This window comes from Rhizobium leucaenae USDA 9039, from assembly GCF_000426285.1.
GTDB classification, from domain to species: Bacteria; Pseudomonadota; Alphaproteobacteria; order Rhizobiales; family Rhizobiaceae; genus Rhizobium; species Rhizobium leucaenae.
On record NZ_AUFB01000005.1, the window covers coordinates 169,544 to 384,923 of the forward strand.

207 protein-coding genes, 1 tRNA gene and 2 pseudogenes (1 of these 210 only partly in view) are annotated in these 215,380 nt (G+C 60.0%); 90 read left to right on the plus strand and 120 right to left on the minus strand.

The window, feature by feature from the left end; genetic code table 11:
• The 4 genes from K290_RS0109845 to xdhC form a co-directional block, all read left to right on the plus strand.
• On the plus strand, nt 1–59 hold the 3' portion of the coding sequence (locus K290_RS0109845; RefSeq protein WP_028751764.1) for a 3-hydroxybutyrate dehydrogenase. 718 nt of this gene lie to the left of the window's left edge; 59 of the gene's 777 nt are visible here — the last part of the coding sequence; the start codon falls outside the window, past its left edge; the stop codon is at nt 57–59.
• 174 nt (nt 60–233) lie between these two features.
• A complete protein-coding gene (gene xdhA / locus K290_RS0109850) occupies nt 234–1,700 on the plus strand; it encodes a xanthine dehydrogenase small subunit (RefSeq protein ID WP_028751765.1) in 1,467 nt (488 codons plus the stop codon).
• 257 nt (nt 1,701–1,957) lie between these two features.
• On the plus strand, nt 1,958–4,294 hold the full coding sequence (gene xdhB / locus K290_RS0109860; protein WP_028751767.1) for a xanthine dehydrogenase molybdopterin binding subunit: 2,337 nt from the start codon (nt 1,958–1,960) through the stop codon (nt 4,292–4,294).
• 1 nt (nt 4,295) lies between these two features.
• Entirely contained in the window at nt 4,296–5,141 is an 846-nt protein-coding gene (gene xdhC, locus K290_RS0109865) for a xanthine dehydrogenase accessory protein XdhC (protein WP_051263981.1), read from the plus strand.
• Here xdhC and K290_RS0109870 read toward each other — a convergent pair.
• Nucleotides 5,117–5,317 (minus strand): hypothetical protein, encoded by a 201-nt coding sequence (locus tag K290_RS0109870; RefSeq protein WP_028751769.1) that lies wholly within the window; start codon nt 5,315–5,317, stop codon nt 5,117–5,119. The genes xdhC and K290_RS0109870 overlap by 25 nt on opposite strands.
• A 102-nt stretch (nt 5,318–5,419) precedes the next feature.
• Here K290_RS0109870 and K290_RS0109875 point away from each other — a divergent pair, with 102 nt between their 5' ends.
• Entirely contained in the window at nt 5,420–6,316 is an 897-nt protein-coding gene (locus K290_RS0109875; protein ID WP_037135186.1) for a LysR substrate-binding domain-containing protein, read from the plus strand.
• 7 nt (nt 6,317–6,323) lie between these two features.
• On the opposite strand, the gene K290_RS0109880 is transcribed toward K290_RS0109875, so the two are convergent.
• Nucleotides 6,324–6,656, minus strand: a complete 333-nt coding sequence (locus K290_RS0109880) for a hypothetical protein (RefSeq protein ID WP_028751771.1) — start codon at nt 6,654–6,656, stop codon at nt 6,324–6,326.
• A gap of 236 nt (nt 6,657–6,892) precedes the next feature.
• Between K290_RS0109880 and K290_RS0109885 the strand changes: the two genes are divergently transcribed.
• From K290_RS0109885 to K290_RS0109895, 3 genes are read left to right on the plus strand one after another with little or no spacing between them, the layout of a single operon-like run.
• Nucleotides 6,893–8,131, plus strand: coding sequence for a urate hydroxylase PuuD (locus K290_RS0109885; RefSeq protein WP_028751772.1), 1,239 nt, complete (start codon nt 6,893–6,895; stop codon nt 8,129–8,131).
• A complete protein-coding gene (guaD, locus tag K290_RS0109890) occupies nt 8,128–9,435 on the plus strand; it encodes a guanine deaminase (protein ID WP_028751773.1) in 1,308 nt (435 codons plus the stop codon). The genes K290_RS0109885 and guaD overlap by 4 nt, the downstream gene beginning before the upstream one ends.
• A gap of 46 nt (nt 9,436–9,481) precedes the next feature.
• On the plus strand, nt 9,482–10,621 hold the full coding sequence (locus K290_RS0109895) for an alpha-hydroxy acid oxidase (RefSeq protein WP_028751774.1): 1,140 nt from the start codon (nt 9,482–9,484) through the stop codon (nt 10,619–10,621).
• On the opposite strand, the gene K290_RS0109900 is transcribed toward K290_RS0109895, so the two are convergent.
• From K290_RS0109900 to K290_RS0109950, 11 genes are all read right to left on the minus strand, one after another.
• Entirely contained in the window at nt 10,618–10,884 is a 267-nt protein-coding gene (locus K290_RS0109900; protein ID WP_028751775.1) for a Txe/YoeB family addiction module toxin, read from the minus strand. The two genes, K290_RS0109895 and K290_RS0109900, sit on opposite strands and share 4 nt — an antisense overlap.
• Before the next feature lie 7 nt (nt 10,885–10,891).
• Entirely contained in the window at nt 10,892–11,152 is a 261-nt protein-coding gene (locus tag K290_RS0109905) for a type II toxin-antitoxin system Phd/YefM family antitoxin (protein ID WP_028751776.1), read from the minus strand.
• Between the two features lie 53 nt (nt 11,153–11,205).
• Nucleotides 11,206–11,958, minus strand: a complete 753-nt coding sequence (locus K290_RS0109910) for a metallophosphoesterase family protein (protein WP_028751777.1) — start codon at nt 11,956–11,958, stop codon at nt 11,206–11,208.
• 3 nt (nt 11,959–11,961) lie between these two features.
• The gene (uraH, locus tag K290_RS0109915; RefSeq protein WP_028751778.1) at nt 11,962–12,318 is read right to left on the minus strand and encodes a hydroxyisourate hydrolase; all 357 of its coding nucleotides are present in this window, start codon (nt 12,316–12,318) and stop codon (nt 11,962–11,964) included.
• The gene (locus tag K290_RS0109920) at nt 12,315–12,815 is read right to left on the minus strand and encodes an ureidoglycolate lyase (RefSeq protein WP_028751779.1); all 501 of its coding nucleotides are present in this window, start codon (nt 12,813–12,815) and stop codon (nt 12,315–12,317) included. Before K290_RS0109920 ends, uraH begins: the two co-directional genes overlap by 4 nt.
• A 7-nt stretch (nt 12,816–12,822) precedes the next feature.
• The gene (locus K290_RS0109925) at nt 12,823–13,185 is read right to left on the minus strand and encodes a HepT-like ribonuclease domain-containing protein (protein ID WP_028751780.1); all 363 of its coding nucleotides are present in this window, start codon (nt 13,183–13,185) and stop codon (nt 12,823–12,825) included.
• Nucleotides 13,182–13,475 (minus strand): nucleotidyltransferase family protein, encoded by a 294-nt coding sequence (locus tag K290_RS0109930; protein ID WP_028751781.1) that lies wholly within the window; start codon nt 13,473–13,475, stop codon nt 13,182–13,184. The genes K290_RS0109925 and K290_RS0109930 overlap by 4 nt, the downstream gene beginning before the upstream one ends.
• A gap of 146 nt (nt 13,476–13,621) precedes the next feature.
• Nucleotides 13,622–14,119, minus strand: a complete 498-nt coding sequence (gene uraD / locus K290_RS0109935) for a 2-oxo-4-hydroxy-4-carboxy-5-ureidoimidazoline decarboxylase (RefSeq protein WP_028751782.1) — start codon at nt 14,117–14,119, stop codon at nt 13,622–13,624.
• Nucleotide 14,120: 1 nt separating this feature from the next.
• Entirely contained in the window at nt 14,121–15,047 is a 927-nt protein-coding gene (gene puuE, locus K290_RS0109940; protein WP_028751783.1) for an allantoinase PuuE, read from the minus strand.
• A gap of 93 nt (nt 15,048–15,140) precedes the next feature.
• A complete protein-coding gene (locus K290_RS0109945) occupies nt 15,141–15,848 on the minus strand; it encodes a DUF1045 domain-containing protein (protein ID WP_028751784.1) in 708 nt (235 codons plus the stop codon).
• Between the two features lie 110 nt (nt 15,849–15,958).
• Nucleotides 15,959–17,143 (minus strand): NAD(P)/FAD-dependent oxidoreductase, encoded by a 1,185-nt coding sequence (locus tag K290_RS0109950; RefSeq protein WP_028751785.1) that lies wholly within the window; start codon nt 17,141–17,143, stop codon nt 15,959–15,961.
• On the opposite strand from K290_RS0109950, the gene mnmC2 reads away from it, so the two are divergent.
• A complete protein-coding gene (gene mnmC2, locus K290_RS0109955) occupies nt 17,142–17,870 on the plus strand; it encodes a tRNA (5-methylaminomethyl-2-thiouridine)(34)-methyltransferase MnmC2 (RefSeq protein ID WP_028751786.1) in 729 nt (242 codons plus the stop codon). The two genes, K290_RS0109950 and mnmC2, sit on opposite strands and share 2 nt — an antisense overlap.
• Nucleotides 17,871–17,872: 2 nt before the next feature.
• On the opposite strand, the gene K290_RS0109960 is transcribed toward mnmC2, so the two are convergent.
• Nucleotides 17,873–21,130 (minus strand): response regulator, encoded by a 3,258-nt coding sequence (locus K290_RS0109960; protein WP_028751787.1) that lies wholly within the window; start codon nt 21,128–21,130, stop codon nt 17,873–17,875.
• A 214-nt stretch (nt 21,131–21,344) separates the two neighbouring features.
• Here K290_RS0109960 and K290_RS0109965 point away from each other — a divergent pair, with 214 nt between their 5' ends.
• The 3 genes from K290_RS0109965 (at nt 21,345) to K290_RS0109975 (ending at nt 25,384) form a co-directional block, all read left to right on the plus strand.
• The gene (locus K290_RS0109965) at nt 21,345–22,931 is read left to right on the plus strand and encodes a trimethylamine methyltransferase family protein (RefSeq protein ID WP_028751788.1); all 1,587 of its coding nucleotides are present in this window, start codon (nt 21,345–21,347) and stop codon (nt 22,929–22,931) included.
• 143 nt (nt 22,932–23,074) lie between these two features.
• Nucleotides 23,075–23,383, plus strand: coding sequence for a hypothetical protein (locus K290_RS0109970; RefSeq protein ID WP_028751789.1), 309 nt, complete (start codon nt 23,075–23,077; stop codon nt 23,381–23,383).
• A gap of 348 nt (nt 23,384–23,731) precedes the next feature.
• Nucleotides 23,732–25,384, plus strand: coding sequence for a DEAD/DEAH box helicase (locus K290_RS0109975; RefSeq protein WP_028751790.1), 1,653 nt, complete (start codon nt 23,732–23,734; stop codon nt 25,382–25,384).
• A 111-nt stretch (nt 25,385–25,495) separates the two neighbouring features.
• On the opposite strand, the gene K290_RS0109980 is transcribed toward K290_RS0109975, so the two are convergent.
• Nucleotides 25,496–26,389, minus strand: coding sequence for a DMT family transporter (locus K290_RS0109980; protein WP_028751791.1), 894 nt, complete (start codon nt 26,387–26,389; stop codon nt 25,496–25,498).
• Nucleotides 26,390–26,395: 6 nt separating this feature from the next.
• The gene (locus tag K290_RS37210) at nt 26,396–26,536 is read right to left on the minus strand and encodes a hypothetical protein (protein WP_154668575.1); all 141 of its coding nucleotides are present in this window, start codon (nt 26,534–26,536) and stop codon (nt 26,396–26,398) included.
• A gap of 251 nt (nt 26,537–26,787) precedes the next feature.
• Here K290_RS37210 and K290_RS0109985 point away from each other — a divergent pair, with 251 nt between their 5' ends.
• The 3 genes from K290_RS0109985 to K290_RS0109995 are packed head-to-tail and all read left to right on the plus strand — an operon-like array spanning nt 26,788 to nt 29,989.
• A complete protein-coding gene (locus tag K290_RS0109985; RefSeq protein WP_028751792.1) occupies nt 26,788–28,197 on the plus strand; it encodes a circularly permuted type 2 ATP-grasp protein in 1,410 nt (469 codons plus the stop codon).
• Between the two features lie 7 nt (nt 28,198–28,204).
• On the plus strand, nt 28,205–29,146 hold the full coding sequence (locus K290_RS0109990) for an alpha-E domain-containing protein (RefSeq protein ID WP_028751793.1): 942 nt from the start codon (nt 28,205–28,207) through the stop codon (nt 29,144–29,146).
• A 12-nt stretch (nt 29,147–29,158) separates the two neighbouring features.
• Nucleotides 29,159–29,989 (plus strand): transglutaminase family protein, encoded by an 831-nt coding sequence (locus K290_RS0109995; protein WP_028751794.1) that lies wholly within the window; start codon nt 29,159–29,161, stop codon nt 29,987–29,989.
• A 103-nt stretch (nt 29,990–30,092) separates the two neighbouring features.
• Here K290_RS0109995 and K290_RS0110000 read toward each other — a convergent pair whose 3' ends face one another.
• From K290_RS0110000 to chvE, 7 genes are all read right to left on the minus strand, one after another.
• Nucleotides 30,093–30,569, minus strand: coding sequence for a cupin domain-containing protein (locus tag K290_RS0110000; RefSeq protein WP_028751795.1), 477 nt, complete (start codon nt 30,567–30,569; stop codon nt 30,093–30,095).
• 180 nt (nt 30,570–30,749) lie between these two features.
• Nucleotides 30,750–32,495, minus strand: coding sequence for an L-arabinonate dehydratase (gene araD, locus K290_RS0110005; RefSeq protein WP_028751796.1), 1,746 nt, complete (start codon nt 32,493–32,495; stop codon nt 30,750–30,752).
• A gap of 63 nt (nt 32,496–32,558) precedes the next feature.
• Nucleotides 32,559–33,992, minus strand: a complete 1,434-nt coding sequence (locus tag K290_RS0110010) for an aldehyde dehydrogenase family protein (protein WP_028751797.1) — start codon at nt 33,990–33,992, stop codon at nt 32,559–32,561.
• A gap of 66 nt (nt 33,993–34,058) precedes the next feature.
• Nucleotides 34,059–35,057: an AraD1 family protein gene (gene araD1 / locus K290_RS0110015; protein WP_028751798.1), complete on the minus strand. Its 999-nt coding sequence runs from the start codon at nt 35,055–35,057 to the stop codon at nt 34,059–34,061.
• Nucleotides 35,058–35,178: 121 nt separating this feature from the next.
• Nucleotides 35,179–36,390, minus strand: coding sequence for a multiple monosaccharide ABC transporter permease (gene mmsB / locus K290_RS0110020; protein WP_028751799.1), 1,212 nt, complete (start codon nt 36,388–36,390; stop codon nt 35,179–35,181).
• Complete coding sequence (gene mmsA / locus K290_RS0110025; protein ID WP_028751800.1) at nt 36,390–37,925, minus strand: multiple monosaccharide ABC transporter ATP-binding protein; 1,536 nt, start codon at nt 37,923–37,925, stop codon at nt 36,390–36,392. The genes mmsB and mmsA overlap by 1 nt, the downstream gene beginning before the upstream one ends.
• Nucleotides 37,926–38,030: 105 nt before the next feature.
• A complete protein-coding gene (gene chvE, locus K290_RS0110030; RefSeq protein ID WP_028751801.1) occupies nt 38,031–39,095 on the minus strand; it encodes a multiple monosaccharide ABC transporter substrate-binding protein in 1,065 nt (354 codons plus the stop codon).
• A 270-nt stretch (nt 39,096–39,365) separates the two neighbouring features.
• Here chvE and K290_RS0110035 point away from each other — a divergent pair, with 270 nt between their 5' ends.
• The gene (locus tag K290_RS0110035) at nt 39,366–40,373 is read left to right on the plus strand and encodes a LysR family transcriptional regulator (protein WP_028751802.1); all 1,008 of its coding nucleotides are present in this window, start codon (nt 39,366–39,368) and stop codon (nt 40,371–40,373) included.
• A 117-nt stretch (nt 40,374–40,490) separates the two neighbouring features.
• Nucleotides 40,491–40,976 carry a hypothetical protein gene (locus K290_RS0110040; protein ID WP_028751803.1) on the plus strand — a complete coding sequence of 162 codons (486 nt, stop codon included), beginning with the start codon at nt 40,491–40,493 and terminating at the stop codon, nt 40,974–40,976.
• Here K290_RS0110040 and K290_RS0110045 read toward each other — a convergent pair whose 3' ends face one another.
• On the minus strand, nt 40,977–41,237 hold the full coding sequence (locus K290_RS0110045; protein ID WP_028751804.1) for a hypothetical protein: 261 nt from the start codon (nt 41,235–41,237) through the stop codon (nt 40,977–40,979).
• Nucleotides 41,238–41,483: 246 nt separating this feature from the next.
• Between K290_RS0110045 and iolG the strand changes: the two genes are divergently transcribed.
• The 4 genes from iolG (at nt 41,484) to K290_RS0110070 (ending at nt 44,029) form a co-directional block, all read left to right on the plus strand.
• Nucleotides 41,484–42,476, plus strand: coding sequence for an inositol 2-dehydrogenase (gene iolG, locus K290_RS0110055; RefSeq protein ID WP_028751805.1), 993 nt, complete (start codon nt 41,484–41,486; stop codon nt 42,474–42,476).
• A 214-nt stretch (nt 42,477–42,690) separates the two neighbouring features.
• Complete coding sequence (locus K290_RS0110060; RefSeq protein WP_028751806.1) at nt 42,691–43,005, plus strand: ArsR/SmtB family transcription factor; 315 nt, start codon at nt 42,691–42,693, stop codon at nt 43,003–43,005.
• Nucleotides 43,002–43,361 carry an SRPBCC family protein gene (locus K290_RS0110065; protein ID WP_028751807.1) on the plus strand — a complete coding sequence of 120 codons (360 nt, stop codon included), beginning with the start codon at nt 43,002–43,004 and terminating at the stop codon, nt 43,359–43,361. Before K290_RS0110060 ends, K290_RS0110065 begins: the two co-directional genes overlap by 4 nt.
• A 44-nt stretch (nt 43,362–43,405) precedes the next feature.
• A complete protein-coding gene (locus tag K290_RS0110070) occupies nt 43,406–44,029 on the plus strand; it encodes an ATP-dependent Clp protease proteolytic subunit (RefSeq protein WP_028751808.1) in 624 nt (207 codons plus the stop codon).
• A gap of 82 nt (nt 44,030–44,111) precedes the next feature.
• Here the strand turns inward: K290_RS0110070 and K290_RS33955 are convergent, their stop codons facing one another.
• From K290_RS33955 to K290_RS0110085, 3 genes are read right to left on the minus strand one after another with little or no spacing between them, the layout of a single operon-like run.
• Nucleotides 44,112–45,860: a CRTAC1 family protein gene (locus tag K290_RS33955; protein ID WP_065091567.1), complete on the minus strand. Its 1,749-nt coding sequence runs from the start codon at nt 45,858–45,860 to the stop codon at nt 44,112–44,114.
• On the minus strand, nt 45,857–47,281 hold the full coding sequence (locus K290_RS33960) for a cytochrome c family protein (RefSeq protein ID WP_051263983.1): 1,425 nt from the start codon (nt 47,279–47,281) through the stop codon (nt 45,857–45,859). Before K290_RS33960 ends, K290_RS33955 begins: the two co-directional genes overlap by 4 nt.
• Nucleotides 47,282–47,291: 10 nt before the next feature.
• Complete coding sequence (locus K290_RS0110085; protein ID WP_028751809.1) at nt 47,292–48,530, minus strand: ROK family transcriptional regulator; 1,239 nt, start codon at nt 48,528–48,530, stop codon at nt 47,292–47,294.
• 222 nt (nt 48,531–48,752) lie between these two features.
• Between K290_RS0110085 and xylF the strand changes: the two genes are divergently transcribed.
• The 4 genes from xylF to K290_RS0110105 all read left to right on the plus strand — a co-directional run bounded on the left by xylF (nt 48,753) and on the right by K290_RS0110105 (nt 52,452).
• On the plus strand, nt 48,753–49,793 hold the full coding sequence (gene xylF / locus K290_RS0110090; RefSeq protein ID WP_028751810.1) for a D-xylose ABC transporter substrate-binding protein: 1,041 nt from the start codon (nt 48,753–48,755) through the stop codon (nt 49,791–49,793).
• A 291-nt stretch (nt 49,794–50,084) separates the two neighbouring features.
• The gene (locus tag K290_RS0110095) at nt 50,085–51,413 is read left to right on the plus strand and encodes a sugar ABC transporter permease (protein ID WP_028751811.1); all 1,329 of its coding nucleotides are present in this window, start codon (nt 50,085–50,087) and stop codon (nt 51,411–51,413) included.
• 15 nt (nt 51,414–51,428) lie between these two features.
• The gene (locus tag K290_RS0110100; RefSeq protein ID WP_028751812.1) at nt 51,429–52,211 is read left to right on the plus strand and encodes an ATP-binding cassette domain-containing protein; all 783 of its coding nucleotides are present in this window, start codon (nt 51,429–51,431) and stop codon (nt 52,209–52,211) included.
• 167 nt (nt 52,212–52,378) lie between these two features.
• Nucleotides 52,379–52,452 (plus strand) — tRNA-Arg (locus K290_RS0110105).
• A gap of 329 nt (nt 52,453–52,781) precedes the next feature.
• Here the strand turns inward: K290_RS0110105 and K290_RS0110110 are convergent.
• Both K290_RS0110110 and K290_RS33965 read right to left on the minus strand, forming a co-directional pair.
• A complete protein-coding gene (locus K290_RS0110110) occupies nt 52,782–53,402 on the minus strand; it encodes a DUF1684 domain-containing protein (RefSeq protein ID WP_028751813.1) in 621 nt (206 codons plus the stop codon).
• Between the two features lie 310 nt (nt 53,403–53,712).
• The gene (locus tag K290_RS33965) at nt 53,713–54,081 is read right to left on the minus strand and encodes a hypothetical protein (RefSeq protein WP_065091568.1); all 369 of its coding nucleotides are present in this window, start codon (nt 54,079–54,081) and stop codon (nt 53,713–53,715) included.
• A 341-nt stretch (nt 54,082–54,422) separates the two neighbouring features.
• Here K290_RS33965 and K290_RS0110125 point away from each other — a divergent pair, with 341 nt between their 5' ends.
• Nucleotides 54,423–54,677: a FitA-like ribbon-helix-helix domain-containing protein gene (locus tag K290_RS0110125; protein ID WP_028751815.1), complete on the plus strand. Its 255-nt coding sequence runs from the start codon at nt 54,423–54,425 to the stop codon at nt 54,675–54,677.
• The gene (locus K290_RS0110130) at nt 54,674–55,096 is read left to right on the plus strand and encodes a type II toxin-antitoxin system VapC family toxin (protein ID WP_028751816.1); all 423 of its coding nucleotides are present in this window, start codon (nt 54,674–54,676) and stop codon (nt 55,094–55,096) included. The genes K290_RS0110125 and K290_RS0110130 overlap by 4 nt, the downstream gene beginning before the upstream one ends.
• Nucleotides 55,097–55,159: 63 nt before the next feature.
• Here the strand turns inward: K290_RS0110130 and K290_RS37215 are convergent, their stop codons facing one another.
• Nucleotides 55,160–55,750 (minus strand): hypothetical protein, encoded by a 591-nt coding sequence (locus K290_RS37215; protein ID WP_154668576.1) that lies wholly within the window; start codon nt 55,748–55,750, stop codon nt 55,160–55,162.
• Between K290_RS37215 and K290_RS33975 the strand changes: the two genes are divergently transcribed.
• From K290_RS33975 to K290_RS0110165, 6 genes are all read left to right on the plus strand, one after another.
• Nucleotides 55,743–56,537 carry a polysaccharide deacetylase family protein gene (locus K290_RS33975; RefSeq protein WP_051263986.1) on the plus strand — a complete coding sequence of 265 codons (795 nt, stop codon included), beginning with the start codon at nt 55,743–55,745 and terminating at the stop codon, nt 56,535–56,537. The two genes, K290_RS37215 and K290_RS33975, sit on opposite strands and share 8 nt — an antisense overlap.
• Before the next feature lie 175 nt (nt 56,538–56,712).
• Entirely contained in the window at nt 56,713–57,126 is a 414-nt protein-coding gene (locus tag K290_RS0110145) for a DoxX family protein (RefSeq protein ID WP_028751818.1), read from the plus strand.
• Nucleotides 57,127–57,280: 154 nt separating this feature from the next.
• On the plus strand, nt 57,281–57,802 hold the full coding sequence (locus tag K290_RS0110150; RefSeq protein ID WP_028751819.1) for an arsenate reductase ArsC: 522 nt from the start codon (nt 57,281–57,283) through the stop codon (nt 57,800–57,802).
• A 210-nt stretch (nt 57,803–58,012) separates the two neighbouring features.
• On the plus strand, nt 58,013–59,197 hold the full coding sequence (locus K290_RS0110155) for an acetate/propionate family kinase (protein WP_028751820.1): 1,185 nt from the start codon (nt 58,013–58,015) through the stop codon (nt 59,195–59,197).
• Between the two features lie 69 nt (nt 59,198–59,266).
• A complete protein-coding gene (locus tag K290_RS0110160) occupies nt 59,267–61,681 on the plus strand; it encodes a phosphoketolase family protein (protein ID WP_028751821.1) in 2,415 nt (804 codons plus the stop codon).
• A 752-nt stretch (nt 61,682–62,433) separates the two neighbouring features.
• On the plus strand, nt 62,434–63,174 hold the full coding sequence (locus K290_RS0110165; protein WP_028751822.1) for a LuxR C-terminal-related transcriptional regulator: 741 nt from the start codon (nt 62,434–62,436) through the stop codon (nt 63,172–63,174).
• Here K290_RS0110165 and K290_RS37700 read toward each other — a convergent pair.
• The 7 genes from K290_RS37700 to K290_RS0110200 form a co-directional block, all read right to left on the minus strand.
• Nucleotides 63,171–63,449, minus strand: coding sequence for a transposase (locus tag K290_RS37700; RefSeq protein WP_028751823.1), 279 nt, complete (start codon nt 63,447–63,449; stop codon nt 63,171–63,173). The genes K290_RS0110165 and K290_RS37700 overlap by 4 nt on opposite strands.
• Before the next feature lie 115 nt (nt 63,450–63,564).
• Nucleotides 63,565–65,007, minus strand: a complete 1,443-nt coding sequence (locus tag K290_RS0110175; RefSeq protein WP_028751824.1) for an HlyD family type I secretion periplasmic adaptor subunit — start codon at nt 65,005–65,007, stop codon at nt 63,565–63,567.
• Nucleotides 65,004–66,743, minus strand: coding sequence for a type I secretion system permease/ATPase (locus tag K290_RS0110180; protein ID WP_028751825.1), 1,740 nt, complete (start codon nt 66,741–66,743; stop codon nt 65,004–65,006). Before K290_RS0110180 ends, K290_RS0110175 begins: the two co-directional genes overlap by 4 nt.
• A 125-nt stretch (nt 66,744–66,868) precedes the next feature.
• On the minus strand, nt 66,869–67,438 hold the full coding sequence (locus K290_RS0110185; protein ID WP_028751826.1) for a hypothetical protein: 570 nt from the start codon (nt 67,436–67,438) through the stop codon (nt 66,869–66,871).
• Between the two features lie 387 nt (nt 67,439–67,825).
• The gene (locus K290_RS0110190; RefSeq protein WP_028751827.1) at nt 67,826–68,932 is read right to left on the minus strand and encodes a hypothetical protein; all 1,107 of its coding nucleotides are present in this window, start codon (nt 68,930–68,932) and stop codon (nt 67,826–67,828) included.
• Nucleotides 68,933–69,060: 128 nt separating this feature from the next.
• A complete protein-coding gene (locus K290_RS0110195) occupies nt 69,061–69,567 on the minus strand; it encodes a GNAT family N-acetyltransferase (protein ID WP_037135192.1) in 507 nt (168 codons plus the stop codon).
• A 30-nt stretch (nt 69,568–69,597) separates the two neighbouring features.
• Complete coding sequence (locus tag K290_RS0110200; RefSeq protein WP_028751829.1) at nt 69,598–70,593, minus strand: LysR family transcriptional regulator; 996 nt, start codon at nt 70,591–70,593, stop codon at nt 69,598–69,600.
• 121 nt (nt 70,594–70,714) lie between these two features.
• On the opposite strand from K290_RS0110200, the gene K290_RS0110205 reads away from it, so the two are divergent.
• Complete coding sequence (locus K290_RS0110205) at nt 70,715–72,115, plus strand: MFS transporter (RefSeq protein ID WP_028751830.1); 1,401 nt, start codon at nt 70,715–70,717, stop codon at nt 72,113–72,115.
• A 74-nt stretch (nt 72,116–72,189) separates the two neighbouring features.
• Here K290_RS0110205 and K290_RS0110210 read toward each other — a convergent pair whose 3' ends face one another.
• Both K290_RS0110210 and K290_RS0110215 read right to left on the minus strand, forming a co-directional pair.
• Nucleotides 72,190–73,458 carry an RNA polymerase sigma factor gene (locus K290_RS0110210; protein WP_028751831.1) on the minus strand — a complete coding sequence of 423 codons (1,269 nt, stop codon included), beginning with the start codon at nt 73,456–73,458 and terminating at the stop codon, nt 72,190–72,192.
• 31 nt (nt 73,459–73,489) lie between these two features.
• On the minus strand, nt 73,490–73,882 hold the full coding sequence (locus K290_RS0110215) for a YciI family protein (protein ID WP_028751832.1): 393 nt from the start codon (nt 73,880–73,882) through the stop codon (nt 73,490–73,492).
• 390 nt (nt 73,883–74,272) lie between these two features.
• On the opposite strand from K290_RS0110215, the gene K290_RS0110220 reads away from it, so the two are divergent.
• Together K290_RS0110220 and K290_RS0110225 are read left to right on the plus strand one after the other, a co-directional pair.
• Nucleotides 74,273–74,650: a VOC family protein gene (locus K290_RS0110220; RefSeq protein ID WP_028751833.1), complete on the plus strand. Its 378-nt coding sequence runs from the start codon at nt 74,273–74,275 to the stop codon at nt 74,648–74,650.
• A gap of 188 nt (nt 74,651–74,838) precedes the next feature.
• Entirely contained in the window at nt 74,839–75,603 is a 765-nt protein-coding gene (locus tag K290_RS0110225; RefSeq protein ID WP_028751834.1) for a phosphatase PAP2 family protein, read from the plus strand.
• A 24-nt stretch (nt 75,604–75,627) separates the two neighbouring features.
• Here K290_RS0110225 and K290_RS0110230 read toward each other — a convergent pair whose 3' ends face one another.
• Nucleotides 75,628–76,038: a response regulator gene (locus K290_RS0110230; protein ID WP_028751835.1), complete on the minus strand. Its 411-nt coding sequence runs from the start codon at nt 76,036–76,038 to the stop codon at nt 75,628–75,630.
• 256 nt (nt 76,039–76,294) lie between these two features.
• On the opposite strand from K290_RS0110230, the gene K290_RS0110235 reads away from it, so the two are divergent.
• Nucleotides 76,295–77,959, plus strand: a complete 1,665-nt coding sequence (locus K290_RS0110235; RefSeq protein ID WP_028751836.1) for a phosphoethanolamine transferase — start codon at nt 76,295–76,297, stop codon at nt 77,957–77,959.
• 66 nt (nt 77,960–78,025) lie between these two features.
• On the opposite strand, the gene K290_RS0110240 is transcribed toward K290_RS0110235, so the two are convergent.
• Nucleotides 78,026–78,403, minus strand: a complete 378-nt coding sequence (locus K290_RS0110240; protein WP_037135194.1) for a cupin domain-containing protein — start codon at nt 78,401–78,403, stop codon at nt 78,026–78,028.
• 210 nt (nt 78,404–78,613) lie between these two features.
• Here K290_RS0110240 and K290_RS0110245 point away from each other — a divergent pair, with 210 nt between their 5' ends.
• Nucleotides 78,614–79,657 carry an LLM class flavin-dependent oxidoreductase gene (locus K290_RS0110245; RefSeq protein ID WP_028751838.1) on the plus strand — a complete coding sequence of 348 codons (1,044 nt, stop codon included), beginning with the start codon at nt 78,614–78,616 and terminating at the stop codon, nt 79,655–79,657.
• A 38-nt stretch (nt 79,658–79,695) separates the two neighbouring features.
• Here the strand turns inward: K290_RS0110245 and msrB are convergent, their stop codons facing one another.
• Entirely contained in the window at nt 79,696–80,184 is a 489-nt protein-coding gene (msrB, locus tag K290_RS0110250; RefSeq protein WP_028751839.1) for a peptide-methionine (R)-S-oxide reductase MsrB, read from the minus strand.
• Between the two features lie 197 nt (nt 80,185–80,381).
• Between msrB and K290_RS0110255 the strand changes: the two genes are divergently transcribed.
• From K290_RS0110255 to K290_RS0110265, 3 genes are all read left to right on the plus strand, one after another.
• Nucleotides 80,382–81,137: a COG4280 domain-containing protein gene (locus tag K290_RS0110255; RefSeq protein WP_028751840.1), complete on the plus strand. Its 756-nt coding sequence runs from the start codon at nt 80,382–80,384 to the stop codon at nt 81,135–81,137.
• Nucleotides 81,134–81,340: a hypothetical protein gene (locus tag K290_RS0110260; protein ID WP_028751841.1), complete on the plus strand. Its 207-nt coding sequence runs from the start codon at nt 81,134–81,136 to the stop codon at nt 81,338–81,340. Before K290_RS0110255 ends, K290_RS0110260 begins: the two co-directional genes overlap by 4 nt.
• Nucleotides 81,341–81,426: 86 nt before the next feature.
• Entirely contained in the window at nt 81,427–82,008 is a 582-nt protein-coding gene (locus K290_RS0110265) for a histidine phosphatase family protein (RefSeq protein WP_028751842.1), read from the plus strand.
• Here the strand turns inward: K290_RS0110265 and pdxR are convergent.
• A complete protein-coding gene (pdxR, locus tag K290_RS0110270) occupies nt 81,983–83,410 on the minus strand; it encodes a MocR-like pyridoxine biosynthesis transcription factor PdxR (protein WP_028751843.1) in 1,428 nt (475 codons plus the stop codon). The two genes, K290_RS0110265 and pdxR, sit on opposite strands and share 26 nt — an antisense overlap.
• Nucleotides 83,411–83,505: 95 nt before the next feature.
• Here pdxR and K290_RS0110275 point away from each other — a divergent pair, with 95 nt between their 5' ends.
• On the plus strand, nt 83,506–84,189 hold the full coding sequence (locus K290_RS0110275) for a pyridoxamine 5'-phosphate oxidase family protein (RefSeq protein WP_028751844.1): 684 nt from the start codon (nt 83,506–83,508) through the stop codon (nt 84,187–84,189).
• Nucleotides 84,190–84,223: 34 nt separating this feature from the next.
• Nucleotides 84,224–84,886 carry a GNAT family N-acetyltransferase gene (locus K290_RS0110280; protein WP_028751845.1) on the plus strand — a complete coding sequence of 221 codons (663 nt, stop codon included), beginning with the start codon at nt 84,224–84,226 and terminating at the stop codon, nt 84,884–84,886.
• Between the two features lie 20 nt (nt 84,887–84,906).
• Here the strand turns inward: K290_RS0110280 and aac(6') are convergent, their stop codons facing one another.
• The gene (gene aac(6') / locus K290_RS0110285; RefSeq protein ID WP_028751846.1) at nt 84,907–85,347 is read right to left on the minus strand and encodes an aminoglycoside 6'-N-acetyltransferase; all 441 of its coding nucleotides are present in this window, start codon (nt 85,345–85,347) and stop codon (nt 84,907–84,909) included.
• A gap of 151 nt (nt 85,348–85,498) precedes the next feature.
• On the opposite strand from aac(6'), the gene olsE reads away from it, so the two are divergent.
• Complete coding sequence (gene olsE / locus K290_RS0110290) at nt 85,499–86,500, plus strand: ornithine lipid hydroxylase OlsE (RefSeq protein ID WP_028751847.1); 1,002 nt, start codon at nt 85,499–85,501, stop codon at nt 86,498–86,500.
• Nucleotides 86,501–86,760: 260 nt separating this feature from the next.
• Complete coding sequence (locus tag K290_RS0110295) at nt 86,761–90,084, plus strand: thiamine pyrophosphate-dependent enzyme (protein ID WP_028751848.1); 3,324 nt, start codon at nt 86,761–86,763, stop codon at nt 90,082–90,084.
• Between the two features lie 88 nt (nt 90,085–90,172).
• Here K290_RS0110295 and olsC read toward each other — a convergent pair whose 3' ends face one another.
• The 14 genes from olsC to K290_RS0110370 form a co-directional block, all read right to left on the minus strand.
• Complete coding sequence (gene olsC, locus K290_RS33980; RefSeq protein ID WP_081670258.1) at nt 90,173–91,018, minus strand: ornithine lipid ester-linked acyl 2-hydroxylase OlsC; 846 nt, start codon at nt 91,016–91,018, stop codon at nt 90,173–90,175.
• A 459-nt stretch (nt 91,019–91,477) separates the two neighbouring features.
• On the minus strand, nt 91,478–91,867 hold the full coding sequence (gene crcB / locus K290_RS0110305) for a fluoride efflux transporter CrcB (protein WP_028751849.1): 390 nt from the start codon (nt 91,865–91,867) through the stop codon (nt 91,478–91,480).
• A 463-nt stretch (nt 91,868–92,330) separates the two neighbouring features.
• A complete protein-coding gene (locus K290_RS0110310; protein WP_028751850.1) occupies nt 92,331–93,155 on the minus strand; it encodes a class I SAM-dependent methyltransferase in 825 nt (274 codons plus the stop codon).
• 158 nt (nt 93,156–93,313) lie between these two features.
• Nucleotides 93,314–94,414, minus strand: a complete 1,101-nt coding sequence (locus K290_RS0110315; RefSeq protein ID WP_028751851.1) for a helix-turn-helix transcriptional regulator — start codon at nt 94,412–94,414, stop codon at nt 93,314–93,316.
• A 300-nt stretch (nt 94,415–94,714) separates the two neighbouring features.
• Nucleotides 94,715–95,758, minus strand: a complete 1,044-nt coding sequence (locus K290_RS0110320) for a Gfo/Idh/MocA family protein (protein ID WP_028751852.1) — start codon at nt 95,756–95,758, stop codon at nt 94,715–94,717.
• An 8-nt stretch (nt 95,759–95,766) separates the two neighbouring features.
• Nucleotides 95,767–96,552, minus strand: a complete 786-nt coding sequence (locus tag K290_RS0110325) for a ThuA domain-containing protein (protein ID WP_028751853.1) — start codon at nt 96,550–96,552, stop codon at nt 95,767–95,769.
• A 200-nt stretch (nt 96,553–96,752) separates the two neighbouring features.
• Entirely contained in the window at nt 96,753–97,094 is a 342-nt protein-coding gene (locus tag K290_RS0110335) for an SMR family transporter (RefSeq protein ID WP_028751854.1), read from the minus strand.
• Nucleotides 97,095–97,213: 119 nt separating this feature from the next.
• Nucleotides 97,214–97,777: a TetR/AcrR family transcriptional regulator gene (locus K290_RS0110340; protein ID WP_028751855.1), complete on the minus strand. Its 564-nt coding sequence runs from the start codon at nt 97,775–97,777 to the stop codon at nt 97,214–97,216.
• Nucleotides 97,778–97,855: 78 nt separating this feature from the next.
• Nucleotides 97,856–98,956, minus strand: a complete 1,101-nt coding sequence (locus tag K290_RS0110345; RefSeq protein WP_028751856.1) for an ABC transporter ATP-binding protein — start codon at nt 98,954–98,956, stop codon at nt 97,856–97,858.
• A 53-nt stretch (nt 98,957–99,009) separates the two neighbouring features.
• Nucleotides 99,010–99,894 (minus strand): carbohydrate ABC transporter permease, encoded by an 885-nt coding sequence (locus tag K290_RS0110350; protein WP_028751857.1) that lies wholly within the window; start codon nt 99,892–99,894, stop codon nt 99,010–99,012.
• 1 nt (nt 99,895) lies between these two features.
• Entirely contained in the window at nt 99,896–100,798 is a 903-nt protein-coding gene (locus K290_RS0110355; protein ID WP_028751858.1) for a carbohydrate ABC transporter permease, read from the minus strand.
• Nucleotides 100,799–100,870: 72 nt separating this feature from the next.
• Nucleotides 100,871–102,139: an ABC transporter substrate-binding protein gene (locus K290_RS0110360; RefSeq protein WP_028751859.1), complete on the minus strand. Its 1,269-nt coding sequence runs from the start codon at nt 102,137–102,139 to the stop codon at nt 100,871–100,873.
• Nucleotides 102,140–102,387: 248 nt separating this feature from the next.
• Nucleotides 102,388–103,281, minus strand: a complete 894-nt coding sequence (locus K290_RS0110365; RefSeq protein ID WP_028751860.1) for a sugar phosphate isomerase/epimerase family protein — start codon at nt 103,279–103,281, stop codon at nt 102,388–102,390.
• Nucleotides 103,282–103,294: 13 nt separating this feature from the next.
• A complete protein-coding gene (locus K290_RS0110370) occupies nt 103,295–104,329 on the minus strand; it encodes a Gfo/Idh/MocA family protein (RefSeq protein ID WP_028751861.1) in 1,035 nt (344 codons plus the stop codon).
• A gap of 133 nt (nt 104,330–104,462) precedes the next feature.
• Between K290_RS0110370 and K290_RS0110375 the strand changes: the two genes are divergently transcribed.
• The 3 genes from K290_RS0110375 (at nt 104,463) to K290_RS0110385 (ending at nt 106,420) form a co-directional block, all read left to right on the plus strand.
• The gene (locus K290_RS0110375; RefSeq protein ID WP_028751862.1) at nt 104,463–105,506 is read left to right on the plus strand and encodes a LacI family DNA-binding transcriptional regulator; all 1,044 of its coding nucleotides are present in this window, start codon (nt 104,463–104,465) and stop codon (nt 105,504–105,506) included.
• 138 nt (nt 105,507–105,644) lie between these two features.
• Nucleotides 105,645–106,034 carry a group II truncated hemoglobin gene (locus K290_RS0110380; protein ID WP_028751863.1) on the plus strand — a complete coding sequence of 130 codons (390 nt, stop codon included), beginning with the start codon at nt 105,645–105,647 and terminating at the stop codon, nt 106,032–106,034.
• A gap of 8 nt (nt 106,035–106,042) precedes the next feature.
• The gene (locus K290_RS0110385) at nt 106,043–106,420 is read left to right on the plus strand and encodes a DUF423 domain-containing protein (protein ID WP_028751864.1); all 378 of its coding nucleotides are present in this window, start codon (nt 106,043–106,045) and stop codon (nt 106,418–106,420) included.
• Nucleotides 106,421–106,493: 73 nt separating this feature from the next.
• On the opposite strand, the gene hmuQ is transcribed toward K290_RS0110385, so the two are convergent.
• From hmuQ to K290_RS0110410, 5 genes are all read right to left on the minus strand, one after another.
• A complete protein-coding gene (gene hmuQ, locus K290_RS0110390) occupies nt 106,494–106,808 on the minus strand; it encodes a heme-degrading protein HmuQ (RefSeq protein WP_028751865.1) in 315 nt (104 codons plus the stop codon).
• Nucleotides 106,809–106,826: 18 nt separating this feature from the next.
• On the minus strand, nt 106,827–107,105 hold the full coding sequence (locus K290_RS0110395) for a hypothetical protein (RefSeq protein ID WP_028751866.1): 279 nt from the start codon (nt 107,103–107,105) through the stop codon (nt 106,827–106,829).
• Nucleotides 107,102–107,500: a DUF2325 domain-containing protein gene (locus K290_RS0110400; RefSeq protein ID WP_028751867.1), complete on the minus strand. Its 399-nt coding sequence runs from the start codon at nt 107,498–107,500 to the stop codon at nt 107,102–107,104. The genes K290_RS0110395 and K290_RS0110400 overlap by 4 nt, the downstream gene beginning before the upstream one ends.
• Before the next feature lie 116 nt (nt 107,501–107,616).
• Nucleotides 107,617–108,912 carry a TonB family protein gene (locus K290_RS33985; protein WP_081670262.1) on the minus strand — a complete coding sequence of 432 codons (1,296 nt, stop codon included), beginning with the start codon at nt 108,910–108,912 and terminating at the stop codon, nt 107,617–107,619.
• Between the two features lie 4 nt (nt 108,913–108,916).
• Nucleotides 108,917–109,363 carry a hypothetical protein gene (locus tag K290_RS0110410; RefSeq protein WP_028751868.1) on the minus strand — a complete coding sequence of 149 codons (447 nt, stop codon included), beginning with the start codon at nt 109,361–109,363 and terminating at the stop codon, nt 108,917–108,919.
• A gap of 186 nt (nt 109,364–109,549) precedes the next feature.
• On the opposite strand from K290_RS0110410, the gene hemP reads away from it, so the two are divergent.
• From hemP to K290_RS0110445, 7 genes are all read left to right on the plus strand, one after another.
• A complete protein-coding gene (gene hemP / locus K290_RS0110415; protein ID WP_028751869.1) occupies nt 109,550–109,723 on the plus strand; it encodes a hemin uptake protein HemP in 174 nt (57 codons plus the stop codon).
• Nucleotides 109,724–109,732: 9 nt separating this feature from the next.
• The gene (locus tag K290_RS0110420) at nt 109,733–110,800 is read left to right on the plus strand and encodes a hemin-degrading factor (RefSeq protein ID WP_028751870.1); all 1,068 of its coding nucleotides are present in this window, start codon (nt 109,733–109,735) and stop codon (nt 110,798–110,800) included.
• A 10-nt stretch (nt 110,801–110,810) separates the two neighbouring features.
• Nucleotides 110,811–111,743 (plus strand): heme/hemin ABC transporter substrate-binding protein, encoded by a 933-nt coding sequence (locus K290_RS0110425; RefSeq protein ID WP_028751871.1) that lies wholly within the window; start codon nt 110,811–110,813, stop codon nt 111,741–111,743.
• Nucleotides 111,744–111,762: 19 nt separating this feature from the next.
• A complete protein-coding gene (locus K290_RS0110430; RefSeq protein ID WP_425337586.1) occupies nt 111,763–112,857 on the plus strand; it encodes a FecCD family ABC transporter permease in 1,095 nt (364 codons plus the stop codon).
• 7 nt (nt 112,858–112,864) lie between these two features.
• The gene (locus K290_RS0110435) at nt 112,865–113,656 is read left to right on the plus strand and encodes a heme ABC transporter ATP-binding protein (protein WP_028751873.1); all 792 of its coding nucleotides are present in this window, start codon (nt 112,865–112,867) and stop codon (nt 113,654–113,656) included.
• Nucleotides 113,657–113,835: 179 nt separating this feature from the next.
• A complete protein-coding gene (locus tag K290_RS0110440; RefSeq protein WP_028751874.1) occupies nt 113,836–114,186 on the plus strand; it encodes a DUF883 family protein in 351 nt (116 codons plus the stop codon).
• A 9-nt stretch (nt 114,187–114,195) separates the two neighbouring features.
• The gene (locus K290_RS0110445) at nt 114,196–114,600 is read left to right on the plus strand and encodes a hypothetical protein (RefSeq protein ID WP_028751875.1); all 405 of its coding nucleotides are present in this window, start codon (nt 114,196–114,198) and stop codon (nt 114,598–114,600) included.
• A gap of 141 nt (nt 114,601–114,741) precedes the next feature.
• Here the strand turns inward: K290_RS0110445 and K290_RS0110450 are convergent, their stop codons facing one another.
• On the minus strand, nt 114,742–115,293 hold the full coding sequence (locus K290_RS0110450; protein WP_028751876.1) for an RNA polymerase sigma factor: 552 nt from the start codon (nt 115,291–115,293) through the stop codon (nt 114,742–114,744).
• Nucleotides 115,294–115,305: 12 nt separating this feature from the next.
• Complete coding sequence (locus K290_RS0110455) at nt 115,306–115,512, minus strand: NepR family anti-sigma factor (protein ID WP_028751877.1); 207 nt, start codon at nt 115,510–115,512, stop codon at nt 115,306–115,308.
• A 269-nt stretch (nt 115,513–115,781) separates the two neighbouring features.
• Here K290_RS0110455 and K290_RS0110460 point away from each other — a divergent pair, with 269 nt between their 5' ends.
• From K290_RS0110460 to K290_RS38275, 5 genes are all read left to right on the plus strand, one after another.
• Nucleotides 115,782–116,576, plus strand: coding sequence for a response regulator (locus K290_RS0110460; protein ID WP_028751878.1), 795 nt, complete (start codon nt 115,782–115,784; stop codon nt 116,574–116,576).
• Nucleotides 116,577–116,729: 153 nt separating this feature from the next.
• Nucleotides 116,730–117,758, plus strand: a complete 1,029-nt coding sequence (locus tag K290_RS0110465; RefSeq protein WP_051263990.1) for a sensor histidine kinase — start codon at nt 116,730–116,732, stop codon at nt 117,756–117,758.
• 498 nt (nt 117,759–118,256) lie between these two features.
• Entirely contained in the window at nt 118,257–119,618 is a 1,362-nt protein-coding gene (locus K290_RS0110470; protein WP_028751880.1) for an NAD(P)-dependent oxidoreductase, read from the plus strand.
• 13 nt (nt 119,619–119,631) lie between these two features.
• Nucleotides 119,632–120,945: an NAD-dependent dihydropyrimidine dehydrogenase subunit PreA gene (preA, locus tag K290_RS0110475; RefSeq protein WP_028751881.1), complete on the plus strand. Its 1,314-nt coding sequence runs from the start codon at nt 119,632–119,634 to the stop codon at nt 120,943–120,945.
• 307 nt (nt 120,946–121,252) lie between these two features.
• Nucleotides 121,253–121,339 carry an SEC-C metal-binding domain-containing protein gene (locus K290_RS38275; protein WP_245276515.1) on the plus strand — a complete coding sequence of 29 codons (87 nt, stop codon included), beginning with the start codon at nt 121,253–121,255 and terminating at the stop codon, nt 121,337–121,339.
• 94 nt (nt 121,340–121,433) lie between these two features.
• Here K290_RS38275 and rutR read toward each other — a convergent pair whose 3' ends face one another.
• Entirely contained in the window at nt 121,434–122,078 is a 645-nt protein-coding gene (gene rutR / locus K290_RS0110480) for an HTH-type transcriptional regulator RutR (RefSeq protein WP_028751882.1), read from the minus strand.
• A 299-nt stretch (nt 122,079–122,377) separates the two neighbouring features.
• Here rutR and K290_RS0110485 point away from each other — a divergent pair, with 299 nt between their 5' ends.
• The 3 genes from K290_RS0110485 to hydA all read left to right on the plus strand — a co-directional run bounded on the left by K290_RS0110485 (nt 122,378) and on the right by hydA (nt 125,937).
• A complete protein-coding gene (locus tag K290_RS0110485) occupies nt 122,378–123,631 on the plus strand; it encodes a Zn-dependent hydrolase (RefSeq protein ID WP_028751883.1) in 1,254 nt (417 codons plus the stop codon).
• 80 nt (nt 123,632–123,711) lie between these two features.
• Nucleotides 123,712–124,272, plus strand: coding sequence for an endonuclease domain-containing protein (locus K290_RS33990; RefSeq protein WP_245276511.1), 561 nt, complete (start codon nt 123,712–123,714; stop codon nt 124,270–124,272).
• Nucleotides 124,273–124,482: 210 nt separating this feature from the next.
• On the plus strand, nt 124,483–125,937 hold the full coding sequence (hydA, locus tag K290_RS0110495; RefSeq protein ID WP_028751884.1) for a dihydropyrimidinase: 1,455 nt from the start codon (nt 124,483–124,485) through the stop codon (nt 125,935–125,937).
• 207 nt (nt 125,938–126,144) lie between these two features.
• Here hydA and K290_RS0110500 read toward each other — a convergent pair whose 3' ends face one another.
• Entirely contained in the window at nt 126,145–126,558 is a 414-nt protein-coding gene (locus tag K290_RS0110500; protein WP_028751885.1) for a cupin domain-containing protein, read from the minus strand.
• Nucleotides 126,559–126,682: 124 nt separating this feature from the next.
• Here K290_RS0110500 and K290_RS0110505 point away from each other — a divergent pair, with 124 nt between their 5' ends.
• The 7 genes from K290_RS0110505 to K290_RS0110535 all read left to right on the plus strand — a co-directional run bounded on the left by K290_RS0110505 (nt 126,683) and on the right by K290_RS0110535 (nt 135,795).
• A complete protein-coding gene (locus K290_RS0110505) occupies nt 126,683–127,474 on the plus strand; it encodes an ABC transporter ATP-binding protein (RefSeq protein ID WP_028751886.1) in 792 nt (263 codons plus the stop codon).
• Between the two features lie 9 nt (nt 127,475–127,483).
• A complete protein-coding gene (locus tag K290_RS0110510) occupies nt 127,484–127,819 on the plus strand; it encodes a membrane protein (RefSeq protein WP_028751887.1) in 336 nt (111 codons plus the stop codon).
• Nucleotides 127,820–127,821: 2 nt separating this feature from the next.
• Nucleotides 127,822–128,709: an ABC transporter permease gene (locus K290_RS0110515; protein WP_028751888.1), complete on the plus strand. Its 888-nt coding sequence runs from the start codon at nt 127,822–127,824 to the stop codon at nt 128,707–128,709.
• The gene (locus K290_RS0110520) at nt 128,706–129,839 is read left to right on the plus strand and encodes an ABC transporter permease (protein WP_028751889.1); all 1,134 of its coding nucleotides are present in this window, start codon (nt 128,706–128,708) and stop codon (nt 129,837–129,839) included. The genes K290_RS0110515 and K290_RS0110520 overlap by 4 nt, the downstream gene beginning before the upstream one ends.
• 56 nt (nt 129,840–129,895) lie before the next feature.
• On the plus strand, nt 129,896–130,864 hold the full coding sequence (locus tag K290_RS0110525; RefSeq protein ID WP_028751890.1) for an ABC transporter substrate-binding protein: 969 nt from the start codon (nt 129,896–129,898) through the stop codon (nt 130,862–130,864).
• Between the two features lie 438 nt (nt 130,865–131,302).
• Nucleotides 131,303–132,454, plus strand: a complete 1,152-nt coding sequence (locus tag K290_RS0110530; RefSeq protein WP_245276512.1) for an efflux RND transporter periplasmic adaptor subunit — start codon at nt 131,303–131,305, stop codon at nt 132,452–132,454.
• A 14-nt stretch (nt 132,455–132,468) separates the two neighbouring features.
• Nucleotides 132,469–135,795 carry an efflux RND transporter permease subunit gene (locus K290_RS0110535; protein WP_028751892.1) on the plus strand — a complete coding sequence of 1,109 codons (3,327 nt, stop codon included), beginning with the start codon at nt 132,469–132,471 and terminating at the stop codon, nt 135,793–135,795.
• Between the two features lie 33 nt (nt 135,796–135,828).
• Here the strand turns inward: K290_RS0110535 and ureG are convergent, their stop codons facing one another.
• The 14 genes and pseudogenes from ureG to urtA all read right to left on the minus strand — a co-directional run bounded on the left by ureG (nt 135,829) and on the right by urtA (nt 148,670).
• Complete coding sequence (ureG, locus tag K290_RS0110540; RefSeq protein WP_028751893.1) at nt 135,829–136,440, minus strand: urease accessory protein UreG; 612 nt, start codon at nt 136,438–136,440, stop codon at nt 135,829–135,831.
• Nucleotides 136,441–136,535: 95 nt separating this feature from the next.
• Nucleotides 136,536–137,222, minus strand: a complete 687-nt coding sequence (locus K290_RS0110545) for an urease accessory protein UreF (protein WP_028751894.1) — start codon at nt 137,220–137,222, stop codon at nt 136,536–136,538.
• 5 nt (nt 137,223–137,227) lie between these two features.
• Nucleotides 137,228–137,743 carry an urease accessory protein UreE gene (gene ureE / locus K290_RS0110550; RefSeq protein WP_028751895.1) on the minus strand — a complete coding sequence of 172 codons (516 nt, stop codon included), beginning with the start codon at nt 137,741–137,743 and terminating at the stop codon, nt 137,228–137,230.
• A gap of 79 nt (nt 137,744–137,822) precedes the next feature.
• Nucleotides 137,823–138,682 (minus strand): annotated as a pseudogene (locus K290_RS33995) (GGDEF domain-containing protein).
• Between the two features lie 275 nt (nt 138,683–138,957).
• A complete protein-coding gene (gene ureC, locus K290_RS0110560) occupies nt 138,958–140,670 on the minus strand; it encodes an urease subunit alpha (RefSeq protein ID WP_028751896.1) in 1,713 nt (570 codons plus the stop codon).
• 150 nt (nt 140,671–140,820) lie between these two features.
• The gene (locus tag K290_RS0110565; RefSeq protein WP_028751897.1) at nt 140,821–141,258 is read right to left on the minus strand and encodes a lysozyme inhibitor LprI family protein; all 438 of its coding nucleotides are present in this window, start codon (nt 141,256–141,258) and stop codon (nt 140,821–140,823) included.
• A gap of 21 nt (nt 141,259–141,279) precedes the next feature.
• A complete protein-coding gene (locus K290_RS0110570; protein ID WP_028751898.1) occupies nt 141,280–141,585 on the minus strand; it encodes an urease subunit beta in 306 nt (101 codons plus the stop codon).
• A gap of 21 nt (nt 141,586–141,606) precedes the next feature.
• Entirely contained in the window at nt 141,607–141,909 is a 303-nt protein-coding gene (locus K290_RS0110575) for an urease subunit gamma (protein ID WP_028751899.1), read from the minus strand.
• Between the two features lie 31 nt (nt 141,910–141,940).
• Nucleotides 141,941–142,762, minus strand: a complete 822-nt coding sequence (locus tag K290_RS0110580) for an urease accessory protein UreD (protein WP_028751900.1) — start codon at nt 142,760–142,762, stop codon at nt 141,941–141,943.
• A 163-nt stretch (nt 142,763–142,925) separates the two neighbouring features.
• Nucleotides 142,926–143,621, minus strand: a complete 696-nt coding sequence (gene urtE, locus K290_RS0110585; RefSeq protein ID WP_028751901.1) for an urea ABC transporter ATP-binding subunit UrtE — start codon at nt 143,619–143,621, stop codon at nt 142,926–142,928.
• 138 nt (nt 143,622–143,759) lie between these two features.
• Nucleotides 143,760–144,515 carry an urea ABC transporter ATP-binding protein UrtD gene (gene urtD / locus K290_RS0110590; RefSeq protein WP_028751902.1) on the minus strand — a complete coding sequence of 252 codons (756 nt, stop codon included), beginning with the start codon at nt 144,513–144,515 and terminating at the stop codon, nt 143,760–143,762.
• A 4-nt stretch (nt 144,516–144,519) separates the two neighbouring features.
• Nucleotides 144,520–145,689 carry an urea ABC transporter permease subunit UrtC gene (gene urtC, locus K290_RS0110595; protein ID WP_028751903.1) on the minus strand — a complete coding sequence of 390 codons (1,170 nt, stop codon included), beginning with the start codon at nt 145,687–145,689 and terminating at the stop codon, nt 144,520–144,522.
• Nucleotides 145,686–147,311: an urea ABC transporter permease subunit UrtB gene (gene urtB / locus K290_RS0110600; protein WP_028751904.1), complete on the minus strand. Its 1,626-nt coding sequence runs from the start codon at nt 147,309–147,311 to the stop codon at nt 145,686–145,688. Before urtB ends, urtC begins: the two co-directional genes overlap by 4 nt.
• Nucleotides 147,312–147,380: 69 nt before the next feature.
• On the minus strand, nt 147,381–148,670 hold the full coding sequence (urtA, locus tag K290_RS0110605; RefSeq protein ID WP_028751905.1) for an urea ABC transporter substrate-binding protein: 1,290 nt from the start codon (nt 148,668–148,670) through the stop codon (nt 147,381–147,383).
• Nucleotides 148,671–148,887: 217 nt separating this feature from the next.
• On the opposite strand from urtA, the gene K290_RS0110610 reads away from it, so the two are divergent.
• Nucleotides 148,888–152,277 carry a hybrid sensor histidine kinase/response regulator gene (locus K290_RS0110610; RefSeq protein ID WP_028751906.1) on the plus strand — a complete coding sequence of 1,130 codons (3,390 nt, stop codon included), beginning with the start codon at nt 148,888–148,890 and terminating at the stop codon, nt 152,275–152,277.
• Entirely contained in the window at nt 152,270–153,196 is a 927-nt protein-coding gene (locus K290_RS0110615; protein WP_028751907.1) for a response regulator transcription factor, read from the plus strand. The genes K290_RS0110610 and K290_RS0110615 overlap by 8 nt, the downstream gene beginning before the upstream one ends.
• A 245-nt stretch (nt 153,197–153,441) precedes the next feature.
• On the opposite strand, the gene K290_RS0110620 is transcribed toward K290_RS0110615, so the two are convergent.
• The 12 genes from K290_RS0110620 to K290_RS0110680 all read right to left on the minus strand — a co-directional run bounded on the left by K290_RS0110620 (nt 153,442) and on the right by K290_RS0110680 (nt 168,125).
• Nucleotides 153,442–154,413, minus strand: a complete 972-nt coding sequence (locus K290_RS0110620) for a 2-hydroxyacid dehydrogenase (protein WP_028751908.1) — start codon at nt 154,411–154,413, stop codon at nt 153,442–153,444.
• A gap of 151 nt (nt 154,414–154,564) precedes the next feature.
• Nucleotides 154,565–155,686: a branched-chain amino acid ABC transporter substrate-binding protein gene (locus K290_RS0110625; protein ID WP_028751909.1), complete on the minus strand. Its 1,122-nt coding sequence runs from the start codon at nt 155,684–155,686 to the stop codon at nt 154,565–154,567.
• 183 nt (nt 155,687–155,869) lie between these two features.
• Nucleotides 155,870–156,223, minus strand: coding sequence for a DUF6867 family protein (locus tag K290_RS0110630; protein WP_028751910.1), 354 nt, complete (start codon nt 156,221–156,223; stop codon nt 155,870–155,872).
• A gap of 24 nt (nt 156,224–156,247) precedes the next feature.
• Nucleotides 156,248–156,976, minus strand: a complete 729-nt coding sequence (locus K290_RS0110635) for an ABC transporter ATP-binding protein (RefSeq protein WP_028751911.1) — start codon at nt 156,974–156,976, stop codon at nt 156,248–156,250.
• Nucleotides 156,973–157,848, minus strand: a complete 876-nt coding sequence (locus tag K290_RS0110640; RefSeq protein WP_028751912.1) for an ABC transporter ATP-binding protein — start codon at nt 157,846–157,848, stop codon at nt 156,973–156,975. Before K290_RS0110640 ends, K290_RS0110635 begins: the two co-directional genes overlap by 4 nt.
• Complete coding sequence (livM, locus tag K290_RS0110645; protein ID WP_028751913.1) at nt 157,848–159,239, minus strand: high-affinity branched-chain amino acid ABC transporter permease LivM; 1,392 nt, start codon at nt 159,237–159,239, stop codon at nt 157,848–157,850. The genes K290_RS0110640 and livM overlap by 1 nt, the downstream gene beginning before the upstream one ends.
• Before the next feature lie 4 nt (nt 159,240–159,243).
• Nucleotides 159,244–160,146, minus strand: coding sequence for a branched-chain amino acid ABC transporter permease (locus K290_RS0110650; RefSeq protein ID WP_028751914.1), 903 nt, complete (start codon nt 160,144–160,146; stop codon nt 159,244–159,246).
• A 306-nt stretch (nt 160,147–160,452) separates the two neighbouring features.
• Nucleotides 160,453–162,879 carry a GcvT family protein gene (locus K290_RS0110660; protein ID WP_028751916.1) on the minus strand — a complete coding sequence of 809 codons (2,427 nt, stop codon included), beginning with the start codon at nt 162,877–162,879 and terminating at the stop codon, nt 160,453–160,455.
• Nucleotides 162,880–163,066: 187 nt separating this feature from the next.
• Nucleotides 163,067–163,621: a sarcosine oxidase subunit gamma gene (locus K290_RS0110665; protein WP_028751917.1), complete on the minus strand. Its 555-nt coding sequence runs from the start codon at nt 163,619–163,621 to the stop codon at nt 163,067–163,069.
• A 7-nt stretch (nt 163,622–163,628) separates the two neighbouring features.
• The gene (locus K290_RS0110670) at nt 163,629–166,586 is read right to left on the minus strand and encodes a sarcosine oxidase subunit alpha family protein (RefSeq protein ID WP_028751918.1); all 2,958 of its coding nucleotides are present in this window, start codon (nt 166,584–166,586) and stop codon (nt 163,629–163,631) included.
• Complete coding sequence (locus K290_RS0110675) at nt 166,583–166,861, minus strand: sarcosine oxidase subunit delta (protein ID WP_028751919.1); 279 nt, start codon at nt 166,859–166,861, stop codon at nt 166,583–166,585. Before K290_RS0110675 ends, K290_RS0110670 begins: the two co-directional genes overlap by 4 nt.
• A gap of 13 nt (nt 166,862–166,874) precedes the next feature.
• A complete protein-coding gene (locus K290_RS0110680) occupies nt 166,875–168,125 on the minus strand; it encodes a sarcosine oxidase subunit beta family protein (protein ID WP_028751920.1) in 1,251 nt (416 codons plus the stop codon).
• Nucleotides 168,126–168,453: 328 nt separating this feature from the next.
• Here K290_RS0110680 and cysQ point away from each other — a divergent pair, with 328 nt between their 5' ends.
• Nucleotides 168,454–169,245, plus strand: a complete 792-nt coding sequence (gene cysQ, locus K290_RS0110685) for a 3'(2'),5'-bisphosphate nucleotidase CysQ (protein ID WP_028751921.1) — start codon at nt 168,454–168,456, stop codon at nt 169,243–169,245.
• Between the two features lie 230 nt (nt 169,246–169,475).
• A complete protein-coding gene (gene sciP, locus K290_RS0110690) occupies nt 169,476–169,751 on the plus strand; it encodes a CtrA inhibitor SciP (protein WP_004107124.1) in 276 nt (91 codons plus the stop codon).
• A gap of 34 nt (nt 169,752–169,785) precedes the next feature.
• Here the strand turns inward: sciP and K290_RS0110695 are convergent, their stop codons facing one another.
• Complete coding sequence (locus K290_RS0110695; protein WP_028751922.1) at nt 169,786–170,247, minus strand: paraquat-inducible protein A; 462 nt, start codon at nt 170,245–170,247, stop codon at nt 169,786–169,788.
• Between the two features lie 188 nt (nt 170,248–170,435).
• Between K290_RS0110695 and K290_RS0110700 the strand changes: the two genes are divergently transcribed.
• Nucleotides 170,436–170,717, plus strand: coding sequence for a GNAT family N-acetyltransferase (locus tag K290_RS0110700; protein WP_028751923.1), 282 nt, complete (start codon nt 170,436–170,438; stop codon nt 170,715–170,717).
• A gap of 188 nt (nt 170,718–170,905) precedes the next feature.
• On the opposite strand, the gene K290_RS0110705 is transcribed toward K290_RS0110700, so the two are convergent.
• A complete protein-coding gene (locus K290_RS0110705) occupies nt 170,906–171,262 on the minus strand; it encodes a flagellar export protein FliJ (RefSeq protein WP_028751924.1) in 357 nt (118 codons plus the stop codon).
• Between the two features lie 441 nt (nt 171,263–171,703).
• Here K290_RS0110705 and ctrA point away from each other — a divergent pair, with 441 nt between their 5' ends.
• A complete protein-coding gene (ctrA, locus tag K290_RS0110710) occupies nt 171,704–172,405 on the plus strand; it encodes a response regulator transcription factor CtrA (RefSeq protein ID WP_028751925.1) in 702 nt (233 codons plus the stop codon).
• 140 nt (nt 172,406–172,545) lie between these two features.
• Here the strand turns inward: ctrA and K290_RS0110715 are convergent, their stop codons facing one another.
• Both K290_RS0110715 and chpT read right to left on the minus strand, forming a co-directional pair.
• A complete protein-coding gene (locus K290_RS0110715) occupies nt 172,546–172,908 on the minus strand; it encodes a response regulator (protein ID WP_028751926.1) in 363 nt (120 codons plus the stop codon).
• A 208-nt stretch (nt 172,909–173,116) separates the two neighbouring features.
• The gene (chpT, locus tag K290_RS0110720; protein WP_028751927.1) at nt 173,117–173,764 is read right to left on the minus strand and encodes a histidine phosphotransferase ChpT; all 648 of its coding nucleotides are present in this window, start codon (nt 173,762–173,764) and stop codon (nt 173,117–173,119) included.
• 306 nt (nt 173,765–174,070) lie between these two features.
• On the opposite strand from chpT, the gene K290_RS0110725 reads away from it, so the two are divergent.
• Both K290_RS0110725 and K290_RS0110730 read left to right on the plus strand, forming a co-directional pair.
• Nucleotides 174,071–174,682 carry a DUF1134 domain-containing protein gene (locus K290_RS0110725; RefSeq protein ID WP_028751928.1) on the plus strand — a complete coding sequence of 204 codons (612 nt, stop codon included), beginning with the start codon at nt 174,071–174,073 and terminating at the stop codon, nt 174,680–174,682.
• A 190-nt stretch (nt 174,683–174,872) separates the two neighbouring features.
• On the plus strand, nt 174,873–176,063 hold the full coding sequence (locus K290_RS0110730; RefSeq protein WP_028751929.1) for a hypothetical protein: 1,191 nt from the start codon (nt 174,873–174,875) through the stop codon (nt 176,061–176,063).
• Between the two features lie 27 nt (nt 176,064–176,090).
• Here K290_RS0110730 and K290_RS0110735 read toward each other — a convergent pair whose 3' ends face one another.
• Together K290_RS0110735 and K290_RS0110740 are read right to left on the minus strand one after the other, a co-directional pair.
• A complete protein-coding gene (locus K290_RS0110735) occupies nt 176,091–176,921 on the minus strand; it encodes a TrmH family RNA methyltransferase (RefSeq protein ID WP_028751930.1) in 831 nt (276 codons plus the stop codon).
• A gap of 10 nt (nt 176,922–176,931) precedes the next feature.
• Entirely contained in the window at nt 176,932–177,309 is a 378-nt protein-coding gene (locus tag K290_RS0110740; protein ID WP_028751931.1) for a hypothetical protein, read from the minus strand.
• Nucleotides 177,310–177,358: 49 nt separating this feature from the next.
• On the opposite strand from K290_RS0110740, the gene K290_RS0110745 reads away from it, so the two are divergent.
• Nucleotides 177,359–178,384 carry an RluA family pseudouridine synthase gene (locus K290_RS0110745; protein WP_028751932.1) on the plus strand — a complete coding sequence of 342 codons (1,026 nt, stop codon included), beginning with the start codon at nt 177,359–177,361 and terminating at the stop codon, nt 178,382–178,384.
• A 444-nt stretch (nt 178,385–178,828) separates the two neighbouring features.
• A complete protein-coding gene (gene rpoH / locus K290_RS0110750) occupies nt 178,829–179,737 on the plus strand; it encodes an RNA polymerase sigma factor RpoH (protein WP_028751933.1) in 909 nt (302 codons plus the stop codon).
• Between the two features lie 91 nt (nt 179,738–179,828).
• On the opposite strand, the gene K290_RS0110755 is transcribed toward rpoH, so the two are convergent.
• The 4 genes from K290_RS0110755 to K290_RS0110770 form a co-directional block, all read right to left on the minus strand.
• Nucleotides 179,829–182,213: a hypothetical protein gene (locus tag K290_RS0110755; RefSeq protein WP_028751934.1), complete on the minus strand. Its 2,385-nt coding sequence runs from the start codon at nt 182,211–182,213 to the stop codon at nt 179,829–179,831.
• Between the two features lie 61 nt (nt 182,214–182,274).
• Nucleotides 182,275–183,570 carry an adenylosuccinate synthase gene (locus K290_RS0110760; RefSeq protein ID WP_028751935.1) on the minus strand — a complete coding sequence of 432 codons (1,296 nt, stop codon included), beginning with the start codon at nt 183,568–183,570 and terminating at the stop codon, nt 182,275–182,277.
• Nucleotides 183,571–183,799: 229 nt separating this feature from the next.
• The gene (locus K290_RS0110765; RefSeq protein WP_028751936.1) at nt 183,800–184,654 is read right to left on the minus strand and encodes a GNAT family N-acetyltransferase; all 855 of its coding nucleotides are present in this window, start codon (nt 184,652–184,654) and stop codon (nt 183,800–183,802) included.
• 107 nt (nt 184,655–184,761) lie between these two features.
• The gene (locus tag K290_RS0110770; RefSeq protein WP_028751937.1) at nt 184,762–186,063 is read right to left on the minus strand and encodes an amidohydrolase family protein; all 1,302 of its coding nucleotides are present in this window, start codon (nt 186,061–186,063) and stop codon (nt 184,762–184,764) included.
• 241 nt (nt 186,064–186,304) lie between these two features.
• Here K290_RS0110770 and K290_RS0110775 point away from each other — a divergent pair, with 241 nt between their 5' ends.
• The 3 genes from K290_RS0110775 to K290_RS0110785 are packed head-to-tail and all read left to right on the plus strand — an operon-like array spanning nt 186,305 to nt 189,488.
• Nucleotides 186,305–187,627: a UDP-glucose dehydrogenase family protein gene (locus tag K290_RS0110775; RefSeq protein ID WP_028751938.1), complete on the plus strand. Its 1,323-nt coding sequence runs from the start codon at nt 186,305–186,307 to the stop codon at nt 187,625–187,627.
• A 14-nt stretch (nt 187,628–187,641) separates the two neighbouring features.
• Nucleotides 187,642–188,646 (plus strand): NAD-dependent epimerase, encoded by a 1,005-nt coding sequence (locus K290_RS0110780; RefSeq protein WP_028751939.1) that lies wholly within the window; start codon nt 187,642–187,644, stop codon nt 188,644–188,646.
• A gap of 50 nt (nt 188,647–188,696) precedes the next feature.
• Entirely contained in the window at nt 188,697–189,488 is a 792-nt protein-coding gene (locus K290_RS0110785; protein ID WP_028751940.1) for an alpha/beta fold hydrolase, read from the plus strand.
• On the opposite strand, the gene K290_RS0110790 is transcribed toward K290_RS0110785, so the two are convergent.
• Together K290_RS0110790 and K290_RS0110795 are read right to left on the minus strand one after the other, a co-directional pair.
• Nucleotides 189,464–190,003: a flavin reductase gene (locus K290_RS0110790; protein WP_028751941.1), complete on the minus strand. Its 540-nt coding sequence runs from the start codon at nt 190,001–190,003 to the stop codon at nt 189,464–189,466. The two genes, K290_RS0110785 and K290_RS0110790, sit on opposite strands and share 25 nt — an antisense overlap.
• 271 nt (nt 190,004–190,274) lie before the next feature.
• Entirely contained in the window at nt 190,275–191,171 is an 897-nt protein-coding gene (locus K290_RS0110795; RefSeq protein WP_028751942.1) for a DMT family transporter, read from the minus strand.
• 212 nt (nt 191,172–191,383) lie between these two features.
• Between K290_RS0110795 and K290_RS0110800 the strand changes: the two genes are divergently transcribed.
• On the plus strand, nt 191,384–191,821 hold the full coding sequence (locus tag K290_RS0110800; protein WP_028751943.1) for a hypothetical protein: 438 nt from the start codon (nt 191,384–191,386) through the stop codon (nt 191,819–191,821).
• A gap of 31 nt (nt 191,822–191,852) precedes the next feature.
• Here K290_RS0110800 and K290_RS0110805 read toward each other — a convergent pair whose 3' ends face one another.
• Nucleotides 191,853–192,470, minus strand: a complete 618-nt coding sequence (locus K290_RS0110805; protein ID WP_028751944.1) for an alpha/beta hydrolase — start codon at nt 192,468–192,470, stop codon at nt 191,853–191,855.
• Nucleotides 192,471–192,483: 13 nt separating this feature from the next.
• Nucleotides 192,484–193,416 carry a VOC family protein gene (locus tag K290_RS0110810; protein ID WP_028751945.1) on the minus strand — a complete coding sequence of 311 codons (933 nt, stop codon included), beginning with the start codon at nt 193,414–193,416 and terminating at the stop codon, nt 192,484–192,486.
• Nucleotides 193,417–193,648: 232 nt separating this feature from the next.
• Between K290_RS0110810 and K290_RS0110815 the strand changes: the two genes are divergently transcribed.
• Both K290_RS0110815 and K290_RS0110820 read left to right on the plus strand, forming a co-directional pair.
• Nucleotides 193,649–193,903: a type II toxin-antitoxin system Phd/YefM family antitoxin gene (locus K290_RS0110815; protein WP_028751946.1), complete on the plus strand. Its 255-nt coding sequence runs from the start codon at nt 193,649–193,651 to the stop codon at nt 193,901–193,903.
• Nucleotides 193,903–194,313, plus strand: a complete 411-nt coding sequence (locus tag K290_RS0110820) for a type II toxin-antitoxin system VapC family toxin (protein ID WP_028751947.1) — start codon at nt 193,903–193,905, stop codon at nt 194,311–194,313. The genes K290_RS0110815 and K290_RS0110820 overlap by 1 nt, the downstream gene beginning before the upstream one ends.
• On the opposite strand, the gene ung is transcribed toward K290_RS0110820, so the two are convergent.
• From ung to K290_RS0110845, 4 genes are all read right to left on the minus strand, one after another.
• A complete protein-coding gene (gene ung / locus K290_RS0110825; RefSeq protein ID WP_028751948.1) occupies nt 194,307–195,008 on the minus strand; it encodes a uracil-DNA glycosylase in 702 nt (233 codons plus the stop codon). The two genes, K290_RS0110820 and ung, sit on opposite strands and share 7 nt — an antisense overlap.
• A gap of 89 nt (nt 195,009–195,097) precedes the next feature.
• Nucleotides 195,098–195,856: an inner membrane-spanning protein YciB gene (locus K290_RS0110830; protein WP_210311367.1), complete on the minus strand. Its 759-nt coding sequence runs from the start codon at nt 195,854–195,856 to the stop codon at nt 195,098–195,100.
• Complete coding sequence (locus K290_RS0110840; RefSeq protein WP_028751950.1) at nt 195,825–198,272, minus strand: GcvT family protein; 2,448 nt, start codon at nt 198,270–198,272, stop codon at nt 195,825–195,827. The genes K290_RS0110830 and K290_RS0110840 overlap by 32 nt, the downstream gene beginning before the upstream one ends.
• A 9-nt stretch (nt 198,273–198,281) precedes the next feature.
• Nucleotides 198,282–199,160: a phosphotransferase gene (locus K290_RS0110845; RefSeq protein WP_028751951.1), complete on the minus strand. Its 879-nt coding sequence runs from the start codon at nt 199,158–199,160 to the stop codon at nt 198,282–198,284.
• A gap of 333 nt (nt 199,161–199,493) precedes the next feature.
• Between K290_RS0110845 and K290_RS0110850 the strand changes: the two genes are divergently transcribed.
• Nucleotides 199,494–200,303, plus strand: coding sequence for a DeoR/GlpR family DNA-binding transcription regulator (locus K290_RS0110850; protein WP_028751952.1), 810 nt, complete (start codon nt 199,494–199,496; stop codon nt 200,301–200,303).
• A gap of 62 nt (nt 200,304–200,365) precedes the next feature.
• On the opposite strand, the gene K290_RS0110855 is transcribed toward K290_RS0110850, so the two are convergent.
• On the minus strand, nt 200,366–201,247 hold the full coding sequence (locus K290_RS0110855; RefSeq protein WP_028751953.1) for a LysR substrate-binding domain-containing protein: 882 nt from the start codon (nt 201,245–201,247) through the stop codon (nt 200,366–200,368).
• A 114-nt stretch (nt 201,248–201,361) separates the two neighbouring features.
• Here K290_RS0110855 and K290_RS0110860 point away from each other — a divergent pair, with 114 nt between their 5' ends.
• The gene (locus tag K290_RS0110860) at nt 201,362–202,384 is read left to right on the plus strand and encodes a YeiH family protein (RefSeq protein ID WP_028751954.1); all 1,023 of its coding nucleotides are present in this window, start codon (nt 201,362–201,364) and stop codon (nt 202,382–202,384) included.
• On the opposite strand, the gene K290_RS34000 is transcribed toward K290_RS0110860, so the two are convergent.
• The 7 genes from K290_RS34000 to K290_RS0110895 all read right to left on the minus strand — a co-directional run bounded on the left by K290_RS34000 (nt 202,347) and on the right by K290_RS0110895 (nt 213,609).
• On the minus strand, nt 202,347–204,194 hold the full coding sequence (locus K290_RS34000; RefSeq protein ID WP_172831035.1) for a bifunctional diguanylate cyclase/phosphodiesterase: 1,848 nt from the start codon (nt 204,192–204,194) through the stop codon (nt 202,347–202,349). The genes K290_RS0110860 and K290_RS34000 overlap by 38 nt on opposite strands.
• Before the next feature lie 101 nt (nt 204,195–204,295).
• Complete coding sequence (locus tag K290_RS0110870) at nt 204,296–206,080, minus strand: IlvD/Edd family dehydratase (RefSeq protein WP_028751955.1); 1,785 nt, start codon at nt 206,078–206,080, stop codon at nt 204,296–204,298.
• 7 nt (nt 206,081–206,087) lie between these two features.
• Nucleotides 206,088–206,972 carry an NAD(P)-dependent oxidoreductase gene (locus K290_RS0110875; protein WP_028751956.1) on the minus strand — a complete coding sequence of 295 codons (885 nt, stop codon included), beginning with the start codon at nt 206,970–206,972 and terminating at the stop codon, nt 206,088–206,090.
• Entirely contained in the window at nt 206,969–207,955 is a 987-nt protein-coding gene (gene denD / locus K290_RS0110880) for a D-erythronate dehydrogenase (protein WP_028751957.1), read from the minus strand. Before denD ends, K290_RS0110875 begins: the two co-directional genes overlap by 4 nt.
• A gap of 252 nt (nt 207,956–208,207) precedes the next feature.
• On the minus strand, nt 208,208–211,408 hold the full coding sequence (locus tag K290_RS0110885) for an efflux RND transporter permease subunit (protein ID WP_028751958.1): 3,201 nt from the start codon (nt 211,406–211,408) through the stop codon (nt 208,208–208,210).
• 118 nt (nt 211,409–211,526) lie between these two features.
• Entirely contained in the window at nt 211,527–212,717 is a 1,191-nt protein-coding gene (locus tag K290_RS0110890) for an efflux RND transporter periplasmic adaptor subunit (RefSeq protein WP_028751959.1), read from the minus strand.
• A gap of 79 nt (nt 212,718–212,796) precedes the next feature.
• Nucleotides 212,797–213,609 carry an alpha/beta hydrolase fold domain-containing protein gene (locus tag K290_RS0110895; RefSeq protein ID WP_028751960.1) on the minus strand — a complete coding sequence of 271 codons (813 nt, stop codon included), beginning with the start codon at nt 213,607–213,609 and terminating at the stop codon, nt 212,797–212,799.
• 236 nt (nt 213,610–213,845) lie between these two features.
• On the opposite strand from K290_RS0110895, the gene K290_RS0110900 reads away from it, so the two are divergent.
• Entirely contained in the window at nt 213,846–214,757 is a 912-nt protein-coding gene (locus K290_RS0110900) for a LysR family transcriptional regulator (protein ID WP_028751961.1), read from the plus strand.
• 51 nt (nt 214,758–214,808) lie between these two features.
• On the opposite strand, the pseudogene K290_RS34005 reads toward K290_RS0110900, so the two are convergent.
• Nucleotides 214,809–215,042, minus strand: a pseudogene (locus K290_RS34005) (carboxymuconolactone decarboxylase family protein); the annotation flags it as partial.
• A gap of 84 nt (nt 215,043–215,126) precedes the next feature.
• On the opposite strand from K290_RS34005, the gene K290_RS0110910 reads away from it, so the two are divergent.
• On the plus strand, nt 215,127–215,380 hold a 254-nt coding region (locus tag K290_RS0110910), incomplete at its 3' end, for a transposase (RefSeq protein WP_028751962.1).

Here is a 215,380-nt window from a genome sequence, read left to right on the forward strand (position 1 = left end):
AGGCGCGCCAGGTAACCGGCACGCAAGTCTCGATTGACGGTGGCTGGACTGCGGCATAACCATAGACGGTCGAGCATGATCTCAAAAAATCGCGAAGCGGTTCTTACATGAGATCATGCTCAACCGAACAAAGGGAACGAGATGATGGTTCGAAAAGAAACTATCTCGTTCCAAGGCACGGACGGGCAATATCCCTGACCGGCCTGGAAAGACCAAAAATAATTGGGAACGACATGAACGACAGCATCCGCTTTATCCTCAACGGCGAGGATATTTCACTTTCCAGCCTGCGCCCGATCGAGACGCTCCTCGACTTTCTGCGTCTCAACCGCCATCTGACCGGCACGAAAGAAGGATGCGCCGAGGGCGATTGCGGCGCCTGCACCGTGCTGGTCGGCCGGCTGATCGATGGCGGATTACATTACGAGTCGGTCAATGCCTGTATCCGTTTTGTCGGATCGCTGCATGCCACCCATGTTGTCACCGTCGAACATCTCGCCGCCAAGGACGGCACGCTGCATCCGGTGCAGCAGGCAATGGTCGACTGTCATGGCTCGCAATGCGGTTTCTGCACGCCGGGTTTCGTCATGTCGCTTTACGGCCTGTGGCTCGCGACCGAAAAGCCGAGCCGGGCGCAGATCGAAAAAGCCCTGCAAGGCAATCTCTGTCGCTGCACCGGTTACGAACCGATCGTCAAGGCGGCCGAACAGGTCAGCCAGGTGCGTCCGAGTGCTCTGTTCGATCCTCTTGAAAAGACCAGAGCCGACATCATCGCCCGCCTGTGGGCCATGCAGGGCGGCGATACCATCACCATTGCCTCCGGCGAAGATCGCCTGATCGTGCCGGGCTCGGTTGCAGCCCTTGCGCAGGTATTGGCCAACGAGCCGAAGGCAACCGTCGTTGCCGGCTCCACCGATGTCGGCCTCTGGATCACCAAGCAAATGCGCAAGCTCGACCCCGTCGTCTTCATCAACCATCTGACCGAGCTGCAGAAGATCACCCTGGACGATACGGGACTCACCATCGGCGCAGGCGTTACTTACAGCCAGGCGTTTGCAGCCATGGTCGAAAAGATCCCGGCAGTCGCCAGCCTGATCAACCGCATCGGCGGCGAACAGGTGCGCAACATGGGCACGATCGGCGGCAACATCGCCAACGGATCTCCCATCGGCGACATGCCGCCACCGCTGATCGCGCTTGGCGCGACGGTGAAACTGCGCTCGGTTGCCGGCACCCGCACACTGCCGCTGGAAGACTTCTTCATCGATTACGGCAAGCAGGACCGCAATCCCGGCGAATTCGTCGAAAGCATTTTCGTGCCCTACCCCGCCGAAGACATTCATTTCGCCGTCTACAAAATCTCCAAACGCCGGGATGAGGATATTTCGGCGCTATGCGGCGCTTTCCATCTGGCGCTGGATGCGGCCGGCAACGTCGTCGATATCCGCATCGCCTTTGGCGGCATGGCCGGCACACCGAAGCGCGCCCGCACGGTGGAAGCCGAACTGATCGGCAAGCCCTGGACGGAAGCAACGGTCACCGCCGCCCGCTCGGCCTTCGATGCCGATTACACGCCGCTCACCGACTGGCGCGCCACCGCCGAATACCGGCAATTGACCGCCAAGAACCTGCTCATCCGCTTTTATCTTGAAACGTCCGGTGCGCCGCAGGAATTGAAGCGCTTCGAGGTGCCCGCATGATGGCCACTTGTGGATTTATTGATAAGACAGGCCTCCTGCTTTTCCCGAATGCGCGGGACGACGGGGGGTGCGTCCATCCCCTTCTCCCCCACGGGGAGAAGGTGGCCGACAGGTCGGATGAGGGGGCTGAGGAGCATAGCGACGAACATCCCGCGTACATGCGAAGCATATTGGATAGGCCGGCAACGCCCCCTCAACCGGCGCTGCGCGCCACCTTCTCCCCGCTGGGGAGAAGGGAAACCGCGGAGGCTTGAACCATGGACAAATCCACCTTCGAAGAACGCAAAGTTATCAACGGCTCGATGCATGGTTCGCTGAAGCACGACTCGGCGCACAAGCATGTAACGGGGGCTGCCGATTATATTGATGACCTGCCGGAGCCGGCGGGCCTGTTGCATGGTGCCCTCGGCCTTTCCGACCGCGCCCATGCGGAGATTGCCGGCATCGACCTCTCCGCCGTGAAGGCCTATCCAGGCGTCGTCTGGGTCTTCACCGCCAAGGATATTCCCGGCCTCAACGATACTAGCTCCAACGGCATGCATGACGAGCCGCTGCTCGCCGACGCCAAGGTGGAGTTTCACGGCCAGCCGATCTTTGCCGTGATCGCAGAGACCCGCGATGCGGCCCGCCGCGCCGCACGCCTTGCCAAGATAGACTATCGCGACCTGCCCCATTGGAGCGACATCGATGGCGCGCTCGCCAATGGCGCACCGTTGGTCTACGAGCCGATGACACTGAAGCGTGGCGAGCCGGAAACCGAGATGGCCAATGCCAAGCACCGCATCAAGGCGCAGATGCGCATCGGCGGCCAGGAGCACTTCTATCTCGAAAGCCATATCGCCATGGCGATCCCCGGCGAAGACGACGAAGTTGCCGTCTGGTCGTCCACCCAGCATCCGAGCGAGATCCAGCATATCGTCGGCCATGTGCTCAACATTCCGTCCAATGCCGTCACTGTCAATGTGCGTCGCATGGGCGGCGGCTTCGGCGGCAAGGAGACACAGGGCAACCAGTTCGCCGCACTCGCCGCCGTCGCCGCCAAGAAGCTCGGCCGTGCCATTAAATTCCGGCCCGACCGCGACGAGGACATGGCCGCCACCGGAAAGCGCCACGACTTCCTGGTCGATTACGAAATCGGCTTCGACGATGACGGCCGCATCCATGCCGTCGATGCGACGTACGCCGCCCGTTGCGGCTTCTCCTCCGACCTCTCCGGTCCGGTCACCGACCGCGCATTGTTCCATGCGGATTCGAGCTATTTCTATCCACATGTCCATCTCGTCTCGAAACCGCTGAAGACACACACGGTTTCCAACACCGCCTTCCGCGGCTTCGGCGGCCCGCAAGGCATGGTTGGCGGTGAGCGGTTCATCGAAGAGATCGCCTATGCGCTGGGCAAGGACCCGCTGGAGGTTCGCCGTGCGAATTTCTACGGCCAGCCGGGCTCCGGCCGCACGCTGACGCCCTATCATCAGGAGGTGGAGGACAACATCATCCACCGCATCGTCGACGAGTTGGAAGAGGCCTCCGACTACCAGGCACGGCGCAGCGCTATCATGGAATTCAACCGCTCCAGCCGCTTCATCCGCAAGGGCATTGCGCTGACGCCGGTGAAATTCGGCATCTCCTTCACCATGACCGCCTTCAATCAGGCGGGTGCGCTGGTGCACATCTACCAGGACGGCTCCATCCACCTGAACCATGGCGGCACAGAGATGGGCCAGGGTCTCTATACCAAGGTGGCGCAGGTGCTTGCCGATAGTTTCCAGGTGGATATCGACCGGGTGAAGATCACGGCCACCACCACCGGCAAGGTCCCGAACACGTCGGCGACCGCAGCCTCCTCCGGCTCCGATCTCAACGGCATGGCGGCATTCGACGCCGCCCGGCAAATCAAGGAGCGGCTGATCGCCTTCGCTGTCGAGAAATGGAGCGTCGCGGCCGAAGAGATACAATTCCTGCCGAACAGGGTGCGGGTCGGCGAGATGGAGATTGCCTTCCCGGATTTCATCAGGCAGGCCTATTTCGCCCGCGTGCAGCTTTCCGCCGCCGGCTTCTACAAGACGCCGAAAATCCATTGGGATCGCAAGGCCGGCCGCGGTACGCCATTCTATTATTTCTCCTATGGCGCCGCCTGCTCTGAAGTGTCGATCGATACGCTGACCGGCGAATATCTGGTCGACCGCACCGATATCCTTCATGACGTCGGCCGTTCGCTGAATCCGGCGATCGATATCGGTCAGGTCGAAGGCGCCTTCGTGCAGGGCATGGGGTGGCTGACCACCGAAGAGCTTTGGTGGGACAACAAGGGACGGCTGCGCACGCATGCGCCTTCGACCTACAAAATTCCGCTCGCCTCCGACCGGCCGAAGATCTTCAAGGTCCGCCTTGCCGAATGGTCCGAAAATGCCGAAGCCACGATCGGCCGCTCCAAAGCCGTCGGAGAGCCGCCCTTCATGCTCAGCATCTCGGTCCTCGAGGCCTTGTCCATGGCCGTCGCAAGCGTCGCGGACTACCGCGTCTGCCCCCGGCTCGACGCGCCGGCAACGCCGGAACGGGTGCTGATGGCAGTCGAGCGGCTGAAGGGGATGTGACATGGCGGTCCGCGAAGTGCTTTCCGGTGTCATACCCAGGAGCGACTTCCGCCCATTTCTCGCGACACGCCCCTCCTCTATCCTCATCGAGATTGTCGGAACACAAGGTTCTACGCCACGCGAGGCTGGGGCCTTCATGCTCGTTTCCGAAAATGCCATCTGGGGCACGATCGGCGGCGGGCAGCTCGAATTTTTGGCGATCCAGAATGCCCGCGAATTGCTGACAGGCAAGGGCGTTGATATGATGGACATACCGCTTGGGCCGGAGATCGGCCAATGCTGCGGCGGTCGCACGCAACTGCGCTTCCAGAAGATGACGGCGCAATTGCTGGAAGAACTCGAAGCCAAACGGGCGACCGAAGCAGAACATCGACCGGAGACCTATCTCTTCGGCGCAGGGCATGTCGGGCATGCGCTGGCCGCCGCGCTCGCGCCCCTGCCGCTTTCCGTGACGGTGATCGAGACCCGGAGGGAAGAATTGGCAAACCTGCCGGCGGAGACGAAGACCGTGCTTTCGCCGATGCCGGAGGCGCTGGTGCGGGATATTCCAGCCGGCTCGGCCATTGTCATCCTGACCCATGATCACGCCCTGGATTTCCTCATCGCCAAGGAAGCACTGGCTCGCGCCGATCTCGCCTATGTCGGCATGATCGGCTCGGCGACCAAGCGCGCCACCTTTTCCCATTGGCTGACCCGCGAGGGCGGCGACAAGGCCTCGCTCGAGCGACTGACGCTGCCGATCGGCGGCGCCACAGTGAAGGACAAGCGCCCGGAAGTCATCGCTGCGATGACAACGTCCGAGCTGCTGATGGCCTTCGCGGCCTACGCCAGCCGATCATCCTCATAGTGCGGCTCGCGCCCATCCAGAAATCCCAGATCGCGCTTAAGCCGGTCGGGCATCTCATCCAGATCCAGATGGGGCGAAGGTTCCGTGCCCCCCATGAAGACCTGCGCCAATGTTTCCAACAAACGGGCCACGGCTGACGGCCTCGTATTCATCTGCTCGACGGCATAGCAATCCATGACAATACCTCAATCCAATCGATGATATGGATTGCAGTTTGCCGCCGAAAATGCTGAATTTCCAATCGAACAACCGTCTGCATACATAAAGAGAACTTATCCATGAAGCTCTCGAAACAATTTCCGCTGAATGCGCTGCGCGTCTTCGAGGCCGCTGCCCGGCATGGCAGTTTCACACGCGCAGGCGACGAGCTCGGCATGACGCAGACAGCCGTCAGTTATCAGATCAAGCTTCTGGAGGAGAATGTCGGCGAGCCGCTGTTTCTACGCCGCGCGCGTCAGATCGCGTTGACCGACGCCGGCGAGCGGTTGGCACCGAAAGTGGCTGAAGCTTTTAGCATGCTGCAGGACGCAGTGGCGTCGGTAAGCGGCGATGCCGAAACCACGCTTCTTATTCACTCGACACCGACCTTCGCCTCACAATGGCTTGCTCGCCATCTGGGCTCATTTCAATTGCGGCACCCGAATATAGCGGTACGGCTTGCCACATCAGACAAGATCATTGATTTCTCCCGCGAGCCGTCCGACATCGCCATTCGCAGTGGCCGGGGAACTTGGCCGGGGCTGCGCGCGCATCTTTTGATGAAAGTGAACTTCACGCCGATGTTGAGCCCGGCGCTTGCCGCCAGCATCGGCGGCGTCCATACGCCGGCCGATCTTCTCAAACTTCGGATCATCGATGCCGGCGACCCCTGGTGGCTACAATGGTTCGAAGCGGCTGGCGTTCCAGATCCTGGCCTGCAGGGCCGACCGAAAAGCAGACTTGGGGCACAATCTTTCGAGGCAAGCGCAGCCATTGCCGGACAGGGCGTCGCCGTACTGACCCCCGAATTCTATGCCGACGACATAGCTGCCGGCCGGCTTATCCAGCCCTTCGATATCCTCTGCAATGATGGCTCGAATTATTGGTTGGCCTATCCCGAAAGCAGACGTCACACGCCCAGAATCCGTGCTTTCCGGCATTGGATACTCGGCGAGTTCGGCATGCCGCTGGAGTGAACACCAGCTAATAGGACATATCCGGCGCGTAGAAGCAGCGCGGCGTGTTCTCGTCCGGAAACAGACAGAGATGATAGGCTCCGTCCGGCGAACGCATCGTCTTGCGCTGCGGCAGCGTGAAGATATGGGCGTGCGTCACATAGCGATGATCGCCGGGATAGAGCGTAATCCGATAGCCGCCCGGGATAACGGTCACCGTGCGCGAGGGGATCATCTCGCAATCGCCGGTCTTGCTGTCGCCGTTGCAACAATAAGGATCGTAGGACCAGCCGGAGGGCGCATCGTGCGCCATGGCGGAAGTTGCAAAGAGGAATAGTGCAAACGCCAGTATACCACGCATGGGCAAATCTCCGACGATGCGGCGAACCAGGGGCTCCGCTGCCCATTTATCGCCGACGGCGCTTAAAAAAGCGTCCGATTTTGATCTATGGCGAAGTTCACGCTCGGCAAGAGCGGCAGTATATCGGTCACGGAAGTGTGTGATAATACGAAAAATAGTCCCTCGCTTAAACTCCGCTTCCCTCTGCGCTCAACATTTTGCAAGGTGTCGAGTCGGAGGAAGAAAAGGGGACCTGAATGTATGAATACGCCATAGCGTGGGAATGGCTGGCCTTTGCTGCCCGCTGGTTCCACGTCATAACCGCCATTGCCTGGATCGGCTCGTCTTTCTATTTCATCGCGCTCGATCTTGGACTGGTGAGCCGCCCGCATCTTCCGCCCGGCGCCTATGGCGAGGAATGGCAGGTTCACGGCGGCGGCTTCTATCATATCCAGAAATATCTGGTGGCTCCGGCCACGATGCCCGAGCATCTGACGTGGTTCAAATATGAGAGCTATTTCACCTGGCTTTCCGGCTTCCTGATGCTCTGTATCGTCTATTATGGCGGCGCCAATCTCTTCCTCATCGACCGGCATGTGCTCGATGTCAGCGTTCCCGTCGCCATTCTGATTTCGCTGGCCTCCCTCGCCGGCGGCTGGATCGTCTACGATCTGCTCTGCAAATCGCCGCTCGGCAACAATACCTGGGGCCTGATGGCGGTGCTCTACGCCGTCCTCGTCTTCATGGCCTGGGGTTATACGCATCTCTTCACCGGCCGCGCCGCCTTCCTGCATCTCGGCGCCTTCACGGCGACGATCATGTCAGCCAATGTCTTCATGATCATCATCCCCAACCAGAAGATCGTCGTCGCCGACCTCATCGCCGGCCGCACGCCGGACCCGAAATACGGCCGCATCGCCAAGCAGCGCTCGCTGCACAACAACTATCTCACGCTGCCCGTCATCTTCTTCATGCTGTCGAACCACTACCCGCTGGCTTTCGGCACCGCCTACAATTGGATCATCGCAGCGCTGGTCTTCCTGATGGGCGTCACTATCCGCCACTGGTTCAACACGATCCATGCCCGTAAGGGCCGGCCGACCTGGACCTGGATCGTCACCTTCATCCTCTTCGTCCTCATCATATGGCTTTCGACCGTGCCGAAAATTCTGACCGGCGAGAAGGATGCCAATGCCGTCGCACCCGCTTTCCAGCAATTCGCATCGGATGCGCACTTCCCGGCGGTGAAGCAGATGATCTCCACGCGTTGTTCGATGTGCCATGCCGCCGAGCCGGCTTTTGAAGGCATTGCCCGCGCGCCGAAGGAAGTGATGCTGGAAAACGACGGGGAAATCGCTATGCATGCCCGCGAGATCTATATTCAGGCCGGCCGCAGCCACGCCATGCCTCCCGGCAACGTCACCGATGTGACGCCGGAGGAACGCAAGCTGCTGGTCGCCTGGTTCGAAAGCTCCGTCGGAGAAAAAGACCAATGATTACCCTTTTGCGCGGCCGCCTGCTCTCCTTCAAGCGTGCGCCGAAGAGCCTGAGCGACACGGACAGCTATTCGTATGAAGGCGATGGCGGCCTGCTGATCGAGAATGGCATCATCGCAGCCGTCGGCCCCTACGCGGAAGTCAAGGCGAAAGCACCCGCTGACGTCGCCGAAGTCGACCATCGGCCGCACCTGATGCTGCCGGGTTTCATCGACATGCACCTGCATTTCCCGCAGATGCAGGTCATCGCCTCCTATGCCGCAAACCTGCTGGAATGGCTGAACACCTACACCTTCCCGGAGGAATGTCGTTTCGTCGAAAGCGCGCATGCCGAGCGTATCGCCGCCCATTTCTACGATGAGCTGATCCGTCACGGCACGACGACGGCAGTTGCCTATTGCTCTGTGCACAAGACCTCCGCCGATGCTTATTTTGCCGAGGCCATGCGTCGCAACATGTGCATGGTTGGCGGCAAAGTGATGATGGACCGCAATGCGCCGCAAGGCCTGCTCGATACGCCGCAGATGGGCTACGACGAGACCCGGCAGGTGATCGCCGACTGGCACGGCAAGGGCCGCAATCACGTCGCCATCACCCCGCGCTTCGCCATCACCTCGACGCCCGAGCAGATGGAGGCGACCGCCGCACTCGCGCGCGAATTCCCGGACCTGCATATTCAGACGCATCTTTCCGAGAACGACGACGAGATCAAGTTTACCTGCGAACTCTATCCGGAAGCGATCGATTACACCGATATCTATGCGCGCTACGGTCTTCTCGGCCGCAAGAGCCTGTTCGGTCACGCGATCCACCTCTCCGAGCGCGAAGCCGACGCCATGAGCGAGGCCGGCGCCATCGCCGTCCACTGCCCGACCTCCAATCTCTTCCTGGGCTCCGGCCTCTTCCCGCTGAAAGCGCTTGCTCGCCGCGAAAAACCCGTCCGCATCGGCGTCGCCACCGATATCGGCGGCGGCTCCAGCTATTCGATGCTGCGCACGATGGACGAGGCCTACAAGATCCAGCAGCTTCTCGGCGAGCGCCTGAACCCGCTGGAAAGCTATTACTATATGACCCTTGGCAACGCCGAGGCCCTGTCACTATCAGACAAGATCGGTACTCTCGATCCCGGCACCGACGCCGACCTCGTGATCCTCAACGCCTCGGCAACGCCGGCCATGGCGCTGAAGATGGAAGTGGTGAAGAACCTGACCGAGGAGCTCTTCCTGTTGCAGACCATGGGGGATGATCGGGCGATCGTGGAGACATATGTGGCTGGAAAGCCGATGAAATCGACCCTCCAATAAGGCGATCCGACCTCACTGCAATGTAACCGCCCAGAGGACAAACAGCATGACCGCGCCGCTCACCATTGCCGAACTGAAAAAGCTCGCTCAGCGGCGCGTGCCGAAGATGTTCTTTCAATATGCCGATTCCGGCTCGTGGACGGAGTCGACCTATCAGGCGAACGAGGCGGACTTTAAGAAGATCAAGCTGCGTCAACGCGTCCTCGTCGACATGTCCGACCGTTCGCTGGCAACCACCATGGTCGGCCAGAAGGCTGCCATGCCGGTAGCTCTGGCGCCGACGGGTCTCACCGGCATGCAGCACGCCGATGGCGAGATGCTGGCGGCGCGCGCGGCCGAGGAATTTGGCATTCCTTTCACGCTCTCGACGATGAGCATCTGCTCGATCGAGGACATCGCCTCGGTCACGAAGCAGCCCTTCTGGTTCCAGCTCTACGTCATGAAGGACCGCGATTTCGTTTTGAACCTGATCCAGCGCGCCAAGGCAGCGAAATGCTCGGCGCTGGTGCTGACGGCCGACCTGCAGATCCTCGGCCAGCGCCATAATGACATCCGCAACGGATTGTCGGCGCCGCCAAAATTCACGGCGAAAAATCTCTGGCAAATGGCGACGCGGCCGGGCTGGTGCATGGGCATGCTAAAGACCAAGCGTCGTTCCTTCGGCAATATTATCGGTCATGCCAAGGATATCTCCGACATGACGACGCTGTCGCACTGGACGCATTCGCAGTTCGACACCAAGCTTTCCTGGAGCGATGTCGACTGGATCAAGGAGCGCTGGGGCGGGCCGCTGATCATCAAGGGCATCCTCGACGTCGAGGATGCCAAGGCCGCCGTCGCCACTGGCGCGGACGCAATCATCGTTTCGAACCATGGCGGCCGGCAGCTCGACGGCGCCCCCTCCTCCATCAGCATGCTGCCTTACATCGTCGACGCCGTCGGCGATAAGATCGAGGTGCATGTCGATGGCGGCATCCGCTCCGGCCAAGACGTGCTCAAGGCCGTGGCCCTCGGCGCCAAAGGCACCTTCATCGGCCGCCCTTTCCTCTATGGTCTGGGCGCCATGGGTAAGGAGGGCGTGACCCTCGCGCTCGAGATCATCCGCAAGGAGTTGGATATCTCCATGGCGCTTTGCGGCAAGCGGGATATCAAAACGGTGGATCGGGAGATTATCGCCGAGCTTTAATAATGAAAGCGGCATTGCAGCACAATCAGCATCTGCCGCTCGCCTTCGCCCTCGACCCTGCAGATCAATCGATGCTCTTGCGTGATACGGCGCGACCATTGGTTTTTCAGTTGGTTGCGTAAAGGCTCAGGCTTACCGATCCCTTCGAAGGGATGGCGTAGCGCGTCCCTCAAAAGCTCGTTCACTCTGACGACAACCTTGTGGTCATTTTCCTGCCAATAGAGATAATCTTCCCAAGCATGCGCATGCCAAACGAGCAGCATGGGACGCTTACTTCGGATCCATCAGATCATGAGAAGCGAGATTCTTTCCCTCGTCGGCATCGGCGATCGCCTCCATCAAACGTGCCGTGTTGGCGGGCGTAGACAAGACATGCAGCGTCTCCATCATACCCTCATATTCATCCTTATCGATCAGGATCGCGGACGGTTTATCACGGCGAACGATCTCCACGGCGACGCGATCCTGCGAGACCTCATCAAGCAAGCTTGCAAGCTCATTTCGGGCCGTTGAAAATATCACGGTTCGCATGGTTCTCACTCCTACGATACTTGTACAAGAAGTCGTACAACTCATCTTCGAAGTCAAGAGCGCACTTGCGGCAGCCAACCCGTCGCCAACCCGCAGGCCCATTCCACGCGGCCATTCTGCGCTGCCAGCTTCGCCATTGCCATGTGATCATAAGCCACCTGCCGGAATATAGGCAGCCATACGCCGTCTACCTTTTCCAGAATGGCGTAGGAGGCGAAGGGATGGCCTGCTTCCACCTTGTGATAATGAGGCAGATCGTCGTCATAGGCGGGGCAGCCGACGCTGCCGGGATTGACGATCAGGCGGCCATCGGAAAGCCTGACAAGACGCTGAATATGAGTATGTCCGCAGAGGATCAGCGGAAAATCGATGCCGGCGGCCAGTGCTTCGATTTCCTTGATCGGCTTTTGATAGATATGACCGTCTGGGGAGACGGATTCGAGCCAATAGATGTTATCGGCCGCCGGTGTGGCATGGCAAAGGTAGGCCTCATCCCTATAGACGGCACTGAAGGGCAAAGTCCGCAGCCAATCGAGATGACGGTCGACCAGCTCGGCACGGGCGGCACTATCCGACGCGTGCATCGCCTCCGGCGCCTGTTCGATCAGATACCGATCATGATTGCCACGAACCGTCACCGCATCGAGCGCGAGCAGAATATCAGCCGTCTTTCCAGCCGTCAGCGGCCCGCTAAAGCAGTCACCGAGATTGACGATCTCGGTAACCCCGTGCTTCCGGATATCCGCAACCACCGCCTCCAGCGCCAGATGATTGCCATGCACATCCGCAATCGCTGCAAAACGCAAGTCTCAGCTCCCGCGATAGGTGGAATAGCCGTAGGGCGAGATCAGCAGCGGCACATGGTAATGCGCGGTCGTATCGGCAATGCCGAAACGGATCGGCACGAGATCGAGGAACGCCGGCTCGGGCAGCTTGGCCCCGGTTGCGCGCAGATAGTCGCCGGCGCGGAAGAGCAGCTCATAGGTACCGGCGACAAAACTGTCGCCAATCAGGATCGGCCCGCCGTCGACGCGCCCATCCGAATTGGTCGTGACCGTCTTCAGATGCTTCCGCGTCTCACCCTCGATCTTGAAAAGATCAATCGTCAGGCCCTCGGCGGGCTTGCCGAGGGCAGTATCGAGCACATGGGTGGTCAGTCCGATCATAGCGTCGGCGCTCCGATGATGAAGGGGGTGTCGAAGAAATATTCCTCGAGATTATTTCCCGGCCCGTCGCGATCCACGATGAGGAAATCGCTCGGCTCGCCGAGCGCCATGAGGGGGTAATGCCAGACATTGCGGTGATAGTTCACCCCCTGATCGCCTCGCGCCATGAAAACTTGCGGCCTGCCGGGCTTGCCGCCTTCATCCTGAGCGACGACAACGAGGAATGGCCGGCCGTTCAGCGGCACGAAACACTGGCTGCCGAGGGGATGGCGCTCCATCATGTCGATGGAGAAGGGAAAAGCACGCGGCTGGCCGCGAAAGAGACTGATGATAAGCCGCGCTCCGTCGCCCGCGGCCTCCGCGCTCGAAAGCGCATGAAACCGCTCCGTCGTGCCGCCATTGATGAATCGCATCGTTGCCGGATCGGCCTCGATCACATCGCCGAACGGCGCGAATACGGCTTTCGTCAAAGGGTGGATGTCCAGATGCTGTGTCATTGAATGATCATTCGCCTTCCGCGCGCCAATGGCGAATGGAGTCCAGTTGTTTCAGCAATTCTGGAAGAGATTTCTGCGCAGTATCCCACGCGGCCATCAAATCAATTTCGAAATATCCGTGTGCAATTCGGTTTCTCATCCCTCGTATCGCCCGCCAAGGCAGATCCGGATGTTCAATAACAAATTCCGGGTACTCCTCCATGATGCGAGTGGCCATTTCACCTATCATCATGAGATTCATCCCGACTGCACGCTGCTTCTCAACATTACTGAGAAAGGCGTCCCTATCAATTCTTTGAATAAATTGACCTGTCTCTAACGCAGCTTGCTGCATGCGATCAAGATGAGCGACCAACCGATCGAGACTCATATTGGCTTCGCTTCATCAAGAACGCGCAGGCGCACTTTTTCGGGAAAATCGCCAGGCGTCAAAAGATGAATTTTCGTGCCCACCAAGAGCTCTTCTAATTCTTCCAGCAATCCGCCCAAGTCGAACAAAGTGGTACCCGGTAAGGTATCCACCAAGATGTCGAGATCGCTGTCGAACTTATCCTCGCCACGAGCAACCGAACCAAAAACACGCGGGTTCACTGCCTTGAACCGCCTGGTGGCGTCACGGATCGCTTGCCTGTTTTTCTCCAGTGCCTCCGATGGCCTCATCGCAGCATCGCTCCTTTAATCAGAATATAAGCCATGAGCGACGCAGAAAAAATAGCTCACCTTCTTTCCATAAAGCCGTATAACGCCGCCATTTGAATGCATGACAAAACGCAGATGGGAAAGTTGGCATCGCCGGCGTCGGCCATTCAAGTCTCAGGAAGCATGGATTGCAGGCGCAGCAGCGCGATCTTCTCCACCTGCGTCGTTGCCGTCGCAAATTCCGCGTCCCGGTCATTATCGATCCGTGTCTTGAAGGCGGTAAGAATGTCGTCTTTGCCGAGTCCCTTGACCGCAATGATAAAGGGAAAGCCGAATTTCGCCACGTAAGCCGTGTTGAGCTCGGTGAAACGAGCATGCTCGGCCGGTGTCAGCCGGTCAAGCCCGGCGCCTGCCTGTTCCTTGCGGCTGTTTTCGGTAAGCTCACCGGCAATTGCCAGCCGGCCGGCAAGGTCGGGATGCGCGCGTAAAACGCCAAGCCGCTCGTCGGCGCTGGCGTCGCGGAAGATGGTAGCCAGTGCACTGTGTACTCCGCCCGATGTCAACGGCTCGGCAATTTTGCCGGCGTCATAAGCACGTTCGGCAATGAAAGGAGAGTGCTCGAAGACGCCGCCGAAGCGGGCCACGAAATCGTCGCGTGATATCATTTCAGAGTGCGCCCGCAGGAAGATGATGCTGGTACCAATGATTGGCGATCTCGATGCGCTTGGGTATCCAGACCTTGTCGTGCTTCAGCACATATTCGATGAAGCGCCTAAGCGCCGCGGCACGACCGGGGCGGCCCACCAAGCGGCAATGCAGGCCGACCGACATCATCTTCGGGCTGCCCTGCTTGCCCTCTTCATAGAGCGTATCGAAGGCATCCTTGAGATAGGTGAAGAACTGATCGCCGGAATTGAAGCCTTGCGGCGTGGCAAAGCGCATATCGTTGGTTTCGAGCGTATAGGGGATGATCAGAAACGGCTTACCGTCGATACCATCGACCCAATAAGGCAGATCGTCGGCATAGGAATCCGACGAATAGAGGAAGCCTCCCTCCTCCATCATCAACCGCAGCGTATTGTCCGATGGTTTGCCCTGGTACAGGCCGTAGGGCCGCTCACCGGTCAGCTCGGTATGCAGGCGTACGGCTTCGAGAATGTGCTTGCGCTCCAGATCCTCCGAAAAATCCTTGTATTCCAGCCAGCGGTAGCCGTGGCTCGCAATTTCCCAGCCGGCTTCCTTCATCGCGGCGACCGCTTCGGGATTGCGCGCCATGGCCAGCGTTACGCCGTAGACCGTCGCCTGGACCTTAAGTTCGGTGAACATGCGCCACAGCCGCCAGAAACCGGCGCGCGAACCATATTCATAGATGGATTCCATATTGAGGCTGCGCTGGTTCGGCCATGGTGCCGCACCGACGATTTCCGATAGCAGGTTTTCCGACGCGGGATCGCCGTCGAGAATGCAGCTTTCCCCGCCCTCTTCGTAATTGATCACGAACTGCACCGCGACGCGGGCGTCACCCGGCCATTTCGGATCGGGCGTATTGCGGCCATAGCCGACGAGATTGCGGGGATAGGTATCGGACATCAAAGCACCTTCTCGAATATGCGAAGACGGTAGCATTCACGGCCGGAATGTCGAGAAGGAAAGTGCGGAACGCACTTTGCTTTCGCCTGTAAGCGGTTAAGCGATCTTGCGGGCGCTGACCTTGCCCATCGGATGCAGAGAGTGCACCCGGAATGGTCCGCCCGTGCCCTCTTCCATCATCAGCGCGATGTTCGATACCGGCACCGGCTCGGCAAGCGCCGGCTCGAAGAAATCGCGCAACACCCGCTCCATCCGCGGCAGATCGGCGGGACCGACCGTACCGGTCAACATCATCTGGAAACGGAATTCGTCCATGACATGCGGATGGCCCCACCGGTGCAGGTTGGCAAATTGCGCGGCCGACAGGCTATCGGGATCGCTGCGTTCGATTTCCGCTTCGGTCAGCGGCGCACGGTAGTGGTCGAAGGCCTGGATCAGCGACGCCGCCAGAAAATGCATTTGCTGCGATGGTTCTGATGGCACTAGGCCGAATGCACCGCCAAGACGCGCGACTTCCATCCGCGGAATCTCGAACGGCGTTACGGTACCGGAAAAACGCATGAGATCGCGCAGCAGTGCCGCCTCGGACATATCCTCCGCCAGGCGAAACGGCGCTTTCAACGTGCCGTTGAAGCCGTAGCGGCGCGGCACCGCGGTATGGAAGGCGATTTCATGAATGCCGAGCCCGCGAATGGCGGGCGGATCGACCATCTCGCCGGAATAGACATTGCGGCCGAGCCAATTTGCGGCCACGAGCGTCAGCGGATCGCTCGCAGACGGCGTGAAGCAAATGGCGTAACGCATAAAATCTCCTTCAGAAGGCGAAAAACCGGCCGACCGATCCAACCAGCGGCCGATGCGCAAGGAGATAGGTGATTTGCGTGACAGATTGACGACCTGAACGGTGTTTATATTCACGTTTTATGTGATGCTATCATAATGTGGTTCGAAAGGGCGAAGCTTTCGGGCAGCTTGAAAGAACAGGGAATTTCCATGGCCTCCCGGACCGCCGCTTCGGCCAGGCGATGCGCTAGGCCGAAGCTGACCTTGAAGCCCCCGGTCAGCGCGATCAGCCGCGGGTGGTCGGGATGCGCTCCCACCATGGGATCCCGGTCGATCGCCTTCGGCCGCAGACCGGCCCAGCATTCGACCGCTTCGGCATCCGCCAGCGCCGGCGCCATTGTTCGCGCAGCGGCGAGCAGCTTATCCAACTGATCATCCGTTGATAGCGGATCGTCGAAGCGGTTCTCGCTCGTGCTGCCAACCGCGACCAATCCGCCTTCATGCGGCACGATATAGAGCCCATCGCGGAAAATCACCGGCAGGCCGGGATCGACATCCGCTTTCAAAAGCGCCGCCTGACCCTTGACCGGCTGGCCGAGGGGAGAATGGCGTCCGGGCGTCAGTCCATCCAGCACCGGAAAGGAGTGATGCCCGGCAGAGAGGATGCAACGACTAAAACGAATAGCGCCTTCTGCGGTCGCAGCGATACCTTTGTCCGGATCGATGCTCTGGATGTCCAGACCTTCGGCAAACCGAACATGTTTTGCTTTATCAAGAAAGTGAGCAAGAACCGCCAGGAAAGCGCGCGGCGCGACGCGGGCGGCGAGCGTGTCAAAAACAAATCCGCTTTCGCCAGCGGCCGGATCGATCCAACCTTCGACCGGCGCGGCGTCGAGCACATGCCAATGAAATCGTCGCTCGCCATGATGCCAATGCGCTTCGGCATCCTGCGAATGGCCCAATGCGATCTTGCGCAGATGCGGTTTTGGTAAGGGAATCAGCCGGCCGGATCGGCGGTATCCGGCGGCAAGCCCGGTTGCCGCTTCCAACACTGCAATCTCGTCCTCCAGAGATACGAGCGCGTCGAACTGGAACTGCTTCTTCTCGGACCACTTATCCGGCATATGCGGCATCAGTGCGCCGAGCAGGCCACCGCTTGCCCCCTGCCCCAGCCGACCGGCGTCGACGAGCAGAGCCTCTACGCCCAGACGCTCCGCATGCACCGCCGCCCAAAAGCCCATGATGCCGCCGCCGATGATCAACAGTTCAGCGGATGATTGACCGGCAAGCCCCGGAGGATTATCGGCTCTTCCCATGACAGATCCTGTTTCCGATAAAACGCCGGCGGCGAAGACCAATGCGGCAAGCCAAGCGCTGGAATGGCGCGACGGCGATATGCCCTATTCGACCGCCTTTGGCGACCATTTTTATTGCCAGACCGACGGCCGGCTGGAATGCGGCCATGTCTTTCTCGCCGGCAACGGCCTGCCCGCGCGCTGGAACGAGCAAGGAAACTTCCTGATCGGCGAGCTCGGTTTCGGCACGGGCCTGAATTTCTGCGAGACCTGGCGGCAATGGCGCCAGCACCGCAAACCGGATTCGCAACTTCATTTCATGTCCTTCGAACTCTATCCGATGCGTGCCGAGGAGATCAACCGCGCGCTGTCGCACTGGCCGGAAATCGATGTCGAACGTCAGGCGCTCGTCGCCGCCTGGCCAAAAGAACCACGCGACATCGTTACGCTTGCCCTCGACGCTGAAACGCGCCTGAGTGTCGTCTGTGGCCCGGCGATCGACGGCGTGCGTCAGGCTGCAGCGGGCTTCGACGCCTGGTATCTCGACGGCTTTGCCCCGTCCAGAAACGGCGATATGTGGTCGCCGGAGCTGATGCAGCTCCTCCATGGCAAGACGGTCGCCGGCGGCACCTTCGCCACCTACGCCGCCGCCGGTTTCGTGCGCCGCAACCTGCAGGCGGCAGGCTTCACAGTCGAGCGGCGCAAGGGATTTGCGGGAAAGCGCGAAATGCTCTGCGGCGTCAAATAAGCCTACTTGGTGGAACGCTCGGTCTGTAGCATACCATCGCCGAGCCAGCGGCGGGCTTTGGCTTCCAGGAGTTCGGGGCTGATCGGCTTGGACATATAGTCGTCCATGCCCGCTTCCAAGCACATATCCCGGTCGACATCGAGCGCATGCGCAGTGACACCGACGATCGGCACGTGCCAGCCCTGCCCCGCCTCAGCTTCCAGTTGCCGGATCATCCGCGTCGCCTGATGGCCGTTCATGATCGGCATCGAGACATCCATCATAATCAGCGATGGCCGAAGCTTCCGCCAGGCGTCCACGGCCTCCAGACCGTTCTGGACCACGAGGAAGCGCAGGCCTGTGACCTGCAGAATCTGCGTGAAAACGATCTGGTTGACCTCATTGTCCTCAGCAACGAGGATATCGATAGCGTTGACCGGTTTCGTCGCTACGCCGCGTTCGACGGCATCGATGGCGGCAACGGCTTCGACCTCGATCGACGGTGGAGCAGCAGCGGGCGTATCATCGCCGCTCATCCGCTGCCGGCGTGCCGTGCGCACGACATCGATGATGGTGTTGCGCAGCACATTGGCGCGGGCGGGCTTCATCAGATGTGCCTGACCGTTCAGGGCCGCGAATTCCTTGTCGCTGCTGGCGACGTCCATGGACGTCAAGAAGATCAGCGATACTTTATCGAAGCGAGAATCGGCGCGAATGGCACGCGCGACGTCATCGCCGTTCATGCCCGGCATATGGTAGTCGAGGATCACGGCGTCGACCGGCACGCCCATGTCGAAAGCGGCACGGAGGATGGCGAGCCCCGTCTTGCCGTCCGCGGCCGCGTAACCATCGAAACTCCATTGCGCCAACTGCTCAGTCAGTATCCGGCGGTTGATCTCGTTGTCATCGACGACGAGGATGCCGGCGCCTTTGACGTTGACCGGCACCGGACGCGGTTCGCTGCGCGTGGCCGCAGGCGGCATGGGAAGATGCACCGTAAAGACCGAACCTTTGCCCCATTCGCTCTCGACTTCGAGATAGCCGCCGAAGAGATCAACCAGCCCGGCGGTGATGGCAAGGCCAAGACCTGTGCCCTCGTGACGGCGCGTCGAAGAAGCGTCCACCTGTGAAAACTTCTCGAAAATGGTATCGAGCTTCTCATCTGGAATACCGATGCCGGTATCCTCGATCCGCAGCGTCAACATGATCTCGCCATTGTCGATCGGCCGGCTGTCCACCTCGACCAGCACATGGCCGCGCTCGGTGAATTTGACGGCATTGCCGACGAGATTGGTGACGATCTGGCGGAAGCGGCCGGCGTCTCCGAGCACCATGGCGGGCACATCGGGTGCCATGCGCACCAGCAATTCGATATCCTTTTCCGCCGCCGGCGACGACAGGAGCGTCGCGACATCCTCCACCGCATCCGCCGGATCGAAAGCGGCCTTGCGCAGACGCATCTGCCCGGCATCGATCTTCGAGAAATCCAGGATGTCGTTGATGATCGTCAACAGCGCATTGCCCGACTTGACGATGATGTCGATGAAGGTCTTCTGCCGGGCATCCAGATCGGTTTTGGCCAGCAACTCCGCCATGCCGAGAACACCGTTCATCGGCGTGCGGATTTCATGGCTCATATTGGCGAGGAATTCGGATTTGGCACGGTCGGCGGCTTCGCTGCGCGACAGCAGCAGTTGCAGCTCGGCCTCACGTTCCTTCATCTCGGTGACGTCGGTCAGCACCACGGTCCAGCGGCCGCTTTCGCTCATCGCCGCTTCGAGCTGCATCCAGCGCTCGCCGGCAACCTGGAACACCGCCGAAACCGGCTTGCCCGCCGCCATGCTCCTGCGCCAGGCACGCCGAACCACATGCGGATTCTCGCCGAAATCGCCGCGCGCGGCGCAATGATCGAAGGCGACGAACCAATGCTGGCCTACCGTGAGATGATCTGCCGGAATGCGCAGCATGTCCCTCGCTGCATCGTTCGTCAGCATGATGATGCCGTCTTCTACGATGAGCAATCCCTGCGACATGGCACGCGTAGCGTCCGTCATCAGTTCGCCGAGGCGCTCCAGAGCAAGACGCGCCTCGGTGATCTCGCGCGCTTGTTGGCGCACGGACGAGATGTCAGCATAGGCGACCAGCGTGCGGCCGTTCGAAATGCGGCTTGCATCCATGATGACGGATTTGCCGTCGGCAAAGTTCATCTCAATCTGGAAATGCGGTCCGGCCTTACGGAAGGACTCCAGACGCGCCTGATAGATATCATCGATGCTGCCGGCATCGACATCGTAGCGGCCAAGCTCAAAATGTTTGGCGACAAGGTCTCGATAAGACCGGCCCTCGAAACGTTCGTCCTTCGGGAATTCCCAAATGTCGTAAAAGGCATCGTTGGTATATTCCACGACATAGTTGCCGTCGTGGATCATCACGCCGATCGGCATCGAGCGCAGGATGTTTTGCAAATCCTGATGCAATGCTTCGGCTCGCGCCTGCGCCTCTATCAACTCGGTCTCGCGCAACTTCAACACGGAAATGTCCGTCATGGACCCGACCGCATAGCGCTTGCCGTCCGAGGTTACGACGCGGTTGACGCGCGTCATGATCGGATGGGTCACATGCTTCCGATCGACCACCGTGCCTTCGAATTCGAGTGCCCGCCCTTCAGTGAGCACCTGCTCGTTTTCCGCGAAATAATCGTCGCCGCCGGTTTCGAACATTTCCTGTTCGGTCTTGCCCAGGACTTCGGCGCGGCTGAGCCCTGTGATGGCCGCATAGGCCTCGTTGGAATAGATCAACCGATGGCTGGCATCGCGCACGAAAGCAGCCACCGGCAGGTCCTCGAGAATCGTGCGATAAAGCCCGATCTCGTCGACGTCACCCGGAATGTCGCCGCTTTCCCGACCGGACGGCGAACGCGAGGGCGCAGCCGGCGCATCGAGGAACATGCCAAAGACATAAAGGCAGTCTTCGGACGGCGAAAAGCTTTCGATCTGCACGCGGGAACGCTCACAGCCTGTCGGATCGAAGCACAGCGCCATCTCTTCCGAGCCGAAGACCAGCGCCCGGCGCTCCTTGTCTTCGCGGTCGGCTTCTTCGCCACTGTCGAAGAGATCACGACTGCGGTTGCCGATGAAATCGGAGAGGTCGCGTCTGAAAAACCGCGCATAGGCTTCGTTGACGGCGACGTATCTCAGATCGCTGTTTTTGACATAAGCCGGCTGATCCAGATCGGCGATCCGGCGGCAGGCCATCTCCAGCAGTTCACCGTCCGAATTCAACAGGGCCCCTCTTCTCAACGCTCGCTACAGTTTACTGAACCGATGCTTTATCACAAAGCGCTTTAACAAGCCGTTAACCATATTGCCAAGGCGAAGAACGTCGCGTTCAGACCACTGACTATCCCAGAACGGACGTCCGCTGGTCGCAAACGATGGCAGCATTTGAGGTCGAACTCTGCCAAGAATCATATCAGCACAATGGTGGAGCGAGAGCATGAGCGACGATAGAAACACGGCCTTGCACGAGACTGACACGGCGACCATTCCCGTCGAGCGCCGCCGCCGGGCCGGAGGTCGTGGGGCCGAACGCAGCCGCAAGCCGAGCGGCACGAAATACCTCAACCTTGTCAACAATCTCGCCCGCACCGAACTTCTGTCGCCCGAGGCGCTCGACGACATTCATGAGGCGTCGTTGACCATCCTCGAAGAGATCGGCATGGACATCATTCTGCCGGAAGCGCGCGAACGCATGAAAGCCGCCGGCGCCGACGTCACGCCCGGCACGGAGCGCGTCCGCTTCGAGCGCGGCATGATCACGGAGCTGATCGCCTCCGTCCCCTCGACCTTCACCCTGCACGCCCGCAACCCGCTTCGGAACGTTCAGATCGGCGGCAGGAACCTGGTCTTCGCGCAGGTCGCCTCGGCGCCCTTCGTCGCGGATCGCGAGGGTGGCAGGCGGGCCGGCAACCAGGAGGATTTCCGCAAACTGATCAAGCTTGCCCAATCCTACGACGTCATCCACATGACCGGTGGCTATCCGGTCGAGCCTATCGATATCCACGCTTCGGTGCGCCATCTCGATTGCCTCTCCGATATCGTCAAGCTCACCGACAAGGCGTTTCATTGCTATTCGCTCGGCAAACAGCGCAATCTCGATGCCATCGAGATCGCCCGCATCGGTCGCGGCATCAGCATGGAGCAGATGGAACGCGAGCCATCGCTCTTCACCGTCATCAATTCCTCCTCCCCGCTGCGCCTCGACGGGCCGATGCTGCAGGGCATCATCGAGATGTCGTTGCGTGGCCAGGTCGTGATCGTTACGCCCTTCACGCTGGCGGGCGCGATGGCGCCGGTGACCATCGCCGGCGCGCTGGTGCAGCAGAATGCCGAGGCGCTCTGCGGCATCGCCTTCACGCAGATGGTGCGCAAGGGCGCGCCGGTCATGTATGGCGGCTTCACCTCGAACGTCGACATGAAGACAGGAGCGCCGGCTTTCGGCACTCCGGAATATATGAAGGCCGTGATCGCCGGCGGCCAGCTTGCCCGCCGCTACGGCATCCCCTACCGCACCTCCAACACCAATGCTTCCAACACGCTGGACGCTCAGGCAGCCTATGAATCCGCGCTATCCCTCTGGGCGCTGACCCAGGGTGGCGGCAATTTCGTGCTGCACGCGGCCGGCTGGAGCGAAGGCGGTCTCACCGCCTCTTTCGAGAAATTCATCCTCGATGTCGACATGCTGCAAATGGTCGCCGAGTTCCTGACGCCGCTGGACGTCAGCAGCGAAGCCCTGGCTCTGGACGCCGTGCGCGATGTCGGCCCCGGCGGCCACTATTTCGGAACGGCGCACACGCTTGCCCGCTACGAAACGGCCTTCTATTCGCCGATCCTCTCGGACTGGCGCAATCACGAGACCTGGACCGAAGCCGGCCGGCCGACGACCTATGATCATGCCAACCGCATCTTCAAGGAAACGCTCGCGCATTATGAGCAGCCGCCGCTTGATCCGGCCATCGAAGAAGAGCTCGACGCCTTTGTCTCCAAGCGCAAGAAAGAGGGTGGCGTCCCCACCGATTTCTAGTTGAAAATCAAAGGTTTTCACCCGCTCCATCATGAACAAAATTTAATGTCGCGGCCCTCTTTTTAGCCGCGACTTCGCCCGCTTTTCCACACACCTTCAAGCTCGGCTTCGGCTGGGAGCTGTGTTTTGGGAAAGGGATTTCGATGTCTTTGCTTCGCACTTTAACGACGGCCGGTTTGATCGCGCTGACGCTTGGCAGCGCAACGGCCATAACCACGACCACCGCGGGAGCCTCCGAACGCGGCGCCTTCTTCGGCGGTCTTGCCGCCGGTGTCGTCGGCGGCGCCTTAGCTGCCGAAGCCGTACGACCGGCCTATCCGGTCTACCCGGCTTATTACCCCGCCTATCGAGCCTATTATGCTCCGGCCTACGTACGCGCCTATCCCGACTGCTACTGGGCATGGCGTCGCGACGGCTGGGGACGGCCCTATCGTGTCGAGGTCTGCCGCTGAAGACCATAAAGATCGAGTGCCCCATGCCGCCGGATTCCGGCGGCATTTTCGTCTGTTTGTTGAAAAGCTTTCGACCACACCCCTTGACTTTAGCGGCGATTAAGACCAAATGCGCGTCAGCTTTCACCTTCCGGCCGCCGCGTGAGCGTGCCCTGCGGGACTAGACGTACGCAAGAGAAGGACAAAAGCGCTTTTGAAATGAGACCGCACCCAAGGCGGTCGAACGCGCTGGAAAGCTTTTTCCAACTTACAAGTTCCCACTTCACGCGGGGTTCTTGACGCCAGAGACAGACCGGACCGCATGGTGCGATCCGGCCTATCCGCTTTGGCGCCCCGAAAGGTATTGAATTGACCGATTTTCACTCGCTTGGTCTCTCCAAGCAGATCGTTGACACGCTGTCGCAGAACAACTTCGCGACGCCGACGCCCATCCAGGCACAGGCTATTCCGCTTGTTCTCCAGGGCCGCGATCTCATCGGCCTCGCCCAGACCGGCACCGGCAAAACGGCCGCTTTCGGCCTGCCGATCATCGAAATGCTGCTGAAGGACGCCAAGCGTCCCGACAACCGCACCGTCCGCACCCTGATCCTCGCCCCCACCCGCGAACTGGTGAACCAGATCGCCGACAATCTCAAGCTATTCGTCCGCAAGACGCCGCTGCGGATCAACGTCGTGGTCGGCGGCGCCTCGATCAACAAGCAGCAGCTTCAACTCGAACGCGGGACCGACATCCTTGTCGCTACTCCCGGCCGCCTGCTCGACCTCATCAACCGCCGTGCCCTGTCGCTCGGCTATGTCAATTATCTCGTCCTCGACGAAGCCGACCAGATGCTCGACCTCGGCTTCATCCACGATCTGCGCAAGATCGCCAAGCTCGTCCCGGCCAAGCGCCAGACCCTGCTGTTCTCGGCCACCATGCCGAAAGCGATTGCCGATCTCGCTTCCGACTATCTGACCAATCCGCTGAAGGTCGAAGTCTCGCCTCCGGGCAAAGCGGCCGACAAGGTGGAGCAATATGTCCACTTCGTTGCGGGCCAGAACCACAAGACCGAAATCCTCAAGGAAACGATTTCTGCCAATCCCGATGGCCGCGCCATCGTGTTCCTGCGCACCAAGCACGGCGCCGAGAAGCTGATGAAGCATCTCGACCATGTCGGCTTTGCAGCCGCCTCCATCCACGGCAACAAGAGCCAGGGCCAGCGCGAGCGGGCACTCAAGGGTTTCCGTGATGGTGAAGTCCGCGTTCTCGTCGCAACCGACGTCGCCGCTCGCGGCATCGATATCCCCGGCGTTTCGCATGTCTACAACTACGACCTGCCGGAAGTGCCCGACGCCTATGTCCACCGTATCGGCCGCACCGCGCGTGCCGGCCGCGACGGCATCGCCATCGCCTTCTGCGCTCCGGATGAAATCCGTCTGCTGCGTGACATCGAACGCCTGATGGGCATCGAAATTGCCGTCGCCAGCGGCGAGGCCCCTGCCGATCGCGCCCGTCCGGCCCGCGGCAATAGCCGGGGTGGCCGTGGCAACCAAGGCCGCGGCGGTGCAGGTCAGGGACGTCCGGAAGGCCGTTCGGGTCGCCCCGGCGGCCGTCCGCAGCGTGACGGTGAACAGGGCGAAGCCCGCGCCCGCACGGGTGAACGCCAAGAGCGCCGCCCGCGCGACGATCGTCCGCAGCGCGAGAACAATCGCAATGCCGACTTCCGCGGCCAGCGCCGCGACGAGCGGACGCCGCGACCGGAAGCAGACAATGATCTTGTTTCGACGTCCGATTTCCGTCCGGCCAAGAAGCCGCATCACAACGGCCAGGCAAACGCTGCCGCCGCTCACGAAGCTGGCGCCCATCGCGGCCCCCGCCACGCCCATGGCCGCCCCTCAGGCCGCCACAATGAGGAGCGCGGCCAGGGCCACGCTCACGGGGAACACCGCGAAGGTGGCAACGGCGGCATGAAACGCCGTGGGCCGCGCAACGGCAACGGCCAGCGCCGCGAGCGCGCTTGATCACATGAAGAAGGGGGCGAACGGCCCCCTTTTTTGCGCCTATTCCATACCGGCGGATTTCTTCCGCGATCCAAGCGCTCTCAGTCCCGTTCGGGCGGATAACCGCCGCCCCTATTCCGGCACTATATCCGCCGTGCGCCTGTTCGTAAGATAGACGCCGGTCACGACGATCAACGTGCCGATGATGATCGGCAGGGTCAGCGGTTCGCCGAAAGCGATCGCCGCTTCGATGGCCACCGCAGGCGGCATCAGGTAGATCAACGAGGCGGCGCGCGATACCTGCCCGCGGCGAATAAGATAGAGCAGCAGACCGACCGCGCCCATCGATAGGCCGAAGACCGACCAGCCGAGCGCAAAAAATGCTTCGTGCGTGCCGTCGAAGTGCAGATTTTCGAATGTCAGCGCCAGAGGTGCGGTGACGATGAGAGCGCCGACATATTGCAACGTCGCAATGGTCCGGAGATCACCCGTCTGCAGATGACGCTTCTGATAAAGCGTCCCATAGGTGACGGAAACCATCGCCAACAGATTGACCCCGAGCGGGATAGCCGAGTGCCAGAGATTGGCGGTTTCCGATGACAAAAGCTTCGGCGAGATCGCGATCGCAATGCCGATGAAGCCGAGCAACAGGCCAAGCCGCTGCGTTGGCTGCAGGCGCTCGCCGACCAGATAGGGCGCAGCCATCGCCGTCATCAGCGGCTGGAGGGCAGCAATGATGCCTGAAATCCCCGCAGGCACGCCGCTGGCGATCGCCCACCAAAGACCGCCGAGATAAAATCCGTGCAGAAAGATGCCTGAATAAACAGCGCGGAAGACGCTGGACCAATCTCGCGGCCATTTCGCACCGGTAAAAGCGCAAAACAGAACGAAAGCGAGCGCGGACAGGCTGTACCGGATCATGAGAAAGGTAAACGGACCAGCGTGCATCGCAGCATATTTCGCAACGATCCAGCCCGTAGACCAAAGAAAGACGAAGATTGCCGGCGCGAATGTGTCGAGGGACATGGAGGCTCAGACTGAAATTGATGTCGCAGGCTGGATCCGGGCCTGAATTGAAACCGGAACGTCACATGCGCAGGGCAACCGCTGATAACCGAAGACGATCGAAGCGTCAAAATCGAACCGCTGAAGCCAATCATCAATTTTCTTCATATCAGCCTCTCTGCTGGTTGGCGTGAGGGTTTCGGCAAACCGTTCCACCCTGCCGACGACAAAATAAGCACACGCTTAGATTTTGATCGGAGCGCCGAGGCCGTAAACTCTCGTTTACCGGTGCACCAAGCCAAAAAGCCTGGAATTCCAGCCTTTTCGGCGCCTTCGAAATTCGTGCACGCAAACGCGCATACTTCTTGCATTGTCAAAACTGTTGTATTCAAATGGGAAAAAACATGGGGACCGCGCCTTTGGCATTTGATGAAATGATTACTACGGATGAAAATCCGCGCACGCCTTACGAAAAATATTTCGAGTGGTACTCAGGCCAGGATAGAGGCCACCTCATTGCCAAATCCCGCGATGCGGAAAATATCTTCCGAAAAACGGGCATTACCTTCGCCGTCTACGGTCACGCGGACTCCGCCGAAAAGCTCATCCCCTTCGATATCATCCCCCGCATCATTTCCGGTCGAGAATGGCGCAAGCTCGCCCAAGGCATCGAGCAGCGCGTCATCGCGCTCAACGCCTTCCTCGACGATATCTACCACAAGCAGGAAATCATCCGCGCCGGCCGCATCCCACGCGAACTGATCGAAAAGAACGACGCCTTCCTGCCGGAAATGATCGGCTTCCGCCCCCCAGGCGGCGTCTACACCCACATCGTCGGCACCGATATCGTCCGCACCGGGGAGGACCAGTTCTACGTGCTGGAAGACAATGCCCGCACACCCTCCGGTGTTTCCTACATGCTGGAAAACCGGGAAACCATGATGCAGATGTTTCCGGAGCTGTTCCATCAGAACAAGGTACAGCGGGTCGAGGATTATCCGCTGCTGCTGCGCCAAAGCCTCGCCTCGCTCGCGCCCCGCGGCTGCAACGGCAAGCCGCGCGTCGCCGTTCTGACCCCCGGCATCTACAATTCCGCCTATTACGAGCATTCCTTCCTTGCCGACATGATGGGCGTGGAGCTGGTCGAAGGCTCGGATCTGCGCGTCATTGACGGCAAGGTAAAGATGCGCACGACACGCGGCTACGAGGCGATCGACGTTCTCTATCGCCGCGTCGACGACGACTTCCTCGATCCCCTCACCTTCCGTGCGGATTCGGCCCTCGGCATCCCCGGCATCATGGATGTCTATCGCGCCGGCCATATCACCATCGCCAATGCGCCGGGCACCGGCATTTCCGACGACAAGGCGATCTATTCCTATATGCCGGAGATCGTCGAATTCTACACCGGCCGCAAGCCGATCCTCGAAAACGTGCCGACCTGGCGCTGTTCCGAGCCGGCCAGCCTGAAATACGTGCTGGAGAACCTAGCCGACCTCGTCGTCAAGGAAGTGCATGGTTCCGGCGGCTACGGCATGCTCGTTGGCCCGACCGCCTCTAAGAAAGAGCGGACGGAATTCGCCGAGAAGCTGAAGGCCAAGCCGAACAATTACATCGCTCAGCCGACCCTTTCGCTGTCGACCGTGCCGATCCTGGTCAACAAGGGCATCGCCCCTCGCCATGTCGACCTGCGTCCCTATGTCCTCGTTTCCGACAAGGTGCAGATTATCCCAGGCGGCCTGACCCGCGTGGCACTGAAGGAAGGGTCGCTGGTGGTCAATTCCAGCCAGGGCGGCGGCACCAAAGACACCTGGGTTCTGGAGGACTGAAACGGACATGCTTGGAAGAACCGCGAATGGCCTCTACTGGATGTTCCGTTACATCGAGCGCGCCGAAAACATAGCCCGTCTGGTCGATGCCGGCCAGCGCATGTCGCTGACCCGCAGCGGTGCGGCGGAAGACGATTGGGATGGCGTCCTGCAGAGCGCCGGGGTGCGCGAAGCCTATAACGAGGTGCACGGCAAGCTGACCGGTGCGGACGCGATCGATTACCTGATCCGCGACCGCTCCAATCCGTCGAGCGTGATGTCCTGCATCGATTATGGCCGCAACAATGCGCGCATGGTCCGCACGGCGCTGACCCGCGACACCTGGGAAGCCACCAATGAATGCTGGATCGAGCTGAAGACGTTGCTCGCCAAGCGCCTGAAGACTGCCGAAGTGCCGGAGATGATCGAGGTCATCAAGCGCCGCGCCGGATTGATCCGTGGTGCATTTCATGGCTCGATGCTGCGCAACGAGCTTTACAACTTCGCCCGCATCGGCACCTTTATCGAACGCGCCGACAACACGGCGCGCATTCTCGACGTGAAATATTACGTGCTGCTGCCGTCGATCTCGCATGTCGGTTCGTCCCTCGACAATGCGCAATGGGAATCGATCCTGCGCTCGGTTTCCGCCCATCGCGCCTATAAATGGGCGTACGACCCCGAGTACAAGCCGGCCAACATTGCTGACTTCCTCATCCTCAATGGCCAGATGCCGCGCTCGCTTGCCTATTGCTACGAAAAGATCGTCAGCAATATCGGCTATCTCGGGACCGAGTACGATCAGCGCCTTCCTGCGCACGACACCGCCGATGCTATCCGCAAGATGCTGCAGACGCTTACCGTCAAGAGCATCATGGATCAGGGGCTGCATGAATTCCTGGAGGATTTCGTTTCGCGCAACAACAAGCTCAGTGCGGAAATCTCCGACGGCTACCGGTTCTATCAGTAAGCGGATCACATTATGAGACTGACGATCAGCCATACCACCGAATACCGCTACGACGAACCGGCGCAGTTTTCATTGCAACGCCTGAGGCTCACGCCCCTCACCGGCCCCGGCCAGACCGTCCTCGATTGGAAGCTGACGGTCGAAGGCGCCCATCCGGAGGTGGAATATGAGGATCAGTTTGCCAATCGCGTCACGCTTGTCTCGCTCGACGGCGCACAGGAGGCAACCCGGATCTTCGCCACGGGCGAGATCGAAACGCAGGACCTGAATGGCGTCGTCGGCCAGCATAGCGGCTTCAGTCCGCTCTGGCTTTTCCTGCGGGAAACGCAGCGCACCAAGGCCGGCAAGCTTACGAAGGAATTGTTGCGCAGCCTTTCCGGCGACAACGAACTCGGCAAGATGCACGCACTGATGGGCGCCATCCACCAGATGGTGGAATACAAGCCCGGCACCAGCGACACGGAAACAACAGCAGAACAGGCCTTGGAGAAGAAGAGTGGCGTCTGCCAGGACCACGCCCAAATCTTCATTGCAGGCGCCCGCGCGTTGCAGATCCCTGCCCGTTACGTCTCAGGCTACCTCCTGATGGAAGGAACGCCCGAGCAAGCTGCGACGCATGCCTGGGCCGAAGCGCATATTTCCGGCCTTGGCTGGGTGGGTTTTGACCCGGCCAATGATGTATGCCCCGACGCCCGCTACGTTCGCATCGCCACCGGCCTTTGCTACCGCGACGCCGCTCCCGTCTCCGGCATGCGCCTCGGCACGCCGGGCGAAAGCCTCTCGGTCAAGGTCACGGTTGCGAGCCAGGGGCAAAGCCAAAGCCAGAGTCAGAGCCAAAGCTGAGTTCAGAGCAGTTCATCGCTTCACGGAATCGCTGAACTGCTCTATCTCTTTGTTTTCACGCAATTCCGGACGGAAAACCGCTGCGCACTTTTCCTGGAATTGCTCAGTGCGCCTCGCCATCAGGCAACAGGAATTCTAGCCCGTTGCGCCGTCCGATCTCAACCACACGCGGAATATCCGGCGGTTGTCCACCTGGCGGCGGCAGATCGCGCGTGCCCACCGGCATCGCTTCGCCTGCTTCGGTAAAAAAACCATCGTGAACCCTGCCAGGCGAATTGATGATCAGAAGCCGGCCCGGCCCCGAACCGATATTGCGGAACGCGTGAATGGCGCCCGTCGGTATCTTGACGAAACTACCGGCCTGCGCCTGGACGGTCTCACCATCGACCATGAATTCGAACAGGCCCTCAAGGATATAAAACGCCTCGTCATCATCGGGATGCCTGTTCGGCGGCGCGCCCTCCCCTGGCGCCGTTAGCGTCTCAATAAGGCAATAGGCCCCACCTGTGTCGGCGCTGTGAGCATGAAAACGAAAAAGATTGCCAAAGAGATAGTAGGTATCGGCCTGCAAGGCTGACATAGCGATCCCCCGGATGCCGGATTAAAGATGCGATCCGGAAGGAACTATATCATGAACTGCTGATCAAAGCAGCGCGACCGGAACCATAGACCGACATGCACCACATACCTACCGAACGGCCGCAATATGCGAAAAGGGCGGAACTTTCGTCCCGCCCCTTTCCCATTCCAGTCGCCAAACTTAGTGGCTGTCGCGATTGTTCGGGATTTCCGAGCCGCGCGGGCCGACGAGGAAGTCGAGATCGGCGCCGGTATCGGCCTGCATTACCGACTTCACATAGAGACCGCCATAACCGCCGGCGAGCGGCTTGACCGGGGAAACCCAGGCGGCGCGGCGCTTTGCCAATTCCTCATCCGACACTTCGAGCTGGATGGTGCGGGCCGGAACGTCGACGGCGATGATGTCGCCGTTCTGAACCAGCGCCAGCGGTCCGCCATCGGCAGCTTCCGGAGCGGTGTGCAGGATGACGGTGCCGTAGGCCGTACCGGACATACGCGCATCGGAAATGCGGATCATGTCGGTGATGCCCTTCTTCAGCACCTTCGGCGGCAGACCCATATTGCCGACTTCGGCCATGCCCGGATAACCCTTCGGGCCGCAGTACTTCAGCACCATGACGCAGTTCTCGTCGATGTCGAGATCCTCGCGGTTGATGCGTGCATGATAGTCCTCGATGCTTTCGAAGACCACGGCACGGCCCTTGTGCTGCATCAGATGCGGCGAAGCGGCGGACGGCTTGAGAACTGCACCCTTGGGAGCGAGGTTACCGCGCAGAACCGCGATGCCGCCGGACTGCGTCAGCGCCTTTTCGCGCGGCACGATGACGTCGTCATTGTAGTTGACGACATCCTTGACGCCGGCCCAGATCGTATCGCCGGTAACGGTAATGGCGTCCTTATGCAGCAGGCCCATTTCGCCGACTGCCTTGATGACGACGGGCAAGCCGCCCGCATAGTAGAACTCTTCCATCAGGTGCTTGCCCGACGGCTGCAGGTTGACGATCGTCGGCACTTCGCGGCCAAGGCGGTCCCAATCGTCCAGCGACAGATCGACGCCGACGCGGCCGGCAAGCGCCAGCAGGTGCAGCACGGCATTGGTCGAACCGCCGACCGCGCCATTGACGCGGATCGCGTTCTCAAAGGCTTCCTTGGTCAGGATGTCGGACGGCTTCAAGTCTTCCTTGACCATGTCGACGATGCGACGACCGGAAAGCTGCGAGATGACGCGGCGGCGGGCATCGACAGCCGGAATGGCGGCATTGCCGGGCAGCGTCATGCCGAGCGCTTCTGCCATCGACGCCATGGTCGAGGCCGTGCCCATGGTCATACAGCTACCGGCCGAACGGGCCATGCCCTGCTCCGCATCCATGAATTCATCCAGCGACATCTCGCCGGACTTCACCATTTCGGAGAACTGCCAGATCGCCGTGCCGGAACCGACATCCTTGCCGCGCCACTTGCCGTTCAGCATCGGGCCGCCGGAGACGAGGATGACCGGGATGTCGACCGAGGCGGCCCCCATCAGCAGGCTTGGGGTGGTCTTGTCGCAGCCGCCGAGCAGCACGACGCCATCGACCGGGTTGCCGCGGATCGCTTCTTCCACATCCATGGCCGCCAGGTTGCGGAACATCATCGCCGTCGGGCGCAGCGTGCTTTCGCCGACGGAGAAGACCGGAAACTCGACCGGGAAACCACCCGCCTCGTAGACACCGCGCTTCACGCGCTCTGCAAGGTCGCGCAGATGCGCGTTGCAGGGAGTCAGCTCCGACCAGGTATTACAGATACCGATGATAGGACGGCCGTCGAACGTGTCGGCCGGCAGGCCCTGGTTCTTCATCCAGGAGCGATGCATAATCGCATTCTTGCCGGTGCCGCCGAACCAGTCATAGGAACGCAGCTTACGCGGCCATTCAGCTTTCTTTTTCATTGTCTCAGTACCTTTTGCGTCGCCCAGGCCGCCTCGTTCGCGCCTGGGCTTTGAAATCATTGATTAGGCCAGCGTGTATGCGGTCTTGACTGTGGTGAAGAACTCGGCGGCATATTTGCCCTGCTCGCGCGGACCGAAGGACGAACCCTTGCGCCCGCCGAACGGCACATGGAAATCGACGCCTGCCGTTGGCAGGTTGACCATCACCATGCCGGCTTCGGCATTGCGCTTGAAATGCGTCGCGTGCTTCAGGCTCGTCGTGGCAATACCGGAGGACAGGCCAAATGGCGTGTCGTTGGCCGTTGCCAGCGCCTCTTCGTAATCCTTCACACGAATGACCGAGGCGACCGGCCCGAAGATCTCTTCGCGGCTGATGCGCATCTGGTTCGTCGCCTCGGTAAACAGCGTCGGCTGCAGGTAGAAGCCGGGCGTGTCGCGGCTGACGAGTTCGCCGCCGAAGGCGAGCTTGGCGCCTTCCTGCTTGCCGATCTCTATGTAGTCCGTGTCGGTCTTCAACTGCTTGGCATCGACGACCGGACCGATATGCGTGCCGGCCTTGATGGCATTGTCGACGTTCAGCGTATTCAGCTTCTCCGTCAATGCCGCCACGAACCTGTCATGAATGCCTTCGGTGACGATCAGGCGCGACGAGGCCGTGCAGCGCTGGCCGGTCGAGAAGAAGGCGGAATTGGCAGCCGCCTCGACGGCAACCGTGAGGTCCGCATCGTCAAGCACGACCATCGGGTTCTTGCCGCCCATTTCGAGCTGGTACTTGCGGCCATGCTCGACGGAAGAAAGCGCAACGCGCTTGCCCGTGCCGACCGAGCCGGTGAAGGTGATGCCCGAAAGAACCGGGCTGTCGAGCATCGCTTGCCCCACGACCGAGCCCTTGCCCATGACGAGGTTCAGCACGCCCTTCGGCAGACCGGCGCGGTGGAGAATGTCGACGATCGCCCAAGAACAGCCGGGCACGAGATCGGCCGGCTTGAAGACGATGGTGTTGCCGTAGCAAAGCGCGGGCGCGATCTTCCACGCCGGGATGGCGATCGGAAAGTTCCAGGGCGTGATGATGCCGATGACGCCGAGCGGCTCGCGGGTGATCTCGACGCCAATGTTCGGACGCACCGAAGGAACCACTTCTCCTGCCAGCCTCAGGGCCTCGCCGGCGAAGAATTCAAAGATCTGCGCGGCACGGATCGTCTCACCGATCGCTTCGGGAAGCGTCTTGCCCTCTTCGCGGGCAAGCAGCGCGCCGAGCTCGTCCTTGCGGGCCAGAATCTCCTCGCCAGCCTTCTTCAGGATGGCGTGGCGCTCCAGAATACCGGAGCGCGACCATGCCGGAAAAGCCGCCTTGGCGGCGGCAATGGCATCGGCAACGTCCTGCACACTGGCGCTGGCATAAAGGCCGACGACTTCGTTGGTATCGGACGGATTGATATTCTCGGCGCCGGTCGTACCGGTCCATTCGCCGGCGATCAGATTCTGATGAATGGTCATGGCTTCATGCCTTCCTGGATCTTCTGAGAAACGGCCGGTCACACAGAGGTAGCCGGCCTCGACACATTAGAGCTGGCGAACGGCCACGTGCTCCTCGGCGGCGATAGCGAGCGGATTGCGCAACGGCAGACCGAAGTCGGCAACTTCGATTTCGAAGACATCGCCGGCTTCCGGCTTGATTCCCTCCGCGAAGGAAAGCGTCGCTGTGCCAAACATATGGACATGGACGTCGCCGGGAGTGCGGAACAAGCCGTACTTGAAATGATGGTATTCGAGATTGGCGAAAGTATGCGACATATTCGCCTCGCCCGAGAGGAAGGGCTTTTCGAAGATCACCTTGTCGCCGCGCTTGATGCGCGAAGTGCCCCGGATATCTTCCGGTGCAGCGCCGATACGGATTTCCGGGCCGAAGCTTGCGGGGCGCAGCTTGGAGTGGGCGAGATAGAGATAGTTGATCCGCTCGGTGACGTGATCGGAAAATTCATTCGAGAGCGCAAAGCCGATGCGGAACGGTGAGCCGTCCTTGGCGATGACGTAGATGCCCGCCATCTCTGGCTCCTCGCCGCCATCGAGCGCGAAAGACGGGGATACGAGTGCGGCGCCGGGTGCCGCCGCGCCATAGCCGTTGCCCTTGTAGAACCATTCCGGCTGCACGCCCTTTTCGCCGGCCTTCGGCTTACCGCCTTCGATGCCCATCTTGAACATCTTCATCGAGTCGGTCAGCGTCTCCTCGGCAGCTTCCGTCGTCTTCTTGTGCATGGAATCGCGGGTCGCAGCGGAGCCGAGATGGGTCAGTCCGGTGCCGGTCAGATGCAAGTGGGCGGCATCGGGATGGGTGATCGGCGGCAGGAACCGACCTTCCGCATATGCTTTTTCCAGATCGATCTCCTCGCCGAACCCATGCGCCTCGATGACGGAGACGAGAGATTTGCCGTTATCGGCAGCTTCCATCGCCAAGGCGTAGACGCTGTCGGCGTTCACAACAGCCTTCGCGGAAGTGCCCGGCCCATTGCGCACGGCGACGACGATCCCGCCATTCGAACCCTTGATCTGGGAAATGAGCATGTTTTTTCATCCTTTTCTAACGGACAGAGATCGGATGCAGTTTCCCGCTCCGGCTCTCAGGGAGAGCCGGACTCTGTCATGGGTTTGGTTTTAGATCGTTGGCTGGTCGCGCGGGCCGCGATCAGCCCCGGTTCTTGTTGTAGACGTCAAGGAAGACTGCGGCGAGCAGCACCGCGCCCTTGACCATCTGCTGGTAGTCCGTGCCCAGGCCGTGCAGCGACATGCCGTTGTTCATGACGCCCATGATGAAAGCGCCGATGACGGCACCGGTGATTTTGCCGACGCCGCCGGAAGCAGAAGCGCCACCGATGAAGCAGGCTGCGATAACGTCGAGTTCCAGACCCGTGCCGCCCTTGGCCGTGGCCGAGTTCAGACGTGTGGCAACGATGATGCCCGCCAGGCCGGAAAGCACGCCGATGTTGACGAAGGTATAGAAGCTCAGGCGCTGGGTATTGATACCCGACAGCTTGGTCGCCTTTTCATTGCCACCCATGGCGTAGATGCGGCGACCGATCGTCGTGCGGCGCGTCATGAAGGCATAGCCTGCGATCAGCACCAGCATGAGGATCAGGACGTTCGGCAAGCCCTTGTAGGTGGACAGTAGATAGCCAAGAAACAGGATCGCTGCACTGATCAGCAGGTTTTGCGCCATGAAGAAGCTGAAGGGCTCCACATCGATGCCATGGCTTTCATTGACCTGACGGCGACGCCAGGCGAGAACGAAGAGAACGACCGGGATGATAACGGACAGCAGCAGCGAGGTGGAGTGGATCGTCCCCATGTCGATGAAGTCGGGGATGAAACCGGTGCTGATCAACTGATAATCCGGCGGGAACGGACCGATGCTGGTACCGCTACCTGCAGCCGTCATGACCGAAAGGGTCAAACCGCGAAAGATCAGCATGCCCGCAAGCGTCACGATGAAGGACGGTATGCGATGATACGCGACGAAATAGCCCTGCGCAGCGCCGACCGCGCCGCCAAGCGCAAGGCAGATCACCGTCGCCAGCACGTAATTCATGTGCCACTCGGCAATGAGAATGGCCGCGACCGCACCGATGAAGCCGACGATCGAGCCGACGGACAGGTCGATATGCCCCGCGACGATCACCAGCAGCATACCGAGAGCCACGATGACGATGAACGAATTCTGCAGGACCAGGTTTGTGAGGTTCAGGGGCCTGAAGAGAACGCCGCCAGTGGAAATCTGGAAAAACAACATGATCGCGATCAGCGCGATCAACATGCCGTATTCCCGGATGTTGTTGCGGATGTATTCGCCAATGGAAACCACGTGGCTGGTGTCTTCGGTGGCTGGGCTGGCCGTAGTCATTAGTGCTTCTCCCCTGAGCGCATGATAGCGCGCATGATACTTTCCTGGCTCGCCTCTCCCTTCGGCAGTTCGGCGACGATCCGTCCTTCGTTCATGACGTAGATGCGGTCGCAGGTGCCGAGAAGCTCGGGCATTTCCGATGAGATCATCAGAACGCCCTTCCCGTCGGCGGCAAGCTGGTTGATGATGGAATAGATTTCGTATTTGGCGCCGACGTCGATGCCTCGCGTCGGCTCGTCGAGGATGAGCACCTCGGGATCAGAGAACAGCCACTTCGACAGCACCACCTTCTGCTGGTTGCCGCCGGAAAGATTGACCGCTTCCTGAAAAACGCCGGAGCTGCGGATACGCAGCTTGGAACGGTAGTTGTTCGCGACCTGCAGCTCGCGGATATCGTCGATCACGGTCGCCTTGGAAACACCGAACAGGTTGGCGAGCGTCGTATTATGCAGGATGCTTTCAGTAAGGACGAGGCCGAGCTGCTTGCGGTCCTCGGTAACATAGGCGAGACCGGCGTCGATTGCTCTCCGCACCGTGCTGACATCCACAGGCTTGCCTTCGAGCAGCACCTCGCCGCTGACCTTGTGGCCATAGGATTTGCCGAAGACGCTCATGGCGAATTCGGTGCGGCCGGCACCCATCAAGCCGGCAATGCCGACTACTTCGCCCTTGCGGACGTTGATATTGATGTTGTGCAGCACCTGACGGTCGCGGTGCTGCTGATGGAAAGCATTCCAGTTCTTGACTTCGAAGATCGTCTCGCCAATCGGCACCGAACGCGGCGGATAGCGGTCCGCGAGCTCGCGTCCGACCATGTTGCGAATGATGATGTCTTCGCTGATCTCTTCTTCGTGACAGTTCAGCGCTTTCACGGTCATGCCGTCGCGCAGCACCGTGATTTCGTCGGCCACCTTGCGCACTTCGTTGAGCTTGTGCGTGATGATGATCGAGGTGATGCCCTGCTTGCGGAACTCCATGAGGAGATTGAGAAGCGCGTCCGAGTCGCTTTCGTTGAGCGATGCGGTCGGCTCGTCGAGAATGAGAAGCTTCACGCTTTTCGACAAGGCCTTGGCAATCTCGACGAGCTGCTGCTTGCCGACACCGATGTCGGTCACGAGCGTGTTCGGAGATTCCTTGAGGCCGACCTTGGCGAGGAGTTGCTTGGTGCGGTTGAATGTTTCCTGCCAGTTGATCACGCCTTTGGCGCCGACCTCGTTGCCCAGGAAGATGTTTTCGGCGATCGACAGAAGCGGCACGAGCGCCAGCTCCTGGTGGATGATGATGATGCCGACTTCTTCGGAGTCCTTGATGGTCTTGAACTGGCGGACTGCGCCATCATAGAAGATGTCGCCGTCGTAGCTGCCGGCCGGATAAACGCCCGAGAGTACCTTCATCAGGGTGGACTTGCCGGCCCCGTTTTCGCCCACCAAAGCGTGGATTTCGCCCTGCCGGACTTTCAGATTGACATTTTCCAAAGCGTTCACGCCGGGGAACGACTTGGTGATGCTCCGCATTTCGAGGATGGTATTGTCCATGGTCCGTATCCAACGCCACGCCCGAACATAGCAGACCGGGCGATCGTCATAAATATCAGAGCCAGGGCCCGCCTTTCGGTGAGCCCTGGCCGGTATGTCGGAAGATTACTTCAGCTGATCAGCCTTGTAATAGCCGCTCTCGACGAGAACCTTCTCGTAGTTGGTCTTGTCGACGGCAACCGGGGTCAGCAGGTAGGACGGAACGACCTTCACACCGTTGTCGTAGGTCTTCGTGTCGTTGACTTCCGGCGTCTTGCCTTCCATCAGAGCGTTGACCATGTTGACGGTGACCTTTGCGAGATCACGGGTGTCCTTGAAGATCGTGGAGTGCTGCTGGCCAGCGATGATGGACTTGACCGACGGAATTTCGGAGTCCTGACCGGTAACGATCGGCAGCGGCAGGTCGGCGGTGCCATAACCTACGCCCTTGAGCGAGGAGATGATGCCGATGGAGAGACCGTCATACGGAGACAGAACGGCGTTGACGTGTGCGTCGGTGTAGTTAGCCGACAGCAGGTTGTCCATGCGGGCCTGAGCCGTTGCCGGGTCCCAACGCAGCGTGCCGACCTTGTCCATGCCCATCTGACCGGACTTAACGACCAGCTTGCCGCTGTCGATGTACGGCTTCAAGACGGACATTGCGCCGTCATAGAAGAAGAAGGCGTTGTTGTCGTCCGGCGAACCGCCGAAGAGCTCGATGTTGAACGGGCCCTTGCCGTCCTTGAGGCCGAGGCCGTCGACGATCGAGTTAGCCTGGAGAACGCCGACCTTGAAGTTGTCGAAGGTGGCATAGTAGTCGACGTTGCCGCTGTCGCGGATCAGGCGGTCGTAAGCGATGACCTTGATGCCGGCGTCGTGAGCCTTCTGCAGAACGTCCGACAGGGTCGTGCCGTCGATTGCTGCGATGACCAGAACCTTGACGCCCTTAGTGACCATGTTCTCGATCTGCGAGAGCTGGTTCGGAATGTCGTCGTCGCCATACTGCAGGTCGGTGCCGTAGCCGGCAGCCTGAAGCTGCTTGACGATGTTGTTGCCGTCATCGATCCAGCGAGCAGAAGCCTTGGTCGGCATGGAAATACCGACGGTGCCCTTGTCCGCCGCGAAGGCAGGCGCCACCAGAGTAGCGACGCTGAACGCAGCGGCCGCCATCAATGAGATAATGGATTTCATTACTCTCTCCCTTGTTAATAATGCGGCGGACGAAAACGCCCGCCCGAAACTGCGGCAGGTTCCGTAGAAGGAATGGTTACTTCTAATTGTGAGAAACGAAGTAGGTCTCCTCCACGCTCTCACGTGCATGAGCTGCACCCAGCGCACGACCGGCAAACTCGTACGATTTCGTATAACTGTCAAATAGAATAACTGGCACAACATATATCTAGTTTGGTATAATGTTAAAAAATAGTACTTTTTTGCCGACGAATGGGAAATTTGGCCATGATGGAGAAAATATATAGCGATTATCCGGCCGAAAACATCGAGATTCACTCGGACAGTTTTCGCGACGACACGCTGCTCAAGGCCGGCTTGAAGCTCAATCACCTGCGCATGATCGTCACAATCGAGGATCATGGACAGATTTCGGCTGCCGCTGAGTCGATGAACATCTCACAACCTGCGGCTTCGCGCATGCTTTCGGAAATGGAGTCGATCGTCAAAAGCCCGCTCTACGAACGTGTCGCACGCGGCGTCGTGCTGACGCCCTTCGGCTTGGCGCTGGCGAAGCGAGCGCGCAAGATCCTCCTTGAACTGCGCGAGGTGAGCCGTGAGATCGGCGAGCTCAGGACCGGCAAAGGCGGCTCGGTCTTTCTCGGTGCCGTCACCGCACCCGCAATCAGCCTGGTTGTGCCGGCGATCCAACGCGTGACGCGCGCCTATCCCGGCATCGAGATCAATATCGAGGTCGAAACCAGCAACGTGCTTGCGCGTGAACTGCTCGCCGCCCGCCACGATTTCATCATCAGCCGCATTCCCGACGAACTCGACCCCCGTCTGTTCAACGCTCATGAGATCGGGGTGGAGAAGGCCTGTCTCATCGTCCGCAATGGCCATCCGTTGTTGGAGAAGGGCATTGCCAGCCTTGAGGACCTGCCGGGCTATGACTGGGTCTTCCAACCGCCCGGCACATTGTTGCGGCGAAAGGTGGAAGACATTTTCATCAGGGCCGGCGTGCCCCTGCCGGAAAACATCATCAACACCTCTTCCCTTCTTCTGACGCTTGCCATTGTCTGCAAGACCGACGCCATCACCCCGATCGCGCTGGACATGGCGCAGTTCATCTGCGGGCAGACATCGCAAGCCGGCGAATCCTGCATCCTGCCGATCGATTTCAATATCGAAGTGAAGCCCTACAGCCTCATCACCGCCCGCGAGCGCGCCATGCCGCCGAGTGCCCGGCTGCTGCACGACATGATCCTGGAGGAAAGCAGGAATCCTTATCCGGCGTGAATTTGCCGGAGGATCGCCTGCCGTTTCCTTCGGGACGCTCTTCGGTCGGCGATCGGCTTACGGCCATAAGCTCCGCGCCAACTTGCGCAGCTATCCCGGACATCGTTGGAGGCAGACATGTTGTTCGGGCAATCGCTGTTTCAATCCGTCCTCGATCGTCTCGACGCGGAAGAAGAAAATGCTGAAAAGAACGAGGCGGCGCATCGCATCCGCGGCCTCAATGTGAGCTTCGCCGCAAGCGTTTTCGGAGGCGAGCCGGCGGCATCCTCCCGTCCGGACGATGCCTATGTCGACAATCTCGGCAATGAGATCCCCTCGCTCGAGCCAATGCCGCCGGAGTCCGAATCGAAAGAGCCCGAGCCGACTGAGCCGGAGCCGCCGGTGATGCCGGACTATCTCGCACGAACCTCGCGGGAAGAAGTGGCGGCCGAGCTGGCGATCTCTTCGCAGACCACGCTTCAGTCTCTTCACGAAAAACGCCGCGTTTTCGCCAAGGCCAATCATCCGGACAGCGTCGCCCCGCCCTTCCGCGAGCAGGCGACGACGCGCATGATGATCGCCAACCAATTGATCGACGAGGCCATACGGCGCCTCGCGCGCTAACTACTTCTTCTCGTCCGCCGGCTCATCCTCTTCCGGCTCATCGCTCGCCACAGCGCTTTCGGCCTGAGACTTGGGCGGCTGCGGATTGAAGCTGAAGAGCAGCATCCAAGCGGCATAGACGCCAAGGCCGCCCGCGAGGACTGCCCAGAAAGGCTGCGGCCCCAGAGCCTCGACGATCGCCCAGCCCAGGCAGACGGCAACGATCAGAACCCGCACCCAAAGCGGCTTATAGACAGGATGGTTGGGATCGATCAGTTGCATGGGCCTCGTTCGCCTGTTGGAGAGAACCTGTCTTTAGCGCATGATTTCGAAAAGTGCGAAACGGTTTTGAAAAGATCACGCCGATCAAATCTCGCATTAGGGCGGCGATTGGAGAAAAAGCCATTTTCGCGACATGAATTTCAGAATTGTGAAATGCTGGCGGCTTGACGCCGCCATTGGAAAATGGAATGAAAATTCCATACGGATCATTATTCGGTTTATTTGTTCCGAATTAGGGAGATGAAGATGACTGTCAGATTTGGTCTGCTCGGCGCCGGGCGCATCGGTAAAGTGCATGCGAAAGCCGTGAGCGGCGATGCCAACGCCAAGCTCGTCGCAGTTGCGGATGCATTTCCGGCCGCCGCAGAAGCGATTTCCTCTGCCTACGGCTGCGAAGTCCGCACCATTGAAGCGATCGAAGCCGCCAAGGACATCGACGCCGTCGTGATCTGCACGCCGACCGACACGCACGCAGATCTTATCGAGCGCTTTGCCCGTTCCGGCAAGGCAATTTTCTGCGAAAAGCCGATCGATCTCGATGTTGCCCGAGTCAAGGCCTGCATCAAAGTAGTCGAAGAAGCGAAGGGCAAGCTGATGGTCGGCTTCAACCGTCGCTTCGACCCGCATTTCATGGCGGTCAAGAAGGCCATCGACGACGGCCGCATCGGCGCGGTCGAGATGGTGACGATCACCTCGCGCGATCCCGGCGCCCCACCGGTCGACTATATCAAGCGCTCCGGCGGCATTTTCCGCGACATGACTATCCATGATTTCGACATGGCCCGCTTCCTGCTCGGCGAAGAGCCGGTTTCCGTGACCGCCACCGCCGCAGTCTTGGTCGACAAGGCGATCGGCGAAGCCGGCGATTACGACAGCGTCTCCGTTATCCTGCAAACCGCGTCCGGCAAGCAGGCGATCATCTCCAACTCGCGCCGCGCGACCTATGGCTACGACCAGCGCATCGAGATCCACGGCTCGAAGGGCATGGTCGCGGCCGAAAACCAGCGCCCCTTCTCCATCGAAGTCGCCAATGGCGACGGCTATACCCGCCCGCCGCTGCATGATTTCTTCATGACCCGCTACACCGAAGCCTATGCCAACGAGATCGCAAGCTTCATCGCCGCGGTCGAAAAGGGCACCGCGATCACGCCATCCGGCGCCGACGGCCTCGCCGCGCTCAAACTTGCGGACGCCGCTGTTCAATCCGTCAAGGACGGGAAGCTGGTTAAGGTCGACTAAGCCGTCGCTGCACCCGCAAAAGGATATTGCTCGTCTTACAAGTCCGTCGCGATTTACTTCGCGGCGGACTTTTTCTTTGGCTGCGCCATCGCAGCGCATGATCGTGACTTTTGACGAGCACTAGTGGGTCTGCCGCCGTCAATCCGAGACTCAATTGCCCAAGCTGTCGCGGAAAGCCCTTGCGAATCACATAAGTACGTGCTTATCTGTTACCATGATCGAGAACGAGATATTCCGGGCTTTGGCAGACCCTACTCGCCGCGCCATCTTTGAAAAGCTGGCCGCGGGCAGCATGAATGCCAGTGGCTTGCGCGAAGGCATGGAGATCAGCCAGCCGGCGATGTCCCAGCACCTAGCGGTCCTGCGGAGCGCCGGGCTGGTCAGAGAAGAACGACAGGGGCGTTTCGTGAATTACGAAGTCGATCCGGAGGGGCTCGCCCTCATCGCCCAATGGCTGGCGAAATACCGCGCCTACTGGCCTGCTCGGATCGAAGCTCTCAAGGTCTTGCTGAAGGATATGGACCAATGAACGAACTGGATATTCTCGAACGAAAAAGCAATATCGAACTCGAATACGACCTCAACGAGCCTCCGCAAAAGGTCTGGCGCGCAGTCAGCACCCCTGAATTGCGAGAAAACTGGCTGCCCAGCAAAGCCTTGGCCGACCGCGACGCGATTTCCGTCACACCGGGCGAAGAGGTCCGCTACAGGCTGCGGGATGATGAGCCACCATTCCTTGAAAGCACAGTGACGTTCAAGATTGCCCCGAACGCTAACGGCGGCACGAGCCTGCGCATCATCCACGAGCTTGATGATGTGAGGCTTCGAAGGACTGCAAAAGCTGCGGCGAACAACAACGGCGTCTCCGTCATGCGCGCCGCCTGACACGCAGGATCTGTCAACAATTTCAAAAATATTGGAGTTCGCCGATGCGCGAAGCGATGCAACTCGTCCCTATGGTCGTGGAACAATCCAGCAGAGGAGAGCGGTCTTTCGACATCTATTCCCGTCTGCTGCGCGAGAGGATCATCTTCCTCAACGGTGAGGTGAACGATGCCGTCTCGGCGCTTGTCTGCGCGCAACTGCTGTTTCTCGAGGCGGAAAACCCGAAAAAGCCGATCAGCCTTTATGTCAATTCGCCGGGAGGTGTCGTGACCAGCGGCCTCGCCATGTACGACACCATGCGTTACATCCGCGCGCCGGTGCATACGCTCTGCATGGGGACGGCTCGTTCGATGGGGTCGTTCCTGCTGATGGCCGGCGAGCCAGGCCAGCGCACCGCTTTGCCCAATGCCAGCATCCATATCCATCAGCCCCTGGGCGGCTTCCAGGGCCAAGCCTCTGACATGCTGATCCACGCTGAGGAAATCAAGCGAACCAAGCATCGCATGACGCGGCTCTATGCCGAACATTGCGGCCGTTCCTATGATGAATTCGAACGCGCCATGGACCGCGACCACTTCATGACGGCAGAAGAAGCTCTGGAATGGGGATTGATTGACCGCATTCTGCACGTTCGCGCGGAAGATCCGCTTTCGGGCTCAGCCTATTGATTTTAATAGCGGCGCCGCCGCCTTATGCATGAGGCTGCGTATTTGGTTGAACGCCGGTTGCCCGGCCTTCTCTTTCATTTTCCTATTTTGTCACCGGTTGATCGCCCGTCTGTTGCCCAGCGGGTGCCGGCGTCACGGCAGCCGGTTGCGCGGCAACCTGATCCGCATTTGCCGGCGGCGCAAACCAGTATTTAGCCGATGTGGTGCCCCGCTTGATGACGACGTGCTGGTTGGCAAAAATGCGATAGGGCTGGCTCCATTCTCCGTCCGGCCACTGCACGCGCACCACCGCGCGTTCGTTGGTACCAAGACCGAAATGTGTGAAGCCGACATGGCCTGACGCGTGGCCGCCGCCGACCTGTACGCGCTGCACCTGCGTCTGCGTGCCCGCCCGGACATTGATGGTCGCGCCGATGCCCATATGGTTGATCGGGTCGTTGTCCAATTCGATTTCGGTCCAATTGCCCAGCGGGCGGTAGCCCCAGTCGGTCTTTGCGCCGAGATTGCGGAACAGGAAAGCGCGCTGCATGCGGTTGACGACGAGAATGTCGAGCATGCCGTCATTGTTGAAGTCCTCGACCACGGCGCCGCGCCCCTTGCCAGGAAGCGCAATGCCGGCCTCGTCTCCCTTCTCGGTGAACTTGCCGTCGAAGTTGCCGAGCAATAAATTGTCGGGATCGCTGCTCGCAAAATCCGGCATGGCCTCGACATTGCCCTTGGTCAAAAACAGATCCATGTTGGTATCGTTGTTGATGTCGGCGAACTGCGCATGCCAGGCCGTCGACGGCCGATGGTCCTTGCCGATATAGGGTCGATAGGCGGCAGCTCCCTTTTCATAGGCTGTATCGCGATAGCTCGGGCTGTTGTCATCGGCCTCGTCGTTGAGTTCCTGCAGCTTGTTGTCGCCCATCGACGTGATGAAATATTCCGGTTTGCCATCCGCCTTCGGATCGGCTTCTGCCAGGCCCATGCCCCAGATCTTCAACGACGCCCAGCCTTCGGCGGTCGTATATTGCCGCGGCGGCCGTCCCGGTGCGATGTCCCAGAGCTGCTCCTGTCCGCCGCGATAATATTGCCGGTCATTGGCGACTCGCAGCGAATCCTGGCCCGAATGGTTCCAATCGGTGAACAGCATCGACAGTGTGCAATAGCTCGGCTTCAGCGGCAGCGGATTGGAATAGTCGACCTTGTCATGGCTGACAGGACGATCGAAAACATTGTCGCTGCAGGTGCCGAAGGGCGTTCCCGGCGCATAGCGGTCAACATAGTTGCCGAAAGCAAGCGTCGGATATTTATTGCCGGCTTCCCAGGTGGCTGCAAAAGCGACCGTCCAGTCCTTGCCCGCATCGAAGGCGAAGGTGCGATTGGCTTTTTCGAAAGTGCAGTCCGGACCGCCCTTCAGGATAATATTCTCACCAAGCCGCAGCAGGACGACGTCCGTATAATCGTCATTGTCGATATCGATCGGGTAGACGCCGAGGACCGACCGGAGATCTTTGTCGGAAAGATCGATCGGCCTCTCTTTGAATTTCAGTGCGCCGCCTGTCTCGCTTTGATTGACATAAAGTGCCAACGGGCTGGTGCCACCGGCCATCATGAGGTCGGGCTTGCGGTCGCCGTTGCAGTCGAAACTGGCGACGCCGCCGCCGACGAAATATTCCCAGCCGCCGGTATATTGATGATCTATGCCGGCAGCGACCGCTTCCTCCTGGAAATGCGGAACGTCCATTAGAAAAGGTGCCGGCGCGGGCGTGTCCTCGGCGAAACCGCCAGGCGTGAACGAGAACGAAATCAAGCCGGCAACGGCAAAAAGGGCTGCGATCTTCTTCATTGGTTCACCCCTGCCTGCTCGATGACCAGCGTCTTGAGGAAAGCGACGATACGGGCACGGTCGTCATCGGACGCGCCGACATAGGCGTCGCGGGCAGCGCGTCCGTCGCCGCCATGGGCGCGAATGACACCGTCCAGGGTCGTGATATCGTTCCGATGGCCATAGGGCGCCGTCGAAGCGACGCCCCAAAGCTCCGCCGTCATGAAGATATTGCGATCGACAAAGCGTTGCGCCAGAAGCTCGTTGCCGAGCTGGTCGACGGTGCTGTCGGTCATGGTGTGGCGCTTGAGATCGCCGAACAGCGGCACCAGCACCTGCCCCTTATCATTGCGCTTCAGCTTCTTCGTCCAGTCGAGCTGTGCGAGATCGTAGACAGCCGGGTCTTTCACCTGCGAGACGTTCAGCGTGCCGGCAACATCGTTCGGACCCGGATCGGAGAAGGAGAGACTGTCGAGCGGCAGGCTTGTCCTGTGGCAGGCCGTGCAGCCCATGCCGTCGAACAGCTTTTCGCCCGCTGCCGCCATATCGCGCCATTGGGTATTGTCCGGCACCTTCTGCACCGGCGCCGGCAAGGTTGCCTGCCAGGCGACAAGTGCTGAAACGTCGCCGTCGCTGATCTCGTCGGCATGTCCGTCGCCATCGAAATCCTTGGTCCCCGTCCAGCGGCCACCAAAGCGTTCTATGGGCTCCATGCCATGATGCTGGTTCAACGCATTGACGGTGAACTGTCGGAGCGAGGTCATCACCCCCTTCTGGCTGAAGGGTCGGATGACAAGATCCATGTCGACGCCGTCAAGTTCCTGCATATCGACTAGACCACTGGGCTGCGCGGTCAGCCAGCCGAATTTGACGCCCTTGCTTTCAAGCGCGACGCGCTGGGACTGGCCGGTTTTGGCCGCAAGCGTGATCGCGCCGGCGCGCTGGCGCTGCAGATCGACGGTCATTTCACGCGCCAGAAGCTCGATCAGACCATCGCCGAACAGGCTGTTGGTGCCGCGCTCATTGGAGAATTGCGGATCGGTCGTGTCGAAATCGGCGCTCTCGAAACCTTTGGACACGAAGACATTGGTGGTGAAATCGCCGGCGCCACCCGGGAACGGCATGTTATGGCAGGAGGAGCAGGCATTGGCGTCGACACCGGCCGTGCGGCTGAATTCGTTCATCACCGGATGCTTGCGCTTGGTCGGCACGATCGCCTGCGTGGCGCCGGGGCGCCCTGCCCCATCCTCCACCGTGAAGCGCGCGGTAAACAGAGCCTCACCGATCTTGATGAGGGTCTTGAGCTGTTCGACCGTCTGATGGCCGGAAACCTCAGGCCCGGCCTCGCCCACTGCCGCGGTCTTCTCCTCCCAAGGCTCAGCCGCGAAAGCGGGCAATCCCGTCGCGACAAGACGAAGGCACATGAGTGCCATTCGTTTCATAACCCCCTCCTCAACCAGTCTGGCTATTCAACTCCGCAACCACACCCGATCTGACGATGTCCTCATCCATCATCGCCAGCGCGCGGTTGAGATGCCCGTCGAACACCAGCGTCGGTTCGTCCGCCATCACCCGCAACTCCGGCATGCCCTCCATGCGCACGACATGCGATTCCGCCAACCCCTCGGAAATGCCCTCGAGCAACAGGTCGTAATACCGCGTGCCCGGGCCGGTGATCGCGATCGGCATGCTTTCATGCAGGCTGAGCACGCGCGACAGGCCGATGCCGAGCGCCAGTCCCGCCTGGCGGAAGGCGATAATGTTGCGGCGGCTGCCTTGCCGGGCGCTGGCGGCGATCTTGTCGAGTTCGGCGATCGGCACGAATTTCGCGGGGATCGTATCCAGCGGCACGTCGAAGGCGGCGCGCAGGATGGCATAGAAGCCGGCATAGGCCTCGATGCAGCCGCGCGAGCCGCAGCGGCAAAGACCGCCGCCCGACATGTGCAGCATATGGCCGAAATTCGGCGCCGATATTTCGTGCTTTCCTTCCTCGCCGCGGCGCACGATGCCGAGGCCGATGCTGTGGCCGAGCGAGAGTGCGGCAAGCGCCCGGAAGTCGCGGCCCTTTTTATTCTCCTCCTGCCGCCCGACGGCAGCGGCGACGAGCTGTGTCTCGTTGCCGAGGATAACTTTCGCCGACCATTCATCGTGCAGCACGGCGGCAAAATCGATCTGCTCGCGCCCGAAGATCGGCGACCAGCGCAGCACCGGCTCCGAACTCTCGACAAGGCCCTTGCTGCTGATCGAAATCATCAGGACCTTGTCGCGCGACAATCGCGAGCGGGCGACGATCCGGTTCAAGGCATCGCGCAGCCCCGTGACGAAGGAGCCGACACCCGAGACGTTCTGTTGTCTCTCCTCCGTGAAACGGTCGATCAGCCGGCCGGCATAATCCACAAGCGAATACTGCACCGCATCCGACGAAATGATGACGACGATGAGATAGCCGCAATCGCGCCGCTGCGAGAACAGCACGCGCGGTCGGCCGCGTCCACCGGCAGCCTGCTGCTCCGCTTTCTCGATGATCTGCGCCCGCTCCAGATCGGTGGTGATGACCGATACCGTCGCCGACGAAAGCTTGGTGAAATCAGAGAGTTCCGTATGGGCGAGCGGACCGTGACGGCGCAGTGCCGTCAGCACCAGAACACTGTTTTTCTGGCGGACCAATTCGGTGCTCGATTTGGCCAGCATTATCAAGCCTCCCGCTCATGCCATCCTCCTCTCCGCATCTCCGGCGGGCTCTTGTTCGGCGGCCGATTAAACCTGAAGATGCGGGTGTTGACAGGTGAAAAAATCTCTGACACTAAATTTCTCGACTGTCGAGAAAAAAATCCGAACCTTTCTCGTCAGCGTTATCGCAGCGGCCGGCGGGAGCTCAGGGCACGTGCGGTCGCATTCACTCGGGAGGATAATATGAAAGCTTTTATTAAGCTGGCTGCGGGCGCAGCCATCGTTTTGACCATGCAGACGGCGGCCTTCGCGAAGGATCTCGTCGTCGGCGTTTCCTGGTCGAACTTCCAGGAAGAGCGCTGGAAGACGGATGAAGCAGCCATCAAGAAGGCACTGGCAGCAGCCGGCGCCAAGTACATTTCCGCTGACGCTCAGTCGTCGGCTTCCAAGCAGCTCACGGACGTTGAGTCGCTGATTTCTCAGGGCGCCAACGCCCTCATCATCCTTGCACAGGATTCCGACGCCATCGGCCCGGCTGTTGAAAAGGCTGCCGACGAAGGCATTCCGGTTGTCGGCTATGACCGCCTGATCGAAAATCCGGCTGCCTTCTACATCACCTTCGACAACAAGGAAGTGGGCCGCATGCAGGCTCGCGAAATCCTGAAGGCCAAGCCTGAAGGCAACTATGTCTTCATCAAGGGCTCGTCGTCCGACCCCAACGCCGACTTCCTGTTCTCCGGCCAGATGGAAGTGCTGAAGCCCGCCATCGACGCCGGCAAGATCAAGAATGTCGGCGAAGCCTACACCGACGGCTGGTTACCGCAGAACGCGCAGCGCAACATGGAGCAGTTCCTGACCGCCAACAACAACAAGGTTGACGCGGTCGTCGCCTCCAACGACGGCACCGCCGGTGGCGCCGTTGCCGCCCTCGACGCACAGGGCCTCGCCGGCTCCGTTCCGGTTTCCGGCCAGGACGCCGACAAGGCAGCTCTGAACCGCATCGCGCTCGGCACGCAGACCGTTTCGGTCTGGAAAGACTCGCGCGAACTCGGCAAGCGCGCTGCTGAAATCGCCATCGACCTCGCCGGCGGCAAGACGATGGATCAGATCTCCGGCGTTCAGACCTTCAACGGCGGCCCGAAGCACGTTCCGATGAAGTCGGTCTTCCTGACCCCGATCCCGATCACCAAGGACAACCTCAGCGTCGTTATCGACGCAGGCTGGATCAGCAAGGCTGAAGCTTGCCAGGGCGTGAAAGCCGGCAGCGTTGCAGCCTGCAAGTAAGCTGTCCTTGAACGGTTGACCCGACCATAATACCGACGCCGCAGCGGCACCCCCGTTGCGGCGTCGAATGCGGATCAGGAGCAGACAACTCTCCCTTGCAATTGGAGAGGGAGCTTCCCGCATCGTGCTGCGGCATCGCATATCCCATTGATCAGCCGGATGGCGGTCATCGGGACCGGAACGAAGACCGGCCACACAGGCGATGACGCATTTTTGAGATCGGCGCGATATTGCCAGCGATAGCGCAGATGCGTCGCCGGCCGCGCCCAACAGTGGGAGAACGGCAAAGCGATGGCCGACATGACACAGTCCACCACATCGAGCGGTCCCCGCAATGCAGAAGCCGGTGCAATCACCCGGTTCCTGCGTGCCACCGAAATCGATACCCGCCTGCTCGGCATGATCGGAGCGCTGCTGATCATCTGGATCGGCTTCGATCTTTATCTTCGGATATTCGACGGCCGGGAATTCCTCACCGCCAGAAACCTTTGGAACCTTTCGGTACAAACCTGCGAAATCGCGGTCCTCGCCACCGGCATGGTGCTGGTCATCGTCACACGCAACATCGACCTTTCGGTCGGCTCGCTGCTCGGCTTCGTCGCCATGATCATGGGCGTCATCCAGGCCAAATGGCTGCCGCAATATCTCGGCTTCGACAGTTCCTGGACCTGGATCATCACACTGCTCTGCGGCCTCGCGATCGGCACGGCCATCGGCGCCTTCCAGGGCGCGATCACCGCCTTCATGAATGTCCCCTCCTTCATCGTCACCCTCGGCGGACTTCTCGTCTGGCGCGGCCTTGCCTGGTATGTCACCAGCGGCCAGACCGTGGCGCCGATGGACTCCACCTTCGTCGTCATGGGCGGCGGCGGCGCCACCGGTTCGATCGGGGCGACCTGGAGCTGGGCGGTGGGTGTGATCTCGTGCCTGCTGATCATTGCCGGCATCATCGGCTCGCGCCAGCAAAGAAAGCGCTTTCACTTTCCGCGCCGTCCGCTTTGGGCGGAATATTTCCTCGCCGGCCTCGGCTCGCTGATCGTGCTTGGCACCGTCTATCTCTTCAACAGCTATTACTGGCCGATCGGCATCGCCAAGCGCTATGCCACCGACCACAATATTGCCTGGCCGGAGACCGGATTGAACATTCCTTACGGCATCGCCGTTCCGGTTCTCATCGCCGTCTCCATCGGCATCGTGATGACCTTCATCGCCACGCGCCTGCGCTTCGGCCGCTATGTCTTCGCGATCGGCGGCAATCCGGAAGCTGCCGAGCTCGCCGGCATCAAGACCCGCTGGGTCATTGTGAAGATCTTCGCGCTGATGGGCTTCCTCGCCGCCGTCGCAGCCGCGATTTCCACGGCGCGCCTGAACTCGGCCGTCAACTCGCAGGGCACGACCTACGAGCTCTTCACCATCGCCGCGGCCGTCATCGGCGGCACCTCGCTTGCCGGCGGCAGCGGCACGGTCGCCGGTGCCATGATCGGCGCCCTCGTGATGCAATCGCTGCAATCGGGCATGGGTCTCGCCAATGTCGATACGCCAATTCAAAACGTCGTCGTGGGCATTGTCCTGGTGGTCGCCGTTTGGCTCGACATCGTCTACCGCTCGCGCGCCAAGTAAAAGGAATTCGGAACCATGACGGACCAAACCACTCCGCTTGTGGAAATGAGGAACATTTCCATCTCCTTCGGCGGCATTCACGCCGTCGACAACGCCTCGGTCGACCTCTACCCCGGCGAAGTCGTGGCGCTGCTCGGCCATAACGGCGCCGGCAAGTCGACGCTGATCAAGATTCTCTCCGGCGCCTACAAGCGCGATAGCGGCGACATCCTGATCAACGGCGAACCGGCCGATATCCGCACGCCGCGCGACGCCAAGAAATACGGTATCGAGACGATCTACCAGACGCTCGCCGTCGCCGACAATGTCGATGCTGCCGCCAATCTCTATCTCGGCCGCGAGCTGCAAACCCGCTGGGGCACGCTCGACGACGTCGCCATGGAGGCTTCGGCCCGCAAGGTGATGGGGCGCCTGAACCCCAACTTCAAGCGCTTCAAGGAGCCGGTGAAGGCGCTCTCCGGCGGCCAGCGCCAGTCGGTGGCGATCGCCCGCGCCATCCTCTTCAACGCCCGCATCCTGATCATGGACGAGCCGACCGCCGCCCTTGGCCCCCAGGAAACCGCGCAGGTGGGCGACCTGATCAAGGAGCTGAAGAAGGACGGCATCGGCATCTTCCTCATCAGCCACGACATCCACGATGTCTTCGACCTCGCCGACCGCGTCTCGGTGATGAAGAACGGCCAGGTCGTCGGCCACGCCCGCACCGAAGACGTCACCAAGGACGAAGTCCTCGGCATGATCATCCTCGGCAAAGTCCCGCCCAAAGCCATCCCCGGCCCCGGCGCGATGAAGAGCTGAGGCTGATATCGCAAGCAACAAACAGGGCCGCGCCCCCCGAGGGATAGCGGCCCTTTTTCATTCTGAGATGCCGATATGCGCTTTCCCGCATTTTCCGCATTGAAGCCAAACGTTTCCTAGGCTAAGAACCACCTCATCGGACAGGCGAGTCAACCCGCCTCAGGCATGCACCCGTAGCTCAGCTGGATAGAGTGTTGGATTCCGATTCCAAAGGTCACAGGTTCGAATCCTGTCGGGTGCGGTTCCGATCTTACTGAAATCATTGAATTTTCTCTTTATTCTGATTTCGCTCTCCAGGTTCGTCGCAGGAACTGCAGGTATGGGTACTTCAGCCCCATTAAATCTGTCCGTCATCAAAACGACGGCATTTCGTATTTCGGAGCTTTTGTGATTGAGACAACTGACTGTCGTTTCGAGTTTTGTCACGGCAGCACGCCTCAGTAGAGAGCGTGGGCAAATTGCGCTTCAACAAAAACGACGATGTTCAACGACTTTGAGCGATATGACCAGCGCTCCTCGCGACTTTTGAATGGCCGAGTACGAAGATTCAGGCTTCTGGCCCGGCACTTATCATTTCAAGACAGGAAGCCGTTCCCCGGCTCTTACCGCGCCTTTCAGTCGATTGTCCGATGGCGCTAATGGGCAGACATAGCGGTACGAATAGGCGCACGAAGGAAAATAGGAAAAGTTGAAATCCAGCACTAATGTGCTGTCTGGGCTGACAACCCCGAGATCTGCTCCCTTGATGGTGTCGAGGAGATATCGACCACCGCCATACGTCTCGGTCCCGGAGGTCGCGTCGGCAAACGGCAGGAAAACGCCACCGCCGTACCCCTCAATCCAGTAAAGGGTTAATTCGCCACCCAACCTGGCCTCCAGCCCGCTTGTACGGGCGAACGCATGCATCGACAGGTCACCATCCGTCCCTGTTGCGACGGTGATCTGTTCCGATGTTACTGGGGCAAGCTGTACCGTAAGGCGCAACGAGGGATCGTAAGGAAACATCGTCGGTCCTTCGAACGTCGTGCGGTCCGCCGGTTCAATTGGAGACTGAGGATGGTCGCGAAACATGGTCGAACGGGTATCGCACCAAAGCCGCCAGGCAGCAGCCGCATCTGGATTGGAACGTATCTCGTAGTAGAGATTTGCGATCTTCTCGCGCCACTCCCACAGTTGTAAAGTTTCGTTCAAATCAGACCCTCCCATGTCGGGATCACGTCCTCGTTTATCGAAACGCTCGCCCAACGATCTCGTCGCAACTATTTGCTTGCCAGATTTGCTCTCGTGTCGATTTGCGACGCACATTTTGGTGCCATGTCAACGCGGACTAGACCGCAACAAAAAGTCCTCGACAAGCCGCTCTCCCACTCCATTGGCTGGCTTTGCTGAACCCCATCCAGTTTTGCTTTGTTCATTTGCGAACGCGTGGAAATCAAGCTCGGCGCCCCGGTAACGGGCTAAATTTTGCAAGCTGCGAGGCAAACCAATACCGCTTTCTAAATTATAGTGCTGCGGCAAGATTGTAACGGTTCTCGGTTTCGTCCTCTCCGGCGCGCCAAATCGCCGATTGTTCATACCAGATATAGGTAACAGTTTGCTCCTGAGACATGGGTGGCAACCTCGTGCCGAACGGGTTGTCGATGGTTTGCAAGGTCCTCTGCTCCAAATCGATATATCTCAGGTTATAATCCATGAAGCTTGCAAGCCAGATATGATCTTCGACGCGCTTGATCCCAACGGCCTGCCCGGCAAAGACCAGGCTGAGATTCTTCTTCCGCTTGTAGCAGATGCGACCGCGTTGTGACCGCAACGGTCTGGTCGTGAACGGATAGTCGAACTCCGGCAGGCCGTGGTAGCCTCTGCCGGGCAAGCCATGTCAGGAGCTTGTGGTGTGGCCGCTCTGTATTGAATTCTTCGACCACATCGTCAAAGCGGCTGCTGCTGCAGGAAATTGGCGCCCGCCGCCTTCGCGGACTATGCGCTGTTTTACAGCGCAGCAAGGAAGCTGTGCCCTCCGAAATCTGGCGGCAAAATTCCTGCATTATCGGCGACGGTTTCGTGGGCATGTCAGCATGGATGAGGCTGGCGGCTGTCATGGGCCAACCTGCCACATAGTGGGTTACGCTTGTTGATAATGATCGCACCTTGTTGTGCGATAGCAGTTTTGCTATTTTGATAGCATTGCCATCAACTGCCAGGAGAAGCTATTAGATGCCCGCCGTCACCATTCGCAACCTGTCCGAAGAGGTACACCGTGCCCTCAAGGTGCGCGCGGCCCATCATGGCCGCAGCGCCGAAGCCGAAATGCGCGACATTTTGGAAGCGGCGGTTCGCCCAGCAAACCGGCTTCGTATCGGCTCCGCCCTGTCCGAGTTGAGCCGTAACGCCGGGCTGACCAATGCCGATTTCGAGTCGCTGGAACAGAGTCGCGACAGAACCCCGGCTGCGCCCATGAGCTTCGAATGATCGTTCTGGACACGAACGTCGTCTCTGAGGCGATGAAGCCCGAACCGGCCCCTGCCGTCCGCGTTTGGCTGGACGAGCAGGTTGCTGAAACCCTCTATCTCCCCAGCGTGACCGTCGCGGAACTGCTGTTCGGTATCGGTGCCCTGCCTGACGGGCGGCGCAAGCAGAAACTCGCCACGACGCTCGACGGGCTTCTCAGCCTGTTCGACGGCAGAATCCTCCCCTTCGACACAGAGGCCGCTCGGTGCTATGCCGACCTTGCCATCGCAGCCCGCAACGCGGGCAAGGGATTTCCCATGCCGGACGGATACATCGCAGCCATAGCGACCGCCCACGGCTTCGCGGTTGCGTCCCGCGACGCCAGCGCCTTCAAGGCGGCAGGTGTTCCGGTGATCGACCCCTGGAAAGCCGGACAATGAGGGGCGCGTTCTTACTATGGAAATCACAATCTTGTCGCTGCTGATCGGCTTTGGAGCCGGTTTCTACGCCGAGGTCTGCGCGCAAAAACCGAAGTAGGGAACGCGAAACGCCACGCCGATGCGCTCGATCAGCAGATCAGCACACTGCGGCGCGAGATCGTCGCCATGCACAACGTCGAATCCCGAAGACTGGATGAGGCCGCCCGCCGCAAACGCTTCTTCGAGGAAAACGACGTCTCCGACATGGAGAATCAGATCAGGTTCATCAGCCAAGCTGAATTGCGCGCCGTTCGCCCGGTGAACAAGGAAGCCGTGCGTGTCCTCTACGCGCTCGACGAGTGGATTGTCTCCAATCGGCCCGATTGGCGGATGGCGTTCGAGGTTTCCATGGGAGCCTTCATCAAGACATCTTATGACCCAGAAGACCGGACGCAGGCGGCTCCGCGCGATCGGAATTCTTAAACCGAATTGCGCATCTATCACCTTCGCCGGCTCGAAGTTTGATATCTTCGCGCCGGCGCCTTCTTCGAAGCTGCTTCGAAAGCATGCGCCGGTTCGCCAGCGGTGAGGAGAGTATAAGCCGGTCTTAATGGAACAGCCGCTATAGACATGCGATAACGAGCCGGAAAACGAGGGGGCGCTATCCATGTTCATTGGGAATTACCTTCGCACGACACTCTCCGCGCTCGCATTGCTGTGCAGCGCCTTGTCGGCCGAGGCGGCCGGGCGGGTTATCTATCTGACCTTCGATGACGGCCCGCTGTCGGGGACGGCGAATGTGCTGGATGTGCTTGCCGAAGAGCAGGTGCCGGCGGCGATGTTCATGGTCGGGCTGCATGTCGAAGCGAGCAGCGAGCAAAGAGCGCTGCTGATGCGCGCCAAATCGCTCCCCTTGGTCACGATCGGCAACCACAGCTACAGCCACGCGAACAATCGCTATAGGGATTTTTATTCCAACACGGACGCCGTCGTTGCGGATATGCTCAAGGCCAATACCGTGCTTGGCCTGACGCCCTGGGTCCATGCCCGCCTGCCCGGTCGCGACGTCTTCCGCCTGATCGACTATTCCAAGGACGATCTTTCCATGGATGCCGCCCGCTACGAGCGCGAAGTCGTCGATTACGACTACGTGGCGGCGATGAAGTTCCTGATCTACGGCTGGGACTTCGAATGGGCGCATTCGGGAGATGGCAAGCCGGTGCAATCCATCGATCTCCTGCTTAGCGAAATCGATCATCTCTTCGCCTATGGCCGGTTCATGAAGCGCAATGAGATGATCCTCTTGATGCATGATGAGATGTTTCAAGATCGTTTTGACGGCAAGGAAAAGCTCCAGGCGCTCATCCGGCAATTGAGGCAACGAGGCTATGTGTTTGGCGACATAAAGCAATATGACCCGAACCCCTACACCGGAACCCCGCTGCGTTCATCATCGAAGTGAGTTCGGCAAGGCAACCGAACCGGGCATCACGAGAGGTTGGACCAGGCGATCTGATTGCCAATGCAAAAACATTTCCTGCAGCGTGTCGGAAATAGGGCCTATCTTCCGTCCTTGGGTGAGAACGGCGATACCGTAATCTGGATCGCCGGATAGTCGAAACACGGAGGATATCGACATGGGTAAGACAATCGCAATCTGCCTGGCCAGATTGATCTTCGGCGCCGTCTTCGTGATGGCGGCCAGCTTCAAATTCGCCGACATGCAATCGACGGCGGGCTATATCGCATCGGCCGGTTTTCCGCTGCCGCTGTTGCTGGCCTGGATCGCCGCCTTCTTCGAAAGCGCATTGGCGGTCTGCCTGCTGACGGGAGCCTTTTTCTCCGAAGCCGCGCTGCTTGCCGGCATCTACGTCATCTTCCTTGCCTTCAGCTTTCATGGGCCAAATCGCTGGAGCGGCAATCAAACGGAATTCGGCTTCTTCGTCGATCATTTCGTCTTTCTCGCCGGCCTGCTGTTTGCGGCGGTTCATGGCCCTGGGGAAAGATTGGCCGTTCGCGTCGGCATGCTGCGATCGGATACCGGCATCTGATCGCAGCCGCTTTCTGCAAGAGTGATGCACGCCTTATAGTGTATAGTTGCCATGGCGATGCTTCCGACTGTTGGCGCGCGGTGGAGGCCATCCGGACGCATCGGATGCTGTGACCGTCACCTGCTTAACACGGGGAATTGGGGGAGAAAGCGCAATGAGCGATGATCGCGTCTATAATGTTCTGTTCCTCTGCACGGGCAATTCCGCCCGTTCCATCCTTGCCGAATCGATCTTGAACGCCGAAGGCAAGGGCCGCTTCCGTGCCTTTTCGGCGGGCAGCTATCCGAAGGGCACGATAAATCCCTGGGCGATCAGGACCCTGGATGCCCTCGGCTATCCCTGCTCCGGCTTCAGCTCGAAACGCTGGGATGTCTTTGCCGAGCCGGGGGCGCCGCAGATGGATTTCATCATTACCGTCTGTGACGACGCGGCAGGGGAAGTCTGCCCGATATGGCCCGGCCATCCCGCATCGGCGCATTGGGGCATCGAAGATCCCTCCACCGTCGAAGGCTCCGAAGTCGACAAAGGCCGCGCCTTTGCGCAGGCCGCTCGCTACCTGAAAAATCGGATCATGCTCCTGGTAAACCTGCCGCTTGCATCAATCGACCGGCTGGCGCTGGAAGCGCATCTGCATGAGATCGGCCAGATGGAAGGTTCGACATCGCTGCGGGCGTAGCACGCCCCGCTGCAGGTGGTGTAAAGTCAATCTTTAGAGTGCGCCAAGGGCGACTTTCGTCGCGCCTCTCCTGGCGGTTCGGTTACAATGGAACAAACGGCAGCCGAGTTGCCTTTTGCCGCGGTGATCCTGCAATTTGATGCCGCTCCAGTCTTCGCTTTGCACATAGTGGCGAATTCACGTCTCCCACTCTCCTGACGAGGCCGGCCCATGACGAACGGAAACCTGCTTCTGACTTTCAATGCCGGCTCCTCGACGGTCAAAATCGGTGTGTTCGAGGTGCAGGCAGGCAAAGCCCGTCGCATCGGCAAGGGCTTGATCGATTTCCGTCGCCAACCCTTCACCTTCCATTTGACGGAGGGTCCGGCGGCCTTCGATCGTACTCTCCAGACGGATGCGGACGAGCAGTTGCATGAGGTCGTGGACGGAACCTTCGGCATTCTCGGCGAGCATTTCGACATGTCGGCGGTAAACACCGTCGGGCATCGCGTCGTGCATGGCGGCGATATCTTCACCGGCCCGGTGCGCCTCGATGAAGACCGTATCCGCGAGATCGAGGACCTTACCGTGCTTGCACCGCTGCACCAGCCACAGGCGCTGCGTCTGATCCGCGCCGTCAGGCATTTGCGGCCGGCGCTTGCGCAGACGGCCTCCTTCGACACCGCCTTCCACACAACCCAGAGCGATCTCGTTCGCCGCTTCGCCCTTCCGCGCGCGCTGCACGATCAGGGGATCAAACGCTACGGTTTTCACGGTCTTTCCTATGCCTTCATCGCCGCCGAACTGCGGCGGCGGGCGCCCAAGGCCGCTGCCGGCAAGGTCATCGTCGCCCATCTCGGTAGCGGCGCCAGCCTCTGTGCCATGGAGAAGGGCGAAAGCCGGGATTGCAGCATGGGATACTCGACGCTGGACGGCATTCCCATGGCGACACGCTGCGGCAGTCTCGATCCCGGCGTGCTGCTGCATCTTCTCGGGCCGCAAGGCGCGACGCTGAAGGACATGGAAGACATGCTCTACCACAAGTCCGGTCTGCTCGGCGTCTCCGGCATCGGCGCCGACACGCGCGACCTCTTGAAAAGCCCCAAGCCGGAGGCGCGAGAGGCGATCGATCTATTTTGTCTGCGCATCGCCGGCGAGGTCGGGCGGATGGCGGCAACGCTCGGCGGCCTGGACGGCCTCGTCTTCACCGCCGGTATTGGCGAGCATCAGCCGGAAATTCGTGTAGCGATTGGCGAGCGCCTGCAGTGGCTGGGCCTTGATATCGACAAGGACGCGAACGCCACCAACGCGCTTATCATCAGTACATCATCAAGTTCGGTTACAGCTTTCGTCATTCCGACAGACGAAGAGCAGATCATTGCCGACGAGGCCCTGTCGATTTTTGCGGGCGAGTGATCGAGATCATAAGCACCCGCTCTATCGGCGATAGTTTCGCATTCAACCGCATTGAATTGGAGCCCTCCCATGAAAGAGCAGGTAACCACCCCCTCCACCACCGTGCTTGACACCGCCGAACTCGGCCTTATCGACCGCTATTGGCGAGCCGCCAACTACCTCTCGGTCGGCCAGATCTATCTTCTCGACAATCCGCTGCTGCGCGAGCCGCTGAAGGCGGAGCATATCAAGCCGCGCCTGCTCGGCCACTGGGGCACGACCCCCGGCCTCAATTTCATCTATGCCCACCTCAATCGCATCATCCGCAATCGCGATCTCGATATCATCTATATCTGTGGCCCCGGCCACGGCGGACCCGGCATGGTCGCCAACACCTATCTCGAGGGCACCTACAGCGAAATCTATCCGAATATCTCCTCGGACACGGACGGCATGCGCAAACTATTCCGTCAGTTTTCCTTTCCCGGCGGCATTCCGAGCCATGCAGCGCCGGAGACGCCCGGCTCGATCCATGAGGGTGGCGAACTCGGTTATGCCCTCGTCCACGCCTATGGCGCGGTCTTCGACAATCCCGATCTGATCGCCGCCTGCGTCGTCGGCGACGGCGAGGCCGAAACCGGCCCGCTGGCGGCAAGCTGGCATTCCAACAAATTCCTCAACCCGGCCCGCGACGGCGCCGTGCTGCCGATCCTGCATCTGAACGGCTACAAGATCGCCAACCCGACCCTTCTCGGCCGCGCCGGCGATGAGGATATCCGCCAGCTCTTCACCGGCTATGGCTATGAGCCATTCTTCGTCGAAGGTTCCGACCCACACCAGATGCATCAAGCCATGGCCGCGACCTTCGAACAGGCTTTCGATCGCATCCGCGCCATTCAACAGGACGCCCGCCATGGCGCGGCCGGCAACGTCTGCCCCCGCTGGCCGATGATCGTGTTCAGAAGCCCGAAGGGCTGGACGGGTCCCAAAGAGGTCGATGGCAAAAAGGTCGAAGGCTTCTGGCGGGCGCATCAGGTGCCGGTCTCCAATTGCCGCGCGGATGCCGGCCATCGGAAAATCCTCGAAGATTGGATGCGAAGCTACGACCCGCAGGATCTCTTCGATATAGACGGACGTCTGAAGGATGAGCTGCGTGCGCTGGCACCGGCAGGCAAACGGCGCATGGGCGCCAATCCCCATGCCAATGGCGGCCTTCTGCGCAGCGAACTCACAACACCGGCGATCGGCGATTACGCGGTTATGGTCAACGAGCGCGGCAGAACGGTGGCGCAATCGACGGAAGTCTTCGGCCATTATCTGCGCGATATCCTGACCCTCAATGCCGACAAGGCCAATTTCCGCATCTTCGGCCCCGACGAAACGGAATCCAATCGCCTCGGCAGCGTCTTCGAAGTGACCAACCGTGTCTGGATGGAAGAAATCAAGCCCTATGACGTCGGTCTTGCCCGTGACGGCCGGGTGATGGAGGTCTTGAGCGAGCATCTGTGCCAGGGCTGGCTGGAAGGTTATCTGCTCACCGGCCGGCACGGCCTGTTTTCCTGCTACGAAGCTTTCATCCATATCGTCGATTCGATGTTCAATCAGCATGCCAAGTGGCTGAAGGTGTCGCGCGAACTGCCGTGGCGCAAACCAGTTTCCTCGCTGAACTACCTGCTGACATCGCATGTCTGGCGGCAGGATCATAACGGCTTCAGCCATCAGGACCCGGGCTTCGTCGATCTCGTCGCCAATAAGAAGGCGGACATCGTGCGCATCTATTTGCCACCGGATGCCAACACGCTGCTGTGGACCGGTGACCATTGCCTCAAGACCTATGACCGCATCAACGTCATCGTCGCCGGCAAGCAGCCGGAACTGCAGTGGCTCTCAATGGATGAAGCCGCTAGACATTGCGAGGCCGGCATCGGTATCTGGCATTGGGCGAGCAACGAACAGAGCGCTGTCGAGCCCGATGTCGTCATGGCCTGCGCCGGCGACGTGCCGACCATGGAGACGCTTGCCGCCGTCGATCTTCTCCGCCAGAACATTGCGGAACTGTCGATCCGCGTCGTCAACGTCGTCGACCTGATGGCGCTGCAATCCAACGAGCAGCATCCGCACGGCCTGACCGATGCGGTCTTTGACGAGCTGTTCACGCCGGATCGGCCTGTCATCTTCGCCTATCACGGCTATCCCTATCTGATCCATCGCCTCACCTATCGGCGAACCAATCACGGCAACATCCATGTCCGCGGCTTCATCGAGGAAGGGACGACGACGACACCGTTCGACATGACCGTTCTCAACGAACTCGACCGCTACCACCTCGCCATCGAAGCGATCGAGCGGGTGCCGGGATTGAAGGAAAAGCGGACCGATACGGTCAAGCTCTTCCGCGACAAACTCGAAGAGCATCATCGTTACGTCCGCCAGCATGGCGAGGACATGCCGGAAATCAGCGGATGGAAATGGCCCTTTGATAATAATGGGACACGTCTTACCTGAGCGACTGACAGGAAAGCGCGATATGAGAGTCAGCGGCGGCCCTACCCAGCCTGCGGCTCCCCAATGGCTGCTTGCTTCGGACGGACCGTAAGCTATTGGCCAAACACGGTCCTTCGCTGCTCTCATAAGAAATCAATCTTCCGACGCTGGGCATCGAGGGTAAGAATTTTCAGAACGCCGACCCCATAAAATGATTGGATGCCGATCAAAGTCTAGCAAGTTTGTTGATAGGACAGGTGCGGATCTTACATTGCGTTGCACAACCCACTTCGGCCGGACGCGATATCGCGGTAACAGCAACAAGATAGCTAGCTCCCATAACCTTCCGTCTGGCGATTGAATTATAGCTCCCGCCACATCGGCATTCGGGTGGGACAGGCAATAGGAGATTGGTGACCTTACCGCTGCCCGGGTCCTCCGCTTGCCAGGATTTCGCTGAGCGATCCTAATACTCCTTATTTTTCAAGGATTAGCGTCTGCAGTTTAAACGGCGGCGGACATTGTTGCGCGATTGCGTCCAGGCCTTTGAGCCGCCGATACCCGGTACAACAGCATCTGGAACGGCTTTGCGAGCGGCCCCCTATAAATTAATGGACCCACAGAATTGCGCTTTTTAGTTGTGATTAGTAGATGCTTATATTGCGTCACACGGCGTTGCAGGCGGATTAATCCCCATTTTATCATGACATGACACAACAACCGGTATAATATTCGGCACGAGATGGAACGCATTTATCCTTGGGGGGCGACACGTGTCCATCAGTTCACGAACGAAACGCCGGATCGGACGCAATGCGCCGACGGTCATCATCATAGACCATCATACACTGGCCCGTACGACCATCGTTAAACTTCTCGAGCACGAACTCGTCGGCTGGGAGTTTGTTGATATGGTCTCTACTGAGAGTCTTGATAGGGCTCTTGGAATGGATGTGCGTCTGGTTGCTTTGGGTTTGGAGGGCAGGAGCGTTGAAAGCGCCGATCTGCTTGACGATCTCACGGCGATCGCGGAACGCTTTTCCGAAGCGCCGATCGCGCTTCTGTCGAGCACGGATAACGCTTCGATCGCGTCTCAGGTGCTGAAAATGGGCATTCGTGGCTTTTTCACCACCTCCATTCCGATAGAGATCGCCCTTGCCGGGCTGCGGCTCGTTCTCGCAGGCGGTATATTCTGCCCGCAGCCTCTGGACACGCTGACGAACGGTTCCGCCAGGCATGCGGACTCTCAGGACGATGGTCACAGGATGATAGAGGCGCGAGCGCATAGTCCCGATTTTGCCGACTTCACGCCGCGCGAAGCGGATGTGCTTGCCGAACTGCAGCGCGGCTGTTCCAACAAAGTCATTGCGGGAAAACTCAACCTGTCAGGCCACACGGTGAAAATGCACGTGCAGCACATCATGCGCAAGCTGCAGGTCCAGAACCGGACCGAAGTCGTCGCCCGTCTAGGTTACAGGTTAACCAACGGACATGATGCGGCGGCATCGAACTAAGCGCTTTCCTTGGATGTCTTTTCAAGCATTTCGCTTAACGTTGCCGCTGCCAGCATGGTTTCAGCCAATAGCTTCTTGAGCTTGCGGTTCTCCTCCTCCAAAGCCTTCAGCCTTTTGACGTCGAAGCCGACATTCTTGAGCTGCAGGGATTGCCACCGATAGAAGGTCGGCTCGCTGATTCCGTATTTGCTACACACGTCCGTCACGGTCATGCCACCCTGATGCTCCTTCAGAATGTCCATGATCCTGTCATCATTGAATTTTCGCTTACCCATCACTGCGTCCCTTCGACGGCGACATGCTAGAAATTCAGAGGCGCCAGGAAGGAATGGTGGGAGAACCAATCCATATTCGCGTCGCATTTCCGAGTCTTCTGCTCCGGAATTCACTTCAATCCTCACGAAACGCTCTGTTGAAGCTATCCAGAAGCGGTCTGATTGCATAAAATGCGACACTGCTCTTGCCCGTTTCGATCAATGTTTGGGCGGGCATGCCCGGAACCATCGCGACATCGTGCATCTTCGCCAATCGTTCGTCTGTCACACGGATCGTCGCTGCATAGTAGGCCTGACCGGTCTGCTTATCGACAAGGCGATCCGCCGAGACATAGTCCACGATACCTTTCAGCAGCGGAACCCGCCGCTGATTATAAGGTAGAAGATGAACTTGTGCTTCCAACCCCTGTCGCACCAAATTAATATCCTCCGGCCGCACGTGGGCCGATATTACCAGATGGGCTTCGCGCGGCACCAGATCGAGAAGCGGTTCGCCCGCCCCGATCACGCCGCCTGCCGTATGAAAGCGCAGGTCCATGATCACGCCGTCCTCAGGCGCCCGGACTTCGGTTCTGGCAAGCTGATCGTCGATCGCCCGCAAACGTTCGCTTAACTGCAGGATCTGATTTTCCGCATCGCGCAGACCCTGAGCGACTTCATTCAGACGATCGCTCTGCAGTTTCACCAGATTGGCCTGGGCCTCGCTGATCACCTGATAGGCGCGCGATATCTGGGCGTCCACCTCGCCGGACTGACCGTCAATGTCGGCCTTCTCGCGCCCGAGGTTGAAAATTCTGCTCTTCCTCTCCGCCCCCTTGGAAACGAGGCTGGCAGCAGACTCCATCTCCTGCCGTGAGATTTCAGCCCTGTCGGCGAGAGATGCCTTCTGCGCGCCGAGGCCGATGATCTCCTGCTGGACCTGCCTCATCTTCTCCTGCGTGATCCCTATCTCGGACTGCATTACCTGGCGGCGGGTCTCGAATATCCTTTGCTGCCCCACCATGATGGCTCTAACCGACGGCGTGTCGTTCATCAACGCTACGAGGTCCGATGGAAAGCTGATCTGATCGGTGCCGCTCTGTTCGGCGAGCAGGCGGGCGTGCATGCCTTCGGCATCCCAGAGCTGCCCTTGCACGCTGTCGCGCTCCGACCGGGACTTCGTATCGTCGAGTTGGATGAGCACCTGCCCCGAAGTGACGGCGTCGCCATTCTTGACGAGAATCTGTCGTATGATTCCACCCTCCAGATGCTGGATGGTCTTGCGGCTGAACTCCGGTTCCACGACGCCGGATGCCACCGCCGCGCTCTTCAGCGGAGCCAGCAGCGACCATATCCCGAAACCCAGAATGAACACGAAAATCAGCAAATTGCCCGTCCGCTTCACCGACCGGAGTACCGGCATCGGCGACGGCGGCGCCAGCCTCGTGAAATCCACATCAAGGGCCGGGGCATAGCTGAGAAACTTCTTGGCAGCCTCCAATCGCTGCGCGGACCGACTGCTCGGGTTTGACGCGCTGATGAATTTTGCCGAAGTGCCGGAAGGAAGGATGGTTGTCATAGTGCCGCCTTTCCTTCCAGGGTCTGCGTCGGCGATGGCGGGCGAAGGTAGGTGTCGTATATGTGCTCGCTCTCTCCAAACGCGTTGACCATGCCATTGCGCATAATCGCGATCTTGTTGGTGATCGGTAGAACTCCCATCCGATGGGTAATGATGACCACGATCATTCGCCTGGATCTCATGCGTTCGATCGCGTTGTACAAAATGCGCTCGCCTTCGTAGTCCAGACTGGAATTCGGGTCGTCGAGCACCACGAGCGAGGGGTTTCCGTAAGCGGCGCGCGCCAATCCGAGCTGCTGCCGCTGAGCGCGCAGCAACAAGTTTCCACCCTCACCGATATCGGTCTCGTAGCCCTGCGGCAGCCGCATGATCGTTTCGTGCAGTCCGACAAGCTTTGCGGCTTCGATGGCCCTGATGGGATCGGCGCCATCTAGGCGCCCGATGACGTCCTTGATGGCTCCGCCGAAAAGTTCGATATCCTGCGGCAGATAGCCGACATGACGCGTGTCGCCGCAGAGGCGCAGCGCGGAAATCTCGACGCCGCCCAGAAGCGTGCATCCGCTCGTCGGGTGCAGGACGCCGGCCATGATCCGGCCGAGCGTCGACTTGCCGGACCCCGACGGGCCGATGAGCGCAACGCAGTCACCCGGCAGCAGGTGCAGCGTGACGCCTTTCAATATGGGTCGATCGGCAAATGGCGGGGCGTAGCCGACATTATCCAGGATAAGGCCGCTGGGATCGGGAACGGGGATTGTCCGGGGATCCTCCTGCGTTGACACAAGGATCAGCATCTTGTTGAGACGATTGAAGGAATTGCGCGCAAATGCAAATGAGCGCCATGCGCCGATCGCGCCCTCGACCGGCGCGAGACCGCGGCCGAGCAACAGGCTTGAGACAAAGATGATACCGGGGCTGCTGTTATCCGCGAGCACCAGCCAGGTGGCTGCTCCCATGACCAGAATCTGAGTTAAAGTCCTGATGGATTTCGAGAACCCCAGAATGATCTCGGTGCGATGCATCGCGGTGTCCTGGGCTTTTCTCGCCCTCTCGGCATCGCGGTAGACGATCTGCGCTGCACCGTCCTGCATTCCCATGGCGCGGATCACCTGAATATATCGAAGGGCTGTTGCAAGCCGCACATAGCTCCGCGACAGCGATAGATTTGCCTGTGCGATCGGCTGCTGCGTCGCCAGTTCCGTCAGGAGAGCAAGCGACAGGAGAGCGATTGCGCTGAGTAGGCCGATCGCGCCCAGCAGGGGATGGACGAGAAAGAGCAGCAGCAGGAATATCGGCGACCAAGGAATATCGAAAAGAAGCGCGCTTGCCGGTGAATCGAGAAACTGGCGCAGCGATGCAAGGTCGCGGTAACAATCGGCCGCCACACTGGAGTCCGCACGAGACGCATATTCGAACGAAGCGCTCAGGACGTCCGGGCGCAAACGATGGTCCAGCCAACTGCCGATGCGCGAAAGCGCTGCCCTGCGCACGATATCAAGGGTCGAGCCGACCACCACCGCAACGGCGATGATGAGCGTCAGCATCACCAGAGTATCGACGCTGCGGCTCGACATCACCCGGTCGTATATCTGCAAGAGATAGATGGAAGGGGCGAGAAGAAAGAGATTATAGCCGCTGCTATAGAGAAAGACCAAACCGAAGGCTCCGGCGCAAGCCCGAAGGGCCATGACCAGTTGAGTTTGCTGGCGCTGGGGTTGTGCAAGATTTGTTGGAGTCATCAGATCTCGCGGCTCCGGATTATGACAAGGCGAATGCTTGGTCGAACTGTCATAAATACGAGGATCGCTGGCCGGAACCTGCGATCCTCAGGACCCGAATTCTCGGGCCGGTTGGCATAAATCGATCACGTACCGAGGTGGTGCACGTCGATAGTGCCAAAAGAATTGTCGAAATGATCGAACGCATTCGATACGGCCGTGCTGAGCGTGTCCGTATGAACCAATGCAGTCGAGATGCTGCCGCCTTCGGCCAGGTTGCCGTTACCGCCATTACCGCCGGCGCCGGACACAATAGTGGCATGCTGGTCGATCAACGACGTAGCGTCTTGCGTGGCTGTCGTGGCTGCAGAAACCGCTGCTACGTCGCCGCCGCTCACAGAGCCTTGGCTACCGTTCGAAGTGGCGCTCCCGCCAGCTCCACCGGTGCTGGTGAGCCCGGAAAACGCGTTGTCAAAAGCTTGGGCAAATCCGCCAGCTCCGCCGCCGCCGGCATCCCAGTCAGCCGTCTGGTGAACATGATCGCCATTATGGAGATCAGTTGAGGCGCCGTAGACGTCCTGGTAGTTATTGACATAGGCACTGGGATCATAATGGATATTACCATTGCCGTATCCATCGCCGCCATTGCCGGCATTTGCGTTGCCTGCAGACGGATCGGTGAGATTGATCGTATCAGTTATCTGTGGAATAGGCATAGTGTAGCTCCTCTCCTATTCGGTCCGAAAGTCTCCCACGGCCCGATGCCGGTACGTCGTTACCAGGCAAGAAAACCGCTTGCAGACAGTGCTCGCAATTCAACCGGCGAACCAGCCGGATATTCGGAGACGTCCCTTTGGGTGGGTATGGGCCGGAAAAGAGGATGTATCCCCAAATGGTTATACCGAAGAGACCGCAGGCACAGGGTTGAGCCGATGCTCTCTGCGCACACTTCCGTTGCGAGTTGGAACGCGGAATTGAAATGATCTGCGCATGTTCCTGCGAACACGCGCTTCTGACGCAATTTCAAGAAAAGTGCTGAGCGGCTTTTCCGTCCGCAACTACAAAAAACAAAAGATAAGCAGTCTCTGAAAGGCTCGTCCGATCTAGCTATGCATGAAATTGAGGATGTCGTCGACAAGAGCCGAATGGGCATCCGTTAGGTTGCCTTCACCGCCATGCCCGCCAATGCCCGCCAGTTGCAGCGTATGCTGATCGGTGAGGACATGATCGATCTGCTGGGCGTCGGCTGTGCCGCCGGCCGGAACGGCAATGTTGATTGGATGGAAATACCCGAGGCTGACGTCGACGAAACTACCGTTGGCGGACCCCGATCCGCCACCGCCGCCCATACTGTTTCCGGTGAAGATTGTATCCGACGACAAGTTGAAACCACCGCCGTTGCCGCCGATACCCGCCATCTGGATACCGCCCTGGTCAAAAATCACATCGTTCGTCTGGTGGGCTTCCGCCGAACCGCCCGCAGCGCCGATCGCGATGTTGATGGGCGAAAAAATGGCAACGTTCACATCGATCATGCTGCCGATGAAGTGGCCATCGCCACCATGGCCCGCATAGTTGTCACCGTTGAAAATGAGTGTATTTCCGGCGTTTGAACCGCCGCTCTCCACCCCCCCGCCGGCAGCCAGATTATGGTCGCCGCCCGAGCCGCCGACGCCACCGATTTGGGTTGCACCTTGCAGAAATGCTGCGTTGTTCGTCTGTTCCGAATGCGCGACGGATCCCTCACCGCCAGCGACGGCGGTATTGACCGGCGCGAAGACGGCAACATCGGAGCTGACGATACCGCCGAAAAACAGGCCATTGCCGCCAGTTCCGGCATGGTTGACCGAGGTGCTGCCGATACCGCCGAGCGCGACATTGCCACTGCCGCCATCGCCGCCTAGGCCAGCCATTTCGGTAGAGTGTTGATTGATAAGCGCACCATTGCCCTGAAAGGCGTCTGCTGTCGAATGAGGGCCGGCTATCGCGGTATTGGAGGGGGTGAAGATAGCAAGGGGATTGCTGCTGATAAGGCCGATCGCGATTCCATCGCCGCCGCTTCCTGCGGAATTGACGTTCTGGTTCGATGCAAGATCCAACGGCATCCATGTGGGAACCAGTGCCAGATGTCCTGCACCAACACCGGAGAGCACATTTAGCCCACTGCTCGCATTGGGCACGTCTTCCCCTGTCAGACGAGTTTCCGTCATCGCGGTCTCCCCTTTGCACTCTCACGCGTGGCGCGAATGTCGACCTCCATTGTGGAGTGGGAAGAGCAAAAAGAAGAGCCTGCAATTCGTCTACGCCCATATGGGCGGGGATGACAGCCATTTGGCGGTTACACCATTTGGCCGTAGGCCGTGAGCGCAAAGGGATTGGTCGGCGCACCGTGCAGCATGACTTCACGCTCGAAGGTGAAGCCGGATTTTTCGAGGACACGTCTGGAAGCGATATTGGCCGAGCGGACGAGGCCGATCACCCGCTCTGCATGTAAGCCATTGAACGCAAACGATAAACTCTCTGCCACCAATTCGCTCGCGTAGCCCTGTCCCCAACTATCCGGATGCAGGTGATAGGACAGGTTGAGACCCTCGAATTCCTTCGACACCGTCACGCCACCGAACCCGATCAGCCGGCCGTTTACCTCGACGGCCCAGCGACCAAATCCGTGGTTATACCAATGATCCATGTCATGAGAGAGTCGTCGGGCACTTGCTTCCGGTGTATCCGGCATCGGATCGGGCCGGTGCGCGACGAGCTCCGGCAGAGCAAAAAGCATCGTCACGAAATCGAGATCCGCCTCCACGGGCGTGCGCAATAGCAAGCGTTTCGTTCGTCGAACCAAAGGCGATGGCGTAGGAGTCCCCTCCAAACTTCACACCGCCTCAGCCAAAGAAACCTGGTCGAAGCAGCAAGCAGCGTTGGAAACGCCCATACGGCACCCGGATGCTTCCAATGCCTCTGCGACGATTTCCACGAACAGCCGGCGGAACCAGACCGCTCGGCTGTCCGTCCGGTCGACACGACGGTAGAGCATCGTCACCGGCTCGGGCGGCAGATCGAGCGGCGGCTCGCAAACGGTCAGGCCATGAAGCTGGGCCATACAGCGGGCAATCGATTCCGGGATCGTGGCGATGGCCGGCATTGCCCGCAAAACCGTCGGCAGGGCCGAAAAGCGCGGAACGGTCGCCACCACCTGACGGCGATGGCCGGTGCGGGCGAGAGCAATATCGACATTGCTGGAGGTATTGCCTTCAAAGGACACGGTGACGTGAGCAGCGGCGGCAAAATCCTTGAAGCCGAGCGGTGCGGTCAGTCCTATTTGCACCGGGTCGTAGATGCAGACCGATGCTTGGTCGAACAATGGCGCGCGGATATGCCAGGATGCCGGATCGTCATGCACCGAGACGCTGAAATCATAGGCGCCCTCGTCCAGCAGACGTCCGGCGTCGCGCTTGTCGAAAGCCACGCCGATCAAACGCGCGCCTGGCGCCATCAACCGCAATCGCGCCACCAGCGGGCCAAAAAAAGCCGATTCGAGATTGTCGCACATGCCGACGCGGAACTCGCCCGCCCAGCTTGCCGGGTCGAAGGCGGTCGGCGGACGGATGGCGCGCTCGATGCCCGAAAGGGCATCCTCTATCGCCGGAGCGATGGCAAGAGCGCGCGGCGTCGGTTGCAAACCGCGCCCGACGCGCACGAACAATTCGTCATCCAGCGTTTCGCGCAATCGGCGTAGCGCAGCCGACAGGCCCGGCTGACCGAGCAACAGGCGCTCGGCAGCGCGGCTCACATTCCGTTCCTGCATGAGCACGGAAAAGGCGAGCAGCAGATTGAGATCGATTTTTCGGAGCGTAGCATCATTCATCATCGCCAGTAATACCTGACATAGTTACTATCAATTTGCAATAGAGTTAGAAGCTGTACATTTTCTCGTTCCCTGCCGCCCGCCAACCTCCCGAGAGGCGGCAGCATAGGAAGGAACGATTCCGATGACTTATTCCAAATCACGAAGTGGAGCCGGGCTGGCATTGCTGCTGCTTTGCGCCGCCAACTTCCTGGACGCCATGGATGTCTCCACCATCGGCGTGGCCCTGCCCGCAATCCAGACAGAACTCGGCATCCAGGCAACTTCGCTGCAATGGGCCGTCAGCGCCTATGTGCTCGGCTATGGCGGCTTTCTGCTGCTCGGCGGCCGCGTCGCCGATCTTTTCGGCCATCGCCGAGTCTTTCTCTGGTCGCTCGGCGTCTTCGCCGCCGCCAGCATCGCCGGCGGCTTCGTCGACAGCGCGCCGACCTTGATTGCCGCGCGTCTGATCAAAGGCATTGCCGCAGCCTTCACCGCGCCGGCGGCACTCGCTCTGCTGCTGTCCGTGTTCGGAGAAGGAAGCGCCCGCGCCAAGGCGCTCGGCGTGTTCTCCTCGACCGGCGCTGCAGGATTTGTGCTCGGCATGGTGCTTGGCGGCGCCGCAACCATCATTAGCTGGCGGGCGACGCTGGTCATGGGCGCGCCGGTGGCCATTCTCGCGCTGGTGCTTGCGCCATTCGTCCTGCCTGCCGACCATCGGCGAACCGGGCCGCGGCCTCATTTCGACTGGGCCGGCGCGCTGACGATCACACCCGGATTGCTGCTGTTCGTCTTCGGTATCACCAATGCCGCGGCCGCCGGCTGGCAGGCATTTCCCACCTGGGGAGCATTGGTCGCTGCCCTGGTCCTCATCCTGCTCTTCCTGCTGGTCGAAGCCCGGCATAGGGATCCGATGGTGCCGCTCGCCATCTTCCGACGGGCAAAGCTCAGCCATGCCAACGCTGTCGCCGCTTTGTTCCAGGGCGTCTATGTCGGCTTCCAGTTCATCGCGACGCTCTACTACCAGAACGTCGTCGGCTGGTCGGCCTTCGCCACCGGCTTTTCCTTCGCCTTCGGCGGCGTCTGCGTGATGTTCCTCGCCCCACGATTTGCCGCGATCGGACAAAGTCGCGGCACGACCGGCCTGATGACGCTTGGCGTCGGGCTGCAGGCCATCAGCTATGTCTTCTGGGTTCTCTCGGTCGGAAACATCAATCCGATCCTGCTCGTCGCGGTCTCTCAGACATTGCTGGGCGTCGGCTATGCCATGACCTATCCGTCGGTGCAGGTGGCGGCACTGTCCGATGTCGAAGACGATAAGTCGGGCCTTGCTTCCGGGCTGCTGTTCGCTTCTTTCCAGATCGGCGGCGGCATCGTGCTCGCAGCCGCATCGGCGATCTTCGGCGCGGCCCCGAGCTTCGGCTGGAATCCCTATATCGCCGGCACCGCCTTCGTCGCGATACTGGCGACCGCGGTGACATTGCTGGCCGCCGTGGGACCGAGAACATCGGCATCGCGCTCGGATGCCTATCATGCGGCGGAATAGTTAGCATTGCAGGTACCCGCACCGCTTTGGGTGCGGGTATTTATGATCAGCACAGCTTCGATTGTCCTGAACCGCTACGACGACAGCGACGCCGCCTCGGCCGCACGCCGCATCAACAGGTCGCGCTCCCGCTGGTTTCCGGCAAGTGCGGCGGCCGCCTCGAAAGCGGATTTCGCCTCCCCGTAGCGGGCGAGTTTCTGGAGCAGATCGCCGCGAACGCTTGGCAGCAGGTGATATCCTCGGAGCGCCGGCTCGCCTGCAAGCTGATCCACGATCGCCAGCCCCGCCTCCGGCCCTTCAGCCATGCCCACCGCGACGGCGCGATTGAGTTCGATGACCGGCGAAGGCATAAGCGCCGCCAGCTCCCCATAAAGCCCGGCAATGCGCGACCAATCGGTCGCCTCGGCCGTTCGAGCTTCCGCATGGCAGGCAACGATTGCCGCCTGCAGCGCGTAAGCGCCGCGCGCGCCGCCGAGGTCACGCACCCGCGCAAGCGCCCGCAATCCGCGCCGGATTTGTAGCTGATCCCAAAGGGCGCGGTTCTGTTCCAGCAGAAGTATCGGCTTGCCGGCTGCGTCCGTACGCGCCGCGGTGCGTGAGGCATTCAGTTCCATTAGCGCCAACAGCGCATGCGCTTCCGGTTCGTTCGGCGCGATGGAGGTTAGGATACGGCCCATGCGCAACGCTTCATTGCAGAGCTGCGGCCGCAGCCAATCCTCGCCACGTGCTGCCGTGTAGCCCTCGTTGAAAATCAGATAGACGACCTCCAATACGGAAGCGAGCCGCTGCGCGAGTTCCTCGCCGCAGGGTGTCTCATAACCCAGCCCTGATTCCGAAAGAGTTCGTTTGGCGCGGACGATGCGCTGGGCAATCGTCGCCTCCGGCAGCAGAAAAGCTCTGGCGATCTCCTCTGTCGTCAAACCACAAATCATCCGCAGCGCCAATGCGACGCGGGCTTCCCGCGATATCAGTGGATGGCAGGCGGTGAAGACCAGACGGAGCAGTTCGTCGCCTATGTCATCGTCGAGGGCAGCGTCTAAATCGGGCATGGCCTGCTGCTCCTCATCCATCTCCAGGGCGATTATCTCATGCTTGCGCTCGAGCATCTGGCGGCGGCGCAGGTGATCCAGCGCCCGCCGCTTGGCGGTCGCCATCAGCCATGCACCGGGTCTTTCCGGAACACCCGTCTCCGGCCACCGCTCCAGCGCGGCCAACAACGCCTCTTGAGTGAGGTCCTCGGCCAACGGGACGTCGCGCAGCATCCTTGCCAGGCTGGTGATCAGCCTGGGCTGCTCGATCCGCCAGACGGCCAGGATCGTGCGATGGGCGTCGGCGGCCGTCACGGCCGCCCGTCCCTTCTTTCGGCTGTTCGCCTCAAGCGACCGCGGCCGAGTGCGGTCTGCATACGTTCCCCATATCCGGCGTGAAGAATGGCCGAACCTCGCAGGTGCCTTCCCAGCCCGGCATGTGATCGATGTGGAGCTGCATGAATTCGACTGTCAGCGCCAGGGCCTCCTCCTTGTTCTGAAACTCGAAGATCGCATAGCCGCCGACCACCTCCTTGGCCTCGACGAACGGGCCGTCGACGATGACGAGCTTTCCGTCTTTGATGCTGACGCGGGCTCCGGTTTCCATCGGCATGAGTCCGGCGGTATCGATCATGCGGCCGGCCTTGATCTCGCGATCGGCGAGCTTACCCATGGCTTCCATGAGTTCCGGCGTCGGCATGCCGATTTGGGCGGAAATGATGATGGACATGAAACGCATTTGACCATTCCTTTCGAGCTGAGCCGCCGGCGCCATTGCCGCAGAATTGTCTCGCTCAATACGACGACGAAGCAATGCTTTGGAAATCGACAGACGATTTGAAAAAAAATTCGCGGCCGAGATGCCAATTCGATTCAACGGCGAAGGGGATCGATCGGATGCCCCCGCGAGGCTTCCCCCGGGCCGTGAGCACACACTATCAAGTCCGCTCGCATGCAGGCAACATGCCCAATGCATCGAAACAAGCGCCCGACACTCTTCATTGACTTCGCACGATCGTTGAAAGATGGTTGGCACCAAAGCCGAAGCCATTGGATTTTGATGGAGTCATGCATCCTCAGCCTTGGCAGGCATCAAGCCGCGGAAGCGGACAGTGGGAGATTGCATTTTATGTTCGATCACGTCTCGATTGGTGTCAAAAGCCTGGAAAGGGCCCGGCAATTCTATGATGCGGCGCTGGCACCGCTCGGCTATGAGCGGCTGTCCAATTTCGACGGCACGGTCGGATATGGCGCTGAACGGGCGCAGTTCTGGGTCATGGAGGTAGAGCGCCCCGTTCCGGCGGATCGCGGCTCCGGCCTGCACTTCTGCTTCGTCGCATCGAGCCAGGCGGCTGTTGATGCCTTCTACGCCGCCGCGCTTGCCAATGGCGGCGAGGACAACGGTAAGCCAGGCATCCGGCCTGACTACAGCCAATTCTACTACGCAGCCTTTATCATCGATCCCGACGGCTATCGTCTCGAAGCCTATTTCCAGACCGGCGAGTGACGGCGCGCAAAGCAAGATAACAATGCTGCCCGTCGAGAAGACGAACCGCACTTCCTAGGGCATCTGATGTTTCAGGCTGCTGTCAGGCTTCTACCGTAGGGAAAGCTGGGCGAAGATCGTTAGCGCGTTTCGCGAGAGCTGAATCTCGCCCTATTCCTTTATGCGATGACGGAAAACGGCCTTTCCTGATGTATGATGATTATGCTGCTTACCCCAAACGTACGGCATCGTTCGGCAAGCCGCTTGCCCTCTTCCTCGCACTGTCTGCACTTTGGTGTTTGCTCCTCCTTCTCTTCAACAGATTTCCTGAGATCGATCTTTCTGTCGCCCGCAGCGTCTTTACGAATGCGCCTTGCCCGTGGACTGATTCGGCCGACGATGTCTGCGGCAGGTTTGCCTATGACAGGGATCGGCTCTTCGTTATCCTGCGTTCCATCACGCTGGCTTTACCCTATGTCGCGTTGGCGGTTCTGCTCGCGATCCCCTTCATCTCATGGAGGAAACTCGGGCCTAACTGGCGCACGCCGAAAATCGATCAATGCATGGCGGCGCTGTTGTCGCTAGCCCTCGGCTGCGGCCTCATCGTCAACCTGTTCCTGAAAGCGTTTTCCGGCCGGCCCCGCCCGCGCGATACCGATCTCTTCGGCGGAGCGCTGGATTTCGTTCAGGCGGGCTCGTTTGCGGGCAAATGCCTGAGGAATTGTTCCTTCGTTTCCGGAGAGGCGTCATCGGCCGGATGGCTTCTCTGTCTCGTCCTGCTGCTGCCGCCGCGCTGGCGCCTTCCTCTTGGAGCGCCGCTTGCCATCATATCAGTCATGATGCCGACGATGCGTGTTCTGACCGGCGCCCACTACCTGTCCGATGCAGTCCTGGGCTGGCTTTTGTCGCTGGTCATGTTCACAGCCATGCTGACCGTTTTCGAGATCTTCAGCCCCAGACCGCAGCAGCCTTGAGGGCAGCATTGTTGGCTGCACCGTTCATCCGGCTTTCGGAAGAACGTGCGATCGGCGATTTCCGATTTTTCCGGCACCTGAAGATGTCGTTGCTCTGCGGATGCGAGCAGTGAGCTCGCCAAGCCCGAACGGCTTTATGAGATAATCGACCGCGCCAATGCTCATTCCGGTCATTTGGTCCGAGAGCTGATCATAAGCCGACATGATGATGACGGGCGTCGAATCGGCCTTCTTTCCCATATATTTCAACAGTTCCAGGCCACTGCCGTCCGGCAGGCGAAGGTCAAGGAGAACAATACCATAAGCTCCGGCCGCAACCGCCGTCATCGCGGACCGAAGGTCCGTCGACCAATCGATTGTCCAGCCCTCGGCAAGCAAATGATCCTGCACCGCATTGCCAATGGTGGCATTGTCTTCGACCAGCAAAATCCGCACGACTTCTCCCTTGTTCAAGAAATGAAGCTATGATCGGGATTTCTGACGGCGACCTGAAATTCACCTGCCCCCAAGCCGAAAAGAGCGGATAAGAGGCAGTGATCATCAATCAGTAGTGCACAAACGGACGTCATTCAGGTAAATGTCAGCAACGGCGGGCAGGTTCCCGCGCTTTAAAATAGTCAAAGTCGCGTCCTATGCGCTGCGATCTACGGTTTCCCGACTCGCTTTGCCGGAAACGCCTTGGAGAAAAACATTGAACGACAAAAACACTAAGCCTGGCCGACAGGGCGTCCGGCCAGCAATTGGCAGTGTCACTCTTTGCCTTTTAACCACCATTTATATCCTTCTCGTGACAAACCAGACGTTTTGGACCAAGGCTTACGGTTATTTTATTGCGGAACCCACGGCCTTTGCCGCCTTCGCCATTGGCATCGCCGCGGCCATCATGGCGCTCTTCACGTTTTTCTCCGCCAAATACGTCACGAAGCCGGTCCTGATTTTCTTTGTTCTCGTGGCGGCGGTTTCCTCCTGGTTCAACGATCAGTTCGGGGTCATCATCGACAAGGAGATGATCCGCAACGCCGCGGTATCGACGGGCGCCGAGGCCGGTCATCTGATTACGCTGCGCTTCGCAACGCATGTGCTACTGACGGGCGTTTTACCCTCTCTGGTGATTGCATGGGTACGCATTTCGCATCGTCCCATTCTCAAGAAGCTTGCCTATAATACCGCTGTCATCCTCTCCTGCCTCGCCGTTTTCGTGGTTGTCGGCACCAGCTTCTACAAGACGTTCGCCGGTGTCGGCCGTGCGCACCCCGATCTCGTGGATATGCTCAATCCAGTCATGCCGATCACCAGCGCCGTGCGGTACGCCATCAACTCGCGAAAGGATTCAAGCATTGTCGCACAGCCGCTGGGGACGGATGCCCATAGGGTGGGCGCGACGGACAACGGCAAGCCGCGGGTGACGATCATCGTCGCCGGCGAAACCGCGCGTGCCCAAAACTTTTCGCTCGGCGGCTATGGCAAAATGACCAATCCGGAGCTGGCGAAACAGAATGTCGTCTATTTCCCCAACACCAGCAGTTGCGGGACGGCGACGGCAACCTCGATCCCTTGCCTGTTTTCGGTCTATACGCGGGAGCAATATACCCACCTGAAGGGCCTCGAGACACAGAACCTGCTCGACGTACTGACCCATGCCAAGGTTGATGTCTCCTGGCTGGACAATGATACGGGCAGCTATCACGTCACCGACCGCGTTCCCTACACCTATCTGCCGACGTCGGCCGATCCCCGCTTCTGCAAGGATGGCGAATGCCTGGATGCGATCCTCGTGGACAAGGTCGACAACTGGCTGGACCATGTCAAAGGAGACAGCGTCCTCGTGTTGCACCAGCTCGGCAGCCACGGCCCCGCCTACTACCAGCGCTATCCTGAAGAGTTCCGCCGCTTCACGCCCGACTGCCGCGCCAATGATTTCGGCAGTTGCACGCCGGCGGAAATCACCAACGCCTATGACAATACGATCCTTTACACCGATCATATCGTTTCGGCGGTGATCGATAAGTTGAAGCAGCGCTCAAACTCGCTGTCCGGCGCAGTCGTGTACTTCTCCGATCACGGCGAGTCGCTTGGCGAGAACGGCATTTACCTGCACGGCACACCCTACATCATAGCACCTGCGCAACAGACCCACGTGCCGTTCCTGGTCTGGCTGGCTGACGATCTGGCGAAGACGGGCGGCTATGACATGACGTGCGTGGCAAACCATGCGGCTGACGGCACCCATTCTCACGACAACATCTTTCACAGCGTCCTCGGCCTGATGGATATCGCGACGAAGGTCTACGACCCCAGCCTGGATGTCTTCGCCGGATGCCGTCGTCCGCCGAACAAGCTGGCCCAATTGAATTGATGGCTGTGAGCCTAGAATCCGAATTGCGGTCTCGCTAAACCGAAGCCGCAATTCGTCCCACATCGTTCAAAGCCGCGCCGGCTGATGCACCGTGCGCTCGTTCTCCACATTGCCAGTGTTGAGCGTCGTATTCCTCTCCAGTAGCAAGACCTCACATGTCGGCTCAGCGGTCGGGCAGTGTTCGACGCCGTGCGGCACGATGATGTATTCCCCGGGGCCGAGGATAATATCACCGCCGTTCTCCTCGCGCAGCTTCATGCGAAGCGTGCCTTTGACAACAAGGAACAACTCGTCCTCCTCTTCGTGATGGTGCCAATGAAAGGCGCCTTCGAGTTTGACGAGTTTGATCTGAAAGTCGTTGATGTCGCCGCCAATATGCGGGATCCAGGGCTCGTCGAACCCCGCAAAGGCCTTCGTGAGATTGATTTTCTTCAGTTCTGACATGCGCCTCTTCCTCCGACGATCGGGTGCCAGGGACACTATCGACGGTGGCTCCGCCAAACGCAACGGTCCCGGCATTTGGAGCGCTACTCCTGCTGCCATCACGACAATATCGAATTCTTCGAAGGAAACCGCCGAAACTTTGCGGATGGTTCGCGGGTGGGAACGCGGGTAAATGCCCACGACGCAATTGCGATAGGCGACGGAAACATCATGACGGCAAACACTGTCGAATTCGGGCTCGATACTTTCGGCGACGTAACCCAAGACGAAAGCGGCACTCTGGAATCCCACGCGCAGGTCATCCGCAATGTGATCGAGGAAGGCGTACTCGCGGACCAGCTCGGGATCGATTTCTTCGGCATCGGCGAGCACCATCGTCAGGATTTCGCGATCTCCTCACCGGAAACGGTGCTTGCCGCGATTGCCGGCCGCACGTCGCGGATCCGCCTCGGCTCGGCGGTGACGGTTCTAAGCTCCGATGAGCCCATCCGCGTCTTTCAGCGCTTTTCCAGCCTGGATGCGGCTTCGAGCGGACGGGCCGAGGTGATCCTCGGCCGCGGTTCGTTCACGGAATCCTTCCCGCTCTTCGGTTTCGAACTGTCGCAGTATGAAAAGCTGTTTGAAGAAAAGCTCGATCTTTTCACTGCCCTGCTTTCCAATGAACCGGTCACCTGGAAGGGCACGACCCGCCCGCCGCTCAGCAATCAACGCGTTTTCCCGACGATCGAGAACGGTCGCCTAAAAACATGGATCGGCGTTGGCGGCAGCCCGGCTTCGGTCGTCCGCGCCGCGCAGTATAATCTGCCGCTGATGCTGGCGATCATCGGCGGCAGTCCCTATCGTTTTCAGCCCTATATCGATCTCTATCACAGAGCATTCGCGCAATTGGGCGGAACGGTTCAGCCTATCGGCATCCATTCGCCAGGCTATATCGCCGATACGGACGATCAGGCCCGCGAAGAACTCTGGCCGAGCTACAAGGCGATGCGCGATCGTATCGGCCGCGAGCGTGGCTGGCCGCCGATGACGCGCAACGAATTCGACAGCGAGATCGAAAGCGGCTCGCTCTATGTCGGCTCGCCCGAAACGGTCGCCGCCAAGCTCGCGCCTGTCATCAAGACGCTGGGCATCAGCCGCTTCCAGTTGAAATACAGCGCTGGGACGCTCAGCCACCGCAAGCTGATGCGCTGCATCGAACTCTATGGTCAGAAAGTTATCCCCGCGGTACGGGCGGCGATAGGCGACAGCGCCTGAGAGCCGACCTTTTCAGCCAAAGGCTCCACTTTAGGCTATCAGGCCGAAACCGCATGAAACGTCATGGCGACGCCGTTCATGCAGTAGCGTAGACCTGTGGGCTTCGGTCCGTCGGGAAAGACGTGGCCGAGATGGCCGCCGCAGCGGCTACAATGCACCGCCGTGCGCGCCATTCCGAAGGAATGGTCCTCTGTGGTACCGACTGCGCCGTCGATCGGCGCCCAAAAGCTCGGCCAGCCGGTCCCGCTATCGAACTTCGTGCTCGATGAGAAAACATCCTGCTGGCAGCCGGCACAGGCGAAGTTGCCCTTGCGCTCCTCATGCAGGAGCGGGCTGGAGAAAGGATATTCCGTCCCCTCCTCGCGCAGCACGGCATATTGGTCCGACGTCAGCAGCTTGTGCCATTCTTCGTCGGTGTGGGTAACCGGAAATTTGCCAGCGGCAACCGCCGGCCGCGATGTCAAACCGAATCGAGCCGCAAGCGCCCCGAGACCGGCGGCGATGAGGAAAAGTCGTCTGTTCAACATTATTGGACTCCCGTAAAAGGGACGATCACCGTCCCGCAAATATACGGCCTTGATGCGGACTTTGTTACATATCTGCGCGTGAAGCACCGAAACGTGATCATGAACACGGCTTTCGGGATGATCTTACCCAAAAATTCGAGCAGCTTTCCGATAAGATCAGGCAAATCAATAGGTATCCGTCATCCAGGATTCATTGCATGAACGGTCTCACACCCATCCTTTCCACCATAACGGCGTCCTTTCTCGGCTCCTTCGTCGAGGTCGTGGAAGCCTTCACCATCGTCCTTGCCGTGGGGGTCACGCGAAGCTGGCGCCCCGCACTGACGGGTGCCGCTCTCGCGCTCGCGGTGCTCGCCGCCCTCGTCCTCATCTTCGGACCGCTGCTGGCGCTGGTGCCGATCACCACGCTGCAATTCGTCGTCGGCGTTCTCCTGATCCTGTTCGGCATGCGCTGGCTGCGAAAAGCCATTCTGCGTTCGCTCGGCGTTATTGCTCTGCACGACGAAGAAGCAGCCTTCTCCAAGGAAACGGCCGCGCTCCGGCAACAATCCGAGGACCGCCGCGCCGACTATCTCGCCGGCCTTGCTTCGTTCAAGGCGGTGCTGCTGGAAGGCGTGGAGGTGGTCTTCATCGTCATCGCCGTCGGTGGTGCCCATGGCCTGACGCTGTATGCCGGTCTCGGCGCCCTCGCCGCCTTCATCCTGGTGATGCTGATCGGCCTGCTGGTGCATCGCCCGCTCGCTACGGTGCCGGAAAACATGCTCAAATTCGTGGTCGGGCTGATGCTCACCAGCTTCGGCATCTTCTGGACCGGTGAAGGCATCGGCGCGGATTGGCCGGGCGCCGATCTTGCGCTTATCGCCATCTTCGCAATCGTCGCCCTGGCGTCCTTCGCCATCGTCCGTAGCCTGCGCGGCTCCGTCGGCAAATCCACAGCAAGGGCAGTCCAATGAACATTATCCGCATCGCCATGTCCGAACTTATCGGCATGTTCATCGACGACGGCAGTCTTGCGGCTTTTTCGCTGATCCTGGTGATCGTCGTCGCCGGCGCGGTCAAGCTTCTCGCCCTGCCGCCGCTGATCGGCGGTCTGCTGTTGCTGCTGGGCTGCCTTGCGATTCTGGTGTACAGCGTCCGCCGCGCCGTCAAACGGTGACGTGAAGCACCGACTTCCTCCCTCGACAGAGCGTCTCGCGAATGCGAAGAATGACGGAAGTTTCAGCGCGATCGAGAGGCGTTCAGATGAGCAGCGCGTATCCGGAAATCTACCTGGTTCGGCACGGACAGACGGAGTGGAGCCTGTCTGGCCGGCATACCGGGCGAACCGATATCCCCCTCACCCTCGCCGGTGAAGAAGCCGCCCGCAAGGTCGCGAGCCGCCTGCCCGCCATCGATTTCGCCGCCGTCTGGTCGAGCCCGTCCGAGCGTGCCAAGAGCACCAGCGCATTGGCCGGCTTCGGTGATGCGCGTGTCATCAAGGACGATCTGGCGGAGTGGAATTATGGCGCCTATGAAGGCGTCACCACCAAGGACATCCTGGCTCAGCGTCCTACCTGGCAACTCTTTCGCGACGGATGCCCCGATGGCGAGACCGCAGCCGATGTCGGCGCGAGAGCCGACCGGATCATCAGCGAGCTTCGCGAGGTAAACGGCAATATCCTGATCTTCTCCAGCGCGCATTTTCTGAGGGTTTTCGCCGCCCGCTGGCTCGGTCTTCCGCCGCAATGCGGCGCACACTTCGTGCTCGACACGACCAGCATCAGCATTCTTGGCTACGAACACGATCTGAGCGAACCGGTCATCCGCCGCTGGAACCAGGTTTGATCAGCCGCGCGATCTTTGCCGCTGCCGCGTCCGCGGCCTCGGGCGCCATGCGTGCTATGCCGAACAGCAGCCCCGGTCGTGGCGGCCCGAGATGCAGAGCAGACATGGCGCGGAGCGCGAAGCCCTGAGCATTGATCCTCTGCACGACCGCCCGGTCGTCGATCCCGGCGTCCCGGAACCAACCAGCCAGTTGCAGCCCGCCGGCGCCCTCGCCGATTTCGAGCCGATCTCCGCAACGAAGGCGCAGCGCGGAGACGGCCGCCGCCATCCGCGTGGCATAGACGGCATTCATATATCTCAGATGCGCACGAAAACGGCCTTCGCGGATGAAATCGGCAAGTGCTGCCTGGATGTGGATCGGCACGACAGCCCCTCTCAGCCGCTGCGCGGCCGCAGCCTCAGACACGAGCCAGGACGGCACTACGGCGTAGGCGACGCGCAGGCCGGGAGCGAGCGTCTTCGAGAAAGTGCCAAGATAGGCAACCACTTCGCCGCGGTCGATGCCCTGCAGCGCTGCAATCGGACGCGAGGCATACTGGAATTCGCTGTCGTAATCGTCTTCCAATACCACCGAACCATTGGCACGGGCAAATTCCAACAGCGCCAGACGGCGAGGCAGGCTCATCGTCACACCGGTCGGATATTGATGCGAAGGCGTGACATAGATCAGCCGCGGCGGCGGACCGGCAGCTCTGCCGACGTCGATGCCCGCCTGATCGCATGGCACCGGCACGAGGTCCGCACCCGCCATGCGCAGCAATGCCTGCGCCGTCGCATATCCCGGTTCCTCCATCCACGCGACCGTCCCATCCGAGCGATCGGCCCGCAACAAAACGCGCGCCAGCAGATCGATGGCAGCTCCGGTCGAAGGAACAATGAGGAGTTGTTCGGGCCGGGCGATCACGCCGCGCGTCGCCGAGATATGATCGAGGATCGCTTCACGCAGTTCGCGAATGCCGCTGTGAGCGCCATAGCCGAGATCATGTACCCGCAGCGAACGGCCGCGAGCGCCGAGGTGGCGTGCCCAGGCAGCGTGCGGAAAAGCTGAGACATCCGGCACGCCGGGCTCGAACAGGCCACCGCCCGCGCCCTCGACCACCGGCATCGGGCTCAGCGTCGCCGGCGCGGCTTGCCCTTGCAGAGGCGGCGTTGTGAATGCGGCGACGCGGGTGGCAGAACCCGTCGTCGATTGCAGATAGCCCTCCGCTTTCAGCCGTTCATAGGCCTTGACCACGGTGGAGCGCGCCACACCGAGCGAAAGCGCCAGCATTCGTGTCGACAGCAGTCGCTGTCCCGGCGGCATCTGCCCCTGCAGAATGCGATCGCGCATCACGCGATACACCTGGCCTTCCAAGTCGCCCGCCACTCGATCGAGAGCCGGCCATTGTGCAACGGGTGCCATGATGCCTCCAACTGGTCTGCAAGAAATAGAAAAACTGGCCGTTTATAACCTACCTCTTTGGCGGCATAGATCAAAATGATACCAGTGAGGAAACGATGGCTGATCTCCACCCGCCACAGATAAACGACTATCCGACCACCGAACGCTCGCGTGTCCGGCGCTCACCGAACCGCGGCAGTCATGCTCGCGCGGATGTCCATGCCATTCTAGACGCATCGCCTCTCTGCCACGTCGGCTATGTCATCAACGGCGCGCCCTATGTGACGCCGACGCTGCATTGGCGCGAAGGCGACCACGTCTATTGGCACGGTTCGGCAGCGAGCCGCTTTCTGCGCGCGGCTGAGGACATGCCGGTCTGCCTCACCTGCAGTCTCATGGACGGTTATGTCCTTGCCCGTTCCGCCTTCAACCACTCGGTCAATTACCGCTCCGCCATGGTTTTCGGCACAGCCCGGCTTGTGGAGGATGTCGAGGAAAAGGCCGATGCGCTCCGCCGCTTCATCGAAAATCTGTTTCCCGGCCGTTGGGACAGTCTGCGGCCGATGACCAGCCAGGAGGTGAAAGCAACAGCGGTCCTGAGGATGGGAATCGACGAGGCAACGGCCAAGATCCGTAACGGCCCGCCGGGCGATATCGACGAAGCGGATTTCCCCGTCTGGGCGGGCGTCCTGCCGGTGCGAAGCCACCTGGCCCCGGTAGAAGCCGCGCCCGGATTGCCTGATGGGATAGAGCTACCCGAACCGCTCGCGGCACTAATACAATCGGGCCGGATTCGATAGGTTATTTTTGCATTTGATACCAAAGGACTTCGACATGGACCTCGCGAACTGGAACGGCGTGCCACGCCCGGAACGAATCACCCTGGAAGGCCGCTATGTCCGGCTGGAGCCGCTCGACGCCGCCCGCCATGGCGCCGATCTCTTTGCTTCCGCGCAAGCGCCCGGGGCCGAGGATCGCTTCCGTTACCTTTTCGAAGATACACCGGCCAATATCGCCGCCTTCGCGCCCTGGCTCGAAAAAGCTGCCGCCAGCACCGATCCGCTATTCTTCGCCACGATAGACAAGCGGACCGGCAAGGCCGAAGGCCGGCAGGCGCTGATGCGCATCGATCCCGTGCATGGCGTCATCGAGATCGGCAGCATCCTCTGGGGACCGGCGATCGCCCGCAGCCGCGTCACCACCGAAACGCTCTATCTCTTCGCCTCCTATGTGTTCGACACGCTCGGCTATCGCCGTTTCGAGTGGAAATGCCACAATCTCAACGAGCCGTCGAAGCGCGCTGCGCAGCGTTTCGGCTTCATCTTCGAAGGCATTTTCCGCCAGCACATGGTCGCCAAAGGCAGGAATCGCGACACTGCCTGGTTCGCCATGATCGACGCCGACTGGCCACGCCTGAAGGCCGGTTACGAGAGATGGTTGTCCCCTGAGAATTTCGATGAGGCCGGCCAGCAGAAGAGCAAGCTGACATTCGAATAAGCCTGGCCTTTCGGCTGATCCTAAAGCGGTTTTCGAAAATAGACCACGCGTTCGGTTTCCTCGAAACCCAAGGCGGCGTGGAACGCGTGGCTCGTCACATTGTCGAGCAGCGCGTCCGAGCCGAATTCATGACACCCGGCAGCACGCCCCCAGGCGGCAACGGCGTCGCAGAGCGAACGAGCAACACCCTGCCGCCGGTGCTCCGGCAAGACATAGATCCCCTCGAGGAAAAGCACGGGAGAGGTCTCGCAACCGTTGACATAGTCATGCCGGAGCGTCGCCTCCGCAAATCCCACGACATCGCCCGCCTGATCGCACGCAAGGTAGGCGATGGCACCTTCCTTCGAGAGAAACTGCATCAACTCGGCGCGATGATATTCGATCGGGTTTTCCGGCCAGAGTTCGGCGCACAGACGCGACCATACGTCCAGATATTCCGCACTGGCTTCTTCTATCCGCATGGTTCGATCTCCAACAATCTGAGCAGACAATCTGTCGGACGAGAACCGATCAGCAGAAAATTTCGCTTTCTCGCCCACAATCATCGCGGTACATATCGCGCATATTTTAAGCGCCAACCCACCCGATCGATTAGAATCCGAGGATAATGGCATGACATTTCAAAACAGTTCGCGTTTCTACGCTGCTGTTTCATCCTTGTTGTGGCCGGCAATCTTTTGCGCCGGACTGACAGGATCCTACTTCGCGTTTCAGTCGCATATGCAGCTCCTTTGGTTCAATGTCGTCTATCTCTCCATCGTGGCGACGATTGCACTTTTCGAGCGGCTGATGCCCTACGAGGAGACTTGGCTGGAGCGCGACGGCGAGACGTTCAGCAATATCGCACACACGCTTTTGAGCAAAGGCAGCGTGCAGATCGCGGCAGTCATCGGCACGTCATTTCCGATGGCGGTGGCGACCGTAGCGCAACCTTTTCTGAGCCATCAGGCGCATGTCTGGCCCGAGCAATGGCCGCTGGCTTTTCAGGTCGTGCTGGGGTTGATCATCGCCGAATTCGGGCTGTATGTCGCCCATCGCCTGGCGCATGAGTATCTGTCGCTATGGCGTTTCCATGCCCTGCACCACAGCGTCGAGCGGCTATGGGTCATCAATACCGGGCGTTTCCACATCATCGATTCGCTGTTCAAGATCGCGCTCGGCCAGATTCCGCTCTATCTCTTCGGTGCGCCGCTGCCGGTCTTCCTGTGGGTTGGCGCGGTGACGGCGTTTGTCGGCCTGCTGACCCATTGCAACATAGACGTGCGCACCGGCCCGCTCGACTGGATCCTCTCGACCCCGCGCCTGCACCGCTGGCATCACTCGAAGCTGCTTGCCGAAGGCAATACCAACTACGGCGAAAACCTTGTGATCTGGGACCAGATCCTCGGCACCTACTATAACCCGCCCCGCCCCTCTTCCACCGACATCGGCATCAGCGGCAAGGTCGCCAAGGGTTTCCTCGCCCAGCTCGTGCAGCCCTTCTCTACCAGGGGACGCAGGCAGATCATTGGGAAAAAGCCGAAGGAACTGGTGGCCAAGGAAGAGCTGGCGGCAAGGAAGGCCGCTCTTCGCAAGCAAGCCGACGAGCCGATCCGCAAACGAGCTGAGGGATGACGACCAGCATCCGCTGGTTGGCATCGAAGCGTTAGCCACGGCGAATAGTGCCGCGATGTTCACCGGGCCAGCGACGGCCGGAAGGCATAGACTTTTTTCGCCGAAACCGGCGCCGCAAAATTCCAGGATGCAACCAGTGCTCGGAAACCTATTTCAAACCGAGAAGATATTGTCATTTAACGTGTATTGAAAAAGATACCCCACGGGGTTACCTATCCGACGCAAATTGATGGTCATGACAGATTAGGAAAATCATTGAAATGGAAGGGAGATTTACCCCAGATCATCTCAAGCAACTTCATAGAATATTTTTCACATCTCGTGAAATAGACCGGCTTGAACGAGAATTCATCAAGCAAGGCATAGCACATTTTCACGTTTCCGGTGCCGGGCATGAGTCGACGGCGCTGCTCAACGAATTCCTCCATGAAGACGATTGGTTGCATCTGCATTATCGCGACAAGGCCTTGATGCTGGCGCGCGGCATGCCCATTCGTGAGTTTTTCTCCAGCCTTCTCGCGACCGCCAATTCCCATTCCGCCGGCCGGCAGATGAGCGCGCATCTTTCCTCCCGCGCTCTCAACATCACCTCCATCGTCGGTCCCGTCGGCAACAACGCGCTGCATGCCGTCGGCGTCGGCGCAGCGCTGAAACACAAGTCCGGCATGCCGATCGCCATTTGTTGCATCGGCGATGGCACCACGCAGCAGGGCGAATTCGTCGAAGCCGTGGCCGAGGCCGTACGCAGTCAATATCCCGTCGTCTTCATCGTCGAAGACAATAGTTTCTCTATCTCGACGCGCACCACCAAGCAGACCTTCTTCGATCTGCCGACCGGACCCGCCTCTTCCTTCTACGGCCTCGATATCATCCGTGCCGACGGCGCCGATCTGCAGGCATCGCGCGAAGCTTTTCGCAAAGCTGTCCGCCACAGCCGCAACAACCGCACGCCGAGCCTTGTGGTTCTCAACGTCGAGCGCTTGTCCGACCATACCAATGCCGACGACCAGAAAACCTATCGCAGCCAGGAAGAGATCGAGACCGGCTCGGTCCGCGATCCGCTCGTCGATCTGCGAGCTGCGCTGCAGGAGGCCGGTGTCGATGCCGCTGCTTTGGAAAAGATCGAGAGCGATCTGACCGCCGAGGTGCAGGCGGAAGCGGCTCTTGCCCGCAAGGAAGATGCGCCGCATGTCGAGCCGGAAGCGAAGGCGCCCTACCCGGCTTCGTTCGACAAGACCGCCGAATATCGCGGCGGCAAGAGCGCCGCGACGCTGACCATGCGCGAGGCCCTGAACGGCGTGCTGGACACGCAGCTTGCCGACAATCCCGACGTCGTCCTTTTCGGCCAGGACATCGAAGATCCGAAGGGCGACGTCTTCGGCGTCACCCGCGGCCTCAGCACGAAATATCCCGAGCGGGTGCGCAATGCGGCGCTCAGCGAATCCACCATCGTCGGCACTGCGGTCGGCCGCGCGCTTGCCGGCCAGCGCCCGGTCGCCTTCCTCCAATTCGCCGATTTCCTGCCGCTTGCCTATAACCAGATCGTCTCGGAAATGGGCAGCATGTTCTGGCGCACCCAAGGCGCCTGGGAATCACCTGTCATTCTCATGGTAAGCTGCGGCGGCTATAAGCCGGGCCTCGGACCGTTCCACGCGCAGAGCTTCGAGAGCATGCTGGCGCATACGCCCGGTATCGACGTCGTCATGCCCTCCAGCGCGGGCGATGCCGCCGGCCTGCTCAATGCGGCTTTCGAATCCCGCCGCCCGACCGTATTCCTCTACCCGAAGGCCGTGCTCAACAATTCCGACGGCCGCACATCCACCGATCTCGACAGGCATTTCGTCCGTCCAGGCCTGTCGCGCTATGTCGCCCGCGGCCGCGATCTGACGCTGGTCACCTACGGCAACACCGTTTCGCTCTGTGCCAAGGCAGCGAGTGCCTTCGAAGCCCAGGGATTTTCGGTCGAGGTCATCGACCTCCGATCGATCTCGCCCTGGGACGAAAAGGAAGTGCTCGCAAGTGCCAAGCGCACCCGTCGCCTGATCGTCGTGCACGAAGACAATCGCACGGTCGGCATGGGCGCCGAAATCGTTGCGACCGTCACTGAGAAGACCGACGTACCCGTCATCGTCCGCCGGCTCGCCCGCTCGGATGCGCATGTGCCCTTCAATTTCCGCAATCAGTTGGAAACGCTACCCTCCTACAGCAAGCTGGTCGATCTGATGGCCGAGGTTCTCGAATGCGAGGTCACCTGGCATGAAGAGGACAAGACCGGCCCGACCGCGGCTATAAAGGCAATCGGCTCCGGCCCCGCCGATGAAAGCGTGCTGGTGACCGATCTTCTGGTCAAGCCCGGCGACACGATCGAAGTCGGCCAACTCGTCGCCGTCGTCGAGGCGACCAAGGCCTCGGTCGAAATCTGCGCCAATATCGGCGGCGTTGTTCAAGAGGTTTTCGCCAAGATCGGCGATCAGATCGCCACCGACAGCGCACTTCTGACTGTCGACGCCGACCGCGACCTGAGCGAACGCAACTTTGCGCTGGCTTCGGAGACCCATAATAAATTCGTGCTGCGCCGGCTGAAGTCACATTCGATCCCGGCGCTGCGCCGCCATTCCGGCAACTTCACTGAAATCGCCGTCAGCGGCATGGGTTTTGCAACCGGCGCCCGCCGCGTCAGCAATGAAGACATCATCCACAATTGGCCGAACCGGCGCGCCGAGGAAATCTTTGCCCTGACGGGCATCAAGAGCCGCTTCTGGATCGGTCCCGACGAAGGCACGTTGAGCCTCGCAACCAAGGCTGTCCGCGATCTCCTGCGCCAGACCAATATGACGATCCACGACATGGACCTCGTCATCGCCGCCACCGGCACGCCCGATATCGCCACGCCATCGCTCGCAAGCCGCGTTGCGGTTGCCGTCGCCGAAGACGGCGTGCGGCCATCGCTTGCCGCCTATGATATGGGGGCCGCCTGCTCCGGCTATCTCTATGCCCTGCAGCAGGCCTATGATTTCATCGCCCAGCAGAACGACGCCAAGGTGCTGATCGTCACCTCGGAAGTGCTGTCGCCGCTGCTCGACATGAACGATTTCTCGACGGCGATCCTGTTCGGCGATGCCGCCACGGCCTGTCTGGTGACCAGCCGTGACATGGCGCGCAATCCGCTGTTTGCCGCGAGCCGTCCGGTCATCAGCGGACGCCCGGAACCGGGCGACCTCCTCTACGTGCCGCTGCCGGACGAAGGCGTCATTTCGATGAACGGCCGCTCGGTCTTCACCGAAGCCGTGCATTCCATGTCGCGCTCGATTGAGGACGCTTGCGTCGATGCCGGACTGGAGCTTGCCAATCTCGATCTTCTGGTGCCGCATCAGGCCAACCAACGCATCATCGACACCATTGCCAAGCGCAGCGGCCGGCCGGCGCTCAGCGTCATTGAAACCTATGGCAACACCAGCTCGTCGAGCATCCCGCTTGCCATGATGCACGTCGCCAACGAACATTCCGAACCTCTCAACCTCGGCCTCGTCGCCTTCGGCGGCGGCATGACGTCGGGCGCGGCCATCGTGCGCACGATCAAATAGTGTATCGGGCCTCAAACCGGCCAAAACGAAACCCCGGAATCCGCAAAGGATTCCGGGGTTTTTCATAGGATCTACACGCCGATACGCATCACGGCTTGGGGCGATTTCTCAGCGCTTCGGCTTCGGCATAAAACTTCTTTTCCCACTCCTTATGATTGTCGAGGCCTTCGCGGATGAAGGGCGTGAAGATCGCCAGGTTCATCAGCGCCCAGTTCACGAAGCGGGCCGGGAATTTCAGCGGCTTGACGAAATCAACGAAGAGCACGACGCGGGTCTTGTCGGTATAGTTCCAAGCCTCATGATCATAGGCATCGTCGAAGATCAGTGCCTTGCCTTCCTGCCAGTGACATATCTGTTGGTCAACGCGGATGGCGAGCTTGTCATTTGGCTCCGGCACAATGAGGCCGACATGCAGGCGCAATACGCCGTTATAGGGGCCGCGATGAGCAGGAAGGTGCTTGCCCGGCTCGAAGATCGAAAACATCGCCGTTTTCAGGCCCGGAATTTTCTGCACGGCAGCCCAAGTATTCGGGCAGGCTTTGATATTCTGTTCGGACTTCACGCCGAAGCCGAGAAGGAAGAAGGTTTTCCAGCGGCTATCCGTCGAAATGGTCTTCACATCGGTGGAGATGTCCTGGAAAGTCGGCAGCTCGCTCTGGCGCAGCAGCACCTTTTCCAGCTCGGCGCGGATCGCAGGATAGTCCTTCTCGATCTCGGCCGCCCAGGGAAAGGTCGCATTGTCATAGACCGGTGGATTGCCGAGCTTGGCGTATTTCAGGTTGAGGCTTTCGGCCCAAGCGACGATGCCCATGAAAAAGCGCGTCATTGCGCTGGGGCGATCCATCGGCGCGATGCCGGCTGTACCGAAGGTTTGTTCCGGAGCACGCGGCTCGGTGGTTGTGGGAGCTGGTGCGCTCAAAGTGCTCTCCGTCATGTCTGTCTAATAGGGGCTATATTGGGGAGGAAATCTTGTCGTGGGAGAAATTGCGGGGAATCTTGGAGAGGCGATAGATCTGGCGATTTTCAGCGCTTGCTTGGCCCATTCCTGATCGCACGCGACTCCTCTGTTATGCAATGATCATAATAGGCGATTATATGAGTTCGTTAGTCGATTTTCGCAAGGGAAACCGTTCGCGAGAGCGGTGCCTTGTTGTGCGATGAAATCCCAACGAATTTCCCGAAAATGCTCCGTCACCGAATCGGCAAAAATACGGCCGGTAGCGATGCTTTTTGCCGCAGGTAGCTTCAATTTGTCGATAGCCGCCCGCTATCGAGCGTCTCTAGAACACTTCCAGGAAAAGTGCGAAGCGGTTTCCGTCCGGAATGCGTAAAAACGAAGGGATAGAGCGGGAAAGCGATTCCGTGAAGCGCTGAACCGCTCTAGACGAATAGTTCAAGCCGTCTGACCTTGCCCGACCAGCCGAATAATCATGAGCCCGGCAATCAATGCGGCCAATGACAAGACCACGGAAAGCACGACATAGATCACCGAAGTCGCCCATTGACCGCGCTCCCAAAGAGCGACGGTATCCAATGAAAAGGTCGAGAATGTCGTGAAGCCGCCGAGGACGCCCGTGGTCAGAAAGAGCCGCAATTCCTGCGATAGACCGCTGCGGAGAACGAAATATTCAGTCAACAGGCCCATGATCAATGAGCCGACGATATTGACCGTAAGAGTTCCGTAGGGAAATCCGAGGCCGAACAAACGCATGGTCACCTGATTGACGCCGAGACGAAAGGCGCCGCCCAATCCAGCGCCAAGGAAGACGATCAGATAATTCATGGAACTCCTCGAGTAGAAATTAAACACCGATATCTGCGTTTAATGCATGTCGCGCAAAAGTGTACGGCGGTTTTGCGAAAACGACATGCACAAAGAAGGAACTAAAGCGTGGAAGCGAACCTGAAAGATCGCGACGAGCTTTAGAACATCTGCAGCACTCTCGCGGCCGACCGCATTACACTGCTCTGCCCCACAGCCTATTCTGTCACGGGGTATGTGACCGGCGGCACACCAGCGGCGAAACTTTTGGAATAATGATCATTTGAGCGAGATGGAGGTAAGAACAGATTTGCGGACATGACTCTACTCCGTCGCCCGTCGGGCGTGTTGAGTAGGAGTCATTAGCGTCCCTGAAATTCAGAGCAGCGGTTCGGCCACCATGGCCCGGCAGAATCCATTACCGTTAGATTTTCCATACAGATGGACGAACGTCCCTGTCAATCCGGGCATAGCTCGGCTTTCATCAATCTGCTTTGGCGATCATTTCGATCGGTGCAACCAGCCCGCCTCCGACCGATGTGCTGACATTGCCCATCCGCTCCGCCGCCCTCGGTCCCATCAGTGCGCCGAGGCCCAACGCCTGACCGCTATTTGCGGCGCTGGCGCGCATCTCCTGCGCCATCCGGATCGCCAGAGCACTGTGGTCCTGTTCGAACTCCACCGTAAAGCCGGCCTCTTTGAGCAACTGGCGATAGGTCATGGGGCTACACACGAAACTCGTCTCCGCCGTCATCGCCCATGGCAGCGGATAGGGCAGCGCACCATCACGCACCTGCATGATCTCGTAGAGACCGAACCGACCACCACGCTTCAGCACCCGCCGTACCTCGGCAAACAATGCCGCCTTGTCCTCGATGTTCATACCGACATGGATCAGCGTGGCACGGTCGAAGCTTTCATCTGGCAGGGGCAGCGCTAGCGCACTTCCCTGATGGAAGGATACTTGCATGGCCATCCCGCAGCGCGCCGTTAGGTCATTGGCCACATTGACGAATTCATCCGTCAGATCGACACCGGTGACGATACAGCCATAGGTACTGGCGATATAGCGCGCCGGCCCGCCAAGCCCCGATCCGACGTCGATGAGCCGCATGCCGTCGAGCAGATCGAGATCTTTTGCGAATTCCACCGTTGCCTCGCGCCGTCCGAGATGGAATTCATCGATACCGGCAAGGTCGTCAATGCTGAGATGATCGATATCCTTGCCCCCGGCTGTGAGACCGCCAAGGATCGTCGACCCCAATGATCCATGCGTATAGTGGCTTGCAACCTTTTCTTCGGTGGACATGACCCTCTCCATGACCTCGCATTCACACGATCATGGAAGAATGCTGCGCCCCTGCCCCCGCTCCGTCAAGCGGTTGCAACCTCACTGTAAGAGGCGGATCGATGAAAATCGTAAGGCATGCCGGGTCGGCCCTTTCGCTGCGCCGCGCCGACCGCCTCTCACCCCATCCTGATCCCTGCCAGCAGCAGGGAGAGTTCCGGTTGCCGGTTCGTATCGGTCTTGCGATAGATTGATTTCAGATGGGCGCGAGCGGTCTGATAGCTGACGGTGCGCTGGGCGGCAATATCGTGCAGCGTCATGCCTTGCGCAAGCATCAGGGCGATTTCGGCCTCGGCGCGGGTCAGTCCGAAAAGCTTGGTCAGCGTTGCCGGGCGCTGGTGGACTTTCTCCTCGGGATCCTCGATGGTCGCAAAAGCGCAGGAATGACAGAAGATATCCTGCATATCGCCGTCGAGACGCTGCATGCGTACGATCAGTGGCCGCCTTCCTTTGCGACTGAGCAGCAGGATATCGGGCTCCCCGGTTGTCAACAGGTTGTCTTCGCCCAATACCGCCTTGAGCTGCCGGTCGAACGCGTTTGCGTCTTCCTTGCGGGTTGGCCGCATTTGCCCCTGGCTGATTTGCAAATCAGGGCCGAGCAATCGTCGCATCTTCTCGTTGACCGTGGTCACAAGACCCATTCGATCGAAAAAGACGCAGGCAACGTTGGCCATCTCGAAGGCGGCCGCCATGCCCTTCACTTCACTTGCGGATATGTCGCGCATAATTCTCGCCGTGATCATAAGTTTCTGACGTATGCGATACAAATTTCTTGCTTCTTCTCGGCTGTAGGGACCGTCCTTGATCCGCCGCTGCAAAGCAAAAGCCAGGAGATCATCGCCGGAAGAAAAACCTATTATTGCCGACCAGCGCAGTCCGAAACGTTCTTGGGAATGGTAGAAGTCGAGCGTCTTGAACTCGTCTTCACCCGCAAAATCCTGCTCGACCATCACGCCCGCACGTCGCATGATCGGAACGTGCCGTCGGCGAAAGTCCTGCCTGTACCACCCTTCCGCGAAATAATTCTCCATCGCGGGAATAAGACTTTCCGTAACAATGAAGGTGTTCAGCAACCGGCCTTCAATCGGCGCGATGTTGACGCCAAAGGATCCTGTCGCTTCCGAGACTTTCTCGAGCACGACCGGCCATAGCCCCGGATCCAGCGCGGCGCCGAAAAATCCGTCCGTTGCCCTGTCGAGCGCGTGGAGATCGAACCGCATAGGACCCTCACCCCGGCCTCACCCGGCCGATCTAAGCACCTCACCCACAATAACCCATGGGTATTATATGCGAATCAGTTTATCCATATGAATTCTAAATAATACAAGCAACATTTTTGGTATTATCGAAATTTTATAGAATATGTTAAATATACACTCTATCTAATATACATGAAATTATCAACAATATCATTGTTTTACGAAGATCGACAAAAATACGCAGTGAAATTCTACTGTCTCCAAAAGAAACGGCCGCCCGCAGGCGGCCGCATGAACGTCAGAGACAAAGCAGAGGGTTCGTTAGACCTTCAGTTCGCGCCTCTCCACTTCCGTCACCATCGCAAGATCGAGCACGCGCTGCAGGTTGGCGGCGTGGCGGAAGGTCGGATCCTGATGGCTGCCGGCCATGACGGCTTCGGCAAAACGCTGATAGTTGGTCGGCACCGGCGGAACCTCGATGACTCTCCATGTCGCCGTTTCAGTATCGTCGCCAAGGCAGGCGCGCAATTCGGAGCCAGCCGGACTGTGAGAGATTTCCAGCCCGCCACGCTCGCCATAGATGCGCAGTTTCAGCTCGTTGAGATGCCCCGTTGCCCAGCGGCTTGCATGCACGACGCCGAGCGCGCCGTTGGCGAAATCGACCGTCATCGAGAAGCTGTCGTTCGCGTCGAGCGTATATTCGCCGATGCGCTCGTCCGGCGCCTTGTTGAAGGTCTTCAGCCGGGCAAAGACATGGTCAATATCCGTCGCCGCGCCATAGGCGGCGAAATCGAGGATATGGATGCCGATGTCGCCGAGCACGCCGTTCGAACCGTGTCCGGTCGATAGCCGCCACAGCCACTTGGATTCGCTGCGCCAATCGCCCCAGGCCCTGGAGACGAGCCAGCTCTGAAGGTAGGACGCCTCCACATGCTTCACCGTGCCGATCTCACCCGATATCACCATCTCGCGCGCCCTCTGCAGCGGCGCGACGTTGCGATAGGTCAGGTTGACCATGTTGACGACGCCGGCGCGTTCCGCCGCCTCCGTCATTTCCAGCGCCTTGTCGTAATTCTCTGCAAGCGGTTTCTCGCAGAGAACATGCTTGCCGGCGGCAAGCAGCGGCAAGGTGGTCGGATGATGGGCGCGGTCCGGCGTGACGTTGGTCGCCGCGTCGAACTCACCCCACGCAAGCGCTTCATCCAGCGACGAAAAGCGCTTCTTGATATTGAACATATCGGTGAAGGCCGTGAGCCTCGTTGCATCCGTATCCACGGCACCCACGATCTCGACACCTGGAATACGGCCGAAATGCTCTACATGGCTTTTCGCCATGCCGCCCGTGCCAACAACTATGAGACGCATGTCGTACCTCAGCGATAACCGGCTTCGCCGGCCTGGTGGAGTCTAGGGCCACGCTCGACGATCGGCTCCAGCGCCTTTTCGACCGGGACATTCGGCGCATCATGAATGCTCGTCTGCGTTCCCAGCGGATTGTGCGCCCACTTGACGGCGTTGATCAGCACCTTCTGCACGGTCTCATTGTGGTAGGTCGGATAGGTCTCGTGGCCGGGTCGGAAATAGAAGATATTGCCCGCGCCGCGCCGCCAGGTCATGCCCGAGCGGAAAACTTCGCCGCCCTGGAACCAGGAAATGAAAACCGTTTCCAGCGGCTCGGGAACGGAGAACTGCTCGCCGTACATCTCCTCGTTTTCGAGCTCGAAATGCTCGCCAAGGCCGGCGGCGATCGGGTGGCGGGGATTGATGACCCAAAGGCGCTCACGTTCGCCCGCTTCGCGCCATTTCAACGCACAGGGCGTGCCCATCAGCCGCTTGAAGATTTTCGAGAAATGGCCGGAATGCAGCACGAGGAGGCCCATGCCTTCCCAGACGCGCTTGGCGACACGCTCGACGATTTCGTCCTTCACGGCGCCGTGGTCCTTATGACCCCACCAGACGAGGACATCCGTGTCGTTCAGCCGTGCCTCGCTCAGGCCATGCTCCGGCGCCTGCAGCGTCGCAGTTGTCGCTTCTATGCCGGCATCGGCATTCAGCGCCTTGGCGATCGTCGTGTGCATACCCTCCGGGTAGATTTCGGCGACGACCCTATTGGTTTGCTCATGAATATTCTCCCCCCAAACGACAGTGCGAATGGTCATTTCGGTGCTCCTCTGAAACACAATTATTGAATGGCTAGCCGATCCAAAGCGCTTTGAGAAAATAGCCGCCCAACTCTCCTTTCGGCCTCCTGCAGAAGACATAGCCGCTCACCAGGGATTTGACAAAGGCAAAATCGCCGCGACCGAAAACGTTTTCGGTCACATAATATAAACCGTGATGTCAGGGGCGTGACGTCGCTCTAATGCGACACTGATTTCGAAAAAAGGTTGACCACCAGTACGCCGGCGATGATCAGCCCGAGGCCGATAACGGCCGCCAAATCGAGTTTCTGGCGAAAAAACACCAAGCCGACGGCCGAGATCAGCACGATACCCAGCGCGCTCCAGATTGCATAGGCGATGCCGACCGGAATGACACGCAGCGTTAGCGACAGGAAATAGAAGGCGGCGACATAACACAGTACGAGCACGATCGAGGGACCGAGGCGGGTAAACTGCTGCGACATCTGCAATGCCGTCGTGCCGATGACCTCTAGGACAATCGCCACCAGCAGCATCGCATAGACAGATGCATTCGCCATTACGCTCTTCCTTGATTTCTAGAACCGTTCAGCGATTCACAGAATAACTCAACGGTTCTATCTCTTTGTTTTTACGCATTCGGTACGGAAAACCGCTTCGCACTTTTCCTGGAAGTGCTCTAAAGCTGTGTGAGTTCGATCAGCCGGTCGACGAGCTTCTCTCGGGCGCGCTCATCCATGTCATGGCTACCGAGCAGGTCGGCGAGCCAGATCCCGTCGGTCGCCAAACGCACGATCGCGGCATCGGCCGAAGAGTCCGTACCGACATATTCTTCGCTGCGCTCGCGCACCCAATCGCGCCAGCGTTGCCGCAGCTGCGGTTCGCTGAGCAGCACCATCGTCACCTGCGCCCAATCCCGGGTCTCCTGCGGCTGATCACGAAGCGCGAGGCAGGCACGGAGATAGCCGCGCGTGAAACGCCCGTGCGGCACAGGATCGGCACGCATCGCCTCCTCGATCGCCTCATCTAGGCGCTCGAGGAGGCTGTCGAAGAGTGCCTCCAAAAGCGTATTCTTGTTGGGAAAATGGTGTAGCAGTCCGCCTTTGCTGACCCCGGAAGCACCAGAAACGGCATCCAGCGTCACCGCCGTCATCCCCTTCTCCGAAGCCAGCCGTGCCGCCACCTCCAGCAACTGCTGGCGGACGAGCAAAGGCTGCTTCTTTCTGTGGTGCGCGTCAGACATGCCGATATAACATACCAAATAGACGGTTTCGTCAATGACAAGTTTAGGGCTATCCGCCGCCGGCAATTGTCTTGGCTGTCAGTGCGCTCCCTCGATCGCGGAATGATGGGCCACATCGTTCTGGTCGAAGATCGTCAGCTTGGCACTGTTGACGGCAAAGGCGATCGGCGCCCCGGTGGCGATAGTGGTCATGCCCGGATCGGTCCCGATGATTTTCGAGCCGTCCTTCAGCCTGACATGGACGAGCGAACGGTCGCCCAATCTCTCCACCGTTTCGACAGTGCCGGCAATGTCGCCCTTCCCCGCCGTCGTGACCACCAGATATTCGGGCCGGATGCCGAGCGTCAGTTCAGACCGGGTGACGCCATTTAGCGGAACGGACGTCTTGATGACGGATCCATCCGGCAAGGTCGCCGTCGCAAAGCCGCCGATCTCCCCGACATCGGCTACATTGACGAAGTTCATGCCCGGAGAGCCGACGAACTGGGCAACATAGCGCGTTGCCGGACGCGTATAGATCTCCACCGGCGTGGCTACCTGTTCGATCTTCTTGTTGTTCAGCAATACGATCCGGTCGGCGAGCGTCATTGCCTCCACCTGGTCGTGGGTGACGAAGACCATCGTCGCGCCCAGTCGTTCATGCAATTGCGCGAGTTCGACACGCGTGCGGGTACGCAGGCCGGCATCGAGGTTGGACAGCGGCTCATCGAACAGGAAGACCTCGGGCTCGCGCACGATAGCGCGGCCGATGGCGACACGCTGGCGCTGGCCACCGGAAAGCTCGGACGGCTTGCGATCGAGAAGATGCGGCATTTCCAATATCTTGGCCGCTACATCGATGCGCTTGGCGATCTCGGCCTTCGGCGTCTTGATGTTCCTGAGGCCGAACGACATGTTGTCGCGGACCGTCATATGCGGATAAAGCGCATAGGACTGAAACACCATCGATACGCCGCGCTCCCCAGGCGGAAGCTGGTCGACGCGCTTGCCCCCGATCCAGATCTCGCCGCTCGTGATCGATTCCAGCCCGGCGATCATCCGTAGCAAGGTGGACTTGCCGCAACCGGAGCCGCCCAGGAACACGACAAACTCTCCGCGCTCAATCGTCAGGTCGATGTCGTTCAGAACCTGCACTGCACCGAAATGCTTGGTGAGGGATTTGATGTTGATACCTGCCACTTTTTCCTCCTCCAGGAGAATTGAACCTTGTCAGACCTGCCTTTTCCCTCGGTCTATTTGACAGCACCAACGGCTACGCCACGCGTCAACGTGCGTTGGAAAATCAGGAAGAAGATCACCGTCGGCGTGACGCCGAGCAGCGACGCCGCTGCAATCGCGGTCGGATCCTGCGTATTGGCGCCCGACAACACGCCCATGGCGACGGAGACCGTTTGATTGTTGTTGGAGACCAGGAACACCAAAGGGATCAGAAACTCGTTCCAGGTCCAGATGAAGAAGAAGGTTGCGAGCACGGCAAGCGTCGGCCGCAGCACCGGCACGATCACCTTCCAAAGGATTTGCCAACGGCTCGCATTGTCGAGCTGCGCCGCCTCGATGATCTCACGGGGGAACGTCGTCAGCACCGATGACAGAAGATAGGTGCCGAACGCGGTGTGCAAGACGCCGAAGATCAGGATTACGGCGAACATCGAGTCGAACAGACCGACTTGCTTCGCCATGTAGTAGAGCGGGTACACCAAAGCCTCCTGCGGGGCCATGATGGAAATCAGCAAGATCACCAGCAATGCCTTTCCACCCCGCACGCGGCCAATGCCGATGGCATAGGCATTGAGCAGGCTGAGGACCACGGCCAAGATGGCCGTGCATCCGCTGACGAGAATGCTGTTGATGAGCTTGCGGGTGAAATCGACAGTCGTCCAGAAGTTCTTGAGCGCCGTCAGGTCGAAACTATGCGGCAATGCAAGCGGACCGTTGGCCGCATAATCCGCCGGCGTCTTGATGGCATTCAAAGCCGCCAGCAGGAATGGAAAGAGCGTGGCGGCAAGAAGGACGAGTAGGATAGCCAGGACGATCCAGCGGGCAAAGCCCTTCTTCTGGCCATGGTGCACATGCATGTCCGATGTAACTTCGGTCGAAAGCGAAACCGTGGTCGTCATGTCAGCGCCCTCCCTCTTGCTTCGACTGCATGCGTAGGAAAACGATGCCGAGCACGATCGTCATCACGGTCTGCAAGGTCGCAATCGCCGCTGCGTAACCGACGCGGTTTGTCGTGAAGAAATGATAGTAGGATAGATAGGACGGCACCGTGGTCGCATTGTCGGGGCCACCCGACGTCAGAACGTAGATCGGCGCGAAGACCTTGAGTGCCGCGATCAGCGTCGTAAGGGCGACGACAAAAATCTCGGGCATGAGCATGGGGATTGTGATGTAGCGGAAACGTCCGAACCAGCTCGCATTGTCGAGTTCGGCAGCCTCATAGAGCGAAGGATCGACGCGCGCCAATCCGGACATGAACACGACAAGGCAATAGCCGACCTGTACCCAGACGATAACGGCTGAAACGGCCCAGAGCGCAAAGCTTGCGTCCCCCAGCCAGTTCTTCGCCAGGAAATCGAGGCCAATCCCTTTCAGCACCGCATTGATGATGCCGACCGGGTTGAGGATCCAGGCCCAAAGAACGCCGGCGGCCGTCAACGGCAAAATCTGTGGCAGATAGAAGCCGGCGCGAAAGAAACTCGACCACGTTTCGCTGAACTGCGCGCTGATATAGTCGAACAAAACCGCCGCCAGAACCAGCCCAAGCAGAATGGGCACGATCGTCATCGAAATGATGAACAGAACCGTGTGCTGGATCGAACTCCAGAACACCGTATCGGCGAGCAGCCTTTGGTAGTTCTCAAGTCCGACATAGCGCGGTGCAATGTTTCCGCCTTTCCAGGTGGTAAAGCTGATCACGAAGTTGGCGATCAACGGAACGAGCACCACCAGGGTAAATCCCAGCATGCCTGGGATTATATAAAGATAGTACCCTGCTCTCCCGGCGTTCTGGGACTTGTCCATCGAGTTCCTCCAGTCCGATACGGCGAGGCGGCATTGAAGCCGTCCCGCCGCCATGAATTGTTGCCGATGGTTTTATTGAGCCGCCTGCACATCGTCATAGGCCTTCTTCAGGCGCGCGACGAATTGGTCGGGCGTCGTCGAGCCGTTCACCAGACCGGTGGTCGCCTGGATGAGAAGCTCGTAGTAGCCCGGTACCGGCCAGTCCGGATAGAGGCCAAGACCGCCCTTGCCGGAAATCTGGCTGAAGAGCTCGACATTGCGCTTGCCGACCTCGTCGGTGATCACGGCCGGATCAGCGGCGATGGCGACGCCGCCGAGATTGGCGTCCAGATTCTGGTTCTCCTTGCCTAGCACCAGATCGATGAATTCGTAGGCGAGATCCTTGTTCTTGGAGCTCTTCGGCACCATGAACAGGTTGCCGGTCGAACCGGTGCTGTATTTCGGTGTCGGGAAGACGAACTGACTCCACTTGAAGTTCTTGATATTGGTCGCGAAATTGCCATTGTTCCAGGTACCGCTGACAAACATTGGCGATTTGCCGGAGGAGAACAGGTTGTCGGCACCGCCCGTGCCCTTGAGGCCGGTCGAATCCTTGGAGATATAGCCCTTGCTCACCCAGTCGACGATCTTCTGTGCGGCGAACAGGAAGGGTTTGGTGTCGAGCGGTGCCTTGAGGCCCTGATAGTTCTTGACCCAAGTGTCGTCGGCTTGCGTCAGGGCCAGCGTATAAAGCAGGTGCTGCGCGTTGGAATCCACCGTGCCATAGGCAAGCGGCGTAATGCCCTTCTTCTTGAAGGTGTCGAGAGCGGCTTCGAATTCCTCCAGCGTGGTCGGCACTTTCACGCCGTTGGCCTGGAACATATCGATATTATAGAAGACCGAGACGAACTCGGCATAGGTCGGAACACCGATCATCGGGCCTGAACCGTAAATGCCGTTGGCATCATATTTGCTGAGCTGGGTGTTGGTTTCGTTGAGGATCTTGTCCCAGCCGCGCGACTTGAATTGGTCGTCAAGTGGCGTCAGCAGGCCTTGAGACGCGACGAGACCGGCCGTGGCATTGCCCTTGTTGTATTCGAGAAGGTCCGGAGCCTGATCCGAATTGAGGATAAGACTGCCTGCCTTCTGCAATTGCTCGAAGGTCTTCTGTTCGAAATTGATGGTGATATCCGGATGCTTGGCCTTGAGCGTTTCAAGAGCCTTGGTCCAGGCCTTGGCCTGAGGCGTGTCCGGCAACTCGAACCACCAGACGTTAAATGTCTTGCTCTGGGCTTGCGCCACACCGGCAGCCAACAGGAGCGACATGCCGGCCGAGATCGCCAGCTTCGAAAACATGTTCATATATTCTCCTCCACTTTGCGAACCGTGACGGTACCCGCCCGACGGCATGGCTCGCGATGCCGATCGGCGTTTTCCTTTTGGCTTTATGTCTGTCCGCCACCTGAGCCCGGCAAACAGTCCTTCGACCTCGCAACGCTCCTCCGTTTCGACGCCCGGGCTAGGCTGGAGCGTTATAGAGAGCCGCTCCAGCTTCCCGAATTAGCGCACGACTCCTCCCCTAAATCGATCCGGATTTAGGCGACTGCGCGCTATTCGACGAATTCGCCGCCGCGACTCTTCTTGAGATAGTTCAGGCCATGGATCTGGCCAGTCATTTCCAGCTCATTGCGATAGACCGGGTCATGCCAGCCTTCGATGTCGATCGAACCGGACCAGCCGGCGAGACGCAATTCGGAGATGATATCAGTCCAATTGCTGTCGCCAAAACCCGGCGTCCGCATGAAGACGAACTTCTCTTTGCCGAAAATGCCGTGTTCCCTGATGACGTCCCAGCGGATGGTCGCATCCTTGCCATGGACGTGGAAAATCTTTTTCGCCCATTTGCGGATCTGCGGCAGCGGCTCGATCAGATAGACCATCTGGTGGCATGGCTCCCATTCCAGGCCGAGATTGTCGTCCGGGGTCTCGTTGAACATCAGCTCCCAGGCATCGGGGTTATGCGCGATGTTCCAGTCACCGGTCGCCCAATTGCCATCCATGGCGCAATTCTCGAAAGCGATCTTGACACCCCGGTCGGCGGCGCGCTTGGCAAGCTCGCTCCACACCTGTTTGTAGCGAGGCAAGCTGTCGGTCAGCGGCTTGTTACGGATGCGGCCGGTGAAGCCCGCGACGCAGGTCGCACCGAAATGATGAGCGTTGTCGATACAATCCCTCCAGCCCTGCAGCGTCTGCTGGTCGAGATCGGTGCCTTCGAGCGGATTGCCGAACATGCCAAGGGTCGAGATCGTGATATCGCGGTCGCCGATGGCATCAAGGCAGCGCTTGCCGAGTTCCGCCAGATTCTGGCCATTGGTCGTCTGCCAGAAGAAGGGCTCGAAGCTCTCGAAGCCAAGATCGGCGATCTTGGCAATGCCTGCGGCGGCATCTTCGTTGGTCGCCCTGATCATCGTGCCGATACGGATGGCCTTTGCCGGATTTGTCATGATCTCACTGTCCTTATGCTGAAATGTCGATACGTCGGCCCGATTTGGCGCTTTCGATCGCGCCGAGGACCATGGCGAGGCTGTGGATGTTGTCGCGGCTTTCGGTTTCCGGCCGCTTGCCTGTCTTCACCGCCTCGATGAACGACGCGATGACGCTGGCATGCCCATGCGTCTCCTCATCATGCTCGGGACCCGGAACTTCGATCGGAGTGAAGCCGTGCAGCAGGCCGGGCTCATGGCCGGCAACGGAAGCTTCGAAATGCTCTTCGCCGTCCCAGGTGAGCATGCCCTTGCTGCCGGTGAGCCGCCATTGGCTCTCCCAGCTCGTGCGCTTGCCTTCGGCACACCAGGAGCCACGATAGCTGAAGACGACGTCGTCGGAAAATTCGAACAATGCGTGCGCCGATGCGCCGTGCTTGTACCAGGAGCCCGCGGGATTTTTCTCCACACAATAGACGGCAAGCGGCGTCTTACCGGCAACGAAACGGGCGGCATCGAACGTATGAATCGCCATGTCGAGGAGAAGCACGTTGTCCATCTCCTCACGGAAACCGCCGAAATGCGGGGCCAGGAAGAAATCGCAATGGATGCCGGTGAGCTCGCCGATCGCCCCCTCCTCGACGAAACGGCGCATGCGGCGCACGCCGGAGATGAAGCGGCGGTTCTGGATGATGGCATGAACCTTGCCGGTTTCGGCCGCGAAGTCGATAAGAGCGGCACCCTCGGCGAGCGAGGTTGCCATCGGCTTTTCGCTCAGGACATGGCAGCCAGCCTTCAGCGCGGTCGATACGACGCCGAAACGGGCAGCCGGAATGACAACGTCGAACACCAGATCAGCCTTTGTCGCGGCAATGACCTCGGCCAGATCCGAGCCGATGACGGCATTTTCGAGAGAGAACTCTTTCGCAAGGCTTTCAGCGGTGGCTCGATTGAGATCGACCAAGCCGACGATTTGAATGGATCCGGCAAGCGCCGGCGTCGAGGCGATGGCCCTGAGCCAGCCCTTGGACATAGCTCCGCACCCGCACAGAATGGCGTTAAATTTCACGATTTCCTCCAGCGAACGGCGCCAAACTCCTCGTGACACCCGTCCCGTAAACGTTTACGATCCTAGGCGAAAAGAATTTACTGTGTCAATAGAGGGAGACCGGAAATTGCCGCAGGAAGGAAAATCGCAGTCTATGAAGGGAATCCGTCAGCTTGCCGAACATCTCGATATTTCGATCGGCACGGTGTCGCGGGCGCTGAACGGCAAGCCGGATGTCAACGAAGAGACCCGCAAGCGCGTGCTCGCCGCAGCAGAACAGCTTGGCTATGTGGCGAACCAATCAGGCCGCAGCCTGCGGCAAGGTACGACGAACGTCATTGGGCTGATGATCCAATCCAGCAGGGAAACCGTTGAAAACAGCGACAATTTTTTCCTGACCGTCACGGGCGGGCTGCAGAGCGTATTGTTGCGCCACAAGCTCGATCTGATCATGTTGCCCTGCCCGCATGACGAAGACCCCTATGAATATCTGAAGCGCATGGTCGCGAGGCGCATCGTCGATGCGCTCATCATTTCGGAGACGCATCGCGTCGACAAGCGTTTCGACTTGCTCGCAAAGGCGAAAATCCCTTTCGTCGCCCTTGGGCGCAGCCTTTCGGGCACGCAGCATCCATGGGCCGACCTCGATTTCGACGGCGTTGCCAACAGCGCAGTCGATCGGCTCGTGGCGCATGGACATCGCCGCATCGCCATCAGCGCCCCCTCCAGCGACATCAATCTCGGCTTTATTTTCGTGGAGGGCTATCGGCGCGCGCTGGAGCGACATGGTATTGCCTATGACCCCGCACTAGTCCTTCGCGCCAAATCGAGCGAACAGGGCGGTTACCAGGTTGGCGACGAACTGTTGAAGCTGCAAGATAGGCCGACCGCCGTGATCCTGATCTACGAATTGATGGCGATCGGCCTCTATCGCCGCCTCATGGAAGCCGGCATCGTTCCAGGACGCAACATTGCCGTCGTCAGCTTCCGCGAGGCGCCGCGCGCCAAATTCCTGCAGCCGGCGCTGACCTGCTTTCGCACCTCGGTGCACGATCTCGGCGTCGAGCTCGCTGAAATCCTGCTCTCCAGCATGCCCGCTTACAGCCAGGAATACCCTAGGAATACGCGCCAGACGATCTGGCCGCTCGAGCTCATCCCCGGCGAAAGCGACAGTTTCCAACTGATGGCGGCGGAATAGCGCACGATCTTCGAAATATCGAGCAGCTTTTGGCTGAGATCACGCGACGGCAGCGCCGAAACGCCGCATGCAGTATGTCGGCAGTTGCGGCCAGCCTCGTGAGTTGCCATGTAGAGCCCAGCGAGTGGGGGCCGGCATTTGAGCGAAGAGACCATCACACTTTACCAGGCAATCGGCGGCGATCAGACCGTGCGGGCGCTGACAGCGCGTTTCTATGAGCTGATGGATACGTTACCGGAGGCAGCGAACTGCCGCGCCGTGCATCCGCCAAGCCTCGAAGGCTCCAGCGAGAAACTCTACGAATATCTGACCGGTTATCTCGGCGGACCGCAGCTCTATGTCGAAAAACGCGGCCATCCGCGCCTGCGCAGCCGCCATTTCATCGCCGCTATCGGTCCAAAGGAGCGCGACGAATGGCTACTCTGCTTCCGCCGCGCCATGGACGAAACCATCGAGAACGAAAAACTTCGGACCATCATCTGGGAGCCGATCGAGCGTCTCGCCTTTCACATGCAGAACCGGGAATGACAAAAAGCATGAGCTTCAGCGCCACAATCCGTCCACTCACCCTGTTTGTCGCCGGCACTCTCGGCGGCGCCGGTGTCGCGCTCGCCGCCGCAGCGTCCCATGGCGGCGATGCGCATTTTCTCGGCTCTGCTTCGACTATGTGCCTGGCGCATGCCCCTGCCCTGCTCGCCCTCTACGCCGGCTATGACCGCATCCGCACGGCCCCGGTGGCAGCGGTGCTGCTTGGGTTGGGAACCCTAGTTTTTGCCGGCGATCTCGTCGGCCGCCATTTCGGCGGCAATTCGCTTTTCCCGCTGGCAGCACCGACGGGAGGGCTCGGCATGATAGCCGGATGGGCGGTGGTGGCTCTGGGAGCATTCTTTAAGAAGCGTACGATGGAAGTTTGATAGAGCGGCAAACACGGAATCCTATCTCGCCCTCCTGAGCTTGTCGAAGGGGCGGGATAGGCAGCATCTGCCGTCAAACCCCGGCAACCACATTGAATCCCTCGAAGCGAGGCGGCCCCCAATAGAGGGCCTTGTTTTCTCCGGCATTGCGGTGCGCCATGCGGAAATTCTCGGATTTCGTCCAGTTGAGGAAATCCTCTTCACTGCGCCAGATCGTATGCGAGGAAAACAGCGTAAAGCCCTCTTCCACATTCGTCTCGCCCCGCAGCAGCCGGAATTCTACGAAACCTGGAACCTCTTCCAACCGCGAATCGCGGCCTTTCCAGACAGTCTCGAAAGCGCTCTCCGAACCAATGATGACCTTGAAGCGGTTCATCGCGATGTACATGGCTGGATCTCCCGGCGGTCAAACCTTCTTGCGGCGCTCGGCAGTCTTGCCCGGCTGCGGCGCAAAGGCAATGACATTCGTGCCGTCGCGCGCGGAAATGCCGAGCGGGATATCCGGCGCTTCACCGGGAAGGCGCGCCTCCCAAAAGGGAAAAGCCGTCACGTTTGGAGCCTGTCGCTGCTCTTCCGCGCGACGCATCAGCAAACCGTAGAGTTCCGGCACCAAGCCGTCGCCATTCTGCGAGGCCAGCTTGTGCAGGCCGATCATCATGAACCCGTCAGGGCCTTTGTCAGTCATCGGGAATTGTCTCGTTCGTTCATGGTCTGCAGCGCTCGCTCAAGGCTCGACTTGCTGCCATTGCGCAAAGGAATGAATGTCTTGCCGAATTTCTTGCAGCCGGTCTTCACCCGCAGGCAAGCATCGTGGCTGATACAGTCGATCGGGCAGAAAACGCAGTCGACGGAAGGCAGCACGGTGTCGATGCGCGACACTGCCTCGCGCAAGCCGCCGTCGTGATGGATCAGCTCGGCGCCGAAGTTGCTGGCGATCTGACGAAGATGCGCCACCTGGCAATCCCGGCCGCCGACATAAAGGAAGCTGCGTCCGTCGAGACTGGATCTTGCCGATACCTGCGCCGGCGTTTGCGCCTCGCGGTTATCGCGGCCAAAATCCTTTTTCCCCTTACGCGCCATGCATCACCCGTTTGCTGGTTGCTCTTTTGCGCTCGATTCCATCGAGCGCGAGACGACCATATTAAAGTTGACTTTTCTAGTAAAGAATAAAGTTGAGTATTGCGGTCATATTTTATTCAATTTGTCGCCCTGTCACCTGAACCTCCTGTGTGAAGGACCAACTGGGCTTGCCCCATTCCGGGCGGCAGCGGCGGAAACGGCGCAGCGCGGCGAACACCGTCCGTGACGGCATCATCCAGTTCAGGAATGCCGGAACTCCGCGCAACGGAAAGCGAATTGAGTTCACCGCCCGCACCGATCGTCAGACGTACCCGAACCGTTATGCCCTTTTCGTATTTCGAGGACAGGCGGACGGCGCGGCGGATGCGGGACTGCACTTTGCCGGGATAGTTGGCAACTGCCGCACTGCCCGAACCGCTGCGCTGGCCGTCGGCCTGCGAATTCGCGTTCGACTGTGCCGTTTCCGTCCCTTCGGCAGCGCCCTTCTTCGAATCCTGCTCGCTCTCACCACCGGAGCCGGCCTTCTTCGCCACCTTCGGCGGCTGCTTCTTGACGACATCCTTTGGCTTTTCGACCGGTTTGGCTGGCTGGACCGGTTTTTCCACCGGGGTCACGACTTCGGTAGGCGGCAGGGCGGCTCGCGCGGTTTCCGTCGGCGGCACTTCAACGGGCTCCGTCTCGGCGGGCCGGACTTCGGCAGGCTCGGCATCCGTCGGTTGCGCCATTGCCGTCATCGGCTGAACCACTGTCGTCTCGGCCGGTGCCTCTGTCGCCAGCACCTCCGGCTCCCGGCTGATAACGGTTTCCGGGGACACCTGTTGCAGCGGTTGCGACGGCTGAGCTGCCTCCATGATCTCTGGCATCGGCTGAACAGCTTCCGTTTCTGCGGGCTTTACATCGGCTGGCTGCACCGTCTCCGGCTGCACGGCATCTGCCGTTATCTCTTCGGGCTGCGGGTCCTTGCTTTCCTCGCCTGCCGACATCTGGTCCATATCGGAGCTGCCAAGCACGATGACGCTGACGGTATCGCCCGCCGCTTCCACGGCATCTTCGGGCACTGCCGCCATCGTCACCAACAAGGCGGCGACAATGGCGGCGTGAAAGAGGAAGGAGCCAAGGCAGGCGAAGGTGACTGTTTTCTTGCCCGTCGAAAGGGCGCGATTCGGCCTCTCCGCCGTCAGATCCATAGTGGGCGGCTCCAACGCATCCGCCACAGGCTCACTCGGATGAGCGGGAACGGAGCCAATCTGGGTAAAGCGGCTGTAATGAACAACCGCCTCGGCGGCCGGCGGCCTCGGCAGGCCATCTAGGCCGGTCAGCTCGTGCCCCGGAAGAACGCTCGGATGATTATCATTCATGTCACCGCCGGGGCGGCGACGCTCGATGGAAATCTTGGCCGAGCGGGAGGCCATGATCTCAGCCTTCGAAGGGAACGGAAAGCTGCGAACGTGTCGTGAGCGCGGCTTTGCATTCGCCCGCCGCCGGGCCATCGCACACCGGCGTATCATTGATGATGATGCGGCTGACGCTCTCGCACTTCACTCCGGGCATATCGAACTGCCGCACGCGCTTCTTGCCGACCGGCAGGTCGCGAAAATCAAGGACGGTCACACGGTCGACCGCGTTCTTGTCGTTGAAGAAGGCGAGCTCAAAGGAGATCTTGCCGATCGGCGTCGCCAGATCGTTTTCCGCGACGAAGGTCATCACGCAGCCCTTCTGAGACGGCACGAGCGCGTTCAGTTCGACATTGAGCTTCGGCGCATTCGTCGAAGCCGCAGTCGCATCCTGGGCGAAGGCCGGGAGGCAGGAGGCAATGGTGAACAGCCCGCCAGCGGCCACCGCCAAAATCGTCTTCGTCGGCATCGGCAATCTCTCCTGAATATTTGCTGGCGAGCGCGGATCAATGCCGTGCGTGCATCGCCCGAAATTAAAACTTGACTCTTAAAGTCTTCTATTGCGTCTTTAGGAAACCTTGAGTATGCGAGTCAAGATAAATCTGGCCGGAACAAGCTCCGGCTTCCTATGAATTTTCAGGCAAAACCAAGCAGGATGATTGCTGAGAAAACACCAATACGGCCGGTGCCGCCGACTGCCGCACCGCACATTAGAATTGTCGAGAGCACGGATATTTTTCGTGGCCAGACTGAAATCATGATCAGGCACGAGGGCATCATCTACCGGATGAAAATCACGCGCCAAGGCAAACTCATTCTCAACAAATAGGCATTGCAGATGACTGAGACGACCAGAGAAACGACCCGATTGGCCCCAGCCGATATTCGCGCCTTTCGCGCTGAAAATTCGAAAATGCGCGAGCGCGATATCGCGGCTCGCTTGGGTGTTTCCGAAGCGGCCCTTGTCGCCGCTGAAGTCGGCATTTCCGCTACCCGCATCGACGCCGATGCCCACCGGTTCCTTGCCCACATTGCCTCCCTCGGCGAAGTCCTGGCGCTGTCGCGCAACGAAAGCGCCGTGCACGAAAAGATCGGGGCCTACGAAAACATCAAATCAGGCGCGCAGGCGGCCATCGTGCTTGGCGAAAACATCGATCTGCGCATCTTCCCGAAACGCTGGGCCCATGCCTTCGCCGTCACCAAGACCGATGGCGACCAGCAGCGGCTCAGCCTGCAGTTCTTCAATAGGGCCGGCGACGCCGTTCATAAGGTGCATCTGCGCCCCGCCTCGAATGTCGAGGCTTATCACGCCATGGTCGCCGAACTCCGGCTCGAAGACCAGTCGCAGGATTTTGTCGAGGATCGCTCCGGCTACGACAATGGCGAGATCGACGGCGATGTCAGCCGGGACGAGCTGCGCGACCACTGGAGCCGCATGACGGACACGCATGAATTCTTCGGCATGCTGAAAAAGCTGAAGATCGGCCGCCAGGCGGCGATCCGCACGGTTGGTGACGATTATGCCTGGAAACTGGAAACGAACGCGGTCGCCGAAATGATGCATGCCTCCGTTCGCGAAGGTCTGCCGATCATGTGCTTCGTCGCCAATGACGGAATTGTGCAGATCCATTCAGGGCCGATCTTCAACGTGAAGGCCATGGGTCCTTGGATCAACATCATGGACCCCACCTTCCATCTGCATCTGCGCCAAGATCATATCGCCGAGGCCTGGGCCGTGCGTAAGCCGACGAAAGACGGTCACGTCACCTCGCTCGAAGCCTATAACGCCAAAGGTGAGCTGATCATCCAGTTCTTCGGCAAGCGGAAGGAAGGTTTCGACGAGCGTCCGGACTGGCGCGCCATCATCGAAAATCTCCCGAAGGCCAACGCCAGCGTTGCCGCGTAAGGATCGAGACATGACGATGCTGAAGAATCTCAAGCGCATCAAGCCGTGGGAAATCGCGCTGACGGCGCTGGTGATGACACTGCCGCTTGTTCCCGTGAGTCCGGTCAAGGGCGGCTATGGTCTGGTCGAGCGCGCTCATGCCGCGGAAGCGCCGCAAATCGATACATCCCGCCTCGTTTCGGTCGGCGGCGATGTCACCGAAATCATCTACGCGCTCGGCGAGGAAAGCAGGCTAATCGCCCGCGACTCGACCAGCACATATCCGGAGGCGACAGCCAAGTTGCCCGATGTCGGTTATATGCGGGCACTGTCGCCGGAGGGCATCCTCGCCGTCAATCCGACCGCCATCATCGCGGTGGACGGTTCCGGTCCGCCGGAGGCCTTGGCGGTGCTGCGCAATGCCAGCATACCCTTCGAAACCGTGCCGCAGAGCTATGACCGTGACGGCATCCTGAAGAAGATCGACGTCGTCGGCTCGCTGCTCGGCGTACCCGACAAGGCAAAGGCGCTGGAAAACAAGATTGCCGCTGATCTCGACGCGGCAATTGCAAACTCCGAGAAGCGCCCGCAGGCCGAACGCAAACGCGTGCTTTTCATCCTCAGCAAGCAAAACGGCAAGATTCTCGCCTCCGGCAGGAATACCGCCGCCGAGGGCATCATCAAGCTTGCCGGCGCCATCAATGCCGTCGACAGTTTCTCAGGCTATAAGCCGATGACCGACGAAGCGATCATTGAGGCAAAGCCCGACGTGATCCTGATCATGGACCGCGAAGGTCCGCTGTCGATGAAAGATGACGATCTCTTGAAGCAGCCGGCAATTTCGCTGACGCCCGCCGCCAGCCACAAGGCGATCGTCCGCATGGACGGGCTGCATCTGCTCGGCTTCGGGCCACGCACCGCTGCCGCCGTGCGCGAGCTGAATGCCGCGATCTACGGGGGCTGAGGTGGCGCTCAACGAGGTCATGCCAGGGCTGAAGCGCATGTCGCACCGAAGGGACCGTCGCCATCGCGAGGGCGACCGCACTGCGCTCTCGCTCTTCGTGTTGACCGGCCTCGTCATCGCCGCCCTTCTTGCTTTCGGCTTTTCAATCATGACAGGCGCATCCGATGCCTCGATCGTCGACGTCATCGGCAGCATGGTGAGCGGCAGCGCCGACAACACGCTCAGCAGCCGCGACCGCATCATCATCTTCGACATCCGCCTGCCCCGCGCCATTCTCGGATTCCTGATCGGCGGCGGGCTTGCGGTCTCCGGCGCGGTCATGCAGGGCCTGTTCCGCAATCCACTAGCCGATCCCGGCCTGATCGGCATTTCGGCAGGCTCCAGCCTCGGCGCAGTGGGAATGATCGTCCTCGGCGGCGGCATCCTCGCGCCGGTCGCACATATCTTCGGCATCTTCTCCCTGCCGATCTCAGCCTTCGGCGGCGGCCTCGTCACGACCATACTTCTCTATAGGGTGGCGACGCGACAAGGACTGACATCCATAGCAACCATGCTGCTCGCCGGTATTGCGCTCGGCGCCTTGGCGCTGGCTGCGACCGGCTTGCTGATCTACATGGCCGATGACCGGCAACTGCGTGATCTCACCTTCTGGAGCATGGGATCGCTTGCCGGCGCCACCTGGACCAAGATCGCCGCCACCGGACCAATCATCATTCTCTCCATGCTGCCTCTGCCCTTCATGGCGCGCGGTCTCAATGCGCTGACACTCGGCGAAGCAGCGGCTTTCCATATGGGCGTTGCTGTGCAGCGGCTGAAGAATATTGCCATCGTCAGCGTTGCGGCCGCAGTCGGCGCCTCCGTCGCGGTCAGCGGCGGGATCGGCTTCGTCGGCATCATCGTGCCGCATATCCTGCGCATGGCCATCGGCCCGGACCACCGCTTCCTGCTGCCGGCTTCCGCCCTTCTCGGCGGCTCTCTGCTCATCATCGCCGACGTGCTGGCCCGCACCATCGTCTCGCCGGCCGAACTGCCGATCGGCATCATTACCGCCGGTGTTGGCGGGCCTTTCTTCCTGTGGATGCTGCTTCGGCAGCGCTCGCGCCTCAGCCTGTGAGTTTTCGATGATCAATGTCTCGAATCTTTCCGTCCGGCTCTCCGGCAAGACAGTGGTGCAGGATGTTCGCTTCACCGCCAAGGCCGGCGCGCTGACGGCGATTTGCGGGCCGAACGGCTCGGGCAAGACGACCATCATGAAGGCCATTTCGGGGGAAATCGCTTATCAGGGTTCGGTACGCCTCAACGCATCGGAGATCGGCAGCCTTCAAGCCTGGCAACTGGCGGAAATGCGCGGCGTGCTGCCGCAGGCGAGTGCCATTTCCTTTCCCTTCACCGTTCGGGAAATCGTCCGCATGGGCCTGACCAGCGGCCGCAACAACCATCCCGAACAAGCCGATCGCATCGCCGCGGAGGCGCTCTCCTCCGTCGACCTCGCTGGCTTCGAAGGCCGCTTCTATCAGGAGCTTTCCGGCGGTGAGCAACAACGCGTCCAACTCGCCCGGGTGCTATGCCAGATCTCCGAGCCGGTCGTCGACGGCAGGCCCTGCTGGCTGCTTCTCGATGAGCCCGTCTCCAGCCTCGATATCAGCCATCAACTGACCATCATGACGTTCGCCCGCCAATTCTGCCGGCGCGGCGGCGGCGTCATCGCCGTCATGCATGATCTCAACCTGACTGCTCTTTTCGCCGACCAAATGGTCCTGCTCAAGAGCGGACGGTTGCAGGCGGCAGGTGCCGTGGGGGACGTTCTGACCGACCGGCATTTGCAGGATGTCTTCGGCTGCGCGCTGAGGGTCAATCGTGTTCCGATCGATGGTATCCCATTCGTTCTCGCCCACAGCGCACTGACGGACTGACCTTCCTTTCGCCAAATCTGGAACTTTTCGTTGCATCGCCGCGTTGATGATCGGTGATCCAGATCAATGTTCTGCGCGATCAACAGCGCAATATATCTGGCAGCATTCGCTTATTGCAAAAGCCGGCGCAGCTTTGCAGCGCCAGGCCAAAGACGCTAACGACGCAAGGGAGAAAGACCATGGCAACATCCATCCTCCATTCGGCGCGAGCTAAGCGTAATGGCGGCAGCCTGCACGACCTCGAAGCCAGCATCGAGGAGCAGATCGAACATCTGCGCAACGAAATTGCCGCTTTCGCCAAGATCGTCGGTGAAAACAGTGCTGTCCAGAGCAAGGCGATGCGCGCGCGCGCCGAGACCGGGTTTGAGGATTTGGCAGCTCGTGGCGAAGACTTGCTGCGCGATTTGCAACACGGCTATGCCAGGGGCACGCGCGAAATGCGCAGGACCGTGCGCCAGCATCCTATTGCCACCATCGGGGCTGCTGCAGCTTTCGGATTGGCGTTTGCCCTGCTTCTGTCGCGCCGTTAAGGAGCCGCAATGCTAGCTCCGCTCCTCGGCCTGCTTCTCTCAGGCTCATTGAGTCGCACCGTTGCGCGCACGAAACGCAGCGGTATTTTCATCGGCATCGCCGCTATCCTCTTTCTGACGGCCTATGCCTTTGCCCTTATAGCCGCCGCTATCTGGCTGGCGACCATCTATGGCGCAGCCGTTTCGGCGCTGCTGATCGCCGCCGGCGCACTGTTGCTCGCCCTGATCCTTCTCGTCATCATGGCGATCATCAACAAGCAGGAAGAACGCCGTGCCCACGAACGCCGTGCTGCTTTGGAATCTATGGCTGTGGCAGCGCTCGGCCTTGCGAAGTCGCAGCCGCTGCTAACCGCTGCCATCGCTACCGCCCTGGTGTTCGGCAACCTGATTGGCACAAAGAGCCGAGATGACTAGAGTGAAGCAGGCTCGTCTTGCGTCACAGGCCACGACACTACCGCAAAGAATTCAAATCCCTGAGCCCGTTGGCCACAGCACAGAAACACTGTCCTGCCCGCGCCACCCGGGGCGGACAGCAGTGATGCAGATCACATGGTTTTAGAAGGCAAACGCCTTGGACGTCAAAGGCGCTGAGGTGGCATCCGGTCCGAAGTCCGCTTCTCCGGAAATCTGCAGCAATTCCTGCAGCCGCTGGCGGGCGCGGTTCACCCGGCTCTTGATCGTGCCGACAGCGCAGCCGCAGATTTCGGCGGCCTCTTCATAGGAAAAACCCGACGCGCCGACCAGGATGATGGCTTCGCGTTGATCGGGCGGCAATTGATCCAGCGCCCTGCGAAAATCCTGCAGGTCGAGCGCTCCGTATTGCGAAGGGTGGGTCGCCATCGATTCCGTAAACAGGCCGTCGCTGTCTTGCACTTCGCGGCCGCTCTTGCGCATCTGGCTGTAGAGTTCGTTGCGCAGAATGGTGAAGAGCCAGGCCTTCATATTCGTGCCCATCTCGAAATGGTCCTGCTTGGCCCAGGCCTTCATGATCGTGTCCTGCACCAGATCGTCGGCACGGTCGTGTCGGCCGGTCAGCGAGATCGCAAAGGCCCGCAGGCTCGGCAGGGCGGCCAGGAGTTCGCGTTTGAAGCTCGGTTTCGATTCCATGACGCTTCCTCCTTAATCGGAGACTTTTGCGGAAGCCAAACGTTCGGCCTGATCCAGCTTCTCGAGCAGGTCGAGCAAGCGATCGGGGATAGCCTCGTCCTGCACCGCCGCATAGAATGAGCGCAGCCGGTTGCCGATTTGATTGTTGGGATCGAGGATATCGGCGGCTCGCACGTCAGGTCGTTTGCGATCCGCGTCCTCTTGATTTTGGGTGGTCATTTAGCCTGCTCGCTTCCGCATTTCTTGCGTTCATGGATTCGGGGTGTACCTCTATGCACCCCAGTGTGGGAGGCTAGTCTGCCCTCCTCACGTCCGCTTTGGCCCGAATTCGGAGAGGTTGAAGCCTACTGTTCGTCGGCAGGGGTAATGTCCTTCTTCAAAAAAAGTTCCGATGCCGAGGAACTTTTTTACCGAATTTGCGTTTGTTTGTCATTGCAGTCTTGGAGGCTGTGTTTCAATTAGGAATTGATAAGGGGCGGGAGCCATTGATGACACTTTCCACACGCATTGCGCCGCATCTTCCCTATTTGCGCCGCTATTCCCGTGCGCTCACGGGGACACAGACATCGGGTGACGCCTATGTCGCGGCAGTTCTGGAAGCGATCATCGCCGATCTTTCCATCTTCCCGGACACGCCGAACGACCGCGTTGCACTCTATAAACTCTTCACCCAGCTCTTCGGTTCCTCGGCGATCCAGATCCCCGAACCGACCTCCCCCTATGCATGGGAACAGCGCGCCTCGGTCAATCTTGCCAAGGTGTCTCCCATCGCGCGGCAGGCCTTCCTTCTCGCCTCCGTCGAAAACTTCCGTCTCGGCGAGATCGCCGACATTCTCGACGTGACGGAGACCGAGGCCATGAATCTGCTGGACAAGGCCTCGCAGGAGATTTCGCGCCAAGTCGCGACCGACATCATGATCATCGAGGATGAACCGCTGATCGCGATGGATATCGAGCAGATGGTGGAGAGCCTCGGGCACCGGGTCACCGGCATCGCCCGGACTCATGCCGAAGCGGTCGCTTTGCATGATGCCACCAATCCCAGCATGGTGCTCGCCGACATCCAGCTTGCCGACGGCAGCTCCGGCATCGACGCCGTCAATGATATTCTCAAGACCTCAAGCATCCCGGTCATTTTCATCACCGCTTTCCCCGAGCGGTTGCTGACCGGCGAACGGCCCGAGCCGACCTTCCTTGTGACCAAGCCATTCAATCCCGACATGGTGAAAGCTCTGATCAGCCAGGCTCTTTTCTTTAATGAAACCACAAAGGTGGCCGCCTGAGCCGAATCGACATTTTGTCGCGGAACAAAAAAAGCAACCGGACGTTCCGGCTGCTTAGGGACGCTTTACCGACTGTTATAGCGAGTGACCGTATAAACCGGATTGAGTTCTTCCGGCTGAGAATACCCTGTCGGCGGGGTTCTCAAAATTGGAATGAAAGGCAAGCCGGTGAATACGACTGAACCATTATCCGGCGCGCCTTTAAGTTTTGAAGGCAAGGCCGCTATGATGGAGCGGGCGCTGGGCAGCGCCGGCATTTCGATTCTCTTCCAAGACTCAAGCCTTGTGATCCGTTATGCGGAAAACTTGCCTGACCACCTGAAGCCGTCCCTCGTCATCGGCGGCACGGACCTCCATCTCTTCGGCGAGAAGGATGGCGAACATCTGTCGCAACTGAAGCGCGGAGTGCTGGAAAGCGGCAAGCCCGTGAGCGCGGAAGTGGAGTTCGTGACCGGCGACGGCGTTCGCATCTACGAGCTGAAGATCGAACGCATCGGTGGGCGCAAACCGCAGGGCCTGCTCTCCGTCATCACCGAGGTAACCGAGACTCGCCACCGCGAAAAAGTCCTGAAATCACTGCTGCGCGAGTTATCACATCGCTCCAAGAACCTGCTGGCGATCATCCAGGGCATCGCGACGCAGACGGCGCGTCACACGTTGTCGCTCGACAATTTCCTGATTAAGTTCCGCGGTCGCCTGCAATCCCTGTCGAATTCGCAGGACCTGATCACCGATTCGAGCTGGCGCGGGGCCTATTTGTTCGAACTCGCCGAAAAGCAATTCGCCCCCTATTGGCCCGATGCGGGCGTGCCAATGCCGATCTACGGCATCAATGCGCATCTCACGCCGAATGCAGCGGTCCATCTCGGCCTTGCCCTGCACGAACTGATCGTCAATTCCGCCTCGCACGGCGCGATCTCCGCCGGCGCTACCAGCATCACGCTGAACTGCAAGGAGGCGGAACTCGACGGCAAGAAGGCGATCGAAGTGGCTTGGTCGGAGCGCTTTTATTTCCCCGCCGATCACGAATTCGAGGACAATAGCTTTAGCCGTACCGTGCTGGAGCGGGTCGTGCCCACGTCGATGAACGGTCGCGCCCAGTTCGCGATCGACGACGACAGCATCGGCTATCGCCTGACGATACCGGAAACCGAATATGAAATCCTGAAGCGCCAATCCTAGCGAAGCGCCAATCCTAACAAGGGCCACAAATGAAAACAGCCAGTGCGAGGGCGGCGCACTGGCTGCTTTTCACTCATCGGGAGGGGACCGTGAGTAGATGCCCGGTGATGAGTTTTTGGGGGCGTGCATCGGTTGATGCGATCATCACCAAGACAACTCTTTAACGATGGTGCTGAACCTTGGTTCCATTTTTCTAAAAAAAATTTCGCTTTTTTCTCCAACGTCTATCGCAAATGTCGAAGATGGACGCCGAGGCATCTTTGAAGCCGGGCTCGACTTAGGAGCTTATCGGTTGCCCTCCAGCAGGCCTGTGAGCTTTCCTCAAATTAAAACAGACCTTTAGTGGGAAGTTTTCGGGGGCGCGCGGCGTTGTGCAATCGGGAGGGCGATGCCTGCGCTGACAACGTCAGGGCATTCCAAAATTTTACCGTTTGATAAATTTTTTATCCTGAGTTACCGTTCAACCCACTAGCCGTTTACTATAATGAGGGAACTTCAATGGGACGACTGGAAACTGGGATTCATAAAGGCCGGCTGACGCCCGCCGAATATGATGCGAACTTTTCCGACCTGCATCCGCGCCTTGACCGCCACGAGGCTTTGGTCGCCGCCGACCGCTGTTATTTCTGCTATGACGCGCCGTGCATGACGGCCTGTCCGACCTCGATCGACATTCCACTGTTCATCCGTCAGATCTCGACCGGCAATCCCATCGGCTCGGCCAAGACGATCTTCGATCAGAACATCCTCGGCGGCATGTGCGCCCGCGTCTGTCCCACCGAACAGCTCTGCGAGCAGGCTTGCGTGCGCAACACTGCCGAAGAGCGTCCTGTCGAAATCGGTCGCCTGCAGCGCTATGCCACCGACACGGCAATGGCCGAGAACAAGCAGTTCTATGCCCGCGCCGCTTCGACCGGCAAGAAGGTCGCCGTCGTCGGCGCCGGTCCGGCCGGTCTCGCCTGCGCTCACCGCCTCGCCGTGAATGGTCACGACGTGACCATCTTCGACGCCCGCGAAAAAGCCGGCGGCCTCAACGAATATGGCATCGCCACCTACAAGACGGTCGACGATTTTGCGCAGAAGGAAGTCGATTATGTTCTGTCGATCGGCGGGATCGACGTGAAGAACGGCCAGGCGCTCGGCCGAGATTTCAGTCTTGCCGATCTTTCGTCGCAGTATGATGCCGTCTTCCTCGGCCTCGGCCTCGCCGGCGTCAACGCCCTGCGCGCCGAAGGCGAAGATCTCGACGGCGTCGCCGATGCCGTCGGCTATATCGCCGATCTGCGTCAGGCCAAGAACAAGGCAGACATCGCCATCGGCCGCCGCGTCGTCGTGCTCGGCGGAGGCATGACCGCGATCGACGCTGCCGTACAGGCAAAGCTGCTCGGCGCCGAAGAGGTAACGATCTGTTATCGCCGCGGCAAGGAGCATATGAACGCCTCGGAATACGAGCAGGACCTCGCCGCCTCCAAGGGCGTCATCATCCGCCATTGGCTGGCACCGAAGCGTATCCTCGAAAAGGACGGCAAGGTTGCCGGCATCGAAGTCGAATATACCGCGTTGCGCGACGGCAAGTTAATCGGCACCGGCGATACCGGCGTCATCGCCGCCGACCAGATCTTCAAGGCAATCGGCCAGACCTTCGAGGCCTCAGGACTCGGCGCACTGCGCATGGAATCCGGCCGCATCTTCATCGACGGCGACGGCCGGACCTCGCTTGACGGCGTCTGGGCCGGCGGCGACTGCGTGCTCGGCGGCGACGACCTGACGGTCTCCGCCGTCGCCCAGGGCCGCGATGCGGCCGAATCCATCAACCGTGCGCTTGGCTCCGCCATGCAGCCGACCGCCGCCGTCGCTTGAGGGGGAAATTACTATGGCTGATCTCCGCAATAATTTCGTCGGCATCAAATCCCCGAACCCGTTCTGGCTCGCCTCGGCGCCGCCGACCGACAAAGCCTACAACGTCGAACGCGCCTTCAAGGCCGGCTGGGGCGGCGTCGTGTGGAAGACACTCGGCGAAGAAGGCCCGCCGGTTGTCAACGTCAACGGTCCACGCTATGGCGCGATCTGGGGTGCCGACCGCCGCCTGCTCGGCCTCAACAACATCGAGCTGATCACCGACCGCGATCTCTTCACCAACCTGCGCGAAATGAAGCAGGTAAAGATGAATTGGCCGGACCGTGCCCTGATCGCTTCGATCATGGTGCCCTGCGAAGAAGAGTCCTGGAAAGCCATCCTGCCGCTGGTGGAAGAAACCGGCGCTGATGGCATCGAACTCAATTTCGGCTGTCCGCACGGCATGTCCGAGCGCGGCATGGGCTCCGCGGTGGGACAGGTGCCGGAATATATCGAAATGGTCGTGCGCTGGTGCAAGCAATATACGCGCATGCCCGTCATCACCAAGCTGACGCCGAACATCACCGACATCCGCAAGCCCGCCCGTGCCGCCAAAGCCGGTGGCACCGACGCCGTGTCGCTGATCAACACGATCAACTCGATCGTCTCCGTCGATCTCGACAATTTCGCGCCGAACCCGACGGTCGGCGGCAAGGGCAGCCATGGCGGCTATTGCGGTCCGGCCGTCAAGCCGATCGCGCTCAACATGGTGGCCGAGATCGCACGCGATCCCGAGACCTACGGCCTGCCGATCTCTGGCATCGGCGGCATCACCACCTGGCGCGATGCGGCCGAATTCCTGGCTCTTGGCGCCGGCAACGTGCAGGTCTGCACCGCCGCCATGACCTATGGCTTCAAGATCGTCCAGGAAATGATATCCGGTCTCTCCGACTGGATGGACGAAAAGGGCCACCGCAATCTGGACGACATCGTCGGCCGCGCCGTGCCGAATGTTTCCGACTGGCAGTATCTCAACCTCAACTACATCGCCAAGGCGAAGATCGATCAGGACGCCTGCATCAAATGCGGTCGCTGCTACATCGCCTGCGAAGACACCTCGCACCAGGCGATCACCAACATGGTCGACGGCGTCAGGCATTTCGAGGTGATGGACGAGGAATGCGTCGGCTGCAATCTCTGCGTCAGCGTCTGTCCCGTCGAAAACTGCATCACCATGGAAGCCTTGCCGGCCGGCAGCCTCGACAAGCGCACCGGCAAGACCGTCGACCCGAACTATGCCAACTGGACGACCCATCCGAACAATCCGATGGCCCGGCAGGCGGCGGAGTAACACTGGCAACAATTCGCTTGAACATAAAGAGGCGGTCGCAGCTTGCTGCGGCCGCCTCTTCGTAGCTGGCATCAGCCCCATTCAAAAAAACATGTTTCGCGGCTCGCGGAAGCATAGAAAACGAGCTATGGGGCACGCGCTGCGAATAATCGCAGAAATAACAATCCAAAGGAGGCGACCATGTCACGCAAGTCCCACACCCTCCACGACGTGAGCTTTTGAGGTCACGTCCAAACGACGTAAGGCTTTCCCATCGGAATCGCGGGTTAAGACTGGCTCACAATTCGTTCATGGCGATGTCGAGCTGATCGAAAAACTCGGCCGCAACGATCCCTGCCCCTGCGGTTCTCGGAGGCGGTTCCAAGAATTGCTGCCTGAAATCAGGCCGCTATGACGGATCGAGCGGGACTACTATTTTTAGAGATCGGAACTGAGTTCAATCAGCCTGGAATGTGTGACGCAATTTCTTTCGAGGATTTCGTCACCGCTCAAGTGTGGCGCATGCGGAGCCCGTCGACGAAAAGCTGTTCGAGATACCGCGCCGCATCCTCGAAACGCCCCTCCCCTGAATGTTCCTGCCCGAGCACCGCGCGCACCTGCACGTCGAAATCCGCATAATGCTGCGTCGTGGACCAGATGGAGAAGATCAGGTGATAGGGGTCGCATTTGGCGATTTTGCCGGCCTTCGCCCAGGCGCGGATAACCTCGGCCTTTTCATCGACAAGGCTCTTCAGCGGACCTCGGAGTTCGTCCTCGACATGCGGCGCTCCCTGCAGCATCTCGTTGGCAAACAAGCGGCTTTCCCGCGGAAAATCGCGGGCCATCTCCAGCTTGCGGCGGATATAGGAGCGGATCTCGCTTTCGGGATTGCCATTGGCGTCGAAGGCGCGCAGCGGCTCCAGCCAGGTGAATAGCACCCGGTCGATCAGCGCGCGGTGCATGGCTTCTTTTGTCCGGAAATAGTAGAGCAGATTGGGTTTCGACATGCCGGCGACTTCGGCGATCTGGTCGATGGTCGAGCCGCGAAAGCCATGCACGGAGAATACGTCCAGCGCGGCCTCGAGTATTACTTCCTCTTTTTCTTCTTGAATTCGGGTGCGGCGTTGCGTCTTGGCGGCTCTGGGGATGGCCATGTCTGCTTTGTTTCTCCTTGAAATCCAAGCCCTTCGGCCAAGCTCTCATTCCCCTGCCCATGCTCTAATTTTGGGCAACTGCCTGTAATTTTGTCGGGAATTTTCGTGCTTTTCGTCTTGAGCGCCGCCACGGAAGTTGTAATGTTTACCAATCGGTCAAATTATCCGTCAGATGTCTTTTAAAGGCAACCGGCGATTTTCCGGGGCGAGAAAAACAGATAAGCGCGCCGGAAGCGACCATCGGGAACAATTGGGCATGCGCCTTGCATGACCCGGGAAAAACAGGTGAGGATTGCATCATGGTGGCAGCGCCAGGAGAAAACATGCGTATCAATGGCGATCGCCTTTGGGACGCACTGATGGACATGGCGAAGATCGGCCCCGGCATCGCCGGCGGCAACAATCGCCAGACGCTGACCGACTCCGACGCCGAAGGCCGAAACCTTTTCAAGACATGGTGCGACGAAGCCGGCTTGACGGTGGACGTCGATAAGATGGGCACGATGTTCGCAACCCGTCCCGGCACCGATCCGAACGCGTTGCCCGTCTACGTCGGCTCGCATCTCGACACGCAGCCGACCGGCGGCAAATATGACGGCGTGCTCGGTGTCCTGGGTGCGCTCGAAGTCGTGCGCACCATGAACGATCTCGGCATCAAGACCAAGCATCCGATCGTCGTCACCAACTGGACCAATGAAGAAGGAGCGCGCTTTGCTCCTGCCATGCTCGCCTCCGGCGTTTTCGCCGGCGTGCATTCGCTGGACTATGCCTATGGCCGCAAGGATCCCGAAGGCAAAACCTTTGGTGAGGAGTTGAAGCGCATCGGCTGGCTTGGCGAAGAAGAGGTCGGCAGCCGCAGAATGCACGCCTATTTCGAATATCACATCGAGCAGGGACCGATCCTCGAAGCCGAGGAGAAGACGATCGGCGTCGTCACGCACTGTCAGGGCCTGTGGTGGCTGGAATTCACGCTGACGGGCAAGGAAGCGCATACCGGCTCGACGCCGATGAACATGCGCGTCAATGCCGGGCTTGCCATGTCGCGCATCATCGAAATGGTGCAGGGTGTGGCAATGGAAAACCAGCCGGGCGCAGTCGGCGGTGTCGGCCAGGTCTTCTTCTCGCCGAATTCGCGCAACGTGCTGCCAGGCAAGGTGGTCTTCACCGTCGACATCCGCTCGCCGGACAAGGCGAAGCTCGACCGCATGCGCGCCAAGATCGAGGCCGAGGCGCCTGTCATCTGCGACGCCCTTGGCGTCGGCTACTCGGTCGAAGCTATCGGCCATTTCGAACCGGTGACCTTCGATCCGAAGCTCGTTACCGCCGTGCGCGACGCCGCGGAGAAGTTGGGCTACAGCCACATGAACCTCATCTCCGGCGCCGGCCACGACGCCTGCTGGGCCGCCAAGATGGCGCCCGCCACCATGGTCATGTGCCCCTGCGTCGGCGGCCTGTCGCACAATGAGGCCGAGGAGATTTCCAAGGAATGGGCGACCGCAGGTGCGGATGTCCTCTTCCACGCAGTTCTGGAGACTGCGGAGATCGTGGCGTGAGGACGATGCCCCGCCCGTCGCAACTCCCTCATCCGCTCTTCGGGCCCCTTCTCCCCGAGGGGAGAAGGGGGAAAGCTGCTATGGCCTTCGACAGCATATTCGCGATCCTGGCTGATAAAATCTTGTTTGACATCGATGCCGCGACAAGAATTCCCTTCTCCCCTCGGGGAGAAGGTGGCCCGAAGGGTCGGATGAGGGGGACGCCACGGATGCCGGACAACGACGACATCAGCAAACGCCGCCCAGGCAAAACCAGACAGGCACGTAGACTTCGTCAGATTGAGACGGAAGAGGAATATCGCCTCTGGAGCGATCTGCGCGACCGTCGCCTAAACGGATACAAATTCGCCAGACAAATTCCGCTCGGCTCTTACGTCGTTGATTTTCTCTGTCGCGAGAAATTGCTGATCGTTGAAATCGACGGCTTCCAGCACGCTTCATCCCCCTCCGATATCATCCGCACGCGTTGGCTCAAGGCAAGGGGCTATTCGGTGTTGAGATTTTGGAATCATGCGATCACGCGGGAGCGCCGGGCAGTCCTGGAGACAATTCTCGCTGCGCTGGAGAGTCGGATATTCGAAAGAGACGACATTCTGCGCTTTTATCCTGCGATCGAGCCGACGGGAGAAATAAGCGAGTGACATATCCGAACCATGCCCCCTCATCCGCCCTTCGGGCACCTTCTCCCCGAGGGGAGAAGGAGGCAGCTACGCTGATTGTGACCAATCGGTTCTTGTTTGACATCAATGCCACGGCAAAATTCCCTTCTCCCCTTGGGGAGAAGGTGGCCCGAAGGGTCGGATGAGGGGGCGCCACAGATGCCAGAGTCTCAAAAAAAGGGAACAAACACCATGAGCACAGTCATCAAGGGTGGAACCATCGTCACAGCCGACTTGACCTATAAGGCCGATGTCAAGGTCGAAGGCGGCAAGATCGTCGAGATCGGGCAGAACCTGTCCGGCAATGAAGTACTCGACGCTACGGGCTGCTATGTCATGCCGGGCGGCATCGATCCTCACACCCATCTCGAAATGCCGTTCATGGGCACCTATTCCTCGGACGATTTCGAGAGCGGCACCCGCGCTGCCCTTGCGGGCGGCACGACGATGGTGGTGGATTTTGCCCTGCCCTCGCCCGGCCAGTCGCTGCTCGAAGCGCTGACCATGTGGGATAACAAATCGACGCGGGCGAACTGCGATTACTCCTTCCACATGGCAATTACCTGGTGGAGCGAGCAGGTCTTCAACGAGATGGAAGCCGTCGTCCGCGAAAAGGGCATCAACACCTTCAAGCACTTCATGGCCTATAAGGGCGCCCTGATGGTGGATGACGACGAGATGTTCTCCTCCTTCCAGCGCTGCGCCGAACTCGGCGCGCTGCCGCTCGTTCACGCCGAGAATGGCGACGTGGTTGCGCAGATGCAGGCGAAACTGCTTGCCGAAGGCAATAACGGCCCGGAAGCGCATGCCTATTCCCGCCCGGCAGAGGTCGAAGGCGAGGCGACGAACCGCGCCATTATGATCGCGGATATGGCTGGCAGCCCGGTTTATATCGTGCACACCTCCTGCGAACAGGCGCACGAAGCCATCCGCCGCGCCCGTCAAAAGGGTATGCGCGTCTATGGCGAACCCTTGATCCAGCACCTGACGCTCGATGAGAGCGAATATGCCAATGCCGATTGGGACCACGCCGCCCGTCGCGTTATGTCGCCGCCCTTCCGCAACAAGCAGCATCAGGACAGCCTCTGGGCCGGCCTGGCATCGGGTTCGCTGCAGGTGGTCGCAACCGACCATTGCGCCTTCACGACCGAGCAGAAGCGTTTCGGCCTGAATGACTTCACCAAGATCCCGAACGGCACCGGCGGCCTGGAAGACCGCATGCCCATGCTCTGGACCAATGGCGTCAACACCGGCCGGCTGACCATGAACGAGTTCGTGGCAGTGACGTCGACCAACATCGCCAAAATCCTCAACGTCTATCCGAAGAAGGGCGCAATTCTCGTGGGCGCCGATGCCGATATAGTCGTTTGGGACCCGAAGCGTTCGAAGACCATCTCCGCCAACACTCAACAGTCGGCGATCGACTACAACGTCTTCGAAGGCAAGCAGGTAACGGGCCTGCCGCGCTATACCCTGACCCGCGGCGTGGTTGCCATCGAGGAAAGTAAGGTCAAGACGCAGCAGGGCCACGGCGAGTTCGTCAAGCGCGAGCCTTTCACCGCCGCCAACCGAGCACTCTCGACCTGGAAAGAGGTCACCGCGCCGCGCAAGGTTCAGCGCAGCGGCATCCCCGCAAGCGGGGTGTGACGCTTGATCATGTGGAACGGCGAAAGGTCCGGCATCTCTCTACCTTCTTCCCAGCGGGGAGAAGGACGCGCGAAGCGCGGGTTGAGGGGGCGTTGCACCGTAAGTCTGTCTGTCGCTCGTCGCTCAAGACGCTCGCCGCAAGGCGGTGAGCCCCCCTCATCCGACGCTTACGCGCCACCTTCTCCCCGGCTGGGAGAAGGTAAAACATCACAACGGCACATGCCGCTCCAGATCCGGCAGCAGGACGACACTTTCCTGCTCGTTCGGATCGGTGCGGGCGATAATGGCTGTCGCCGGTTGGTCGCTGAGATTGGCGGGCAGATGCGGAACGCCGGTCGGAATATAGAACATCTCGCCGGCATGAACGACAACATGCTCTTCCAATTGATCGCCGAACCAGCAATGCGTCTCGCCGGACAGTGCATAGATCGCCGTCTCATGCGCCGCATGCAGGTGCGCCTTGGCGCGTCCGCCCGGCGGAATGGTCAGGAGATGCATGCAGATGCCTGTCGAACCCACTGTCTCGGCGGCAATCCCCTCGAAGTAGTTGAAGCCTTGTTTCCCGGCATAAGTGCTGCCGGGCTGCACGATGCGGCAGGTTGGCTTCGATGAAACGCTCATGCCATTCCTCCATAAAATTCGATAGATCTGCGGCATCCTCCGGTTCTAAAACCACCGCGATGCCGTATAGGATAACACGCAATCCGCCTCGGCTGCGCGGCGAAAACATGACTGGTAGGTGTTAATGACGTCATCCGCTCCCTCCGTCGTCTCCGCGCGGAACCTCTGCCTCACCTACGAGACAAATGACGGGCCGGTGCATGCACTGAGCAATGTCGATCTCGACGTGCGGAAGGGCGATTTCGTCTCCTTCATCGGCCCCTCCGGCTGCGGCAAGACCACGTTCCTGCGCGTCATCGCCGATCTCGAGCGCAAGACCTCCGGCGATATCACCGTCAACGGCATGACGCCGGAAGAGGCGCGCACCAACCGCGCCTATGGCTATGTTTTTCAGGCGGCCGCTCTTTATCCCTGGCGCACGATCGAAAAGAACATCGCTCTGCCGCTGGAGATCATGGGCTATGCGAAGAGCGATCAAGCCAAGCGCATCGAGCAGACGCTGGATCTGGTCAACCTCACCGGCTTCGCGCACAAATATCCCTGGCAGCTCTCCGGCGGCATGCAGCAGCGCGCCTCTATCGCCCGCGCGCTCGCCTTCGATGCCGACCTTCTGCTGATGGACGAGCCTTTCGGCGCTCTCGACGAGATCGTCCGCGACCACCTCAACGAAGCGTTGCTGAAACTTTGGAAGCGCACGAACAAGACCATCTGTTTCGTGACGCACTCGATCCCGGAGGCGGTTTATCTCTCCACCAAGATCGTCGTCATGTCGCCGCGCCCGGGTCGCGTCACCGATGTCATCGAATCCACCCTTCCGCACGAACGCCCGCTGGGTATTCGCGAAACCCCGGAATTTCTGGAGATTGCCCATCGTGTCCGCGACGGGCTGAGAGCCGGGCATAGCTATGAGGAATAGGATCACGCTATGAACCCGCAATTCCTCCTCTGGCTCACCGGTGCCATGGCGGTGTTCATCGGTGGCGCGACCGCTTCGCGGGCCTATATCGCCAACAACAACATTTTGATCCTCATCTTCGCGCTCAGCCTCTATTGCGTGGGCAATCTGATGATGGTGCGGCTGATGCGCGAGGGAGGGCTGGGCCTGGCGATCTCCGCCTCCGCCATTGCCCAGCTCGTGGTCGTGAATATCATTGCCTTCATCGTCTTCGGCGAGCGGCTCAGTCTGCCGCAGCTTGCCGGCGTCGGGCTTGGCATGGTCGCGATGGCACTGATGCTGTTTCCGGCGGAAAGGGGGACGTGACCATGGAGAAGGAGCAATTCTTCCAACACAAATTCCTGCCGGTCACGGCCATCCTGGTGGCAATTATCGTGTTGTGGTACGCCTTTGCCGTCATTCTCAACGCCCCATTCCAGCGCGATCTCGACCGGCGCGCCAACGTGACCTCCGGTACGATAGAATTCATCGGCAAGACACTCGCGCAGCCGAAGCCGATCCTGCCGGCACCGCATCAGGTGGCGCAGAATGTCTTCGAAAACACGTTTCTGAGACCGCTGACGAGCAATCGCAGCCTCGTCTACAATGCCTGGGTGACACTTTCCTCCACGGCTGTCGGTTTCGCTTTCGGCACCCTGCTGGGCATCCTCATTGCCGTCGGCATCGTGCATGTCCTGGCACTCGACCGCAGCCTGATGCCGTGGATCATTGCCTCGCAGACGATACCGATCCTGGCCATCGCGCCGATGGTCATCGTGGTTCTGGGTTCGATCGGCGTCACCGGCCTTATTCCCAAGGCGCTGGTCTCAACCTACCTCTCCTTCTTTCCCGTCGCCGTTGGCATGGTCAAGGGATTGCGATCGCCGGAAATCATGCATCTCGACCTAATGCGCACCTATAATGCCAATGCGATGCAGACCTTCTGGAAACTGCGTGTCCCCGCATCGGTTCCGTTCCTCTTCACCTCGATGAAAGTTGCGATCGCAGCCAGCCTCACCGGAACAATCGTTGGCGAACTGCCAACGGGCGCCGTCGCCGGCATCGGAGCCAAACTGCTCGCTGGGTCCTATCAAAGCTTGACCATCGATATATGGGCGGCCCTCGTCGCCGGCTCGATACTAGCCGCAGCACTGATTGCCGTTGTCAGCATCGCAGCACGTATCGTCGATCGTGCAATGGGAGGACGGGCGGCATGAAGAATTCTCATGTGTCGTGGCAAGGCACCCTCTCCTTTCTTCTCTGTCTTGCGGCGCTCCCGGCGCTGCCACTGCTGGCTGCTGATGCCGCCACCCCCATCAGCAGCGGAACCACGTTCGTCATCTTCGTTCTCATTGGTGCCGCGGCCCTTGTTTCCTTCATGAACCTGTCCGCAATCCTCTGTGCGTCGATCCTCTTCTTTGCCGCACATGCAGCAGCCTTGCTTTTGCTGGATGGAATATTCGGCAACGAAGGCAATGCGCTCGCGTCGTTCTTTATCCTGCTTGCCGCGGCTTGGCTGCTTGCCTGGCGCTGCGTTGCCATCCTGTCGGTCACCCCGGCGCATTCGACCGCAGGTGGCTATACGCTCCGGTTGCTCATTCCCGCGATTTTCGGCGTGTGGATCATCATCATCTGGGAAGCCGTAACGCGCGGGTTCGGCATCCCTTTCATCCTGCTGCCACCACCAAGCGCCATCGCCGCCCGCATTGCCAGCTCCGCTTCCATTCTTTGGACGGATGTTCAGCAGACGATCTTCCGGTCGGTTCTAATCGGCTACATTATCGGTTGCACCAGTGGCTTCGTCGTCGCCATCCTCGCCGACCGCTTCGCCTTCCTGCGCCGCGGCCTGCTGCCGATCGGCAATCTGGTCTCCGCTCTGCCGATCATCGGTGTCGCGCCGATCATGGTTATGTGGTTCGGCTTCGATTGGGCATCCAAATCGGCCGTCGTCGTCATCATGACCTTCTTCCCGATGCTGGTGAACACGGTCGCCGGCCTCGCCGCCGCGGGCAATATGGAGCGCGATCTGATGCGCACCTATGCGTCGAGCTATTGGCAAACTTTGTTCAAGCTTCGCCTGCCGGCCGCCGCTCCCTTTATCTTCAATGCACTAAAGATCAACTCGACCCTGGCCCTAATCGGTGCCATCGTGGCAGAGTTCTTTGGCACACCCATGTCGGGCATGGGCTTTCGTATTTCAACCGAGAACGGTCGGTTGAATCTCGATATGGTCTGGGCTGAGATCGCGGTCGCCGCGGTCGCCGGCTCCGTCTTCTACGGTATCGTCGCCGCTCTCGAGCGGATGACGACGTTCTGGCATCCGTCTATCCGTGGTGGAAAGACGTAGTTCAGGATCCTGCCAAGGGATCAGGGCATAACTTCAGAGGGAAAAGGACAAAAAATATGAAAAAACTGATGGTCGCATTGATGGCAAGCGCAATGGCGTTGGCCGCAGCGCAGGCGGCAATGGCTGCCGACAAGGTGACGCTGCAGTTGAAATGGGTGGCGCAAGGTCAGTTCGGCGGTTATTTCGTCGCCAAGGACAAAGGCTTTTACAAGGAGGAAGGCCTCGACGTCGACATCAAGCCGGGCGGTCCGGATATCGCACCGGAACAGGTAATCGCCGGCGGCGGCGCCGATGTCATCGTCGACTGGATGGGTGGCGCTTTGGTCGCTCGCGAAAAAGGCGTGCCGCTGATCAACATCGCCCAGCCCTATGACAAGTCCGGCCTGGAACTGATCTGCCCGAAGGACGGTCCGGTGAAAACCGAAGCCGATTTCAAGGGCCATACGCTCGGCGTCTGGTTCTTCGGCAACGAATATCCCTTCTTTGCCTGGATGCATAAGATCGGCCTGAAGACCGACGGCGGCAAGGATGGCGTCACCGTCCTGAAGCAGAGCTTCGACGTTCAGCCGCTCGTGCAGAAGCAGGCCGACTGCATTTCCGTCATGACCTATAACGAATACTGGCAGGCGGTCGATGCCGGCTTCAAGCCGGAAGATCTGATCGTCTTCAACTATAGCAAACTCGGCAACGACCTTCTGGAAGACGGCCTCTATGTCAACGAGACCAAGCTGAAGGACGCGAAGTTCAAGGCCAACATGGTCAAGTTCGTCCGCGCTTCGATGAAGGGCTGGAAATACGCTGTCGAACATCCGGATGAAGCCGCCGAAATCGTCATGGATAATGGTGGCCAGGACGAAAACCATCAGAAGCGGATGATGGGCGAAGTCGCCAAGCTGATCGGCACCGGCAAGCTCGACGAGAAACTCTACGATCGCACCGTGGACGCCCTTCTCGACCAGAAGATCATCAACAAGAAGCCGACCGGCGCTTATACGCATGAGATCACCGACGCCGCGCTGAAATAGGGCTGACGTCGAAAATCTGAGGAAACGCGCGGGGTTCACGCCTCGCGCGTTTTTTTCATTTTGTAACAGCGACGATAAAAGACTGGCTTTGTCGTGACGTTTGCCTGAAAAGCCATGCGTCGATCAAGCATGTGAATGCAGACATCACGAACGCGTAATTGATTTGCAATGCAACGCCCATTAGAATTGCGCGCGACGTCGAAATCATTTTCTCGTGATCTTGCGAAATTTGGAAATCGTTCCCACCTAATGGGACAAATTGAGGATGAGGGGCTTGCAGGCATGACAGACGGATATTGATCCGCCGGAAAGAGCCGGCCCGCACGCATAGATCCTCCGTGCTCGCGACGGAAAACAGCGAGATCCCGTTACACAAAATACCGAACTGGAATTGAACGCATGGCCTTCACGCCGCATAGATTTCTGAGCACGACTGCAATGTTGCTTGTTCTCCTGACGGCGCCGGCCGCCCTTGCCGAAGAATCCACGGTCACCGCGCCGAAGCAGAACCTGCCTGCGATCGTCATCACACAGGCCACGACACGCAAACTGACCGACAAGGTGGTCGCCACCGGCACCGTAAAGGCGGTAGACGAGGTCTATATCCAACCGCAGGTCGACGGTCTGTCGATCCGTTCGCTCAATGCCGACGTTGGCGACAAGGTCGAGGCGAACAGTGTCCTTGCCACGCTGAATGACGATGCGCTGGTCCTCCAGAAGAGCCAGATGGAGGCGACGAAAGCCAAGGGCGAAGCAAGCCTTGCCCAGCTTCGCGCGCAGCTCAACGAGGCCCGCGCCAATGCGGAAGAGGCGGAATTGCAGCGCGTCCGCGCCGTCACCATGGGCGCCAAGGGCACCGTCTCGACCTCGTCGGTCGAGCAGGCGAATGCGGCGGCTGCCGCCAACAAGGCCCGCGTGGCATCGGCCGAACAGGCAATTGCCGTCGCCGAAGCCGATCTCAAGGTCACCGATAGCCAGATCGCCGATACGGATCTGAAGCTCGCCCGCACCGGCGTCAAAACACCGGTCGCCGGCACTGTCGCCTCGCGTAACGCCCGCATGGGAGCCATTGCCAACGGCAGTGGGGACCCGCTCTTTACCATCATCCGCGACAGCGATCTGGAGCTGGTGGTCGATGTCTCCGAGAGCGACATCATGAAAATTTCCGTCGGTCAGAAGGCGTTGATTTCTCTTTCCGGCAGCCATGAAAAACTCACCGGATCCGTCCGCCTGGTTGCGCCGATCGTCGATGCGGTCACCCGTCTCGGCGCGGTGCACATCTCCATCGATGATGATGAAAAGGCTCGTGCGGGCATGTATGGCAGCGCCGAGATCATCGTCCGAGAGACGCAAGGCATCTCGCTGCCGCTGACGGCAGTCAATAGCGACGAAAATGGCTCTTCTGCCCGCAAGGTAGAGGGTGGCGTCGTCAAATTCGTCAATGTCCAGACCGGCATTCAGGACGGCGGTTACGTCGAGATCGTCAAGGGCCTGAAGGATGGTGACGAAGTCGTCGCCAAAGCCGGCGCCTATGTCCGCGACGGGGATCACATCACGCCCGTCAAAGAAGCTCCGCAAGCGTCCAACTGAGCGAGAACGGCAAGATGAACTTCTCCGCCTGGTCAATCCGAAATCCGGTCGCCCCGCTTCTGGCGTTTTTCCTGCTGATGGTGGTGGGCGCTCACGCCTTCTTCAATCTGCCGATCACCCGCTTCCCGAATATCGACGTGCCGGTCGTCAACGTGACCGTAACCCAAAGCGGCGCCTCGCCTGCCGAACTCGAAATGCAGGTGACGAAGGAGATCGAAGATGCCGTCGCCAGCATCAACGGCATCGACGAGATCCAATCGACGGTCACCGACGGCCAGTCGCAGACCGTCGTGATCTTCCGCCTGGAAGTGCCGACGCAACAGGCCGTTCAGGACACGAAGGACGCGATCGACCGCATTCGCGGCACTCTGCCGTCAACCATCGACGAGCCGATCGTCTCCAAGGTGGATGTCGAAGGCCAGGCGATCCAGAGCTTCGCCGTGTCGTCGCCAAATATGTCGCTCGAAGAACTGTCCTGGTTCGTTGACGACACCGTCAAACGCGCACTGCAGGGTCAGGTCGGCATCGGCCGCGTCGACCGCTACGGCGGCGCCGACCGCGAAGTGCGCATCGAACTCGATCCGAACAAGCTGAACGCCTACGGCATCACCGCGCTTTCGGTGAGCCAGCAGTTGCGCGGCACCAATATCGATCTCGGTTCCGGCCGTGGCCAGGTGGCCGGCAGCGAACAGGCGATCCGCGTTCTCGGCGACGCCCGCGATGTCGCCCAACTCGCCGACACCACCATCGCGCTGACCAACGGCCGCTTCGTCAAGCTTTCCGATCTCGGCGTCATCAAGGACACCTATCAGGAACCGAAGTCCTTCTCACGGTTCAACAGCACGCCCGTCGTGACCTTCGGTGTGTTCCGCGCCAAGGGTGCAAGCGAAGTCTCCGTCGCCAAGACCGTAGCCGATACATTGGTCAAGGTGCGTGCCGAAAATCCGAACGTCTCGATCGAGATGATCGACGATGCGGTCTATTACACCTACGGCAACTACGAAGCGGCGATGCACACGCTGCTGGAAGGCGCGTTGCTGGCGGTTATCGTCGTTTTCCTCTTCCTCAAGAATTGGCGCGCGACGCTGATTTCGGCCGTCGCCCTGCCGCTTTCGGCAATCCCGACCTTCTGGATCATGAACCAGATCGGCTTCTCGCTGAACCTCGTCAGCTTCCTGGCACTGACGCTGGCGACCGGTATTCTCGTCGACGACGCCATCGTCGAAATCGAGAACATTGCCCGCCATATCAAAATGGGCAAGACGCCCTATCGCGCCGCGATCGATGCCGCCGACGAAATCGGCCTCGCCGTCATCGCGACGACCTTCACCATCATCGCCGTCTTCGTGCCCGTCTCCTTCATGCCGGGTATTCCGGGCCAATATTTCATCCAGTTCGGCCTGACGGTCGCCTTCTCGGTGTTCTTCTCGCTGCTGGTCGCGCGCCTGATCACACCGATGATGGCCGCCTATTTCATGCGCGCCGAGGATGCTGTCGAGGACCATCACGACAATGACGGCCGGTTCATGCGCGGCTATAGCTGGCTGGTGCGGATCACGACGAAGCGGTGGTACACGCGCTATCCGACGTTGCTTGCGGCCTTTGCATTCTCCGTCGCCTCCGTGTTTGCGCTGATCATGTTCGTGCCCGGCAGCTTCATCCCTCCGGACGATTCGTCCCGCATCGTGCTGTCGGCCGAACTGCCGCCGAATGCACGACTTGACGACACCGAGCAGGCAACCAACGAGATTTACAGGCGCGTCAAGGATATCGACGGCGTCGAGAATGTCTTCGTCCTCGGGGGTGCCTCGCCCAAGGGCGATCTGGAACTGCGCCGCGCCACGGTAACTCTGACGCTCGGCAAGCTCGACCAATCGCTCTCCAAAAAACTGGTCAACGATGTGCTGGGGTCGCTGCCGGTGATCGGTCCCTATCTGCCGAAGGTTACCGTCCATGGTCGCGAGCGTCCGCAATGGGACGTGGAAAAAGAAGTCTTCGCCAAACTGCGCTCGATCCCCGACGTTCGCATCACCAAGCTCAACGATCGCGGCGACCGTGACCTGACCTACAACTTCCTCTCCCGCAACGAGAAGGATCTGAACGAAGCGGTCGGCACCCTCGAAGCCAAGTTGCGCACCGATCCGGCGCTTGCCAATGTCAGCGCCGACGGCGCCCTGCCCCGGCCCGAGCTGCAGATCTATCCGCGCAAGGACGAGGCTGCTCGCCTCGGCATTACGCCGCAGATGATTTCCGATACGGTGCGCGTCGCGACCATCGGCGATATCGACGCGTCGCTGGCCAAGATCTCGCTCGATGACCGCCAGATTCCCATCCGCGTACAGGCTGCAATCGGCATGCGCCGCAACCTTGCGGCGATCCGGGCATTGCGCATCAAGACCGCCACCGGCGCGACGGTGCCGATGTCCAGCGTCGCTGATATCGACTATTCGGAAGGCCTGTCTTCGATCAAGCGCAACAACCGCTACCGCGTCGTCGCCATCGGCGCCGATCTGCCGCAGGGCGTGGCGCTTGACACGGCGTCGAGCCATTTCCTCAGCATCGTCAACAGCGCCAAGATCCCCGCCACTGTCCATCTGGCTGAAAGCGGCGACACCAAGGTGCAGAAGGAAATGCAGCAAAGCTTCGGCAACGCCATGCTGCTGGGCCTTCTGCTGGTGCTGACCGTGTTGGTGTTGCTCTTCAAGGATGTGATCCAGCCTTTCACCATCCTGCTATCGCTGCCGCTGGCGATCGGTGGCGTGGCATTGGCGCTGATCCTGACCGGCAATGCCCTCTCCATGCCCGTCATGATCGGCATCTTGATGCTAATGGGCATCGTCACCAAGAACGCCATTCTGCTCGTCGATTTCGCCATCGAAATGATGCACCATGGCATGCCGCGGCTGGAGGCCGTAGTCGAGGCCGGTCGCAAGCGAGCGCGGCCGATCATCATGACGTCGATCGCCATGTCCGCCGGCATGTTGCCATCCGCGCTCGGCGTCGGTGAAGGCGGCTCGTTCCGCGCGCCCATGGCGATTGCGGTCATCGGCGGCATCATCGTCTCGACCGTCCTCAGCCTGGTGGTCGTGCCGTCCTTCTTCCTGATCATGGACGATCTGTCGCGCCTGCTTGCCTGGCTCTTCGGCCGTCTCGTCGGCAAGAAGGATGTGGACGATGAGGTTCTGACCAAGGAAAAGCTGGCGGCCGCCGTCAACGAAAATCGCAAGTCCCTCACGGCACTCGAAGAACGTCTCGACGCCGTGGAAAACAAGGACGTCCCACAGCACGGCAAACCAGCCAAGACGAATATCTTGAAGCTGCCGCCGTTCGCCGCCGAATAGAACGTCCCCTTCTCCCCTCGGGGAGAAGGTTGCTCAAAGGCCGCCCTGTTCCTTTAGGAAGTCGACGATCGTTCCAACGCCATCGCCGCGTTTCATGTCGGAGAACACGAAGGGGCGGGCCTGGCGCATGCGGGTCGCGTCGCGATCCATGACATCGAGATCGACCTCCACGAAGGGCGCGAGGTCCTTCTTGTTGATGACGAGAAGGTCGGATTTGGTGATGCCCGGACCGCCCTTGCGCGGAATTTCCTCGCCCTGGCAGACCGAGATCACATAGATCGTAATATCGGCGAGATCCGGAGAAAAAGTCGCCGCCAGATTATCGCCGCCGGATTCGATGAAGACGACGTCGAGATCGGGAAGCCGCTCGTTGAGGCCGGCAATGGCCTGCAGGTTGATCGTGGCATCTTCGCGAATGGCGGTATGTGGGCAGCCGCCGGTTTCGACACCGACGATGCGGTCCGACGTCAGCGCCTGCATGCGCACCAAAGCTTCAGCATCCTCGGTCGTGTAGATATCGTTGGTCACCACCGCGACGGAATAATCGTCACGCATTGCCTTGCAAAGCTTTTCGGTCAGCGCTGTCTTGCCAGAACCGACAGGCCCGCCGATACCGACGCGCAAAGGTCCATTTCTCGATTTCATGCTCGAAACTCCGATAAAAACATAGAATAGCGAGGCAGACGTGTCCCGCACAGCGGCGAATGACGTAGCTCAACCGCTATATTTGTTTGAGCTCTTCAGGATCGAAAGAGCCTCGTGCCCTGCGTCTCGTGACGAAGGCTCGCAATATCGGCCTGCACCGCCGCGGCACCGAGATCGTCGAGGCTCGATTGCGCAGCCCGCTTCGCGACCTCGGTGATGACATGTTCCAGCCCCGCCAGGATTGCGACGCCATCCTTCTGTCCGGTCACCCCGAGCCGAATTCCAGCCGACAGCATCTGCGATGCCACCGCATGCAGGAAGGCAGCGAGCGCCTTTTCCCGGGAGATGCCATGCGCGCCAGCCACGGCGCCGACCGCTACCGGATAAGCCACTTTCGCAGGCAGCATGGAAAAGACCGGATGCGGCCAGGCATTGGCGGCAGAGAGGAAGGCTTCGCCGAGCAGCATGGCTTCCTGATGGCGCTCCTTTGAACCGGCCAGTGCTTCGGCAAGCTCGGCCGCCTCAGCCAGTCGCGCCGCATCCTCTGCCGCGCCATGCGCTTCTGCAAGCAAGACGGCATCGTTCCAGACCGAGCCATGACGGATCAGCACCGCGATCCAATCCTTTAGGCTCGCGGTGTCCCGTACCAGGCCATCATGGACAGCACGTTCGAGACCGCCTGAATAGGCGAAGGAGCCGACGGGAAAAGCCGGCGACAGCCAGGCCATCAGCCGCAGGAGCGCCTGCAGATCGCCATTTTCAGCCGCTGAAATCCCGCCCATCACGCTCAGTCGTGCGAATGATCGTGATGATCATGCCCGTGATCGTGGTCATGATGACGCCCATGATCGTGGCTGTGCGAATGGCCGCCATGCGTATGATAAGCGCCACGAGCCGGCTGAAAGGCTTCGCTGACTTCCGTCACCGTTGCGCCAAGGCCTTCGAGCATGGAGCGGATGACGTGGTCGCGCAGGATGAGGATGCGGTCTTCCTCGATCTGCGCCGAAAGGTGCCGGTTGCCGAGGTGCCAGGCGAGCTCGATCAGATGCCGGCGGTCGCGTGGCTTGATCTCGAACAGCTTTTCCGCCGCCGCGACGATTTCGATCAATTCTCCGTCTTCGCGCACCAGCAGATCGCCATTGGCAAACAGCACCGGCTCCTTCAGATCGAGCATGACCATCTCGCCATTTTCAAGATGCAGCAGTTTGCGGCGCAGATGCCGAAGATCATGCGGCAGCACGACGCGATCGATCGGATTGGAGGATGGGGAGCCGGCCGGCAGATAGGAAGTGACGCGTAGCATGACATGTCCAATTCAAAGCTTTGTCAGAGCATGCAAAATAGCCGCTTTCCGCGCAAGGACCAGTGCCGGTTTCGCAGAGCTATATTCCATGGCCGTATCGATGCTGCTCCACACAATCGGGCATCGCTTCCTGCTCTTCCTCGGCCGGGGAACGATGCCAGACATGATTCAGCCATTCGCTTTCATGGACGACGCGATTGCGGCCAAGGGCCTTGGCGAGATACAGCGCCTTGTCCGCGGCGGCATAGACCACCTCTTTCCTGCGCTCCCCCCAAATATCGGCGATCCCGGCGGAAATAGTGATCTTCACTGCAGCACCTTCGACGGCGATGGCGTGGTCGGCAATCTGCGTTTTCACCCCCTCGATGCGCGCGATGCGTTCGGCCAGATCACGGCCATGGACGATGGCGCCGAACTCCTCGCCGCCGAGGCGGGCAATCACATCCCTGCCCTCGAAAATGCCGGAAAAGATCTGTGACACGGCGACGATGACGGCATCTCCCGAAGCGTGCCCATAGCGGTCATTGATCGTCTTGAAGCGGTCGACATCGAAGATGACTAGCGACGCGTCGTCTTGCGCCTCTTCCAACGCCTCGGTAAAGGCGCGACGGTTCAGCAGTCCCGACAACATGTCGGTGCGGCTTAGCCGTTCGAATTCGGCGCGCGAGACGCGAGCTTATGAATGGCGTAACCCGCCAGCAGCGCCAGTGCGCCAGAGACGGTACCGCCGATGAACCAGGCGAGCAGGACACAGAGCCGGATCGCGTCGAGGATCGGCAATGGCAAGAGACCAAGCCACTCGAGCACAGGCAGCATCACAAGAATGATGGCCACGGACAAGATGACCGCCAGAAAACTCATCTTTAGCGCGAAAATATATATCGTGCGACGCTGCTGAAAATTACCAAGTTCGGCCTGCAGCGAAATCCACCGTTTCATGCGAATCACCTTCCTCAGCCCACGAATTCGATGATGTGGGATAGGGGCGAAGGCTCTTCCAGGCCTTTAACGCGATCGTTAAAATGCCGGACACTTCTCAACTTATGAACTGTTAGAAATCGCCACCGAACCTCGTCTCACCTAAGGTGAGATTTCGATATAAACAACCGTCGGTGCAAGTCTCTGATTATGCTGCAATAGTTCGAAGAGCTTATGAAAAACCCCTGAATCCAGGGGTTTTGATGATCAATCGCGACGAAACGCGATACTTCCCATTAAAACAGGAAATAACGCTGCGCCATCGGCAGCACGGTTGCCGGTTCGCAGGTCAGAAGCTCGCCATCGGCACGCACTTCGTAAGTCTCCGGATCGACTTCGATATGCGGCGTCAGACTATTGTGGACCATCGATGCCTTGGAAATACCGCCGCGGGTATTCCTGACGGCAACGAGGTTCTTGGCGACGCCGAGCCTGCCGGCAAGACCGGCGTCGAGCGAGGCCTGCGACACGAAGGTGACCGAGGAATTTGTCAGGCTCTTGCCGAAAGAGGCGAACATCGGGCGGTAATGCACCGGCTGCGGCGTCGGGATCGAGGCGTTCGGATCGCCCATGGGAGCGGCCGCAATCGAGCCGCCGAGCAGAACCATGTCCGGCTTCACGCCGAAAAAGGCCGGATTCCAGATCACCAGGTCGGCGCGCTTGCCGACTTCGAGCGAACCGATCTCATGGCTGAGGCCATGGGCGATCGCCGGATTGATCGTGTATTTGGCGATATAGCGTTTGACGCGGAAATTGTCGTTGTCTCCGGTTTCCTGGGCAAGACGGCCGCGCTGGCGCTTCATCTTGTCGGCAGTCTGCCAGGTGCGGATCGCCACTTCGCCGACCCGGCCCATGGCCTGGCTGTCAGACGAAATGATCGAGAAGGCACCGATATCGTGAAGTATGTCTTCCGCGGCAATCGTCTCCCTGCGGATGCGGCTTTCGGCGAAAGCGATGTCTTCCGGGATCGATGGCGACAGGTGATGGCAGACCATCAACATGTCGAGATGTTCGGCAATCGTGTTAACCGTATAGGGGCGCGTTGGGTTGGTCGAAGATGGTATAACATTCGACTGTCCGCAGATCTTGATGATGTCAGGCGCATGGCCGCCGCCAGCCCCTTCGGTATGGAAAGCGTGGATGGTGCGGCCCTTGATGGCGCCGATCGTATCCTCGACGAAGCCGCTTTCATTCAACGTATCCGTGTGGATCATCACCTGCACATCATACGCATCGGCGACCGTCAGGCAGCAGTCGATGGCACCGGGCGTCGTCCCCCAATCTTCGTGCAGCTTCAGCGAGGTGGCGCCGGCAAGCACCATCTCCTCGAGCGCGCCGGGCAGCGAAGCATTGCCCTTGCCGGCAAAAGCGAGGTTCATCGGAAAGGCATCAGCAGCCTCGATCATGCGGGCAATATGCCAGGGGCCGGGCGTGCAGGTGGTGGCAAGGGTTCCGTGCGCCGGGCCGGTGCCGCCGCCGAGCATGGTCGTCAGCCCGCTCATCAGCGCCTCTTCGATCTGCTGCGGGCAGATGAAGTGGATATGGCTATCCATGCCGCCGGCCGTGACGATCTTGCCCTCGCCCGCGATTGCCTCCGTGCCCGGACCGACGATGATGTTGACGCCCGGCTGCATGTCCGGATTACCGGCTTTGCCGATGGCGACGATCCTGCCATCCTTGAGGCCGATATCAGCCTTGACGATTCCCCACGTATCGACGATCAGCGCGTTGGTGATGACGGTATCGACGGCACCGTTCGCCCGCGTCACCTGGCTCTGCCCCATGCCGTCGCGAATGACCTTGCCGCCGCCGAACTTCACCTCCTCGCCATAGGTGGTGAAATCCTTCTCCACCTCGATGAAAAGTTCCGTATCCGCAAGCCGCACCTTGTCGCCGGTGGTCGGCCCGAACATGTTGGCATAGGCGGCGCGGGAAATCTTATGGGGCATAAATCAAGCTCCTTGGGAGGAAAGAATAAGAGTCTTGTGGGCAATGCGTCTCAGGCGGCCAAGGGAAATGTAATGATCGACCAGCCGCTTCTCCGCCGCGAACGGATGGCCATCCCATCCCGTATGGCTGAAGCCGGTGATATCTGGCGCTCACTGCGCACCCTCCGGTCCATCGGCCAGTGCCTTCAGCTCCTTGGTCCGCTGCCGCGTCAACGTTGCCTTGCATCCGGAAACGAGCATAGGTTCCATCGACCCGCCCCGCGCCTCAAATCCTTCCGCCTCGCATTGGCCATCGCGATAATCGACCCAGGCGCGCTGCGCCTTGACCAATGCTTTTTCGGCACCCTTTAGGTCGGCATCGAGATCCGCATCGGCGGCAACCATTGCCGCGCGCGTCTTTTTATATTGTTCATTCAATGCCCTATCGGCCTTGTCGTAGTCCCGCTGGGAGCAGATGTTCATGTCCATCTGCGTCTGCGCATTGTTGCAATCGACCTTCGGCTGGTCCGGATCATTCTGCGCAAAGGCCGAACCGCATATCAAAACCGTCGCGACACATGCGCCGGACGCAAGCAATCTCAAAGACATGCCGTTTCTCCCCATAAGCCTTTAGAGTTTGCCCATGATCTGTTGGCGGAAGCCATAGACCTCGCGCTTGCCGGAGAGCGGGATTAGCGTCACCGAGCGCGTCTGGCCCGGCTCGAAACGCACTGCCGTTCCTGCAGGAATATCAAGACGCATGCCCTTGGCCCTGTCGCGGTCAAAGGCGAGACCGCCATTCGTCTCGGCAAAATGATAGTGGCTGCCGACCTGCACCGGGCGGTCGCCGGTGTTGGAGACCTCCAGCGTTATCGTCGGCGCGCCGGCGTTCAGTTCGATGTCGCCGCTCGCGGCCAGAATTTCACCCGGAATCATGATCTTTTCCTTTGCCGTCGTTCAGCGGATCGGCTCGTGCACGGTCACGAGCTTCGTCCCATCCGGAAACGTCGCCTCGACCTGCACGTCGTGAATCATCTCGGCAATCCCTTCCATCACCTGGTCGCGGCTGATGACATGGGCGCCGGCTTCCATCAGTTCGGCGACCGGGCGGCCGTCACGGGCGCCTTCGACAACGAAATCCGTGATCAGCGCGATGGCTTCCGGATGGTTGAGCTTGACGCCGCGCTCCAGCCGCCGCCGCGCCACCATTGCCGCCATGGAAATCAACAGCTTATCTTTTTCTCTCGGAGTGAGGTTCATCGCCTACCTATGTAATTGCTATTTGCTCGAACTACAGATTCCAGACCTTCGGCACTGGCGCTGCGTTGCGCAAGGCGGAAATGACCGGGATCAGGATTTTTCTGAGAGCAAAGCCGTCGGGTGCCGCGAGCCGCACCACCAGCTTGTCGCGCCACTGGCTAACGCCGCCCATGTGCCCCTCGATGAGCGGCCGCAGCTTGGCGAGATAGGTCTCCGCCCGCGGCCCGGCATAGAGCAGCGTCGCGAAAGCGACCTGGCCGCTCAGAACCGCATGCTCAGCCGTCAACGCTGCGACATCGCCCTCGAGCCTCAGTTCCTCGGCATGGATCAACCGCTCGGCGCAGCGGATGCGCCAGCGGTCGCGAAACAACCCCTGCGCCATCGCTTCGCCCATGGCTTTGCGGCCGAGCAGAATTGCCTCGACGGCCAGGAATTCGGCAGTCTCGTCGAGATCGACAGCGAGCCTGCGCGACAGCGAGGCGCGGTCGAACAGAATGGTTTCCTGCGGCAGCCAATCGACGCGTGCGCCAGCACCGACCTTGATGGACGTCACGACTTCGGCGGTGCCTGCGGATGCCTTGTAGATTTTCTCGCAGGCCTGCGTGGTCACATCGATGCGCGTGCCCGGCCCAGCGACGATGCTCCAATCCATCCGGTCGCCGCCGGTCAGGCCGCCGGCGGTGTTGATGATAACGGCTTCCATGGAATTATCGAACGTATCGGGCAGGCGGATCTTTGCCGCACCTTCCTGGAAAAGTTCGGAAAGGCGCGTGCGCCCATCAAGCGCCTTGGCCGCCAGATGGCCGCGCCCGCGCGCCCTCTGCGGTCTCGTGCTCGCCGCTGCCATCACCATTCCGTTTCTCCGCTCATCACACCAGGCCATCGCGGATCGTTGAAATCCACCGAAGAACAAAAACAAGCAATTCCCGTGCCTTGTGAAGTCGTCCGGAACATTGACCGGCGGCACTGATATCCGCCGCATTTTTCGCCAAATGATGAAAAGAACAGCAATGGCCTCACACCGTCAGATGTCGCCGAGCCTCGGGCGTATCCAGCGTCTCCGCCAGACCCTCATGGACGATTTCCCCACGATCCATGATATAGACGTAATCGGCAAGTTCGCGGCAGAAATCGAGATATTGTTCGACCAGCAGGATTGCCATGCCGGTGGAATCCCGGAGATAGCGGATCGCCCGCCCGATATCCTTGATGATCGACGGCTGGATACCCTCCGTAGGCTCATCCAGCACCAATATTTTCGGCCGCGTCACCATTGCCCGGCCGATCGCCAATTGCTGCTGCTGGCCGCCGGAAAGATCGCCGCCGCGGCGCGACAGCATGGATTTCAGCACCGGAAACAGATCGTAGATGTCCTCGGGAATGGTGCGGTCGCGGCGCGACACGGGAGCGAACCCCGTCTCCAGGTTCTCCTTGACCGTCAGCAGCGGAAAGATCTCGCGCCCTTGCGGCACATACCCGATCCCCTGCTTGGCGCGTGCAAAGGGCGCCAGGCCGTTCAGTGTCACCCCGTCGAAGGTAACCGAACCTGCTGACAGCGCATGCTGGCCGGTGACGGCGCGCAGCAGCGAACTTTTGCCGACGCCGTTGCGACCGAGCACGCAGGTGATCTTACCCATCTCCGCCTTGATGGAGATGCCGCGCAGAGCCTGAGCGGCGCCATAGTGCAGATTTGCGTTTTCGACTGTCAGCATCTCAATTCTCTTCCTTTTCCCAAAACCCCCTCACCCTAACCCTCTCCCTGAGGGGAGAGGGGACGATCCCCTTCTCCCCTCGGGGGGAAGGTGGCCGATAGGCCGATGAGGGGCTCTCTCCCCACGGCAATCCCTCACCTACCGCCCCAAATAATTCTCGATCACCTTCGGATCATTGCTGACGAAGTCGATCGAGCCTTCGGCCAATACCGAGCCTTCCGCAAGGCACGTCACCTTGACGCCAAGATCGCGGATGAAGCCCATGTCATGCTCGACCACCACCACGGACCGCGTCTTGGCGATTTCCTTCAGCAGCACCGCCGTCTCTGCCGTCTCCGCATCCGTCATGCCCGCTACCGGTTCATCGACCAAAAGCAGCTTTGGCTCCTGGGCGAGCAGCATGCCGATCTCCAGCCATTGCTTCTGCCCATGCGAAAGATTGGCCGCCAGCTCGTCGCGGCGGTGAGAGAGGCGCACGGTTTCCAGGATCTCATGAATGCGATCGCGATCTTCCGGCGTCAGGCGGTAGAAGAGCGTCGAGAAAACGCCGCGCTTGCGGTTGAGCGCCAATTCGAGATTGTCCCAGACCGTATGGCTTTCGAAAACCGTCGGTTTCTGGAATTTGCGGCCGATGCCGAGCTGGGCGATATCGGCTTCGTCCTTCTTGGTGAGATCGATCTGGCCATTGAAGAACACCTCGCCCTGGTCGGGCCGCGTCTTACCGGTGATGATATCCATCATCGTCGTCTTGCCGGCGCCATTCGGACCGATGATGGCGCGAAGTTCTCCGGGTTCGATGACGATCGACAGCGAATTCAGCGCCTTGAAGCCATCGAAGGAGACGGAGACGTTGTTGAGATAAAGCATGCTGTTGGGCTTGATGTCCGGGATCATGGCTTCACTCCGCCGCCTGGATGGTCGTCTTGCCGGCTTCGGTTTCGTCTTCCTCGGCATCAGGCTTCGCGCTGACCGGTTGGCGATCGCCACCGATATATTGCGCTATCGTGCCGACGATGCCCTTGGGCAGGAGCAACGTCACCGCAACGAAGAGGCCGCCGAGCGCGAAGAGCCAGAAATCGGGGAACAGGCCGGTGAAGATTGTCTTGCCGCCATTGACGAGAATGGCGCCGATGATCGGGCCGATCAGCGTCGCCCGGCCACCGACTGCCGTCCAGATGACCACTTCAATGGAATTCGCGGGCGCGAATTCGCCGGGATTGATGATGCCGATCTGCGGCACATAGAGGGCACCGGCAATGCCGGCCATCATCGCCGACACGACGAAGACGAAGAGCTTCATGTGTTCGACCCGGTAACCCAAGAAGCGCGTCCGGCTCTCCGCATCGCGCACGCCGACCAGCACTTTGCCGAATTTCGAGCGCACGATGGCCGAGGACAGCATCAGCGCCAGCGCCAGAAACAGCGCGGTGATGGCGAAGAGTACGGCGCGCGTGCCGTCGGCCTGGATATTGAAGCCGAGAATATCCTTGAAGTCGGTCAGACCGTTATTGCCGCCGAAACCCATGTCATTGCGGAAGAAGGCGAGCAGCAGTGCATAGGTCATCGCCTGCGTGATGATCGAAAGATAGACGCCGTTGACACGTGAGCGAAAAGCGAACCAGCCGAACACGAAGGCAAGTAGACCGGGAGCCACCAGCACCATGATCATGGCGAACCAGAAATGATCGAAGCCGTACCAGAACCACGGCAACTCCTTCCAGTTCAGGAAGACCATGAAGTCCGGCAGGATGGGATTGCCATAGGTGCCGCGCGAGCCGATCTGCCGCATCAGATACATGCCCATCGCATAGCCGCCGAGCGCAAAGAACGCGCCATGGCCGAGCGAGAGAATGCCGCAATAGCCCCAGACGAGATCGAGTGCCAAGGCAAGCAAAGCATAGGTCAGATACTTACCAAACAATGACATCAGATAGGTCGGCACATGCAGCGGGCTGGTGTCCGGCAGGGCCAGATTGGCGAGCGGCACGAACACTGCGACAACAAGCAGGATCGCGATGGCGATGCCGATGCGGCGGTCGAGCGAACGGAGGAGAAAGGCCGTGATCATGCTTCCACCGCCCTTCCCTTGAGGGCGAAGAGCCCGCGCGGACGTTTCTGAATAAAGAGGATAATGAGGACGAGAACCAGGATTTTGCCGAGCACCGCCCCCGCATAGGGCTCAAGGAACTTGTTGAGGATGCCGAGCGAGAAGGCACCGACCAGCGTTCCCCAGAGATTGCCGACGCCGCCGAAGACGACAACCATGAAACTGTCGATGATGTAGCTTTGGCCAAGGTTTGGCGAGACGTTGTCGATCTGCGAGAGCGCAACGCCTGCCATCCCCGCAATGCCCGACCCCAGGGCAAAGGTGAAAGCGTCCACCCAGGGCGTACGGATGCCCATGGACGACGCCATGCGCCTATTCTGCGTCACCGCCCGCATTTGCAGCCCGAAAGCCGAACGCTTCAGCAGCAACAGCAGGGCGACGAAGACGCCGAGCGCGAAAACGATGATCCAGAGGCGGTTCCAGGTGATGGAGAGATAGCCGAGATCGAAAGAACCGGACATCCAGGAAGGATTGCCGACCTCCTGATTGGTCGGCCCGAAGATCGAGCGCACGGCTTGCTGCAGGATCAGCGAAATGCCCCAGGTGGCGAGCAGCGTCTCCAGCGGCCGGCCATAGAGGAAACGGATGACGCCGCGCTCGATGACGAGGCCGACGGCACCGGTGACCAGAAACGCCACCGGCAAGGCGATCGCCAGCGACCAGTCGAAGAGTTCCGGATAGGAGCTGCGGATGACGCTCTGAACCATGAAGGTGGAATAGGCGCCGAGCATCACCATCTCGCCATGTGCCATGTTGATGATGCCCATGACGCCGAAAGTGATGGCAAGCCCGATAGCGGCAAGCAGCAGCACCGAGCCGAGCGAAAGGCCGTACCAGACGTTCTGCACCGCATCCCAGATCGCCAATTGGCTCTGGATGCCGGCGATGGCAGCCGCGACATCGGGCTTCAGGCTGTCGTCGACGGTAACCGAGGAGAGAATGCCGATGGCGTCACGTCCGCCTTCGTTCTTGATCGTCTCGATCGCCGCCTTCTTCTGCTCCGGCGAGCGATCGGAGCCGAGCACGGCCACCGCGCGCGCCCTCTCGAGCACGCCGCGAATTTCGCCGTCCTTTTCGTTCTTTAACGCCGCCTCCAATGCCTCCAGCGAATCCGCGCTTGGCGATTTCAATACGGATTGCGCCGCCTCCAATCGAACGCCACGATCCGGGCTCATCAGCGTCAGGCCGCCGAGCGCCGCGCGGACCGAGCGACGAAGATTGTTGTTGATCTTGATCTTGCTAAGATTGCCCTTGGCTTCCTGGCCCACCGCCTGCCCGGTCAACGGGTCGACCAGGGCCATGACGTCACCGGACGATTTGGCAATGAAGACCTGATTGTCGGATTTGCGAACATAAAGATCGCCATCCGAAAAGGCCTGCAGCGCCGGCACCACCTTAGGATCACCGGTCTTGGCGAGGTTCTTCACGATCTCGTCGGCCTGCTGGAAGTTCGCCGGCCCCAGCGCGTTGATAAGACTATGCGCGTCCTCCTGGGCACGCAGCGTCGTCGCCGTCAGCGCTAGCATCAGGCAAAAGCCGGCGGCAAGCGCCACAGCCATGTGGTAAACGAATTTGTCGAACATCGCGCTTGTCCCCTCATGCTGCCGCGGGCAGAGAAGCCTGCCCGCGGCGATCGCACACTAAAGCTGAACTCAGGAACCCTTGCCGCCGCACTTGCCGGTGGAGACGTTGAAGTTGCCGCAGTTAAGCGGCATGCGCCAATCCGAGATCAGATCCTTGCTATCAGGCAGGTAGTCCGACCATTCCTTGCCGACCACTGCAGGGGTTTGCGAAACAACGTCGAACTGGCCGTTTTCCTGCACCTCGCCGATCAGCACCGGCTTGGTGATGTAGTGGTTCGGCATCATCGTGGCGTAGCCGCCGGTAAGGTTCGGCACCGAAACGCCGACGAGCGCGTCGATCACCTTGTCCGGATCGGTCGTACCGGCTTTTTCGACAGCTTTCACCCACATGTTGAAGCCGATATAGGCAGCTTCCATCGGGTCGTTGGTAACCCGCTTGTCGTTCTTGGTATAGGCGTGCCATTCCTTGATGAATTCGGCATTGGCAGGCGTGTCGACGGACTGGAAGTAGTTCCAGGCAGCGAGATGGCCGACCAGCGGCTTGGTGTCGACACCGGCAAGCTCTTCTTCGCCGACGGAAAAGGCGACGACCGGAATGTCTTCCGCCTTGACGCCCTGGTTGCCGAGCTCCTTATAGAAGGGAACATTGGCGTCGCCATTGATGGTGGAGACGACGGCGGTCTTCTTGCCGGCCGAGCCGAAGGCCTTGATCTTCGAGACTTCCGTCTGCCAGTCGGAGAAGCCGAACGGCGTATAGTTGATAATGATGTCTTCGTCCTTGACGCCCTTGGACTTCAGGTAGGCCTCGAGGATCTTGTTGGTCGTGCGCGGATAGACATAGTCGGTGCCTTCGAGCACCCAGCGCTGCACGCCTTCATTCTGCATCAGGTAATCGACCGCGGGGATCGCCTGCTGGTTCGGGGCAGCGCCGGTATAGAACACGTTACGCTCGGACTCTTCACCCTCGAACTGCACGGGGTAGAACAGGATCGAGTCCAATTCCTTGAACACCGGCAGGACCGACTTGCGCGATACCGAGGTCCAGCAACCGAACACGGCGGAAACCTTGTCCTTCTGGATCAGTTCGCGGGCCTTTTCGGCAAAGAGCGGCCAGTCGGAAGCCGGATCGACGACGACGGGCTCCAGCTTCTTGCCGAGAACGCCACCCTTCTTGTTCTGCTCGTCGATGAGCATCAGCATGGCATCCTTCAGCGTCGTTTCCGAAATCGCCATGGTGCCCGAAAGTGAGTGGAGAACGCCGACCTTGATAGTGTCATCGGCAGCAAAAGCTCCATGGAATGCGGTCGTCGACATGATGGCGCCCAGAAGCGCGCCGGAGACGAGAGTCTTCAGTTTCATGTGTAGTTCCCCTCTTTGTGTCTGCTGCAACGGCCCGTAAACAAAGATTAACCGTTGCCTGGCCGCGACTATCCGGCAGCACCTGGGGATTCCACATACGTAATATGACGTAGGAAACGGGGCGAAATGTGCAGCATATTAGCGGCCCATGCACTTAAGGGCCGCTGCATTCCGTGTTACGACGTCGATTAGATTTGAAGACTGCTGAAGGGTGGGCATGGCGGCGCGGCAACGCATCATTCCGGTGAGACGCGAATATAACCGCTGGGTCGCGAACCAGACGCTGGAAGACTATGCGCTGCGCTTTACCGCCAAAAGCGCCCGGCAATTTTCCTCGCAGCGCATCTCGCAGACGGCAATCGGCGCCATCTCCTTTCTGGCGCTGGAAGCGATCGGCGGCGCCATCACGCTCTCCTACGGCACGACCAACGCCTTCTATGCCATCATCGTCGCGAGCATCGCCATGCTCGCGATCGGCCTGCCGATCAGCCGCTACGCCATCCGCCACGGCGTCGATATCGACTTGCTGACGCGCGGTGCGAGCTTCGGCTATATCGGCTCGACCATCACCTCGCTGATCTATGCCAGCTTCACCTTCATGCTGTTTGCCATCGAGGCGTCCATCATGTCGGGAGCGCTGGAGCTGACGCTTGGGATACCCTTGTGGATCGGCTATATCGTCAGCGCCGTCATGGTCATTCCGCTGGTGACGCATGGCGTCCGTCTGATCAGCCGGTTTCAGCTTCTGACGCAGCCGTTCTGGATCGTCCTCAATATCCTGCCCTTCATCTTCATTGCCTTGTCCGATTGGGGGAAGTTCGACCTCTGGCGTGCTTTCGCCGGCATCCATCATACGGCAGGCGCGTCCGGAACCGCGGCTCCCTTCGATCTCGTAGAATTCGGCGCGGCTTCCGCCGTGATCCTGGCACTGATGTCGCAGATCGGCGAACAGGCCGACTTTCTGCGCTTCCTGCCGCCGGAAGGCCGCCGCAAATGGCGGCATCACCTGGTGATCTTCCTCGCCGGTCCCGGCTGGGTGATCATCGGCGCACTGAAGCTGCTGGCCGGCTCCTTCCTCGTCGTACTGACGTTGAGTTCCGGTATTCCCGCCGATCGCGCCGCCGATCCGGCGCAGATGTATCTCACCGCCTTCGGCTATATGATCCCTTGGCACAATGCCGCGCTGCTGTTGATGGCCGCCTTCGTCGTGGTCTCGCAACTCAAGATCAATGTGATGAACGCCTATGCCGGCTCGCTGGCCTGGTCGAATTTCTTCTCGCGGCTGACCCACAGCCATCCCGGACGCGTGATCTGGCTGGTCTTCAATGTCGCCATCGCCCTGCTGCTCATGGAACTCGGCATCTATAAGCTGCTGGAGGAAACCCTCGGCATCTTTTCGATCGTCGCCATGGCTTGGCTCTGCACCATCTCCGCCGATCTGTTCATCAACAAGCCGCTCGGCCTTGCCCCTCCCGGCATCGAGTTCAAGCGCGCCCATCTCTACGACATCAATCCTGTCGGCTTAGGCGCCATGGCGCTCTCGGCGACGGTTGCCCTCATCGCCCATTTCGGCGTTCTCGGCGCGGTTGCCGCCTCGCTCGCTCCCTACATCACCTTGGTCATTGCCTTCATCGCCTCGCCCACGCTCGCCTGGGTAACCAAGGGCAAATTCTATCTCGCCCGCAAGCCGCGCCAAAGCTGGAAGCGCCTGTCCACCATCACCTGCTCGGTCTGCGAACATCCTTTCGAGCCGGAGGACATGGCCTGGTGCCCGGCCTATGCCGCGCCGATCTGCTCGCTCTGCTGCTCGCTGGACAGCCGCTGCCATGACATGTGCAAGCCGAAGGCTCGGCTCAACGCACAGGTCGGCACCGTCGCTAAGACCCTGCTGCCGGAGACCGTCGTCGCCAAACTCGCAACCCGTCTCGGCCGCTATGGTATTGCCGTCGCGGTGGCGCTGACGGCTGTGGGCGCCATCCTGGCGATGATCGCGCATCAGGTCGGCTCTGCTTCGCCGGAGACGTCCGCGGTGGTCGACCGCACCATCCTGATCGTCTTCTTCGTCTTCGCCGTCATTGCCGGCGTTGTCTGCTGGTTCTATGTGCTCGCCCATGACAGCCGCGTCGTCGCCGAGGAGGAATCTTCGCGCCAGAACACCCTGCTGCTCAAGGAAATCGCAGCGCATAAGAAGACGGACGCGGCTTTGCAGAGCGCCAAGGAAGCGGCCGAAGCCGCCAACCGCGCCAAGAGCCGCTACGTCGTCGGCTTGAGCCATGAATTGCGCACGCCACTCAATGCGGTGCTCGGTTACGCCCAGATCCTTGAGCGCGATGAGACCATCCCGGCGCCGCGACAATCATCATTGAAGGTCATCCGCCGCAGCGCCGAACATCTCTCTGGTCTGATCGACGGGCTATTGGATATTTCCAAGATCGAGGCCGGCCGGCTACAGGTTTATTCCAACGAGATCAACATCCAGGATTTTCTCGACCAGATCGTCGATATGTTCCGCCCGCAGGCGCAGGCCAAGGGTCTCGCTTTCATCCATGAGCGATCTCCCGCCCTGCCCGATTATGTCCGCACCGACGAAAAGCGACTGCGCCAGATCCTCGTCAATCTGCTTTCCAACGCCATCAAATTCACGGATACGGGGAGCGTGCGCTTCGAGGTCGGCTATCGCAGCCAAGTCGCGAGCTTCACCATCGCCGATACCGGCCGCGGCATCGCCGAGAAGGACCTCACCCGCATCTACGAGCCCTTTCAGCGCGGCGAAGCCGACAGCGTCCGCCCTATGCCGGGCCTCGGCCTCGGGCTGACCATTACCCGACTGCTCACCAATACACTCGGCGGCGAAATCTCTGTCGTCAGCGAAAAGGACAAGGGCTCGACTTTCAAGGTGCGCCTTATGCTGTCGGCGGTAATCCGGCCGATGAAGCCGCCGGCGCAGGAACAGCGGATCGTCAGCTATGAAGGCCCGCGCCGCACTATCGTGGTCGTCGACGACAATGAGGATCACCGCGAGCTAATGCGCGAAGTGCTGTCTCCACTCGATTTCATCGTGCTGACGGCCACCGGCGGACCGGACTGCCTGACGCTGATCGAGGGCATCAAACCGGATCTTTTCCTGGTCGACATCTCCATGCCGGGCATGAACGGCTGGCAACTGGTCTCGCGGCTGAGGGAGAACGGCCAGATGGCGCCGATCCTGATGCTGTCGGCAAATATCGGCGATGGCGCCGCCGCCAAGGACAGCGACGACAGCCACAACGACGCTATCGCCAAGCCGATCGATATCCGCCAACTTCGCGACAAGCTCGCGCTTCATCTTGGCTTGAAGTGGATTTATGCTGACGGTTCCGCGCCGGTCTTGCCAAAACCCGCGCCACCGATGAAAAGCCCGGGGATAGAGCATGTGCGCGAGTTGATGCGGCTTGGCGAGATCGGCTACGTCAGAGGCATTGAGGCGAAGCTCGCGGACCTTGCCAAACTGACTGAAAATCAACCCTTCACCGACGCTCTCAGCACCTATGTCCAAGCCTTCGACCTCGGCGGCTTCCTGGATTTCCTGCATAAATTCCACAATGAAAAGGTAGAACCGATTGGCTGAGCCCGCCCTTCCCCGCGATATAGTCTTGCTCGTGGACGATTCGCCGGAGGCGCTCGGATTCCTGACTGACGCCCTGGAGCAGTCGGGCTTTTCCGTGCTGATCGCCACGTCGGGACAGGCGGCACTGAACATCGTCGAACGCATCACGCCGGACCTGATTTTGCTCGATGCCGTGATGCCGTCCATGGACGGTTTCGAGACCTGCCGGCGGCTGAAGGCCAATGCCGGCATCGCCCAGGTACCGGTGGTCTTCATGACCGGACTGACCGAAACCGAGCATGTCGTGCATGCGCTGGAATCCGGCGGCGTCGACTACCTCACTAAGCCGATCAACGTCGACGAACTGCGCGCCCGCATCCGCGTCCATCTGCGCAATGCCCGCTCTGCCCAAAGCGCCAGGGTCGCGCTCGACGCCGCCGGCCGGCACCTTCTGGCGGTCAAAGGCGATGGCGCGATCCACTGGTCGACACCGCAAGCGACGCGCCTTGTCAATGCCGCCACCGGCAGCGACGACGGCCTCGATCTCGTGGCGAAACACATCGCCGCCTTCATGCGCGAGCGAGAACGGCTAAGCTTGGGGCGCGGCGACAACCCATTTTCCATCAACAACGGCAGTCAGGCCGCTCTGCAGCTCGCCTTCCTCGGCGCGATCGGCCCCGACGAATATCTCTTTCGCTTGACCGCCACCAGCCAGCGCGCCGACGACGGCGTGCTGCGCCAGCATTTCGCGCTCACCCAGCGCGAATCCGAAGTGCTGCTTTGGATCGCCAAGGGCAAATCGAACCGCGATATCGGCGAGATCCTGGGCCTTTCCGCTCGGACGGTGAACAAACATCTGGAGCAGATCTATGTGAAGCTCGGGGTTGAGAACCGGGCTTCTGCAGCGGTGAAGGCAGCGCATGTGCTGCATGAGATGTGACGACAATTCATCCCCTCGCCCGCTTGCGGGGAAAGGGCTAATTTAGGTAAGGGGCCAGGCAGATAATCTCGGCAACGATGCCTCTCCTGGCCTTCCGGTAAGATAAACGGCATTGCTGCATCGCGATGTCGGCGCTCTATTTGCGAACTTCCCTCTCGAAAAGCCCCTCATCGACCGATCGCCATGTCGCTGTGCTCAACGGCCCTCGGCCACCTTCTCCCGGCCGCATTGCGGGGCGAAGGAGTCTAGACGACCCGATCCGGCGGCTCTCGGCCTTCGAAAAATGCTGTGACATTGTCCACCACCTTCATTCCCATCGCCGTGCGCGTCTCTTCGGTCGCACTGCCGAGATGCGGTAGCAGCACGACGTTCTCCATTGTCTTCAGCCTCTCCGGCACATTCGGCTCCGCTTCGTAAACATCAAGACCCGCGCCGCGGATCGTGCCTTGCTCCAGCGCCGAGATCAGCGCCGTCTCGTCGACGACGTCACCCCTTGCCGTATTGATCAGAAAGGCACCAGGTTTCATCGCAGCGAAACGGGCTGCATTCATCAAATGACGGTTCTCCTCGCCGCCAGGGCAATGCAGAGAAACGAAATCGGAAGCCGCGAGCACATCCTCCACCCTCTGCAATTGGACGGCGCCGTAGCGCGATGCTTCCATCGGATCGATGGCGGAGCGATTGTAGAAGACGACATCCATGCCGAAGCCAAAATGGCAGCGCTGCGCGAACGCGCGGCCGATGCGACCGAAGCCGATGATGCCGACGGTTTTTCCGGTTACCTTGGTGCCGACGAGATGTGTCGGGCGCCAGCCGGTCCAAGCGCCGGCCCTTAATTCGCGCTCGCCTTCGCCGCCGCGGCGGGCGACGGAAAGAAGGAGCAACATGGCGATATCGGCCGTGCAATCGGTCAACACACCGGGCGTGTTGGTGACGACGATGCCCTTCTCCTTGGTGGCCGCGATGTCGATGTGATTAAAGCCGACGCCGAAATTGCCGAGGATTTTTGTCCTGATGGCATCGCCTTCGAAAAGCGAAGCCGGAAGCTTGTCGGAGACAGTCGGCAGCACCGCATCATAAGACCGCAGGGCCTCGCGCAACTGCCCGGCATCAAGTGCGATGTCATCCGAATTGAACGTCGCGTCGAAGCGCTCGGAAAGGATGGCCTCCACTGCGGCCGGCCAGCGCCGGGTAACAAGAATACGGGGTCTGGTCATGCTGCATCTTCCTCCTGCCTAAAGATGGCTTCAGACTTAAAGCACGACCGCCGCAAAGGGAATGCCGTTCCCGCGGGCTGAACGCAAAGAAGCCCGGTCGATGACCGGGCTTCCAGATCGAGCGCATGCCGGAAACCGGCGCTGCGGGTGATTACTTTTCGATTTCGGCGTAGTTGTACTTGCCGTCCGAACCCTTGGACCACTTGTACATCACGTAATCCGGACGGGTGATGTCGCCCTTTTCGTTGAAGCCGAGTTCGCCGATGGCGGTCTTGTAGGGACCCTTTGCCTTCAGCGCGTCGGCAACAGCCATCGGATCGCTGGAGCCGGCAGCCTTTGCGGCGTCGGCGATGACCTGCATGGCAGCATACGCATAGAGCGTGTAGCCTTCCGGCTCATAGCCGGCAGCGCGGAACTTGGCGACCAGATCCTTGGAAGCCGGGTTCTTGCGCGGATCCGGAGCGAAGGTCATCAGCGTGCCGTTGACGGCGTCGCCGGCGATCGAAGCAAGCTCGTTCGAGACGATACCGTCACCAGACATGAAGTGAGCCTTGACGCCCTGGTCGGCCATCTGGCGCATGATCAGGCCGGCTTCGGTGTGCAGACCGCCGTAGTAGACGAAGTCTACGCCGGCTTCCTTCATCTTGGCGATGAGGGCCGAGTAGTCCTTGTCGCCGGGAGTGATGCCTTCGTAGAGAACTTCCTTCATGCCATCGGCATTGAGGTTCTTCTTGGTCTCGTCGGCAAGGCCCTGGCCATAGGGGGTCTTGTCGTGAACGATGGCAACCTTGGCGCCCTTGAAGTTGTCGGAAATGTACTTGCCGGCGACTGCGCCCTGCTGGTCGTCACGGCCGCAGGTACGGAAGGTGTTCCACAGACCGCGTTCGGTGAACACCGGGTTGGTGGAAGCCGGGGTGATCTGAAGGATGCCGTTTTCGGCATAGACTTCGGAAGCCGGGATGGAAACGCCCGAGTTGAAGTGGCCGACAACGAACTTGACGCCGTCAGCGACGAACTTGTTGGCGACCGAAACGCCCTGCTTGGCGTCGGAAACGTCGTCGCCGAGTTCGAGCTTGATCTTTTCACCGTTGATGCCACCGGCAGCGTTGATGTCGGCCACGGCCTGCTCGGCGCCCTTCTGGAGCTGAGCGCCGAAGGCAGCATTTGCACCCGTCAGAGGGCCTGCAACGCCAATGATGATGTCAGCCTTCGCAACGCCGCTGAACGCGATCATCGCCGACAGAGCCACGGCCGACAGAAGATACTTCTTCATATTGTTACTCCCAATTTTTTGAGCGGGTTCCGTTTGATTTGCCCTGCGCAATACCCACCAATCATCGCGCCGGTAAACTTGCATTTCGAAGTCTGGAGGACATGATTCCGAAAAGTGTCGAGCGGTTTTCGGACAGGATCAAACCCACCTTGTATTCAGACTGAGCCTAGTTTCGGCGCACTGTCAATTCTTCTTCTTCCACGAGAAGGCAGAAGTTTTTTCATACAGCCAGTAGTAGTTGTTCACCATCTGGTAGGTGCGTCGATAGCGGTACCCCGCCGTCGAGAAAATCAGGAGAAGAACCACGTCGAGAACATAGTTGCCGAGGTCGAACACCGGGCCGTTGAACAGCGCATGGTGCAGGAACTGCAGCCCAAGGCCGATCAGGAACGTATAGATGACCACCAACGGATAGGAGTTCCAGTTGCTCGCCACGGCGCGGCCGGCGCGCCATGCCGTCCAGAAACCCAAAAGAACGATAACCACACGAATGACGAGGCGCCCGCCGGTATCGCTTTCGAAGAAAAGTCCCTGCATATCAAATTCTCCGCAGAACGAGACTCAATGGTGACCGCCTTCGAGATAGGCGGAGCGCACTTCCGGATTGGCGAGCAGTTCCTTGCCGGAGCCGCTCATCGTCACCCGGCCGTTGACCATGACATAAGCGCGGTCGGAGAGCTTCAGGGCCGCAAAAGCGTTCTGCTCGACCAGGAAGACGGTGAGCCCCTGGCTCTTGTTCAGAACCTTGATGGCTTCGAAAATGCCCTTGACGATCAGCGGCGCAAGGCCGAGCGAAGGTTCGTCCAGCAAAAGCAGCTTCGGGCGTGCCATCAGCGCACGGCCGATCGACAGCATCTGCTGCTCGCCGCCCGACAGCGTGCCGCCACGCTGCGATTGACGCTCCTTCAGGCGCGGAAACAGGGTGAAGATCTTCTCGACATCCTCATTGAAATATTTGAGCTTGTCGAGGCTCGCGCCCATCTGCAGGTTTTCGTAAACCGTCATGCGCGGGAAGATGCGCCGCCCTTCCGGCGATTGCGCAATACGCAGCCGGGCGATCTCATGCGTCGGCATGTGGGTGATGTCGCGGCCATCGAAGGTCACCGAGCCGTTGCGCGCTTGCGGGCTACCGCAGATCGTCATCATCAATGTCGACTTGCCGGCACCGTTGGCGCCGATCAGGCTGACGATTTCGCCGCTGTTGACTTCGACATTGACACCGGCGAGAGCGCGGATATTGCCGTAATAGGTTTCGACGCCTTCAACTTTCAGAAGCGGTTGCCCCGTCATCGATGTTCGCCCTCTTGGAGGTGCTCGACTTCGGCAATCACCTCTTCCACTTCTTCATCTTCGACACCCAGATAAGCCGCGATCACTCTCGGATCGTTCTTGACCTCATCCGGCGTACCATCGGCAATCTTCTGTCCGTATTCCAGCACGACGACATGATCGGAGATTTCCATCACAACCGACATGTCGTGTTCGATCAGAAGGATCGACGTGTCGGCATCCTTGCGAATGCTGCGCAGGAATTCGTTGAGTACCAGCGACTCGCGCGGATTAAGACCGGCGGCCGGCTCGTCCAGGCACAGGAGTTCGGGGCCGGTGCACATGGCACGGGCGATTTCGAGACGGCGTTGCGCGCCGTATGGAAGATCGCCGGCCGGATCGTCGGCGCGATCGACGAGATCGGCCTTCTCCAGCCAGAAGCGTGCCAGTTCGATCGCGTTCTTCGCTTCGGCGCGATATTTGCCGACGCCGAGCAGACCAAGCACCGTAAAGCCCGACGCGCGCATCAGCTTGTTGTGCTGAGCAACCAGCAGGTTTTCAAGCACGGTCAGGCCCGAGAACAGGCGGATGTTCTGGAACGTACGCGCCACCTTGGCTTCGCGGGTAATGCGGAAGTCCGGCAGCCGCTCCAGGAGGAATTGCTTGCCGCTCTTCTGGTTGAGCGTGATCATCCCCATCGTCGGCTTGTAGAAACCGGTGATGCAATTGAACACGGTGGTCTTGCCGGCGCCGTTCGGGCCAATCAGCGCGGTAATATCGCCGCGCTTGGCCTCGAAGGAGAAGTCGTTGATCGCCATCAGGCCACCAAACTTCATCGACAGATGGTCGACCTTCAGCAGGACGTCGTCAGGGGTTACGGTCACAGCATTCATCAGCCGTGGCCCTCCTTTGTAAAGCTGCCGGATACCGCTTTCCGCTCCTTGAGGAAGGCGGTTGGCTCACGGGTGCCGACGAAGCCGCGCGGCTTCAATATCATGACGACGACCATGGCCAGGCCGAAGATCAGCATGCGGTAGAGTTCCGGAGTGAAGTCGGCACCGAAAATAACCTTGAGGAAGCCCATGTCGCGCAGCAATTCCGTGCCGCCGACCATGGCGATCGCGGCGATGGCGATGCCTTTCAGCGAGCCCATGCCGCCAAGCACGACGATCGCGAGAATGACTGCCGATTCGAGGAACACGAAGGATTCAGGCGAGACGAAGCCCTGACGCGCGGCAAAGAACGAGCCGGCAAAACCGCCGAACATCGCGCCGGTGGCGAATGCCGTCAGCTTCGTCGTCACCGTGTTGATGCCGAGCGAGCGGCAGGCGATTTCGTCTTCGCGCAGCGCTTCCCAGGCGCGACCGATCGGCATCCGGCGCAGCCGGATCGTCACATAGGCGGTCAGCATGCAGAGCGCCAGAATGACGTAGAACAGGAAGATCTTGTACCAAGCCGACGAGATCGGCAGGCCGAAGGTCCGGACGAAATTGTGCGGATCCTTCATGTCGAACGTATAAAGGCCGAACAGCGAGGCCTTGGTGATGTTGGAGATGCCGAAGCTGCCGCGGGTAACATCCGTCCAGTTGGTGATGACGATGCGGATGATTTCGCCGAAGGCCAGCGTCACGATGGCGAGATAATCGCCGCGCAGACGCAGCACCGGAAAGCCGAGGATCATGCCCCACAAGCCGGCGAAGATGCCGGACAACGGCAGCAGGATCCAGAAGGACAGGCCGAAATGCGTCGACAGCAGCGCGTAGGAATAGGCTCCGACCGCATAGAAGGCGACGTAACCGAGGTCGAGTAGGCCGGCCAGGCCGACGACGATGTTCAGGCCCCAGGCGAGCATCACGTAGATCAGGATCTGGATGCCGAAATTGTCGACATAGGTCAGCGATCCCTGCGCACCGAAAAGCGCCAGCGCCAAAAGTGGATAGATGAGCAGGAAGACAAGCGCGATCGCGTTGAAGTTCCGCGAGATGAAGCCAGGTTCGGCTTCGACGGGCGGAGCCTTCGCCTTTGCGGCTTTCATGGCCGCCAGCTTGGGCTGCACGAACACCGTCATGACGAATCGCCCGACGGCGGCTATCGTGACGATGGACGCCAGCAAGCCCCAGCGTTGAACGATGACCAACTGGTTGTCGATGTTCTGATCGGTCTTCAGGCCGATATAGAGCACGAACATGCCGAATGCGATGACCGCAGTCCAAAGGGCGTCGGTAATCCCCTTCTGGACAAGGCCGGGTGCGGTCTTGCCTGCAACGAAATTTGAACTTGCCATGGCGTTATACCTTCTCGACTTCCGGCCGCCCGAGAATACCCGTCGGCTTGAAGATCAACACGTAGGCCAAGATGCCGTAGGTCGCGACATCCTTATACGCGATAGCGAAATTGCCCGACCAGAACGACTCGATGAAACCGATCATCAGTCCGCCGAGCACGGCACCCGGCAACGAGCCGATGCCTCCGAGAACGGCCGCGGTGAACGCCTTGACACCGGGAACGAAGCCATCGGTGAAATTGGCGACACCGTAATACATCAGGTACATCGTGCCGGCGACGGCGGCGAGCGCCGCGCCCATGATGAAGGTGACGGAAATTGTGCGGTCGACATTGATGCCGAGCAGCGCCGCCATCTTGCGATCCTGTTCCGTGGCGCGCTGCGCGCGGCCAAGCGCGGTCTTGTTGACCAGATACCAGAAAGCGGCGAGCAGAACGACCGTGCAGATGAAGATGATGATCTGCTTCAGCGACAGCGACACGCCGCCGATATTGTAGACATCGCCCACCAGCGTCGGGATCGGCTTGTTGCGCGGGCCCTGTGCGACCTGGATGAAATTCGACAGCACGATCGACATGCCGATTGCGGTAATCAGCGGCGCCAGGCGGAAAGAACCGCGCAGCGGCCGATAGGCGACACGCTCGATCACCCAATTCCACAGGCTCGTCATCAACATGGCGACGATGAGCATCACCAGAAGCAGGATCGCCACGGGCAATCCGGCAACGAGCGACACGAGAACCAGGTAAGTGATAAGAGCGGCGAATCCGCCAAGCATGAACACGTCGCCATGAGCAAAGTTGATCATGCCGATGATGCCGTAAACCATGGTATAGCCAATGGCGATCAGGCCGTAAATTGACCCGAGAGTCAGCCCGTTAAGGAGCTGCTGGATAAAATAATCCATATGTCATTTCCCCTGGATGCGGAGTTTCATCGACCGCATCTCTTTTTGGTTAGGGTATTCCTTCGAGAGGGCCCGTGGGGGCGATTCCATACTGTTTTCGAAGGAAATGTGAAGCCAAAAAGGCAGGAAATTGACAAAATCTTTTCAAAAACCCCTTCGATGACGCAAATCGAGCCAGAAAAGATAGAAAAACAGCATTCTCTGGCTCAAAAATAGCCAGGACCATCCGGATTCGTATTTCGCTCAAAAAATCTCTTCAGAAACGGGCTCGCGAGAAGCCCGCTCCCTTCCCTCCGACCTGAATGCTCAGGAGCGCATGCGCGCGCCTTCGACATCGAACAACGGTTGCGGCTGCATTGTCGCAGGCAAAATGTCGCCGAGCAGTTCGATCGACCATCCCTGCGCTTCATCGGCAATCTCTTTCGGCACATAACCAATGGCGACCGAGACCCCCGAGGCGTGCGCATAGCCGCCCGAGGTCACCCAGCCGCAGACAGCACCGTTGTGATAGATCGGTTCATCACCGATGACATCGGCATCCCTGGCCGCGAGAATAAATGTGCGCCGCCGCAAGGCGCCGCCCACGGCCTTCTCCCTGCCCGCCGCCGATTTTCCGATGAAATCGGCCTCCTTGGAGAGTGCTACGAAGCGGCCGAGCCCGGCCTCCAGGGGTCCATGAAGCGGACGGTATTCGCGCGCCCAGCTACCATAGGATTTGTCCAGGCGGAGTGCGTTCAGCGCCCTCAGACCGAAGAGCTTGACACCAAATTCGGCACCCGCCTCCATCAGCAGATCGAAGAGGTAGCGCTGATGTTCCGGTTTCATCCAGATCTCATAGCCGAGATCGCCGGTATAGGAGACGCGGCCGACGATGGCAGGCGCCATGCCGAGATCCATGCGGCGGATGGACATGAAGGGGAAAGCGGTTGCGGAAACATCCTGATGCGTCAGCTTTTCCAGGAGTTTGCGCGCATTCGGGCCCGCGATCGAAAGGCCGAGTAGCGACAGGCCGAGCGCCTTCAGCTCCACCGATCCGTCCTTTGGCAATTGGCTCTCGAACCAGCGCATATGATAGGCCTCGGCAACGCCGGAGCCGATAAGGAGGAAATCCCCTTCACCCAGTTTGGCGAGGGTGAAATCGCCGATAAGCTTGCCGTCATGCTTCAGCATCGGCGCCAGCGTCATGCGGCCAGCAGCCGGAATGCGGCAGGCAAGCAGCCGATCGAGAAAGGCTTCCGCTGCCGGTCCCTTGACCGAATATTTGGCAAAGCCGGAGGTTTCCATCAGGCCGACGCTGTCGCGCACCGCCCTCGCCTCCGCGCCGACCACATGGAAATCATTGGACCGCCGCCACGAAAACTCGTCCACTTCACCCGCAGGCGCAAACCACAGCGCCTGCTCCAGCCCATAGGAGGCACCGAAGACGCCACCCGCAGCCTTGAGCCTGTCGTAGATCGGCGTCGTCAGCAACGGCCGCGCCGCCGGCAGTTCCTCGTTGGGATAGCGGATGGAGAAACGCCGCGCATAGTTTTCGCGCACCTTGGCGTTGGTATAGGCAAGCGTCGCATAATCGCCATAGCGTGAGACGTCCATGGCGAAGACGTCGAAGCCGGGATCGCCGTGGATCATCCAGTTGGCGAGCGCCAGCCCCACGCCGCCGCCCTGGCTGAATCCGGCCATGACGGCGCAGGCGGACCAGTAATTCGTCAGGCCGCGTACCGGCCCTACCAGCGGATTGCCATCCGGCGAGAAGGTAAAGGGGCCGTTGATGATCTTCTTGATGCCGGCATTGTTGAAGGCGGGGAAATGACGAAAGCCGACTTCGAGCTCCGGTGTGATGCGCTCGATATCCTCGGCCAATAGCTCATGGCCGAAATCCCAGGGCGTCGTCACCGGCGACCAGGGGCGGCAGGCCTTTTCATATGTGCCCATCAGCATGCCCTGCCGCTCCTGGCGCAGATAGATCTCGCCGTCGAAATCGACGCAGTGCATCAGCTCCTTGCCGGTCGTCTTGTTGAAATCGGCGACCTCCGGCATGTCCTCGGTGATCAGATACATGTGCTCCATGGCGAGCACCGGCAGTTCCAGCCCGACCATGCGCCCGACCTCGCGCGCCCAGAGACCGGCGGCATTGACGACATGCTCGGCAACGATCTCGCCCTGATTGGTAATCACCCGCCAGGAACCGTCCTCGCGCTGCACCAACTCCTCGACCTTGGTGTGCAGGTAAATCTCGGCGCCGTTCTTCTTGGCCGAGCGTGCATAGGCATGTGTGGTGCCGTAGGGATCGAGATGACCTTCGACGGGATCATAGAGCGCGCCGACAAATTGGTCGGGATCGAGAAGCGGCATCATCACATGCGCTTCCTTCGGCGTCAGCAATGTCGCCTCAAGACCGTGATACCGGCCTTTGGCAAGGATCGATTTCAGCCAGTCGAAACGCTGCGGGGTTGCCGCCAGCATCAGACCGGAGGTCATGTGCAGCCCGATATCCTGGCCGGAATAGTCTTGGATCTCCTTATAGAGCTCGACCGTATATTTCTGCAGCTTGGCGACATTAGGATCGCCGTTGATCGTGTGCATGCCGCCCGCCGCGTGCCACGTCGAACCCGATGTCAGCTCCGAGCGCTCCAACAGCACGACGTCCGTCCAGCCGAATTTCGTCAGGTGATAAAGCACCGAACATCCGACGACCCCGCCGCCGATGACGACGACCTTGGCATGGCTTTTCATCCAAAAATCCCCTTGTTCGGCGCGAAGTCGCCGGGAATTTTCCCGTTTGACCGACCGTATTTGCAGGGTAGCCTAGAGGCTATCTATAAGGCCAAATAGCCCGAACTGCGAAACCGATATGTCTGTTTGCGCCATCGCAATTGTTCGGATCGCGCCATTGCTTTCCGGCGCATAAGCCCTTAGCCGCTCAATCAGCAAACCCTGCCGTCAACGCGAACTCACGCCCCATCTCCATCAGCTCCTCGAACACGCTGCCGGCATAAGAGCGAGGGACGATGATCTCGAAAAGGTCGGGGCCGGTGCGGGCGAGATTGGCACTGACATGGCAGCACAGCATGTTAGCCGACCGTCCCTCGGCGAAGACTTGCGGATGCAAGTCGACCGCGACGCATTTCGCCAGGATGCGTCGGACACTCGGACCCGAAAGTCGCAGCACCACGCGGCCGTCGCTCTGTTCGAAGAAGGAAACGCGGGCGGCATCCAATAAAGCGAGATCACGCGCCACGCTCTCGGCCCCCAACACCTCCGATACCGCCAGCCAATCGCCCGGTCCCACATGGCGTACTGAAATATCCGACATCGCTTTCAATGCCGCCAGCGTCCAGGCTTCTTGGCCGGCATGGGCGAGCACGGAGAATATGGCGGGCCGGCGGACGACGGCAAGATGGTTCGGATTGGGCTCCGCCTCGAAGCCGGAGATGTGGTCTTCCAGCACGTGCCGGTTTTGATATGCAACGCTCATCAATCCCTCATCCCAAAAGCTTCTTGTTGGCGGGATCAACGAAAACCGGATTACAAACCTCGGCAATCATCTCTTCGCCGCGCAGCCCATCCCAGACGATCACATGTTCACCGATCCGCTCGCGGCCGGATTTCAGGAAAGCCAGCGCGATGAAATGCCCGAGAACCGGGGAGAAGCAGGCGGAAGAAACATGGCCTTGATCATTCGCCGTCGACGGCTTTGCGCCTTCCTTCAGGAGGTGCGCACCCGCCCGGATTTCCTTGGTGGCATCGACTGGCTTCAGCCCGACGAGCTGGACACGATCGGCGGCGGTGAGGCCGAAGCGGGTCGAAAGCCGTTTGCCGATGAAATCCGGCTTCTGCGTCGCCATCATCCGGCCGAGGCCCACATCGTCTGGCGTGGCGCGGCCATCCAACTCGTTATGGGTGACATGCCCCTTCTCGATGCGAAGCACATTCAGCGCCTCTACCCCGTAGGCGCAGATACCATGCGCCTTGCCCGCCGCCATGATCGCATCCGCCACCGCTTCGCCATAGCCGGCAGGAACCGCGAGTTCATAGGCCAGTTCGCCGGAGAAGGAGATGCGGAACAGTCTCGCCTTCAGACCACCTTTCAACATCACTTCTGCGGCAGCGAGGAATGGGAAGAACGCGTCGGAAATATCGTCCTCGACAATCTGTTCCAGAACCTCACGGGCCTTCGGTCCCGCAATCGCCATCTGCGCCCATTGATCCGACGAGGAAACGAAACATACGTCGAGTTGCGGCCAAAGGGTCTGGGCACAGAATTCCATATGCGCCATCACCTCTCCAGCCATCGCGGTCGTGGTGGTGAGGAAGAAATGGTTTGGCGACAGCCGGCTCGTCGTGCCGTCGTCGAACACCATGCCGTCCTCGCGCAGCATCAGCCCGTAGCGTGCCTTGCCGATCGGCAGTTTCAGGACGGCATTGGAATAGAGACGGTTGAGAAACTCCGCCGCATCCTTGCCGAACACTTCGATCTTGCCGAGCGTCGAGACATCGCAGAGGCCGACATTGTTGCGGACGTTCAGCACCTCTCGGTCGACGCTATCGCGCCAGTCCCTCTCGCCCGGACGCGCAAACCAGGCGGAGCGATACCAAAGGCCCGCTTCGACGAAGATCGCGCCATTTTTCTTCGCCCAGCCATGCAACGGCGATTCCCGCACCGGCTGCGCACGCTTGTCGCGCGCCGTACCGGCCAGGGCACCGAAGGAGACGGGCGTATAGAAAGGCCGGAACGTCGTCGTGCCGACAGCCGCAGGGCTGACGCCGCGCATGCCGGCGATTAGGCCGGCGGCGTTGACATTGCCGAGTTTGCCTTGATCCGTGGCCATGCCGCTCGTCGTATAGCGCTTGGCATGCTCCGCATGACCAAAGCCTTCTCGTAAGGCTAAGCCCAAATCTTTCGCATGGACGTCGTTCTGAAAGTCGACGAAAGCCTTGTCCTTGGCGCCCGGCACATGCCAGATGGCGGCGAAGGACTGCTCGTAATCGCCTTCGACCTCGGGCATCTCGGCCTCATGCGCCCTGCGTCCGAGGCTTTCGACTACCCGCCGCGCCTTTGCCGCACCATCGGCGAGACAGCCGGAAACACTGTCGATGCCTGCAGCCGATCCGGCAATCTCCATTTCGCCGCCGACGGTGGGTGCCAGGAAGGCCTGTTTCTCGTCGGACCACACCGGCTTTGCGCCGCGCTGACAGGCGAGGTGAATGATCGGCGACCAGCCGCCAGACATGGCAAGCGCATCGCAGGCGATAAGTTCGTCTAGGCCACCGCGATCAGCAATCACGCCGCTGATACGATACCGGCCCTTCGTGGCCTGTACGGTGCCACCATGGATGATGCGAATGCCCTGCGGTGCAGGATCGGAGGAGGCGCTACGCGTATCGATGATAACAGATATTTCGACGCCTTCAGCCGCCAGATCCAGCGCGGTGCGATAGCCGGAGCCGCCATTGGTGAACACCGCCACCTTCTGCCCCGCCACGACACCATAGCGATTGAGGTAGCTGCGCATCGCGCCAGCCATCATCACGCCCGGTCTGTCATTGCCGCCGAACACCAGGGGCCGCTCTTCCGCACCGGTCGCCAGGATGGCGCGCTTGGCGGCGATGCGCCAGAGACGCTCGACCGGCAGATCGGGCGACGGCGTTGGTACATGCTTCTGCACTTTTTCGACGGCACCGAAGACATTGTCGTCGTACCAGCCGAACACCGTCGTGCGCGGCATCAACGTGACATTCTCGAAGCTCTGGAGTTCGTCGAGCGCCGCGTGCACGAAGATATCCGTAGAGACGCTGCCGATCGACAATCGCTCCGACAATAGCGACCCGCCCAGACGGAATCCTTCGTCTGCAAGGATGATGCGGAGCCCGGCGCGCGCCGCCGTCAGCGCCGCCATCAGCCCGGCAGGGCCGGAGCCGATCACCAGCAGATCGCAATGCGCCCAGGCCTTCTCATAGCGATCGGGATCGGCCTGCATCGCGGCCTTGCCGAGACCGGCCGCACGGCGGATCAGCGGCTCATAAACCTTCTCCCAGAAGGCCGCCGGCCACATGAACGTCTTGTAGTAGAAGCCGGCGCCGAGAAAGGGCGAGAGCAGACCGTTGATCGAGGCAATGTCATATTTCAGCGACGGCCAGCGGTTTTGGCTGACGGCGGTCATGCCTTGATAGAGCTCGGCGACTGTGGCGCGCGTATTCGGCTCCGCCCGCCCATCCCTGCCGATCGTCACCAGCGCATTCGGCTCGGCGGACCCCGCCGTCAAAATGCCGCGTGGACGATGGTATTTGAAGCTGCGGCCGACGAGCAATTGGTCGTTGGCGAGAAGCGCAGCGGCGAGCGTATCGCCTTCCATCCCCTTCATGTCCCTGCCGTCGAACTTGAACGAAAGCGGCCGGCTGCGATTGACGAGCCCGCCGGAAGAAAGACGATAAGCCGTCATTGCGCCGCCTCCCGCGCCTTGTCCGCGGCATCGGTGACGGAGAAGACCTCGTGGGTGACATTGCTGCGGTCGACAATCAGCCAGCGGCGGCAACCGGCCGCATGGTGCCAATGTTCGAGGATGCGCCCTCGTTCATTATCGCGGATATAAACATGGCGATGCCAGTCTTCATCCGGCGCAGACGGTGTCGGACGGACGGCGGATGCAGAGCCGCGAATGGTGAACTCTTCTTTCGGGCGCGCGCCGCAATGCGGGCAGGTGATCAGGCTTGCCATTGGTTTCGTGCCCTCAATGCAGATTCGGCTGCGGACCCTTGCCGCCTTCGTCGATCGCAAAACCGCGCTCGAAACGGTCCAGGCGCATGAAGCGGCTGACATGGTGGCTCTCGCCCTTGGCGATCAGATGCGCGAAGCAAAAGCCGGAGGCCGGTGTCGCTTTGAAGCCGCCATAGTTCCATCCGCAGTTCAGATAGAGATTGTCGACCGGCGTACGGTCGATGATCGGCGAACCGTCCATGCTCATATCCATCACCCCGCCCCAGCTCCGCAGCACGCGGACGCGCGACAGGCCCGGGATCAGCGACACCCCCTCCTCCATCGTATGCTCCACAGTGGCGAGATTGCCGCGCTGAGCATAGGAGCTGTAATAATCGACATCGGCCCCGAAGACCAAACCGCCCTTGTCGGACTGCGATATGTAAAAGTGGCCGGCACCATAGGTGATGACGTGATCGATCACCGGTTTCAGCCCTTCCGTGACGAAAGCCTGCAGCACATGGGTTTCGATCGGTAATTCCAAATCCGCCATGCGCCCAAGAATCGAAGTATGACCGGCCGCCGCCAGCGCCAGCTTGTTGCAGCCGATGAAGCCGCGCGTGGTCTCGACACCGGTCACGATGCCCCCCTCACGGCGGATGCCGATCACCTCGCATTGCTGGATGAGATCGACGCCGCGGCTGTCGGCGCCGCGCGCATAGCCCCAGGCGACGGCATCGTGCCGCGCCGTACCGCCACGCGCCTGCAGCAACCCGCCAAGGATCGGAAAGCGCGCATGATCGAAATTGAGATAAGGCATTATCTTGCGGACCTGATCGCGGCTCAGCAGTTCCGCATCGACCCCGTGCATGCGCATGGCATTGCCGCGCCGAGCATAGGCATCGCGTTGCCTATCGGAATGGAAAAGATTGATAACGCCCCGCTGCGAGATCATGGCATTGTAATTGAAATCCCGCTCCAGCCCTTCCCAAAGCTGCATCGAGAACTCGTAGAACGGCTCGTTGCCCGGCAGCAGGTAATTGGAGCGGATGATCGTGGTATTGCGGCCCACATTGCCGGAACCGAGATAGCTCTTTTCCAGCACCGCAACATTGGTGATGCCGAACTCCTTGGCGAGATAGTAGGCCGTCGCCAATCCATGCCCGCCACCGCCAACAATGATAACGTCATAATGCGATTTCGGCTCCGGAGTTCGCCAGACGGGCTGCCAATGACGGTTTCCTGAAAGCGCCTGCTTCAGAACCTGATATGCCGAATAACGCATGTATGAATCCCGGTCTCTATGCGGCCACACATTCGCATAAGCAACAAAAACGACAAGTCCGGAAAGGACGGAAAATCTTCGCAATTAGAACATGTTCTTTCCCGAATGCGCAGCAAAGCAACGCACTGTATCTCAAAGAACACGCGGCGCCCGCGGATGCTGCCGACAACGGCGCATGGATGCGAAGGCCGGTTGCGGAGTCGCGCGTCAGGCGCTAGGCGGTTGAAACGTGATCGGCCCGGGGTCTAAACTTTACAGGGAAGGCCTCTTAAATATTATATCTTTAAGCTCGAAACACTAACGGGCTGCGGAAAGACGATTAGGCGAAATGCTCGCGACATTCGAAAAGGCGGCCCTCGAGGCGGGTAAGGCTATATTGGAGGTCTACCGTGCCGGTTATGCCGTCGCCTTGAAGCAGGATATGAGTCCCGTCACCATCGCCGACGAACGCGCCGAGCACATTATTCTCGAACATCTGACGCGCGATTTTCCGAACATACCAGCAATAGCCGAGGAATCGGTAGCCGCCGGCAAGATTCCGGACATTCGCGGCCGCGCCTTCTTCCTGGTCGACCCGCTCGACGGCACGCGCGAATTCATCGAGCACCGCGATGAGTTCACCGTCAATATCGCCTATATTCAGAACGGCGTCCCGGTCGCGGGCATCGTCTTTGCGCCGGCGCTCGGCATTGCCTTCACCGGCGAGAATGGCAAGGCGCGTAAGCTCGCCATCACCGACCATTTCACCATTGCCGACCGTTCGGTCATCGCGGTGCGCCCCCGCCCCGAGCATTTGCTGGCGCTTGCCAGCCGCTGCCATAGCAGCTCGAAGACGGATAGTTTCCTGGCGGAAAATGCCGTCTCCGCCTGCACCTCGATCGGCTCTTCCCTGAAATTCTGCCTCCTCGCCGAAGGCAAGGCCGACGTCTATCCGCGCTTCACGCGCACGATGGAATGGGACACGGCCGCAGGCGATGCCGTCTTGCGCGCCGCAGGTGGCTCGACCCTCACACTCGACGGCCGTCCTCTCTTTTACGGCAAGACCGATCAGAGCGAAGATAGCGATTTTGCCAATCCCAATTTCATCTGCTGGGGCGGCGAGAAAAGCCTGGTTGCCTAGACTTCGCTCCAGAAACGTAAGTTTTCACTGACGAAAACTCGTAGAACGGCCGGCTTTTCCGCTGCGATAACAGCGGATTGCGGCATCTGCGGTGTTCCTCTCACTGCGCAAATCAGTCCGCCCGGGCTTTCCTTAAAATTCTTATCAAAGTGTTACTATGCGCTTAGGCAATTTTTAAATGTGGCAAGTTAGAGTGGCTCCCGTGGTCTTGAGTATGTGTAGAGAGTCCAATGACCGAAATGATACGTCCCCGAGTGAAGTATGTCATCGGCCCCGATGGCAGCCCGCTTACGATTGCCGACCTGCCGCCGCCGAACACGCGCCGCTGGGTTATCCGTCGCAAGGCCGAGGTTGTCGCCGCGGTGCGCGGTGGTCTGCTGAGCTTGGAAGAAGCTTGCGAGCGTTATACGCTCACTGTCGAAGAATTCCTCTCCTGGCAGTCGTCCATCAATACCCATGGTCTTGCCGGCCTTCGGACGACCCGCATACAGCAGTATCGTCACTGACGACTGCCATACAGACGCGACATTCGTTTGATCTTCAGTTCGGGCCTTTTTCCTTCCTTAGCAGGATATGAAGAAGGCCCGAAATCATGGTGGAACCCGCATAGAACCATAGGCCCGGCTGCGTAAACGCGGTGGCGAGCCCGCTGGTCTTGGCGGCGGCAATGACGATTGCCACCAGCAGCACGTCCGCCATCGACCAGCGCGCCAATTGCGGCACGATATGGTCGAAAAAGAACCCACCGTCGCTTTTTCTCCTCGTCCCCATCGCTTCAACGGCCAAGCTCACGGTCTTCAAGATCGGCAGCGCCACCGAAACCAGCGCGACAATTGCCGCGAGAAGATAATTTTCTGTCCCCCAGAGAGACGCGATGATGCCGAGCAGGGATGGCGTATCGGTGAAGAAATAAAGCCTTTCGAGGCGGACCAGCGGCAATACCAGCCCGAAAGCCAGCAGGAACGGGACAGTGACCAGAAGCACGGCTTGCAGATTGCGCATTGGTGCCTGAAACCTCCCAAATGCTTGCATCACCCTTATCACAGCCCGCATAGCGCAGAAGCCCGGAAAACCGAATTGTTTTCGAAGGGTATCCGCGACCGCTGCTTGCCACCGGCAACAGGTTTGTTAGCATCGACCGGAGACAGGACGTTAACCGACGTCGAACGGAAACGATGCAAAGGACAATCATGGACATCCGCAACGAAGACAAGGCATCGGGCGGACGCTATGTCGCTACGGTCGAAGGCCACGAAGCCGAGATGACCTTCTCGCGCGCCTCTCCCAAGCTGATTATCATCGACCATACCGGCGTTCCGGATGCGCTTCGCGGCAAGGGCGTCGGCCAGGCGCTCGCCCTTCACGCCGTCGAAGAGGCCCGCAATGGCGGCTGGAAGATCATCCCGCTCTGCCCTTTTTTCAAGGCACAAGCCCAGCGGCATGAAGACTGGCGCGATGTGGTGAATATGTAACCGCCGCCGCTGGAAATCGAGAATCTCCTTTGAAAACACCAAAAGCCGTGCATGGCCGGCCACCCACCATGGCCGGTCATGCACGGCTTTCGAGCCGCCTTCCGTCTCTTCTCGCATAATCCCGAAAATCATTCCCAATTCGGAACGGAATTATGCGGAGATTAAGAAAAGGCGACGGAAGAGTTAGTTCAGGCGCGTGCCCTCATCGGGCCTGAACCGTCGCGCTCTTCGAGCGCTGCGGCCTTGGCATATTCCGCCTGCATTTCTTCCAGCGATGTTTCCAGCGCCTCTTCCTGCACCTGCAGCTCCCTGATAGACACCTGCAGGTTGTCCGCGCGCTGACGTGCGGCCTTGGCGAAGGTCGGGTAGGCAAAGTGGTTCGGATCGGAAATGCCCGACTTTTTCTCTTCCAGCACGATCTGGCTCTCCAGATCCTTTGTCATGCGGTCGAATTCCGCCATCATCATCTGCAGTTGCTGCAGTTGACGGCGTTTTTCGTTCACCTGAAACTCCTTCAGGCGCGTTAGGCTCTCACGTGACTTCATACGCATTACTCCCGTGATGCGAGACCCCGGCTCTCGATATGTTGACCCACCGCACCGCTTTGAGACGGCTTGGTTAAAAAAATTTCCAGCGATCTTAATAAAAACCTACCGCTGGTAACCTTTCGTTTACGGGCATCGTTAATGATAGGGACGATCATTTAAGGGTCAGTAAATGCCGCAGTCGGAATTCGAGATGTTGGCATTGGTGAGTCGAATGAATCACTTAGCGTGTCTTCTTAATGCAACACCTTAGGAAGGGTATTTCCTGATTATTATTGGAAAACAGTGCAATGGAAAAATTATTTAATAAATTCGATACGTCTTGCCAGAGTGAATCAGAATTTGTTAACCATTCCGTGGCAGCTTCCAAATCAGGCAGTGATTTGATCGGTATCGCGTAAGGGGGCTGACGACCTTTCGGCGGCGGTAAAGGGGATAATTATGCGGGTTCTACTCATTGAAGACGATAGCGCGACAGCGCAGAGCATCGAACTGATGCTTAAATCCGAAAGTTTCAACGTTTACACCACCGATCTCGGTGAAGAAGGCGTCGATCTCGGAAAGCTCTACGACTACGATATCATTCTACTCGATCTTAACCTTCCCGACATGTCCGGCTACGAAGTGCTTCGTACGCTGCGTCTGTCGAAGGTCAAGACACCGATCCTCATCCTCTCCGGCATGGCCGGTATTGAAGACAAGGTTCGCGGTCTCGGCTTCGGTGCAGACGACTATATGACCAAACCCTTTCATAAGGATGAATTGGTTGCGCGAATTCACGCCATCGTCCGCCGCTCCAAGGGCCACGCCCAATCGGTGATCATGACGGGCGAACTGATCGTCAATCTCGACGCCAAGACTGTCGAAGTCGGTGGCCAGCGCGTGCATCTGACCGGCAAGGAATACCAGATGCTGGAGCTGCTTTCGCTCCGCAAGGGCACCACCCTCACCAAGGAAATGTTCCTCAACCACCTCTATGGCGGCATGGACGAGCCGGAACTGAAGATTATCGACGTCTTCATCTGCAAGCTGCGCAAGAAGCTCGCTAACGCCGCCGGCGGCGCCAACTATATCGAAACCGTCTGGGGCCGTGGTTATGTGCTGCGCGAGCCCGACAGCAGCGAGTTCGCCGAAAGCGCCTGAGCCGCCCTCCCCGATCACCGCCGAAACATCGAAAATCCCGCCCACCAGGTGGGATTTTTTGTTGCCCGTCTCATGGGCGCAAAATAAGGGCCGCCCAAAAGGCGGCCGTCCTTCATTCCGTTAATATCTCGCTTTGGATATCAGGCCGCAATCGCCCGATTACCGAAAACCGCCGTCAGAATCTTGCGGTCGAAAGGCTTCAGCAGGAAATCGGTAGCGCCGGCGCGTTTGCCGGCCATGAGCTTGCGCAAATCCGCCTCGATCACGCAGTAGTAGATCTTGACCTCTTTGCCATCCGGCGTGGCACGGATACTGGCGATGAGATCGAGGGCGCCTTCCATGCCGGCATCCACGATCAGGTAATCGGGCATTTCAGCCTGGCATCGCGCCAGCGCTTCACGGGCATCGGCAGCTTCGCTGACGAGAAAATCGAGTTCGGAGAGAATCCGCTTGCCGACCTTACGCACGACATCCGACGCGTCCGTAATCATGAATCGTTGCATCATCAACTCCTTCGCGCCCGGTCGCCACCTGTCCGGCGCCATCATCAAATTGGGACGATAGGCGCACGAGGCTAAGGAATCGTTACCGTTGTGTTCATAATTGCTTCGACAACCAAAGGAATGCGCAGGAACGATGATACACCTAAAGATAATCCCGCCGCCGGATGTCCGGCGGCGGGATTATCGACAGAAATCGTGCGAGCGGCGTTTATTCGCTGCGCATGGAGGCGCTGAAAGTCAGCTCCTCCGGCGTGGCGTTGTAGGAGAGTTCCATGCCGCTCTCGTCCGCCAGAAGCACAGTGTAGTAGGGCTGGATGGAGTGAGCATCGACCGCTTCTTCCAATGCACCCGAGCAGATCTCCGCGAATTTCGGCGGCACGCGCATCATCCGGCCCTTGGCGGTGATAGTGAACTTGGCGTCGAGATCGGGATTTTCCAGCGTGACCTCGATGTTGCCGCCGCGCGGAATCGAGCCGTAAGCGACCAGGAAGAGATTGAGCAGCAGCTTCACGCGGTTCTTCGCAACAATGGCGCGCGGTCCGACCCAACTGACCTCTGTCTTCTTCTCGGCGGCGGCGAAATCCTTGGCGGCGCGTTCCGCTTCGCCCGTATCGATCGAGGCACCGACCGAGCCGGATGCGCCGAAGGCAAGGCGTGCGAATTTGAGGCGAACAGAGGCGTTGAGAGCGCTGGTGCGGATCAGCTCCATCGCATCGGCATCGGCGCCGCCCTCGTCGAGCAGCTCAAGACCGTTGTTGATCGCACCGACCGGAGAGATCACATCATGGCAAACGCGGCTGCATAGCAGCGCGGCCAGATCCGGTCCGGTCAAGGTGAGGTTCGGATTCTTCGACATTCATTGTCTCCTGAATGCTGATAAGGCGGAACGCAGTATGATTCTACGTTGCCACGGCAAGATTGCCCGAGGGTTGCCGCAGGCGGCGTACCGCACGCCATAAAGACACCATATTTGGTAAACCGATTGTTAAGATGATCGCCGCAAAATGCATTCATCACCACCAGACCCTTTCGCGCGTGATTCGCCGTGCGGGACGCGGGCGGAACGGTCTGGATTGAGGAGCAAGGTGCGCTCGCCGCGTTCGTGCGAATGCGCAGAGCACCCGCTCCCGATTGCACCGACCATGATGAACGGATGAATGTCATGCGCTATCAACTCCTGAAGAGAATGCCCCGCCTCGGCACGAGAACGGTCGGCCTCGGCCTGATCTTAGCCGTCGTCGCGTTCGTAAGCTTCGCATTGCCGGTTCGTCCGGCAGCCGCCGCGGCCAGCAATCAATATTCGATGCAGGAAATCGTCGACGCCGGCCATTCCTTCTTCGGCTCGACCAGTGGCGGCCTCGCAAAGGTCGTAGAACGGGCCTTTCAGCAATATGGACTGCCGAATGGCTACATCCTCGGCCAGGAAGGCTCCGGCGCTTTCATCGCCGGACTGACCTATGGCGAAGGCCAGCTCAATACCAAGAATGCCGGCGAGCACCCGCTTTACTGGCAGGGTCCCTCGCTCGGCCTCGATTATGGTGGCCAGGGCACCCGAGTCATGATGCTCGTCTATGATCTGCCGAGCATCAATAGCGTCTATACCCGCTTCGGCGGCGTCAGCGGCCAGGCCTTCGTCGTTGCCGGCGTCGGGATGACCGTGCTGAAGAACAACGACATCGTGCTGGTGCCGATCCGCACCGGCCTCGGCGCTCGTCTCGGCGTCAACCTGGGCTACCTCAAGGTCACGCCAAATCCGACCTGGAATCCTTTCTGAGACGCCAGCGACAGTCCCCTCATTCATCGCCTGGCCCGCGGAGATCGCGGGCCTTTTCTCGTGGCGAACGCCCGGCGCGCCGGTAAACCATATCCGATTTAAATGCTTGCCCGCATAGCCGCCGCATGCTTAATCGTTTGCTTAATCACTTTATTGAGATTGAAAACAACTCTTAGATGCTGGCTGCGCCGTGATTGAATTCGCTCTGCTGTTTGGATTGGGCTTTCTGACCGCCACCTTTCTGGTCTTCCTTATCGCGCCCCCAGTGCATCGCCGCATCGTTTGGTTCACGGAAAAGCGGCTGAAAGCGACCATGCCGCTGAGCCCGCAAGAGGTGCGCGCCCAGAAGGACATGGCGCGCGCCCTGTTCGCAGCCGAAAACGCCAAGACGGAGCAGGCGCTGACGCAGGAGCGTGAAAAGAGCGTCGCGCTGCAGATCCATAACGGCAAACTTCAGCAGGAGGCCGGTCGCTTCGCCGCCGAAAATACCGAATTGCGGACCCGGATCGATGATCTCGAGGTCGAAGCCGGTGAACTGCGTTCCCGCCTGCGCCGAGAGGAAAGCTATATCAGCCAGCTCAAATCCGGCATTCACACTGCTGAACAGGTCGGCGCAGAGAAGGATGCCGACATCGACGGCTTGCGCAAGCGGATGACCAAGATGGGCGCCGATGCGGACAATCTGAAGATCGATCTGGCGACCCGTGAGACCGAAATCGAAAGCCTGAAGCTTCGCCTCAAAACGTTGCGGGACGAGCGGGACACGCTGCGCCACGACCTGAACCTTGCAAGCCTCCGCGCCAAGGATGCAGAATTGCGCCTGGGCCAAGAAAGCGACAAGGCCCAGCAGCTCGAAGAGCGCCTGGACCGCGAGATCGCCGACAAGGCCGACAAGGAAACTGCAATCGAACGCCACGTTCATGAGGTGGCGCGCCTGAAGGAAAAACTGGAAACGGCCAGTGCCGAGGCGGAGGAAGCCAGCCGCGCGCTGCGGGCCGCCGGCCTTGTTCCGTCAGCGAAACAGACCAACGGCTCGAAGCCCTCGGTTGGACCCAGAATCGTGGAAGTTGCCGATCATGACGCCAACGCAGCAGAATCGGAGCGCAATGTGGAAGACGACATCGCTCAAATGACGGAGGAGGTGCGCAACCGCGCCGCGGCCCTTTCCGACCGCCTGCTCAAATCGCGATCGCCCTCGCATGATCAAGCCATGCGGGAAGAGATCGCCAACATCGCTGCCAACATGGTGGCGCTGACCGCCCTCAAAGAAGGTGACAAATCGCCGATCCTCGATCTCCTGCCAAAAGAGACGAACGCCGCCGAGCAAGGCGCACGCATCAGCCTTGCCGACCGCGCCGCCGCCCTGCTGCCCAAGCAGTAATGAACGCTCGATACAAAGACGGAAATTTCAGACGCGTTTGATCAATGACGCCATCGCGAAAAGCGCGATGCCGCTCGCCGTCGCCACATTCAGGCTGTCGAGGCCCGGCGCCTGCGGTATCCGCAGGCTGCCGAAGGCCGATAGTATCTCCTGCGGCAACCCCGCCCCTTCAGTGCCAACCACCAGCGCCATCCGATCGGCCGGCGGAACGGCGCGAATATCGACCGCGCCGCGCGGCGACAGGCTCCAGATGGCAAAGCCGCGCTCCGCTAGCGCGGTCAGCAGATCGGCATCGTTCAACTGGCGGCAATAGGGCACAGTCAGCACTGAGCCGACCGAGACGCGCAGCGCCTTGCGATACAACGGATCGCAGCAGGTTTCGTCGAGCAGCACCGCGTCGGCCCCGAACGCGGCGGCATTGCGGAACATCGAGCCGACATTATCATGATTGGAAATGCCGCAGCCCGCTAGAACGAGAGCCTGCTCCGGCAAGCGGTCGAGAAAGGCACCGATGTCCGGCTCTGCCTTACGCCGGCCGAGCGCCAGCACGCCGCGGTGCAGATGAAAGCCGACAATACCGTCCAGCACCGAGGCCTCGGCGACATAGACCGGCACGTCAGGCGGAAAGGCCGCGATGATCTCTTCCAATCCCGCGGCGCGGTTGCGCAGCAACAGCACTTTTTCGGCGACGAAGTCTCCGCCGGCCGCATGTGCCTCGGCAAGAAGCCGCAGCACCACCGTACCTTCGGCAATGAAGCGGTTCTCACGACCCACGAGATCACGGTCGCGGATATTGCGGAATTCGGCGATACGCGGATCATCGGAATGCGTGATCTCGATCAGCCGGTCGCCTGTCATCCCAAAGCCGTCAGTTGGAAAGCGATATGGTCGCAACGATGCGACCGACAGTGTAGTCGAAGACGACGGCTTGCCGCTGGCCACTGGCGAGAGCGCCGTAGAACAGCACCTGGTTTCCGGAGAGCGCCGTGGACTGCACGGTAAAGCCCTGCGGCAGCGCTGCGGTCACTGCCACCGGCGCATCGGAGGGAATATTCGAGGCAGCAGAGCCCGCCGCTTTCGGCGCGGGACGCATCGTCTTGTAGACAACGGCGCCGAACACCGCCATAAGGCTCACCACCATGATGGCGGCCGAGACGATCTGCAGGCGTACCATCTTGCGTCGGACATTTTCCAGGGCCGGATCGAGGGGCTTTTCCTCTTGATCGTCTAGCTCGAGATTCGTCATCGATGCGTCCTATTCCCTAGAGAGCGCCTGTGCGCCGGAGAAAATGCGTTTGAGCGACCCCTTTAAAGAAGCCGCGGGCATTAGAAAAGTCCTAACCGCCGATGAAACAGCCGAAGGGCGGCTCGACGCATGGCTGACTGCGCAGGTTGGCGAGGAATTTTCCCGCAGCCGTATCCAGGCCCTGATCAAGGATAGCGCCGTTCTGCTCAACGGAGCCCCGGTAACCGACGCCAAGCGTAAGGTACGCCCCGGCGATACCTATGAGATCACGCTGCCAGAGCCCGAAGACCCGACGCCGCAGGGCGAAGACATTCCGCTCGATGTCCTTTACGAGGACGACGACGTCATTGTCATCGCAAAGCCCGCAGGCCTCGTCGTTCACCCCGCCGCCGGCAATTGGACGGGTACGTTGGTCAACGCCCTGATCCATCATTGTGGCGATAGCCTTTCCGGCATCGGCGGTGTGCGCAGGCCGGGCATCGTCCACCGGCTGGACAAGGACACCACCGGCGTCATGGTCGTCGCCAAGAACGACGTCGCCCATCGTCACCTTTCCCTGCAATTCGCCGACCATGGCCGTACGAGGTCGCTGGAACGCGCCTATCAGGCGATTGTCTGGGGCCGCCCCCGCCAACTGATCGGGACCATCGACGCGCCGCTTGGCCGCGCCACCGGCGACCGGACCCGACGCGCCGTCAAGCGTCCGGGCAATCAGGACGCCGACGAGGCGATCACGCATTATGAAGTGCTGGAACGTTTTCACGAGGCTCCGGACGCGACTGCGCTCGCCTCCCTCGTCGACTGCCATCTCGAAACCGGCCGCACCCACCAGATCCGCGTCCATATGGCCCATATCGGCCACCCCCTGCTCGGCGACGCCGTCTATGGCGGCGGCTTCAAGACCAAGGCGAACCTGCTGCCGGATGCCGCGAAGCAGGTGGTCAACCGCTTCCCCCGCCAGGCACTCCACGCCTACCTCCTGCAGTTCGAACACCCTCGCACGGGCGAAGTCATGCACTTCGAAGCACCGCTGCCGGATGACATGGAAGAACTGGTCGAAGCGTTGCGGGATTGAGGGGACGATCCAGAGCCTTTTGAAAAAGCCCAGCCGGAGCAATCGGCCCACTATGCGATGAAAACGCGGCGCACTCCGGAAACAATGGGGTCGGCTGCCGCTGGACGCCCGCCTCACAACCGCTTATAATGACGTCGTGAAACCGATCTCCGGTACGCGCCCCCAGTCGTACGAAAGGCAACGCCTCTTGGGACTGAAGTGGTTGAATCTCAAAGGACCGGAGCGTTCGGGCGGATAGTCCTGGAGACGAGCATTACGGCGGACCTTGCTGTCGCGCCGCGTGTAACTCTTGCGTGACTACGTTCTTGAATCACTGTTCTGCCGTACTTATCTACGTATTGGTTTAGTGCGGGGTCTTCACGACCTGCACGCCTTGGTCTGCTTCGTAAAAGGCGCGCAATACGTCTCCAGAAGGGGCCAGATCTCGAATAGGAGGGTGCATTCATGACCCGTAATACGTTGCCGTCCATTACCGCCGGTGAAGCCGGCCTCAACCGCTATCTCGACGAAATTCGCAAGTTCCCCATGCTGGAGCCGCAGGAAGAGTACATGCTCGCCAAGCGCTATGCGGAACATGCCGACCGTCAGGCTGCGCATAGGCTCGTCACCAGCCATCTGCGCCTCGTGGCGAAGATTGCCATGGGATATCGCGGCTACGGCTTGCCGATCGGCGAAGTCGTGTCGGAAGGCAATGTCGGCCTGATGCAGGCCGTCAAGAAGTTTGACCCGGAACGCGGCTTCCGGCTGGCAACCTACGCCATGTGGTGGATCAAGGCCTCGATCCAGGAATATATCCTGCGCTCGTGGTCGCTGGTGAAGATGGGCACGACCGCCAATCAGAAACGTCTGTTCTTCAATCTGCGTCGGCTGAAGGGCCGCATCCAGGCCATCGATGACGGCGACCTGAAGCCGGAGCATGTCGCTGAGATCGCTACGAAGCTGAAGGTCTCCGAGGAAGAGGTCGTTTCGATGAACCGCCGCCTTTCGGGCGACGCTTCGCTGAACGCGCCGATCAAGGCGGCCGAGGGCGATTCCGGCCAGTGGCAGGATTGGCTTGTCGACGATCACGACAGCCAGGAAGACGTGCTGATCGAGCAGGACGAGCTTGATACGCGCCGCCGCATGCTGGCACGCGCCATGAGCGTCTTGAACGACCGCGAACGCCGCATCTTCGAGGCTCGCCGTCTCGCAGAAGACCCGGTGACGCTGGAAGACCTTTCGGCCGAATTCGATATCAGCCGCGAACGCGTCCGCCAGATCGAAGTCCGCGCCTTCGAGAAGGTGCAGGAAGCCGTGCAGAAGGACGCCCTGGAACGCGCCAAGGCATTGCGGGTCGTCGACGCCACGGCTTAACGCGTCGGCTATTGGCCGCTCTCGAATGAGAGCCAAACAAAAGGCGGACCGCAAGGCCCGCTTTTTTTGATTCCGGCGATTTGAAACCGCTTTACTGACCGCTCGAAGCGACACCGCCAAGCGCCTGCCATTCGGCGATCGCCTTGTTGAACGCATCGGTGCCGCTCGGTCCCTTCTCCATGGTCAGCAAGGCGCGACGGCCGTTGCGGTAGACGACGGGAATGTCCATCCAGTTGCGGGTTTTCAGGAGATCGAGATTGGTCTTGCGTGCATCCGGAAAATCGTTGAGCGCGACCATATAGACGTCGTCGGTTACTTTGGCCGGCACGGCGATCAGAGCGTCGCCGCGATCCTGCTCGGTCGACTTGAGCGCAATGCGCTGCACGCTGTCGATGGCGCCACCTTCGAAATTCGGGGGAACCTGGAAGGCAAGTTCAATCAAATGGCTTGCCGGCAATGAGGCATCGCTGTTGCGCGTCACCGTGATCGTCGCCGTCAGCCCGCGCTCAGGCACATTGATGACGCCCTGGACGGAAGGTTCCGGCCGGCCATCGTCACCCTTGCCTTCCTGCAAAGACCAGGTGACCGTGCCTTCGAAAGCCGTCGGAGACGTCTGACCGAGACGCTCCTCATAGAGGAACACCTTCTGCCCATCCGTTACCGGCGCCGTCTGCTGTTGGCTGGCCGGCGGCTGCTGGGTGGCAGGCGCTTGCTGGGCAGGAGTGGATGCCTGCTGATCGGCTGAGGGCGGCGTTGCGGTCGGCGCGGTCGCGGCGGGCGCCTGCGCGGCATTGGCGTTATTGGCGGGCGTCGTTGCCGGCCTTGCCGGAGCAGCAGCGGCTACATTCTGCTCGGCAACGGACTTGCCTTCGGCGACGCCCGGTTGCCCACCCGCTGCCGGGCCCTTATCCTCTTCCGTGCCGTTCGCCAGCAAGCGCTGCGTGAACTTGGTGTTGACCGTATTTGGGTCGTTGTCGAGCGAGGCGACGTTGGTGTTGCCCGCTGCCGGCGGCTGTGCGGTGGCATTGTTGTTTTCCGCAGGCGCGGTCGCGCCCGGCGTCGAAGCAGCAGGTACATTCGTAGCTGGAGCGGCCGCATTATTGTTCTTGGCCGTCTCGGTGGCGGGAGCAGGCGCCGTGCCGGTCGCCGTCTTCGGCGCCGAACTGATCAGGTCGGCGACCATTTTGTTGAGCGCTTCACGGTTTACCCAGGCGGCATAGGCGCCGCCGGCGACGATCGCGAGACCGACGAGCGTCAGGACAATACCGGTCGCGCTAAAGCGGCGGCGCTTCGGCTCCATGCGGAAGCTCTTGCCCTGCAGCTTCGATGCCATGGTCCGGTTGGGATCCGGCGGAATAGTGGAACCGCCGCCGCGCTCACCCTCGGCGAATTTGTCGAAGCCGGCAAGCTCCTTGAGTTCGCGCCAGCCATCGTCGGAAACATCGTTCTTCGGCGTTGCCTTGGGCGAAGAATGCACATCGGCGAACAGATCGACATCGTCAAAGGCGTTGTCCGGCATCTGCCGAGCGGGCTGCGCCGGCTTGGCGGCTGGCGCCGGCACCGATTGCAGCTCCTCGAAAACATCCGCATCCCAGGCAAAAGCCTTGTCGCCTGCCGGTGCTTTCGCCGTGGCGGGCTGCTCCACCGGATGGCCGAAGACAGCCGGCGCAAAGGCGGCCGCGGGCATGACGGCTGCCGCCACCGGCTCGGGTTGAGCCAGCTTTGCAGGCGCATCGACCTCGGCCCAGATCTCCTCGACCTGGCTCATGACGTCATCGGCAGGCGCCTGATGGGCTGCATGCGTCTGCGGAGCCACATGCACAGGCTCGGCGGCAACCGCCGGCACCTCCTCCGCATAATGCTCCGGTTCTTCCCTATGGGCCTGTTCCTGGACAGGCTCCTCATAGGGCTCAGGGTGATAAACAGCCGCAGGCGCTTGCTCCTGCGGCGCATCGACCCATTCTTCTACCGGCTGATGCTCGTCTGCGGCCTGGTGCTCAGCATGCACGGGCTCCTCATAGACAGGCTCCTCGTACGCAGGCTCCTGGTGGACGGGCTCCTGATGGATTGGTTCTTCTTGGACCTGCTCTTCGTGCGGCGGTTCGTAAGCGGCAGGCTCTTCATAGGCGTCAGCCTCCGCAGGAGCCGGCTCCGGTTCCTCGACAGGGTGTTCTTGCGCGACATGATGCTCTTCGGCAGGCTCATGTTGCGGCTCCTCCTGCACCAAAGGCACTTCCGCGACGGGCTCTTCCGCCAGCGGCAATGCCTCCGCATGTTCGGCTTCCACCTCGACGATCGCGGCTTCCAGCTTGTCGAGCTGACGGCGCAGCATCTCCTCCGGCGGCCGCGGCTTCATGCTCTCAAGCTGGCGCTGAACGGCACCACGAGCCCGCTCGTAAACCTTGACCCGCATCTCGGGAGTGTTATCGGCCAGGCCGTCCACGGCCCGGCGAATGACTGCTACAAAATCCGCCATCAGTACTTTCTCATGATGCCCGGCCCGTGGCCGAACCGGGATTCGTCATTGACCCGCGACATTAGCCCTCAAACGGATCGGTCACAAGTATAGTGTCTTCGCGCTCCGGGCTGGTCGAAAGCAGCGCCACAGGCGCGCCGATCAGCTCTTCTACCTGCCGGACATACTTGATCGCCTGCGCCGGCAAATCGGCCCATTTGCGCGCGCCGACAGTCGATTCTTTCCAGCCTTCGAGCGTAATGTAGATCGGCTCGACTCGGGTCTGCGCCGCTTGGCTCGCCGGCAGGTAATCGATCTCCTTGCCGTCCAGTTTGTAGCCGATGCAGATCTTCAGCTCGTCGAGACCGTCGAGCACGTCAAGCTTGGTCAGCGCGATGCCTGTAATGCCGGAGGTCTTTACGGTCTGGCGAACCAGCACTGCATCGAACCAGCCGCAGCGGCGCGGACGACCGGTGTTGACGCCGACCTCGCGGCCAACCGTCGCCAAATGCCGGCCGATCTCGTCATGCAGTTCGCACGGGAACGGTCCTTCGCCGACGCGCGTCGTGTAGGCCTTAGTGATGCCGAGCACATAGCCGAGCGCCGTCGGTCCGAGGCCGGAACCGGCGGCTGCCTGGCCGGCGACCGTGTTGGACGACGTCACGAACGGATAGGTGCCGTGGTCATTGTCCAACAATGCGCCCTGCGCACCTTCGAAAAGGATGCGGGCGCCAGCCTTGCGCTGCTCGTCGAGCAACCGCCAGACCTGATCGATATAGGGGAGAATATGCTCTGCAACAGAGGTAAGCTCGCTATGCAGCGCATCGAAGGAGATTTCATCGAGGCCCATGCCGCGGCGCAGCGCGTTATGATGGGTCAGCAACCGGTCGATCTTGACCGGCAGCGTTTCCGGCTCGGCGAGATCGACAACGCGAATGGCACGGCGGCCAACCTTGTCTTCATAGGCCGGGCCGATGCCGCGGCGGGTCGTGCCGATCTTCGTGCCGCTGTTGGAGGCCGCATCTTCGCGCAGAGCATCAAGATCACGATGCAGCGATAGAATCAGCGGAGCGTTTTCGGCGATGCGCAGCACGTCGGGCGTCACTGCAATGCCCTGGGCGCGCAGCTTTTCGACTTCCGCGACGAAATGATGGGGATCGACGACGACGCCATTGCCGATGACGCTCAGTTTGCCACGGACGAGCCCCGAAGGCAGCAGCGCGAGCTTATAGCTGACACCGTCGACAACCAGCGTATGACCGGCATTGTGCCCGCCCTGAAAGCGCACAATCACATCGGCACGTTCCGAAAGCCAGTCGACAATCTTGCCCTTGCCTTCGTCACCCCATTGCGAACCGATCACAACTACGTTCGTCATTTCTCCATTCCCGCTTCCTGCGCGCAAAGGCGCGCCTTGCTCAAACCCGCGCATCTATAAAACTTTGTTTTTGGGAAAGCGACCCTGTTGTCTCAGGAGATTCGGCTTTTTACGTGACGAATCAGCGCGCCCAACAGGATTTTTCCAATCGGGCGCGTTCACGTGCCAAATATGGCGCTCGGCCAGGCGGGGAAATTAGCTCGCTCACTCTACGCGAAAGGAAACGGAGTTAGCCGAGTTCAAGCGTGGTTACGGCAAAAACCCTGTCGAGTGGCATTTTGGGCGCTGCACCACGATACATGCGTGCTGTTTCGAACACCGGCGACAGCCCGAAAGCTTCGGCAAGCTCTATCGCTTCCGTGTTGTCTGCGGGCACGTCCAAATATACCGGCCGGCCCTTTGCCTCGGGCGCCAGCTTGGCCAGCAAAGCCGACGCCACATCGGGGCTGTTTGCAAACAGCGGACCGACCTTGTACCCCTCGAAACAGCGCCGGATCGTGCCATAGCCGCGAATCTTGCTTCCGCTGCCGACCATGACGGATTTTCTTTTTTCCGGCGCGCCGCACCAGGCCGTGAGGAAGGAATAACGCAGCCCTGGAAAGATGGCGGCATCATACCTCAGCAAACCTTCGAGCTTGTCCTGCGTGACCGGACCGACGTCCGCACTCGCCTCGGCTACATCAGGCATTTTCGGGATGCCGCCATAGCGCAGGGTGCGATAGGCCGTTTCAAAGCCACGGAGACGGTAATTTTCCTGCTCGGCCACGACGCCATCAAGACCGATCGTACGATTGCCCGCGAATGCCATGCCCTTCTTCCACAGCGCCTTGCCATAACCCTTGCCGCGAAATTCGGGGTGGACCATGTAGAGGCCGAGAAAGGCGAAGCTTTCGCCATAACGCACGACGGAAATGCAGCCGACCGGCACTTCGCCGATCGTACCCATAAAGAAGCCGGAAGGATCCGTCTCCCAAAAAGCAAGGGCGTCATCGACACCGGGATTCCATCCCTCTTGCCGCGCCCACTCGAGAGCGAGCTCCAATTCCCCAGCCCGCATTGTACGCACGGCAAAAGTTGACTTCATGCACCAGCCCTGAAACGCCCCTTGCGCACCGTCCCCGCCGGACCAATTGCGCCCAATTCATCTTGCTGCAATGCGATAGCAATCACAAGCAATATGCGATGATATGGCTAATAGGTTAAATTCTCGGTGGGCGCGTAGGCAGCCGGATCGACCGATTGCGGTCGGCCGTCGAGCGATAGTTTTGCGATCCGCGCCGGCGTCTCACTGACCACCTTGCCGCGCCTGATGACAAAGAGTCTTGCGGCACGCAACCGCACGGCTTCGATCGGATTTCGAGCCTGCAGCACGACGAGATCGCCATTACAGCCGACCTCCAGCCCGTAGCCATGGAGCCCCATCACTTTGGCCGAGTTGACAGTGACCGCGTCGAAACAGAACCGCATCGCTTCGCGTGACGTCAATTGCCCCACATGCAGTCCCATATGCGCTACATCCAGCATGTCGGCGCCGCCGAGCGAATACCACGGATCCATGCAGCAATCCTGGCCGAAGGCGATATTGATGCCGAATTCGCGCATCTCCTTGACCCGGGTCAGTCCGCGGCGCTTTGGATAGGTATCATGCCGCCCCTGCAAAACTATGTTGATCAGCGGATTGGGGATCGCGTGCACGCCTGCCTCGGCAATCAGTGGCAGGAGTTTGGAGGCATAGTAATTGTCCATCGAATGCATCGAGGTCAGGTGCGAGCCGGCCACCCTGCCCTGAAGCCCGAGCCTCACCGTCTCGGCAGCCAGGGTCTCGATGTGACGCGACAGTGGATCGTCGGTCTCGTCGCAATGCATGTCGACCATTAGACCGCGTTTTTCAGCGATCTCGCAGAGCGCACGCACGGAACGCGCGCCGTCCTCCATCGTCCGCTCGAAATGCGGAATGCCGCCGACGATATCGACGCCGAGATCGAGAGAGCGCTCCAGATTCGCTGCCGCCGCCGGCGAGCGGAAGTAGCCGTCCTGCGGGAAGGCCACAAGCTGCAGATCGAGATAGGGCGCGACCTTTCTCTTCACGTCCAGCAACGCTTCGACGGCAAGCAGCCGATCGTCGCAGATATCGACATGGGTCCGCACGGCGAGCAACCCTTGCGACACCGCAAGATCGCAATAGCGCAAAGCGCGCTCCGCCACCGCCTCATGCGTCAACAGCGGCTTCAACTCCCCCCATAGCGCGATGCCCTCCAGCAGCGTGCCCGACGTGTTCAGCCGCGGCAGGCCAAGCGACAGCGTCGCGTCCATGTGGAAATGGCAATCGATGAACGGCGGCGAAACCAGTTGCCCATCGGCATCGATCACGCGTTCCGCCTCCCCCTCCATGCCCGGCTGAACGGCCACGATCTTGCCGCCGGCAATAGCGATGTCCTGACCCTCGCGGCCATCGGGAAGGCCGGCATTGCGGACGATGAGATCGAGCACCATGGGGAATTGCCTTTGCGTTGGAAGGTCTATCCGGAATGTCTAGCATGCCCGGACGTGCAGACAAGCCGCTCGTCAGGGCCGAAACAAGCTGGCGAACGGCGCTGCGTATGACACTTCTGTTGCAACCGCTGGGATAAGCACCATCGCGTATAGGCGGCACCGGCGATCCTGTGTATAACCGCAGAAGACGGGGATCGCGTTCCGGCGCTGAACCCTGCGCTAGCAAAAGGATTGAAGTTTCATGCACATCACGATGATCGGTTCGGGTTATGTGGGTCTTGTGTCCGGCGTCTGCTTTGCCGACTTCGGTCATGACGTGATTTGCGTCGACAAGGACGCCGGCAAGATCGAGGCGTTGCGCCGGGGCGAAATCCCGATCTTCGAGCCCGGACTTGAACAATTGGTCGCCGACAATGTCCGCGCTGGCCGCCTCTCCTTCTCGATCGAGGTCGAAACCAGCGTTGCCAGAAGCGACGTCGTCTTCATCGCCGTCGGCACGCCGTCGCGCCGTGGGGACGGTCATGCCGATCTCTCCTATGTCTATGCCGCCGCCCGCGAGATCGCCCAGCACATCAAGGGCTTCACGGTCATCGTCACCAAATCGACCGTGCCGGTCGGCACCGGCGATGAAGTCGAGCGGATCATCCGCGAAACCAATCCGGATGCCGATGTCGCTGTCGTTTCCAATCCGGAATTCCTGCGCGAAGGCGCTGCGATTGAGGATTTCAAGCGCCCCGACCGCATCGTCATCGGCCTTAACGATGACCGCGCCCGTGGTGTCATGACCGAGGTCTATCGGCCGCTTTATCTCAACCAGGCGCCGCTGCTCTTCACAGCTCGCCGCACCTCGGAACTGATCAAATACGCAGCGAATGCCTTCCTTGCCATGAAGATCACCTTCATCAACGAGATGGCCGATCTCTGCGAAAAAGTCGGCGCCAATGTGCAGGAAGTCTCGCGCGGGATTGGCCTCGATGGCCGCATCGGCTCGAAATTCCTGCATGCTGGCCCAGGCTATGGCGGCTCCTGCTTTCCGAAGGATACGCTGGCGCTCGCCAAGACCGCGCAGGACTATGATAGCCCGGTGCGGCTGATCGAGACGACGATCTCGATCAACGACAACCGCAAGCGCGCCATGGGCCGCAAGGTGATCGCGGCCATGGGCGGCGATATCAGGGGCAAGAGCATCGCCGTGCTTGGCCTGACCTTCAAGCCGAACACTGACGACATGCGCGACAGCCCGGCGATCTCGATCATCCAGGCGCTGCAGGATGCCGGCGCCACGGTGACCGGCTACGATCCGGAAGGCATGGACAATGCCCACCAGCTCATCGACAACATCGCTTATGCCGACGATGCCTATAGCGCGGCGCGCGGCGCCGATGCGCTGGTCATCATTACGGAATGGAACCAGTTCCGCGCGCTCGACTTCGGCCGGCTGAAATCCGTTATGAAAGCCCCCGTTCTCGTGGACCTCAGAAACATTTATCGCCATGACGAGGTCACAAAGCACGGGTTTGCCTATACCAGTATCGGCAGACCCATGAACGGCGCCGAACTGTAAGCAAAGGCCGACGAATGCGTTATCTTATTACCGGAACCGCCGGGTTCATTGGGTTCCATCTCGCCAAGCGTCTGCTCGACGACGGGCATTTCGTCGTCGGCTTCGACGGCATGACGCCTTATTACGACGTCAGGCTCAAGGAAAAGCGCACCGCAATCCTCGCCCGCTCCAACGGGTTCAAGGCCGTCACCGGCATGCTGGAAGACAAGGCGGCACTCGATCATGCCGCTGAACTCGCGGAACCTGACGTCATCGTCCATCTCGCCGCCCAGGCGGGCGTCCGTTACAGCCTGGAAAATCCGCGCTCCTACGTGGATTCTAACGTCACCGGTTCGTTCAATGTGCTGGAGCTGGCGAAAAGCCTGCAGCCGAAGCACCTGCTCTTGGCCTCTACGTCATCGGTCTACGGCGCCAACGAGAAGATCCCCTTCGCGGAGAGCGACAAGGCCGACGAGCAGATGACGATCTATGCGGCGACGAAGAAGAGCATGGAGCTAATGGCGCACAGCTACGCCCATCTCTTTCGTATTCCGACCACCGCCTTCCGTTTCTTTACCGTCTACGGCCCCTGGGGCCGTCCCGACATGGCGCTGTTCAAATTCGTCGATGCCATCAGGAACGACCGGCCGATCGAGATCTATGGCGAAGGCAAGATGAGCCGCGATTTCACCTATATCGACGATCTCATCGAGGGCATCGTCCGGCTGATCGGCGTTGTGCCGTCGGAAGACAACCGCATCGTCTCGGAAACCATCGGCGACACCTTGTCGAAACACGCACCGTTCCGCGTCGTCAATATCGGCGGCGGCCAGCCGGTCGGGCTGATGAGCTTCGTCGAGACCATCGAAACGATGCTCGGCAAGAAGGCGATCCGGCATATGCTGCCGATGCAGCCCGGCGACGTGCACAATACCTATGCCGTTCCGGACCTGCTGGTGGCCTTGACGGGCTTCAAACCGCAAATCGAAGTCGAAGAAGGCGTGCGCCGCTTCGTCGAGTGGTATCAGGAAAACTATTGAGGCTTCGCCATACTCTGGCGTGAACCCCACCTTTTAGGCAGGCTGGAAAAATGGCAGAGATCGTCGAGGCAGAGCACTGGATAGAGAGCCCCGCCGGGCGCCTCTACGCCAAAACATGGGCGCCACACGATCCGAATTCCAAGCCGCCGATCATCCTGTTTCATGACTCTCTCGGATGCGTGGCGCTCTGGAGAGATTTCCCATCTTTGCTGGCCCATTCTCTCGGGCGACGTGTGATCGCCTACGACCGATTAGGCTTTGGCCGCTCCGATGCTCGCGCGGAAACTTTGGAGCGCGACTTCATTGCCTTGGAAACCGAACGTTTCGTACCCCTTCTCTGCGATCAATTGGCGGTTCGGGAATTTATCGCCTGCGGCCACAGCGTCGGCGGCGGCATGGCGGTGGAAACGGGAGCGAGGTTTGCCGGGTGCAAGGCCGTGATTACCATCGCCGCCCAGGCTTTCGTGGAAGATAGGACGCTGCAGGGCATCCGGACCGCACAACAGGAATTTGCGTCGGTCGAAACTATTGCCCGGCTTGCCAAATATCACGGCGACAAAGCTGATTGGGTGCTGCGTGCGTGGATCGAGACCTGGCTTGCTCCGGAATTCGCCGCATGGAATCTCGATGCAGCACTTGAGCAACTGCCTTGTCCGGTGATCGCCATTCACGGCGACCAGGATGAATATGGTTCGCTTGCCCACCCACATCGGATCGCGACAGGGCGCGGATCATTCCATATTCTTCCGAAGACAGGACATTCGCCACATCGCGAACGTCCAGCAGAGGTTATCAAGGTGATTGAGGACTTTCTGGCCTATTCGGCCAGTCCCGCCGGATGATAGGCCCGGTCGAAATAGATGAGCCCCTGCCCACCGTCGCGCTGACGAATGGCATCGACTTCGCACATGAGGATATCGTGCGTGCCGCCATTGGCGCGATGCACGACGCGGCAGTCGAACGAGACGAGCGCATCCTCTAACGCTGGCGAGCCGGTCGATAGTTCCGACCATTCGCCGGCGGCAAAACGCTCGGCGACCGGGGTCTTGCCGCCGAAGAGCCGCGACAGGTCCTGATGTCCCTCGGAAAGCACGTTGACACAGAGCACGCCATTTTCCGCAACGGCAGGGTGAACCGAAGCTGTGCGGTTGAGACAGACGAGCAGCGTCGGCGGACTGTCTGAGACACTGCAGACAGCCGTCGCGGCAAACCCAGCAAGCCCCGCCGGCCCATTGGTCGTCACGATACTGACGGCCGCCGCCATCCGCGCCATGGCATTGCGGAACTCGGATTTGACCGCATCGGGATTGGCGACAGGCACCGCCTTCTCGATCGCCACGGATGTTTTCATGTTCATTCCCATCATCCTCACCGTTTGCGCCGGACCCTGGCAAAACTAGTGGGTCGAGACGCTCGTCTCAAGCAACGATGTTTCTCAGAACCCACACCTGAAGAGCAAGAAGTTCTCTATAAAATCTATATACAAACAGAAAAACAATTCCCCATCGTTTCCTGCGTCTTCTTCCCCTCATACGCAAACGAAAGGCCGGATGCAGGTCTCATAGCGACCATTGGGTGCTCACAAAAAGGCAGCGGCACGGCCGCAAATCCGCCAGCCGGGCCGCCGTTCAGAGCGCTTGCGCCGGCTCTACCGCCCGGTTTCGCCTCACTTCCAGCAGAATATGGCCGAAGAGCGCAGCAAGTACGATCGGCCCGCCGATCAGCGTTGCCTGCGACGGCTCTTCGGCGAGGAATATCCAGACCCACAAAGGCGTCAGTGGCACTTCCAGCGATGTCAGCAGGCTGGCGTCGGCAGCCGGGATCAGCCGCGAACCGAAGGTGTAAAGGCTGAGACCCATGGCGTTCTGAATGAGACCGAAAGCAATAATCAGGCCGAGATCATGTCCCGATACTATCGTCGGCGAAGCGAACCAGAAGGTGATGAAGGAGCAGAGCCAGGCGGACAAGGCCATCGCCGGCAGCATCGGCACATCCCGATGCTGGCGCATCACGAACGCAAGACCGGCAACCGTCAACGTCATGACACCGGCCAGGACCTTGCCGAGCCAGCCACCGCTGCCGCCCGCCTCGCCGGAGAGCATGACGAGCACGCCGAGGAGTGCCACGGCGCTGGCGACGAGCGCCGCCATACTCGGGCGCTCCTTGATGAAGACATAGGCAACGCCGGCGGTAACGAAGGGCACTGTCGCATAGATCACCATCGCATCGGCGACCGAGGTGTAATAGATCGAGCCGATGCCGCTGATCATGGACGCGGTGGAAAACGCGGTCGCTGCCAGCGACGGCCAGCGCATCGAGCGAAGAATGTGCCAGGCCCTGCCGCGCTCCAAATACAAAAACAGCGCGAAGACACCGAGGCCGGAGACGATGCCGCGGCAAAAGAGGATGGTCATCAAATCTGCATGGATCAAGCGCACGAACAGACCGGACATCGACCACGCCAGCGCCGAAAACGCCACATAGATCACGCCCAGCCGATATTGCTGCTGCTCCGCCAGCGTCACGACGAATCCTCCCGAACCTTTTAGGCTTCGACTATTAGCGAGCACCGTGACAGCCGACAAGCGAAGCCTGCAGCGCAAGATGTCGCTGGCGCAAGAAGAGGTGTCGCGGTTGCAGGACAGCCACGCCTGTCGCGACCCCAAACCATCGGCTCATGCCTTGCAGATATTCCGAATGCCTTTAGGTTATCGAATATACGGCAGAGGGAGAATCAATGCAGCTATTGCTGGCAGGCCTGTTTGCATGCGGCTGCGTGAGCTTGGTCGATGCTCCATTGTGGCCGGCTGCGGCGAGCTACATCGACACGGCGATGGAATGCAGTCAAAGCAGCAATCCCGGCAATTGCCGCCATACGCGCGAAACATGGAAGACCGAATACGATGCTGCGACCGCCGGAAGCTACCAGAACCAGCGAAATGTCGCACTTTGCCTGAGCACCGGCTGCGACAACGCCGTCCAGCCTGACAAAATCCTTGGCTGCGCCTGGCGCATCGTCATCGTGAATTCGAGACACACGGAACTGGATAATACCGATACCGTGAATCTCAAGGATTTCTGCGGGTCCGCTTATATCGATCAAGCGGGACTGCGCGCAGCCGAAGTCCAGGCGAAGACAATGCTCGAGCTCATCGGGAACCGACCGGGCGCATAGCGGCTGGTAACCGCCACGCGCCCGATGTCATTCACACGTCTATATATGGCGCGAAGAAGCGCCGGATCGCCTCGATCTCATTCGGGCGGATATCATGGCCGCCTGGATGCCAATCGAGCGTCACCTCGGCGTTCTGCCGCGTGAAATAGTCCGCCAATGCCTTGGTCACTGGCGCCGGCGAGATCGGGTCGCGTTCGCCGGCGGTGATCAACACGCGGCCGCCGTCGAGCTTGGCGTTATCGCGCGGCTGGAACGGAATCAGCGGGTGCATCAGCACGGCGGCGTCGAAGAGATCGCCATGCTCGATCAGCACATTGGCAAGAATATTCGCGCCGTTGGAAAAGCCGAGGCCAAGCACCTGCGAGGCCCCGTGGTCGACGGCGAGGCTCTTGACATAGGCGGCCATCTTCTCCGTGGCGCGGGCAAGGTCGGCCATGTCGTAGACGCCCTCACCCGTGCGCCGGAAGAAGCGAGCCGCACCATATTCCGAAACGTCGCCGCGCGGCGAGACGATGGTCGCTTCCGGCAGCAGGCGGCTGCCGAAATCGAAGAACTGGTTCTCGTCACCGCCCGTGCCATGGAAGGTGAACAAAATAGGTTTGCCGGGTGCACCAGGCTTCACCCGGTGCACATAGGTCGTATCAGTCATGATTGCCCCCTGATTAAGCGTCCAGCGGTTCGAGATGCTGCTCGAGCAGCGCCCGCAGATGGGCGTGCTGTTCCGGTAACTTCAGCGCCTCGCCGAGATGGGCCGTATCTTCGTCACGGTTGAAACCGGGCTCGTTGGTGGCGACTTCGAACAGCACGCCGCCCGGCGTGCGGAAATAGATCGCCCAGAAATAGTCACGATCGATGACCGGCGTGACCTGATATCCCGTATCCATCAGCGCCTTGCGCACTTCGAGCTGCTTTGCGCGATTCTCGACGGCAAAGGCGACGTGGTGGACGGAACCAGCACCGGGAAGCGCACGGCCAATGTTCGGCATGGTTTCGAGATCGACGAAGTCGGCACCGTTGCCGCCGGGAATGGCGAGACGCTTCACGCCCTCATGCGTGTCGACCACTTCATAGCCCATGTATTTCAACAGTTCGGCCGTAGCCCCCTCGTCCCGCAGCCGCATGGCGACGGAATGGAAGCCGCGGATGGCATGCTCGGCATCGACGCCGCCATGGGTCCAGGGCTGACGATCGTCATTCTTGACCTCGACAAGCGCGAAACCGTCACCATCGGGGCCAGCGAAATGCAGACGCTTCTGGCCGAAGGATTCATCCGCCTTCAGAGCCTCGACACCCTGCTTGCTAAGCCGCTCCGTCCAGTAGCCGATCGCGCCTTCCGGAATGGAGAAAACGGTATTGCCGACTTCGCCGGTGCCCGGACGGCCGCGGGCCATCTTCGGGAACGGGAAATAGGTCATGATCGTCCCTGGCGTGCCGATCTCGTCACCGTAATAGAGGTGATAGACATCGGGCGCGTCGAAATTGACCGTCTTCTTGACGCGGCGCAAGCCGAGCGTATCCGTGAAGAACCTATTGTTGGTACGGGCGTCTTCCGCCATCGAAGTAACGTGGTGAAGACCCTTGATCTGATTGAGCATCTTTTACCCCTTATCTCGCCCGCAACGGCAGGCGTTTCTCATGAGCAGAAGATGGTCCCACGGCCGGCTTTTCGATAGCCCCTAATAGCCAAACGGATTGTCTCTGATTGTTGAACGATAAATTGCCATCGTTCAATAATGCCATCTCGCCTCAAGATACAGCGTGTTGGTATTGCCTCAGGCCATCGCGCATATTATTCTAATCTAGACAGTCTAGCCAGGAGATCGACCGATGGATTGGCCGTTGCAAGATGCCAAAAATCAATTCTCGAAAGTCGTGCAGAAGGCACGCAGCGAAGGTCCGCAAACTGTGACATTGCGCGGTGAACGCGCGGCCGTTGTTCTCTCCGCTGAAGACTATGACGCCTTGCGGGCCGGCAGACCGAGCCTGGTCGATGATCTGCTGTCAGGGCCGGCCTGGGATGATGAGTTGGCCGATGCGGTGACGACGCGAGACAAGACGCCAAGCCGGGATATCGCCTTCTAATGTATCTGATCGATACCAATGTTATTTCCGAAGCCCGTCGCGGCACCGCTGAGGCAATATCCTGGCTGCGCACCGCCGATCCGTCCACCGTCTATCTCAGCGTCATCACGCTCGGCGAAGTGATGCGCGGGATCGCCCTGAAACGAAGGACCGATCCGCGAACCGCCGCACATCTGGAAGAATGGCTGCGCAAGCTTCGCCATGGTCACAGCGGCCGCATCCTGCCCATTACCGACCAAATCGCTGTCGAATGGGGTCGTATTGCCGCACTGCGTCCCCGCGGCGATGCCGACGGGCTGATCGCGGCCACTGCAATCGTCCATGATCTGATTGTCGTTACACGCAATGTCGGCGATTTTGACGATACCGGCGTGTCAGTAATTAATCCTTGGGATCAGGCATCTTACTGATGGCTGGGATCGCTCGGCAAAGCCCAGTCGATCGGATCCTTGCCGTGTTCGGCCAGATAGGCATTTGCCCTGGAGAAATGCCGGCAGCCGAGGAAGCCATTATGCGCCGACAGCGGCGATGGGTGCGCGGCTTTCAGCACGAGATGCCGCTCGGTATCGACGAAGGCGGCTTTCTTCTGTGCATAGGAGCCCCAAAGCATGAAGACCACGCCGTCACATTCGTCGTTGACCCTGCGGATGACGGCATCGGTGAAGCGCTCCCAACCCTTGCCCTGATGCGAGGCGGCCTGTGATTCCTCGACCGTCAGCACGCTGTTGAGCAGAAGCACGCCCTGCTTCGCCCAGCTTTCGAGAAAGCCGTGACGCGCCGGCGGGACGCCGAGATCGGTTTCCAGTTCCTTGTAGATATTGACGAGCGACGGCGGGATGCGCACGCCGGGGCGAACGCTGAAGCAAAGCCCATGCGCCTGGCCGATACCATGATAGGGATCCTGCCCGAGGATCACGACCTGCACTTCATCGAGCGGCGTCAGGTCCAAGGCCCGGAAATATTCGCTGCCGCGCGGAAAGATCACCTTGCCGCGCTGCTTCTCCTCGACAAGAAAGGATTTGAGCTGCTGCATATAGGGGCTGACGAATTCCTGTGACAGCGCCTCTTTCCAGCTTTCCTCCAGCTTGATGCCCGCGTCCGCCATCGTCCCTCACCTCCATCTTTCGTCAGCATGTCGATTGAGGATGAAAGCGCCAGCGTGTCAAGGAAAGGACTTCCATTGCGGTAGGCAGGTCACAGCTTTCCGGTGGTGGACGTCGCCAGAGACTGCGATTGTGCTCTCTCCCCCGTCGAGATCAGCAACGCTTCGCGTTCGGCCTCAGGCATGGCACGTACGCGTCGCCTCACCGTGAGGCGGATTGCGGTAAATCCGGCCAGCATCAGCACCACTTTGCTGCCGATACCGAAGGCCGGCATGACAACCGCCCATGTGGATAGATCAAAGGCGATGGCAACGAGCACATTGAGCGCAGCTGACAGGAACATCAGGCCAGCCCAGGCAAAGCCCACATAAGTAGCGACATCGGGCGCGATTGTGCGGGCAATAGCCGGCAGATACCGATGCATCCAGCCCGGTTTAAGCATCACCACGCCGACAAGCGAGTAGATAACGCTCGGCTTGAACAGCACGAAACGCGGATCGTCCGTCAGCAGCGTTGCCGTGCCTGCAGCAATGACCAGAAAGAGGCTCAGCCATTCCATGGTATCGATTGGCTTCCGTCGGAGGTATTGTATCCCGATTTGGACAAGGCCAAACACTATCGCCGCGCAAGCCGAAAGGGCCGCATTATGCGTGAGGGCAAGCAGAACGACAAAAAATAGGCTGGAGGCCAAATCAGCGAGCAGCAGCCTGACCGCATCGAAAAAGCTTTTCACCGCACTTCGGCCCCTGTCGCGACTTGTGCAACGGTCATAAAGCCCCCAGCCATCGCCATCAAGAGATGACTCAATCTTTCCATCATCACGTCTTGATCCGCGCCATCTGCGGGTCATAGAGCGGCGTCAACGACACTTGGCAGGGCACGCGGCGTTGGGCAACGTCGAGTTCGTATCGACCGCCAAGCACGAAATCCTCGGTGACCCCATCGGCATTGCGGACATAGCCGTAACCGATCGGCTTGCCGATCGTGTAGCCATAGCCGCCGCTCGACAGCCAGCCGACGCGTTGGCCGTCGCGATAGATCGTCTCGCGGCCGAGCAGCACGGTTCCGGGGTCATCGGGCACGAAGCAGGCAAACAACTTCTTCACCCCCGAAGCCAACTGCCGCTCGATGGCCTCACGACCGCGGAAGGCGATGTTCTTCTTCATCTTCACCGCCCAGGCGAGCCCGGCTTCCACGGGCGTATGGTCAGGGCCGATATCGGAACCCCAGGCACGATAGCCCTTTTCCAGCCGGCAGCTTTCGATCGCGCGGTAACCTGCATTGACCAATCCGTGATGACGGCCGGCGGCCATCAGCGCATCATAGACCGTGGCCGCATATTCCACCGGCACATGCAGCTCGTAACCGAGCTCGCCGACATAGGTCACCCGCAGCGCTCGAACCGGGCAACCGGCAATGCCGATGGTCTTCACCCGCAGGAAAGGAAACACAGCGTTCGAAACATCATCCGAGGTGACGGATTCCAGCACTCTGCGTGAATTCGGCCCCATCAGCGACAGGACGGAATAGGCGGAGGTTATGTCCACCAGTTCGGCATGCATCTCGGCCGGAATATTCCTGGCGATCCAGTCGAAATCATGCGTGGCAAAACCGGTGCCTGTCGTAATGTAGAATTCGTTCTCGGCAACGCGCGCCACGGTGACATCGCATTCGATGCCGCCTTTGTCGTTCAGCATCTGCGTATAGGTCAAGGCGCCGACGGGCTTGGCGACATCGTTGGCGGCGATCCAGGAAAGCGCGGCTTCGGCGTCTCGCCCCTTCAGCACGAATTTTGCAAAAGACGTCTGATCGAAGATCACGGCCGCCTCGCGCACCGCCCTGTGCTCCCGATCGACCGCAGCGAACCAGTTCTGGCGGCCATAGCTGTAGATATCCTTCGGCTCCTCGCCGGCGAAAAGGTCGGCGAACCAGTTCGGCCGCTCCCAGCCGAGCTTTTCGCCGAAACAAGCACCCTGCGCCTTCAGCCGGTCGTAGAGCGGCGACTTGCGGCAGGGACGGCCGCTGGAATGCTCCTCGAACGGCCAGGCCATGGTGTAGTGCTTGCCATAGGCTTCCAGCGTTCGGGTGCGCACCCAGTCCGTATCGAAATGCGGGCGGCCGAAGCGCCTGATGTCGACCGGCCAGAGATCGTAGGGCGGCTCGCCCTTTGCCACCCATTCGGCGAGGGCCATGCCGGCCCCGCCCGCTGACGCGATGCCGAAGGCGTTGAAGCCCGCGCCGACGAAGAAGTTCCGGAGCTCCGGCGCTTCGCCGAGGATGAAATTGCCATCGGGGGTAAAGCTCTCGGGTCCGTTCAGAAGCTGCTTGATGCCCGCTGTCTGCAGGGCCGGCACGCGCATCAGCGCCTGCTCCATGATCTGCTCGAAGTGATTGAAATTGCTATCGAGCAGCGTGTAGTGAAATTCCTTGGGGATGCCGTCGATCGCCCAGGGAATCGGGTTCGGCTCATAGCCGCCCATCACCAACCCGCCGACCTCCTCCTTGTAATAGGTCAACCTGTCAGGATCGCGCAGCGTCGGCAGATTGGAGGGGACGCCGAAGGATTCTGTGATGAGATATTGATGCTCGACGGAGACGAGCGGCACGTTGACGCCGAAGCGCGCCGCAAAACTTCGGGTCCACTGCCCGGCGCAGACCACGACGCGCTCGCATTCGATGCGGCCCTGGTTGGTGACGACGGCACGGATCCTGCCCTTGTCGATCTCCAGATCGAGGACCTCGGTATCCTCGAAAATCGAAGCGCCGGCCATGCGCGCGCCCTTCGCCAGCGCCTGGGTGATATCGGAAGGGTTGGCCTGTCCGTCGGTCGGCAGATAGGCCGCGCCGACGAGATCGTCCGTATCCATCAACGGCCAGAGATCGAAGGCCTCCTTCGGCGTCAGCAGATGCATCTGCAGCCCGAAGGATTGCGCCGTCGTCGCCTGCCGCTTGACTTCCGTCCAGCGTTCCTCGTTGCAGGCAAGGCGCAGGCCGCCGTTCATCTTCCAACCGGTGGCAAGCCCGGTCTCGGCCTCCAGTCTCTTATAGAGATCGACGGAATAGCCGAGCATCTGTGTGATATTGGCGCTGGTCCGCAATTGCCCGACGAGACCCGCGGCATGGAACGTCGTCCCCGAAGTCAGCTTCTTTCGCTCCAGCAGCACCGTCTCGGTCAGCCCGAGCTTGGCAAGGTGATAGGCAGTCGAACAGCCGACGATACCCCCGCCGATGACGACCGCCTTCGCTGTCTTGGGCAGTTCTTTCATGGCATCACCTCAAGAATTCCGGAATGATTGATAGGCACGCTCGAATCGCGCCAGATTTTCGCTCGTATAGGCTGAATAATCGAAATCGATATCGGAGTGGATTTCGGAAACCATGCTCCACATCGTCTCGCGCAATAGCGAAGCGCATTTCATCGCCTGATAGCGCCGACGTAGCTCGTCGCTCACCGGCGCCTCGAAATAGGCCTCCAGCATCGCCGTTTCCTGGCTCTCGGAAAATTCGTTGTTCGAGGCAAGACCGCCGAGATCGAAGAGCGGCGTATTGAAGCCCGCATAGTCCCAATCGATCAGCCAGAGCCTGGTTCCGTCATCGAGAAAATTGCCGGCCAGCAGATCGTTGTGGCCGAAAACAATGTCGAAAGGCCTGGCGGCCCGCTCCAGTCGCTCGGCGACATCGAGAAAGGAAGGCAGCAATGTTTCATGACGGCTCCCGCCCTCTTCGAGAAGAGCGGCATAGTCGCGCACCACATGAAAAACCCAGAAGATGGCGCCAGCACCACGAAAATGTTTGGCGACATTCTGGTGACAGAAACGGACAAGCGGTACAATGCGCGCCAGCATCAAGGGGTCGCGAATATCCTCCGCTATGAGCGGTTTTCCATCAATGTAATCTAGCACGAGGACGCCTGGCTCGGAGTGAACGACAGCGGGCGACAAACCCGCCGCATGCGCTGCCCTGCTTGCGGCCAGTTCGTTGGCACGGCTGATGTGGTGAACCGGAATGTCCGTTCCAAGCCTGACGACGAAACGCCTGCTGCTGTCGGTGACCAGGTAATTACGATTGGTGATGCCGCCCACCAGCGGAGCGATATCGGTCGGTCCGCGCCAAATGCCAAGAGCCTGGATCTTGTCTTCGGGCGTTGCGGTCATCCCTCCTCCAGCGTCAAAATCGCGCGTCTTTTGGATGTAAAAGGTTCCTCACAAAAGGAGAACTGTCAAGAACTACCCACAAAATGAAACGCTCATTTGGTTTTTTGTTGGATTATGCGGGCAAGAAGGTCTAATCCCTATTAGGCTATGGATATTTGCAACAGAAAGCTTCACCGTAGGTGAGATTTGACTTAAAAATTCAATCTCGAGGTGATTGGAACGAGATGACTTGCGTTTGAGTCGTTATCCCGCTCTAGATGTTTGATCAGGCATGGTCTTATCCGCAAGCTGCTTCGCACGTTTTTGGATCATGTCTTAGATAGGATCGAGACTATGTCGGACATCTCGCAGGTGCCGCTTCATTCTAACCATCGGGAACGCGAGATCCTGGAGGAGCTTCGGCTCGCCGGCGGTGCAAGCCGCATTCAGTTCCTCGCCGAGCGGCTGGCGGTTTCCGAGGAGACCATCCGCCGCAATATCCGCAGCCTGGAAGCCAATGGTCTCGTCACCAAGGTGCATGGCGGCGTTCATATCAAGGACTCGATCATCGAGCAGCCGCTGCATTTCCGGATGAACGAGAATGCCGAGGCCAAACGCATGATCGCGGCCCGCGTCGCGGCAATGATCCAGAATGGCGATACGATCTTCCTCGACATAGGCTCTACGACGGCTTTCATTGCCGTGGCGCTGCAAAAACATCAAAATCTGTTCATCGTCACGAACGCCGTCTCGGTCGCCCATGCGCTGGCGACCCGCAACGGCAATCGCGTTTTCTTCGCCGGCGGAGAGTTGCGCAGCCACGACGGCGGTGCCTTTGGCACGGAAGCAACCAACTTCCTCCGCCGCTTCAATGTTCGCCACGCGGTATTGTCCGTCGGCGCTGTCAATGCCGTCTCCGGCTTCATGCTGCACGATCTGGAGGAGGCGGAATATTCCCGCGAAGCAGCGCGGCGGGCAGAAAACCGCATTATCGTCGCCGACAGCGCCAAATTCGGCCGCAGCGCCCCGATCATCATCGACGATCCCGCCATGTATGACATGATGGTCACCGACGATGTACCACCTCCGGATATCCGAGCCATGCTCGACCGCAATGAAATCGATCTTGTCATCGCCAGTCAGCGCCGGATGGAGCAGCTCTAGCCGGAGCGGTTCGCTTTTCGCAATTCCTGCGAAAAAGCGCGCCCTCTCTTCCTGTTAACGCTTCAGCTTCTGCACATGGCTTCCAGGGTCAACGCCGCCTTGCTGGCGTGGCGCTCCTTGTGACGGAGCAGACGGAAGCTGCGGACCGGGAGGTCGAAGGCCGCTCGCACCAGCAATCCCTGCTGCAGATAAGCCGTGGCCGCCGCACTGGAAATTGCCGCCGCGCTCTGCCCGGAGCAGACCGCCGATAGCACGGCCTCATTCGACGGCAGCACCAGCGCCACGCTAAGCTCATGCGGCGAAGTGCCGAGCTTGATGATGGCATTTTCGAATTCGGACCGCGTACCCGAACCTTCCTCGCGCATCACCCACGATGTCCCGGTGACAAGATCGCCAACGGTCAGGCTCCGGCCATCGGCCCAGAGATGATCTGGCGGCACGACGATGGCAAGCGCATCCTGCGCAACGACTTTCATCGACAGAACCGGCGCATCCACCTCCCCTTCGACGAAGCCCAATTCGGCGGTACCTTCGATGACCGCCTCGGTGACCGTACGCGTATTGCCGATCGTCAGATCGAGCTCGATGCCAGGATAATCGCGGTGAAAGCGCATCAGCACGGGTGGCAGCCAATAGCTGGCGATGGTCTGACTGGCGCGTAGGCTAAGCCGGCCGCGCTGCAGGCCGCCGAGTTCGGATAGCATGAGCTCCGCCGAGCGTACGCGAGCCAGCGTCGCCTTCGCCTCGCCGAGAAAGGTACGGCCGGTTTCCGTCAGCTCGATTCGCCGGCCGACACGGTGAAACAGCTCGACGCCATAGTAGCCTTCGAGGTTCTTGATGGCCGCACTGACAGCCGACGGCGTCAAATGAATAGCCTCTGCAGCATGGGTCAAATGTTCCCGCTCGGCGACGGCGACAAAAATAGCGAGCTGCTCAAAGGTCATGGGAAATCATTCTAATTAATCGAACGAAACATAGAATAATATTCGATGGATGTCGACGTCGAGAGGTGAGAGTTTCTCTTTATAGCAAATTCTCGTAGCCGAACGGCGGTTCGCATGCCCCTTTTCCACCGAGCCAATATTATCCTCCCGGGTCTTGCCCTGACGAGCCTCGTGGCCCTCCTCGCCTATGCTGGCGAGCACATCGAGATCGGCATTCTCGGCGGCAGATGGATCGAAAGCCTGGTGCTCGCCATTGCACTCGGCATTGTCATCTGCACCGTAAAGCCCCTGAAGCCCGCGCTGCGCCCCGGCATCGATTTCAGCGCCAAGATCCTGCTGGAAATTGCCATTGTCCTGCTCGGAGCCTCGATCAGCCTCTCGGCCATCAGCAGCGCCGGCGTCTGGCTGATCGCCGGCATCGCCATTGTCGTTGTGCTGTCGATCGCAGCGACCTACATGATCGGCCGGCTGCTCGGCCTGCCGCCGAAACTGGCGACTTTGATTGCCTGTGGCAACTCCATCTGCGGCAACTCGGCCATCGTCGCCGTAGCCCCGGTCATCGAGGCCGGTTCGGAGGAAATTGCCGCCGCTCTTGCCTTCACCGCCGTGCTCGGCATCGCCGCCGTCTTCCTGCTGCCGCTTCTCTATTTCCACGCCGGCATGAGCGTACCGCAATATGGCGTGCTGGCAGGATTGACAGTCTATGCCGTGCCGCAGGTGCTTGCCGCCACTGCGCCGGTCAGCCTCCTTGCCGTGCAGACCGGCACCCTGGTCAAGCTTGTGCGCGTGCTGATGCTCGGGCCTGTCATCTTCCTGCTAGGCATCCTCACCAAGACGGAAACGGCGGGGATCGATAGCCGCACAGGCCACCGCCACTCGCTGGTCCCCTGGTTCATCTGCGGCTTTCTCGGGCTGATGGCGCTGCGCTCTTTCGGCCTGATCCCGGACGCGCTGGTCACGCCGATGGCGGTGGCCTCCAACATCCTGACGGTGATTGCGATGGCGGCGCTCGGCCTGTCGGTAAATATCCGCTCCGTTGCCCATGCCGGCGGCCGGGTGATCACCGCAGCCACGCTGTCCCTGCTGACGCTCGGTGTCATTAGCTATGGGCTGATAGCCGCCCTGCAAATCCAGTAGGTCCGGCGTTGTCGTGGGGTTTGCCCGAAGCCAACAGCATCGCAATCTCGTTCGCCGGTAAGGGATAACCGAATGCATAGCCCTGAAGTCCATCACAGCCGGCGCGCGCCAGGAGCCGCGCATGATCCTCGGTTTCCACGCCCTCGGCGATGACCTCCACACTGAGGGCTCTCGCTATTTCCACGATCGCGCCAACCATGCGGCGCTGTTCGTCTGAAACGGTGATAGCCGTCACCAACTGCCGGTCGATCTTCAGCCGCTTCGGCTTCAGTTTCACCAGCCCGATCAGCGAGGCATGGCCGGAGCCGAAATCATCGATCTCGATCTCGATGCCCATCTGTTTGATCGCGTCGATATTGGCGAGCAACTTGTCGTCGGGATCGTCGAGAAAGATCGTCTCGATCAATTCGAAGGCAATGGCATGGCTTGGGATATTCTGCGCCTGCAGCCGTTCGATCAGATGTGGATCGGCCAGACGGCTTCCCGAGATGTTGACGGCGATTCGCGGCGGCGTCAGGCCCTGCAGGGCCCAGGCAGCGCGGTCGAACAGCACGCGGCTCAGGATGGCCGCGTCGATCTCGGCCGTCAGCCCGTATTCCTCAGCCACCTTGAGGAAGGCAGCCGGCGCCAGCAGGCCCTTCTCCGGATGCCACCATCGGGCCAGCGCCTCCACTCCAACGATCTGCCTACTACGCGCGTCAACCTGGATTTGATAGAAAGGCACAATTTCACTTCGCGTCAGCGCCAGTCGCAATTCCTCAGCCAGTTGCCGTGCGGCCTGTAGATCGGATTGCAGTTTCGACGTGAAGAATTCGACGCGGTTGCGGCCGAGTTTCTTGGCCTGATAGAGCGCGATATCGGATTCCGCCAGGAGGTTGCCGGCCTCGTCAACGACGCTCCAAGCGGCGCCGATCGAGGCGCCCACCTGCAGCATGTCATGGCCGAAGCGAACGTCGCGCCGCAGCCGCCAGAGAATATCCTCGGCAATGGTCCTGAGTTCATCGGCACTATCGAGGTTGACCAATACCACGACGAACTCGTCGCCACCGATGCGGGCGACGATGTCATCGGCAGCAATCGCTCCGGAAATCCGCACCGCTGCATTCTGCAGCGTCACGTCACCGGCCGCATGTCCCCATTTGTCGTTGATCTGTTTGAAACAATCGAGATCGATGTGCAGCACGGCGAGCGTCTTGACCGCCGCATTGGCGCGCAGTTCGGTCAGGCGGCGATCGAAACACCGGCGGTTGGGGAGACCGGTCAGATAGTCATGATCGGCGGCATGTTCGATGCGAGCACGGCTCTGCTCCAGCGCGATTGCGCGAGCTTCCGCGACCGCCTTCTGGTTGGTGAGCTCGCGGTTGAGCAGCACATCGGCCGTGACATCCCACTCCGCACCGATCAGAGACGGCTGGCCGTCAGGCCCCTCGTAAAAATGGGCGCGCGAGCGAAGATAACGTATATTTCCTCCGGGCAGGACGATCCGAAATTGCGAATTGTAAAAACCCTTTTCCGCAATCGCTGCCTCGAACTCGGCGATTGCCCGCTCGACATCGTCGGGATGAAGAGCGCTCAGCCAGATCGCGGAGGAGACTTTGCGATCTGTACGGCCGGTCTGATAAAGCTTGTGCATCTGCGGATCCCAGAGCACTTCCTCTCCGTTCAAACTATGTTCCCAGACGCCGATTTGAGACGTCTCCAGTGCCAATTCCAGCCTCCTCAAGAGGTCTTGGAACTCCTGTTCGGATCGCCCTGACACCGTCTCTTCCACCGAGTTCGAACCCCCTCCGGGCACATGAAAAGTTTGCATGATTTCGGCGGTATCTTTGCACCACTCCCTTTAGCGATATTTAATAGCCCTTCAGTAGCTGCGGGCTTTTGCCTGCAACTATTGGTGCGATCAATTTGTAGTTAATGATTATGGCGCGGAGGGTTGGCCGCGATGTTGCGGAAATCGGCAGCGCCGTCGAGCACCGCGCCATCGGAAAGTTGGGTGACTGAGCGGCGGTAGATGCGTTGCCAAGGCGTCGCGTCCGGCGGAACCGCCGGGATGCCGTCGCCCTTGCGCCGCTCGATTTCGGTCTCGTCGACCAGCATGTCGCAGCGGCCATGATTGAAATCGATGCGGATGGTGTCCCCGGTCCGCACCCATGCAAGGCCGCCGCCGGCGGCGCTTTCCGGCGAGGCGTTCAGGATCGACGGGCTGTCGGCTGTACCCGATTGGCGGCCGTCACCGATCGTGGGCAGACTGCGGATGCCCCGCTTCAGCAACGCGTCCGGCGGCTGCATGTTGACCACCTCGGCAGAGCCCGGCCAACCGATCGGCCCTGCGCCGCGAATGACGAGGATCGTGTTCTCATCGATACCGAGATCGGCATCATTGATGCGCTTGTGATAGTCCTCCGATCCGTCGAACACCACCGCCCTGCCTTCGAACACGCCCTCGCGGCCCGGCTCCTGCAGATAGCGGCGGCGGAAATCCTCCGAAACGACACTCATCTTCATGATCGCGAAATCGAAGAGATTGCCTTTCAGCACCAGGAAGCCCGCCCGCTCCTTCAGCGGCTCGGCGAAAGGACGGATAACCTCGCGGTCGGTGGCTTCCCTGCCCTTCAGGTTCTCCGCCATCGTCTTGCCGGTGACCGTCGGACAGTCGCCGTCGAGCTTGCCGGCCTGCAGCAGCTCCCACATGACGGCCGGCACGCCGCCGGCGCGGTGGAAGCGCTCGCCGAGATAGGCGCCTGCCGGCTGCACATTGGCAAGCAGCGGAATGTCGAATCCATGCACCTGCCAATCATCTGGATGGAGCTCGACCCCGGCGTGCTTGGCCATCGCCGCTAGATGCGGCTGCGCATTGGTGGAGCCGCCGATGGCCGAATTGACTTTGATGGCATTCAGGAAGGCCGGACGGGTCAGGACATCGGATGGCTTGATATCTTCCAGCACCAGTTCGACGGCGCGCCGCCCGGTGCGGTAGGCCATCTGCCCGCGTTCGCGATAGGCGCCGGGAATGGCGGCGCAGCCGGTGAGCGACATGCCGAGCGCCTCGGCCATGGCGTTCATTGTCGAGGCCGTGCCCATGGTGTTGCAATGGCCGATCGAAGGCGCCGAGGCGAGCGACGCTTCCATGAAACCCTCTTCGTCGATCTCCCCGGCCGCCAGCTTGCGGCGCGAGCGCCAGATCACCGTGCCGGAACCGGCCAGCTCGCCATCGTGCCAGCCATCGAGCATAGGACCGCCGGAGAGAACGATCGCCGGAATATTGACCGTGGAGGCTGCCATCAACGCCGACGGCGTGGTCTTGTCGCAACCCGTCGTCAGCACGACGCCATCGAGCGGATAGCCGTAAAGCACTTCGACAAGGCCGAGATAGGCGAGATTGCGGTCGAGTGCTGCCGTCGGACGCTTGCAATTCTCAAACATGGGATGGGTCGGGAATTCAATCGGAATGCCGCCGGCATCGCGAATGCCGTCGCGGATGCGCTTGGCGAGATCGAGGTGATGGCGGTTGCAGGGCGTCAGGTCGCTGCCGCTCTGGGCAATGCCGATAATTGGCTTGCCGGAGCGCAGCTCTTCCGGCGTGATGCCATAATTCATGAAGCGTTCGAGATAGAGCGCGGTCATGTCGATATGATCGGGATTGTCGAACCAGTCCTGCGAACGCAGACGGCGCTTGGATATGCCGTTGTCGGTCATGTCTTCCTCAGGTCTTTCCTCGAGCATTCTTTTCTTCCAGATGCGCCAGCAAGCCACTGTGATCGCTTTCGCCGCCACCCTGCTCCACGAATTCGGCAAACTCCGCCCTAACGGCCTCGGTCAACGGCAGATGAAGCGACAAGCTTTGCGCTGCGGCCAGAACGGCGTCGAGATCTTTCAGTTGGTTGCGCGACGTGCCGCCGGGTACGAAATTGCGCTCGATCATGCGCTGACCATGCAGCTCCAAAATCCGGCTTTCGGCAAAGCCACCGCGAATGGCGGTGCGAAACGCCTCGCGCGAGCCGCCGCCGGCTTCGACGAGAAGCATGGCCTCCGCGATCGCGCCGATGGTGACCGCGACGATCTGCTGGTTGCCGAGCTTGGCGAGCTGGCCGGCGCCGCTTGGCCCCACACGGGTAACCCGGCCGAGCGGGGCCAGCACGTCGCGGATACGATCGATGATTTCGGCCTCGCCGCCCGCCATGATCGCCAGCGTCCCGGCAACCGCGCCGACCACGCCGCCGGAGACTGGGGCATCGATGTGATGAACGCCGCGCTTGGCCAATTTAGCTGCATTCTCGCGGGCGGCCGGCGGCGGAATGGAACTATGGTCGACCACAACAACGCCGGGGTCCAATGCTTCAGCGACGCCGCTTCCGAACAGCACCTCACTGACCGCACCGGCATTGGTCAGCATGGTGAACAAGACGGCGGCACCTTTCGCAGCCTCTGCCGCCGTCGCGGCAACGGTTGCCCCATCGGCCGCCAATGCGTCAGCCTTGCTCCGATCGCGGTTCCAGACGGTGACTGCAAAGCCGGACCCGAGCAAACGCCGCGCCATCGGGGCTCCCATCAGCCCGGTTCCGAGAAAAGCAATCTTCCGATCGCTCATGCAATGCGTCCTTCCAATTCGTCTTCGATATGGACCTGAATGATCTCATCGAAAGAGTTCTCGGCCACAAAACCCAATTCCCGGGCCCGCGTCGCCGTAAAGCCTTGCGCCCAGCCGGCAACGATCCTCATCACCAACTCGTCCGGCTCGCGGCGGATCAACTTTACCGCTTTGTCGCCGGCAATGCGACGGAGAGCCTCGATCTGCTCGCCAACTGTCGCGCTGACGCCCGGCATGGAGAGACTCCGGTCAGCCCCAACCGGCGTAAGATCGATCGTCGCGCCGTGGATGAGAAATCCGACCGCCGAGCGCGGCGAGGCATGCCAATGCCGCACATCCTCCGGCACCGGCAGCACGGCTTCCTGGCCGATCAGCGGCTCGCGCAATATGCCGGAGAAGAAACCGGAGGCCGCCCGATTCGGTTTGCCGGGACGAATGCAGATGGTTGGCAGGCGAATACCGATGCCATCGAAAATACCGCGCCGCGTATAGTCGGCCAGCAGCAGTTCGCTGATCGCCTTCTGCGTGCCGTAGCTGGTGAGCGGCGTCAGATGGAAATCGTCGGGGATAGGCGTCGGAAAGGGCGAGCCGAAAACAGCGCAGGAAGAGGTAAAGACGACACGCGGACGATAGCCATCCTCGGCATGGACGGCACGGATCGCCTCGAAGAGTTGCCGGGTGCCGTCGAGATTGATGCGATACCCCTTGTCGAAATCGAGTTCCGCCTCGCCGGAGACGATCGCCGCGAGATGGAAGATCACATCCGGCCGGCGGGCGATGATCTTCTCCGCCGCTCCCGGCGCGGATAGATCCCGGGCACGAGCCTTCACCTTGCCTGTAAAACCCCGAGGCAAAGGGGGTTCGATGACGTCGACCAATGTCAGCCTGGTGATCTGCCGGCTCCCGAGACCGCCATCGGCGATCAACCGTGCGGTCAGTTTTCGGCCAATCATGCCGGCTGCTCCGATGATGGCGATGTGCATGGAATCCTCCCTCCTGAATGACCATCAGCGGGCGGCTCCTCCGGCCCGATGTACGTCAATCATGTGCCTAACTGTTTGATAAACCCATGACGTCAGCATGCAAATGAAATTGGCGAACAAGGGGCGAAATCTTCGAAAAACAGATTGGCCGAAATGGAAAATATGACAGCCAGGTGAGATAAAAAAGGGCGGGACCTTGCGGTCCCGCCCACGACATATCGAGCACTGGGGGTACTGCCTGACACGGCTCTCCTATTCGGCGGCGATCGGGAGAACCTCTGCCGAATGGGTGTTGTTGTCGTTGTGATGATGCTGCTTCAGCGGACGGTTGCCCGTCAGCCTCCGGATCAGCACGTAGAACACCGGCGTCATGAAGATGCCGAAGAACGTTACGCCGATCATGCCCGAGAACACAGCGACACCCATGGCGGCGCGCATCTCGGCACCGGCGCCGGTCGAGGTGACCAAGGGCACTACGCCCATGATGAAGGCCATCGAGGTCATCAGGATCGGGCGCAGACGCAGGCGGCTGGCTTCGACGGCGGCCTGCATCGGCGTGCGGCCTTCGAATTCCAGCTCGCGGGCGAATTCCACGATCAGGATCGCGTTCTTCGCCGACAGGCCGACGAGCACCACCAGGCCGATCTGCGTGAAGATGTTGTTGTCTCCACCCGTGAGCCAGACGCCGGTCAGCGCCGCCAATACGCCCATCGGCACGATCATGATGATGGCGAGCGGCAAGGTCAGGCTCTCGTATTGGGCGGCCAGCACGAGGAAGACCAGCAGCAGTGCCAGCGGGAAAACAACGACGCTGGAATTGCCGGCCAGAATCTGCTGGTAGGTCAAGTCCGTCCATTCGAAATCAATGCCGGGCGGCAACGTCTCATGCAGAATCTTCTCGATCGCCGCCTGTGCCTGGCCCGACGAGTAGCCAGGCGCCGGACCGCCATTGATATCGGCTGCAAGGAAGCCGTTATAGCGGTTCGTGCGTTCCGGACCGGTGGTGGCGTCCACCTTCAGCAGGGCTGAAAGCGGGATCATCTGGCCCGATGCCGCACGAACCTTCAACTGACCGATATCTTCCGGCTGAGCGCGGAACTTGGCATCGGCCTGCACGCGGACGCTGTAGGTGCGGCCGAAGGCGTTGAAGTCGTTCACGTAGAGCGAACCGAGGTAGATCTGCAGCGTCTGGAAGACGTCCGTGACGGAGACCCCGAGTTGTTCGGCCTTGGCGCGGTCGAGATCGGCAAAGAGCTGCGGCACGTTGATCTGGAAGCTCGAGAAGATGCCGGTGAGTTCCGGCGTCTGGTAGGCCTTGGCGATCACTGCCTTGGCCGCCTGGTCGAGCGCCTGGTTACCGAGGCCGGCGCGATCCTCGATCTGCAGCTTGAAGCCGCCTGTCGTGCCGAGGCCGTTGACCGGCGGCGGCGGGAACATGGCGATGAAGGCATCCTGGATGGCGCCGAACTTCTGGTTCAGCGCCATGGCGATCGCCCCGCCCGAAAGGTCCGGCGTCTTGCGCTCGTCGAAGTCCTTCAGCGTCACGAAAACAATGCCGGCATTTGAGGAATTAGTGAAGCCGTTGATCGACAGGCCCGGGAAGGCGATCGCATTGGCGACGCCCGGCTGGGCGAGCGCAATATCGGTCATGCGCTTGATCACGTCCTCCGTGCGGTCAAGGCTCGCAGCATCCGGTAGCTGTGCAAAGCCGATCAGATACTGCTTGTCCTGCGACGGCACGAAACCGCCGGGAACTGTGGTGAACAGGCTGTAGGTCGCCCCCACCAGCGCGAGATAGAGCACCATGACGATGCTCTTGCGCGACACTAGGCCGCCGACGCCCTTGCCGTAGTACTTCGAACCGGCCCCGAACGCCCGGTTGAAGCCGCGGAAGAACCAGCCGAAGATCGCGTCCATGAACCGCGTCAACCAATCCTTCGGCGCATGATGGCCCTTCAGGAGCAGGGATGCCAGTGCCGGAGACAGAGTGAGCGAGTTGAAGGCAGAGATGACGGTCGAGATTGCTATCGTCAGCGCGAACTGGCGGTAAAACTGGCCGGACAGACCGGAGATGAAGGCGAGCGGCACGAAGACCGCGACGAGGACCAGCGCGATCGCGACGATCGGACCGGAGACCTCCTTCATGGCCTTGTAGGTGGCGTCTCGCGGACTAAGCCCGTTCTCGATATTGCGTTCGACGTTCTCAACCACCACGATCGCGTCGTCTACGACGATACCGATCGCCAGCACTAGGCCGAACAGACTGAGCGCGTTGATCGAGAAGCCGAAGACATACATCACCGCAAAGGTGCCGATGATCGACACGGGAACGGCGATCAGCGGGATGATCGAGGCGCGCCATGTCTGCAGGAACAGGATGACGACGAGGACGACGAGCGCGATGGCTTCGAGCAACGTGTCGATCACCTTCTCGATCGAGGCGCGGACGAATTTCGTCGTGTCGTAGACGATCTCGTACTTGACACCCGCCGGCATGGCCTGCTGCAGCTGGTTCATGGTCGAGCGCACGTTGTTGGCGATCTCGATCGCGTTCGAACCGGGCGCCTGGAGAACCGCGACGGCGACGGCCGGCTTGCCGTCGAGCAGCGAACGCAGCGTATAGTCTTCCGCACCGAGCTCGACGCGGGCAACGTCGCGAAGGCGGGTGATCTCGCCGTTGGCGCCCGTCTTGACGATGATGTTGCCGAACTCCTCGGGTGTGCGCAGGCGGCCCTGCGCATTGACGTTGAGCTGCAGATCCACGCCCGGCCGGCTGGGTGAGGCACCGATGATGCCGGCCGCAGCCTGGACGTTCTGGGAGCTGATCGCATTGCTGATGTCGCTGGCGGCAAGATTATGCTCGGCCGCCTTCTGCGGATCGATCCACACGCGCATGGAATAGTCGCCGGCGCCGAAGACCTGCACCTGCCCGACGCCTTCGATGCGGGCGAGCCGATCCTTCACGTTCAGGGTCGCATAGTTTCGCAGATAGGTGATGTCGTGGTCGGCCCCGTCCGAGACGAGGTTGACGACCATGATGAAGTCGGGCGAGCTCTTGACGGTCGTGATGCCGAGAGCACGGACTTCCGTGGGCAGGCGCGGCTCGGCCTGCGAAACGCGGTTTTGCACGAGCTGCTGCGCCTTATCCGGATCGGTGCCGAGCTTGAAGGTGACCGTCACGTTGAGAACGCCGTCTGATGTTGCCTGGCTGGACATGTAGAGCATGCCCTCGACGCCGTTGATCTGCTCTTCGAGCGGCGTCGCCACGGTTTCGGCGATGACGGTCGGGTTGGCGCCGGGATAGGTGGCGCGCACGACAATTGACGGCGGCACGACCTCTGGATATTCGGAGATCGGCAGCGCTCTAAGGCCGATCAGGCCGGCGACCACGATGAGGACCGAAAGAACACCGGCAAAGACCGGGCGGTCAACAAAGAATCTGGAGATGTTCATATCAAGGCCCCCTCCGGGGTGAAAACGGATGCAAAACCCTGTCCGGCGATTTGGAAGCCGCCGGCGGATCATGCGATTTCGGATATCGGCCTTCTGCCCACGGGCAGAAGGCGAAGTCTTATTGAGCGGTCGCGACCTTCTCAGCCATCTGCGGTGCGACGACTGCACCGGGACGGATGCGCTGCAGTCCGTTGACGACGATCTTTTCGCCGACTTTCAAGCCGTTCTCGATCACTCGCTGCCCGTCGACCAGCGACCCGAGTTGGACCTGCCGGTAATTGACCTTGTTATCACCATCAACGACGAAGACGAACTTCTTGTCCTGATCGGTGCCGACTGCGCGGTCGTTGATGACGATCCTGTTTTCAGCTTTCGGCTGACCCATGCGAACACGCACGAACTGACCCGGGATCAGACGGCCGCCGGGATTGTCGAAGACCGCGCGCACCGCGATCGTGCCGCTGGCTGCATCCACCTCGTTGTCGATGAGCTGCAGCTTGCCGGTGATCGGCGTGCCATTGTCGTTGGAGGTGCCAATCTGCACGGGGATCTGCTCGACCGGCGGAGCCGCTCCATCAGTGACCGGGAGCTGTGAAAGCGCCTGGGTGACCGTCTGTTCGCTGGCATTGAAGCTGGCATAGATCGGATCGACCGAAACCAGGGTCGTCAGTGCCGGCGAAGCCGAACCGGCGGCAACGAGGTTGCCAACCGTAACCTCGATCTTACCGACGCGGCCGGCGATCGGCGCGCGAACCTGCGTATAGTCGAGGTTCAACTGTGCCGTCTGCAGCGCGGCTTGCGCCGCCTTCAGATTGGCGGCGGCTTCGGCGTAATTGCTGGCGCGCGTGTCCATATCGCTCTGCGAAATCGTCTTGTTGTCGGAGAGCTTCTGGCCGCGGTCGACTTCGACCTTGGCGAGATCCAGCTTGGCCTTGGCCGCAACAACTTCCGCCTGCGCCTGGGCGACGGCCGCCTCATAGGGTGCCGGATCGATCGTCACCAGCAGGTCGCCCTGCTTGACCAACGCGCCTTCGCGGAAATGCACCGACAGGATGGCGCCGGCCACACGCGGACGGACCTCCACACGGTCGATGGCTTCGAGCCGGCCGGAAAACTCCTGCCAAGTCGTGATGTCGCGCGCCTCGACGGCGGCGACGGTGACGGGGATCGCCGGCTTCGCAGCCGGGGCCGCCGTCTCAGTCGCTTGAGCGCCGCGGGGCATATCGAGATAGAAGGCTGCGCCTGCAACGGCCGCAGCAACACCCATGCCGGCGCCCCATAGGGCCCAGCGCTTACCGTTGGACTTCATGTTAGTCTCTCCTGTTGATCCCGGCTTGGGGCACGGGATCGAAAATTCCTAGCGTCTCGACATCATCAGACTTGGACGATCAAGCCTGCACATCCTCGACAAAGTTCCTGAAACAACAGCAGACATCCTGCTGCCATGACGGCTTATCCTTAGACTGTCCGCCGTAGATGGTGGGCCAGCCTGTCCCGGCGGGAAGGACTTGCTGGCGAACACGGACGCCGGCCCCTTTCAGGCGGCTGCCGTATTCCATGCCCTCGTCGCGGAGCGGGTCGTCCTCGGCCGTGAGCACCAATGCCGGCGCGAGGCCCGAAAGCCGCGAACAGTATCGAGGCGCTGCATAAGGATGGCAGACACCGCCCAGGAAACCCAGGTATCGGTTCCAACCCTCCGTCCAACGCTCGCGCATGCCGCTTTCCTCCGCCTGGAGGAAAGATTTCGATCCCATGAAAGGATCAAGCAAAGGCGAAATCAGCACCTGTCCGTCCAGCGAACCGGGCATCTGATCGCGCGCCTTTAAAGCCACGCCCGCTGCAACGTTGCCACCCGATTCCTCACCGGCGACAAAGAGCAGCGATTTCTTCGCCCCGCCCAGCGCAAGCATGTTCCGCTTGTTACCGAGATAGGCGAGAATCCCGTAGGCGCTTTCCAGGACCTGCGGAAAGGCATTCTGGTTGCCGTTGGTGTAGTCGGCAGCAACCACGATCGCCCCAGCTTCCGCAAGACTTGCAGCCACTGGCCGATCAATTGCATGTTCGGTGTCGATAAAGGCGCCACCGTGCAGGTAAAGCACGATGGGTGCCGCCTTCTTCAGACCTTCACCGTTGTAGACCCGTGCTGCAACCGGCCCCGTGGGCACATTTTCCAGCATCACATCTTTCCACGGCGCACTCATGGGCACACATCCTTATCTATTCGATTGAACATGATCTCTTCCGAAAACCGTTTCACACGCTTCAGGATCATGTTCCGGATTGCGCGGCTCCAAGCGCCCCATGCCGCGTTGCAACATTCACATCTACAACATATTGTTATTCCGTTCTCAGAATAAGTGGCCTATATTCGATCAGACTATTCACGAGAACAAACAATCGACCGTTTTTTCCGCTGCGGTCAAAAAGGCGCCTCAAAATGGACCAGCTATCAGCAATGCGGGCCTTCGCACGCGTGGTGGAGACGGGCAATTTCACCCGCGCCGCAACGACCCTCTCGATGCCAAAGGCGACGGTGACGACGCTCATTCAGTCGCTCGAGTCGCATCTGCACACGAAGCTCCTGAACCGCACGACCCGTCGCGTCATGGTAACGACAGACGGCGCTCTCTACTATGAACGCGCCATTCAGATCCTCTCCGAAATCGAGGAACTGGACGGCAGCATCAGCAACTCGCAAAGCCTGCCAAGCGGTCGCCTGCGCGTCGAGATGGCGGGCGCCTTTGCTGACACCATCGTCATGCCGGCAATCTGCGATTTTCACCAGCGGTATCCCGACATCCGTATCGACCTTGGCGTCGGCGACCGGCTGGTGGACTATCTGGCGGAGAATGTCGATTGCGCCCTGCGCGCGGGCATGCCGAGCGATCAGTCGCTGATTGCCCGGCGCGTGGGAGAAGTGCATCTTGTCACCTGCGCCGCTCCTCGCTATATCGAAAAATTCGGCATGCCCGAACGGCCGGAAGAGTTGGAAAGCAGCCACTATGCGATCAGCTATTTTCGCGCGCAGACCGGCCGGACAATTCCGTTCGAATTCCACCGCGGCAACGAATCGCTGGAAATCAACCCGCGCTATATCCTCTCGGTCAACGACAGCCGCAGCTATGTCAACGCCGCATTGACCGGCCTTGGCATCGCCCAGACGCCGACGTTCATGGTCCGAGACGCGCTCGCCAAGGGCGACCTCGTCCCCATCCTACCCGGCTGGACGCGCCCGCCCCTGCCGCTCCACATCGTCTATCCCCCGAATCGGCATCTCAGCAACAAGGTGCGCGTGTTCGTCGACTGGCTGGCAAAGCTGCTGGCAACGTCACGGCTCGGGGCCGCTTAGTTCCCTTCTCCCCGCGCGGAGAGAAGGGAATGCTGCCATGATCTTATATCATCAGCTCCAGGAGGCTCCGGCCGGCTGGCGGACCGTCGCGTTCAGCCGATTCCAGACATTGTCCACGGCAACCGAGATGATCAAAGCGGATAGTGCTTTTTCGTCATAGTATTTGGCCGCCTCATTCCAGATTTCATCGCTCACCGCGTCCGGCCGGTCGGCTAGCCGGGTCATCGCCTCGCCGAGCGCAAGGGCTGCGCGTTCGGCATCGGTGAAATAGGGGATCGTGTCCCATGGAGTGGTGTAGCTTGATTTCATAGCCATCGGTGATTTCCGGTAGGGTCGGGTTGCTTAGAGCCAACCTGAGGGACACCACCGATGACCGACGACATGATGAACCTGCGCTCACTCGTTGAGAAGAGCGCTGATGCCGATTTGCTGCGGGAGATGATCGGCTTTGCTGCCGAGAAGCTGATGGCGCTGGAGGTCGGCACGAAGACCGGCGCGGCCTATGGCGAGAAGAATGGCTTCCGGCTGGCCCAGCGTAACGGCTATCGCGACCGGGATTGGGAGACACGGGCGGGCACCGTCGAGCTGCGCATTCCCAAGCTTCGCACCGGCAGCTACTTCCC

Excerpts from the sequence above, each read along its gene's own strand:
- xdhA (WP_028751765.1), top strand. The coding sequence starts at position 234 with ATGAACGACAGCATCCGCTTTATCCTCAACGGCGAGGATATTTCACTT.
- xdhB (WP_028751767.1), top strand. The coding sequence starts at position 1,958 with ATGGACAAATCCACCTTCGAAGAACGCAAAGTTATCAACGGCTCGATG.
- xdhC (WP_051263981.1), top strand. The coding sequence starts at position 4,296 with ATGGCGGTCCGCGAAGTGCTTTCCGGTGTCATACCCAGGAGCGACTTC.
- K290_RS0109870 (WP_028751769.1), bottom strand. The coding sequence starts at position 5,317 with ATGGATTGCTATGCCGTCGAGCAGATGAATACGAGGCCGTCAGCCGTG.
- K290_RS0109875 (WP_037135186.1), top strand. The coding sequence starts at position 5,420 with ATGAAGCTCTCGAAACAATTTCCGCTGAATGCGCTGCGCGTCTTCGAG.
- K290_RS0109880 (WP_028751771.1), bottom strand. The coding sequence starts at position 6,656 with ATGCGTGGTATACTGGCGTTTGCACTATTCCTCTTTGCAACTTCCGCC.
- K290_RS0109885 (WP_028751772.1), top strand. The coding sequence starts at position 6,893 with ATGTATGAATACGCCATAGCGTGGGAATGGCTGGCCTTTGCTGCCCGC.
- guaD (WP_028751773.1), top strand. The coding sequence starts at position 8,128 with ATGATTACCCTTTTGCGCGGCCGCCTGCTCTCCTTCAAGCGTGCGCCG.
- K290_RS0109895 (WP_028751774.1), top strand. The coding sequence starts at position 9,482 with ATGACCGCGCCGCTCACCATTGCCGAACTGAAAAAGCTCGCTCAGCGG.
- K290_RS0109900 (WP_028751775.1), bottom strand. The coding sequence starts at position 10,884 with ATGCTGCTCGTTTGGCATGCGCATGCTTGGGAAGATTATCTCTATTGG.
- K290_RS0109905 (WP_028751776.1), bottom strand. The coding sequence starts at position 11,152 with ATGCGAACCGTGATATTTTCAACGGCCCGAAATGAGCTTGCAAGCTTG.
- uraH (WP_028751778.1), bottom strand. The coding sequence starts at position 12,318 with ATGATCGGACTGACCACCCATGTGCTCGATACTGCCCTCGGCAAGCCC.
- K290_RS0109920 (WP_028751779.1), bottom strand. The coding sequence starts at position 12,815 with ATGACACAGCATCTGGACATCCACCCTTTGACGAAAGCCGTATTCGCG.
- K290_RS0109925 (WP_028751780.1), bottom strand. The coding sequence starts at position 13,185 with ATGAGTCTCGATCGGTTGGTCGCTCATCTTGATCGCATGCAGCAAGCT.
- K290_RS0109930 (WP_028751781.1), bottom strand. The coding sequence starts at position 13,475 with ATGAGGCCATCGGAGGCACTGGAGAAAAACAGGCAAGCGATCCGTGAC.
- uraD (WP_028751782.1), bottom strand. The coding sequence starts at position 14,119 with ATGATATCACGCGACGATTTCGTGGCCCGCTTCGGCGGCGTCTTCGAG.
- K290_RS0109945 (WP_028751784.1), bottom strand. The coding sequence starts at position 15,848 with ATGCGTTACGCCATTTGCTTCACGCCGTCTGCGAGCGATCCGCTGACG.
- mnmC2 (WP_028751786.1), top strand. The coding sequence starts at position 17,142 with ATGACAGATCCTGTTTCCGATAAAACGCCGGCGGCGAAGACCAATGCG.
- K290_RS0109950 (WP_028751785.1), bottom strand. The coding sequence starts at position 17,143 with ATGGGAAGAGCCGATAATCCTCCGGGGCTTGCCGGTCAATCATCCGCT.
- K290_RS0109965 (WP_028751788.1), top strand. The coding sequence starts at position 21,345 with ATGAGCGACGATAGAAACACGGCCTTGCACGAGACTGACACGGCGACC.
- K290_RS0109970 (WP_028751789.1), top strand. The coding sequence starts at position 23,075 with ATGTCTTTGCTTCGCACTTTAACGACGGCCGGTTTGATCGCGCTGACG.
- K290_RS0109980 (WP_028751791.1), bottom strand. The coding sequence starts at position 26,389 with ATGTCCCTCGACACATTCGCGCCGGCAATCTTCGTCTTTCTTTGGTCT.
- K290_RS37210 (WP_154668575.1), bottom strand. The coding sequence starts at position 26,536 with ATGAAGAAAATTGATGATTGGCTTCAGCGGTTCGATTTTGACGCTTCG.
- K290_RS0109990 (WP_028751793.1), top strand. The coding sequence starts at position 28,205 with ATGCTTGGAAGAACCGCGAATGGCCTCTACTGGATGTTCCGTTACATC.
- K290_RS0109995 (WP_028751794.1), top strand. The coding sequence starts at position 29,159 with ATGAGACTGACGATCAGCCATACCACCGAATACCGCTACGACGAACCG.
- K290_RS0110000 (WP_028751795.1), bottom strand. The coding sequence starts at position 30,569 with ATGTCAGCCTTGCAGGCCGATACCTACTATCTCTTTGGCAATCTTTTT.
- araD (WP_028751796.1), bottom strand. The coding sequence starts at position 32,495 with ATGAAAAAGAAAGCTGAATGGCCGCGTAAGCTGCGTTCCTATGACTGG.
- K290_RS0110010 (WP_028751797.1), bottom strand. The coding sequence starts at position 33,992 with ATGACCATTCATCAGAATCTGATCGCCGGCGAATGGACCGGTACGACC.
- araD1 (WP_028751798.1), bottom strand. The coding sequence starts at position 35,057 with ATGCTCATTTCCCAGATCAAGGGTTCGAATGGCGGGATCGTCGTCGCC.
- mmsB (WP_028751799.1), bottom strand. The coding sequence starts at position 36,390 with ATGACTACGGCCAGCCCAGCCACCGAAGACACCAGCCACGTGGTTTCC.
- mmsA (WP_028751800.1), bottom strand. The coding sequence starts at position 37,925 with ATGGACAATACCATCCTCGAAATGCGGAGCATCACCAAGTCGTTCCCC.
- chvE (WP_028751801.1), bottom strand. The coding sequence starts at position 39,095 with ATGAAATCCATTATCTCATTGATGGCGGCCGCTGCGTTCAGCGTCGCT.
- K290_RS0110035 (WP_028751802.1), top strand. The coding sequence starts at position 39,366 with ATGGAGAAAATATATAGCGATTATCCGGCCGAAAACATCGAGATTCAC.
- K290_RS0110040 (WP_028751803.1), top strand. The coding sequence starts at position 40,491 with ATGTTGTTCGGGCAATCGCTGTTTCAATCCGTCCTCGATCGTCTCGAC.
- K290_RS0110045 (WP_028751804.1), bottom strand. The coding sequence starts at position 41,237 with ATGCAACTGATCGATCCCAACCATCCTGTCTATAAGCCGCTTTGGGTG.
- iolG (WP_028751805.1), top strand. The coding sequence starts at position 41,484 with ATGACTGTCAGATTTGGTCTGCTCGGCGCCGGGCGCATCGGTAAAGTG.
- K290_RS0110060 (WP_028751806.1), top strand. The coding sequence starts at position 42,691 with ATGATCGAGAACGAGATATTCCGGGCTTTGGCAGACCCTACTCGCCGC.
- K290_RS0110065 (WP_028751807.1), top strand. The coding sequence starts at position 43,002 with ATGAACGAACTGGATATTCTCGAACGAAAAAGCAATATCGAACTCGAA.
- K290_RS0110070 (WP_028751808.1), top strand. The coding sequence starts at position 43,406 with ATGCGCGAAGCGATGCAACTCGTCCCTATGGTCGTGGAACAATCCAGC.
- K290_RS33955 (WP_065091567.1), bottom strand. The coding sequence starts at position 45,860 with ATGAAGAAGATCGCAGCCCTTTTTGCCGTTGCCGGCTTGATTTCGTTC.
- K290_RS33960 (WP_051263983.1), bottom strand. The coding sequence starts at position 47,281 with ATGAAACGAATGGCACTCATGTGCCTTCGTCTTGTCGCGACGGGATTG.
- K290_RS0110085 (WP_028751809.1), bottom strand. The coding sequence starts at position 48,530 with ATGCTGGCCAAATCGAGCACCGAATTGGTCCGCCAGAAAAACAGTGTT.
- xylF (WP_028751810.1), top strand. The coding sequence starts at position 48,753 with ATGAAAGCTTTTATTAAGCTGGCTGCGGGCGCAGCCATCGTTTTGACC.
- K290_RS0110095 (WP_028751811.1), top strand. The coding sequence starts at position 50,085 with ATGGCCGACATGACACAGTCCACCACATCGAGCGGTCCCCGCAATGCA.
- K290_RS0110100 (WP_028751812.1), top strand. The coding sequence starts at position 51,429 with ATGACGGACCAAACCACTCCGCTTGTGGAAATGAGGAACATTTCCATC.
- K290_RS0110125 (WP_028751815.1), top strand. The coding sequence starts at position 54,423 with ATGCCCGCCGTCACCATTCGCAACCTGTCCGAAGAGGTACACCGTGCC.
- K290_RS0110130 (WP_028751816.1), top strand. The coding sequence starts at position 54,674 with ATGATCGTTCTGGACACGAACGTCGTCTCTGAGGCGATGAAGCCCGAA.
- K290_RS33975 (WP_051263986.1), top strand. The coding sequence starts at position 55,743 with ATGTTCATTGGGAATTACCTTCGCACGACACTCTCCGCGCTCGCATTG.
- K290_RS37215 (WP_154668576.1), bottom strand. The coding sequence starts at position 55,750 with ATGAACATGGATAGCGCCCCCTCGTTTTCCGGCTCGTTATCGCATGTC.
- K290_RS0110145 (WP_028751818.1), top strand. The coding sequence starts at position 56,713 with ATGGGTAAGACAATCGCAATCTGCCTGGCCAGATTGATCTTCGGCGCC.
- K290_RS0110150 (WP_028751819.1), top strand. The coding sequence starts at position 57,281 with ATGAGCGATGATCGCGTCTATAATGTTCTGTTCCTCTGCACGGGCAAT.
- K290_RS0110155 (WP_028751820.1), top strand. The coding sequence starts at position 58,013 with ATGACGAACGGAAACCTGCTTCTGACTTTCAATGCCGGCTCCTCGACG.
- K290_RS0110160 (WP_028751821.1), top strand. The coding sequence starts at position 59,267 with ATGAAAGAGCAGGTAACCACCCCCTCCACCACCGTGCTTGACACCGCC.
- K290_RS37700 (WP_028751823.1), bottom strand. The coding sequence starts at position 63,449 with ATGGGTAAGCGAAAATTCAATGATGACAGGATCATGGACATTCTGAAG.
- K290_RS0110175 (WP_028751824.1), bottom strand. The coding sequence starts at position 65,007 with ATGACAACCATCCTTCCTTCCGGCACTTCGGCAAAATTCATCAGCGCG.
- K290_RS0110180 (WP_028751825.1), bottom strand. The coding sequence starts at position 66,743 with ATGACTCCAACAAATCTTGCACAACCCCAGCGCCAGCAAACTCAACTG.
- K290_RS0110185 (WP_028751826.1), bottom strand. The coding sequence starts at position 67,438 with ATGCCTATTCCACAGATAACTGATACGATCAATCTCACCGATCCGTCT.
- K290_RS0110190 (WP_028751827.1), bottom strand. The coding sequence starts at position 68,932 with ATGACGGAAACTCGTCTGACAGGGGAAGACGTGCCCAATGCGAGCAGT.
- K290_RS0110200 (WP_028751829.1), bottom strand. The coding sequence starts at position 70,593 with ATGATGAATGATGCTACGCTCCGAAAAATCGATCTCAATCTGCTGCTC.
- K290_RS0110205 (WP_028751830.1), top strand. The coding sequence starts at position 70,715 with ATGACTTATTCCAAATCACGAAGTGGAGCCGGGCTGGCATTGCTGCTG.
- K290_RS0110215 (WP_028751832.1), bottom strand. The coding sequence starts at position 73,882 with ATGCGTTTCATGTCCATCATCATTTCCGCCCAAATCGGCATGCCGACG.
- K290_RS0110220 (WP_028751833.1), top strand. The coding sequence starts at position 74,273 with ATGTTCGATCACGTCTCGATTGGTGTCAAAAGCCTGGAAAGGGCCCGG.
- K290_RS0110225 (WP_028751834.1), top strand. The coding sequence starts at position 74,839 with ATGTATGATGATTATGCTGCTTACCCCAAACGTACGGCATCGTTCGGC.
- K290_RS0110240 (WP_037135194.1), bottom strand. The coding sequence starts at position 78,403 with ATGTCAGAACTGAAGAAAATCAATCTCACGAAGGCCTTTGCGGGGTTC.
- K290_RS0110245 (WP_028751838.1), top strand. The coding sequence starts at position 78,614 with ATGACGGCAAACACTGTCGAATTCGGGCTCGATACTTTCGGCGACGTA.
- msrB (WP_028751839.1), bottom strand. The coding sequence starts at position 80,184 with ATGTTGAACAGACGACTTTTCCTCATCGCCGCCGGTCTCGGGGCGCTT.
- K290_RS0110255 (WP_028751840.1), top strand. The coding sequence starts at position 80,382 with ATGAACGGTCTCACACCCATCCTTTCCACCATAACGGCGTCCTTTCTC.
- K290_RS0110260 (WP_028751841.1), top strand. The coding sequence starts at position 81,134 with ATGAACATTATCCGCATCGCCATGTCCGAACTTATCGGCATGTTCATC.
- K290_RS0110265 (WP_028751842.1), top strand. The coding sequence starts at position 81,427 with ATGAGCAGCGCGTATCCGGAAATCTACCTGGTTCGGCACGGACAGACG.
- pdxR (WP_028751843.1), bottom strand. The coding sequence starts at position 83,410 with ATGGCACCCGTTGCACAATGGCCGGCTCTCGATCGAGTGGCGGGCGAC.
- K290_RS0110275 (WP_028751844.1), top strand. The coding sequence starts at position 83,506 with ATGGCTGATCTCCACCCGCCACAGATAAACGACTATCCGACCACCGAA.
- K290_RS0110280 (WP_028751845.1), top strand. The coding sequence starts at position 84,224 with ATGGACCTCGCGAACTGGAACGGCGTGCCACGCCCGGAACGAATCACC.
- olsE (WP_028751847.1), top strand. The coding sequence starts at position 85,499 with ATGACATTTCAAAACAGTTCGCGTTTCTACGCTGCTGTTTCATCCTTG.
- K290_RS0110295 (WP_028751848.1), top strand. The coding sequence starts at position 86,761 with ATGGAAGGGAGATTTACCCCAGATCATCTCAAGCAACTTCATAGAATA.
- olsC (WP_081670258.1), bottom strand. The coding sequence starts at position 91,018 with ATGACGGAGAGCACTTTGAGCGCACCAGCTCCCACAACCACCGAGCCG.
- crcB (WP_028751849.1), bottom strand. The coding sequence starts at position 91,867 with ATGAATTATCTGATCGTCTTCCTTGGCGCTGGATTGGGCGGCGCCTTT.
- K290_RS0110310 (WP_028751850.1), bottom strand. The coding sequence starts at position 93,155 with ATGTCCACCGAAGAAAAGGTTGCAAGCCACTATACGCATGGATCATTG.
- K290_RS0110315 (WP_028751851.1), bottom strand. The coding sequence starts at position 94,414 with ATGCGGTTCGATCTCCACGCGCTCGACAGGGCAACGGACGGATTTTTC.
- K290_RS0110320 (WP_028751852.1), bottom strand. The coding sequence starts at position 95,758 with ATGCGTCTCATAGTTGTTGGCACGGGCGGCATGGCGAAAAGCCATGTA.
- K290_RS0110325 (WP_028751853.1), bottom strand. The coding sequence starts at position 96,552 with ATGACCATTCGCACTGTCGTTTGGGGGGAGAATATTCATGAGCAAACC.
- K290_RS0110335 (WP_028751854.1), bottom strand. The coding sequence starts at position 97,094 with ATGGCGAATGCATCTGTCTATGCGATGCTGCTGGTGGCGATTGTCCTA.
- K290_RS0110340 (WP_028751855.1), bottom strand. The coding sequence starts at position 97,777 with ATGTCTGACGCGCACCACAGAAAGAAGCAGCCTTTGCTCGTCCGCCAG.
- K290_RS0110350 (WP_028751857.1), bottom strand. The coding sequence starts at position 99,894 with ATGACGACCACGGTTTCGCTTTCGACCGAAGTTACATCGGACATGCAT.
- K290_RS0110355 (WP_028751858.1), bottom strand. The coding sequence starts at position 100,798 with ATGGACAAGTCCCAGAACGCCGGGAGAGCAGGGTACTATCTTTATATA.
- K290_RS0110360 (WP_028751859.1), bottom strand. The coding sequence starts at position 102,139 with ATGAACATGTTTTCGAAGCTGGCGATCTCGGCCGGCATGTCGCTCCTG.
- K290_RS0110365 (WP_028751860.1), bottom strand. The coding sequence starts at position 103,281 with ATGACAAATCCGGCAAAGGCCATCCGTATCGGCACGATGATCAGGGCG.
- K290_RS0110375 (WP_028751862.1), top strand. The coding sequence starts at position 104,463 with ATGAAGGGAATCCGTCAGCTTGCCGAACATCTCGATATTTCGATCGGC.
- K290_RS0110385 (WP_028751864.1), top strand. The coding sequence starts at position 106,043 with ATGAGCTTCAGCGCCACAATCCGTCCACTCACCCTGTTTGTCGCCGGC.
- hmuQ (WP_028751865.1), bottom strand. The coding sequence starts at position 106,808 with ATGTACATCGCGATGAACCGCTTCAAGGTCATCATTGGTTCGGAGAGC.
- K290_RS0110395 (WP_028751866.1), bottom strand. The coding sequence starts at position 107,105 with ATGACTGACAAAGGCCCTGACGGGTTCATGATGATCGGCCTGCACAAG.
- K290_RS0110400 (WP_028751867.1), bottom strand. The coding sequence starts at position 107,500 with ATGGCGCGTAAGGGGAAAAAGGATTTTGGCCGCGATAACCGCGAGGCG.
- K290_RS33985 (WP_081670262.1), bottom strand. The coding sequence starts at position 108,912 with ATGGCCTCCCGCTCGGCCAAGATTTCCATCGAGCGTCGCCGCCCCGGC.
- K290_RS0110410 (WP_028751868.1), bottom strand. The coding sequence starts at position 109,363 with ATGCCGACGAAGACGATTTTGGCGGTGGCCGCTGGCGGGCTGTTCACC.
- hemP (WP_028751869.1), top strand. The coding sequence starts at position 109,550 with ATGATTGCTGAGAAAACACCAATACGGCCGGTGCCGCCGACTGCCGCA.
- K290_RS0110420 (WP_028751870.1), top strand. The coding sequence starts at position 109,733 with ATGACTGAGACGACCAGAGAAACGACCCGATTGGCCCCAGCCGATATT.
- K290_RS0110425 (WP_028751871.1), top strand. The coding sequence starts at position 110,811 with ATGACGATGCTGAAGAATCTCAAGCGCATCAAGCCGTGGGAAATCGCG.
- K290_RS0110430 (WP_425337586.1), top strand. The coding sequence starts at position 111,763 with ATGCCAGGGCTGAAGCGCATGTCGCACCGAAGGGACCGTCGCCATCGC.
- K290_RS0110435 (WP_028751873.1), top strand. The coding sequence starts at position 112,865 with ATGATCAATGTCTCGAATCTTTCCGTCCGGCTCTCCGGCAAGACAGTG.
- K290_RS0110440 (WP_028751874.1), top strand. The coding sequence starts at position 113,836 with ATGGCAACATCCATCCTCCATTCGGCGCGAGCTAAGCGTAATGGCGGC.
- K290_RS0110445 (WP_028751875.1), top strand. The coding sequence starts at position 114,196 with ATGCTAGCTCCGCTCCTCGGCCTGCTTCTCTCAGGCTCATTGAGTCGC.
- K290_RS0110450 (WP_028751876.1), bottom strand. The coding sequence starts at position 115,293 with ATGGAATCGAAACCGAGCTTCAAACGCGAACTCCTGGCCGCCCTGCCG.
- K290_RS0110455 (WP_028751877.1), bottom strand. The coding sequence starts at position 115,512 with ATGACCACCCAAAATCAAGAGGACGCGGATCGCAAACGACCTGACGTG.
- K290_RS0110460 (WP_028751878.1), top strand. The coding sequence starts at position 115,782 with ATGACACTTTCCACACGCATTGCGCCGCATCTTCCCTATTTGCGCCGC.
- K290_RS0110465 (WP_051263990.1), top strand. The coding sequence starts at position 116,730 with ATGAAAGGCAAGCCGGTGAATACGACTGAACCATTATCCGGCGCGCCT.
- K290_RS0110470 (WP_028751880.1), top strand. The coding sequence starts at position 118,257 with ATGGGACGACTGGAAACTGGGATTCATAAAGGCCGGCTGACGCCCGCC.
- preA (WP_028751881.1), top strand. The coding sequence starts at position 119,632 with ATGGCTGATCTCCGCAATAATTTCGTCGGCATCAAATCCCCGAACCCG.
- rutR (WP_028751882.1), bottom strand. The coding sequence starts at position 122,078 with ATGGCCATCCCCAGAGCCGCCAAGACGCAACGCCGCACCCGAATTCAA.
- K290_RS0110485 (WP_028751883.1), top strand. The coding sequence starts at position 122,378 with ATGGTGGCAGCGCCAGGAGAAAACATGCGTATCAATGGCGATCGCCTT.
- K290_RS33990 (WP_245276511.1), top strand. The coding sequence starts at position 123,712 with ATGGCCTTCGACAGCATATTCGCGATCCTGGCTGATAAAATCTTGTTT.
- hydA (WP_028751884.1), top strand. The coding sequence starts at position 124,483 with ATGAGCACAGTCATCAAGGGTGGAACCATCGTCACAGCCGACTTGACC.
- K290_RS0110500 (WP_028751885.1), bottom strand. The coding sequence starts at position 126,558 with ATGAGCGTTTCATCGAAGCCAACCTGCCGCATCGTGCAGCCCGGCAGC.
- K290_RS0110505 (WP_028751886.1), top strand. The coding sequence starts at position 126,683 with ATGACGTCATCCGCTCCCTCCGTCGTCTCCGCGCGGAACCTCTGCCTC.
- K290_RS0110510 (WP_028751887.1), top strand. The coding sequence starts at position 127,484 with ATGAACCCGCAATTCCTCCTCTGGCTCACCGGTGCCATGGCGGTGTTC.
- K290_RS0110515 (WP_028751888.1), top strand. The coding sequence starts at position 127,822 with ATGGAGAAGGAGCAATTCTTCCAACACAAATTCCTGCCGGTCACGGCC.
- K290_RS0110520 (WP_028751889.1), top strand. The coding sequence starts at position 128,706 with ATGAAGAATTCTCATGTGTCGTGGCAAGGCACCCTCTCCTTTCTTCTC.
- K290_RS0110525 (WP_028751890.1), top strand. The coding sequence starts at position 129,896 with ATGAAAAAACTGATGGTCGCATTGATGGCAAGCGCAATGGCGTTGGCC.
- K290_RS0110530 (WP_245276512.1), top strand. The coding sequence starts at position 131,303 with ATGTTGCTTGTTCTCCTGACGGCGCCGGCCGCCCTTGCCGAAGAATCC.
- K290_RS0110535 (WP_028751892.1), top strand. The coding sequence starts at position 132,469 with ATGAACTTCTCCGCCTGGTCAATCCGAAATCCGGTCGCCCCGCTTCTG.
- ureG (WP_028751893.1), bottom strand. The coding sequence starts at position 136,440 with ATGAAATCGAGAAATGGACCTTTGCGCGTCGGTATCGGCGGGCCTGTC.
- K290_RS0110545 (WP_028751894.1), bottom strand. The coding sequence starts at position 137,222 with ATGGGCGGGATTTCAGCGGCTGAAAATGGCGATCTGCAGGCGCTCCTG.
- ureE (WP_028751895.1), bottom strand. The coding sequence starts at position 137,743 with ATGCTACGCGTCACTTCCTATCTGCCGGCCGGCTCCCCATCCTCCAAT.
- ureC (WP_028751896.1), bottom strand. The coding sequence starts at position 140,670 with ATGCCCCATAAGATTTCCCGCGCCGCCTATGCCAACATGTTCGGGCCG.
- K290_RS0110565 (WP_028751897.1), bottom strand. The coding sequence starts at position 141,258 with ATGTCTTTGAGATTGCTTGCGTCCGGCGCATGTGTCGCGACGGTTTTG.
- K290_RS0110570 (WP_028751898.1), bottom strand. The coding sequence starts at position 141,585 with ATGATTCCGGGTGAAATTCTGGCCGCGAGCGGCGACATCGAACTGAAC.
- K290_RS0110575 (WP_028751899.1), bottom strand. The coding sequence starts at position 141,909 with ATGAACCTCACTCCGAGAGAAAAAGATAAGCTGTTGATTTCCATGGCG.
- K290_RS0110580 (WP_028751900.1), bottom strand. The coding sequence starts at position 142,762 with ATGGTGATGGCAGCGGCGAGCACGAGACCGCAGAGGGCGCGCGGGCGC.
- urtE (WP_028751901.1), bottom strand. The coding sequence starts at position 143,621 with ATGCTGACAGTCGAAAACGCAAATCTGCACTATGGCGCCGCTCAGGCT.
- urtD (WP_028751902.1), bottom strand. The coding sequence starts at position 144,515 with ATGATCCCGGACATCAAGCCCAACAGCATGCTTTATCTCAACAACGTC.
- urtC (WP_028751903.1), bottom strand. The coding sequence starts at position 145,689 with ATGATCACGGCCTTTCTCCTCCGTTCGCTCGACCGCCGCATCGGCATC.
- urtB (WP_028751904.1), bottom strand. The coding sequence starts at position 147,311 with ATGTTCGACAAATTCGTTTACCACATGGCTGTGGCGCTTGCCGCCGGC.
- urtA (WP_028751905.1), bottom strand. The coding sequence starts at position 148,670 with ATGAAACTGAAGACTCTCGTCTCCGGCGCGCTTCTGGGCGCCATCATG.
- K290_RS0110610 (WP_028751906.1), top strand. The coding sequence starts at position 148,888 with ATGGCGGCGCGGCAACGCATCATTCCGGTGAGACGCGAATATAACCGC.
- K290_RS0110620 (WP_028751908.1), bottom strand. The coding sequence starts at position 154,413 with ATGACCAGACCCCGTATTCTTGTTACCCGGCGCTGGCCGGCCGCAGTG.
- K290_RS0110625 (WP_028751909.1), bottom strand. The coding sequence starts at position 155,686 with ATGAAGAAGTATCTTCTGTCGGCCGTGGCTCTGTCGGCGATGATCGCG.
- K290_RS0110630 (WP_028751910.1), bottom strand. The coding sequence starts at position 156,223 with ATGCAGGGACTTTTCTTCGAAAGCGATACCGGCGGGCGCCTCGTCATT.
- K290_RS0110635 (WP_028751911.1), bottom strand. The coding sequence starts at position 156,976 with ATGACGGGGCAACCGCTTCTGAAAGTTGAAGGCGTCGAAACCTATTAC.
- K290_RS0110640 (WP_028751912.1), bottom strand. The coding sequence starts at position 157,848 with ATGAATGCTGTGACCGTAACCCCTGACGACGTCCTGCTGAAGGTCGAC.
- livM (WP_028751913.1), bottom strand. The coding sequence starts at position 159,239 with ATGGCAAGTTCAAATTTCGTTGCAGGCAAGACCGCACCCGGCCTTGTC.
- K290_RS0110650 (WP_028751914.1), bottom strand. The coding sequence starts at position 160,146 with ATGGATTATTTTATCCAGCAGCTCCTTAACGGGCTGACTCTCGGGTCA.
- K290_RS0110660 (WP_028751916.1), bottom strand. The coding sequence starts at position 162,879 with ATGAAAAGCCATGCCAAGGTCGTCGTCATCGGCGGCGGGGTCGTCGGA.
- K290_RS0110665 (WP_028751917.1), bottom strand. The coding sequence starts at position 163,621 with ATGAGCGTTGCATATCAAAACCGGCACGTGCTGGAAGACCACATCTCC.
- K290_RS0110670 (WP_028751918.1), bottom strand. The coding sequence starts at position 166,586 with ATGACGGCTTATCGTCTTTCTTCCGGCGGGCTCGTCAATCGCAGCCGG.
- K290_RS0110675 (WP_028751919.1), bottom strand. The coding sequence starts at position 166,861 with ATGGCAAGCCTGATCACCTGCCCGCATTGCGGCGCGCGCCCGAAAGAA.
- K290_RS0110680 (WP_028751920.1), bottom strand. The coding sequence starts at position 168,125 with ATGCGTTATTCGGCATATCAGGTTCTGAAGCAGGCGCTTTCAGGAAAC.
- cysQ (WP_028751921.1), top strand. The coding sequence starts at position 168,454 with ATGCTCGCGACATTCGAAAAGGCGGCCCTCGAGGCGGGTAAGGCTATA.
- sciP (WP_004107124.1), top strand. The coding sequence starts at position 169,476 with ATGACCGAAATGATACGTCCCCGAGTGAAGTATGTCATCGGCCCCGAT.
- K290_RS0110695 (WP_028751922.1), bottom strand. The coding sequence starts at position 170,247 with ATGCGCAATCTGCAAGCCGTGCTTCTGGTCACTGTCCCGTTCCTGCTG.
- K290_RS0110700 (WP_028751923.1), top strand. The coding sequence starts at position 170,436 with ATGGACATCCGCAACGAAGACAAGGCATCGGGCGGACGCTATGTCGCT.
- K290_RS0110705 (WP_028751924.1), bottom strand. The coding sequence starts at position 171,262 with ATGAAGTCACGTGAGAGCCTAACGCGCCTGAAGGAGTTTCAGGTGAAC.
- ctrA (WP_028751925.1), top strand. The coding sequence starts at position 171,704 with ATGCGGGTTCTACTCATTGAAGACGATAGCGCGACAGCGCAGAGCATC.
- K290_RS0110715 (WP_028751926.1), bottom strand. The coding sequence starts at position 172,908 with ATGCAACGATTCATGATTACGGACGCGTCGGATGTCGTGCGTAAGGTC.
- chpT (WP_028751927.1), bottom strand. The coding sequence starts at position 173,764 with ATGTCGAAGAATCCGAACCTCACCTTGACCGGACCGGATCTGGCCGCG.
- K290_RS0110725 (WP_028751928.1), top strand. The coding sequence starts at position 174,071 with ATGCGCTATCAACTCCTGAAGAGAATGCCCCGCCTCGGCACGAGAACG.
- K290_RS0110735 (WP_028751930.1), bottom strand. The coding sequence starts at position 176,921 with ATGACAGGCGACCGGCTGATCGAGATCACGCATTCCGATGATCCGCGT.
- K290_RS0110740 (WP_028751931.1), bottom strand. The coding sequence starts at position 177,309 with ATGACGAATCTCGAGCTAGACGATCAAGAGGAAAAGCCCCTCGATCCG.
- rpoH (WP_028751933.1), top strand. The coding sequence starts at position 178,829 with ATGACCCGTAATACGTTGCCGTCCATTACCGCCGGTGAAGCCGGCCTC.
- K290_RS0110755 (WP_028751934.1), bottom strand. The coding sequence starts at position 182,213 with ATGGCGGATTTTGTAGCAGTCATTCGCCGGGCCGTGGACGGCCTGGCC.
- K290_RS0110760 (WP_028751935.1), bottom strand. The coding sequence starts at position 183,570 with ATGACGAACGTAGTTGTGATCGGTTCGCAATGGGGTGACGAAGGCAAG.
- K290_RS0110765 (WP_028751936.1), bottom strand. The coding sequence starts at position 184,654 with ATGAAGTCAACTTTTGCCGTGCGTACAATGCGGGCTGGGGAATTGGAG.
- K290_RS0110770 (WP_028751937.1), bottom strand. The coding sequence starts at position 186,063 with ATGGTGCTCGATCTCATCGTCCGCAATGCCGGCCTTCCCGATGGCCGC.
- K290_RS0110775 (WP_028751938.1), top strand. The coding sequence starts at position 186,305 with ATGCACATCACGATGATCGGTTCGGGTTATGTGGGTCTTGTGTCCGGC.
- K290_RS0110780 (WP_028751939.1), top strand. The coding sequence starts at position 187,642 with ATGCGTTATCTTATTACCGGAACCGCCGGGTTCATTGGGTTCCATCTC.
- K290_RS0110785 (WP_028751940.1), top strand. The coding sequence starts at position 188,697 with ATGGCAGAGATCGTCGAGGCAGAGCACTGGATAGAGAGCCCCGCCGGG.
- K290_RS0110790 (WP_028751941.1), bottom strand. The coding sequence starts at position 190,003 with ATGAACATGAAAACATCCGTGGCGATCGAGAAGGCGGTGCCTGTCGCC.
- K290_RS0110800 (WP_028751943.1), top strand. The coding sequence starts at position 191,384 with ATGCAGCTATTGCTGGCAGGCCTGTTTGCATGCGGCTGCGTGAGCTTG.
- K290_RS0110805 (WP_028751944.1), bottom strand. The coding sequence starts at position 192,470 with ATGACTGATACGACCTATGTGCACCGGGTGAAGCCTGGTGCACCCGGC.
- K290_RS0110810 (WP_028751945.1), bottom strand. The coding sequence starts at position 193,416 with ATGCTCAATCAGATCAAGGGTCTTCACCACGTTACTTCGATGGCGGAA.
- K290_RS0110815 (WP_028751946.1), top strand. The coding sequence starts at position 193,649 with ATGGATTGGCCGTTGCAAGATGCCAAAAATCAATTCTCGAAAGTCGTG.
- K290_RS0110820 (WP_028751947.1), top strand. The coding sequence starts at position 193,903 with ATGTATCTGATCGATACCAATGTTATTTCCGAAGCCCGTCGCGGCACC.
- ung (WP_028751948.1), bottom strand. The coding sequence starts at position 195,008 with ATGGCGGACGCGGGCATCAAGCTGGAGGAAAGCTGGAAAGAGGCGCTG.
- K290_RS0110830 (WP_210311367.1), bottom strand. The coding sequence starts at position 195,856 with ATGACCCGCAGATGGCGCGGATCAAGACGTGATGATGGAAAGATTGAG.
- K290_RS0110840 (WP_028751950.1), bottom strand. The coding sequence starts at position 198,272 with ATGAAAGAACTGCCCAAGACAGCGAAGGCGGTCGTCATCGGCGGGGGT.
- K290_RS0110845 (WP_028751951.1), bottom strand. The coding sequence starts at position 199,160 with ATGACCGCAACGCCCGAAGACAAGATCCAGGCTCTTGGCATTTGGCGC.
- K290_RS0110850 (WP_028751952.1), top strand. The coding sequence starts at position 199,494 with ATGTCGGACATCTCGCAGGTGCCGCTTCATTCTAACCATCGGGAACGC.
- K290_RS0110855 (WP_028751953.1), bottom strand. The coding sequence starts at position 201,247 with ATGACCTTTGAGCAGCTCGCTATTTTTGTCGCCGTCGCCGAGCGGGAA.
- K290_RS0110860 (WP_028751954.1), top strand. The coding sequence starts at position 201,362 with ATGCCCCTTTTCCACCGAGCCAATATTATCCTCCCGGGTCTTGCCCTG.
- K290_RS34000 (WP_172831035.1), bottom strand. The coding sequence starts at position 204,194 with ATGCAAACTTTTCATGTGCCCGGAGGGGGTTCGAACTCGGTGGAAGAG.
- K290_RS0110870 (WP_028751955.1), bottom strand. The coding sequence starts at position 206,080 with ATGACCGACAACGGCATATCCAAGCGCCGTCTGCGTTCGCAGGACTGG.
- K290_RS0110875 (WP_028751956.1), bottom strand. The coding sequence starts at position 206,972 with ATGAGCGATCGGAAGATTGCTTTTCTCGGAACCGGGCTGATGGGAGCC.
- denD (WP_028751957.1), bottom strand. The coding sequence starts at position 207,955 with ATGCACATCGCCATCATCGGAGCAGCCGGCATGATTGGCCGAAAACTG.
- K290_RS0110885 (WP_028751958.1), bottom strand. The coding sequence starts at position 211,408 with ATGAACATCTCCAGATTCTTTGTTGACCGCCCGGTCTTTGCCGGTGTT.
- K290_RS0110890 (WP_028751959.1), bottom strand. The coding sequence starts at position 212,717 with ATGAAGTCCAACGGTAAGCGCTGGGCCCTATGGGGCGCCGGCATGGGT.
- K290_RS0110895 (WP_028751960.1), bottom strand. The coding sequence starts at position 213,609 with ATGAGTGCGCCGTGGAAAGATGTGATGCTGGAAAATGTGCCCACGGGG.
- K290_RS0110900 (WP_028751961.1), top strand. The coding sequence starts at position 213,846 with ATGGACCAGCTATCAGCAATGCGGGCCTTCGCACGCGTGGTGGAGACG.